This window comes from Caulobacter sp. GW821-FHT10E02, from assembly GCF_059415225.1.
Window position 1 is genome coordinate 504,672 of sequence record NZ_JBWKMV010000003.1, and the last position, 226,630, is coordinate 731,301.

At 68.0% G+C, this 226,630-nt stretch carries 201 protein-coding genes, 2 tRNA genes and 6 pseudogenes (1 of these 209 running past the window's edge); 111 read left to right on the top strand and 98 right to left on the bottom strand.

What is annotated here, in order from left to right:
• Positions 1-122 precede the first annotated feature (122 nt).
• The 6 genes from AC07NI_RS17510 to gafZ all read left to right on the top strand — a co-directional run bounded on the left by AC07NI_RS17510 (position 123) and on the right by gafZ (position 5,181).
• A tRNA-Gly gene (locus tag AC07NI_RS17510) sits at positions 123-197 on the top strand.
• 111 nt (positions 198-308) lie between these two features.
• Complete coding sequence (locus AC07NI_RS17515; RefSeq protein ID WP_494621391.1) at positions 309-2,096, top strand: DUF885 domain-containing protein; 1,788 nt, start codon at positions 309-311, stop codon at positions 2,094-2,096.
• 2 nt (positions 2,097-2,098) lie between these two features.
• A complete protein-coding gene (locus tag AC07NI_RS17520; RefSeq protein ID WP_494621393.1) occupies positions 2,099-3,010 on the top strand; it encodes a sugar kinase in 912 nt (303 codons plus the stop codon).
• A 21-nt stretch (positions 3,011-3,031) separates the two neighbouring features.
• Positions 3,032-3,973: a hypothetical protein gene (locus AC07NI_RS17525; protein ID WP_494621395.1), complete on the top strand. Its 942-nt coding sequence runs from the start codon at positions 3,032-3,034 to the stop codon at positions 3,971-3,973.
• 120 nt (positions 3,974-4,093) lie between these two features.
• Positions 4,094-4,465: a gene transfer agent production transcriptional regulator GafY/HdaB gene (gafY, locus tag AC07NI_RS17530; RefSeq protein WP_494621397.1), complete on the top strand. Its 372-nt coding sequence runs from the start codon at positions 4,094-4,096 to the stop codon at positions 4,463-4,465.
• Positions 4,466-4,515: 50 nt separating this feature from the next.
• Complete coding sequence (gafZ, locus tag AC07NI_RS17535; RefSeq protein WP_494622262.1) at positions 4,516-5,181, top strand: gene transfer agent activator GafZ; 666 nt, start codon at positions 4,516-4,518, stop codon at positions 5,179-5,181.
• Between the two features lie 11 nt (positions 5,182-5,192).
• On the opposite strand, the gene AC07NI_RS17540 is transcribed toward gafZ, so the two are convergent.
• Positions 5,193-5,942: a glucose 1-dehydrogenase gene (locus tag AC07NI_RS17540; protein ID WP_494621399.1), complete on the bottom strand. Its 750-nt coding sequence runs from the start codon at positions 5,940-5,942 to the stop codon at positions 5,193-5,195.
• A gap of 263 nt (positions 5,943-6,205) precedes the next feature.
• Here AC07NI_RS17540 and AC07NI_RS17545 point away from each other — a divergent pair, with 263 nt between their 5' ends.
• From AC07NI_RS17545 to AC07NI_RS17565, 5 genes are all read left to right on the top strand, one after another.
• Entirely contained in the window at positions 6,206-6,940 is a 735-nt protein-coding gene (locus AC07NI_RS17545; protein ID WP_494621401.1) for a Stf0 family sulfotransferase, read from the top strand.
• The gene (locus AC07NI_RS17550) at positions 6,937-8,247 is read left to right on the top strand and encodes an HlyD family secretion protein (RefSeq protein WP_494621403.1); all 1,311 of its coding nucleotides are present in this window, start codon (positions 6,937-6,939) and stop codon (positions 8,245-8,247) included. The genes AC07NI_RS17545 and AC07NI_RS17550 overlap by 4 nt, the downstream gene beginning before the upstream one ends.
• Entirely contained in the window at positions 8,244-10,334 is a 2,091-nt protein-coding gene (locus tag AC07NI_RS17555) for a peptidase domain-containing ABC transporter (protein WP_494621405.1), read from the top strand. Before AC07NI_RS17550 ends, AC07NI_RS17555 begins: the two co-directional genes overlap by 4 nt.
• Before the next feature lie 83 nt (positions 10,335-10,417).
• A complete protein-coding gene (locus tag AC07NI_RS17560) occupies positions 10,418-10,954 on the top strand; it encodes a M15 family metallopeptidase domain-containing protein (RefSeq protein ID WP_494621407.1) in 537 nt (178 codons plus the stop codon).
• Between the two features lie 24 nt (positions 10,955-10,978).
• Complete coding sequence (locus AC07NI_RS17565; RefSeq protein ID WP_494621409.1) at positions 10,979-11,491, top strand: hypothetical protein; 513 nt, start codon at positions 10,979-10,981, stop codon at positions 11,489-11,491.
• On the opposite strand, the gene AC07NI_RS17570 is transcribed toward AC07NI_RS17565, so the two are convergent.
• A complete protein-coding gene (locus AC07NI_RS17570; RefSeq protein ID WP_494621411.1) occupies positions 11,488-12,708 on the bottom strand; it encodes an ATP-grasp domain-containing protein in 1,221 nt (406 codons plus the stop codon). The genes AC07NI_RS17565 and AC07NI_RS17570 overlap by 4 nt on opposite strands.
• Positions 12,709-12,748: 40 nt before the next feature.
• On the opposite strand from AC07NI_RS17570, the gene AC07NI_RS17575 reads away from it, so the two are divergent.
• The 3 genes from AC07NI_RS17575 to AC07NI_RS17585 all read left to right on the top strand — a co-directional run bounded on the left by AC07NI_RS17575 (position 12,749) and on the right by AC07NI_RS17585 (position 15,690).
• The gene (locus AC07NI_RS17575; protein ID WP_494621413.1) at positions 12,749-13,255 is read left to right on the top strand and encodes a GNAT family N-acetyltransferase; all 507 of its coding nucleotides are present in this window, start codon (positions 12,749-12,751) and stop codon (positions 13,253-13,255) included.
• 144 nt (positions 13,256-13,399) lie between these two features.
• Positions 13,400-14,455, top strand: a complete 1,056-nt coding sequence (locus tag AC07NI_RS17580; RefSeq protein ID WP_494621415.1) for a pepsin/retropepsin-like aspartic protease family protein — start codon at positions 13,400-13,402, stop codon at positions 14,453-14,455.
• 92 nt (positions 14,456-14,547) lie between these two features.
• Positions 14,548-15,690 carry a glycosyltransferase gene (locus AC07NI_RS17585; RefSeq protein WP_494621417.1) on the top strand — a complete coding sequence of 381 codons (1,143 nt, stop codon included), beginning with the start codon at positions 14,548-14,550 and terminating at the stop codon, positions 15,688-15,690.
• Here AC07NI_RS17585 and AC07NI_RS17590 read toward each other — a convergent pair.
• From AC07NI_RS17590 to AC07NI_RS17610, 5 genes are all read right to left on the bottom strand, one after another.
• Entirely contained in the window at positions 15,672-15,965 is a 294-nt protein-coding gene (locus AC07NI_RS17590) for an ArsR/SmtB family transcription factor (protein ID WP_494621419.1), read from the bottom strand. The genes AC07NI_RS17585 and AC07NI_RS17590 overlap by 19 nt on opposite strands.
• Positions 15,966-16,036: 71 nt before the next feature.
• Positions 16,037-16,486 (bottom strand): PA2169 family four-helix-bundle protein, encoded by a 450-nt coding sequence (locus AC07NI_RS17595; protein ID WP_494621421.1) that lies wholly within the window; start codon positions 16,484-16,486, stop codon positions 16,037-16,039.
• Between the two features lie 28 nt (positions 16,487-16,514).
• Positions 16,515-17,444, bottom strand: coding sequence for an oxygen-dependent tRNA uridine(34) hydroxylase TrhO (gene trhO, locus AC07NI_RS17600; protein WP_494621423.1), 930 nt, complete (start codon positions 17,442-17,444; stop codon positions 16,515-16,517).
• Positions 17,437-17,862: a SufE family protein gene (locus AC07NI_RS17605; protein ID WP_494621425.1), complete on the bottom strand. Its 426-nt coding sequence runs from the start codon at positions 17,860-17,862 to the stop codon at positions 17,437-17,439. The genes trhO and AC07NI_RS17605 overlap by 8 nt, the downstream gene beginning before the upstream one ends.
• 44 nt (positions 17,863-17,906) lie before the next feature.
• Positions 17,907-18,701 carry a sensor histidine kinase gene (locus tag AC07NI_RS17610; protein ID WP_494621427.1) on the bottom strand — a complete coding sequence of 265 codons (795 nt, stop codon included), beginning with the start codon at positions 18,699-18,701 and terminating at the stop codon, positions 17,907-17,909.
• Between the two features lie 196 nt (positions 18,702-18,897).
• Between AC07NI_RS17610 and divJ the strand changes: the two genes are divergently transcribed.
• Entirely contained in the window at positions 18,898-20,649 is a 1,752-nt protein-coding gene (divJ, locus tag AC07NI_RS17615) for a cell cycle sensor histidine kinase DivJ (protein WP_494621429.1), read from the top strand.
• On the opposite strand, the gene AC07NI_RS17620 is transcribed toward divJ, so the two are convergent.
• A complete protein-coding gene (locus AC07NI_RS17620) occupies positions 20,650-21,537 on the bottom strand; it encodes a hypothetical protein (protein ID WP_494621431.1) in 888 nt (295 codons plus the stop codon).
• Positions 21,538-21,603: 66 nt separating this feature from the next.
• On the opposite strand from AC07NI_RS17620, the gene AC07NI_RS17625 reads away from it, so the two are divergent.
• Complete coding sequence (locus AC07NI_RS17625; protein WP_494621433.1) at positions 21,604-21,933, top strand: DUF1491 family protein; 330 nt, start codon at positions 21,604-21,606, stop codon at positions 21,931-21,933.
• Between the two features lie 152 nt (positions 21,934-22,085).
• A complete protein-coding gene (locus tag AC07NI_RS17630) occupies positions 22,086-22,466 on the top strand; it encodes a hypothetical protein (RefSeq protein WP_494621435.1) in 381 nt (126 codons plus the stop codon).
• A gap of 4 nt (positions 22,467-22,470) precedes the next feature.
• Here AC07NI_RS17630 and AC07NI_RS17635 read toward each other — a convergent pair whose 3' ends face one another.
• Positions 22,471-22,608 carry a hypothetical protein gene (locus AC07NI_RS17635; protein ID WP_494621437.1) on the bottom strand — a complete coding sequence of 46 codons (138 nt, stop codon included), beginning with the start codon at positions 22,606-22,608 and terminating at the stop codon, positions 22,471-22,473.
• A 234-nt stretch (positions 22,609-22,842) separates the two neighbouring features.
• Here AC07NI_RS17635 and AC07NI_RS17640 point away from each other — a divergent pair, with 234 nt between their 5' ends.
• Both AC07NI_RS17640 and AC07NI_RS17645 read left to right on the top strand, forming a co-directional pair.
• A complete protein-coding gene (locus AC07NI_RS17640; RefSeq protein ID WP_494621439.1) occupies positions 22,843-24,369 on the top strand; it encodes a tetratricopeptide repeat protein in 1,527 nt (508 codons plus the stop codon).
• A gap of 18 nt (positions 24,370-24,387) precedes the next feature.
• Positions 24,388-25,986: a peptide chain release factor 3 gene (locus tag AC07NI_RS17645; RefSeq protein WP_494621441.1), complete on the top strand. Its 1,599-nt coding sequence runs from the start codon at positions 24,388-24,390 to the stop codon at positions 25,984-25,986.
• Here AC07NI_RS17645 and AC07NI_RS17650 read toward each other — a convergent pair.
• Positions 25,983-26,801, bottom strand: coding sequence for a hypothetical protein (locus tag AC07NI_RS17650; RefSeq protein ID WP_494621443.1), 819 nt, complete (start codon positions 26,799-26,801; stop codon positions 25,983-25,985). The two genes, AC07NI_RS17645 and AC07NI_RS17650, sit on opposite strands and share 4 nt — an antisense overlap.
• A gap of 118 nt (positions 26,802-26,919) precedes the next feature.
• On the opposite strand from AC07NI_RS17650, the gene AC07NI_RS17655 reads away from it, so the two are divergent.
• Positions 26,920-27,150 carry a DUF6289 family protein gene (locus AC07NI_RS17655; protein WP_494621445.1) on the top strand — a complete coding sequence of 77 codons (231 nt, stop codon included), beginning with the start codon at positions 26,920-26,922 and terminating at the stop codon, positions 27,148-27,150.
• A 44-nt stretch (positions 27,151-27,194) separates the two neighbouring features.
• Entirely contained in the window at positions 27,195-27,575 is a 381-nt protein-coding gene (locus AC07NI_RS17660) for a methylglyoxal synthase (protein ID WP_494621447.1), read from the top strand.
• On the opposite strand, the gene AC07NI_RS17665 is transcribed toward AC07NI_RS17660, so the two are convergent.
• Positions 27,572-28,051, bottom strand: coding sequence for a ribonuclease H (locus tag AC07NI_RS17665; RefSeq protein ID WP_494621449.1), 480 nt, complete (start codon positions 28,049-28,051; stop codon positions 27,572-27,574). The two genes, AC07NI_RS17660 and AC07NI_RS17665, sit on opposite strands and share 4 nt — an antisense overlap.
• A gap of 388 nt (positions 28,052-28,439) precedes the next feature.
• Between AC07NI_RS17665 and AC07NI_RS17670 the strand changes: the two genes are divergently transcribed.
• Positions 28,440-29,801 (top strand): hypothetical protein, encoded by a 1,362-nt coding sequence (locus AC07NI_RS17670; RefSeq protein ID WP_494621451.1) that lies wholly within the window; start codon positions 28,440-28,442, stop codon positions 29,799-29,801.
• A 62-nt stretch (positions 29,802-29,863) separates the two neighbouring features.
• Positions 29,864-30,166, top strand: coding sequence for a hypothetical protein (locus tag AC07NI_RS17675; protein WP_494621453.1), 303 nt, complete (start codon positions 29,864-29,866; stop codon positions 30,164-30,166).
• Between the two features lie 47 nt (positions 30,167-30,213).
• On the opposite strand, the gene AC07NI_RS17680 is transcribed toward AC07NI_RS17675, so the two are convergent.
• On the bottom strand, positions 30,214-31,038 hold the full coding sequence (locus tag AC07NI_RS17680) for a hypothetical protein (protein WP_494621455.1): 825 nt from the start codon (positions 31,036-31,038) through the stop codon (positions 30,214-30,216).
• Positions 31,039-31,303: 265 nt separating this feature from the next.
• Here AC07NI_RS17680 and fliQ point away from each other — a divergent pair, with 265 nt between their 5' ends.
• The 5 genes from fliQ (at position 31,304) to AC07NI_RS17705 (ending at position 37,214) form a co-directional block, all read left to right on the top strand.
• Positions 31,304-31,567: a flagellar biosynthesis protein FliQ gene (gene fliQ / locus AC07NI_RS17685; RefSeq protein WP_099580251.1), complete on the top strand. Its 264-nt coding sequence runs from the start codon at positions 31,304-31,306 to the stop codon at positions 31,565-31,567.
• A 21-nt stretch (positions 31,568-31,588) separates the two neighbouring features.
• Positions 31,589-32,344 (top strand): flagellar biosynthetic protein FliR, encoded by a 756-nt coding sequence (gene fliR / locus AC07NI_RS17690; protein WP_494621457.1) that lies wholly within the window; start codon positions 31,589-31,591, stop codon positions 32,342-32,344.
• Between the two features lie 9 nt (positions 32,345-32,353).
• Entirely contained in the window at positions 32,354-33,451 is a 1,098-nt protein-coding gene (flhB, locus tag AC07NI_RS17695) for a flagellar biosynthesis protein FlhB (protein ID WP_494621459.1), read from the top strand.
• A gap of 103 nt (positions 33,452-33,554) precedes the next feature.
• Entirely contained in the window at positions 33,555-35,636 is a 2,082-nt protein-coding gene (gene cckA / locus AC07NI_RS17700) for a cell cycle histidine kinase CckA (protein ID WP_494621461.1), read from the top strand.
• A gap of 39 nt (positions 35,637-35,675) precedes the next feature.
• Positions 35,676-37,214: a DUF5605 domain-containing protein gene (locus tag AC07NI_RS17705; protein ID WP_494621463.1), complete on the top strand. Its 1,539-nt coding sequence runs from the start codon at positions 35,676-35,678 to the stop codon at positions 37,212-37,214.
• On the opposite strand, the gene AC07NI_RS17710 is transcribed toward AC07NI_RS17705, so the two are convergent.
• The 3 genes from AC07NI_RS17710 to AC07NI_RS17720 all read right to left on the bottom strand — a co-directional run bounded on the left by AC07NI_RS17710 (position 37,211) and on the right by AC07NI_RS17720 (position 38,588).
• Positions 37,211-37,729 (bottom strand): DUF4199 domain-containing protein, encoded by a 519-nt coding sequence (locus AC07NI_RS17710; RefSeq protein WP_494621465.1) that lies wholly within the window; start codon positions 37,727-37,729, stop codon positions 37,211-37,213. The genes AC07NI_RS17705 and AC07NI_RS17710 overlap by 4 nt on opposite strands.
• Positions 37,730-37,843: 114 nt before the next feature.
• Positions 37,844-38,257 (bottom strand): response regulator transcription factor, encoded by a 414-nt coding sequence (locus AC07NI_RS17715; RefSeq protein ID WP_494621467.1) that lies wholly within the window; start codon positions 38,255-38,257, stop codon positions 37,844-37,846.
• Positions 38,258-38,276: 19 nt separating this feature from the next.
• Positions 38,277-38,588 (bottom strand): hypothetical protein, encoded by a 312-nt coding sequence (locus AC07NI_RS17720; RefSeq protein ID WP_494621469.1) that lies wholly within the window; start codon positions 38,586-38,588, stop codon positions 38,277-38,279.
• Here AC07NI_RS17720 and AC07NI_RS17725 point away from each other — a divergent pair.
• A complete protein-coding gene (locus AC07NI_RS17725; protein ID WP_494621470.1) occupies positions 38,587-38,943 on the top strand; it encodes a (2Fe-2S) ferredoxin domain-containing protein in 357 nt (118 codons plus the stop codon). The genes AC07NI_RS17720 and AC07NI_RS17725 overlap by 2 nt on opposite strands.
• A gap of 37 nt (positions 38,944-38,980) precedes the next feature.
• Positions 38,981-39,481, top strand: coding sequence for a GNAT family N-acetyltransferase (locus AC07NI_RS17730; RefSeq protein WP_494621473.1), 501 nt, complete (start codon positions 38,981-38,983; stop codon positions 39,479-39,481).
• Here AC07NI_RS17730 and AC07NI_RS17735 read toward each other — a convergent pair.
• Together AC07NI_RS17735 and AC07NI_RS17740 are read right to left on the bottom strand one after the other, a co-directional pair.
• Positions 39,478-41,094: an autotransporter domain-containing protein gene (locus AC07NI_RS17735; protein WP_494621475.1), complete on the bottom strand. Its 1,617-nt coding sequence runs from the start codon at positions 41,092-41,094 to the stop codon at positions 39,478-39,480. The two genes, AC07NI_RS17730 and AC07NI_RS17735, sit on opposite strands and share 4 nt — an antisense overlap.
• Before the next feature lie 103 nt (positions 41,095-41,197).
• Entirely contained in the window at positions 41,198-41,719 is a 522-nt protein-coding gene (locus AC07NI_RS17740; RefSeq protein WP_494621477.1) for a GNAT family N-acetyltransferase, read from the bottom strand.
• Between the two features lie 64 nt (positions 41,720-41,783).
• On the opposite strand from AC07NI_RS17740, the gene AC07NI_RS17745 reads away from it, so the two are divergent.
• Positions 41,784-42,161 carry a nuclear transport factor 2 family protein gene (locus AC07NI_RS17745; RefSeq protein ID WP_494621479.1) on the top strand — a complete coding sequence of 126 codons (378 nt, stop codon included), beginning with the start codon at positions 41,784-41,786 and terminating at the stop codon, positions 42,159-42,161.
• A gap of 103 nt (positions 42,162-42,264) precedes the next feature.
• On the top strand, positions 42,265-44,088 hold the full coding sequence (locus AC07NI_RS17750; protein ID WP_494621481.1) for a DUF885 domain-containing protein: 1,824 nt from the start codon (positions 42,265-42,267) through the stop codon (positions 44,086-44,088).
• Between the two features lie 54 nt (positions 44,089-44,142).
• On the opposite strand, the gene AC07NI_RS17755 is transcribed toward AC07NI_RS17750, so the two are convergent.
• Positions 44,143-45,750: an EAL domain-containing protein gene (locus tag AC07NI_RS17755; RefSeq protein WP_494621483.1), complete on the bottom strand. Its 1,608-nt coding sequence runs from the start codon at positions 45,748-45,750 to the stop codon at positions 44,143-44,145.
• A gap of 272 nt (positions 45,751-46,022) precedes the next feature.
• On the opposite strand from AC07NI_RS17755, the gene recA reads away from it, so the two are divergent.
• From recA to AC07NI_RS17770, 3 genes are all read left to right on the top strand, one after another.
• Entirely contained in the window at positions 46,023-47,093 is a 1,071-nt protein-coding gene (gene recA, locus AC07NI_RS17760; protein ID WP_494621485.1) for a recombinase RecA, read from the top strand.
• 437 nt (positions 47,094-47,530) lie between these two features.
• A complete protein-coding gene (gene alaS, locus AC07NI_RS17765) occupies positions 47,531-50,179 on the top strand; it encodes an alanine--tRNA ligase (RefSeq protein ID WP_494621487.1) in 2,649 nt (882 codons plus the stop codon).
• Between the two features lie 162 nt (positions 50,180-50,341).
• Positions 50,342-51,226: an SMP-30/gluconolactonase/LRE family protein gene (locus tag AC07NI_RS17770; RefSeq protein WP_494621489.1), complete on the top strand. Its 885-nt coding sequence runs from the start codon at positions 50,342-50,344 to the stop codon at positions 51,224-51,226.
• Between the two features lie 112 nt (positions 51,227-51,338).
• On the opposite strand, the gene AC07NI_RS17775 is transcribed toward AC07NI_RS17770, so the two are convergent.
• Positions 51,339-51,995 carry an Ltp family lipoprotein gene (locus tag AC07NI_RS17775; RefSeq protein WP_494621491.1) on the bottom strand — a complete coding sequence of 219 codons (657 nt, stop codon included), beginning with the start codon at positions 51,993-51,995 and terminating at the stop codon, positions 51,339-51,341.
• A gap of 183 nt (positions 51,996-52,178) precedes the next feature.
• Between AC07NI_RS17775 and AC07NI_RS17780 the strand changes: the two genes are divergently transcribed.
• The gene (locus AC07NI_RS17780) at positions 52,179-52,664 is read left to right on the top strand and encodes a hypothetical protein (protein WP_494621493.1); all 486 of its coding nucleotides are present in this window, start codon (positions 52,179-52,181) and stop codon (positions 52,662-52,664) included.
• On the opposite strand, the gene AC07NI_RS17785 is transcribed toward AC07NI_RS17780, so the two are convergent.
• The 4 genes from AC07NI_RS17785 to AC07NI_RS17800 all read right to left on the bottom strand — a co-directional run bounded on the left by AC07NI_RS17785 (position 52,654) and on the right by AC07NI_RS17800 (position 55,754).
• Entirely contained in the window at positions 52,654-53,031 is a 378-nt protein-coding gene (locus AC07NI_RS17785; RefSeq protein ID WP_494621495.1) for a VOC family protein, read from the bottom strand. The genes AC07NI_RS17780 and AC07NI_RS17785 overlap by 11 nt on opposite strands.
• 34 nt (positions 53,032-53,065) lie before the next feature.
• Positions 53,066-54,010, bottom strand: coding sequence for an AEC family transporter (locus AC07NI_RS17790; RefSeq protein ID WP_494621497.1), 945 nt, complete (start codon positions 54,008-54,010; stop codon positions 53,066-53,068).
• Positions 54,011-54,020: 10 nt separating this feature from the next.
• The gene (locus tag AC07NI_RS17795; protein ID WP_494621499.1) at positions 54,021-54,599 is read right to left on the bottom strand and encodes a DUF2939 domain-containing protein; all 579 of its coding nucleotides are present in this window, start codon (positions 54,597-54,599) and stop codon (positions 54,021-54,023) included.
• Positions 54,600-54,689: 90 nt separating this feature from the next.
• Positions 54,690-55,754 carry a type I restriction endonuclease gene (locus AC07NI_RS17800; RefSeq protein WP_494621501.1) on the bottom strand — a complete coding sequence of 355 codons (1,065 nt, stop codon included), beginning with the start codon at positions 55,752-55,754 and terminating at the stop codon, positions 54,690-54,692.
• A gap of 178 nt (positions 55,755-55,932) precedes the next feature.
• Here AC07NI_RS17800 and AC07NI_RS17805 point away from each other — a divergent pair, with 178 nt between their 5' ends.
• Positions 55,933-56,535 carry a CAP domain-containing protein gene (locus tag AC07NI_RS17805; RefSeq protein WP_494621503.1) on the top strand — a complete coding sequence of 201 codons (603 nt, stop codon included), beginning with the start codon at positions 55,933-55,935 and terminating at the stop codon, positions 56,533-56,535.
• A gap of 61 nt (positions 56,536-56,596) precedes the next feature.
• On the opposite strand, the gene AC07NI_RS17810 is transcribed toward AC07NI_RS17805, so the two are convergent.
• On the bottom strand, positions 56,597-57,808 hold the full coding sequence (locus tag AC07NI_RS17810) for an NADP-dependent isocitrate dehydrogenase (protein ID WP_494621505.1): 1,212 nt from the start codon (positions 57,806-57,808) through the stop codon (positions 56,597-56,599).
• Between the two features lie 259 nt (positions 57,809-58,067).
• On the opposite strand from AC07NI_RS17810, the gene AC07NI_RS17815 reads away from it, so the two are divergent.
• Entirely contained in the window at positions 58,068-60,491 is a 2,424-nt protein-coding gene (locus AC07NI_RS17815) for an ATP-binding protein (protein ID WP_494622264.1), read from the top strand.
• Here AC07NI_RS17815 and AC07NI_RS17820 read toward each other — a convergent pair.
• Positions 60,488-61,483, bottom strand: coding sequence for a serine hydrolase (locus AC07NI_RS17820; RefSeq protein WP_494621507.1), 996 nt, complete (start codon positions 61,481-61,483; stop codon positions 60,488-60,490). The two genes, AC07NI_RS17815 and AC07NI_RS17820, sit on opposite strands and share 4 nt — an antisense overlap.
• Positions 61,484-61,561: 78 nt before the next feature.
• On the opposite strand from AC07NI_RS17820, the gene AC07NI_RS17825 reads away from it, so the two are divergent.
• The 3 genes from AC07NI_RS17825 to AC07NI_RS17835 all read left to right on the top strand — a co-directional run bounded on the left by AC07NI_RS17825 (position 61,562) and on the right by AC07NI_RS17835 (position 64,276).
• Positions 61,562-62,350: an RNA methyltransferase gene (locus tag AC07NI_RS17825; protein ID WP_494621509.1), complete on the top strand. Its 789-nt coding sequence runs from the start codon at positions 61,562-61,564 to the stop codon at positions 62,348-62,350.
• Between the two features lie 93 nt (positions 62,351-62,443).
• Positions 62,444-62,932 carry a cupin domain-containing protein gene (locus tag AC07NI_RS17830; protein ID WP_494621511.1) on the top strand — a complete coding sequence of 163 codons (489 nt, stop codon included), beginning with the start codon at positions 62,444-62,446 and terminating at the stop codon, positions 62,930-62,932.
• A 66-nt stretch (positions 62,933-62,998) separates the two neighbouring features.
• Positions 62,999-64,276, top strand: a complete 1,278-nt coding sequence (locus tag AC07NI_RS17835) for a DUF1254 domain-containing protein (RefSeq protein ID WP_494621513.1) — start codon at positions 62,999-63,001, stop codon at positions 64,274-64,276.
• Between the two features lie 6 nt (positions 64,277-64,282).
• Here AC07NI_RS17835 and AC07NI_RS17840 read toward each other — a convergent pair whose 3' ends face one another.
• Genes AC07NI_RS17840 through AC07NI_RS17850 form a run of 3 tightly spaced genes read right to left on the bottom strand, consistent with a single transcriptional unit; the run spans position 64,283 to position 66,842 of the window.
• Positions 64,283-65,071, bottom strand: coding sequence for a hypothetical protein (locus AC07NI_RS17840; RefSeq protein ID WP_494621515.1), 789 nt, complete (start codon positions 65,069-65,071; stop codon positions 64,283-64,285).
• Positions 65,062-65,823 carry a hypothetical protein gene (locus tag AC07NI_RS17845; protein ID WP_494621517.1) on the bottom strand — a complete coding sequence of 254 codons (762 nt, stop codon included), beginning with the start codon at positions 65,821-65,823 and terminating at the stop codon, positions 65,062-65,064. The genes AC07NI_RS17840 and AC07NI_RS17845 overlap by 10 nt, the downstream gene beginning before the upstream one ends.
• Complete coding sequence (locus AC07NI_RS17850; RefSeq protein WP_494621518.1) at positions 65,823-66,842, bottom strand: oxidoreductase; 1,020 nt, start codon at positions 66,840-66,842, stop codon at positions 65,823-65,825. Before AC07NI_RS17850 ends, AC07NI_RS17845 begins: the two co-directional genes overlap by 1 nt.
• Positions 66,843-66,989: 147 nt before the next feature.
• On the opposite strand from AC07NI_RS17850, the gene AC07NI_RS17855 reads away from it, so the two are divergent.
• The 5 genes from AC07NI_RS17855 (at position 66,990) to htpX (ending at position 71,231) form a co-directional block, all read left to right on the top strand.
• Positions 66,990-68,099: an S-(hydroxymethyl)glutathione dehydrogenase/class III alcohol dehydrogenase gene (locus AC07NI_RS17855; protein WP_494621520.1), complete on the top strand. Its 1,110-nt coding sequence runs from the start codon at positions 66,990-66,992 to the stop codon at positions 68,097-68,099.
• A gap of 4 nt (positions 68,100-68,103) precedes the next feature.
• On the top strand, positions 68,104-68,937 hold the full coding sequence (fghA, locus tag AC07NI_RS17860; protein ID WP_494621522.1) for an S-formylglutathione hydrolase: 834 nt from the start codon (positions 68,104-68,106) through the stop codon (positions 68,935-68,937).
• 158 nt (positions 68,938-69,095) lie between these two features.
• The gene (gene rpsD / locus AC07NI_RS17865) at positions 69,096-69,713 is read left to right on the top strand and encodes a 30S ribosomal protein S4 (protein ID WP_172263139.1); all 618 of its coding nucleotides are present in this window, start codon (positions 69,096-69,098) and stop codon (positions 69,711-69,713) included.
• A 274-nt stretch (positions 69,714-69,987) separates the two neighbouring features.
• On the top strand, positions 69,988-70,293 hold the full coding sequence (locus tag AC07NI_RS17870) for a TFIIB-type zinc ribbon-containing protein (RefSeq protein WP_494621524.1): 306 nt from the start codon (positions 69,988-69,990) through the stop codon (positions 70,291-70,293).
• A gap of 5 nt (positions 70,294-70,298) precedes the next feature.
• On the top strand, positions 70,299-71,231 hold the full coding sequence (htpX, locus tag AC07NI_RS17875; protein ID WP_494621526.1) for a zinc metalloprotease HtpX: 933 nt from the start codon (positions 70,299-70,301) through the stop codon (positions 71,229-71,231).
• Here the strand turns inward: htpX and AC07NI_RS17880 are convergent.
• Positions 71,228-72,379 carry a serine hydrolase domain-containing protein gene (locus AC07NI_RS17880; protein WP_494621528.1) on the bottom strand — a complete coding sequence of 384 codons (1,152 nt, stop codon included), beginning with the start codon at positions 72,377-72,379 and terminating at the stop codon, positions 71,228-71,230. The two genes, htpX and AC07NI_RS17880, sit on opposite strands and share 4 nt — an antisense overlap.
• A gap of 109 nt (positions 72,380-72,488) precedes the next feature.
• Between AC07NI_RS17880 and AC07NI_RS17885 the strand changes: the two genes are divergently transcribed.
• Positions 72,489-72,839, top strand: coding sequence for a hypothetical protein (locus AC07NI_RS17885; RefSeq protein WP_494621530.1), 351 nt, complete (start codon positions 72,489-72,491; stop codon positions 72,837-72,839).
• Here AC07NI_RS17885 and AC07NI_RS17890 read toward each other — a convergent pair.
• From AC07NI_RS17890 to AC07NI_RS17905, 4 genes are read right to left on the bottom strand one after another with little or no spacing between them, the layout of a single operon-like run.
• The gene (locus tag AC07NI_RS17890) at positions 72,823-73,242 is read right to left on the bottom strand and encodes an acyl-CoA thioesterase (protein ID WP_494621532.1); all 420 of its coding nucleotides are present in this window, start codon (positions 73,240-73,242) and stop codon (positions 72,823-72,825) included. The genes AC07NI_RS17885 and AC07NI_RS17890 overlap by 17 nt on opposite strands.
• On the bottom strand, positions 73,239-73,580 hold the full coding sequence (gene grxD, locus AC07NI_RS17895) for a Grx4 family monothiol glutaredoxin (RefSeq protein WP_494621534.1): 342 nt from the start codon (positions 73,578-73,580) through the stop codon (positions 73,239-73,241). The genes AC07NI_RS17890 and grxD overlap by 4 nt, the downstream gene beginning before the upstream one ends.
• Before the next feature lie 52 nt (positions 73,581-73,632).
• A complete protein-coding gene (locus AC07NI_RS17900; RefSeq protein ID WP_494621536.1) occupies positions 73,633-74,523 on the bottom strand; it encodes an aldo-keto reductase family protein in 891 nt (296 codons plus the stop codon).
• A gap of 9 nt (positions 74,524-74,532) precedes the next feature.
• Positions 74,533-74,769: a BolA/IbaG family iron-sulfur metabolism protein gene (locus AC07NI_RS17905; RefSeq protein WP_494621538.1), complete on the bottom strand. Its 237-nt coding sequence runs from the start codon at positions 74,767-74,769 to the stop codon at positions 74,533-74,535.
• 145 nt (positions 74,770-74,914) lie between these two features.
• On the opposite strand from AC07NI_RS17905, the gene AC07NI_RS17910 reads away from it, so the two are divergent.
• Positions 74,915-75,835 (top strand): M20/M25/M40 family metallo-hydrolase, encoded by a 921-nt coding sequence (locus tag AC07NI_RS17910; protein ID WP_494621540.1) that lies wholly within the window; start codon positions 74,915-74,917, stop codon positions 75,833-75,835.
• Positions 75,836-75,954: 119 nt separating this feature from the next.
• Complete coding sequence (locus tag AC07NI_RS17915) at positions 75,955-77,772, top strand: PAS domain-containing hybrid sensor histidine kinase/response regulator (protein ID WP_494622266.1); 1,818 nt, start codon at positions 75,955-75,957, stop codon at positions 77,770-77,772.
• Here the strand turns inward: AC07NI_RS17915 and AC07NI_RS17920 are convergent.
• The 4 genes and pseudogenes from AC07NI_RS17920 to AC07NI_RS17935 all read right to left on the bottom strand — a co-directional run.
• A complete protein-coding gene (locus tag AC07NI_RS17920) occupies positions 77,769-78,119 on the bottom strand; it encodes an AraC family ligand binding domain-containing protein (protein WP_494621542.1) in 351 nt (116 codons plus the stop codon). The genes AC07NI_RS17915 and AC07NI_RS17920 overlap by 4 nt on opposite strands.
• A 55-nt stretch (positions 78,120-78,174) precedes the next feature.
• On the bottom strand, positions 78,175-78,522 hold the full coding sequence (locus tag AC07NI_RS17925; RefSeq protein ID WP_494621544.1) for a hypothetical protein: 348 nt from the start codon (positions 78,520-78,522) through the stop codon (positions 78,175-78,177).
• Positions 78,523-78,539: 17 nt separating this feature from the next.
• Complete coding sequence (gene purL / locus AC07NI_RS17930; protein ID WP_494621545.1) at positions 78,540-80,747, bottom strand: phosphoribosylformylglycinamidine synthase subunit PurL; 2,208 nt, start codon at positions 80,745-80,747, stop codon at positions 78,540-78,542.
• Between the two features lie 118 nt (positions 80,748-80,865).
• A pseudogene (locus AC07NI_RS17935) lies at positions 80,866-81,066 on the bottom strand (hypothetical protein); the annotation flags it as partial.
• 340 nt (positions 81,067-81,406) lie between these two features.
• Here AC07NI_RS17935 and AC07NI_RS17940 point away from each other — a divergent pair.
• Complete coding sequence (locus tag AC07NI_RS17940; protein WP_494621547.1) at positions 81,407-81,583, top strand: hypothetical protein; 177 nt, start codon at positions 81,407-81,409, stop codon at positions 81,581-81,583.
• A 62-nt stretch (positions 81,584-81,645) separates the two neighbouring features.
• On the opposite strand, the gene AC07NI_RS17945 is transcribed toward AC07NI_RS17940, so the two are convergent.
• The 7 genes from AC07NI_RS17945 to purC form a co-directional block, all read right to left on the bottom strand.
• On the bottom strand, positions 81,646-83,586 hold the full coding sequence (locus tag AC07NI_RS17945) for a CocE/NonD family hydrolase (protein ID WP_494621549.1): 1,941 nt from the start codon (positions 83,584-83,586) through the stop codon (positions 81,646-81,648).
• 64 nt (positions 83,587-83,650) lie between these two features.
• On the bottom strand, positions 83,651-85,570 hold the full coding sequence (locus AC07NI_RS17950) for a CocE/NonD family hydrolase (protein WP_494621551.1): 1,920 nt from the start codon (positions 85,568-85,570) through the stop codon (positions 83,651-83,653).
• 107 nt (positions 85,571-85,677) lie between these two features.
• A complete protein-coding gene (gene purQ, locus AC07NI_RS17955) occupies positions 85,678-86,340 on the bottom strand; it encodes a phosphoribosylformylglycinamidine synthase subunit PurQ (RefSeq protein ID WP_494621553.1) in 663 nt (220 codons plus the stop codon).
• Between the two features lie 65 nt (positions 86,341-86,405).
• Positions 86,406-86,882, bottom strand: coding sequence for a DUF3291 domain-containing protein (locus AC07NI_RS17960; protein WP_494621555.1), 477 nt, complete (start codon positions 86,880-86,882; stop codon positions 86,406-86,408).
• 70 nt (positions 86,883-86,952) lie between these two features.
• Positions 86,953-87,657 (bottom strand): NlpC/P60 family protein, encoded by a 705-nt coding sequence (locus AC07NI_RS17965; RefSeq protein ID WP_494621557.1) that lies wholly within the window; start codon positions 87,655-87,657, stop codon positions 86,953-86,955.
• A gap of 69 nt (positions 87,658-87,726) precedes the next feature.
• Positions 87,727-87,966 (bottom strand): phosphoribosylformylglycinamidine synthase subunit PurS, encoded by a 240-nt coding sequence (purS, locus tag AC07NI_RS17970; RefSeq protein WP_494621559.1) that lies wholly within the window; start codon positions 87,964-87,966, stop codon positions 87,727-87,729.
• Positions 87,967-88,021: 55 nt separating this feature from the next.
• Complete coding sequence (gene purC, locus AC07NI_RS17975) at positions 88,022-88,780, bottom strand: phosphoribosylaminoimidazolesuccinocarboxamide synthase (RefSeq protein ID WP_494621561.1); 759 nt, start codon at positions 88,778-88,780, stop codon at positions 88,022-88,024.
• A 294-nt stretch (positions 88,781-89,074) separates the two neighbouring features.
• Between purC and AC07NI_RS17980 the strand changes: the two genes are divergently transcribed.
• Positions 89,075-89,392, top strand: coding sequence for a DUF1476 domain-containing protein (locus AC07NI_RS17980; protein ID WP_494621563.1), 318 nt, complete (start codon positions 89,075-89,077; stop codon positions 89,390-89,392).
• A 247-nt stretch (positions 89,393-89,639) separates the two neighbouring features.
• Positions 89,640-90,062, top strand: a complete 423-nt coding sequence (locus tag AC07NI_RS17985) for a DUF1842 domain-containing protein (protein ID WP_494621565.1) — start codon at positions 89,640-89,642, stop codon at positions 90,060-90,062.
• 102 nt (positions 90,063-90,164) lie between these two features.
• On the opposite strand, the gene AC07NI_RS17990 is transcribed toward AC07NI_RS17985, so the two are convergent.
• Positions 90,165-92,159 (bottom strand): M13 family metallopeptidase, encoded by a 1,995-nt coding sequence (locus AC07NI_RS17990; RefSeq protein WP_494621567.1) that lies wholly within the window; start codon positions 92,157-92,159, stop codon positions 90,165-90,167.
• A gap of 207 nt (positions 92,160-92,366) precedes the next feature.
• Between AC07NI_RS17990 and AC07NI_RS17995 the strand changes: the two genes are divergently transcribed.
• From AC07NI_RS17995 to AC07NI_RS18030, 8 genes and pseudogenes are all read left to right on the top strand, one after another.
• Positions 92,367-93,500 (top strand): Gfo/Idh/MocA family protein, encoded by a 1,134-nt coding sequence (locus AC07NI_RS17995; RefSeq protein ID WP_494621569.1) that lies wholly within the window; start codon positions 92,367-92,369, stop codon positions 93,498-93,500.
• Positions 93,501-93,513: 13 nt separating this feature from the next.
• A complete protein-coding gene (locus tag AC07NI_RS18000; protein ID WP_494621571.1) occupies positions 93,514-94,866 on the top strand; it encodes a Gfo/Idh/MocA family protein in 1,353 nt (450 codons plus the stop codon).
• Between the two features lie 10 nt (positions 94,867-94,876).
• Positions 94,877-95,317, top strand: coding sequence for a cupin domain-containing protein (locus AC07NI_RS18005; RefSeq protein ID WP_494621573.1), 441 nt, complete (start codon positions 94,877-94,879; stop codon positions 95,315-95,317).
• Positions 95,318-95,329: 12 nt separating this feature from the next.
• Positions 95,330-95,431 (top strand): annotated as a pseudogene (locus AC07NI_RS18010) (hypothetical protein); the annotation flags it as partial.
• An 87-nt stretch (positions 95,432-95,518) separates the two neighbouring features.
• Entirely contained in the window at positions 95,519-96,454 is a 936-nt protein-coding gene (locus tag AC07NI_RS18015; protein ID WP_494621575.1) for a metallophosphoesterase family protein, read from the top strand.
• Positions 96,455-96,477: 23 nt separating this feature from the next.
• Entirely contained in the window at positions 96,478-96,831 is a 354-nt protein-coding gene (locus AC07NI_RS18020; protein ID WP_494621577.1) for a plastocyanin/azurin family copper-binding protein, read from the top strand.
• 1 nt (position 96,832) lies between these two features.
• On the top strand, positions 96,833-97,492 hold the full coding sequence (locus AC07NI_RS18025) for a sigma-70 family RNA polymerase sigma factor (protein ID WP_494621579.1): 660 nt from the start codon (positions 96,833-96,835) through the stop codon (positions 97,490-97,492).
• Positions 97,489-98,244: an anti-sigma factor family protein gene (locus AC07NI_RS18030; RefSeq protein ID WP_494621581.1), complete on the top strand. Its 756-nt coding sequence runs from the start codon at positions 97,489-97,491 to the stop codon at positions 98,242-98,244. The genes AC07NI_RS18025 and AC07NI_RS18030 overlap by 4 nt, the downstream gene beginning before the upstream one ends.
• On the opposite strand, the gene AC07NI_RS18035 is transcribed toward AC07NI_RS18030, so the two are convergent.
• The 5 genes from AC07NI_RS18035 to AC07NI_RS18055 all read right to left on the bottom strand — a co-directional run bounded on the left by AC07NI_RS18035 (position 98,223) and on the right by AC07NI_RS18055 (position 103,769).
• Positions 98,223-98,726, bottom strand: a complete 504-nt coding sequence (locus tag AC07NI_RS18035; protein WP_494621583.1) for a DNA-deoxyinosine glycosylase — start codon at positions 98,724-98,726, stop codon at positions 98,223-98,225. The two genes, AC07NI_RS18030 and AC07NI_RS18035, sit on opposite strands and share 22 nt — an antisense overlap.
• Positions 98,710-99,456, bottom strand: a complete 747-nt coding sequence (locus AC07NI_RS18040) for a 2OG-Fe(II) oxygenase family protein (RefSeq protein WP_494621585.1) — start codon at positions 99,454-99,456, stop codon at positions 98,710-98,712. The genes AC07NI_RS18035 and AC07NI_RS18040 overlap by 17 nt, the downstream gene beginning before the upstream one ends.
• Positions 99,457-99,458: 2 nt before the next feature.
• Positions 99,459-100,769, bottom strand: a complete 1,311-nt coding sequence (purB, locus tag AC07NI_RS18045) for an adenylosuccinate lyase (RefSeq protein WP_494621587.1) — start codon at positions 100,767-100,769, stop codon at positions 99,459-99,461.
• A 54-nt stretch (positions 100,770-100,823) separates the two neighbouring features.
• On the bottom strand, positions 100,824-102,326 hold the full coding sequence (locus AC07NI_RS18050; protein WP_494621589.1) for a spinster family MFS transporter: 1,503 nt from the start codon (positions 102,324-102,326) through the stop codon (positions 100,824-100,826).
• 108 nt (positions 102,327-102,434) lie between these two features.
• A complete protein-coding gene (locus AC07NI_RS18055; RefSeq protein ID WP_494621591.1) occupies positions 102,435-103,769 on the bottom strand; it encodes a spinster family MFS transporter in 1,335 nt (444 codons plus the stop codon).
• A 90-nt stretch (positions 103,770-103,859) separates the two neighbouring features.
• Between AC07NI_RS18055 and AC07NI_RS18060 the strand changes: the two genes are divergently transcribed.
• Positions 103,860-104,486 carry a glutathione S-transferase family protein gene (locus tag AC07NI_RS18060; protein WP_494621593.1) on the top strand — a complete coding sequence of 209 codons (627 nt, stop codon included), beginning with the start codon at positions 103,860-103,862 and terminating at the stop codon, positions 104,484-104,486.
• On the opposite strand, the gene AC07NI_RS18065 is transcribed toward AC07NI_RS18060, so the two are convergent.
• From AC07NI_RS18065 to AC07NI_RS18085, 5 genes are all read right to left on the bottom strand, one after another.
• A complete protein-coding gene (locus AC07NI_RS18065) occupies positions 104,483-105,085 on the bottom strand; it encodes a glyoxalase superfamily protein (protein ID WP_494621595.1) in 603 nt (200 codons plus the stop codon). The genes AC07NI_RS18060 and AC07NI_RS18065 overlap by 4 nt on opposite strands.
• Before the next feature lie 99 nt (positions 105,086-105,184).
• Positions 105,185-105,646, bottom strand: coding sequence for a hypothetical protein (locus AC07NI_RS18070; RefSeq protein WP_494621597.1), 462 nt, complete (start codon positions 105,644-105,646; stop codon positions 105,185-105,187).
• 21 nt (positions 105,647-105,667) lie between these two features.
• Complete coding sequence (locus tag AC07NI_RS18075) at positions 105,668-106,156, bottom strand: hypothetical protein (RefSeq protein ID WP_494621599.1); 489 nt, start codon at positions 106,154-106,156, stop codon at positions 105,668-105,670.
• Positions 106,157-106,270: 114 nt separating this feature from the next.
• Positions 106,271-107,362: a 3-deoxy-7-phosphoheptulonate synthase gene (locus tag AC07NI_RS18080; protein WP_494621601.1), complete on the bottom strand. Its 1,092-nt coding sequence runs from the start codon at positions 107,360-107,362 to the stop codon at positions 106,271-106,273.
• Positions 107,363-107,476: 114 nt separating this feature from the next.
• Positions 107,477-107,560 (bottom strand): hypothetical protein, encoded by an 84-nt coding sequence (locus tag AC07NI_RS18085; RefSeq protein WP_106907040.1) that lies wholly within the window; start codon positions 107,558-107,560, stop codon positions 107,477-107,479.
• A 159-nt stretch (positions 107,561-107,719) separates the two neighbouring features.
• Here AC07NI_RS18085 and AC07NI_RS18090 point away from each other — a divergent pair, with 159 nt between their 5' ends.
• Genes AC07NI_RS18090 through AC07NI_RS18100 form a run of 3 tightly spaced genes read left to right on the top strand, consistent with a single transcriptional unit; the run spans position 107,720 to position 111,545 of the window.
• Entirely contained in the window at positions 107,720-109,219 is a 1,500-nt protein-coding gene (locus AC07NI_RS18090; RefSeq protein ID WP_494621603.1) for an NAD(P)/FAD-dependent oxidoreductase, read from the top strand.
• Between the two features lie 2 nt (positions 109,220-109,221).
• The gene (locus tag AC07NI_RS18095) at positions 109,222-109,656 is read left to right on the top strand and encodes a GtrA family protein (RefSeq protein WP_494621605.1); all 435 of its coding nucleotides are present in this window, start codon (positions 109,222-109,224) and stop codon (positions 109,654-109,656) included.
• On the top strand, positions 109,653-111,545 hold the full coding sequence (locus AC07NI_RS18100; RefSeq protein WP_494621607.1) for a hypothetical protein: 1,893 nt from the start codon (positions 109,653-109,655) through the stop codon (positions 111,543-111,545). Before AC07NI_RS18095 ends, AC07NI_RS18100 begins: the two co-directional genes overlap by 4 nt.
• Here the strand turns inward: AC07NI_RS18100 and AC07NI_RS18105 are convergent.
• Complete coding sequence (locus AC07NI_RS18105) at positions 111,515-111,673, bottom strand: hypothetical protein (protein WP_494621609.1); 159 nt, start codon at positions 111,671-111,673, stop codon at positions 111,515-111,517. The two genes, AC07NI_RS18100 and AC07NI_RS18105, sit on opposite strands and share 31 nt — an antisense overlap.
• 212 nt (positions 111,674-111,885) lie before the next feature.
• On the opposite strand from AC07NI_RS18105, the gene AC07NI_RS18110 reads away from it, so the two are divergent.
• Positions 111,886-113,241, top strand: a complete 1,356-nt coding sequence (locus AC07NI_RS18110) for a sugar MFS transporter (RefSeq protein WP_494621611.1) — start codon at positions 111,886-111,888, stop codon at positions 113,239-113,241.
• Positions 113,242-113,316: 75 nt separating this feature from the next.
• On the opposite strand, the gene AC07NI_RS18115 is transcribed toward AC07NI_RS18110, so the two are convergent.
• A complete protein-coding gene (locus tag AC07NI_RS18115; protein ID WP_494621613.1) occupies positions 113,317-114,903 on the bottom strand; it encodes a DHA2 family efflux MFS transporter permease subunit in 1,587 nt (528 codons plus the stop codon).
• 65 nt (positions 114,904-114,968) lie between these two features.
• On the opposite strand from AC07NI_RS18115, the gene AC07NI_RS18120 reads away from it, so the two are divergent.
• Positions 114,969-115,562 (top strand): TetR/AcrR family transcriptional regulator, encoded by a 594-nt coding sequence (locus AC07NI_RS18120; protein ID WP_494621615.1) that lies wholly within the window; start codon positions 114,969-114,971, stop codon positions 115,560-115,562.
• Entirely contained in the window at positions 115,559-116,689 is a 1,131-nt protein-coding gene (locus tag AC07NI_RS18125) for an HlyD family secretion protein (protein ID WP_494621617.1), read from the top strand. Before AC07NI_RS18120 ends, AC07NI_RS18125 begins: the two co-directional genes overlap by 4 nt.
• Here the strand turns inward: AC07NI_RS18125 and AC07NI_RS18130 are convergent.
• Positions 116,686-117,696, bottom strand: coding sequence for an AraC family transcriptional regulator (locus tag AC07NI_RS18130; RefSeq protein WP_494621619.1), 1,011 nt, complete (start codon positions 117,694-117,696; stop codon positions 116,686-116,688). The two genes, AC07NI_RS18125 and AC07NI_RS18130, sit on opposite strands and share 4 nt — an antisense overlap.
• A 118-nt stretch (positions 117,697-117,814) precedes the next feature.
• Here AC07NI_RS18130 and AC07NI_RS18135 point away from each other — a divergent pair, with 118 nt between their 5' ends.
• Together AC07NI_RS18135 and AC07NI_RS18140 are read left to right on the top strand one after the other, a co-directional pair.
• Positions 117,815-118,609 (top strand): DUF2306 domain-containing protein, encoded by a 795-nt coding sequence (locus AC07NI_RS18135; protein ID WP_494621621.1) that lies wholly within the window; start codon positions 117,815-117,817, stop codon positions 118,607-118,609.
• A gap of 107 nt (positions 118,610-118,716) precedes the next feature.
• On the top strand, positions 118,717-120,060 hold the full coding sequence (locus AC07NI_RS18140; protein WP_494621623.1) for a dicarboxylate/amino acid:cation symporter: 1,344 nt from the start codon (positions 118,717-118,719) through the stop codon (positions 120,058-120,060).
• A gap of 4 nt (positions 120,061-120,064) precedes the next feature.
• Here AC07NI_RS18140 and AC07NI_RS18145 read toward each other — a convergent pair whose 3' ends face one another.
• Positions 120,065-120,442: a response regulator gene (locus tag AC07NI_RS18145; RefSeq protein WP_494621625.1), complete on the bottom strand. Its 378-nt coding sequence runs from the start codon at positions 120,440-120,442 to the stop codon at positions 120,065-120,067.
• Positions 120,443-120,628: 186 nt separating this feature from the next.
• Between AC07NI_RS18145 and AC07NI_RS18150 the strand changes: the two genes are divergently transcribed.
• The 4 genes and pseudogenes from AC07NI_RS18150 to AC07NI_RS18165 all read left to right on the top strand — a co-directional run.
• Positions 120,629-122,932 (top strand): glycoside hydrolase family 3 N-terminal domain-containing protein, encoded by a 2,304-nt coding sequence (locus tag AC07NI_RS18150; protein ID WP_494621627.1) that lies wholly within the window; start codon positions 120,629-120,631, stop codon positions 122,930-122,932.
• A 375-nt stretch (positions 122,933-123,307) separates the two neighbouring features.
• Positions 123,308-130,711 carry a beta strand repeat-containing protein gene (locus AC07NI_RS18155; protein ID WP_494621629.1) on the top strand — a complete coding sequence of 2,468 codons (7,404 nt, stop codon included), beginning with the start codon at positions 123,308-123,310 and terminating at the stop codon, positions 130,709-130,711.
• Positions 130,712-130,864: 153 nt separating this feature from the next.
• Entirely contained in the window at positions 130,865-132,883 is a 2,019-nt protein-coding gene (locus AC07NI_RS18160) for an O-linked N-acetylglucosamine transferase, SPINDLY family protein (RefSeq protein ID WP_494621631.1), read from the top strand.
• Positions 132,884-132,903: 20 nt separating this feature from the next.
• Positions 132,904-134,721 (top strand): annotated as a pseudogene (locus AC07NI_RS18165) (FkbM family methyltransferase); the annotation flags it as partial.
• Positions 134,722-134,727: 6 nt separating this feature from the next.
• Here AC07NI_RS18165 and AC07NI_RS18170 read toward each other — a convergent pair.
• From AC07NI_RS18170 to AC07NI_RS18215, 10 genes are all read right to left on the bottom strand, one after another.
• Entirely contained in the window at positions 134,728-135,468 is a 741-nt protein-coding gene (locus tag AC07NI_RS18170) for an HTD2 family dehydratase (protein ID WP_494621633.1), read from the bottom strand.
• Positions 135,468-136,625, bottom strand: coding sequence for an acyl-CoA dehydrogenase family protein (locus AC07NI_RS18175; RefSeq protein WP_494621635.1), 1,158 nt, complete (start codon positions 136,623-136,625; stop codon positions 135,468-135,470). Before AC07NI_RS18175 ends, AC07NI_RS18170 begins: the two co-directional genes overlap by 1 nt.
• Entirely contained in the window at positions 136,625-137,824 is a 1,200-nt protein-coding gene (pcaF, locus tag AC07NI_RS18180) for a 3-oxoadipyl-CoA thiolase (RefSeq protein ID WP_494621637.1), read from the bottom strand. The genes AC07NI_RS18175 and pcaF overlap by 1 nt, the downstream gene beginning before the upstream one ends.
• Positions 137,825-137,892: 68 nt before the next feature.
• Positions 137,893-139,317: an efflux transporter outer membrane subunit gene (locus tag AC07NI_RS18185; RefSeq protein WP_494621639.1), complete on the bottom strand. Its 1,425-nt coding sequence runs from the start codon at positions 139,315-139,317 to the stop codon at positions 137,893-137,895.
• Positions 139,314-142,496 carry an efflux RND transporter permease subunit gene (locus AC07NI_RS18190; protein WP_494621641.1) on the bottom strand — a complete coding sequence of 1,061 codons (3,183 nt, stop codon included), beginning with the start codon at positions 142,494-142,496 and terminating at the stop codon, positions 139,314-139,316. The genes AC07NI_RS18185 and AC07NI_RS18190 overlap by 4 nt, the downstream gene beginning before the upstream one ends.
• The gene (locus tag AC07NI_RS18195) at positions 142,493-145,624 is read right to left on the bottom strand and encodes a multidrug efflux RND transporter permease subunit (protein ID WP_494621643.1); all 3,132 of its coding nucleotides are present in this window, start codon (positions 145,622-145,624) and stop codon (positions 142,493-142,495) included. Before AC07NI_RS18195 ends, AC07NI_RS18190 begins: the two co-directional genes overlap by 4 nt.
• A gap of 15 nt (positions 145,625-145,639) precedes the next feature.
• A complete protein-coding gene (locus AC07NI_RS18200) occupies positions 145,640-146,956 on the bottom strand; it encodes an MdtA/MuxA family multidrug efflux RND transporter periplasmic adaptor subunit (RefSeq protein ID WP_494621645.1) in 1,317 nt (438 codons plus the stop codon).
• A gap of 212 nt (positions 146,957-147,168) precedes the next feature.
• Positions 147,169-148,416, bottom strand: coding sequence for a M24 family metallopeptidase (locus tag AC07NI_RS18205; RefSeq protein WP_494621647.1), 1,248 nt, complete (start codon positions 148,414-148,416; stop codon positions 147,169-147,171).
• 73 nt (positions 148,417-148,489) lie between these two features.
• A complete protein-coding gene (locus AC07NI_RS18210; protein WP_494621649.1) occupies positions 148,490-149,116 on the bottom strand; it encodes a response regulator in 627 nt (208 codons plus the stop codon).
• The gene (locus AC07NI_RS18215) at positions 149,113-152,142 is read right to left on the bottom strand and encodes a sensor histidine kinase (RefSeq protein WP_494621651.1); all 3,030 of its coding nucleotides are present in this window, start codon (positions 152,140-152,142) and stop codon (positions 149,113-149,115) included. Before AC07NI_RS18215 ends, AC07NI_RS18210 begins: the two co-directional genes overlap by 4 nt.
• 132 nt (positions 152,143-152,274) lie before the next feature.
• On the opposite strand from AC07NI_RS18215, the gene AC07NI_RS18220 reads away from it, so the two are divergent.
• The 4 genes from AC07NI_RS18220 (at position 152,275) to AC07NI_RS18235 (ending at position 155,580) form a co-directional block, all read left to right on the top strand.
• Entirely contained in the window at positions 152,275-152,613 is a 339-nt protein-coding gene (locus AC07NI_RS18220; protein ID WP_494621653.1) for a hypothetical protein, read from the top strand.
• Positions 152,614-152,730: 117 nt separating this feature from the next.
• Positions 152,731-154,206, top strand: coding sequence for an ATP-binding protein (locus AC07NI_RS18225; RefSeq protein WP_494621655.1), 1,476 nt, complete (start codon positions 152,731-152,733; stop codon positions 154,204-154,206).
• Between the two features lie 111 nt (positions 154,207-154,317).
• Positions 154,318-155,145: a VOC family protein gene (locus tag AC07NI_RS18230; protein ID WP_494621657.1), complete on the top strand. Its 828-nt coding sequence runs from the start codon at positions 154,318-154,320 to the stop codon at positions 155,143-155,145.
• A gap of 24 nt (positions 155,146-155,169) precedes the next feature.
• The gene (locus AC07NI_RS18235) at positions 155,170-155,580 is read left to right on the top strand and encodes a putative quinol monooxygenase (RefSeq protein WP_494621659.1); all 411 of its coding nucleotides are present in this window, start codon (positions 155,170-155,172) and stop codon (positions 155,578-155,580) included.
• A gap of 157 nt (positions 155,581-155,737) precedes the next feature.
• Here AC07NI_RS18235 and AC07NI_RS18240 read toward each other — a convergent pair.
• Positions 155,738-155,813, bottom strand: a tRNA-Lys gene (locus AC07NI_RS18240).
• An 84-nt stretch (positions 155,814-155,897) separates the two neighbouring features.
• Between AC07NI_RS18240 and AC07NI_RS18245 the strand changes: the two genes are divergently transcribed.
• A complete protein-coding gene (locus AC07NI_RS18245) occupies positions 155,898-156,236 on the top strand; it encodes an Hpt domain-containing protein (RefSeq protein WP_494621661.1) in 339 nt (112 codons plus the stop codon).
• A 63-nt stretch (positions 156,237-156,299) separates the two neighbouring features.
• Here AC07NI_RS18245 and AC07NI_RS18250 read toward each other — a convergent pair whose 3' ends face one another.
• The gene (locus tag AC07NI_RS18250; protein WP_494621663.1) at positions 156,300-159,386 is read right to left on the bottom strand and encodes a TonB-dependent receptor; all 3,087 of its coding nucleotides are present in this window, start codon (positions 159,384-159,386) and stop codon (positions 156,300-156,302) included.
• A 465-nt stretch (positions 159,387-159,851) separates the two neighbouring features.
• Between AC07NI_RS18250 and AC07NI_RS18255 the strand changes: the two genes are divergently transcribed.
• The gene (locus AC07NI_RS18255) at positions 159,852-160,679 is read left to right on the top strand and encodes a TIGR00266 family protein (RefSeq protein ID WP_494621665.1); all 828 of its coding nucleotides are present in this window, start codon (positions 159,852-159,854) and stop codon (positions 160,677-160,679) included.
• Positions 160,680-160,713: 34 nt separating this feature from the next.
• On the opposite strand, the gene AC07NI_RS18260 is transcribed toward AC07NI_RS18255, so the two are convergent.
• Together AC07NI_RS18260 and gcvA are read right to left on the bottom strand one after the other, a co-directional pair.
• The gene (locus AC07NI_RS18260; protein ID WP_494621667.1) at positions 160,714-161,043 is read right to left on the bottom strand and encodes a chorismate mutase; all 330 of its coding nucleotides are present in this window, start codon (positions 161,041-161,043) and stop codon (positions 160,714-160,716) included.
• A 48-nt stretch (positions 161,044-161,091) separates the two neighbouring features.
• A complete protein-coding gene (gene gcvA / locus AC07NI_RS18265) occupies positions 161,092-162,048 on the bottom strand; it encodes a transcriptional regulator GcvA (protein ID WP_494621668.1) in 957 nt (318 codons plus the stop codon).
• Positions 162,049-162,234: 186 nt separating this feature from the next.
• Between gcvA and cobA the strand changes: the two genes are divergently transcribed.
• The 5 genes from cobA to AC07NI_RS18290 are packed head-to-tail and all read left to right on the top strand — an operon-like array spanning position 162,235 to position 166,316.
• Positions 162,235-163,077: a uroporphyrinogen-III C-methyltransferase gene (cobA, locus tag AC07NI_RS18270; RefSeq protein ID WP_494621670.1), complete on the top strand. Its 843-nt coding sequence runs from the start codon at positions 162,235-162,237 to the stop codon at positions 163,075-163,077.
• Entirely contained in the window at positions 163,074-163,433 is a 360-nt protein-coding gene (locus AC07NI_RS18275; RefSeq protein WP_494621672.1) for a DUF2849 domain-containing protein, read from the top strand. Before cobA ends, AC07NI_RS18275 begins: the two co-directional genes overlap by 4 nt.
• 3 nt (positions 163,434-163,436) lie before the next feature.
• Positions 163,437-165,095 (top strand): nitrite/sulfite reductase, encoded by a 1,659-nt coding sequence (locus AC07NI_RS18280; protein ID WP_494621674.1) that lies wholly within the window; start codon positions 163,437-163,439, stop codon positions 165,093-165,095.
• The gene (locus AC07NI_RS18285; protein ID WP_494621676.1) at positions 165,079-165,585 is read left to right on the top strand and encodes a DUF934 domain-containing protein; all 507 of its coding nucleotides are present in this window, start codon (positions 165,079-165,081) and stop codon (positions 165,583-165,585) included. Before AC07NI_RS18280 ends, AC07NI_RS18285 begins: the two co-directional genes overlap by 17 nt.
• Positions 165,585-166,316, top strand: coding sequence for a phosphoadenylyl-sulfate reductase (locus AC07NI_RS18290; protein ID WP_494621678.1), 732 nt, complete (start codon positions 165,585-165,587; stop codon positions 166,314-166,316). Before AC07NI_RS18285 ends, AC07NI_RS18290 begins: the two co-directional genes overlap by 1 nt.
• On the opposite strand, the gene AC07NI_RS18295 is transcribed toward AC07NI_RS18290, so the two are convergent.
• Positions 166,313-167,803: a serine hydrolase gene (locus AC07NI_RS18295; protein ID WP_494621679.1), complete on the bottom strand. Its 1,491-nt coding sequence runs from the start codon at positions 167,801-167,803 to the stop codon at positions 166,313-166,315. The two genes, AC07NI_RS18290 and AC07NI_RS18295, sit on opposite strands and share 4 nt — an antisense overlap.
• A 62-nt stretch (positions 167,804-167,865) precedes the next feature.
• Here AC07NI_RS18295 and AC07NI_RS18300 point away from each other — a divergent pair, with 62 nt between their 5' ends.
• The gene (locus AC07NI_RS18300; protein ID WP_494621681.1) at positions 167,866-168,366 is read left to right on the top strand and encodes a PadR family transcriptional regulator; all 501 of its coding nucleotides are present in this window, start codon (positions 167,866-167,868) and stop codon (positions 168,364-168,366) included.
• A gap of 2 nt (positions 168,367-168,368) precedes the next feature.
• On the opposite strand, the gene AC07NI_RS18305 is transcribed toward AC07NI_RS18300, so the two are convergent.
• On the bottom strand, positions 168,369-170,528 hold the full coding sequence (locus AC07NI_RS18305; RefSeq protein ID WP_494621682.1) for an acylase: 2,160 nt from the start codon (positions 170,526-170,528) through the stop codon (positions 168,369-168,371).
• 170 nt (positions 170,529-170,698) lie between these two features.
• On the bottom strand, positions 170,699-171,217 hold the full coding sequence (locus AC07NI_RS18310; RefSeq protein WP_494621684.1) for a 3D domain-containing protein: 519 nt from the start codon (positions 171,215-171,217) through the stop codon (positions 170,699-170,701).
• Between the two features lie 344 nt (positions 171,218-171,561).
• Between AC07NI_RS18310 and AC07NI_RS18315 the strand changes: the two genes are divergently transcribed.
• Entirely contained in the window at positions 171,562-172,590 is a 1,029-nt protein-coding gene (locus AC07NI_RS18315) for a phospholipase C/P1 nuclease family protein (protein WP_494621686.1), read from the top strand.
• A 2-nt stretch (positions 172,591-172,592) separates the two neighbouring features.
• Positions 172,593-173,039 carry an NUDIX domain-containing protein gene (locus tag AC07NI_RS18320; RefSeq protein WP_494621688.1) on the top strand — a complete coding sequence of 149 codons (447 nt, stop codon included), beginning with the start codon at positions 172,593-172,595 and terminating at the stop codon, positions 173,037-173,039.
• Between the two features lies 1 nt (position 173,040).
• On the opposite strand, the gene AC07NI_RS18325 is transcribed toward AC07NI_RS18320, so the two are convergent.
• The 6 genes from AC07NI_RS18325 to pepN all read right to left on the bottom strand — a co-directional run bounded on the left by AC07NI_RS18325 (position 173,041) and on the right by pepN (position 182,339).
• Complete coding sequence (locus tag AC07NI_RS18325) at positions 173,041-173,364, bottom strand: UrcA family protein (protein WP_494621690.1); 324 nt, start codon at positions 173,362-173,364, stop codon at positions 173,041-173,043.
• A 131-nt stretch (positions 173,365-173,495) separates the two neighbouring features.
• Positions 173,496-173,684 (bottom strand): hypothetical protein, encoded by a 189-nt coding sequence (locus AC07NI_RS18330; RefSeq protein WP_494621692.1) that lies wholly within the window; start codon positions 173,682-173,684, stop codon positions 173,496-173,498.
• Positions 173,681-174,865 carry a PepSY-associated TM helix domain-containing protein gene (locus AC07NI_RS18335; protein WP_494621694.1) on the bottom strand — a complete coding sequence of 395 codons (1,185 nt, stop codon included), beginning with the start codon at positions 174,863-174,865 and terminating at the stop codon, positions 173,681-173,683. The genes AC07NI_RS18330 and AC07NI_RS18335 overlap by 4 nt, the downstream gene beginning before the upstream one ends.
• The gene (locus tag AC07NI_RS18340) at positions 174,775-176,940 is read right to left on the bottom strand and encodes a TonB-dependent receptor (protein WP_494621696.1); all 2,166 of its coding nucleotides are present in this window, start codon (positions 176,938-176,940) and stop codon (positions 174,775-174,777) included. The genes AC07NI_RS18335 and AC07NI_RS18340 overlap by 91 nt, the downstream gene beginning before the upstream one ends.
• Positions 176,941-177,053: 113 nt before the next feature.
• Positions 177,054-179,594: a cell cycle histidine kinase PleC gene (gene pleC / locus AC07NI_RS18345; RefSeq protein ID WP_494621698.1), complete on the bottom strand. Its 2,541-nt coding sequence runs from the start codon at positions 179,592-179,594 to the stop codon at positions 177,054-177,056.
• Between the two features lie 150 nt (positions 179,595-179,744).
• Entirely contained in the window at positions 179,745-182,339 is a 2,595-nt protein-coding gene (gene pepN / locus AC07NI_RS18350) for an aminopeptidase N (protein WP_494621700.1), read from the bottom strand.
• Positions 182,340-182,442: 103 nt separating this feature from the next.
• Here pepN and AC07NI_RS18355 point away from each other — a divergent pair, with 103 nt between their 5' ends.
• Entirely contained in the window at positions 182,443-183,339 is an 897-nt protein-coding gene (locus tag AC07NI_RS18355) for a CPBP family intramembrane glutamic endopeptidase (RefSeq protein WP_494621702.1), read from the top strand.
• Between the two features lie 106 nt (positions 183,340-183,445).
• Complete coding sequence (locus AC07NI_RS18360; protein ID WP_494621704.1) at positions 183,446-184,096, top strand: OmpW/AlkL family protein; 651 nt, start codon at positions 183,446-183,448, stop codon at positions 184,094-184,096.
• A gap of 8 nt (positions 184,097-184,104) precedes the next feature.
• Here AC07NI_RS18360 and AC07NI_RS18365 read toward each other — a convergent pair whose 3' ends face one another.
• Both AC07NI_RS18365 and AC07NI_RS18370 read right to left on the bottom strand, forming a co-directional pair.
• Entirely contained in the window at positions 184,105-184,518 is a 414-nt protein-coding gene (locus AC07NI_RS18365) for a GFA family protein (RefSeq protein WP_494621706.1), read from the bottom strand.
• Between the two features lie 76 nt (positions 184,519-184,594).
• Complete coding sequence (locus AC07NI_RS18370; protein ID WP_494621708.1) at positions 184,595-185,146, bottom strand: hypothetical protein; 552 nt, start codon at positions 185,144-185,146, stop codon at positions 184,595-184,597.
• Between the two features lie 145 nt (positions 185,147-185,291).
• Here AC07NI_RS18370 and AC07NI_RS18375 point away from each other — a divergent pair, with 145 nt between their 5' ends.
• The 6 genes from AC07NI_RS18375 (at position 185,292) to AC07NI_RS18400 (ending at position 191,562) form a co-directional block, all read left to right on the top strand.
• Complete coding sequence (locus AC07NI_RS18375; RefSeq protein WP_494621710.1) at positions 185,292-186,407, top strand: acyl-CoA dehydrogenase family protein; 1,116 nt, start codon at positions 185,292-185,294, stop codon at positions 186,405-186,407.
• Between the two features lie 14 nt (positions 186,408-186,421).
• A complete protein-coding gene (locus tag AC07NI_RS18380) occupies positions 186,422-187,645 on the top strand; it encodes an acyl-CoA dehydrogenase family protein (RefSeq protein WP_494621712.1) in 1,224 nt (407 codons plus the stop codon).
• A gap of 262 nt (positions 187,646-187,907) precedes the next feature.
• The gene (locus tag AC07NI_RS18385; RefSeq protein WP_494621714.1) at positions 187,908-189,410 is read left to right on the top strand and encodes a tetratricopeptide repeat protein; all 1,503 of its coding nucleotides are present in this window, start codon (positions 187,908-187,910) and stop codon (positions 189,408-189,410) included.
• Entirely contained in the window at positions 189,411-190,847 is a 1,437-nt protein-coding gene (locus AC07NI_RS18390; protein WP_494621716.1) for a hypothetical protein, read from the top strand. It abuts the gene before it with no gap.
• Complete coding sequence (locus tag AC07NI_RS18395; protein WP_494621718.1) at positions 190,844-191,389, top strand: hypothetical protein; 546 nt, start codon at positions 190,844-190,846, stop codon at positions 191,387-191,389. The genes AC07NI_RS18390 and AC07NI_RS18395 overlap by 4 nt, the downstream gene beginning before the upstream one ends.
• Positions 191,383-191,562, top strand: a complete 180-nt coding sequence (locus AC07NI_RS18400; protein ID WP_494621720.1) for a hypothetical protein — start codon at positions 191,383-191,385, stop codon at positions 191,560-191,562. The genes AC07NI_RS18395 and AC07NI_RS18400 overlap by 7 nt, the downstream gene beginning before the upstream one ends.
• A 3-nt stretch (positions 191,563-191,565) precedes the next feature.
• On the opposite strand, the pseudogene AC07NI_RS18405 reads toward AC07NI_RS18400, so the two are convergent.
• The 9 genes and pseudogenes from AC07NI_RS18405 to AC07NI_RS18445 form a co-directional block, all read right to left on the bottom strand.
• Positions 191,566-193,148, bottom strand: a pseudogene (locus AC07NI_RS18405) (amidase).
• A 12-nt stretch (positions 193,149-193,160) separates the two neighbouring features.
• Positions 193,161-193,949, bottom strand: a complete 789-nt coding sequence (locus AC07NI_RS18410; RefSeq protein ID WP_494621722.1) for a thioesterase family protein — start codon at positions 193,947-193,949, stop codon at positions 193,161-193,163.
• Positions 193,950-193,992: 43 nt separating this feature from the next.
• Positions 193,993-195,663 (bottom strand): M56 family metallopeptidase, encoded by a 1,671-nt coding sequence (locus tag AC07NI_RS18415; RefSeq protein WP_494621724.1) that lies wholly within the window; start codon positions 195,661-195,663, stop codon positions 193,993-193,995.
• Complete coding sequence (locus AC07NI_RS18420; RefSeq protein WP_494621726.1) at positions 195,660-196,046, bottom strand: BlaI/MecI/CopY family transcriptional regulator; 387 nt, start codon at positions 196,044-196,046, stop codon at positions 195,660-195,662. The genes AC07NI_RS18415 and AC07NI_RS18420 overlap by 4 nt, the downstream gene beginning before the upstream one ends.
• 100 nt (positions 196,047-196,146) lie before the next feature.
• Positions 196,147-196,353, bottom strand: a complete 207-nt coding sequence (locus AC07NI_RS18425) for a hypothetical protein (RefSeq protein ID WP_494621728.1) — start codon at positions 196,351-196,353, stop codon at positions 196,147-196,149.
• Between the two features lie 134 nt (positions 196,354-196,487).
• Positions 196,488-198,704, bottom strand: coding sequence for a S9 family peptidase (locus AC07NI_RS18430; protein ID WP_494621730.1), 2,217 nt, complete (start codon positions 198,702-198,704; stop codon positions 196,488-196,490).
• Between the two features lie 90 nt (positions 198,705-198,794).
• Positions 198,795-198,899: a hypothetical protein gene (locus AC07NI_RS18435; protein ID WP_494621731.1), complete on the bottom strand. Its 105-nt coding sequence runs from the start codon at positions 198,897-198,899 to the stop codon at positions 198,795-198,797.
• On the bottom strand, positions 198,890-199,762 hold the full coding sequence (locus tag AC07NI_RS18440; RefSeq protein WP_494621733.1) for a polysaccharide deacetylase family protein: 873 nt from the start codon (positions 199,760-199,762) through the stop codon (positions 198,890-198,892). Before AC07NI_RS18440 ends, AC07NI_RS18435 begins: the two co-directional genes overlap by 10 nt.
• A gap of 3 nt (positions 199,763-199,765) precedes the next feature.
• Positions 199,766-200,980 carry an SGNH/GDSL hydrolase family protein gene (locus tag AC07NI_RS18445; RefSeq protein ID WP_494621735.1) on the bottom strand — a complete coding sequence of 405 codons (1,215 nt, stop codon included), beginning with the start codon at positions 200,978-200,980 and terminating at the stop codon, positions 199,766-199,768.
• Between the two features lie 300 nt (positions 200,981-201,280).
• On the opposite strand from AC07NI_RS18445, the gene AC07NI_RS18450 reads away from it, so the two are divergent.
• Complete coding sequence (locus tag AC07NI_RS18450; RefSeq protein WP_494621737.1) at positions 201,281-201,616, top strand: EF-hand domain-containing protein; 336 nt, start codon at positions 201,281-201,283, stop codon at positions 201,614-201,616.
• Here the strand turns inward: AC07NI_RS18450 and lepB are convergent.
• Both lepB and AC07NI_RS18460 read right to left on the bottom strand, forming a co-directional pair.
• Positions 201,613-202,377, bottom strand: coding sequence for a signal peptidase I (lepB, locus tag AC07NI_RS18455; protein ID WP_494621739.1), 765 nt, complete (start codon positions 202,375-202,377; stop codon positions 201,613-201,615). The two genes, AC07NI_RS18450 and lepB, sit on opposite strands and share 4 nt — an antisense overlap.
• A gap of 133 nt (positions 202,378-202,510) precedes the next feature.
• On the bottom strand, positions 202,511-204,895 hold the full coding sequence (locus AC07NI_RS18460) for a TonB-dependent receptor (protein WP_494621741.1): 2,385 nt from the start codon (positions 204,893-204,895) through the stop codon (positions 202,511-202,513).
• 247 nt (positions 204,896-205,142) lie between these two features.
• Between AC07NI_RS18460 and ettA the strand changes: the two genes are divergently transcribed.
• On the top strand, positions 205,143-206,810 hold the full coding sequence (ettA, locus tag AC07NI_RS18465) for an energy-dependent translational throttle protein EttA (protein WP_494621743.1): 1,668 nt from the start codon (positions 205,143-205,145) through the stop codon (positions 206,808-206,810).
• A 155-nt stretch (positions 206,811-206,965) separates the two neighbouring features.
• Positions 206,966-212,881: a hypothetical protein gene (locus AC07NI_RS18470; RefSeq protein WP_494621745.1), complete on the top strand. Its 5,916-nt coding sequence runs from the start codon at positions 206,966-206,968 to the stop codon at positions 212,879-212,881.
• Between the two features lie 36 nt (positions 212,882-212,917).
• Here AC07NI_RS18470 and AC07NI_RS18475 read toward each other — a convergent pair whose 3' ends face one another.
• On the bottom strand, positions 212,918-213,358 hold the full coding sequence (locus tag AC07NI_RS18475; RefSeq protein WP_494621747.1) for a hypothetical protein: 441 nt from the start codon (positions 213,356-213,358) through the stop codon (positions 212,918-212,920).
• Between the two features lie 270 nt (positions 213,359-213,628).
• On the opposite strand from AC07NI_RS18475, the gene AC07NI_RS18480 reads away from it, so the two are divergent.
• The 3 genes from AC07NI_RS18480 (at position 213,629) to AC07NI_RS18490 (ending at position 215,635) form a co-directional block, all read left to right on the top strand.
• Positions 213,629-214,588: a 2-hydroxyacid dehydrogenase gene (locus AC07NI_RS18480; protein ID WP_494621749.1), complete on the top strand. Its 960-nt coding sequence runs from the start codon at positions 213,629-213,631 to the stop codon at positions 214,586-214,588.
• 16 nt (positions 214,589-214,604) lie between these two features.
• Positions 214,605-215,231, top strand: coding sequence for a hypothetical protein (locus tag AC07NI_RS18485; protein ID WP_494621751.1), 627 nt, complete (start codon positions 214,605-214,607; stop codon positions 215,229-215,231).
• Positions 215,232-215,350: 119 nt separating this feature from the next.
• Positions 215,351-215,635 (top strand): hypothetical protein, encoded by a 285-nt coding sequence (locus tag AC07NI_RS18490; protein ID WP_494621753.1) that lies wholly within the window; start codon positions 215,351-215,353, stop codon positions 215,633-215,635.
• A gap of 7 nt (positions 215,636-215,642) precedes the next feature.
• Here the strand turns inward: AC07NI_RS18490 and AC07NI_RS18495 are convergent.
• Positions 215,643-215,890, bottom strand: a pseudogene (locus AC07NI_RS18495) (carboxymuconolactone decarboxylase family protein); the annotation flags it as partial.
• A 10-nt stretch (positions 215,891-215,900) separates the two neighbouring features.
• Positions 215,901-216,185 (bottom strand): annotated as a pseudogene (locus AC07NI_RS18500) (carboxymuconolactone decarboxylase family protein); the annotation flags it as partial.
• Positions 216,186-216,300: 115 nt separating this feature from the next.
• Between AC07NI_RS18500 and AC07NI_RS18505 the strand changes: the two are divergent.
• From AC07NI_RS18505 to AC07NI_RS18550, 10 genes are all read left to right on the top strand, one after another.
• Entirely contained in the window at positions 216,301-216,573 is a 273-nt protein-coding gene (locus AC07NI_RS18505; protein ID WP_494621755.1) for a winged helix-turn-helix transcriptional regulator, read from the top strand.
• A complete protein-coding gene (locus AC07NI_RS18510) occupies positions 216,573-216,950 on the top strand; it encodes a VOC family protein (RefSeq protein ID WP_494621757.1) in 378 nt (125 codons plus the stop codon). The genes AC07NI_RS18505 and AC07NI_RS18510 overlap by 1 nt, the downstream gene beginning before the upstream one ends.
• 43 nt (positions 216,951-216,993) lie before the next feature.
• Entirely contained in the window at positions 216,994-217,971 is a 978-nt protein-coding gene (locus AC07NI_RS18515; protein ID WP_494621759.1) for an ArsR/SmtB family transcription factor, read from the top strand.
• Positions 217,968-218,912, top strand: a complete 945-nt coding sequence (gene metF / locus AC07NI_RS18520) for a methylenetetrahydrofolate reductase [NAD(P)H] (protein ID WP_494621761.1) — start codon at positions 217,968-217,970, stop codon at positions 218,910-218,912. Before AC07NI_RS18515 ends, metF begins: the two co-directional genes overlap by 4 nt.
• Complete coding sequence (blaCAU, locus tag AC07NI_RS18525) at positions 218,909-219,784, top strand: CAU/MBL1b family subclass B3 metallo-beta-lactamase (protein WP_494621763.1); 876 nt, start codon at positions 218,909-218,911, stop codon at positions 219,782-219,784. Before metF ends, blaCAU begins: the two co-directional genes overlap by 4 nt.
• Positions 219,781-220,857: a homocysteine S-methyltransferase family protein gene (locus AC07NI_RS18530; protein WP_494621765.1), complete on the top strand. Its 1,077-nt coding sequence runs from the start codon at positions 219,781-219,783 to the stop codon at positions 220,855-220,857. Before blaCAU ends, AC07NI_RS18530 begins: the two co-directional genes overlap by 4 nt.
• On the top strand, positions 220,857-221,048 hold the full coding sequence (locus AC07NI_RS18535) for a hypothetical protein (protein ID WP_494621767.1): 192 nt from the start codon (positions 220,857-220,859) through the stop codon (positions 221,046-221,048). The genes AC07NI_RS18530 and AC07NI_RS18535 overlap by 1 nt, the downstream gene beginning before the upstream one ends.
• Positions 221,038-223,719: a methionine synthase gene (metH, locus tag AC07NI_RS18540; protein ID WP_494622269.1), complete on the top strand. Its 2,682-nt coding sequence runs from the start codon at positions 221,038-221,040 to the stop codon at positions 223,717-223,719. Before AC07NI_RS18535 ends, metH begins: the two co-directional genes overlap by 11 nt.
• Positions 223,720-223,873: 154 nt before the next feature.
• Positions 223,874-224,380 (top strand): DUF805 domain-containing protein, encoded by a 507-nt coding sequence (locus tag AC07NI_RS18545; RefSeq protein ID WP_494621769.1) that lies wholly within the window; start codon positions 223,874-223,876, stop codon positions 224,378-224,380.
• Positions 224,381-224,468: 88 nt separating this feature from the next.
• Positions 224,469-226,630, top strand: partial view of a bifunctional diguanylate cyclase/phosphodiesterase gene (locus AC07NI_RS18550; protein WP_494621771.1) — the 5' portion only. The gene runs 4 nt beyond the window's last position; only the first 2,162 of its 2,166 coding nucleotides appear in the window; it begins with the start codon at positions 224,469-224,471; its stop codon lies off the right edge, out of view.

The window sequence follows — 226,630 nt, forward strand, 5'->3', positions numbered from 1 at the left end:
GGGCGTAGCTCAGTGGTAGAGCACAACCTTGCCAAGGTTGGGGTCGAGAGTTCGAATCTCTTCGCCCGCTCCATTCTTCCGGACTTTCGGGGGAATGGAGCGACTATATATCTCGCGAATGGGCGGGCGTAGCTCAGTGGTAGAGCACAACCTTGCCAAGGTTGGGGTCGAGAGTTCGAATCTCTTCGCCCGCTCCATTCTCGAACATCTTCCGAAAACTTAGACGTTTCCAACCGGTCCCCGCCAAGGGATCGCGGTGAACGATTCGCGTGTCGCCGGGCGATCCGCGTTCGCCTAAGCTGCGCCTCATGACTCGCATCGCACCCTGGCGCGCCGCCCTGGCCGGCGTCTGCCTCGCAGCCTTGGCCGTCTCGGCCGCCTGGGCCACGCCCTCCGGCAATCTCGTCAGCCTAGTCGCCCGCTACGAGGCGCTGGGTAATGCCGACGAGGACCCCGATTCCGGCGGTTCCAGCGAAGCCCGCTGGCGCCTGCCCGACGTCTCGCCCGCCGCCGACGCCGCGCGCCTGACCAAGCTGAACGCGATCTCGGCGGCCCTGTCGGCGATGGAGACCAAGGGCCTCTCCGACGAGGAGAAGCTGACCCGCGACCTGCTGCTGTGGACCGTCAAGGACCGCATCGAGGCGGCCGGCTACGACGAGTCGCGGATGCCGTTCAGCAGCGACGGCGGCTTCGACGTGATGATGCTGTACCGCGCCACTGGCATGAAGCTGAAGAGCGAGGCCGAGGCCCGACGCTGGATCGGCCTGCTGAACGGCATGCCCGGCTGGTACGCGGCCAATATCGACAACGCCCGGCGCGGGGTGAAGACCGGCTTCGTCCAGGCCATCCCGACCGCCCAGGCGGTGCAGGAGCGGGCCCAGCGCACCGCCGCCACGCCGCTGGCTGACGATCCGCTGATGACGCCGCTGCGCACCCTGCCGGCCAGCATCCCGGAAGCCACGCGCGCGGCCCTGGTCGCCGAGGGCGAGAAGGCCATGACCGACAAGGTCGCGCCGGCTCGGGCCACGTTCGTCAAGTTCATGACCGAGGAGTACGTCCCGCACGCGGCCAAGAGCCTGGCGGCCTCGGACCTGCCGGACGGCAAGCGCTACTACGCCTTCCTGGCCCGCCGGCACACGACCACCACCCTGACGCCGGACCAGATCCACGACATCGGCCAGTCCGAAGTGGCCCGCATCCGCGCCCGCATGCAGGAGACCATGAAGGCCGCCGGCTTCCAGGGCGACCTGCCGGCTTTCCTGGCCATGCTGCGCCAGGACCCGCGCTTCTACGCCACCAGCCGCCAGCAATTGCTGGAGAAGTCGTCCGAGATCGCCAAGCGCGCTGACGACCAACTGCCGGCCCACTTCGGCGTCCTGCCGCGCCTGACCTATGGCGTGCGCCCGGTGCCGGCCAGCATCGAGAAGGGCTACACCACCGGCCGCTACTTCGGCGGCGACGCCAAGGTCGGCCGGGCCGGCGGGCTGATGATCAACACCTCGGAGCTGGACCAGCGTCCGCTGTACGAGCTGCCGGCCCTGGTGCTGCACGAGGGCGCGCCCGGCCACCACATCCAGACCTCGCTGGCCGCCGAGCAGACGGGTGTCCCCGAGTTCCGCCGCAACCTCTATTTCACCGCCTTCGGCGAGGGCTGGGGCCTTTATTCGGAGTGGCTGGGCGAGGAGATGGGGATCTATCGCGACCCCTATGAGGTCTTCGGCCGGCTGTCGTACGAGATGTGGCGCGCCTGCCGCCTGGTGGCCGACACCGGCATGCACTGGAAGGGCTGGTCGATGGAACAGGCCCGCGCCTGCTTCACCGACAACACCGCCCTGTCGCCGACCAATATCGAGGTCGAGCTCAAGCGCTACGTCTCCTGGCCCGGCCAGGCCCTGGCCTACAAGATCGGCGAGCTGAAGCTCTTGGAGCTGCGCAAGCGGGCTGAGGTCAAGCTGAGCGACAAGTTCGATGAGCGCGGCTTCCACGACGCGGTCCTGCTGCACGGCTCGCTGCCGCTGGCGGTGCTGGAGACGCGGATCGACGCCTGGATCGCCCAGCAGGCCAAGGCCACCGCGCCAGCCAAGAAGAAGGGCTGACTGTGGCCAGGATCACCGTTCTCGGCGAATGCATGGTCGAGCTGTCGCCGGAAAGCGCCGACAGCCTCTACCGGATGGGTTTTGCCGGCGACACGTTCAACACGGCCATCTACATGGCGCGGCTGGGTGACGAGGTCGCCTACTGCACGGCGCTGGGGCAGGGCGACCCGTTCAGCGAGGGCGTGCTGTCGGCCATGCGCCGCGAGGGCATCGACACCCGCCTGGTCCGTCAGGTCGAGAACCGCCTGCCGGGTCTCTACGCCATCGTCCTGGACGAGCACGGCGAGCGGAAGTTCCACTACTGGCGCGAGCGGGCCCCGATCCGCGACCTGTTCTCGGCCCACACCGCCGACCAGCTGATCGAGGCGGCCAAGGCCAGCGGTCTCGTCTACCTGTCGGGCGTGACCCTGGCGGTGGTTGGCGACATCGGCCGGGCGCGGCTGAAGGACATTCTCGCCTATGTCCACTCGCTGGGTGTCGCCGTGGCCCTGGACTTCAACTACCGCCCGGCCCTGTGGCCCAGCCCCGAGGCCGCCCGCGCCGCCCTGGACGGCGTCGTGCCCTCCTGCCGCTACATCTCGCTGAGCAGCGAAGACAGCCGCCCTCTCTATGGTCGCGAAGCCGAGGACCTGGCCGCCGAATGGGCCGCCGCCGGCGCCGAGGTCGTGGCCCGCGACGAGAGCCACGCGGTCAATGTCCACCAGCCGGACGGCCGCACGGCCACGCCGCCGCCGGGGCGGGTCAAGGCGGTCGACACCACGGGGGCAGGGGACAGCTTCAACGCCGCCTACCTGTCGTCGCGACTGGCAGGGAAACCCATTCCGGAGGCGGTTGCGCGGGCGCATGCCCTGGCCGCGCTGGTGGTCTCGCACAGAGGCGCTATCCTGCCCCACGGCTTGGCGCTGGAGGCCTAGCCGCGTGTTCAGTCGTTTGTGTTGCGTATGGTTAAGCCTCCCGAGGGCCTCGTCCCCGACCGTCTGCAGACGGCGCTGACGAAACGATTTCTGATCCCTGTCTTGCCGGCGGTGGAGGCGGCGCTACTCGCGATCCGCGCCGAGACGGATGTGGCCCTGGCCGCGACCGCGGTGGCCAAGCGGGGAAAGTCCTATCCCTACGGATACTGCTACGAAATCACCGTCGATGTGCTGCAGCGGCTTCGGCAGGCGGCGGCCCGCCGGCGATCGCCGGGGGAGCGCGCGCTGGACGCCTTCTTTCGCGGCGGCGGCCGATGCACGCTGATCTGGGGCGCGCTACGCGGGCGGTATCTGCAGAACGCGATCCAGGTCGGGCCGCTCTATGTGGACGTCTCGAACGACACGGTGGACGTCAACAAGCCCAAGGTCGAGATCATGCCGATGGCGCAGTCCGGCTTCGAGCTGCTGCGCGACGCCGCGCATTTCGCGGAGATCGCCGCGCTCTATTGGGGCGTCCGCACCTATGCCAACACCGCCTTGCCGGCCCTGGCGCCGCTGTTCCCGATGCTGATCGTGGATCGCGAGGAGCGCGTGCTGCTGCAGTCCAACGCCGGCTACATGATGCGGCTGTTCGGCGCGGACGGCTTCCGGCGCGCCGAGCAGTGGCTGCGGGAAGGCCCTGCGCTACCGGTGGAGATCGTGCACGAACTGCGCCGCCATTGCCCAGAAGACATCCTTGCCGCCAGCCCCACGGTCGGCGTCGACGCGGCGATCGCGGCCTGCCGCGAATTGCGCGAAGGCCGCACGAAGCTCGACAATGCTTGGGTGGATCGCATGAAGGCTGACTTCGATCGCGTGCCGATGATCCAGATCATCCGCGCCGCGAATCGCTCGGGCGGCCAAGCTGAGTCCATGGACGCCAATCCCCGTCTGGGCGCGGGTGTTTCGGGCGCCTCGGCCTAGGAACATCAATGACTTGTGGTCCGGAAGCTTGAGTGAAATAGGAATATCTTCCTCTCATTAAGAATATATACCTATAGTGGTGTTCGCCCGCTATGCTCGCGGCTGGGAGGAGAGGACGCCATGTTGGTTCAAGCCCTTGAGGACATCTGGGCGATCACGCCCGATCCCCGTCGCGACCGCCTGACGGTCGGCTTCGTCACCCATCTCGTTTCCCTGGCCACCGGCGTGCCGGCGGCCGAGATCAGCGCGCCTCGGCGCGCCACCCACGCCGCCGTCCGCGCGCGGCAGCTGGCCATCTACCTGACCCACATCACCTTCCATTGGTCGCTGGCGCGGGTGGCCTTCGCGTTCGGCCGCGATCGCACGACCTGCGGCCACGCCTGCCGCAAGATCGAGGACATGCGCGAGGACGCCGTGTTCGATCGCCGGCTCTCGGACCTGGAGGCCTGCCTGCGTCAGGCCCCGGCCCATGCCGAGGAGATCCCGGCGTGAGCGTCGAGTTCGATACGGAGCTGGAGGCGCGCCGGCTGGCCGAACGCGCCATGCGGCTGCTCTCGCGCCCCGGAGCGGTGGTCGAGGCGCGGGGCCTGGGCTACGGCGTGCGCCTGGGCCCCAGCCGTCGGCGCAGCGTCATGCTGACCCTCGACGAGGCGGCGTTCCAGGCCCTGGCCCGTGAGGCGACGCTGAAGCCGCGCGCCCAGGGCGGTTGGACGATGACGGCGCGGCCAGAGCCTTCGCCGCTACCGCCGGGTCGCCCGGGCGTGATCGAGGAAGAGGTCGTGACGGCCGAGGGACCGGTCCGGCGTAATCTCGGCGAGTCGCCGATCGCCTGGCTGGCCCGCCGCCGTGACGGCAACGGCCAGCCCTGGTTGACGCCGACCGAGGCCGCCGCCGGCGAGCGGCTGCGCGAGGAGTTCGAGAGTCTGGGAACGCAAGGCCGGATGACCATGCGCTGGGACGCGACGCCTCGGGTGGACGGCGGCCGGCCGGGATTGGCCCCGGCCGAACGCGATCTCGCCGCTCGCGAGCGGATCGCCCATGCGCTGGCGGCGGTGGGGCCGGGCCTGCGCGAGATCCTGGAGCGGGTCTGCCTGATGGGCTCGGCGCTGGAGATGGCCGAGCGGTCGCTGAAGCTGCCGCGCCGAGCGGGCAAGACGGTCCTGAAACTCGCCCTGCAGCGCCTGGCGCGGCACTATCGGATGGCCTGAAGGCCTAGGCGTTAGCGGTTGCCGCCGGCCACGGCGATGATCTCGCCGGTGATCCAGAAGCTTTCCGGCGAGGCCAGGAAGCTCACCACCGGCGCGATGTCCGACGGCTGGCCGATGCGGCCGAGCGGGGTCTGGGCGACCAGCTGAGCTTCGAGTTCGCTGCCGATGATGCCCACGGTGTGGGTGCCTTCGGTCTCGACCGCGCCCGGCGAGACGGCGTTGACGCGGATCTTGCGCGAGCCCAGCTCCTTGGCCAGCACGCGGGTGATCGAGTCCACGGCCGCCTTGGTGCCGGTGTAGACCGAGGCGGTCGGGATATCGACCGTGGTCGCCGCCGAGCTGATGTTGATCACGCTGCCGCCGTCGGCGCCGAAGCGCTTGGCCGCTTCTTGCGTCGCCAACAGCAGGCCCAGGACGTTGATGTTGAACTGGCGGTGGAAGTGCTCTTCGGTGACGTCTTCCAGCGCGGCGAACTCGTAGACGCCGGCGTTGTTGACCAGGATGTCGACGCCGCCGAAGGCCTTGGCGGTCTCGTCGAACAGGCGGGTGACATCGGCGCTCTTGGCCACGTCGCCCTGGACCGCGATGGCCTTGCCACCGGCGGCGGTGATCTCGGCCACGACCTTGTCGGCGCCGTCACGGCTCGAAGCGTAGTTGACGGCGACGGCCGCGCCCTCGGCGGCCAGGGCCTTGGCGATAGCAGCGCCGATACCCTTCGAGGCGCCGGTCACGACGGCGGTCTTGCCAGTAAGCTTGCTCATTGTCTCTCTCCGGACGCCGTTGATCGGCGAACGCTTCGACATTTAGATAATCATCGAAGTGATTCAATGAGCGCGGGCGGAGAGATTTTCTGGGGGCTTATCGGCGCTGGCTGGAGGCGTCCCGGCGTTGCCATTGCGAACCTAGCCTCCGGGATCTGGACGCATGAAATTTTCTACCTAAAGGCGCATTGTTAAGCTTGACTCCTTGCGGCTGAGTGTATGCAAACTAAGATTGTATACGCGGTGGAGGCGAGTGCGTAGTGATGCATCCGATTGGTAATTTGTATCTGGACACCTACGACTTTCCTAAATGCGCAGAGGGGGCGAGGAAGACATACACTCTGGCCACTCTTCCGCGATCGGGCAGTACTCTAGCCGCAATCGAATTTTGGAAAACAGGCGCGCTTGGCGCGCCGATGGAATATTTGAATCTTCCAATAATGGGCAATCTGATTTCCCGGATGGGGGAGGAGGATATGTTGGATTATTGGAGAAAGGTGATTTCCAAACGCACTGGCCCCAATGGGGTGTTCGGTTCGAAACTTTTCATTCGAAACCTCCGGCATATCTCCGCGAACCATCCCGCTCTTCTTCCTCATATATTCGGAAAGAAGATCGTTTATCTCGAACGCGCTGACGAAGTTGCTCAGGCGATTTCATATCTGCGCGCCGCACAAACCCGGGCGTGGTTTGCCTCATCGCCGGAAAAGGCGCCGGCGCAGTACGATCGAGACCTGATCGATCGCTACGTGCAGCGGGTCAGGAAACAGAAGAGCGCTTGGGAGCGTGTCTTCGTGCGTCTGGACGTGACGCCGCTACGCATCAGCTATGAAGGCTTGCTGGCCGACACCCAGGCGGTGACCGATCGCGTGGCTGATTTCATCGGCGTGACGATCGACCGCGCCAATCCCTGGGACATTCCCGACATCGAAAAGCAAAGCGGCGGTGAAAGCCGCCAATGGATGGAGCGCTATCTTAGCGAGACCAGGGCGGCTTGACCGTGCGTTTCACCGAGCCGGATGATCTCCGTGAGGCCGAGCCGGCGGAGCGTGCGCCAACGCCGCTCCGCGTTGCGCCAGCGCAGGCCGCGTTAGGCCTTGGCGCGCCGTTCAAGGCTTCGCACCTGTCGGGCTGGCTTCTGACCGGGTTCCTTGCGTTCGTGCTTCTGGCGACCGCGACCTTTTTCGTCGTCGCGCAGTACGCGCGCAAGGAGACGGTTTCGGGCGTCATCGAGCCGGCCTACGGCGCGGTTCGCCTAACGTCGCTGCGAGCCGGGATCATCGGCGCGGCGTATGTCCGCGAAGGCGACTGGGTGAGGGCGGGGCAGCCGCTCTTTCTGACGAAGGGCGACCAGACCACCGAGGGCGGCGCTTCCCTCAGCAGCATCCTGGCCACAAGCGCGGCGGCGCAGGACGCGGCCTTGGCCGCCCAGATCCGTGAACGCGGCAGCTCCGCGGAAGCCTTCATGGCCGAGATCGACACCAAGCTCGCCAACAGCGGCAGGCAACTCGTCGTCCTCGACCAACAGATCGTCATGCAGCAGGATCGCATCGCGCTCGAGGAGAAGACGCTCGAAAGCTATGAGCGGCTCAACGCCCAGAAGTACGTCTCCGACATCCGGTTTCGCGAACAGCAGAAGGCGTTGATTTCGGCGAAGCAGTCGCTGGCCGGCCTCGAATCCCAGCGCGCCGACTACGTCGCGCAGCAGCGGCAATTGCGCCATCAGCGCACGCAGGCCGCCTCGGCCGCCGCGCAGGACGTCGCCGAGCTGGGGCAGAGCCGGGCGATGCTGCAGGAGCGCAGAGCCACTCAGGAGATCGAGCGGGCCGCCGTCGTCACCGCGCCCAGAGCGGGCAGGGTGGTGGCGGTGCAGGGCAAGCCCGGCTCGGTCGCTCGGCCCGACACATTGCTCGCCATCGTTCTTCCGGAAGGGGTTGGCCTGCAAGCCGACCTCTGGGTGCCCAGTCGCGCCGTCGGGCTCATCAAGCCAGGCGACGAGGTTCGCCTCATGTACGAGGCGTTTCCCTATCAAAAGTTCGGCGTGGGTCGGGGCCGGATCGCGACGATCGCGCGCGCGCCGACCATGCCCTCGGATCTCCCGATCGCGCTCAAGACCGAAGAAGCGCTCTACCGCGTCACCGCGAGCATCGACCGGCCCTACGTCGAGGCCTATGGGCAGCAATGGCGCCTCGCCGTCGGCAGCCGCCTCTCGGCCGACATCATCCTTGAGCGCCGGTCGTTCGCCGAATGGCTGCTCGAGCCGCTGCGCTCGGTCCAGCGCAGCGTTGGCGGAGCGGCCAGTTGACGATCGCCAATCTCCAATCGGAAATCGCCGAATGCGGTCACGCCTGTATCGCGGAGGCGGCCAAGCGCCTCGGTGCGGATATCGATCTGCCGCGGCTCAGGAGCGTCTACCCACCCTCGACGCGGGGGACCAGCGTCGGCGAGATCCTGGACATCGCCGGCAAGCTGGGCATGTCGGCGCGGGCGGTTCGATGCGAACCTTCCGAGGTCAAGGACCTCAAGCGGTTTTCGATCCTTTTCTGGCGCGGCGACCACTTCGTCATGCTGGAGCGCCCCACGGCGTCCGGCGTGCGCATCTTCGACCCGGCGGTCGGGTATCTGACGGTCTCGACGCGTAGCTTCGCCGAAGACTTCTCGGGCGTGGCGATCGAGCTCACCGGCGCGCCGGTCTTCACCAAGAAAGCCCAGCCCTCGCGGATGGCGCTCAGCGGGCTCTTTCGATGGAGCCCCGACCTGGCCGCTGGTCTGGCGCAGGTGCTGGTCCTGTCCATCATCCTGCAGGTGTGCCTGCTCGCCAGCCCGCTCTACATGCAGCTCGCGATCGATGCGGCGGCCATCAAGGGAGATCACGGCCTGCTGGTCTCCCTGGGCGTCGGCTTCGGGCTTCTGGCGATCTTCAACATGCTGGCCCAGGCGCTGCGCGGCTTTGCGCTGCAGCGAATTTCCGCCCTGCTGAACTGGGACATGACGCAGCGGCTCTTTCACCATCTGATCCGCCTTCCGCTGTCCTGGTTCCAGCGTCGCAAGCTCGCCGACGTCCTGTCGCGCTTCTCGTCGCTGGACCCCATTCGAGGTCTGGTCTCCAGCGGCCTGATCTCATCGGTGCTGGATGGCGTGCTCTCGGCCGCGTCGCTGGTGATGATGTTCGTCTTCTGTTGGCCGCTCGCCCTTCTGACGGTCGTGGGCGTGACGATCGCGGTCATCATCAAGGTGGCGACCGTGCCCATCACGATGCGTCTGCAGATGGAGCAGCTGCAGGCGACGATCGCCGAGCAGGGCAAGCGTCTGGAAACGCTGCGCGGCATCCAGACGATCAAGGCGATGGGCGCCGAGGCGCCGCGGGAGTCGGTTTGGCTCAACAAGCTTTCCGCCGCGATCAACGCCGAGCAGAAGAGCCGCTCGGCGTCCCTGGCGGTGACCATCGCGCAGGACGCGATCGAGGCGCTGGTGCTGGTCGCGACGATCTATCTTGGTGTTCGCCAGGTCATCAACGCCGAGCTCACCGTTGGCGCGCTCTACGCGTTCATGGCCTATGGCACGCAGTTCACCCAGCGGTGCGCGACCTTCTTCGACCAGTACATTCACTGGCGGCTGCTCGACATGCACGCGTTCCGCCTCTCCGATGTCGTTCTGACGCCGAAGGAGGATGGGATCGATCGCCCCTGCGCCGACCTTGCGACCGTCGCCGGCCGCGTCGAGCTTTCGAACATCGTCTATCGCTACAATCTCAATGAGGCGCCCACGCTCAAGGGCCTGAACCTGTTGGTGGAGCCGGGCGAATTCATCGCGATCGTGGGTCCTTCGGGGGCGGGGAAGTCCACGATCGTGAAGATCCTGGCTGGGCTCTACACGCCATTCAATGGCGAAGTTCGGCTCGACGATGTCCCCTATGCGGCCTGGGGGCCGCGCTCGGTCCGCGCCGCCATCGGCGTCGTGCTGCAGGAAGATCGTCTGATGTCCGGCACGATCGCCGAGAACGTGGCCTTCTTCTGCGAGCCGATCGACTACGCCAAGCTGTGGCGCTGCCTACGCCAGGCCGGCATCGACGAAGAGGTCCGATCGATGCCGATGCAAGAGCACACCCCCGTCGGCGACATGGGCAGTCAGCTGTCAGGCGGTCAGAGGCAAAGACTACTGTTGGCTAGAGCGCTCTACAAGGAGCCCAAAATACTTCTGCTCGATGAGGCCACGTCGCATCTGGATACGAAGCGCGAAAACATCATCAACAAGAATATCGCCGATCTCAATTTGACCCGGATCGTCATCGCTCATCGACGAGAGACGATCGCGCTTGCCGAGCGAGTACTTCGCATCAGCGACGGTAAGCTCTTTGACGTCACGGAGAAAAAGAGCCGAACCATGGCCTAAACCGGAAATTGCCTTGACTCAAATGATTACTCAAGGTTGATTTTCTGCGCCAATTGCGGCATTGCTCTCGTAAGGGGTTTCAGATGAGGCAGTTAACTGCGGAAGAAATTCGGGCGCTAACCGGCGGCAACAACGGCGGTGGCGACGACAACGAAGTGTCCGAGATCGTCGTCAACCCGTCGGAGGATCCGTCATCGTCGTCGTCGTCGTCGTCCCTGCCCTCGTCGTCGTCGGACGACAATGATCCTGGCGACAGCGGTGGCGAGGAAACGACGGTCGGCGCGATCGGGAGCAATGCGGACATCTGGACGAAGGCGGGCGTCACCACAGCCAACCTGTCCGAGAAGATGAAGGGCGCGCTCGACAAGGTCGTTCAGGTCTGGAAGGCCAACAGCGGGCCGCACCCCGTCGTGACGTCGGCCAACGATGGCTCGCACGGCAACAACTCGTTGCACTACCAGAACCAAGCCATCGACCTGCGGGCCAACAACGTCTCCACCGCCGAGGCCCAGGAACTGGCGAATGACCTGGACGAGGCGCTTGGTGAGGGCTTTGACGTCCTGCTCGAAGGCCAAGGCACGCCGAACCAGCATATCCACGTCGAGTACGACCCGCGCTGACGCGGGTCCCATCGGAGCATGACCATGAGCAGCACCCGATCGCTCCATCCGCCGATCATGGCCGGCATCCTGGCCCTGGCCGTCCTTGCCTCGAGCGCCTGCGCGGCCGGAGCGAGTAGCAACCAGGGCTGGACGACGGCGACGTCGGCGGAGGTATCAGGCGAGGACGACACCGCCCGCGCCACCTCTCCCGTTCGCTTCTTGTCCGCCCAGGGCGACTTCGATGGCGATGGGAAACGCGACCAGGCGCAGCTCGTCGTCAATCGCGGGACCGGCGTTTACGGGGTGAAGTTCACCTTCGGCGCCGACCGTCGCCAGCATGTCGAACCGATCGGACCGCTCGCGGCCATCAAGAGCGCGGGCCTTCGGGCGGCGCCCGCGGGTGGCTACGAGGGCTGCATCGAGTCGGGACCACGGTGCGAAAAGCAACGGGTCAGCACCAAGGCCGACGGCGTGGTCCTGTTCGCGTTCGAATCCAGCGAGCGGCTTATGTATTGGGACGCCAAGGTCCTGAAGGCCGCTTATCTGAGCGACTAGGCGACTCCAACCTCGGGGCGGGTGAAGCTTGCCAGCTTCGTCCGCCCCCAATTTATCCCGGCGTCGATGTTTTGCAGAACGTCCGATTGGCTTGCGCCGGTGGCCATGAAGGACCACGCGTTGTCGATCGCCGACAAGGCCGCCTCCATGTCCTGTCCGACGGGCACATGCAGCACCGGGTCGATCAGCCAAGGAAAGGGTGCCGACGCCGGCGCCTGCTCCACGCGACCCCGCCACTTGCGGATCGCTCCCCACCCCACGCTGGCGAGCTGAGGCCGAGGCGCGTTTTCGCGTTCGGGGCGCTCCTCGACGACAGCGGCGACGAGCTCGCGGTCCAGGTCCACGCCATAGCCCAGCCTGATCATCTCGCGGATACGGTTGCCCGCCGTGCGGCAAGCGGCTTCGCCCGCCAGGAATCCGCCTTGGCCGTCGGAGAATATGTCGATGTGGAATGTGGTGTGGTTGGGGAACGGCAACGATCGTTTCAGGCGTTTGAAGAACGCCAGAAGCTGGGCGTGGAGCGTCGAGTCGCTGTCGTTCAGGACGCTGCCGCCGTCGACGCCCTCCCGAAAATCCAGCGGCTTGTTCACATAGGTCGCCGACGAGAACACACGCAGGCGGCCATTGGTGATCAGGCCATCGACATGATGAAGCGCATGGGGAATGAACGCTTCGATCATGTAGAGATTGGCTAGGTTCTCCCACGCGAAATCGCTCAAGGGCGGGACCGGACTGTTGTCGTCGACATAGAAGATGTTTCGCGAGCCCGCGCCCCTGCGCACCTTCAGGAGGGCGGGGCCAAATCGCGTCACGAAGCGTCGCACATCGCTGATGTCGCCAACGGCCTCGAAGCGCGGCGTCGGGATTCCCGCGGCGTGCATGGCTGTCTTCATCACGAGCTTGTCCCTGAAAAGGGCGGCGGACGCCGGCTTCTGGCCTCGGATGCCAAGCTTGGCGCGAACCGCGGCGGCCCTTTCGATGTCGAACTCGCCAAGTGCGATGACCCTGTCGAAGGGATTGGCGGCATGAATCCGCGACGCGACAGCGATGATTTCGGCGAGTTCCCCGTAGCGCTCGACGGTGACGACGTCGCCCGCGCCACGCGCATCGGGCCCAACCATCGAGGCGGGCGTGAGGACGGTGACTTGGTGCGCGTAGAGCCAATCGTCGTAGGGGTCAACGCCGAGGGGGCGGCGGTTGAGGACCAGCACATGCATCGCGATTGACCAGTAAGCGAAATAATCGACAAATAAACCTATGCGCGAGATGGTGGCGAGTGAAGTGGAAATTTGGATCGAGAGGCCGGACCTCGTTGATCCGGCCTGCTTGCGCCGATACGTCGCCATGGTGGCGTCGAGCGGGCAGGTGCTGACGTCCGGGCTCGCTCAGCGGATCGGGTCCGCGCATTGCATCGCGCTTGCCAGGAAAGCCGAAAGGCTTGTCGGCGGCGCCGCCTTGAAACGGCCCGCGGCCTCCTACGTGGAGCATGTCTTCAAGAGCGCCGGACTGCAGGTTCCCGCCAGCGATCTCGCCGAGCTGGGCTATCTCTACGTAGACGAGCCCGGTCGAGGATGCGGCGTCGCCGGGCGCCTCTTGTCGGCGCTTGTCGCGCGGCTGGAGGGGCGTGAGGCGTTCGCCACCACGCGCGAGGACAATCTTGCCGCCAGGCGCGGTCTCGACCGTTGCGGTTTTCTTCGACGCGGCGCGCCCTACGCCTCGGCGGATGGGCTGGGCGCGATCGTTCTCTATGTGCGAGCGCCTTGATGTTTTTCGCGCGAAGATGGCACTGTTGAAAGCGCTACCCCTGCGTCAGTGCCCGAGGCTGCCATGATTACGCGTCGCTCAATTGGTTTGGCCGCCTCCAGCATTCCCTTCTGGTGGGGATCCGCGCGCGCCGCCCAGGGGGCCATGAGCGCGTCGATCAAGCTGACGGGGCAGCGCGTGCTGATCTCGGCCGAGCTCAATGGCAAGCCTGGCTATACGTTCGCGCTGGACACCGGGGCCGTGGTCAGTGGAATCCGGGATCAGGTCGCGCTGGACCTGAAACTACCGGTCACGGGCAGCGCCAAGCTCAACGAGGGACAGAAGTTCCCCCTCTACGCAGTCAATTCGCTGGTTCTGGGCGAGACTATCCGGCAGTCGAACCTCTCATTGTTCGGTTTGCCGGGAGAGCGGCTGGGCGCCGACGGCCTTCTCGCGGCGAACATGCTGACGCGCTTCGACAGCGAACTGGATTTCGACGCCTTGCAGTGGCGGATTTTCCCCGAAGGCCGCGCCGACCGCGACCGCAGCGGATACAGCCGGCTTCCGACCGAATTCATCGCCAACAAGTTCGCCGGCGGCTCGAGACGGATGTTCGGGGTCGCGCGAATTGACGGCCGAGTTGTCGATGTCCTGCTCGACACCGGCTCTCCCTGGTCGTTGAGCCTGGACAACAAGACGGGCGAAAAGCTGGGATTGTGGCGCGATGACGTGGCCTACGCGCCCGTCTCGCAGTTCACCATCAATGGACGGAAAAGTCCGGCGCGCCTCGTTCGCGCCGGGGCCCTGGAAGTGGGCGGAGTTCTCTATTCGAACCCCCTGGTTGTAGTGCGCGCGCCGGACGCGCCGCCGATGGCCAACATCCTGGGCCTTGGGACGCTGCGGACCCTGAACCTGATGGTCGACCGGGAGGACGACCGACTCTGGATCAAGCGGAATGCGCATCCGCAGACCCAGCACCGGTATCCTGGCTCAGGCCTGCTGCTTGAAACCGCTGGACCAGGCGTTCGCGCCGTCGACGTTGGATACGGCAGCCCCGCCTTCAAGGCTGGGATGAGGGCGGGGGATTTGGTTGTTGGCCCTGGTTCCGCGCAGGATCTAACCGCTTCGCTATCGCGACCGCCAGGCACTGATATTCGGCTCCACGTCGAACGAGATGGTCGTACGCGAGAGCTGGATTTCAAACTGCTCGCATACCTTTGAGGCCCCGCTACACCGGCGCCGTGGCCGCCCGACGCCACCATCGGATTGTTACAGTACGGCGGTAGCGCTGGTCATTCGCGCCGGGGGCCGCCATGCGTCACGTCTATCTCTACATCCACGACCTGCGATCCAGCGGCGTGGTGCGCAACGCCATCGACTTCGCCAAGCGGTTCGCCCAGGACCATCCGACCACCCTGGTGGTGGGCTATGGCGAGGGGTTCTTCGCCGAGGAGGCGGCGCGCGGGCCGTTCGCGCTGAAGGTGCTGGCGCCCAGGGAAGGCGCGCTGGGACGGGGCGTCGCGGCCTTGCGGCTTCGGTCCTGGCTGTCCCGCCAGCCTGCGGGCGCGCTGATGTCGGTGGGCAATATGGGCCATTGGACGCCGTTCCTGGCCTGCCAGGGTTTCAGCCACATCGCCCGCATCTATTGCATCAGCAACGAGGTGGCCCGCGACGACGGCCTCAAGAGCCGCACGCGCTTGGCCTGGATGAAGCTGCTGACCCTGGACGCCGCCCGGACCGTCGTGGTCGGCCGCGCGCTGCGCCGTCTGCCGCTGTTCGCCGAGGCCATCGCGTCGGGCCGCGCGGTCGAGCTGCCGAACGGCGTCGACAACGCCCTGGCCGCCCGGCTGGCCCAGGCGCCGGCGCCGCATCCCTGGCTCGAGGACCAGGTCCCTGTCGTGGTCGGCATCGGTCGGCTGCGGCCGCAGAAGAACTTCGACCTTTTGATCGAGGCCATGGGTCGCGCGCGCCAGACGCGACGCCTGCGGCTGGCGATCATCGGCGGCGGGGCCCAGGCCGAGCAGGCGCGGCTGACCGACTTGGCGAAGGCCGCCGGGCTGGGGGAGGATTTCCTGCTCGCGGGCGAGACCGACAATGTCTTCGCCTGGCTGCGCCGCGCGGCGGTGTTCGCCCTGCCGTCACGCTGGGAGACGTCGTCGCTGGCCTTGCTTGAAGCCCTCGCGGCGGGCGCGCCGGTGGTGGCGTCCAGGATCGCCGGCGACGCGGCCCAGGTGCTGGAGGAGGGTCGTTATGGCCTGCTGTTCGATGGCCAGGATCCCGACGCGCTGGCGGCAGCGCTGCTGGCCCAGGTCGCGGCGCCGGTCCGGCCGGGCGATCGGGCCTTGGCCTACGACCTGAGCCTGACCAACGACGCCTATGCCGCGCTCATCGCGGAGGTCCTGGCGTCCGGCTCGGCCCGCTGGAGGCCAGGCCCGAGTCAGATTTCGGCGAGCTGAGCCAGGTAGGCGTTCAGGACATCGCGCTGCAGGACCAGGAAGGCGAACTTGCCCTGGCGGCAGATCTTGATCAGGCCGGCCGTCTCCAGCTCCTTCATGTGGTGCGAGAAGGTGGCGGCGCTGACTTCCACGAACTGGGCGAGCGCACCACAGGCCGTGGGCTCGCTGCTGGCGCCGACTTCCTTGAGGATCTGGCGGCGGCGGGGCTCGGCCAGGGCCTTGGCGATCAGATTGACCTGGCGTTCATCCAGAACGATGCGCGGCGCGTCTTCCATGGCCTTCATATGCGGTGGAGTGGCGCTGGACGCAAACGGGCGGGACCTTTCGGCCCCGCCCTTCGCGGTTCTTAGTGCTTCAGCGACAGCTTCAGGTCGCGCATCTGGTCGTGGCCGGACTTCACCGAGGTCCAGGCCTTTTCGATCGCCGCGCGGGTCTGGGCGTCGACGTCGGTGTCCTGCAAAGCCTTTTCGTACTTGGCCTTGATGTGGTCCTCGCCGGCCTCGACCTCGTTGACGACGGCTTCGTCGCCCTTGGTGATCGAGTCCTTGAGGTTCAGGAACACGCGGTGGGCGGCGGCCAGGATGGTGCCGTCGTCCTTGGGCTCGCCACCCAGGCGGCGGACCTCGTCCTGCAGTTCCGAGGCGACCGAGCGGCGCTCCTGGGCGCGGCGCTCGAACAGGTCCTTGTAGCGCGAGGCGTCGGCGTCCTTGGCGGCTTCGGCATAGCCGTCGGCGCTGTCGATGGTGGTTTCGACCAGGCCGTTGACGAGCTTGATGTGGTCTTCGTTCGTGTGCATGGGCGGCTCCTAGAGAAGGGGAGCCGGGTCAACGCGGGGCGGCCGGCTTGGCTCCCACATGCTCGATGCCAAGGCTCTCACAATGTTGCGCCTGGCGGTGACGCTCGGCGGCTCGGGCCTTTTGATCTTCGCTACGCTGGTCGTGGCAGGCGGGGCACGAAACGCCCTCGACGTAGAGCGGTGAAGCTTGGTCCGACGGGCTGACCGGCATCCGGCAGCCTCGGCACAGGACGTGGGTCCCTTGCGACAGACCGTGGCCGACCGCGACGCGCTCGTCGAACACGAAGCACTCGCCGCGCCACAGGCTCTCGGGCTCGGGGACCTGCTCCAGATAGTCGAGGATGCCGCCCTTCAGGTGGAAGACGTCCTCGATCCCCTCGGCCTTGAGGAAGGCGGTCGACTTCTCGCAGCGGATGCCGCCGGTGCAGTACATGGCGATCTTTTTCGGCGGGGCCGGGAGGCTCTCCCGCCAGTCGCGGAACCAGGCCGGGAAGTCCGAGAAGCTGGCGGTCTTCGGGTCCAGCGCGCCTTCGAACTGGCCGACGGCGACCTCGTAGTCGTTGCGGGTGTCGATGACCACGACGTCGGGATCGGCGATCAGGGCGTTCCAGTCGGCGGGCTCGACATAGGTGCCGGCGTCGGTCGGATCGAGATCCGGCTCGCCCAGGGTGACGATCTCTTTCTTGAGGCGGACCTTCATCCGATAGAACGGCATGCGCTCGGCCCAGGCGGTCTTGGGGGCGAGGCCTTCGCAGCCGGGCAGGGCGCGGATGTGGTCCAGCACCGCCTCGATGGCGGCGTCCTCGCCGGCGATGGTGCCATTGATGCCTTCAGGAGCCAGCAGCAGGGTGCCCTTGACGCCGAGGCTACAGCACAGCGCCGCCAGCGGCCCTTGGATAGCCGCCGGGTCCTCGAACCGCGTGAAACGGTAGAGCGCGGCGACGCGGACGTCAGCCAAGGCGGACCTGCGCGTCGTGCTGGATGCGGGCGACCATCGACTTCAGGCCATTGGAGCGTTGCGAGGACAGGGCTTCGGAGAGGCCCAGCTTGTCCATGGCGCCCTTGGCGTCGAAGGCGGCGATGTCGGCGGGCGTGCGGCCCGAATAGAGCCGCAGCATGATGGCCACCAGGCCGCTGACGATGTGGGCGTCGCTGTCGCCCTTGAACACCAGGGTCCCGTCGGCCTGGGGCAGGGTGACCAGCCACACCTGGCTGGCGCAACCGCGCACCTTGTTGTCCTCCGAGCGCTCGGCGTCGGTCAGGGGCTCAAGCTCCTTGCCCAGCTCGATCACGTAGCGATAGCGCTCTTCCCAGTCGCCGAGGAGCTCGAACTCGTCGGCGAGGTCGTTGAGGGCGGTGTCGATCGGGCTGGTCATGGCGGCCAATTAGGGGGCGCGCCGGATCAAGGCAAGCTTCCCGCCTATGCGGCGGGAAGGATCAGTCGCGCCAGGAAGCCCGCGCCCAGGCTGGAGGACAGCCGCAGTTGGCCGCCCATGGCGCGCGACAGCAGGTCGACGATCGGCAGGCCCAGGCCCGCGCCCTCGTGGCTGCGGGTCAGGGTCGAGCCGCCCTGTTCGAACGGTTGCAGCAGGCGCGGCAGTTCCGAGCTTTCGACACCGGGACCCTGGTCGCGGATGGTGATCTCGATCTCGCCGCCGATGCGGCCGGCGGCGACATGCACGACTCCCCCGGCAGGCGAGTGCGTAACGGCGTTCTGCAACAGATTGGAGAGCATCGTTCTCAGGCCGCGGCTGTCGGCGATGACCGAGGGCAGGGCGCCCTGGCCGATGACGTGGACGATGACGTCGCGGCGCGCGATCTCGCCCTTCAGGATGTCGATGACGTCTTCCAGCGCCTCGTCGAGAGGCTCGGGCGTCATCTCGATATCGGTGACGTGACCTTCGAGCCGGGCGATCTCGACGATCTGGTTGACGAGCTTCAAGAGCTTCATGCCGCTCTCGTGCACGATGCCCGCATATTCCTTGTACTGCGGGCTGCCGAGCGGTCCGTAGAGCTCCTGCGACAGGATTTCGGAGAAGCCGATCACGGCGTTCAGCGGGGTGCGCAGCTCGTGGCTGACCATGCGCAGGAACGAGCGTTTGCGATCGTCGAGGGCCAGGCGCCGGCGCTCGATCGCGGCCGCCCGGCGGTCGGCCGGGGCGGTGTCCGCGAACGTGCGGTCGGACAATGCGTCCAGGGACGCCGGTTCTGGCATGATGGGCTCCCGGACCTTCTGTCCGTGATGATTCAGACCGGAAGGATGCCGGTTGGCGCTTACGATTCCGTTTCCGTCCACAACGCTTCCACGAGGAAAGGTCGCTTAACGATTGTGCGGCCTTGGAGGGAGGGGCTCTGGCGCGTTAAGGTTTGACGACGGCGCCTCCCCGCCGCGCTTGCAAGTCGAACGGCCCTTGGAATTCGAGACGCTTCCAGACCCGATCAGACGCTCCGCCCCTCCGGCGGGGTTCGATCCCGCGCACGCGTGGCGCCTGGGCTGGCTGGCGGCTATCTGTCTGGCGGGCGCTGCCGCGCTGTTCGCGCACAACACCGGCGGCTGGCCGATCTGGGCGGCGCTGGGCGCTGGCGCGGTCCCGGCCCTGGCGGCGCTCCTCTTCTCGCGTGACAACGAGCGGACCCAGTCGGTGCTGCTGGTCCTGTGGGCCGTGGGCGGCTCGCTGGCGGCGGTGCTGACCGGCGGCGTCTCCGGCGCCATGGCGGCCTGGTGCCTGGCCCCCGTCGCGGCCGCCTCGATCCTGGACCAGCCCAAGCGCTTGGCCGAGGGCGCGGCGCTGGCGCTGATCGGCGGCTGCGTGGCCGCCCTCAGCCAACTTTCGGGCCTGGCCCCGCCGGCGCCGACCGGCCCGCTGGCCTTTGTGCTGGGCTTCCTCGCCCTCGTCACCACGGGCCTGGGCCTGGCCGCCGGCCTGCTGATCGGCCGTCGCCATCAGGGCGCGCGCGACGATCGCTATGCTTCCGAGATCATCGGCCTGGAGACCCTGCTGGACGGCCTGCCGCATCTGGCGGTCGCCATTCGTGGCCAAGGCCAGGTGACCGCCGTGCGCGGCGCGCCGCCGCGTGGCGTCACCACGGTCGACCTGGTCAATCGCGGCCTGACCGGCGCGGCCGCCCCTGGCGACCGCCAGCGCCTGACCGCCGCCATCGCCGCCGCCCATCGCGAGGGCGCGGCCAGCCTGACCTTCAATCCCGCCTTGGGCGTCGAGCGCATCGTGGCTCTGGACCTAGCCCGTGTGGCGCCCAACCAGCTGGTCGGCGTGCTGCGCGACGTCACGGTCGAGCGCAACCGCGAGACCGCCCTCGACCAGGCCCGCGCCGACGCCGAGGCCCTGGCCTCCGGCCGCGCCCGCTTCCTGGCCAACATGTCCCACGAGCTGCGCACGCCGCTGAACGCCATCATGGGCTTCTCGGACATCATGCGCGCCCGCATGTTCGGCCCCTTGAGCGACCGCTACGCCGAATATGCCGAGCTGATCCACGAGAGCGGCGGTCACCTGCTGGACCTGATCAACGACGTGCTGGACATGTCGAAGATCGAGGCCGAGCGCTTCGAGCTGCAACGCGGGGTGTTCGACGCCCGCGAGGCGGTGCAGGCGGCCATGCGCCTGCTGCGCGTCCAGGCCGACGGTGCGGGCGTTCAGCTGCGCGGCGTGCTGCCGCCGGGCGAGCTGGAGGTCGACGCCGACCGCCGCGCCCTGAAGCAGATCGTGCTGAACCTGGTTTCCAACGCCCTGAAGTTCACGCCGCGCGGCGGTCAGGTCACGGTCACGGCCCACGGCTATGACGGCGTCTTGGAGCTGATCGTCGCCGACACCGGCGTCGGCATTTCCCCTGAGGACCTCGAGCGCCTGGGCCGTCCTTATGAACAGGCCGGCGGCGCCGAGCAGCGCGCGCGTGGTACGGGCCTGGGCCTGTCGCTGGTTCGCGCCTTCGCCAAGCTGCATGGCGGCGAGATGACGATCGAAAGCCGCCTGGGCGCGGGCACCAGCGTCTCGGTGCGCCTGCCAGTGCTGCTGGCGCCGCTGAAGTCGGTGACGCTGGAATCGCTGACCGAGCCGACGCCACAGACCGAAACGCCGGTCGTCGAGGGCGAACCCAAGCCGCCGACCGCCCTGGGCGACAACGTCATCGCCTTCGCGCCGCGCTAGCTAGCGTAGGAAAGCGCGGCCCGCCGCGAAATCACCGACCTCGACATAGGCCTTGCGGGTGACTTCGTCGCCGCGACCCGTGAAGGCGAACTCCACCGTCACCGCCTCGCGCGGATCCAGCTGCGAGATCGCGTCGGCCGCCGCCGGCGGGAAGCGGAAGGCCAGGCCCGTCTTGGCGCCGGTCGGCAGCAGGGTGAGGGGGGCTTCCTCGCGAGTCTCGGCGTTGAACACCAGGCTGGCGTTGCGCGGCGCGACCTTGGCGGCGAGGTTTCGGCCGGCGTTGGAGGCGATGTAGGGGCCCAGCGTGCGGTTGGTGTCGCGCACGATGATCCGGGCCGAGTAGGGGCGCTGGCCGTTGTCGAAGGTGGCCACGGCCGTCAGCGCCTTGGCGCGGCCGGCCAGGCCGAACATCAGGCGGTCGCCGCCGAAGCTGGACGGTTGCGACAGCCGCCAGACGGGGATGGTCGCCGACACCGAGCGCTCAGCCTTCCAGGAGGCGACGTCGCCCGGATAAATCTGGCTCAGCATCTGCGAGTAGCCTTCAAAGGCCTTCTTCACGCGGCCGGCCGCCAGGGTCAGGTCCTTGGAATCGCAGGCCGCGCCGGCGGCCTTGGCGCGCGCGCGCTGTTCCAGGGCGGTGACCTGAAGCTCGCTGGCGCCCGAGCGCAGCGTCGCGCCGCGCGCCTGGGCTCGGGAGGCGTCGAGGGCGGCCCCGACCGTGGGCGTGAACAGCCGGCAGCGGCCGTCGGCCGCCGTCATCAGCGTGCGTTCGTAGAGCTGGTCGGCGGCGTTGGCGTACAGCGCGGTGGGGACGGCGAACGTCGCCAGCCCGATCGCTGCCCCGATCCATCGCGCCACGCGACCTTTCTGGTCGGTATTTGGCGTCATATTCTCGTATGCTTCGAGACTTGAAGGGGCATCCATACGCCCCGTGGGGTTGCGGTTCGGTTAGCGATGCTTCTTTCGACGGATATCTGGGTCGGCGCCTTGATCCGGCGCGCCGAGCTGGGCGGCGCCTTCGCCATGGTGGCCCGCAAGGGCGACCAACGGGCCGGGGCGGTGCTGGTCAAGGTGGTCGATCGCCGGGCCGGGACCGCCAAGCTCTACAGCGAGGCCACGCGCGGCGACGGCGAGCGCTTCTGGATGCAGCCGGTCCGTTCGGAGTTCGAGCCCGACCTCGACGCCTATGCCGAACGCGCCGCCCGCATCGACCCGGACGTCTGGGTGGTCGAGATCGAGGATCGCGACGGCCGGCACTTCCTGACCGAGGCCGTAGAAGCTTAGAGCTGGGCCTGAATCTATAGGTGGAGCGTTTGTGGAGAACTCGACTCTAGGGACGCGTTAACCTTGCTCCTAAACCGGACCTAAAGCGTGTTTGCGGCATGCTGCGTGAGCTTTCGAACCCCAGCTCAGAGTTCAGCAGCCAAGTATCCGCCATGCTTTTCCTTATGAACGACGTCATCCTCAGCTTCGACGCGGCCGATCTCGCGCCGCCGATGACGCGCGACCGCTTCGCCGCGCTGTCGCTCAACTATGTCGGTGAGCTGGGCAAGGAACTGTTCGCGGAAGAGCCGCTGCTGCACCAGAAGGATCGCGAGCGGGCCGAGCGTCTGGCCGCCCTGATCGTGGCCAAGGCGCCGGACGTCAATGCGGCCCTGTTCATCGCGCCGGGCCGTGGCTGCCGCAAGGAAGACGTCCAGGTGCGCTATGCGCAGCTGAGCATCGAGGTCATGGCCGCGCTGTTGCAGCGCCAGAATTCGGGCGCGCTCACCAACCTGGAAGCCGATCGTCAGGTCTGGCGGCGTCTGGCCGCCTAGAGCCCTAGAACCGAACCAGGGTCATCAACCAGCTTATCGTCACCGCCAGGACAACCAGTCCGGCCACGGTGATGCCAAAGCACAGCGCGCTGTTGGCCGGGTGTTGCCGACCCGGGGCGCGATGATGGTCAAGCAGGGCCATCGTTCGATTTCCTCCATTCGCCCGGCGATCTGACGCCGCCGGTGCTGGATGAGGGAAGCATGACTCCAAACCCATTCTTCGAATAGGGCCTTTTTGACCCATTTCCGGGCGTATTGTCACAGCTGTGATGGAACCGCGGCCACGCTGGCCCCAGAAAGTGGGTTGAAGCCTGTCGCTCGGCGCGAATAGCCTCAATTTAAGATTGCGACCGTATCGCGATCAGGGGGAAGCGTCATGAGTGCGAAGCGTTGGGGCGCGGCGGCGATGTTGGCCGGCGTTCTGGTCAGTGGCGGCGCCCACGCAGAGTGGCTGAAGGCCGAGAGCAACCACTTCATCGTCTATGGCCGCAGCGAGAAGGCGGTCCGCACCTACGCCACCCAGCTGGAAGACTTCGACGGTCTGCTGCGCCGCCTGCACGGCCGGCCCAGGGACGAGGTCATCACCCGCAAGCTGCCGGTCTACCTGGTCGCCGATCTCCAGGAGCTGCAGCGTGTTCAGCCCAAGCAGGAGCGGGCGGCGGGCGTCTACTACCCGGCCCCGGACGAGACCTTCGTGGTGGCCATCCGCGAGGGCGTCACCGACGACAGCGACCAGAACCGCGGCGACGACGCGGTGCTGCACGAATACGTCCACCACTTCATGATGCGCTACTATCCCAGCGCCTATCCGGCCTGGCTGATCGAGGGCTATGCCGAATACTACATGACCGCCGATCTGGGTTCGAAGCGGCTGATCGTGGGCGGCGTCAACGAGGGGCGAGCCCGCAGCCTGACCCAGCCCGGCGCCTGGATCCCGATCGAGGACGTGCTGACCAAGAGCACCGGCGAGCTGGCGAAGGCCGACGGCGCATCGTTCTACGCCGAGGCGTGGCTGCTGACCCACTACATCGTCTCCGATCCGGCGCGCTACAAGCTGTTGAAGCCCTATCTGAACGACGCCAGAGACAGCCGCGACCCGATCGGCGCCTGGCAGCGCATCTATGGCGACACGCCCGACGGCCTGCGCCGCAAGCTGACGGACTATATGAGCCGCCCGATCCCCGGCGGCGCCCTGCCGCGTGGAACCGAGGGCGAGCCGGCCATGACCGTCACCAGCCTGCCGGCCGGGGCGGACTATCTGCTGCTGGAGAACCAGCGCATGAATCTCGGCGTATCGGACGCCGACCGCGCCGCGTTCATGGTCGACATCCACAAGCGGGCGGTCAAGGCGCCGAAGGACCGCTTCGCCCAGCTGGTGCTGGCTCGGGCCGAAACCCGCTACGGCGACCGTGCGGCCGGAGAGGCGGCGCTGAACAGCCTGCTGACCGCCGATCCCAACGACGAGGACGCCCTGATCGTGCTGGGCGAGAGCCGCATGTCCGCCGGCAAGGCCGACGCGGCCATCCGTCCGGCCGCCTATGCCGAGGCCGCCAAGCTGTTCACTCGGGCCTTCAAGCTGGACCCGAACAATCCTGGCCTGCTGCGCGACTACGCCAACAGCAAGCAGCTGGAGCCGCAGACCCAGGGGCTGGTCAATGTCCGCCTGAAGGCCGTCGAGCTGGCGCCGGAGGTCGGCCTGTTCCGGCTCGAGGCGGCCGAGGCGCTGGTCAAGACCAACGACCTGCCCATCGCCAAGGCCGTGCTGATGCCCTTGGCCCGCAGCCCGCACAGCAGCGCCACGACCGACGCGGCCCAGACCATGGTCAAGGCGATCGACGCGGCCATGGCCAAGGCGTCGGTCGGCAATGCTGGCCAGAACGGGGAAGGTGACAAAAAGGGCTGATGGGGCTAGTCCCCGCGCATGAGCTCTTCCCCCGCCGCTGAAGCCGCCCGTCGGCGCACCTTCGCCATCATCAGCCACCCCGACGCCGGCAAGACCACGCTGACGGAAAACCTGCTGCTGGCCGGCGGGGCGATCCGGGCCGCCGGCGCCGTGCGCGCGCGCGGCCAGACCCGCCGCACCCAGTCGGACTGGATGAAGATCGAGCGCGAGCGCGGGATCTCGGTCTCGGCCTCGGTCATGACGTTCGATCACGACGGCCTGATGTTCAACCTGCTGGACACCCCGGGCCACGAAGACTTCTCGGAAGACACCTACCGCACCCTGACGGCCGCCGACGCCGCGGTCATGGTGCTGGACGCCGCCAAGGGCATCGAGCCCCAGACCCTGAAGCTGTTCGAGGTGTGCCGCCTGCGCGACATCCCGATCATCACCTTCATCAACAAGATGGACCGCGAGGCCCAGGACCCGTTCGAGCTGCTGGACGAGGTCTCGTCCAAGCTGGCCCTGGATCCGGCGCCGCTCTACTGGCCGGCTGGCTCGGGCGGCCGCTTCAAGGGCATGCTGGACCTGCGCAACGACAAGTTCATCCCCTACGCCAAGAAGAGCTCGACCGACGACGAGGGCCACCCGGACCCGATCGCCTTCAAGGGCAATGCGGTGGTCCAGTACCTGGACCCCGAGGAGAAGGCCGAGCTGGAAGACAACGCCATGCTGGTCACCGAGGCCGGCAAGCCGTTCGACGTCCAGAGCTTCCTGGAAGGCCACATGACGCCGGTGTTCTTCGGCTCGGCTCTACGCCACTTCGGCGTTTCCGAGCTGCTGGCCGGCATCGGCGCCTACGCCCCGCCGCCGCATCCGGCCAAGGTGACCAAGGCCGGCGCCGAGACCCACGTCGCCCCGGGCGACAGCGAAGTCTCGGGCTTCGTCTTCAAGGTCCAGGCGAACATGGACCCCAACCACCGCGACCGGATTGCCTTCCTGCGCCTGACCAGCGGCCGCTTCACGCGTGGCATGAAGCTGAAGGCCCAGAACACCGGCAAGGCCATGAGCGTCAACGCGCCGATCATGTTCTTCGCCAGCGATCGCGAACTGGCCGAGGACGCCTTCGCCGGCGACGTGATCGGCATCCCCAACCACGGTGTCCTGCGGGTGGGCGACAGCCTGTCCGAGAGCGGGTCCATGCGCTTCGCGGGCCTGCCCAACTTCGCCCCGGAAATCCTGCGCCGCGTGCGCGTGAAGGACCCGCTGAAGGCCAAGCACCTGAAGAAGGCGCTGGAAGGCCTGGCCGAGGAAGGCGTCACCCAGCTCTTCCGTCCGATGATCGGCAGCGACTTCATCGTCGGCGCCGTCGGCCAGCTGCAGTTCGAGGTCATGGCCGACCGCCTGGCCAACGAGTACCAGCTGGACTGTATCTTCGAGGCCAGCCCCTATGCCGAGGCCCGCTGGCTGGGCGGCGACCGGGCTGATGTCGAGGACTTCGTCAGCAAGCACAAGTCGGCCATGGGCCAGGACATCGACGAGCAGCCGGTGTTCCTGGGCAAGTCGTCCTGGGAAATCGGCTATGTCGCCGAACGTTATCCGAAGGTGCGCTTCGAGCGGACCAAGGAACGCGCCTAGCGGCCCCGACGACTGTCGTCCGGGCCGTCCGCGATCGCCTGCAGGCGCTGGTAGACGGCCTTGATCTCCGGATCGGTGGTGTTGATGGCATAGGCCTTGGCCGCCGCGCGACGGGCCTCGACCAGGTCCGGGGCTGCGCCGCCCTTGCGCTCGAAGCGGTCGATCCACGACGCGGCCTCGACCGTGGCCAGCATGGCGATCTCGGTCTGGGACGCGACCGCCTTCGAGGCCCAGAAGTCGCGGGCCGTCTCGATCGCGCGGTTCGGGTGGCCGCCGTGGCGCTGGAACCAGGCCAGGTGCAGGGCGATGTCCGACCACGGCGCGCCCAGGCTGTGGGCCAGCTCACGCCATGACTGCGCCAGTTGCGCGCCCTGGCGATAGAGTTCGTTGCGCTTCAACGCTCTCACCCACGGCCCACGCAAGGCGCGTTCGGGCAGCTTGCCTTCGCGGCGCGCCATCTCGGCGGCGTGGACGGCTTCCAGATCGTCGACCGAGGCGAAGGGACGGGGATACTCATCGCCCAGCTCAGCCTTCAGGCGCTGGAGCCGCTGTTCTTCCGGCGAAACGCAGGCCTTGATCGCCGGGACCGCCGGATGGTCGGCCGGCGCGACCAGCAGACAGTCGACCAGGCGCGGGAACGGGATGCGGACGCGGCCGCAGACGATCGCTTGGCGGGCCATGTCGACCTGGGTGATCGGCAGCGGCTCGTCGCACTCGCCATCGTCGATCGCGCAGCCGACCAGCAGCGCCGGATCGGCCGCGTCCGTGCGTAGCCAGCGCTGCAGCAGGCGGCCATCGATCTCGGTCTCACTCATAGGGGGCAGATAGCCAGCGACTCGGCCGGCGTCGAGGGAGAGGGATTGGCGGTGTCGCTGCTTCACAAAATCACAGGTTGTGCCAATCTGGCGCCATTATCCTTGATGGAGTCCGATCATGACCCCTGGAAAGCTCAAGCGTTACGCCATGTTGGCGCTGTTGGCCGTCACCGCCGTGGCTGGCCCGGCCGCTTCGCAGGCCCTGAACCTGGAAATCTTCGTCCAGTTCTATGGCGACGAGGACAAGACCCACCTCGTCGGTGAGACCTACCGTGGCTGCGACGGCAACGGCTACACCTGGGGCGTGCGGACCTTGTATTCCAACCGTACCGTGACGCCTTGCCCGTAGGGTGACGCGCTGGTCTATGGGCGGCTTCGGATCGGAGTCGTCCCATGACCGTTCGCCCCCTCGCCATTGGCCTCGTGGCCCACGATGACAAGAAGGCCGCCCTGGTCGAATGGGCCGTGGCGCATGAGGCCTATCTCAAGGACAAGGCGCTGTTTGGCACCGGCACCACCGGCGGGCGGATTCTCGAAGCGCTGCCGAAGCTGAACCTGGTGCGGCTGAAGAGCGGCCCGCTGGGCGGCGACCAGCAGCTGGGCGCGATGATCGCCGAGGGGCGGCTGGACGTGCTGATCTTCTTCGTCGATCCGCTGTCGCCGCAGCCGCACGATGTCGACGTCAAGGCGCTGATCCGCATGGCGACCCTGGCCGACATCCCGTTCGCTTGCAATCCGGCGACGGCCGACCTGATCGTCGGCCGGCCCGGCTAGCCCGGGAACTTCAGTAGGTTCGGCTTGGGGATCGCGGCCTTGAAGCTGCCGCGCGACTTGGCCGTATCCAGGCCGAACTCCGCCCAGGCGTTGAGGAAGCCGTTCGCCGCGTCGGCGGGCGCGGCCGGGATCAGTTCCAGAGCGGGACGCGCGGCGACGGCGGCGCGGGCGGCGGCCCAGGCCTGCGGCTCGGCCGTGGCGTAGACGCCGTCCGAGGCCACCAGCTGTCCGGCCAGGTCCGGATCAGCGAAGCGCAGGGTCACCGACGTTTCCTTCGGCAGGTCCGACAGGCTGTCCAGCGCCTCGGTCAGGGCCGACAGGCTCATCTTCGCGGCGCTGGTGCGCCGCTCGCCGCCGGCCGCGCCCTTGAGGGCCGCGGCGCCGGTCTCGCCGTCCATCCGCCGCACGAAGGACCAGCCGCCATAGCCCGGATCGGGACGGCAGAGGCTGGCGATCCAGAGGGTGACGGCGGCCATGGAACGGGCTCCCGAAAGGTCGTTGCTGACCGCCTTCTAGACTGCTTCGCGGCCAGAAGGGGAGGGCGCCCGTGAACGAAAGGTAAACTGGGTCTTAAATCTTATAGTTAACGTCATTTTTAGTTCAGTGAACAAAGTTCTAAGAAATCACGACGTTCTGCGGCCGTGCTTGTATTCGGCAAAGCAAGAAGTGTGCCAATTCACTACATCCTCAACCAAAAAGGCTGAGATTCGGAACATGGTGTAAAAACATAGGAAATATTTATGGTTAACGCGCCGTAAACACCCATTAACCACTTGTTAAAGTCGTTGGCTCCGGTTTTGCTGATTGTGCGTTGAACCTCTGTCGGTCTGTGCCGACGTGGGACGATCCGTAGGCGGAGTGCGCATGTTCGAGTTCGGACGGGATCTGAAGCGGTTGTTTGGTGTGGACGCCGACTCCAAGGGAGCGTGGCGTGAGGGTCTGACCGGCGGCGACACCTCGCTGCTGGAGCTGCTCGACCTGCGACTGTTGAATAACGAGGCCCGCTCGGCCGACGTGGTGGCCGGGCGCATCGGCGCCAAGGACCGTGGTGCGCGCCTCTTGGAAGCCGCCGTCGTCTGGCGCGAACTGGCCCGCCGTAGCGGCGACGCCACCGCTCTTAGAAAGGGCGCGGCCCAGGCCGAGTCCGCCGTGAAGATCCTGGAGACCGAGCGTCGCCACGACGCCCTGGCCGCCGCCCGCTGCGAGCAGGCCGTGCTGGCCATCCTGGGCGCCGACCTGTTCGGCGACGAGGGGCTGATCGCCGCCGCCTCGGCCACTTTGGCCCGTACGCCGGCCAATCACCGCACGCCGCTGTGCGCAGCTCTGGCCGCCGGGCTGGAAGGCCGCGCCGCGCTGCAGGCCAACGATCTCGATCGCGCCCTGGCCGCCGTCCAGGCCTATGAAGCGCCGCTGCGCGCCCTGGCCGCCGCCAAGCGCGTCAAGGGCGGACCCGCCCGCCTGCTGCTGGCCGACCAGCGCGCCGCCCGTATCGAATTGATTCTGGCCTGCGGCGAGCGCCTGAAGGACCGCGCCCTGGCCGAGTTGGCCGTGTCGGAGGCCAAGACGGCCGCCGGACTGCTGGACTCCGATTTCGAACCGCTGGCCTGGGCCCGCCTGGAAGGCCTGCGCGGCCAGGCCCTGGTGCTGCTGGGCGAACTGGACGGCGAGCTGTCGCACATCACCAACGGCGTCGAGGCCCACTTCGCGGCCGTCGATGTGCTGTCGCCCGATCACAGCCCGATGGACTGGGCCCGTGGCGGCGCCGCGCTGGGCACGGGCCTGCAAGCCCTGGGCGAGGCCTCGACCAGCGAGCGCGCCTTCGAGCAAGCCGTCTCGGCCTATGACCGCGCCACCCAGGTGCTGAAGGCCCAGCCGGCCTTGGCCCTGCGCGCCGTGGTCGCCAACAACCGCGCCCTGTGCCTGGCCCGCTGCGCCGAACTGACCGCCGACCTGGCGGTGCTGGACGCCGCCGAGCTGGCCTTCAAGGCCGAGCTAGCCGCCGCTCCGGGCGGTCGCGATCCGGCTAGCTGGGCCGTGGCCCAGATGAACTTGGCCCGTCTCTACGAGGCCCGGGTCGAGATCACCGGCCGCGACGACGGCCGCCTGGCCCGCGCCGGCGCGGCCCTGGCCTGCGCCTTCGACGTTTTCTCGGAGCTGGGCCTGCGCTCGCTCACCGACCTGGCGGCACAAGGCCTGCAACGACTGAAGCAGGCCCAGGCCGCCTGATCCGAAATAGGACACACGGCGGCGGAAAGGCCGGCCGAACAAAATAAGTAAGGGATGAACTCGTGATCGCTCTGCTCGCTTTCGCCGCCGCCGTCGTCGCCACCCCGGTGCAAACCAAGGCTCCGTCGGACCTGCTGACCCCCGTGTCCGAGCCGCGCGTCGCCGTCGCCCTGCTGAACTGCATGGTCAAGCAGGACGGTCACCTGACCGCCTGCACCGTCCAGGAAGAAAGCCCCAACGATCTCGGCGTCGGCCAGGCCGCCCTGGCGATGATGTCGCAAACCCAGGTCGACCTGCTGGGCCCGGACGGCAAGAGCCGCGCCGGTTCCTACATCCAAGTCCCGGTCCGCATCCGCATCCGCTAAGCATCGGAGACAGCGCATCCTCCAGCTAGGAGGGTGCGCGTCCGAGGCTAGAAATCGCTGGGTGAGCCGGCCACGAGCCAGTGCAGGCCGACCACGATGGATGCCCAGGCGCCGCTGAGGAGGTAGGCGATTGCCCAACCTCCAGAGGCGATGATCGCGCCGCCCCAGCCCGCCAAGAAGAAATGCGCCGCGATACGGCGGCGCAGTCCCGATCCTGCCGCGTAGCCGCAGATGCTGGCGACCCGCATCGGCACGAAGATCGCGTTTTCCCAAAACGTCAGGACAAGCCCGACCACCGTCGCGGCATAGCCAAGGACGAGGCAGGTCCCGAGGGCGTAGTCTTGTCGCGTCCACGTTTCGATCGTGTCGAAGTCCGCTCCGCCGCTGCCTTCCATGTGCAGGCCGACGGGTAGAAGCACTGCGAAGCCAGCCAGCAGCAGGGCCTGGGCGCGAAGGCCGTAGGAGCCTTCGGTAATCAAGTATGCACGCCTGGCGAAGCGCCGCTCGGCCGGGGTCTGACCTCTGGCCCCGCCAGTTCCTTTCGCGAAAAGGAAAGCTAGGCAGAACGCAAGGGCTAGGACCGAGAAGGGGAGCACCCACCCTTGAAGAACGACGAGGCTGTTTTCCAAAACAGCCATGAAGCGTTCTTCAAGGTTCGCAGCGTGTTCATCGGGGCCTTCGATATTAAAGGCCGCCGATACGATCACGGCGAGGATCGCCGATGGAATTCCGGCCAGCAGGCTCTCGGTGACGTTGTATTTCCAGGCGTCAAAGCCGGCGTCCTCGACGAGTTCGCGCAGACGCGGAGCGCCGCCTCTGAGTACGGAAGCGCGCGTCTTGAGGAAGCTGAGAAAGTCCAGAAGTTCGAACATGGATCAATCGTGCCCAATCAACCCAGGGGAGCGCCCCCCCCCCCCGTATAGCGAAGCTTAGGCGTGCGAAAGGCTTCGCGTCTATCTCTATCCGTGCGGTGAAGGTGTGACAGTCCGGAGGCGCATCTTTGCCCGCGACCCACCGTCGCGCCCCGCGTTTCCTACCGTCCGGGTAACAACCCCTAACGCCCTGTTAACCATATTTCGCGCATCTTCGGGCCTCGAAACAACGCGGCCAGTACGGCCGATTCCCACGAGGCTTCGCATGACGGGCGCAGAGGTTCTTGATGTTGGCCGGGACGCGATCTGGCTGACCCTGCAGCTGTGCGCGCCCTGCCTGATCGTCGGCCTGGTGATCGGTGTCGCCATCGGCCTGTTCCAGGCCCTGACCCAGATCCAGGAACAGACCCTGGTCTATGCCCCCAAGATCGTCGCCATCTTCGTGTCGCTGCTGATCTTCCTGCCGATGATGGGCGCGCTGATGAGCGGCTTCATGCGCCAGATCGCTGCCCGCATCGCCGGCATGTAGCGGAAGGGCAGGGACCTCCCGGTGAACTCCTTCGCCACGGCATTCCAGGTCTATGTCGCCGCCCTCGTGTTCGCGCGGGTCGGGGCGATGGTCATGACCATGCCGGGCATCGGCGAGCAGTCGGTGCCGCCGCGCGTGCGCCTGGCGTTCGCCCTCTTGATGGCGCTGATCCTGGGACCGCTGATCCAGAACACCGTGCCGCCGATCCCGACCACCCTGGGCGGCCTGGTCGGCGGAGTGATCCACGAGATCCTGATCGGCCTGATGATCGGCTCGGTGCTGCGGCTGTTCATGAGCTCGCTGACCACGGCCGGTGAAATCATCTCGATGCAGACCACCCTGTCTTTCGCTCAGAGTGTGAACCCCTCGATGCAGGGGTCGAGCACGGCGGTGGCCAGCTTCCTGTCGATGCTGGGCCTGACCCTGGTGATGGCCACGGGGATGCATCACCTGTTCATCGGCGCGATCGTCAAGTCGTACACCATCTTCCCGTTCACCCGCGCCGTGCCGATCAACGACGCCGTCACCCTGGCGGTGCGGACGGTGGCGCAGTCGTTCTCGCTGGGCATCCAGCTGGCCGCGCCGGTGATCGTGTTCTCGCTGGTCTTCAACCTGGCCACGGGCCTGGTCGGCCGGGTCATGCCCGCCTTCCAGATCTTCTTCGTGACCTCGCCGCTCAGCGTGATCCTGGGCCTGTCCCTGCTGGCGCTGTCGCTGGGGGGCATCGCCATGGTCTGGACCGACCGCTATCGCGAACTTCTCGCTGTGTTCAACTAGGGGCGCGGCATGGCGGAAGATTCAGATCCCGAGTCGAAAACAGAAGAACCGTCAGCCAAGAAGCTTTCGGACGCCCGCGCCAAGGGCGACGTCGTCAAATCGGCGGACATCCCGCAGCTGGCTTCGCTGACGGGCGCGGTGTCGGTGATCCTGCTGGCCGGCGGCTGGCTGACCCGCGACCTGGTGGCCGCCCTCTATCCGTTCATCGCCCACGCCGGCACCATCGAGATCTCCAGCGGCGGCGCCGTGCTGCTGATGAAGCAGGCGGTGATGGCCGCCATGCCGCCGCTGCTGCTGGTCATGATCGTGACCTGCACCATGGGTGTGATCGCCAACGTCTCCCAGACCGGCTTCATGCTGACGACGGACAAGCTGAAGCCCGACTTCAGCAAGCTGGACCTGCTGAAGGGCGTCACCCGCATCCTGGGCCCGGACGGCCTGATGCAGTTCGCCAAGTCGGTCGTGAAGATCTTCGTCACCGGCTTCATCGCCTGGATGGTGCTGAAGCCCAATGTCGGCGAGGTGCGCAACCTGGTCGGCATGGACCCGTCGCTGCTGTTGCCCGAGGCGATCAAGCTGTCCAAGAAGATGCTGATCATGGTGATCATCTTCCTGGTCGCCACCGCCGCCTTTGACTACTTCTGGCAGCGCATCCGCTTCATGAACCGCATGCGCATGACCCTCCAGGAGGTCAAGGAAGAGTACAAGCAGTCGGACGGTGACCCGCACATCAAGGGCAAGCGTCGTCAGATCCAGATGCAGCGCTCGCGCCAGCGGATGATGCAGGCTGTCCCGAAGGCGACCGTCGTCGTCATGAACCCGACCCACTACGCCGTCGCGCTGCGCTACGAGCCGGGCGAGACGCCCGCGCCGATGTGCGTGGCCAAGGGCGTCGACGAGCTGGCCCTGAAAATCCGCGCCGTCGCCGAGGAGCACGGCGTCACGGTGCTGGAGGATCCGCCCCTGGCCCGCGCCCTCTACGCCAGCGTCGAGATCGACGAGGAAATCCCGATCGAACACTTCGAAGCCGTCGCCAAGGTCATCAGCTTCGTCATGAACGGGAAGAAGCCACAGCCCCGCGAAGGGCAGCGCGCGCGTCCTCTATAAGACTCAATTTCCAGAAAACTGACCTAGCTCTCGGGAAAGGCTATCCTTTCTCCGGTTGCGGGTGAGTCGCAGCCTCGCCTTAACAAAGGTAACAAACCTACCCATGGCCGATTTCCAGCTCCAGGACAAAGCTTCGACCGGCGCATCGCGCCGGCGCTTCGATCCGTGGCTGGTCGGCGCGGCGATATTCTTCGTGGCCGCGGCGGCCTTTTCCGCCGCTCCGGCGCTGAAGGCCGGCCCCGTCACCCTGGCTGGTCTGCTGCTGCTGCTGGGCGTGGCCGGCGTGGCGATCCTGGGCCTGGTGGCCATTCGCGGCTCGGCCGCCGGGGGCAATGACGTCGACCAGGCCGAGGGCTTCATCGACGCCCTGAGCGAGCCGGCGGCCCTGGCCGCCCCGGACGGACGCCTGCTGGCCGCCAACCTGGCCTGGCGCGAAGTCATGGGCGAGCAGCGCCGCCTGCCCAAGGGCGTGGCCGGCTCCAGCCTGTTCGCCGCCTTGGTCCAGGCCCGCAAGGGCGAGATGGCCCACGGCGTGCTGCGCGCCAGCGGCGTCGACCACACGGCCAAGGTCTCGCGCCTGGCCGGCGGCCGGCTGCTGATCCGCCTGACCCCGATCGTCGAGGTCGAGCGCGTCGTCGAAACCCTGGCCCCCGCGCCGGCGGCCGAGCGCGCCGCCCCGCCGCCGACCACGCTGGACGCCTTCGCTGGCGCCTCGCCGTTCGGCGCGGCCCTGCTGGAAGGGCTGGACCCCTTCAAGTCGAAGGTGCTGGAGGTCAATCCGGCTCTCACGACCATGACCGGCGGCAAGCCCGGCATGGTGTTCGGAGACCTGATCGACACCGCCTCGCGCGCCGAGGCCGAGACCCGCCTGAACGAAGGCAAGGCCGGCCCGTTCGAGGTGCGCCTGGCCCGTGACCAGACCCGCATCGCCCATCTGTATCTCTACCGCGCCGAAGGCCGCGTCGTGGCCTACATGATCGACGTGTCCGAGCAGAAGCAGATGGAGCTTCAGCTGGCCCAGTCGCAGAAGATGCAGGCCATCGGCCAGCTGGCCGGCGGCGTGGCGCACGACTTCAATAACCTGCTGACCGCCATCCAACTGCGCCTGGACGAGCTGCTGCACCGTCACCCGGTCGGCGACCCGTCGTACGAGGGCCTGAACGAGATCCGCCAGACGGGCGTGCGCGCCGCCGACCTGGTCCGCAAGCTGCTGGCCTTCTCGCGCAAGCAGACCGTCCAGCGCGAGGTGCTGGACCTGGGCGAGCTGATCTCGGAGTTCGAGGTCCTGCTGCGCCGCCTGCTGCGCGAAGACGTCAAGCTGATCACCGACTACGGTCGCGACCTGCCGCAGGTGCGGGCCGACAAGAGCCAGCTCGAGACGGCGGTCATGAACCTGGCCGTCAACGCCCGCGACGCCGTGCGCGCGGCCAAGGGCGGCGGCATCGTCCGCATCCGCACCGCTCGCCTGACCCGCGACGAGGCCATCCAGCTGGGCTTCCCGGCGGCCGAGAGCGACACCGCCTTCATCGAAGTGTCGGACGACGGCCCAGGCATCCCGCCCGACGTCATGGGCAAGATCTTCGACCCGTTCTTCACCACCAAGCCGGTGGGCGAGGGCACGGGCCTGGGCCTGGCCACGGTCTACGGCATCGTCAAGCAGAGCGACGGCTGGATCCACGTCCACAGCCGTCCGGGCGAGGGCGCGGCATTCCGTATCTTCCTGCCGATCTATGACGCCCCCGCCGGCGTGATCGCCGCCCAGGCCGCAGCCGCGGCCGAGCCGGTCAAGCCGCGCGCCGCCCGCGACCTGTCGGGCGCCGGCCGCATCCTGTTCGTCGAGGACGAGGACGCGGTCCGCAGCGTCGCCGCCCGCCTGCTGCGCGCCCGCGGCTACGAGGTGCTGGAAGCCGCCGACGGTGAGGAAGCCCTGATCATCGCCGAGGAGCACGCCGGCACGATCGACCTGCTGATCTCCGACGTGATCATGCCCGGCATCGACGGCCCGACCTTGCTGAAGAAGGCCCGCGTCTATCTGGGCGCCGCGCCGGTGATGTTCATCTCCGGCTATGCCGAAGCCGAGTTCAGCGACCTGCTGGAAGGCGAGACCGGCGTGACCTTCCTGCCCAAGCCGATCGACATCAAGACCCTGGCCGAGCGGGTCAAGCAGCAGCTGCAGGCGGCTTAAGGGGTTGCAGAATCCGGGCATGGCCCCGCTACTGCGGCCATGCCTCCGCTACCGCTGACCCGCCGGGCCGCCACGGGCCTGGGCCTTGCCTTCCTCGCCACGCCGGCGCTCGCTACTGGTCCAACCGTCCCGCGCTGGGGTGTGCACGAGATCACGCTGAAGGCGACCGTTCCGGGCAATCCGTTCGACGTCGACCTGCACGCGGCCTTCACCGACGGCAAGACCACGCTAAAGGTGCGTGGCTTCTACGACGGTGACGGGACTTGGCGCATCCGTTTCAGCCCGTCGACCGAAGGGGTCTGGCGCTGGCGGACGACAAGCCCCGTCAAGGCGCTGAACGGTCAGACCGGGACGCTCACCGCCGTCGCGCCGCGCGACCATGGGCCGGTGCATGTGACCGGCGGCTACCACTTCGCCCATGCCGACGGGACGCCCTATCGCCAGGTCGGCACCACGGCCTATGCCTGGGCCCAGCAGAGCGACGCGCTCTGCGACCAGACCCTGGCCACCTTGAAAGCCTCGCCGTTCAACAAGATGCGGATGTGCGTCTTCCCGAACGTGGCGAGCGAGCCGATCCATCCCTTCGAGGCAGCCGGCGAGAGCTGGGACTACGACCGCCTCAACCCCGCCTATTTCCGCCGTCTGGAAGACCGCGTCCGGCGGCTGGGCGAGCAGGGCGTCCAGGCCGATCTGATCCTGTTCCATCCCTACGACGAGAAGACCGGCTGGCACGCCATGAGCCCGGCGCGCGACGATCGCTACGTCCGCTACATGGTCGCGCGGTTCGCCAGCTTCTCGAACGTCTGGTGGTCGCTGGCCAACGAGTTCGACCTGGTGAAGGCCAAGTCGGCCGCCGACTTCGAGCGCATCGGCCAGCTGATCAAGGCCGAGGACCCGTACGGCCACCTGTGCTCGATCCACAACTGGCGCGACCTCTACGACAACGGCCGGCCGTGGATCAGCCACGCCAGCATCCAGCACGGCGCGGCGGTGATGGACGACAGCCGCGCCCAGATCTTCCGCGATGTCTGGAAGAAGCCGGTGATCTTCGACGAGGTCCGCTACGAGGGCGATCTCGACAAGCGCTGGGGTGACCTGACGGCGGAGCAGCTGGTCGAGCGCTTCTGGCATGGTTTGGTGGCCGGGACTTATGTCGGCCACGGCGAGGTCTTCAAGGACGGCGTGCGCTGGACGGCCAAGGGCGGCGCCTTCACGGGTCACAGCGTGCCGCGCCTGGCGTTCCTGAAGACGGTGATGGAGGCTGGGCCGACGCCGGGGCTGGATCCGATCGACCGGACCTGGGACCAGCACCTGGGCGGCAAGGCCGGCAGCTACTACCTGCGCTATTTCGGCGAGGCCGCGCCAACGCAATGGGCCGTGGCCCTGCCCAAGGATGAACTGAAGGGCGGCGAACGCTTCCAGGTCGACGTGCTCGACACCTGGAACATGACCGTGACGCCGATCGACGGCGCCTTCGTCATGGCCAAGAAGGACGCCTACTATCTGCACGACCCGAACCGGCCGACCGTGGCGCTGCCCGGCCGGCCGTGGATGGCGGTGCGGGTGACGAAGCTCTAGGCCTTGGCCGGCAGGAACTTCGAATTGCGCACCAGCGCCGCGCTGACCAGGGCGACCAGCAGGCCGACCGGGAAGATCTCGATGAAGGTCATCGGCATCCGGTACAGCGGGTTGGCGTAGTTCTTCTTCATCTCCGCCATCTCGCCGGCCAGCTTGGCATAGGCGGCGCCGGAGAGGCCCTCGGCCTTCTTCGAGGCCAGGATGCTGGCCGTATACTCGTCCATGAAGCGGTAGTGGGTGATGGCCAGATAGGCCTCCCAGATGGCGACATAGGCGATGCCGGCGACCACCGCGACACCGAGGCCGATCAGAAAGGCCGGCCAGAACTTGATGACCCCGCCCAGCACCTTGTCGCGATGCGACTTGATCGCCAGCAGGATCGCGGTGAGCCCGACCAGCATGATCAGATAGCCTAGCCACAGGCTATGCTGGGCCGAGAACACGATAGTGGCGATCATGCCCAGGATGATGATGACGCCCGAGATCAGGCCGTAGGTCACGATGGTGCGGGTCATGGAAGTCCTCCTCCGCGCCGCCCCCTGCGACGCGTCCCGAGGCTGCCGTCGTCGTGTCCGCGACGGTATCGCCCGAAAGGGTGAATTCGACCGTCTCGCCCTATCGGCGGGCGGTCAAGGGATCAGGGCGAGCTCCCGCGCCTTGCCGACCGCCTGGGTGCGGCGGCCGACCTCCAGCTTGGCGTAGAGGTTGGCCACGTGGGTCTTCACGGTGTTGGGCGAGAGGCCCAGATCGCGGGCGATCTCCTTGTTGGAGCGGCCGGCCGCCAGGCGTTCCAGCACCTTGACCTCCTGGCCCGTGAGGCCGAGCGCGGCGAGGGCGGCGTCGTTGCGCTGGAAGGTCTCGGGCCGGGCGCGGGCGGCCAGCTTCCAGCCGACCCAGACGCCGCCGGCCGCGAAGGCGACGCCGATCAGGCCGACATAGACCTGCCAGGAGAAGGCGCGGACGATGAACCGGTACTCCAGCCACTGCAGCGCGAACGCGCCCAGCGCCAGGACCAGCGCCCACAGGAGGATGGTGCGGATCATCTCCCCCCGCATCGTGGGATCAGCCCAGCCGGGCCTTGGCCTCGGGCGGGGCGACCTGGTCGAACAGGATCTGGATGTGCTGGTCCTTGGCGTGGTCGTTATGCAGCTCCCACGACAGCGAGACCGGCAGGCGCAGGCGGCCGCCATCGGGCAGGCGGGCGATCAGCACGCGCCACGAGAAGCCCTCGCCAGGATCGCCCAACGGGTCCTTGAACTCGACCGGGGCCGGATCGCGCAGGCGGAAGCGGCGCTCGGGATGGGCCTCGAACCAGGCGCGGTCGGCCTCGGCGGTGGGGTCTTTCACGACTTTGGCGGTGAGTTTGCGAACCATGGCGCCGTCCTACCACCGTTCCCATCTTCAGGTCATGAGCGAGAAGCCGATCAAGCGCGTGAAGGCCGACTGGAGCGAGGTGGTGCTGGTGTGCCGCAAGTGCTCGAAGAAGCTGGGCGGCGGCTTCGGCGACGACGGCGACCAGAAGCTGGCCAAGGCCCTGCGCAAGGCCATCGGCGCCAAGGGCAAGGGCCGCAAGGCGCGGGCCGCCGTCATCGAGGTCGATTGCCTGGACGTCTGCCCCAAGGGCGCGGTCGTCGCCGTACGCGCCTCGGCTCCGAAGGAATGGGCGGTAGTCCCGCGCGGCGCCTCGATGAAGACCGTGGTCGAGCGCCTGGGTCTGGAGCCGGTCTAGCGTTGCCTTAGGCGTCCGGCCCGGCGATGCTCGATCCATGGACAGCTTCGCTACACTCCGCCTGAACGCCACGCGGCTGGCGCGCGAGGACCTGTCCGATCTCGTCGCGCTGCATCTCGACGAGGAGGTGTCGCGGTTCCTGGGCGGTGTCCGCTCGGTCGAGAAGACCGCGACCTATCTCGACACCAACCTGCGCCACTGGGATGAGCACGGCCTGGGTCTCTGGACCCTCAGGTCGGCCGACGGCGCGTTCATGGGCCGCGCCGGTCTGCGCTATGTCGAGCTGGAAGGTGTCCGGGAGCTGGAGATCGCCTACGCCCTGGCCAAGCCCGCCTGGGGGCAGGGTCTGGCCACCGAGGTCGCCCAGGCGCTCGTGGAGATCTGGGAGACGCGCTGCGCCGATCCCAGCCTGGTCGGTATCGTCGTGAAGGGTAACCGGCCCTCGGAGAACGTGCTCCAGAAGGCCGGTCTGTCCTACGAACGCGACGCCGTGTTCCACGACGCCGATTGCGGCGTGTTCCGCCGCGTCCGCGCCTAGAAGCCGAAGCGCGCGCCGACCCGCAGGCCGCCGCCCGAGCGACCGCCGCCGTAGTCGCCGCCGGCTTCCACGAAGGTGATCGCGCCGTCGGCCACGCGATAGCTGACGCCGACGGTGAGTTGGCCAAAGGTGCGACCGCCATCCTTCGACAGGTGATCGCTCTGATCGCCGCTGACCAGGGTCACGCCGTTCTTGATCGTGAAGTCGTGGGCCACGAACGCCGCGCCATAGGTGGTGAACGCGCCGCCCAACAGGTCGCTCTGGGCCGAGCCGCGCACGCCGGCCTTGGCGACGAAGCCGGTGGCGTTGTCGAAGTCCAGGCGCTGGCCCAGGGTCTTCATGTCGTCCAGGCGCGTGCTGACATAGTTGACGCCCAGCAGGGTCTCATAGGTCAGGCCGTCCTCGCCGAAGCGATGGCCGGCCTCGACCTGGGCGCCGAAGGCCGTGCCGTCGAACTTGGCGTCGATGCCGTCGACGGTGTTGCTGACCTTGATCGACTGGCGATCGACCTTGGCCAGGCCGTTGACGAAGAAGCCGCCGTTGGTCAGGGCCATATAGGCGCCGAAGTTGATGACGCTGAACTTGGCTTCCTGGCCCGCGACGCCGCTGAAGCGCATCTTCGAGTCGGCATAGCCGCCCGTGACGCCCAGGGTGATGCGCCCGTCGTCCAGGCCGCCATTGATCAGGTCGAGACCCATCTGGCCGCCATAGGTGGTCTGCTGATAGTCGGTGGCGACCTGACGCTGCGGCGACAGCTTGATGGTGTCGTCGCGATCCTGGCGGCCGCCATAGGCCTGGCCCCACACGCCCGCGCCGTTGGCGTCGGAGCCGGCGTCGCGCAGGCTGGCCACGTGGGCGCTCCATGCGTCGGCCGACTGACGCCACACGCTGGCGGCGCCTTGCGAGAACTTCAGCGCCTCGTATGCGCGCTGACCGGCCACGCCCTTGAGGCGATAGCTGGTCGTGGCCGCATCGAAGACGAGATCGTAGTGGATGAGGCCGATCTCATAGTTCTCGATCTGGAAGGCGCCAGCCTTGGTCTCCGCGCCGCCCTGGATCAGGACCGGGCCCTTGTCGCCGGTCAGGACCGCCGTCTTGGCCGACAGACCGCCGAGCACGATGGTCGTGCTGCCGTTGGCCGTGGCGCCGACCACGAGCTTGTCGGCGCCATCCGGTCCGACATCAAGGCCCAGGCGCGACTTGCTGGTCCCGTTGTAGTTGCCCGAAATGGTCAGCACGTCGCCGACATGACCATTCCGCAGATCGATCATGCCGCTGTTCTTGAAGGCCTCGAGCGACAGCAGCGAGACCTGGACGGGCGTGGTCGAATTGGCGCCGATCGTGATGGTGCTGTTGTTGGTCAGACCGTCGTCGCCGCCACCGAAGTCGATGTCCTGCGTCAGGTCGATCGGGTTGTCGTTGGCGATATTGTCGACGTCGTCGGTCAGGGTCTTGTCGCCGAAGCTCTTGCTCGGCGTCTGCTGAGCGGCGGCTTCCTGCGCCATCAGCGGCGACAGCAGGATCATGGGGGCGAGGATGGCCGAGAGCGCGGTCGACGCGCAGAATCGGCCGGCGGCCGGCGTGAAGGCGCCAGCCCGGTGAGCAGAACTCAACACTTACTTGGACTCCGTAAGCGATCGCGCCCCCGCGACGCGGCGGAACCTATGGGGCGCGGCGACCCCGATCAAGGAAAAGTTTCGTAAAAACTGTACAAGCCTATTTGCGGCGTTCCAGCACCATGATCGGCGAGCCCTTGAAGGTCGTGTGGGTCTTCAGCGTGAAGCCGGTCTTGGCGGCCAGGGCCAGCGAGGCGGCGTTGTCGGGATCGATGATGCAGGGCACGACGGGCGGCGCGTGGGTCTCGTCGATCCAGTCCAGACCCGCGCGGACCGCCTCGGTGCCGAAGCCCTGGCCGTGCGACCAGGCCGACAGCACCCAGCCCATCTCCGGCAGGCCGTAGAGGCTGGGCTGGATGTCGCGGCGCAGGTCGGCGAAGCCCACCTCGCCGACATAGCGGCCGGTCGAGGTCTCGCGCACCGCCCAGTAGCCGAAGCCCAGAACCTCCCACAGGCCCCGGGCCCGCATCAGCCGGGTCCAGGTCTCCTCGTCAGTGAAGGGACGGGCGCCGACGTGGCGGACCACCACCGGATCGGCCCACATGTCGCGGCTGTCCTCGAAGTCCGTGATCGTCGGGGGCGCCAGGGTCAGGCGGGCGGTGGTCAGGGTCGGTGCGGGCATCGCGGCTCTGAAGTTTGCGTCGGGCGATGAGCAAGCTACACGGGCTGGCAGAGCAGGGAAGAGCATGACCACGCCGCAAGACGCCATCGCCGCCCGCCGCAAGCTGACCAACAAGCTGATCGCCGCCAAGGATGCCGCGCGCCTGCGGCCGTTCTTCGATCCGCGCGTCACCCTGATCGCCGGCGACGGCTCGCTGCTGCTGGGCGCCGAGGACGTGCTGGCCGCCTTCGCCAGCCAATTCGCCGACAAGGGCTTCGGGGCCTACATCCGCACCACCGAGGATATCGCGCTCAACGCCGAGGGGACCCGCGCCGCCGAACGCGGCCGCTGGGTCGGCCAGTGGAAGGACGCGCCCGAGCAGTCCGGGACCTATCTCGCCACCTGGAAGAAGGTCACCGGCCAGTGGGTGATCGAGAACGAGCTGTTCGTGACCTTGGCCTGAGCGAGCCTGTTGCTTTTCCCTCCATGACTCGAAATTAATTTCGCCAAAGCCGGGCAGGGCCTTACGCCTTCGCTCCACAAATTGGCTCCGGGAGGGAAAAGCCTTGCTCAATCGTCGTCACATGATGTTCGCCACTGCTGCCGCCGGCTTCGCCGCGACGGGCGGCGTTCCGTCGCTGGCCTTCGCGCGCGAGGGCGAAGTCGCCAAGCTGAACGCGCTGTTCGATGACATCATGGCCAAGCAGCTGCGCCAGTCGCCGGAGACGGCGACGGGCCTGGGCCTCGACTCGGGCGAGCTGGCCTGGACCAAGGACCTGCTGACGGATCGTTCGGCCACGGCGATCAAGGCGAGCGCCGTCCAGACCAGCGAACAGCTGGCCGCCCTGCGCGGCATCGACCGTCGCGCCCTGAAGGGCATGGACGCGGCCAACTACGACACCGTCGAGTTCGTGTTGGCGGTGCAGGACGAGGGCAACAAGAAGTTCAGCTACGGCGGCGGCGGTTCGGGCGCGCCCTACGTGCTCAGCCAGCTGACCGGCAGCTACCAGCAGATGCCGGACTTCCTGGACACCCAGCACAGCATCGAGACCAAGTCCGACGCCGACGCCTATCTGGCGCGGATGGAGGGCTTCGCCCGCCTGATGGACCAGGAAACCGCCCTGGCCAAGCAGGACATGGCCGACGGCGTGATCCCGCCGGACTTCGTCATCGACAAGACCCTGATCCAGATGAAGGCCTTCGCCGGCACGCCCACGGCCGACGCGCCGCTGGTCAAGTCGATCGCCCGCCGCACCAAGGACAAGAAGATCGACGGTGACTGGGCCGCCGAAGCCTCGAAGATCTATGAAGGCTCGGTCCTGCCGGCCCTGAAGCGCCAGATCGCCCTGCTGGAAAGCGTGCGCCCCAAGGCCACCCACGATGCCGGCGTGTGGCGCCTGAAGGACGGCGGCGACTACTACGCCGTGTCGCTGAAGAACTACACGACCTCGGACCTGAAGCCCGAAGAGATCCACCAGCTGGGCCTGGACCTGGTGAAGTCGATCTCGGCCGAGGCCGACAAGCTCTTCAAGACCATCGGCATGAAGACCGGCACGGTCGGCGAGCGCATGGCCAAGCTGGGCGAGGACTTCTACCCGAACACGGACGAGTCCAAGGAACAGCTGATCAAGGACCTGAACGAGAAGGCCGCCTGGATCCAGAAGCAGCTGCCGGCTTATTTCGGCGCCCTGCCGAAGGCTCCGCTGGAAATCCGCCGCGTGCCCAAGGCCATCGAGGCCGGCGCGCCGGGCGGCTACTACAACTCGCCCTCGCTCGACGGCAAGCGCCCGGGGATCTACTGGATCAACCTTCGCGACACCAAGGAGCAGGCCAAGTACACCCTGACCACCCTGACGGTGCACGAGGGCGTCCCGGGCCACCATCTGCAGCTGTCGATCTCGAACGAAGCCAAGGGCCTGCCCATGATCCGCAAGATCATCGGCTTCTCGGGCTACACCGAGGGCTGGGCGCTCTATTCCGAGCAGCTGGCCGTCGAGATGGGCATCTACAAGACCGACCCGCGCGGTCACATCGGCATGCTGCACGACGCCCTGTTCCGCGCCGTGCGCCTCGTGGTCGACACCGGCATGCACTACAAGAAGTGGAGCCGCGAGCAGGCCGTGAAGTACATGGCCGAGACCATGGGCGACGAGGAAAGCGGCTCGATCACCGAGATCGAACGCTACGTCGTGTGGCCGGGCCAGGCCTGCAGCTACATGATCGGCAAGATCGTCTGGCTCCGCGCCCGCGCCAAGGCCCAGAAGGCGCTCGGCAAGAAGTTCGACATCCGCGAATTCCACGACGCGGGCCTGCTCTCGGGCATGACCCCGCTGACCACGCTGGAGCGCGTGATCGACGACTACATCGTCAGCAAGGGCGGCAAGGCCTGAGGCTGAAACACCAGAGACTACGGAGACGGAGGGGCTTGCCCCTCCGTTTTTCGTTTAGCCCCAGCTCTCCGACGCCCCCGCCCGGCGCGCCACCGGCGTGACGGAAGGATTGGGGCGCAGGGCCGGGCCCGGCTTGTCGGCGGGCTTGCCGTAGAGCCAGCCCTGGGCGAAGTCGACGCCGGCGGCGCGGACGATGTCGGCTACCTCGATCGTCTCGACCATCTCGGCCACGGTGCGGATCTTCAGGTCCTGGCACAGCTCGACCAGGCGGCGCACCAGGGCGCCGTCGCGGCCGTTGTCGGCCAGCTCGCGGACATAGCGGCCGTCGATCTTGACGATGTCCAGCGACAGCTGCTGCAGGTAGGCGAACGACGACGAGCCCGCCCCGAAGTCGTCCAGGCAGACCATCGAGCCCATGCCGCGCAGGGCCTGGATATGGCGGTTGGCGCGCGGCAGGTCGTCGATCGCCGCCGTCTCGGTGACCTCGAAGATCAGCCGACCCTTGGCCTCGTCGTGCTTGGCCAGCAGGCGCTCGATATGGCCGACGAAGGTCTCGTTGACGATCGTGCGGCCCGAGACGTTCACGGCCAGCTTCAGCTTGCGCTCCTGGTCGTTGGCCAGCTTCTTCACCGCCTGCTCGACGATGGCGTGATCCAGCTCCTCGATCAGGTCGAATTCCTCGGCCATGCGGATCAGGGCGAACGGGCTGCCGCCGTCCTCGAAGCGCACCAGCACCTCGTGGTGGTGCGCCGCGCCGGACTTCAGGTCGACCACCGGCTGGAAGGCGAGGTTGAAGCGGCGTTGGCTGACGGCCACGCCCAGGGCGCCGGCGCGGGCCAGGGTGCGTTTCACCGACCGGTTCATCGCCTCCGACAGCGTCATCGGCGGCATGTCCTTCAGGCCCTCGCGCAGGAAGTCGTCGAGGGCGTAACGCAGCGCGCGCAGGGCGCGGGCCGAACCGCCGCCGGCTTCCAGGGGCACGACGTGGGCGCTGGCCTCGGTGCTGACCATGCGGGTCAGGCGCTTGACCATGTTCTCGGGACGGTCGTCGCGCGAGCGCAGCAGGGCGAAGCGGTCAGGCGACAGCTGGGTGGCGGCCGAGCCGCCGTGCGACTCGGCGCGGACGGCGCTGGCCACCCGCACGTCGAGGGCGGCCGCCTCATTGGGCGTCAGGCCGTCGCGCATGGCCTCCAGGCCGGCGAACTCGACCATGGCCAGCTCCAGCTCCAGGCCGGTGACGCGGGCGGCCTCGAACAGGCCCTTGGCGATGTCGTCGAACGACTCGCGCGGATGCAGGGTGCCGGCGGTCAGCGGCGGACCGGCCGACGCGGCGGCGGTGACGGCCAGCGAAACCCGGCCGTCGTTCTCGGGCAGGGCGCGCAGGATCACGCGGACGTGGCGGTCGTCGGGACCGATCAGGCGCAGCACGACGGGGCCGCGCCGCACGCCGTCGTCGGCGCAGCTCAGCATGGCGTCCATCAAGGGCTGGTCGTCGGCGTGGAACAGGTGCGGCCAGACCTTGCCGGTCAGGCTGGCCTCGTTCAGGCCCATGACCTTCTGCGCGGCGCCCAGCGCCAGGCGCACGCGGCCGTTCTGCAGTTCGACGAGAAGATCGGCGCTGGCGAACGCCAGGCCCAGAAGGCGGCGCGGGTCAATGGACAAGTCGGCGGTCCCCCAAGAAGCGGTGAAGCTGGCATGACGGGACTTAAGGACCGGTTTCGGAGGGACGGGGACAATCCCGTATCCGGGGATATCCCCTGCGGCATTCTGGCCTACGACAGAAACGGTCGTTTCTGTGTGCGAGAACGAATGAGAACATCTTGCGAACCGAGAACAAAGGGCGTACGCATTAAGGGTGTTCCACAGGTCGTTGGGGCGGGGCGCGGTAAGCGCCGATCGAGCGACCGGAATCATGGGATAGAGGGCGGATCAACATGACAAGTCAGGCGGCATTGAAACTCGTGGGCAAGGAAGAAGGCGACAAGCAGCGCGCTCTGGAAGCGGCGCTCACCCAGATCGACCGGGCATTCGGCAAGGGCTCGGTGATGAAGCTGGGCGAGAAGGGCAAGGTCGAGATGGAGTCCGTCTCCACCGGCTCGCTCGGTCTCGACATCGCCCTGGGCATCGGCGGCCTGCCCAAGGGGCGGATCATCGAGATCTATGGTCCGGAAAGCTCGGGCAAGACGACCCTGGCGCTGCACGTGGTGGCCGAGGTCCAGAAGGCCGGCGGCACCGCCGCCTTCGTCGACGCCGAGCACGCCCTGGATCCGGGCTATGCCTTCAAGCTGGGCGTCAATCTCGACAACCTGCTGGTGGCCCAGCCCGACAACGGCGAACAGGCCCTGGAGATCACCGACACCCTCGTGCGCTCGAACGCCGTGGACATCGTCGTGATCGACTCGGTCGCGGCCCTGACGCCGAAGGCCGAAATCGAAGGCGAGATGGGCGACAGCCTGCCGGGCCTGCAAGCCCGTCTGATGAGCCAGGCGCTGCGCAAGCTGACCGCCTCGATCAACAAGGCCAACACCATCGTCATCTTCATCAACCAGATCCGTCACAAGATCGGCGTGATGTACGGCAGCCCGGAAACCACCACGGGCGGCAACGCCCTGAAGTTCTATGCCTCGGTGCGCCTGGACATCCGCCGCACTGGTTCGGTGAAGGTCCGTGACGAGATCATCGGCAACAACGTCCGCGTGAAGGTCGTAAAGAACAAGGTGGCCCCGCCGTTCCGCGAGGTCGAGTTCGACATCATGTACGGCGAGGGCATCTCCAAGCTGGGCGAAGTCATCGACCTGGGCGTCAAGGCCGGGATCATCGACAAGGCCGGCTCGTGGTTCTCGTACGGCAGCCAGCGCATCGGCCAGGGCCGCGACAATGTCCGCGAGTTCCTGAAGACCAACCCCGACATCGCCGCCTCGATCGAAGCGGCCGTTCGCAAGTCGTCGCAGAAGATCGAGGAAGAGCTTCTCGTCGGCGGCCCGGAAGAGGGCGAAGAAGACTAGGCCTTAGGGCCTTACCGTTTCGCGGCCCTCGCCCGACCCCGGGCGTCCCCGCCTTCAACACGCCCGCGGCCGGACCGCCGCGAGGGCCGCGATCGCAGGCCGCCTGGACCCCATGCCAGGCGGCCTATTTTCGTTGATGAGCCGAAGATCCTCCCCCGCGTTGCGGGGGAGATGGCCCGGAGGGCCGGAGGGGGCAAGCTGGGCCTAAGCAGCACTGGCCCCCTCAGTCGCGGAGTTTATCCTCGGACCGGCGACGCCGGACCCGTGGGCGACAGCTCCCCCGCATCGCGGGGGAGCATCTGGCCTCCGAACCCGCCCTTTTCCGCCGCAACCCGCGCCCCCATCTCCGAGTCGGTTTCCCCTTCACCAAAATCCGCGCTATGCAGCGCCCGACTCCCGGCCGCCTGCCGGACCGGTACGCCAGACTTGAGACGCTCATGCCCAGCTTGAACGAGATCCGCAGCACCTTCCTCGACTACTTCGGCAAGGCCGATCACGCCGTGACGCCGTCGGCGCCGCTGGTGCCGCAGAACGATCCGACCCTGCTGTTCGTCAATGCCGGCATGGTGCCGTTCAAGAACGTGTTCACCGGCGCCGAGACGCCGGCGCATCCGCGCGCGGCCAGCTCGCAGAAGTGCGTCCGCGCCGGCGGCAAGCACAACGACCTGGACAATGTCGGCTACACCGCCCGCCACCACACCTTCTTCGAGATGCTGGGCAACTTCTCGTTCGGCGACTACTTCAAGGAACAGGCGATCCATCACGCCTGGACCCTGCTGACCCGCGACTTCGCCCTGCCGAAGGAAAAGCTGCTGGTCACGGTCTACCACACCGACGACGAGGCGGCCGACCTGTGGAAGAAGATCGCCGGCCTGTCGGACGATCGCATCATCCGCATCCCGACCAGCGACAACTTCTGGTCCATGGGCGACACCGGCCCCTGCGGTCCGTGCTCGGAAATCTTCTTCGACCACGGCGAAGGCATCCCCGGCGGCCCTCCCGGCAGCCCCGATGAGGACGGCGATCGTTTCATCGAGATCTGGAACCTCGTCTTCATGCAGTTCGAGCAGCTGGCCGGCGGCGAGCGCGTCTCGCTGCCCAAGCCCTCGATCGACACCGGCATGGGCTTGGAACGCGTCGCGGCCGTGCTGCAGGGCGTGCACAACAACTACGACGTCGACCTGTTCAAGGCCCTGATCGCCGCGTCGGTCGAGCTGACCGGCGTCAAGGCCGAGGGCGACCAGGCTCCGTCGCACCGCGTCATCGCCGACCACCTGCGCTCGTCGTCGTTTCTGCTGGCCGATGGCGTCACGCCGTCGAACGAAGGTCGCGGCTACGTCCTGCGCCGGATCATGCGCCGCGCCATGCGCCACGCCTATCTGCTGGGCGCCAACGAGCCCCTGATGCACCGCTTGGCCCCGACCCTGGTGGCCGAGATGGGCCAGGCCTATCCGGAACTGCGCCGCGCCGAGGCCTCGATCGTCGAGACCCTGCGCCAGGAAGAAGAGCGCTTCCGCGTCACCCTGGGCCGCGGCATGGGCCTGCTGGATGAAGCCACCGCCAACCTGACCAGCGGCGGCGTGCTGGACGGCGATACCGCCTTCAAGCTCTACGACACCTACGGCTTCCCGCTGGACCTGACCCAGGACGCCGTGCGCGCCAAGGGCCTGACCGTCGACACCGACGCCTTCGACGCCGCCATGGAAAAGCAGCGCCAGATGGCGCGCGCCAACTGGGCCGGTTCGGGCCAGCAAGCCGGCGCGGCCGCCTGGTTCGCGATCAAGGAAAAGGCCGGCGCGACCGACTTCGTCGGCTATGAGAACACCGAGACCACGGGCGTCGTGAAGGCGCTGCTGGTTGACGGCGTCGAAGTTGAATCCGCCACGGGCGGTGCGACCGTCGAGGTGCTGCTGGACCGCACCAGCTTCTACGCCGAGAGCGGCGGCCAGGCCGGCGACACCGGCGTGCTGGAGGCCAACGGCCGCGAGAACAAGGTGATCGACACCCAGAAGCAGGCCGGCGAACTGTTCGTCCACCGCGTCGAGCTGTCCGGCGACCTGAAGGTCGGCGACCAGGTCGTGGCCTCGGTCGACGCCGAGCGCCGCCACACCACCCGTTCCAACCACTCGGCCGCCCACCTGGTGCACGCCGCCCTGCACCATGTGCTGGGCCCGCACGTCGCCCAGAAGGGTCAGATGGTCGACGGGGAGCGCATGCGCTTCGACTTCAGCCACGGCGGCCCGCTGACCGCCGAGGAGCTCGACAAGATCGAGGCCGAGGTCAACGAGGTCATCCGCCAGAACGTCCCGGCCGAGACCAAGGAAATGGCCCCGCAGGAGGCCATCGAGGCCGGCGCCGTGGCGCTGTTCGGCGAGAAGTACGGCGACAGCGTCCGCGTCCTGACGCTCGGCAAGTCGCTGGCGGACGAAGCCAAGGCCTATTCGGTCGAACTGTGCGGCGGCACCCACGTGGCCCGCACCGGCGACATCGCCCTGTTCAAGATCGTCTCGGAGCAGGGCGTCGCCGCCGGCGTGCGCCGCATCGAGGCCCTGACCGGCGAGGCGGCTCGCCGCTTCCTGCTGGATCAGGCGGGCGTGGCCAAGTCGCTGGCCGACCAGTTCAAGACCCCGGTCCTGGAAGTCGGCGCCCGCGTCGACGCCCTGATCGCCGACCGCAAGCGCCTCGAGAAGGAGCTGGCCGACGCCAAGAAGCAGCTGGCCCTGGGTGGTGGCGGTGGCGCTGCGGCCGGTCCGGAAGACGTCAACGGCACCGCCCTGATCGCCCGCGTCCTGGACGGCGTCGGTGGCAAGGAACTGCGCGGCGTCGCCGAGGAGTTCAAGAAGCAACTGACCAATGGCGGCGTCGTGGCCCTGGTCGGCACCAGCGATGGCAAGGCCGCCGTCACCGTGGCCGTGACCGCCGACCTGACGGCCAAGTTCAGCGCCGCCGATCTGGCCAAGGCCGCCGTGATCGCCATGGGCGGCCAAGGCGCCGGCGGCAAGGCCGACTTCGCCCAGGGCGGCGCCCCGGACGACAGCAAGGCCAACGAAGGCCTGGCCGCCGTCAAGGCGATCCTGGCCGGCTGATCCAGCTGATCGGTTAAGACGACAGAGCCCGCCCTCCGATCGGAGCGGCGGGCTTTTCGTTGGGCTCGGCGCTTGAGCCGCTTGAGAATCGCGTGCGGACGTTCAAAGACTTCAACCTCCAGGGCAGCGCGCCGATCGCGCCCGGAGCTTGGGGGAATGCGCATGAACTTCGCGAAGATGGCCGTGATCGCGGCCCTTGCCCTGGCGACGTCCATGCCTGCCGTGCGGGCCAACGCCGACGAGATTCTGATCCAGGATGAGAAGTCGCAGCCAGAGAGCATGGCAGTGGCGCCGGACGGGACGTTGTATGTCGGCAGCGCCAGTTCGCCCTACGTCTACCGGGTCAAGAAGGGCGCGACGGCGGCCGAGCGCTTCATCGACGCCAGCGCCGAAGGGTCCGGCACGTTCTTCTTCGGACAACTGGTGGACGGGGGCACGTTGTGGACCTGCCAGCTGACGCCCATCCCCGACACGACGCCGGTGCGCCGCCGCAGCAGCCTGCGCGGTTTCGACCTCGCGACCGGTAAGGAGAAGCTGCGCTGGGACCTGCCGGGCGACACCACGACCTGCAACGACTTCGCCATCGGGCCCGACAAGGCGCTCTACATCTCCGACACCGCCAACGCCAAGATCTACCGCCTGGCGGCGGGGGCGACGGCGGCCGAGCTGTTCCTGGACAATCGCCTGTTGCTGGGCATCGACGGCGTCGCCTTCCTGGACGGCGTGCTCTACGTGAACAGCGTGTCCCTGAACAAGCTGTTCCGCATTCCCATCGACGCCCAGGGCAAGCCCGGCGCGCTGGTGGACATCTGGATGGATGCGCCGGTGAAGGGCCCCGACGGCATGCGCGCGGTGGGTGGAAAGCTGTTCGCCGCCGAGAACCGGGCGGGCAAGATCCACGCTTTGACCATCACGGGCGACATCGCCCATGTGACCGTCCTGAAGGAAGGCCTGAAGACGCCGACCGGCGTGGAGCCCGCTGGCGACGCCCTATGGTTCACCGAGCGCGGCGCGGGGAAGGTGTGGTCTATCCCCCTTCCGAAATAGGACCCCGCGCCGAGCTAGCCGGTAGGCCCCAAGCCCCGCCCGACCTCGCGGCGCTAAGAGCGGCGCTGGGAGGGCCGCTCTTAGCTCGGGCTTATTCCCTCAGGGTCTTGGCTCACGAACAGGCGCCGGCCTGCCGCGCACCGAAAGTCGCCTGGCTCTCGGTGTATTTGTCCCCGGCGGACGAAGACAGTTGCTCGATCAGGCCCTTGCACGAGAAGCCCGTCATGTTGAGATACTGCCTCGCCGACCTGACCGCATTCTCGTTCCAATCGACCTTGAGGCTATCCACGGCCGCGGTCGCGTCCGCCAGGTCATAGCCTTCGCCGGCGCTGGACGAGAGCTGTTGAATGAGGCCCTCCCGCGAGAACCCAGTCATCCTCAGATACTGCTGCGCGGACCTCGCGGCATTCTTCTGGGGGCGCGTCAATTTTGTCTCGGCCTCGGGTGCGGGTTCTTCCCGCGCCGCCACGGTCGCTGTCTTGGCGGTCGTTGTCTTCGCGGAAGTTTTGGCCGCGGTCGCCGCCGCTGGGGTCGTCGACTCTGACTTGGCGGTTGTCGTCGGATTCGAACCGCTTCCGCCGGCAATGGTGAGAAGGATAACCACCGCCATCCAGCCGAACGAAATCAGCCTCGCGGTGTTGCCGTACCCTCTCCGCAATAGGAACCAAGCGAAGATCCAGGGCAGTACGAATATTCCAATTCCAAGAGCTGCGCCAACCTTACGCGTAGCGTCGCTCTGCGAGCCATTGCTGATGATTGTTTCGGTCATTCAACATTCCCCCCTTGCTGGGACCAACGCTACGATCACGCGTGACGGACGACAAGGTGGGGGGCGACCATCTTCAGTTGTGCGACCTCGATTAGAAGTTGGGGAGCCGAGATCGGGGCGCCGGTCTTGACGACCCGCCCGCTTTCGGATTGATTTACGTTTGTAGTCTCAAGGGGCGGCGAGATGCGTATCTGGATCGGACTGGCGCTCCTGGTGGGCCTCACCGCCTGCGACCAGACCCAGACCCCGTCGACCGCCATCCCGCCGCCGTCGTTCTGGCGCGTCGAGATCGTCGAGGACAGCGGCGGCCAGACCGGCGCGGTCGAGGTCTGCGCCAATCCCGAACTGATCTCGTCCTTCACGCGCGTCGAGCCCAGCATCGGCGGCCAGCCCTGCGAGCCCTATGGCAAGCCGGCGACCGACACCGCCACGGAGCATGCCGGCCGCTGCCAGGCCAACGGCCAGCACTTTGGCCTCTACACCTCGGTGAAGGGTGATCCGGCCAGCGACTTCACGGTCCGCTTCGCCCTGCTGCCGCTGACGGCCGACGTCGGCAAGGTGGTCCAGGCCCGCCGCTATCACCGCCTCGGCGCATGCCCCGCCGGCTGGACGGCCGGTGAGCAGCGCAAGGTCGGCGCCGCGTCGGGCTCGAACCTGCTCACCCCTTGAGGAAGGCCGACAGCTTGTTGCCGTCCGGATCGCGGACATAGGCCAAGTAGTAGCCCTCGCCATAGGCTGGGCGCGGTCCGGGCGCGCCGGCGCAGGCCCCGCCTTGAGCCAGGGCGGCGGCGTGGAAGGCGTCGACCTGCTGCGCGGTCTCGGCCTTCAGTCCGACCATGATGCCGTTGCCCGCCTTGGCCGGCTGACCGTTCTCGGGCGCGCAGATCATGACCGTGGCGTGGTCCTCGTCGGGGCCGTAGCCGATCCAGTCGCCTTGCCGCCACAGGCGCTGATTGCCCAGCGCGCCCAGCACGGCGTCGTAGAAGGCGCCGGCCCGGTCGAGGTCGCTGGCGCCGATGGTGATGTAGCTGATCATGGTGGTCTCCTCCTATGCGGAAGACCCTACGCCCCTAGCTGCCGCCGGCTGTCAGCAGCAGCGCCACGACTGACAGGGTGATCGCCGAAGCCGCCGTGGTCAGGGCCACGATCCGCGCCGCCCCGCGCGGCCAGACGCCATAGGTGCGGGTCTGGATGAAGACATTGACCGCCGTCGGGGCCGCCGCCAGCAGGGTCGCACCGGCCCGGAACAGCGGCGGGGCAGGCGTCAGGCCGATGGCCAGCCAGACCAGCAACGGGAAGGCGGCCAGCTTGACGATCGCGGCCAGCAGCACCGGCGCGCCGGCCGGCGAGGCCTCGCCCTCGGTCTCGCGCAGGCCCAGGGCCGCGCCCAGCGCCACCAGGCCGACGGGACTGCCCGAGGCGGCGGCCATGCCGATGGCGCGGTCCAGGGGCTCGGGCAGGGCCAGGTCCAGCAGGGCCAGGGCGACGCCGGCCAGGGCCGCGGCCACGACCGGGTTGCGGAAGGCCTGCACGGTCGAGCGCCAGACCGACCGGCCCGCCGCCCAGCCCAGCAGGCCCACGCCCGCCGTCGCCAGCACCGCGAAGTCGATGGCCACCACGCCGGCGACCAGCCGCGCGGCCTCGGCCCCCAGTACAGCGGCGGTGACGGGTAGGGCCAGGAAGGCGCTGTTGCCGACCCCGGACGCCATGCCGGCTCCGGCGCGCTCGGTCTTGTTCCAGCCCAGCAGGCGGCCCGCCGTCACGGTCACGGCCATCAGCAGCAGACCGACAGAGGCGTAGGCGACGAGGCCCAGCACCAGATCATGGCCGGGCCGTCCGAGACGCGACAGCGAGTGAAGCAGCAGGGCAGGGAAGCCGACCCAGTAGACGTAGGCCGACAAGCCCCGCGTCATCGGCCCGTCCAGCAGCCGCAGCCGCGCCAGGGCCACGCCCGCGCCGACCAGCAGGAAGAACGGCCAGACCCGCGAGAGTACGTCGAGGACGAGGGCGATCACGAGCGGAAGATCAGCCCTGCCGCTCGTCGCCCGGCAGGCGGATGTGCACCAGCTTCCAGGTGAACAGCGCCTTGCGCTCGAAGGTGAAGATCGTGACCTTGCCGCTGCCGTCCGGCCGCTTGACGGCGATGCGCACGCGGTTGGGATCCCAATAGGCGATGCCGGGATAGGGGCCCTTGACCGTATCCTTGAGCTGGCCGGCCAGCGAGCCGTCGCGGCTGAAGGCCGGCGGGGCCTTGCCCGGGGCGTAGCCGCGCGTCAGGGCCGAGACGCCAGCCACGGTCAGGTAGCGGTCGACCTTGGGTTCGGGCGGGGCCAGGGGCTCGATGGCCTTCTTGAACACGCTCAGCGGGTCGCGCCAGATCGACGGCGCTTCCGGCTGGGCGGCCGGAGCCTCGGCCACCAGCTGGCCGGTCAGGCTGCGGCGCACGGCGGGGAAGTCGACCAGCTCGCCGATCGCCTGCACGTCCTCGTACTGGGCGGCGGCCTTCAGGGCGCGGAAGGCGAACCACGGCGCCGTGGCGAAAGCGGCGGCGAAGACGAAGATCGCCAGCACGATCAGGTCCCAGATCCGCTTCTGCAGGGTCATGCCGCCTCCGAAAGGTTAACGCCGGATATCCCAGCTATCGGCGTTCCCCGCAAGAGCGCTCGCGCGTGGCGGGCGCGCGCTCAACGCAACCTACTCGGCCCCGCCATCCAGCTCCTTCAGCCGTTGAGCCAGCTGCTCGGAAAATTGATAGATTTCGGTGAGGTCGCTGATCTGATGCCGCGTCTCTTCCTTGCCGGCGAAGGTCCCGAAGTACTTTGTCGTGATCCCATTGAAGTGCAGGCGCGCGATGCTCTTCCGATTGTTGTCGTCCAGAAGGATCGCGCAGTACGACTTCGCGTCGCGCATCACGATCCGTTTCGGGTGGACATGCTTGGCGGCGATCGCCTGGACGATGTGGAAGCCGGAAATCTCCTCCGCCGTCGTGACGATTTCGGCTTCTTCTTCGTGTGGTGAAGTGGAGGGTTGTTCCTCAGGTATGGTCGAGGCGTTTAAGGCCGATGACAGCCGTTCATTGACCAGGTCTCGGATCAGCGACGAGATGGAGTTGGTCAGCAGCTTCGAGAAGTTCTCCCGGACCTGTGACGTGATGCGCCCCTCGTGCACGCGGCTGGCCATCATGCGTACGAACTCCTCGGAGGGGTCCGAAAATTCCTTCTCCAGTTCCCGTCTCAGAAGGGACTGGAGTTTGAGGAAGCCGGCCTCCTGGACGATCTTCTCGATGTCGAAAGCGTGTTTGGAGAACTTCTCAATGGTTCGGACATCGGTCGGCTTCAGCGTATCCATGCTGAACGAGAAGAACGGCTTGTCGTCCATCTTGTTGGGCGCTTCGACGTCCGAATAGAACTGGAAGACGACGCCGTTGGTCAGGATGGCCAGTCTAGCGTCCGTGACGCTGAAGTAGCGGAACAGCTGACTGGCGTGATTGAGATTCAGGGCGGCCGAGGCAGGTTTGCACTCAATGAGGATCTTCACCTTGCCGGCGTCGCAGATCGCGTAATCGACTTTCTCACCCTTCTTGGTGCCGACATCGCAGGTATATTCTGGGATGACCTCTGACGGGTTGAAGACGTCGTAACCCAGCGCCTGAATGAAAGGCATGACGAGCGCCGTCTTCGCCGCTTCTTCCGTCAGAAGAACTTCCCGATGCTCGATCGTTCGCTTCTGAAGCTCCGCCAGCCGCGTTGCCAAATCCATGTCGCGCCCTCCCCAGTGCACGTTTTGAGGGCATGATGGCGTGACTTCTCGCTGACGTCTATGGCTTAAGCGCAAGCGAGGTTTGAGCGCGCGTCTGCGACAACGCACCGTGTGTTGACCATGAGCGCCGTGTGCTAGTCCGCGTCCTCGGGGACGTCAGTATCGAGAGTAACGACACATGTTGTGCCGTCCTGTGGCGCGTGTTCGCGCCGCCGTAGTCGCGCTCGCGGCTGTTTTCCTGGTTCCTGTCGCGGCCCACGCCGCCGATCTCGACGCGGCCGTGCTGGCCGAGCTCAACTACGTCCGCGCACATCCCGCCGACTACGCCCGCGAGCTGCGACGCGCGCCCGAGTGGGCGTTCGAGCAGGAGGAGCCGGGTGCGGTGGAGGAGGCGATCGACTTTCTCGAACGCCAGCCGGCCATGGCGCCGCTGAAGAGCGACAAGCGTCTCGGCGCGGCGGCTTTGCAGCATGTGCGGGTCCAGGGGGCGAGCGGGGAGATCGGCCACGGGCCGGCGGGGAACCTGGGTCTTCGCCTGCGCGCTGCCGGGGTCTATGCCGGCATGGCGGCCGAGAACATCTCGTACGGCCATGACGACGCCCAGGCGGTCGTACGGCAGCTGGTCATCGACAGCCGAGTGGCGGGGCGCGGGCATCGCCGCAACATCTTCGCGGCTGGCTACACCACGGCCGGGGTGGCCTGCGGTGGGCATCGGCAGTGGGGCGCGATGTGCGTCATCGACTTCGCCGGAGCGCTGATGGAGCGCGGCAAGGCCGAATAAGAAAACGCCCCGGAGGTTGGACCTCCGGGGCGCTCTTGTTTCAGGCGTGAGCCTGAAAGTCTTAGGCCATGGCCTTCTTCAGGTTCTCGTCGATCTTGTCGAGGAAGCCTTCAGTGGTCAGCCAGCCTTGCTTGTCGCCGACCAGCAGGGCCAGATCCTTGGTCATGAAGCCGCTTTCGACGGTGTCGACGCAGACCTTTTCCAGGGTCAGGGCGAAGTCGGCCAGTTCCTGGTTGTCGTCCAGCTTGGCGCGGTGGGCCAGGCCACGCGTCCAGGCGAAGATCGAGGCGATCGAGTTGGTCGAGGTGCTCTCGCCCTTCTGATGCTGGCGATAGTGGCGGGTGACGGTGCCGTGGGCGGCTTCGGCTTCCACCGTCTTGCCGTCCGGCGTCATCAGCACCGAGGTCATCAGGCCCAGCGAGCCGAAGCCCTGGGCGACGATGTCCGACTGCACGTCGCCGTCGTAGTTCTTGCAGGCCCAGACGTAGCCGCCCGACCACTTCAGCGCCGAGGCGACCATGTCGTCGATCAGGCGGTGCTCGTAGTGGATGCCCTTGGCCTTGAACTGGTCGGCGTATTCGGCGTCGAAGATCTCCTGGAAGATGTCCTTGAAGCGGCCGTCATAGGCTTTCAGGATCGTGTTCTTCGTGGAGAGGTAGACCGGATAGCCGCGGCCCAGGCCGTAGGCGAACGAGGCGCGGGCGAAGTCGCGGATCGAGTCGTCGAGGTTGTACATGCCCATGGCCACGCCGGCCGACGGGCTCTTGAACACTTCGTGCTCGATGGTTTCGCCGTCTTCGCCGACGAACTTGATCGACAGCGTGCCCTTGCCCGGGAACAGGAAGTCGGTGGCCTTGTACTGGTCGCCGAAGGCGTGACGGCCGACGATGATCGGCTGGGTCCAGCCCGGCACCAGGCGCGGCACGTTCTGGCAGATGATCGGCTCACGGAAGATCACGCCGCCCAGGATGTTGCGGATCGTGCCGTTCGGCGACTTCCACATCTTCTTGAGATTGAATTCGGTGACGCGTTGTTCGTCCGGGGTGATGGTGGCGCACTTGACGGCGACGCCGTGCTTCTTGGTCGCCTCGGCGGCGTCGATCGTCACCTGGTCGTTGGTGGCGTCGCGGTTCTCGACCGACAGGTCGTAGTAGTCGAGTTCCAGGTCCAGGTACGGGAAGATCAGCTTGTCCTTGATGAGCTTCCAGATGATGCGGGTCATTTCATCGCCGTCCATGTCGACGACGGGATTGGCGACTTTGATCTTGGCCATGTTCGGGGGTGTTCCTCTGGCGGTGGCGCGCCTGCGGCGTTCTGGCGCACAGGGCCAGCACGCGGCGCGGACCGGGAGGCTATAGACTGTTGCGTCGCGGGGGAAAAGCGGATCGGTTGGACCGCGTGATCAAGTTCAGTTTTCAAGCGTAAGGTTTTGGGGATAGCGGCCCAGGGGCGCGGGCCAGGGAGAACTTTTGAACAGCAGTTCTGGAACGGTCACGAGCGTGACGACGCCGCTGGCGCGTCGGCTCCTGACCATGGTGGCGATCCTGTCGATTGCGGTGACGGGCGTCGCGACCGCGGCGGCCTTCGTCTTCGTGCGCAAAAGCGCCGCCGACACCCAGACGCGCCACCTCGCCGAATATGTCGGCGAGCGGGTCAAGACCGAGGACCGGCTGTTTTCCGACCTGGTCAAGGTGCACGACGCGGCGGGCGAGGCCCTGACGCGCCGCCTGGCCATGGGCGACGATCCCGAGGTCCACGCCCAGTTCGATCGACTGTTCCCGGAGAAGGGCGACGGCACCCGGCGCTCGGTCGATGGCCTGTTCAACGGCGCGCGGATCGGCAACCGCTATGTCTATGGCATCGGCGGCTACCTGCCGGACGCCAATACGATGAGCCTGGCCGAGCGGCAGCTGTTCGTCGCCGCCACCGATGTCGTGGCCGCCACCGGCGAGACCGAGATCCGCCACTACGACAACTTCTACTTCTTCACGCCCAAGACGCGGCTGGTGATGTTCGGGCCCAATCGGCCCGACAAGCTGCTCTACTACCGCCACGACGCCCCGGCGCATCTGAGCATCGCCAAGGAGGAGATGACCCTCCTGACCCTGCCGGAGAACAATCCGGAGCGGGTGATGAAGTGCACCAAGCTGCGGCGACTGATCTCCGACCCCAGCGGTCGGGGTCTGAACGCGGCCTGCCTGACGCCCTTCTACTACAGGGGCCAGTTCATGGGCGCGTTCGGCACCAGCCTGTCGCTGGACAGCTACCTGCTGCGGGCCGTCGCCGACGCCCTGCCGGGCGGCCAGAACCTGATCGTGGCCGACGACGGCGAGATGGTCGGGGCCCAGGGCCTGTCGCGCAACGGCGCAGTCGACGCGGGCCTGCTGCGCAAGTTCGAGGCCGAGAACGACCTGAAGGGGCTGGTGGCGGCCGTCCGCGCCCAGAAGCGCGACGTCGGCACGATCCTGACGCCCAAGGGCGACCGCCTGGTAGCCTATGGCCGCCTGGTCGAGCCGGGCTGGTGGTTCCTGATGACCTTCCCGTCGGGCGACATCGTCTGGTCGTCGCTGAAGACCGCCTCGTGGGTGCTGCTGTTCGGCTTCATCGGCGTGGCCTTGCAGGTGCTGCTGCTCTACCGCCTGACCAACCAGATGGTGGCCGCGCCGCTGGAGGCCCTGGCCGAGGCTCAGCGCCGGGGGGACCCGGCCGCCGCCGAGCCGATCGAGCGCCGCACCGACGAGATCGGCTCCCTGGCCCGGGCGCTACGCCGCCAGCGCGAACGCAACGAGGAACTGCGCCGCTCGCTGGAGGACCGCGTGGCCGAGCGCACCGCCGAGCTGGAGCGCGCCAACCAGGCCAAGTCGGTGTTCCTGGCCAACATGTCCCACGAGCTGCGAACGCCGCTGAACGGGGTCATCGCCATCGGCGACCGCCTGGCAGACGAGGAGGATCCGGTCGCCCGTCGCGAACTGGCGGCGCTGGTCTCGTCGTCGGGACGTCTGCTGGAGCAGGTGCTGGGCGACATTCTGGACGTCTCCAAGATCGAGGCCGGCGAGTTCCAGCTGACCACCGGGCCGTTCGACCTGGCCCAGCTGGTGCGCGGCATGGCCGAACTGCACGCCGCCGCCGCCGAGGCCAAGCACCTGGTGTTCCGCTGGTCGGTCGCGCCGGATGCCGAAGGGACCTACGAGGGCGACTCCGGGCGGATCAGCCAGATCCTCTCCAACCTGCTGGCCAACGCGGTGAAGTTCACCGGCCAGGGCGGGGTGTCGCTGGAGGTCGATCGGATGGACGACAAGGTCCGCTTCGTGGTCAGCGACACCGGCGTCGGCTTCGACGAGGGCGTGCGCGACCGTCTGTTCAAGCGCTTCGTCCAGGCCGACCAGTCGATCACCCGCCAGTTTGGCGGCACCGGCCTGGGTCTTTCGATCTGCGCGGCCCTGGCCGAGATGATGGGCGGGCGCATCCGCGCCGACGCCACGCCAGGGCAGGGCGCGCGCTTCGAGGTGCTGCTGCCGCTGACCCGCTGCGCGGACCTGGCCCAGACCGCGATCGAGGAAGACCGCGAGATCTCGCTGGAGGGCATGCGGGTGCTGGTCGCCGAGGACCATCCGACCAACCGCAAGGTCGTGCAGATCGTGCTGGAGCCGTTCGGCGTCGACCTGACCATGGTCGGCGACGGCGAGGCGGCGCTGAAGGCGCTGGACGAGGCCAGCTTCGACGCCGTGCTGATGGACATGCAGATGCCGATCATGGACGGCCTGTCGGCCACCCGCGCCATCCGCGCTCGTGAGGCCGCCTCGGGCGCGCCGCCGATCCTGGTGGTCATGCTGACGGCCAACGCCATGGAAGAGCACGTCGCCGCCGCCGAGGCCGCTGGCGCCAACCTGCACCTGGCCAAGCCGCTGCACCCGGCCCAGCTGCTGGAAGCCTTGGCGCGGGCCCGAAAAGGCTAGAACTCCTTCAGCACCGCTCGGCCGACATCGGTGATAATCGCCTCGCGCTCTTTAGCGTCGGCGGTCGAGGCGGTCAGGAAGATGACGAAGCTGATCCGGCGGCCGTCCTTCAGCTCGACGAAGGCCACCGCGTGGTTGGTCGGCTGGACGCCGAGGTCCGGCTGGGCCGCGCCGGCCGATTGGATGATCTGGGCGCCGGCAGGCAAGGCGTTGGCGAGATAGCCCGGATCGCGGCCCAGCAGCCGGGCCGGGTCGGGCTTGTAGAACAGCTCTCGACTGGTGAAGGCTTCCAGCAGGCGGCTGAGGCCCACGGGCGTGGCGGTGTCGCGCGGGTCGGTCGCGCGTTCCCGGGCCGCCTTGGCGCGTTCATTGGCCGGCACGGCGTCGACCGCCTTGCGCCAGGCCGCTTCGCTCTTCCAGTCGGCGCGGAACGAGGCCAGGCCCCGGGCGTCGGTGGCGATCTGGCGGCGATAGCGGTCGACGCTGACGTGCTCGATCCGTTTGACGTCCAGCCAGCCATTGACCGCGCCTGGCCCGCCGACCCGGTCGATCAACAGATCCAGCGCGGTGTTGTCGCCGGCGCGGGCCAGGGTCTCCAGCTCGGCGATGCTCCAGGTCTGACGGCCGGGCCAGGCGTCGGCGACGGCGCTGGGCGGCGGCGACAGATCGACGTCGCGGACGGGCATGACCTCGCTGAGCGGCAGGCGTCCTTCCTCGGTTTCGGCCATCACCGCCGCCAGGATCGGGATGCGCGCGGCGCCGCCCAGCGGGAACGGCCGGTCGCCGTTGAAGGTCCACAGCTGGCGGGTGCCCAGGTCCTCGACCGCCACGCCCAGCACGGCCGGCGCGGCGCGCTCGGCGATGGCCGCGATGCGCTTCTGCACGGCCTTGGGCTTCATGGCCGGCTCTTCCTGGCCCAGCATCGGCTTCTCGTGGCACGCGGCCAGCACGGGCAAGGCGAGGAGGGCGGTCAGGAGGGCGCGGCGCGACATGCGGGCTAAACGCGGCCGTGGCGGTTCGGCTGCGCTAAGGCTTGCATACAGTGCTCAGTCGGCGGCAAAGGGTGCGGGATGACTGACGATTTCAAGCCCGTCCCGCCCTGCGTGATCCTCAACGAGCCCCAACTGGCCGAGAACATCGGCGCGGTGGCCCGGGTGATGGCCAATTTCGGGCTCTACGACCTGCGCCTGGTGCGGCCGCGCGACGGCTGGCCTCAGGAACGGGCCTGGGCCAGCGCCTCGGGCGCCAGCTGGCCGCTGGACGACGCCAAGGTGTTCGACACGCTGGAAGCCGCGATCGGCGACCTGAAGCTGGTCTACGCCACCACGGCCCGCCCGCGCGAGACGCGCCTGCCGGTCTACACGCCGCGTGAAAGCGCCAGCCACCTGGCCGACGAGGTCGCGCAAGGACGCGGCGTCGGCCTGCTGTTCGGCGGCGAGCGCGCGGGCCTGGAGACCCACGACATCGCCCTGTGCCAGGCCATCGTCTCGATCCCGATCGACGAGCGTTTCCGCTCGCTGAACCTGGCCCAGGCGGTGTCGATCAACGCCTACGAATGGAAGATGACCCAGGACGACCGGCCCTGGAAGAAGTTCGAGCAGAACGTCGAGGAGCCCGCCGACCAGGCGACGCTGCTGGGCCTGTACGAACATCTCGAGGACGAGCTGGACAAGGCCGGCTTCTACCATCCGCCCGAGAAGAAGCCGTCGATGGTCCGCAACCTGCGCGTCCCGCTGGCCCGCGCCCGCCTGACCGACCAGGAGGTCCGCACCTTCCGCGGCGTGATCACGGCGCTCAGCAAGGGTCGCGGCCGGGTGCTGGCCAAGCTGGCGGCGGCGAAGGCGGCCAAGGGCGAGTGAAGACGGCGCCGCGTACCGACCAGGCGCGGTGGTAACGTCCAAGCGGTAACCCAGTCCCGAGGCGATCCTGGCGGCATCAAACAGGAGATGCCCATGCGCCGCCTCGGAACCTTGATCGTCAGCCTGCTGCTGCTGGCCGGCCCGACCTTCACTCAAGCCGCCGATAGCCAGGGCGGACCGCTGCGCCTGACCCCGGCCGAGATCACGGCCCTGGCCACCACCAGCGCCAAGGCCGGCACGTCCGGGGTCACCGGCATCCAGACGCGCGTGCTGTCGGGCGATCCCAGCCAGCCCGGGCTCTACACGATCGAGATCCGCGTGCCGGCCAACACCCGCATCCAGGCCCACACCCACAAGGACCCGCGCACGGCGACGGTGATCTCCGGGACCTGGTTCTTCGGCTATGGCGAGGTCGCGGGCGACGCTCTGGTCAAGGCGCTGCCGCCGGGCAGCTTCTATCGCGAGCCCCAGGACGCGCCGCACTTCGCCCTGACCCGGCAGGAGCCCGCCGTGGTCCAGATCACCGGCTGGGGTCCGACGGACACGGTCTATGTCGACCCGGCCAAGGCCCCCAAGCCCTGATTGGCCCTTGCCGCCAGCAGGGATCGCGCGTTCACTCCGCTCAAACAAATGTTCGGGGAGGGCGTGATGAACCGTCGGGAACTGCTGGCCGTGGCTGGCGTGCTGGGCCTCGCGCCGACCTTGGCGCGGGCCGCGGACGGTGACGCCACCGCCGCGCGGGACGCCTGGCTCTACGCCCTGCCGCTGATCGAGATGGCCACCACCCGGGCGCGGCTGCTGAAGGCTCCCGGCGCGGCGATCAACAAGCTAGCCCACACGCGCACCCTGTCGGACGACAAGGCCCGCTGGGTGACCACGCCCAACAACGATACGCTCTATTCGTCGGCCTTCCTCGACCTCTCCAAGGGGCCGGTGATCTTGACCATCCCGCCGCTGGGTCAGCGCTACTTCTCGGTGGCGGTGATGGACATGTTCACCAACAACAACGTGGTGCTGGGCACGCGCACGATCGGCGGCGAGGGCGGGACCTTCACCCTGGTCGGGCCGGGTCAGGCCTCGAGCGGCCCCAACCCCGTCCGCATCGCCACGCCGCACGCCTGGATGCTGATCCGGACGCTCACCGACGGCGGCGACGACCTGGCGGCCACCCACAAGATCCAGGACGCCTTCGTGCTGAAGGGGCCGGCCGGTGGCCCCGTCGCCGCCTACGCCGCCCGCGACGCCAAGCCCGCCGACTATTTCGCCACCGCCCGCAGCCTGCTGGCCAGCGACCCGGCCCCGCCGACCGACCAGAAGATCCTGCGCCGCACCAAGGCCTTCCTCGGTGCAGGACCGTTTGACGACGCCACGGCCGCCGCCGGCGTCGAGCAGGCCCGGATGATCACCATCTTCGCCAAGGGGCGGCAGGTGTTCACCGGCGGCTGGTCCTATCCGCGTCCCAATCTCGGCGACTACGGCCAGGACTACATCTACCGCGCCATCGTCGCCCTGCAGGGCCTGGGCGCGCTGCCCGTGGCCGAGGCCATGTACCTGAAGGCGGCCGGCGATGACGGGGCGGGGACCTTCACCGGCGACGGCCCCTACCGCCTGAGCCTGCCGGCCCAGCTGCCGCTGGACGGATTCTGGTCGCTGTCGATGTACGAGGCCACGAGCGACGGCCAGTTCTTCTTCACCGACAACCCGATCAAGCGCTTCGCGATCGGTGACCGCACGCCGGGCCTGAAGCGCAACGCAGATGGCACGCTGGACCTCTGGATTGGCCGCAGCGATCCGGGCGGCGAACGCTCCGCCAACTGGCTGCCCGCGCCCAAGACTGGCCCGTTCGCCCTATACTTGCGCGCCTACCTGCCGCGCGCCGAACTGCTGGACGGCCGCTTCCGCCTGCCGGCGGTGGTCAAGGTCTGAGGTGGCTCAGGGGATCGTGTAGGCCTCGCAGTTCGGCAGGGGCGTGTCCGGTGCGTAGACGTCCGTCTTCGCATCCAGGGTCATGACCCGGCGATAGCTGCAGGTCGGGTCGCGCGCCGTCACCAGGTCGCTCTTGCGCAGGCGACCGTGCGTCGTGGAATCGCCGTCGCGCGAACTGCCGGCCGGAAACGCCGTCGCCTCGGTCTCGACCACCAGGCGCGGCGGTCCGCCGGCGGTCTTGGGATCGAGCGTCAACTCGGCGCCGAAGCTGTATTCGTCGTGGCAGGCGTCTCGGCGAAGGTACTGGTCCTTCTCGCCGAAACAGGCGCGGATCATCAGCGAGGCGGCGATCGGCAGGGTCAGCACCGTCTTGCTGGCCTCGGGATCGGCCAGGTTCACCCGGATCAACTCCAGGGTCGAGGCGCTGCCGCCGCCGCCCGAATAGCTGGTGGTGATCTGGTGCTCGACCCCGATCATCAGGCCGCCGTCGGCCAGGCGAATGATCTTCGGCCACAGGGCGAAGTCCTCGTCGTCGGTCTTGGTCAGGGCGTGGATGAGGGGCTGGTCGACCGGCGGCAGGCCCTGGAAGACGTGGAGCTCGGACTCGTTGCTGTCGACGTCGCGGCTGATCTCGGCGCACCACTTGGCGTCGGCGGTGCACAGCAGCGGCGGGCCGTCCTGCTTCATCAGGTCCGAGCGCTGCGCCAGGGCCTCGAGGCGATTGCCGGCCAGGTCGATCTGCGGCAGGGCGGGTGTCGTCGCAGCCAGGGCCAGGATCAGCGCGATCACTCGCACCACAGCGCCATGCGCACCAGATGCGGCTTCGGGCAGGCGCGAGCCGGGAGGGGCATCGGTGTGCCCGGCTTCCACAGGCCCAGACGCTGGGCCATGTTCGGCATCTCGGAGTCGATCACCGCCAGCGGATTGCCGTCGCCGTAGTGCGTGGCGCTGCGATAGCGCAGGACCTCCTTGAAGCCGCCGTTCGCGGGCGCATTGACCACGACCCAGAAGCCGAACGGTGCGTCCTGGGTCGGCTCGACCGAGACGATGTCGCTCTTCAACGGTCCCGCCGCGATGTAGCGGACGTCCTGGTTGTTGTTGTGGCCGGTCACGTGGTCGTAGACGCGCTCGAAGCGGTCACCCTCGGCGCGGTAGGCCAGCACCTGGGTGCGGACCAACTGGTCGCCATTGCCGCTGTGGACGCTGCCGGACTGGACGAACAGCAGGGCCTGGCCGGAGGGGCCGTGGACGATCTCGGCCTTGGCCAGGTCGTGCGGCACCAGGAAGACGTCGTTGTCCGACGGATTGGCGACCGTGGCCTTCAAGGCGGGATCGCACGGGGCCGAAGGGGCTTTGCGCAGGCACAGGTGAACGGGGCCGTCGACCTTGTCGTCCTGAAAGCCGGTCGGGTCCTGGACCGGCGGGTCCTGCGTGGCCGTGAACCGCCAGGCCGACCGCGTGGCGAAGGGCTTGGCCAGATCGAGGGTCTTGAGGACGGTCGTCGGTTCGGCGGCCAGCAGGGCGGCCACCAGGCCCACGACGATCATCACAGCGTCAGCTCGCGGCGTTCCTGTGCGCTGCGCATGGCCAGGTCCATGACGGTCATGGTCGCCAGGGCGTCCTCGGCGTTCGACGGGTTCGGACCCGCGCCATTCAGGGCGTCGCGCAGAGCAGCGTAGAAGGCCAGGTAGTCGCCGGGCAGGCTCGTGTAGTCCGAGCCGCCCTCGACGCGGGTCAGGGCGCCCGGACGCGGATCGACGCCCCAGCCTTCGCCGCCCGGTTTCGCGCCAGCGGCCAGAGCGGCCTCCTGCGGGTCCAGGCCGTGCTTGATGAAGCTGCCGCCAGTCCCGTGCACGACGAAGCGCAGGTCGTTGACCGGGGCCAGCTGGCAGGCGTGCAGGATCACTCGCAGGCGCGGATAGCGCAGAAGCACGTGGCAGTAGTCGACCGCCTGGCCGCCGTCCTTCTGGACCGCGAAGTCGGCATAGACGGCGGTGGGCAGGCCGAACAGCTGCAGGACCTGGTCGACGAGGTGCGGGCCCAGGCCGTACCAGGTGCCGGCGCCGGCCTTCTCCTTCCACTGGTCGACGACCACGGGGCGGAAGCGGTCGTAGCGGGACTCGAACTGCGTCACCTCGCCCAGGGCGCCGTCGGCGATCAGCTTCTGGATGGTCAGGAAGTCGCTGTCCCAGCGGCGGTTATGGAACACGCTGAGCAGTTGGCCGGCGTGAGCGGCCTGCTCGGCCAATGCCTTGGCGTCGGCCAGCGAGGTGGCGAACGGCTTGTCGATCAGCACCGCCTTGCCGGCCGCCAGGGCCGCGCGGCCGTGCTCGGCATGGACGGCGTCGGGCGTGGCGACGACGACGAGGTCGATCTCGGGATCGGCCAGGGCGGTGGCGATGTCAGGAACGACCGTCGCGCCCGGATGGTCGGCGGCCACCTGATCGGCGCGCGAGGTGACCACGGTCTTCAGCGCCAGGCCCGGCGTGGCGGCGATCAGCGGGGCGTGGAACACCTTGCCCGCCATGCCATAGCCCAGCAGGGCGACGTTCAACGGCTTGGTCATGGGCGGTCTCCGGTAAAACTGCGCCGGACCCTAGTTGTTCGCTGAACTTCGGTCACGACGCCGGACAAAAAATGGGTGTCCATCAAGGCTCGACCCAGCGCCGCTTCGACGGCAGATTGCGGCCGTTCGCCTTTCTGGAGACTCGACATGAAGACCCGCGCCGCCGTCGCTTTCGCCGCCAAGCAGCCGCTGGAGATCGTCGAGGTCGATCTCGAAGGGCCGAAGTACGGCGAGGTAATGGTCGAGATCAAGGCGACCGGCGTCTGCCACACCGACGCCTACACCCTGGATGGCCTGGACAGCGAAGGCATCTTCCCCTCGATCCTGGGCCACGAGGGCGCGGGCGTGGTGGTCGAGGTCGGCCCCGGCGTCACCTCGGTGGCCGTCGGCGACCACGTGATCCCGCTCTACACGCCCGAATGCCGCCAGTGCAAAAGCTGCCTCAGCGGCAAGACCAACCTCTGCACGGCGATCCGCGCCACCCAGGGCAAGGGCCTGATGCCGGACGGCACCAGCCGCTTCTCGTACAAGGGCCAGGCCATCGCCCACTACATGGGCTGCTCTACCTTCTCGAACTACACGGTGCTGCCCGAGATCGCGGTGGCCAAGATCCGCCGCGACGCGCCGTTCAAGACCGCCTGCTACTGCGGCTGCGGCGTGACCACGGGCGTGGGCGCGGTGACCAACACAGCCAAGGTCGAGCCGGGCGCCAACGCCATCGTCTTCGGCCTGGGCGGCATCGGCCTGAACGTCATCCAGGGCCTGAAGCTGGTCGGCGCAAACATGATCGTCGGCGTCGATCTCAACCCGGATCGCGAGGAGTGGGGTCGCAAGTTCGGCATGACCCACTTCGTCAACCCGAAGACCATCGACGGCGATCTGGTTCAGCACCTGGTGGCCCTGACCGACGGCGGCGCGGACTACACCTTCGACGCCACCGGCAACACCACGGTCATGCGCCAGGCGCTGGAAGCCTGCCATCGCGGCTGGGGCGAGAGCATCATCATCGGCGTGGCCGAGGCAGGGAAGGAGATCTCCACCCGTCCGTTCCAGCTGGTCACCGGCCGCGTCTGGAAAGGCACGGCCTTCGGCGGCGCGCGCGGCCGCACCGACACGCCCAAGATCGTCGACTGGTACATGGACGGGAAGATCCAGATCGACCCGATGATCACCCACGTCCTGCCGCTGGAAGACATCAACAAGGCCTTCGACCTGATGCACGCCGGCGAAAGCATCCGCACCGTCGTGACGTTCTAGGCCGATGACCGTCGAGATCCTGAACACCCACCGCGTTGCCGGCGGCACGCTGCGCTATTGCCGGCACGCCTCGACCAGCACCGGCACGCCGATGAAGTTCACGGTGTGGACGCCCGACGGGGAGGGGCCTTTCCCCTATCTCGTCTGGCTGTCGGGCCTGACCTGCACCGAGGACAATTTCACGGTGAAGTCGGGCGTCTATGCCCATGCCGCCAAGCACGGCGTGGCGATCGTCGCGCCCGACACCTCGCCGCGCGGCGAGGGTGTCGCGGACGATCCAGCCTACGATCTGGGGCAGGGCGCCGGCTTCTATGTCGACGCCACCCAGGCTCCGTGGGCGCCGCACTTCAAGATGTACGCCTATGTCACCGGCGACCTGCTGATGGCGGTCGACGGCGCCTTCCCGCTGGATCCGGCGCGCCGGGGCGTCTTCGGCCACTCGATGGGCGGCCACGGCGCGCTGACTGTCGCCCTGCGCAACCCGGACCTCTTCAAGTCGGTCAGCGCCTTCGCGCCGATCGTCTCGCCGCTGAACTGCCCGTGGGGCGACAAGGCGATGACCGCCTATCTCGGCCCGGATCGTGCGCTGTGGCGGGCCCACGACGCCTGCGCCCTGATCGAGGACGGGGCGGGGGAGAGCTTCGACGAGATCCTGATCGACCAGGGCCTGGCCGACAGCTTCCTGGAAAGCCAGCTGAAGCCCGAACTGATCGAAGCCGCCGCAGCCAATGCCGGCCGCAAGGTCACGATCCGCCGCCAGGACGGCTACGACCACAGCTTCTTCTTCATCACGACCTTCATCGGCGAGCACCTGGATTGGCACGCCGCAAGGCTCTGAACATTGACTCCGCTATGCCCCTTCGGCATAAGCCACCCCTTCACGCCGCCGGCTTGCCGGACGGCGCGGAAAACTTATGACGGATTGACCCGAAGCCGCCGTTGAGATCGCACCTCTTTTCAAGGGGAGCCGGCACGGATCGAATAGAAGAGTGACCTATGTCCAAGCGCCATAGCGCCAAGTACAAAATCGACCGCCGCATGGGTGAAAACCTGTGGGGCCGTCCGAAGTCCCCGGTCAACCAACGCTCGTACGGTCCTGGCCAGCACGGCCAACGCCGCAAGCAGAAGGTTTCGGACTTCGGCCTGCAGCTGCGCGCCAAGCAAAAGCTGAAGGGCTACTACGGCAACCTGACCGAGAAGCAATTCTCGCGCACCTACGAGGAAGCTGCTCGCCGCAAGGGCAACACCTCGGAGAACCTGATCTCGCTGCTCGAATCGCGCCTGGACGCCATCGTCTATCGCGCCAAGTTCGTGCCGACCGTGTTCGCCGCCCGCCAGTTCGTGAACCACGGCCACGTGACCGTGAACGGCAAGCGCGTGAACATCCCGTCGTACCGCTGCAAGCCGGGCGACGTGATCGCGGTCCGCGAAAAGTCGCGCAACATGGCTCTGGTCCTGGAAGCGGTCGCCTCGAACGAGCGTGACTTCGCCGAGTACGTCTCGGTCGACGCCAAGGGCCTGTCGGCTACCTTCGTCCGCGCTCCGGAACTCTCGGAAGTTCCGTATCCGGTGAAGATGGAACCGAACCTGGTCGTCGAATTCTACGCTTCGTAAGCGTCGGATCCGAACCAACGGAAAAGGCCTCGGAGCGATCCGGGGCCTTTTTTGTTGCCTCCTTAAGGGCCGGGCGGCCCTTGAAAGCGCCTTGAGACCATCCCAGGTTAGTTGGGCGGGACCGGGCCCCTCTGGCGAGTGATGCAAGCACTCGTGATGTCGGACCGCATCGGGTGTTCTCGATGTTCTGGGTCCGGCCGCCACCGCCCCTCCCCCAAAGGCGCCGCCTGTCATCGAGGACACCCGTTCCATCCTTTTGGACCGGAGGTTCCGTATGCCCCTTCTGATGTGCCCCAACTGCGACGGCTCCATGCAGGCCGTGCAGCGCGCCAGCGTCGAGTTCGACATGTGCCCGCGCTGCCGCGGCGTCTGGCTGGACCGGGGCGAGCTTGAAAAGCTGATGTCCCTGGAGCGCGAGGAGACCCAGGCCGTCTACGGCCAGCCGCGCCCCTATACGCGTCCCGACCATCACCACGACCATGGCCACAAGCGCTACGACGATGACGACGATGACCGTCGCCGCCACGGCGCCCACGGCCACAAGAAGAAACGCTTCGACCTCTTCGACATCTTCGACTGACGATCATGAACCACTTCAAGACCTACCTGCTGCTGGCCGGCCTGACGGCGCTGTTCATGGGCGCGGGCTATCTGATCGGCGGCCCCGCGGGGATGCTGATCGCCCTGGCCTTCGCCGTGGCGCTGAACGCCTTCTCGTACTGGAACGCCGACAAGATCGTGCTGCGGACCTATGGCGCGCAGGAGGTGGACGAGAGCCACCCTGAGCCGCTGATCCGAAGTTATGCGATCGACGTGGCCGAGATGGCCGCCAAGGCCGGCCTGCCGCGTCCGCGCGTGACGGTGATCCAGAGCGACCAGCCCAATGCCTTCGCCACCGGCCGCGACCCGGCCCATGCCGCCGTCGCCGCGACGACAGGGCTGCTCAGCCTGCTGACCCGCGACGAGATCCGGGGCGTCATGGCGCACGAGCTGGCCCATGTGAAGAACCGCGACACCCTGGTCATGACCGTGACGGCGACCATCGCCGGCGCGATCTCGGCCCTGGCCAATTTCGCGTTCTTCTTCGGCGGCTCGCGGGACGAGGACAATCGCGGCGGCCTGATCGGCGCGATCGCCATCGCCATCCTGGCCCCCATCGCAGCCATGCTGGTGCAGATGGCCATCAGCCGGGCCCGCGAATACGAGGCCGACCGCATCGGCGCCGAGATCGGCGGCGACCCGGCCGCTCTAGCCCGCGCGCTGGAGAAGATCGAGGCCTATGCCCGTGGCGGCTATGTGAACCACGAGGCCGAGCGCAATCCGGCCACGGCCCACATGTTCATCATCAACCCGCTGAACGGGAAGGGCGCCGACAACCTGTTCTCGACCCACCCCTCGACCCGCAACCGCGTCGAGGCGCTGATGAAGCTGGGTGTGGGGCAGGGGACGATCGCGAGACGTCCTGCGCCGACCCTGGTCCCGCCCAGTGAAGGGCGGAACGCGGGGCCCTGGGGCTAGGGCGCGATCGGCAGCTGCCGATTATATTCCCAGACCCACGGCGTCCCCAGGTCGCCGAGCACCATCTTGGCGATCGTCGGATAGAGCCGCTGGCCGACGCCGCTGTTGCTGAACAGCACGACGCAACGCTTGCCCCTCTCGACGCAGCCCAGGTGGTTGTCGGTGATGTCGTTGTGGCCGCCCTTGAAGAAGGCGTGGCCCTGCGGACCGTCATAGACCACCACGCCGATGCCTGCGGCCAGGCCGATCTTGGCGTTGGCGGGGTTGTCCTTGATCAGGAACGGCGGGAACTGGCTCTCGCTGACGATCGGGAAGCTTGGCTTGTCCAGTTCGGCGCGGGCCTTGGCCGAAAGGCCCCAGCCCGAGACCAGAGCCGCCGCCAGCTTGCTCATGTCGGTGATCGTGGTGTCCAGCGAGCCGGCCGCACGGACGCTGGAGCGGTCGTCATGCTCCTGCCACTTGCCGTCTTCCTGGATGCCGTCGGCCAGGTTGCCCTTGAAGTCGTCGCGCCAGATCATGCTGGAGCGGGTCATGCCTAGCGGCTGGAAGATCCGGCGGTTCATCTCGTCGCCGACCTTCAGGCCCAGGCTCTCCTCGATGACGAACTGGGCCAGGTTGATGCCTTCGTTGGAGTAAGCGTAGCGGGTCCCCGGCTCGAGGTTGAAGCGGAACTTGTTCTCCGGGTCATAGAACCGCTGGTCGGCCAGGCCCGAGCTGTGGGTCAGCAGGCGGCGGATGGTGATCGTCTTCCAGCGCTCGTCGACGCCGAGGTCGGCATATTTCGGATAGGCGGGCAGGGGTTTGGGCAGGTAGTCGGCGATCGACTTGTCGAGATCGATCTTGCCGTCGTCGACCAGCATCAGGACGTAGTAGGCGAAGGTCAGCTTGGTGATCGACGCCGCGTACATGATCGTGTCGGTCTGCAGCGGATCGCCCTTCGCGTTGCGCACGCCCTTGGCGACCACGTGGGCGACCTTGCCGTTGTCGATCACCGCGACAGCCAGGCCCGGGACCTTGCTGACGGCCAGCAGCCGGTCGATCTCGGCGTCGAGCTTCTTGTAGTCGGTGGCGGCGTGGGCGGGGGCGGCCCCAAGCGAGGCAAAGGCGCTGGCCAGCGACGCGGCCAGGACAACAGAACGAAGACGCACGATACTCTCCCCAAGGACTGGCCATGTCGCCAGCGGTGGGCGATCTTCACCGCAATTCGGGCGGCTCGTACAGAGGTCGATGAACGTCGTTTTCTCGCGCAGAGGTTTTGTGCTTACCGGAGCGGCTCTGACGCTGGCCGGTTGCGCGACGACGCCCGCTCTGCTGGTCGCAGCGCCGGGCGAGGCCTTCCCGGAACTGGAGCCGCTGCTGGCGGCGCACGCCGGCCCGGACGCCCTGACGATCCGGGTGACCTCGAAAGGCTGCGCGGCCAAGGCCGACTTCGTGTTCCGCGTCGATCGCAAGGGCGGCCACGCGGTGGTCGCCTTCGCGCGTAGGCGGGTGGAGCTGTGCAAGGGGCCGGCGGGTTCGGCCGAGCTGCGGTTCACCTATGACGAGCTGGGCCTGACGCATGCCGATCGCATCTTCATCGCCAACAGGGTGCTTAGCCCTTCGGCGTGAAGCGCTCGATCATCCAGGGCAGCACGCGGGCCGGACGTTTGGCGGCGACGTCGATCAGCACCCAGTCGGTGCGGCTCTGGGCGCACATCTCGCCGTCGGGACCGTCGATGCGGACATAGCGCTCGAAGCGCGGGCCCTTCAGTTCGCCGACCCAGGTGTAGCCGGTGGCGATTTCGCCCGGCAGCAGTTCGCGGCGATAGTCGATCTCGTGGCGGCGCGCGATCCAGCTCCAGGGCGCGCGCTGCTCTTCGCTGGCCCAGGCTTCCCAGTGGGCGATGGCCAGGTCCTGGGCCCAGCCCAAATAGACCACGTTGTTGACGTGGCCGTTGGCGTCGATGTCCGACGCCTTGGGCTCGAAGGTCAGGGAATAGGCGTCAGAGGGAGGCGTAAAGACCCGGCTCAAGCCGCGATGACGCCCTGCTCGGTGAAGAAGGTCTTCAGTTCGCCCGACTGGAACATCTCGCGGATGATGTCGCTGCCGCCGACGAACTCGCCCTTCACATAGAGCTGCGGGATGGTCGGCCAGTCGGTGAAGGTCTTGATGCCCTGGCGCAGGTCGTCGTCCTGCAGGACGTCGACGCCGATGAACTCGACGCCCAGGTGATCGAGGATCTGGACGACCACCGACGAGAAGCCGCAGCGCGGCTGGTCCGGCACGCCCTTCATGAACACCACGACCGGATTTTCGGCCACGGTCTTGGCGATGAAGTCGATGGCGGGGGAGGAGGCGACGTCGGTCATGGCGGTGGTCCTGGAACTCAAGCCTTTCAGCTAGGCGCCGTCAGCCCCCTGGTCAAGTGCGGCTGGCCGCCTTCTCGCGTTCCTGGGCCGAGAAGCGAGCCATCTCGATCTGCGCGCAGACGCCGTTGGGCAGGTCGCGCTCGACCACGGCGGCCAGGCGCTCGACGTCGGCGCGGGTGTCGGCGGTGATGCGGACGGTCGACAGCGACGGCTCGGTCAGGGCGTAGCCCAGGCAGATATCCTCGCCGGCCCATCCTTGGGTGGCGTGCAGGAACTCATAGCCGCCGATGTCGGCGAGGGGGTCGGACCGGCGCCGCCACAGGGAAGGCTTCGGGCCGGCGATCTCGCCGCCCTCGCGCAAGGCCTGGGGCCAGAAGTCCTCGCCGATCACCGCGAAGTCGTGGGTCGAGGCATGGCGGATGCGGTTGCGCTCGGCCCAGCCGGACGACAGGTTGAACGGCGAGGAGATGGCCGTGACCAGGCCGCTTTTCAGCAGGCGCGGATCGATGTCGCCGCGGCTGGCGATCCCCAGGCCGCGCAGGGCGTCGCCCTCGACCAGCGTACGCACGCCAGCCTCGAAGGCGGTCGGCAGGGCCGGGGCCAGCGGGTCGTTGATCAGGACGAGGTCCAGATAGTCCAGCGCCAGGCTGTCGAACGCCGACTGCAGCAGGCTGTCGACGGCCTGCTGGCCCAGGGCCGCCGCGTCGCCGCGTATGCGCCAGGTCAGGAACAGCAGGTGACGCTCGACGCTGGCGAACGCCTCGGCGGCGCCCTTCAGCAGCTCGGGCGAGTCGCCCTCGACCTGGAAGCTGTTGATGCCGTTTTCCAGCGCCGTGAAGATCAGGGCGCGCCATTCGTTGGCCCGGAGGCGCGAGCTTTCGGCCAGGCGCAAGGTCAGCGCCGAGACCGCCATGCCCGTGGTTCCGAAGGGACGATAGCGCACCGGGTCTCCCTATTCCGCCGGGGCGGCGGTTTCGAGGGCCAGGGCGTGCAGCGTGCCGCCCAGCACGTCGGCCAGGGCCTTGTTGACCAGCTGGTGCTGACGCACGCGGTTCAGGCCCTTGAAGGCCGGCGAGACGATGCGCGCCTTCCAGTGGTCGTTGTCGCCGGCCAGGTCGGTCAGCACGATCTCGGAATCGGGGAAGGCCGTGGTGAGGCGGGCCTCGAGCTCGGCGTGGGACATGGGCACTGGGAAGGCTCCGGTCTCTTAAGGGCTTATGTGGCCGGGATTCCTTAACAACGCGCCTAAGCTGACAGCGTTGGTCACGACGGTCCACGACGATATGCGCGAGATTTAATTGAATTCGCCGCTGGGCGCACGGCATGTAGGCGCCATGATCCGTCTTTCTGCGCTGATCGCCGCCGCGATCCTCTCCGCCGCCGCGCCGGCCCTCGCCGCTCCCGGCGACAAGGCCATCGACGATATCCGCATCCTGTCCGCCGACGACATGCAGGGCAGGGCGCCCGGCACGCCGGGTTCGGAGAAGGCGCGGGCCTATATCCTGGGCCGCTTCGCCGAGATCGGCCTGTCGCCGATCGGCGACAAGTTCGAGCAGTCGTTCGAGTTCGCCAAGCGCGACGGGACCAAACTGCAGGGCGTCAACCTGGTGGCCCGCATCAAGGGGACGCAAGGCGGCAAGGCCATGGTCGTCTCGGCCCACTACGACCACCTGGGCGTCCGCAACGGCGAGATCTACAATGGCGCCGACGACAACGCCTCGGGCGTGGCGGGCCTCTTGGCCGTGGCCGAGGCCTTCAAGGCCAAGCCGCCCAAGCACGACGTGATCCTGGCGGTGGTCGACGCCGAGGAGAGCGGCCTGCGTGGCGCCAAGGCCTTCGCCGCCGCCCCGCCGGTCCCGCTGGAGACCATCGCGCTGGACGTCAATTTCGACATGCTAAGCAAGAACCCCAAGAACGAGCTCTATGTCTCGGGGACTTCGCCGTTCCCTTATCTGAAGCCGATCCTGGTCAAGGTGGCCACGACCGCGCCGGTGACCCTGAAGCTGGGCCACGACACCGACGCCGACGGCAAGCAGAACAACTGGACCAACCAGTCCGACCACTACGCCTTCGGCGAAAAGGGCGTGCCGTGGGTCTATTTCGGCGTCGAGGACCATCCCGAATATCATAAGCCTACGGACGACTTCGCGACCGTGCCCCAGGACTTCTTCAAGCGCTCGGTGGCGACCGTGGTCCAGGCCAGCCTGGCGCTGGAGAAGGACCTCGACGACGTGGCCAAGGCGTCGGGACGCTAAACCTCGGGTTTTGTTTGGATTTCCGCGCGACCAATTGTCGCCGCGACTGGCGAAGCTAGGCAATCTTTCCTTATTCTGGCGAGGTCCATCGTGATTCAAACCAGCGTTAGGAGAACGCGATCAGCCCGGGCGTCCTGAGAGACCGGATCTTCAAAACCGCGCCGACGGTGGCCCTTATCGTGGGGGCGGCCATGGCGATGGACTATCTGGTCAACATCGTCTTGCTGAACGCGCCCGAGGCCTATACGCCGCTGGCGACCCTGGTGATCTCGCTGGTGGTGGCCACGCCCTTGGCCTACTGGCTGACCAGCCAGCGCCTGCGGGTCGAGCGGATGCGCGATGACCTGACCGCCAGCGTCGCGGCCAAGCAGAAGGCCATCGAGGAGGTCCAGGCGGCCCTGGCCAAGGCCAGCGAGGCCGAGCGCCTCTACCGCCTGCTGGGCGACAACCTGACCGACCACGTGGCCCTGTGGTCGCCGAAGGGCGAGCGGGTCTACAGCTCGCCCAGCATCGAGCGCATCACCGGCTACACCCACGACGAGTTCATGGCCCTGCCGCCCCAGGCCATGGTCAGCGAGGCCGACTTCAACCGCGTGCAGGGCGTGATCCGAGGCCTGATCCCCGGCGGGCCACCGGTCCACGCCGACTACGAGTCCATCCGCAAGGACGGCCGGATCATCTGGCTGGAGAGCTCTTATTCGCGGCTGGGCGACGGCTCGAACATCCTGCTGGTCACCTCGCGCGACATCACCGAGCGCAAGCTTCTCGAGATCGACCTCGCCAAGGCCCTGGAACTGGCCGAGCAGGCCTCGGCCGCCAAGTCCGACTTCCTGGCCAACATGACCCATGAGCTGCGCACGCCGCTCACCGCCATCATCGGCTTCGCCGAGGTGCTGCGCCGCTCGCGCGACCTCTCCAAGACCGCCGCCCGCCAGGTCGGCCACATCCTGGACGCCAGCAACACCCTGCTCAGCGTCGTCAACGACGTGCTGGACTTCTCACGGCTGGAGGCCGGCGGACTGGAGCTGGACCCCGCGCCGTTCGACCCGGCGGCCATGGCCTCGTCCTGCGCCGCCCTCGTGGAGGAGCGCGCCGTCGCCAAGGGCCTGGTCATCAAGGTCAAGACCAGCAAGGGCCTCCGGCCGATGAACCTGGACGGGCCGCGCCTGTCGCAGGTGCTGCTGAACTTCCTGTCCAACGCCGTGAAGTTCACGGCCCACGGCGCGATCACCGTGGCGCTCAGCCAGAAGGTCGAGGGCGACGCGGCGGTGCTGCGCGGCGAGGTGATCGACACCGGCATCGGCATCGCGCCCGAGCACTTGGACAACATCTTCGACCGTTTCTCGCAGGCCGACGCGGCGGTCTCGCGCCGGTTCGGCGGCACGGGTCTGGGCCTGGCCATCTCGCGCCGCATCGTCGAGCGCATGGACGGCAGGATCGGCGTCGACAGCGCCGAGGGGCGGGGCTCGACCTTCTGGTTCGAGGTCCGGGGTCCGCTGGCCGAGCTGACCGCGCCCGAGGAGCACGCCGCCCCGCTGCTGGACGGCGAGGCCGGGGTGCGCCTGCTGCTGGTCGAGGACAACGCGGTCAATCGCGAACTGATCAGGACCATGCTGGAGCCGTTCGGCGTCGACGTGGAGACCGCCAACGACGGCGTCGCCGGCGTCGAGGCCATGCGCCAGGGCCAGTTCGACCTCGTCCTGATGGACGTGCAGATGCCGGTCATGGACGGCCTGACCGCCACCCGCGAGATCCGGGCCATGGAAGGCGCGCGCGGCGCGGCCACCCCGATCGTGGCGATGACGGCCAACGTCCTGCCCGAACAGATCGCCACCTGCCTGGCGGCGGGCATGGACGATCATCTGGGCAAGCCGATCAATCCGACGAAGCTGCTGGAGACGGTGGCGCGGTGGTCCGGCCGGACGCACGCGGCCTAGTCGCGCGCCTCTCGCCAGTGCGGATAGGTGACATAGGCCGTCACCGCGCCGTTCTCGTGTGAGCGTATGGTCACCGCCTCGCCCTTGGGCATGTAGATGATCTCGCCGGGACCGGCGGTGACCGTGCCCGCCTCGGTCGAGACCGAGATACGGCCTTCCAGGACGACCATCACGTCGTCGACGGCCAAGGTCTCGCCGAGGCTCTGGTCGGGCCCGTACCGTCCGTAGCCGACGGTGATCGCCCCGCCGTCGCGCTCGTCGACCAGATTGCCAGCGAAGATGTCGGCGTCCTGGCCGGGCGAGCGCTCCATTGGCGCGTCGGCGATCGTGAAACCGCGAACCTTCATCGTCGTCTCCATCCCGTGCGCTAGGATAGAGACGCGGCGGCGAGAAGGTTCCGCGCTAGTCGACGCAGATCGCGCCGGTCGACTTGCCGTTCACGACCTTGGCGTAGCAGCCGAACTGGCGATTGGTCTTCTGGCACTGGCCGGTGACGTCGCCCGTGGCTTCGAGATTGCCTTCGAGGATGCAGTTACCCTCGCACTGGCTCTTGTCGGTGCAGGCCTTGCCGGCGTCGGCATAGGGCGTGACGCAGGTCGGGATCTGGGCCTTGCCGACCGGCTGGATCGAGCCGCCCTTGGCCGAGCACTGGGCCGCCAGGGTCTGGGCCGACGGAGCGGCCGGCTCGGCGGTCGGGGCGCAGGCCGCGAGCATGAGAGCGGCGACGGCGGTGAGGGCGAGGATACGCATCGTACTCGGTCTTTCTCTTAGGCCTTGGGGGCGTTCATGTAGCCCGGCAGCCAGGCCTCGTGGGCCGTGCGCAGGGTATCCAGCGGAACGCTGAAAAGGTCCTTCGACGCGAAGTCGTTCCCGCCCGCGACACCAGCCAGGTTGGCGTGGACGCCGGCTTCCTTGGCCGCTTCCAGCACCGCGTCCGGGTCCGGGGTGGCGATCAGGTAGCGGGCTTGGTCCTCGCCCAGCAGGTAGGGGTGGGCGTGGGCGGCGCTGGTGGCGTTCAGGGTGACGCCGACCTTGCTGGCCAGGGCGATGTCGGCCGCGGCGATCAGCAGGCCGCCGTCCGACAGGTCGTGGACGCCCGCGACGAGGCCCGAGCTGATCAGGCCGCGCACGAAGTCGCCGTTCTTGCGCTCCAGGGCCAGGTCGACCGGCGGCGGGGCGCCGTCCTCGCGGCCCAGGATCTCGCGCAGATAGATCGAGGCGCCCAGCTCACCGTGGGTCTCGCCGATCAGCACCAGGGTGTCGCCCTCGGTGACCGAGCCGAAGCCGGTGCGCAGGTCGTAGTCTTCGAGCAGGCCCACGGCGCCGACGGTCGGGGTCGGCGGAATGGCGACGCCGTTGGTCTCGTTGTAGAGGCTGACGTTGCCCGACACGACCGGGAAGTCCAGCGCGCGGCAGGCCTCGGCCATGCCGTCGGTGGCGCGGACGATCTGGCCCATGGTCTCGGGCTTTTCGGGGCTGCCGAAGTTCAGGTTATCGGTGATGGCGATCGGCAGGGCGCCGGCGGCCGTCAGGTTGCGCCAGGCTTCCGCCACGGCCTGCTTGCCGCCTTCATAGGGGTCGGCCTGGACGTAGCGCGGGGTGCAGTCGCTGGTGACGGCGATGGCCTTGCCCGTGCCGTGGATGCGCACGATGCCGGCGTCGCAGCCGGTGGCGCTGTCTTCCAGGGTGTCGGCCATAACGTGGCGGTCGTACTGCTCCCACAGCCAGCGCTTGGAGGCCATGTCGGGGCAGCCGACGATCTTCAGGACCGCTTCGTTCCAGTCGATCGGGGCGGGGATCTTGGCGGGGTCGAGGCGGGCGTCCAGCTTGGGCTGCACCCACGGACGGTCATACAGAGGCGCGTCGTCGAACAGCGGAGCCAGCGGCACGTCGCAGACCGTCTCGCCGTGATGCTTCAGCACCAGGCGGCCGGTGTCGGTGGTGTAGCCGATGACGGCGGCGTCCAGGCCCCACTTCTCGAAGATGGCGTGGCCGTCCTGCTCGCGGCCGGGCTTCAGGACCGCCAGCATGCGCTCCTGGCTTTCCGACAGCATCATCTCGTAGGCCGACATGCCTTCTTCGCGCTGCGGGACCATGTCCATGTTCAGCTCGATGCCGACGCCGCCCTTGCCGGCCATCTCGACCGACGACGAGGTTAGGCCCGCCGCGCCCATGTCCTGGATGGCGGCGACCGCGCCGGTGGCCATCAGTTCAAGCGTGGCTTCGATCAGCAGCTTCTCGGCGAAGGGGTCGCCGACCTGGACCGTGGGGCGCTTCTCCTCGGAGTCCGCGGTGAACTCGGTCGAGGACATGGTCGCGCCGTGGATGCCGTCGCGGCCGGTCTTTGAGCCGAAATAGACGACCGCCAGGTTCGGGCCCGGGGCGGCCGAGTAGAAGATGCTGTCGGCCTTGGCCAGGCCCACGCACATGGCGTTGACCAAGATGTTGCCGTTGTAGCCCTTGTGGAAGTTGGTCTCGCCGGCGACCGTGGGCACGCCCACGCAGTTGCCGTAGCCGGCGATGCCGGCGACCACGCCGTCCACCAGGCGCTTGGTCTTGGGGTGGTCGGGCTCGCCGAAGCGCAGGGCGTTCAGGAGAGCGATCGGCCGCGCGCCCATCGTGAAGACGTCGCGCATGATGCCGCCCACGCCCGTCGCCGCGCCCTGATAGGGCTCGATGTAGGACGGGTGGTTGTGGCTCTCCATCTTGAAGATGATCGCGTCGCCGTCGCCGATGTCGATAACGCCGGCGTTCTCGCCCGGTCCGCAGATGACGCGCGGCCCGTCGATCGGGAACTTCTTCAGCTGGTTCTTGGAGGACTTGTACGAGCAGTGCTCGGACCACATCACCGAGAAGACGCCCAGCTCCACCAGGTTGGGCTCTCGGCCCAGTCGGGCCAGGACGACGTCATATTCGGCGGGTTTCAGGCCGAACTCGGCGGCCAATTCGGCCATGGGCTTTTGGGGCGTGCTCATGGGCGCGCCTTCTAACCCGGTCGCTTAGATTCCGCTACAGGCTGTGACTTTTCTTGGCTGCTGAACACGGCCGCTACATCGACTTGATCAGCCGCTCCAGGTGGGCGCCGCCTTCGCCGAGCCAGTAGTCGATCACCACGCCGCCCTTTTCGACCGAGCCCATGCGCAGCGAGACGCCGATGACCACGGCGCCAAAGAGGGCCAGCAGGATCAGCAACAGGTTCAGAACGGGATTCACGCCCGAGCGCTTGCGGCGCTTGGCCCAGACGGGCACGCCGCTGACATAGGTTTCGGGGAACCGAACTTCGGGGTCGGCCATGGTGATATTAACTCTGTGTGTGATCGAAGGCTCCGCCGACGCCTTCGCATTTCCTTGTTCGGTAAGACTTGCGCGACCCGAAACGGGGATTCCAGTTCTCTCCCCCATACGGTGCGGCTTAACCTTAATTCTCTAGCTCTGGGCGAAAGCTTTGCCTTAAGCGCGACGAGGACGGGGCTGATCCTTGCGGAACCGCCGTGGCGCCTGGGTTTCTGGATGAATCTCTGAAAAATCCGCAGCTTAGCTGGAAATAAGGCGACTCCACCGTAGGAACGGCGCGAGTCCGGGCTCGTTCTATCTCCGTGCGTCACGAGCGCGCTGTGTAGAAGGAGTAAGCCCGATGGCTGACAACAACCGCAATCCGCAGCAGCAGAACGACCAACAGCGCCGAACGCTCGGCCAGCAGCAGCAGCAAGGGCAGCCCAGGCAAGACGAGCCCAGGCCGAACGAGCAGGGCCGCAACCCTGGCGGCCAGGCCAACCGGCAGGATGACAATGTCAGGCGCGGCGACCGCTGACCTGATCGACACCCTCTCCGTAGAAGGAAGGCCGGCGGCGACCCCGCCGGCCTTTCTCGTTTCTATTTCTCGACCACCGGCAGCGAGATGAAGCTGGCCGCGTCGCCGCTGTGGAACACCCGCTGCGTGGCCTTCACGTAGTCGGCCGGCTTGGCGAAGAAGATGTTCGGCACGAAGGTCTGCGGGTTGCGGTCATAGAGCGGGAACCAGCTGGACTGCACCTGCACCATGATCCGGTGGCCGGCCTTGAACACGTGGTTCGTGGTCGGCAGGCCGAAGCGGTAGGGCAGGGGCTTGTCCGGCGTGATCGCCTTGGGATCGCTGTAGCTCTCGCGATAGCGGCCGCGGAAGATGTCCATCGACACCGCCAGCTGGTAGCCGCCCATCTCGGGCTGGGCCGGGACCATGTCCGGATAGACGTCGATCAGCTTCACCACCCAGTCGCTGTCCGTGCCGCTGGTCGAGGCGATCAGGTTGACCAGAGGTTCGCCCGAGATCTGCACCGGGGCGGTCAGGACGTCGGTGGTGAAGGTCAGGACGTCGGTGCGGCCCGACGGTTCGCGTTGGTCGTCGACCAGCCACTGCGTCCAGGTGAACGGCGGGACGTAGCCGGTCGGCTGGCTGGGGCGCGACCGGTACGGCACGGGCTTGGCCGGATCCGAGACGTACTCGTCATAGGCCGCTCCAGCGGCGGGCGGGCTGAACGACAGCTTGCCGCCGGCCTGCAGGTAAAGCGCCTTGGGCTTGGCCGCGCAGGTCTCGCAAGAGACCGGCCACGACGGCAGCTTGCGCCAGGTGTTGGTCCCGGTCTCGAAGGCGTTGACCGTTGCGATGTCGGCGGCTGGGGCGTCGTCCTTCAGGTAGCGGGCCAGGAACGGGGCCAGGATTTCGTGGCGGAACTGCTTGGCGGTGTCGGCGTCCCACTTGATCGCGCCCAGCGACGAGCCCTCCTCGATCTGCTGGCCGTGGAACCAGGGCCCCATGGCCAGGAAGACCTTGTCGCCGTTGGTGTCGAGGGGCTTGAGCGCCTTGTAGACCGCCGGGGCGCCGTAGATGTCCTCCTGGTCCCACAGGCCGTGGACCAGCATGACCGGCACCTTCAGCGGCTGCTTGGCCAGGACCTTGTCCATGGCCTGCTCCTGCCAGAAGGCGTCATAGGCCGGGTGCTCGGTGATCTTCTTCCAGAAGCCGACCTGGTCCAGGCCCCGCTGGCGACCCAGTTCGCCGGCCGAGCCGGCGCGCATGTAGAGGTCGTAGTCGTCCTGGGTGTTGCTCCACCACTTGGCGCTGTTGTCGCGCGTGGCCTGCTGCTCCCAGACATAGGGCATGTTCTGCTGGCGGAAGGCGCCGTGGTGGAACCAGTCGTCGCCCATCCAGCCGTCGACCATCGGGTTCATCGGCACCGAGACCTTCAGGGCCGGGTGCGGATTCACGAGGGCCATCAGCGGCAGGAAGCCGTCGTACGAGATGCCCAGGATGCCGACCTTGCCATTGGTCTCGGCGATGTTCTTCACCAGCCAGTCGATGGTGTCATAGGTGTCGGTGGCGTGGTCGACCTTGGTCGGGTTCAGCGGCCCTTGCAGGGGCCGGTTCATCACGTAGTCGCCTTCCGAGCCGTACTTGCCGCGCACGTCCTGGACGACGCGGATATAGCCGCCCTCGACGATGACGTCGGCGGCGTTGTCGTAGCCCTGCAGCACGGCCGCGAGCGTGCCGCTGGCGGCGTGGCTGGTCAGCTCGGTAGCGTTGTAGGGCGTGCGGGTCAGCAGGATCGGCGCGCGCTTGGCGCCCTTGGGGACCAGGATGACGGTGTGCAGCTTCACCCCGTCGCGCATCGGGATCATCACGTCCCGCCGCTCGAAGTCGAAGCCCTCGGTCGACTCGACCAGCTTGGCGGGGGTCTCGTTGTAGGCGCCCGGCTTAGGGGCCTTCTGCGCGTGGACGGCGCTGGTCATCAGCAGCACCGCGAGGCTCGCGGCGCCGAAAGTCTTTCCGATGTGCATGTGTTGGTCCCTCTCCCGGCCGGACGTTGGCGCGTCCGGCCGGGGTTGGCAACCAGCGCGGCGGCTACTTGGCCTCCACCACCGGCAGTTCGATGAAGCTGGCGTCAGCACCGCTGTGGAACACCCGCTGGGTGGCTTTCACGTAGTCAGCGGGCTTGGCGAAGAAGATGTTCGGCACGAAGGTCTGCGGGTTGCGGTCGTAGAGCGGGAACCAGCTGGACTGGACCTGCACCATGATCCGGTGGCCTGGCTGGAAGGTGTAGTTCGCGGTCGGCAGGATGAACTGATACTTCAGCGGGGTGTTGGCCTTGATCGGCTTGCCCTCGGTGAAGCCCTCGCGATAGCGGCCGCGGAAGATGTCCATGCCCACGGCAAGCTGGTAGCCGCCCAGTTCGGGCTGGCTGGGGACCTCGTCCGGATAGACGTCGATCAGCTTCACGACCCAGTCGCTGTCGGTGCCGCTGGTCGAGGCCGTCAGGTTGACCTTCGGCACGCCGGCGATCTTCAGCGGCTCCTTCAGCGGCTCGGAGGTGTAGGTCAGCACGTCCGGACGGCCGTCGACGCCGCGCTGGTCGGTGACCAGCCACTGGGTCCAGCGGCTGCGGTCGCCGAACTGCATCGGACGCGGGATGTAGGGGACCGGCTTGGCCGGGTCGGAGACGTACTCGTCATACGCCGCCGCGCCCTTGGCCGCCGCCGGGGCGTCGAAGCCCAGGCCGCCCTTGGCTTCCAGGTACAGATTCTTGGTCTTGCCCTGTGGCCAGCTGGCGTAGCGGTTCCACTTGTTCTGGCCCGGGTCGTAGATCAGCACCGGCGGGGTGTCGGCCTTGGTCGCGCCCTTCAGGTGCTGGTCGAAGAAGGGCTTGAGCACATCGCGGCGGAACTGCAGGGCGGTGTCGCCGTCCCACTTGAACGGGCCGAGGTTGAAGGCGTCGTAGTTGACTTGGCTGTGCCGCCAAGGGCCCAGCACCAGGTAGTTCATGTCGTTGTTGGCGTCCTTGGACTCCAGCGCCGGGTACGAGTGCACCGCGCCCCACATGTCCTCCTGGTCCCACAGGCCCTGGATCCACATGGTCGGCACCTTCAGCGGCGTCTTCTCCATGGTCTTGTCGAGGGCCTGCTCGCTCCAGAAGCTGTCATAGGCCGGGTGCTCGCTGATCTTCTTCCAGAAGGGCAGGGCGTCCAGGCCGTGGTTCTTGGCGTAGTCGCCGGCCGAACCCTCGTTCAGGAAGTTGGCGTAGTCGTCATAGCCCTGGCGCTGCACGCCATCGCCCGCGCCGCGCACCGTGGTCTGGCCGGTGATGTAGTCGAAGTTCGGCTGGCGGAAGGCCCCGTGGTGGAACCAGTCGTCGCCCATCCAGCCGTCGACCATCGGGCTCATCGGCGCGGCGGCCTTCAGGGCCGGGTGCGGATTGACCAGCGCCATGACGACCGTGAAGCCCTCGTACGAGGACCCCAGCATGCCGACATTGCCGTTGGTCTCCGGCACGTTCTTCACCAGCCAGTCGATGGTGTCGTAGGCGTCGGTGGAGTGGTCGACCTCGGACGAGTTCAGCGGGCCCTTCAGTGGGCGCGTCATCACGTAGTCGCCTTCCGAGCCGTACTTGCCCCGGATGTCCTGGAAGACGCGGATATAGCCGCCGTCGGCCACGAACACCTCGTCGCCCTGGGCCAGGGTCGAGACCATCTTGGAGCTGTCGTTGCGGGCGGCGCGCTTGGCGGCGTTGTAGGGCGTGCGGGTCAGCAAGATGGGCAGGTTCTTGCCGCCCTTGGGGATCACGATGACCGTGTAGAGCTTGGTCCCGTCGCGCATCGGGATCATCACGACGCGCTTTTCGTAGTCGTAGTTGACCTTGGCGGCGACGTACTTGCCGGCGATGTCCGGCGCCATCGGCGAGGTCTGCGCATGGGCGACGGCTGCGCCGAAAGCGGCGACGGCCACGGCGGCCAGCAGGCCGGCGCGCAGGGTGGAGACGAGACTCATGGATTGGCCCTCCTCAAAGAGGCGGGCACCTTAGGCCTGGGATTTTGGAGCTGCTACACTGTAACAGCAGTCTTCAGCCCACTTTTTGATCCGTGGGCTGAGCCGCGTCAGGCGCTCTGGAAGATGCTGCGGAACAGCACCGCGCCGTCGTCCGAGCCCAGGTCCGGATCGAACGAGCGGTCGGGGTGGGGCATCAGGCCCAGGACGTTGCCGCCCTTGTTGACGATGCCGGCGATGCCGCGCGCCGAGCCGTTCGGGTTCTGCTTGTAGCGGAACACCACCTGGCCCTCGCCCTCGATCCGGTCGAGGGTCTCTTCGTCGGCGTAGTAGTTGCCCTCGCCGTTACCGACGGTCATGACCGCGTCGCGTTGCTCGCCATAGCCGGCGGTGAAGCGGGTCTGGCCGTTGACGATGTCGAGGTCGATGGCCTTGCAGACGTACTTGAGGCCGGCGTTGCGCAGCAGGGCGCCGGGCAGCAGGCCAACTTCCGTCAGGACCTGGAAGCCGTTGCAGATGCCGACCACAGCGACGCCCTTTTCGGCGGCCGCGACGACTTCCTTCATGACCGGGCTCTGGGCCGCCATGGCGCCGCAGCGCAGGTAGTCGCCGTACGAGAAGCCGCCGGGCAGGACGATCAGGTCCAGGTCGTCCGGCAGCGCCGTCTCCTGGTGCCAGACCATCTCGACACGGGCGCCCGCGGAGCGCTCGATGGCGACCTTGCAGTCGCGGTCACAGTTCGAACCGGGGAATACGACGACGGCGGCTTTCATGGCGCGGGCCTGTAGCACCGTTCGTATAGATTTGTCATCCCAGCGAAAGCCGGGATGACAGGTTCTTAGGCGCACTCATCCAGCTCGGGCGCCACCGGCTCGCCCGTCGGCGCGGGAAACGGCGTCCTGAACGTGAACGCCGCCGGCGTCGGCCCATGGGCCTTCAGCAGCGCCAGCTTCTCCAGCGCCTCTTCGACTGTCGGCTCATGACCTGCCGGGACCCACCACAGGGCCATGTAGGTCTCCATGTGCTCGAACCATTCCTTGCGGCGGCGCATGATCTCGATGTGGCCGCTGCGGTAGACGAACGCGCCCAGCGACGGGATGTCCTCCCATACCGACAGGTTCGGGATGAACAATGGATCGCCATCGATCGCCAGGTCGGTGGCGTTGTTGCCGTCGCCCTTCAGCCGCCAGACGAAGCCGGGAGAACCCTCGGCCAGCGCGTTGATGCGGTCGAGATTGTCGGCGAAGTCCTTGATCATCGGATGGTCGATCGCCGCCTTCAGGCGTCCGACATTGACCTGCGCCAGATGCCACATGTTCCGTGCTCCTCCCGTATCGACGACTAGGGAGCTGGGCTTGGCCGGCCCGATCCGCAAGGGTCGCCGATCATTGTTCGTTGGTCGAGGCTGGCTTTCCGTCATCCTTGACCTTGCGGCCCTTGCCCGAGCCGGGCGGCGCGGTGGCCGGCCAGCGGGCCTCCAGCAGCCGGTCGAACCGCAGCCAGGCGTAGCTGGCCTTGTCCGACTGGTTGCCGCCCAGGATCAGGTAGCCCTTGGCGGCGTTCTCGCCAGCATAGAAGCCGACGTGGCCTTGCCAGCCGGTCTTCGATCCTCGCCAGAAGACCATCACCGCGCCCGGCTGGGGCGTGCTCGGCGAGCCGAACTTCAACCAGCTGCGCGCGCCCAGCGGATTGGCCGGCAATGGCTCGTTGCCCAGGCTGGAGCCGATGCAATGGGCGGTGAACAGGCCGCACCAGGCGACGTCGTCGCCGTCATAGTCGATGTCGAGGTTCTCGGCCCATCGCATGATGTCCGGGTTGTCGGCCGCGCCGGGCGCTTCGCGCACGCCGATCAGGCGCTTGGCTTCGATCAGCCAGGGCAGGGCGGGATCGTCCAGGACGTTGTCGGGCGGGCTGTCGTCCAGGCCCAGCGCCTTCAGGGTCTTGGCGCCGACGACCCCATCGACCAGCAGGCCGCTGGCCTTCTGGAAGTCGCGAACCGCCGCGGCGGTCCTGCGGCCCCAAATCCCGTCTATATTGCCCGGATCGAAGCCGCGCGCGGCCAAGGCCGTCTGAATCTGAAAGATCGTCACGTCGCCACCCTCCCGCAACAGCGTTGCGAGAAGGTGCACGTTCAGATTGTTTTTGTCGACACTCGCCTTTTAGGCGATTTCGATGCGGTAACTTTCGATGACCGTGTTGGCCAGCAGCTTGTCGCACATGGTCTTGACCTCGGCCTTGGCGGCCTCCGCATCCGTGGCGTCGAGATCGAATTCGATGACGCGGCCGACGCGGGCGTCCTTGACCGACGGCCAGCCCAGGCCATGCAGGGCGTTCTCGACAGCCTTGCCCTGGACGTCGAGCACGCCGGGCTTCAGGAACACGTGGACGGTGGCTTTCACTGACAGGTTCTCCCCGCGCGGCCTTCGGGCTTCGCGCTGCTTCCAGATGAAGGGCTTAGTGCACGCCGCCTTGGATGACGGTCGGCATTTCCTTCATGATCCCCAGGCGGCGGGCCACCTCGGTATAGCTTTCGATGACGTTGCCCAGGTCGCGGCGGAAGCGGTCCTTGTCCAGCTTCTCGCTGGTGACCGAGTCCCACAGGCGGCAGCTGTCGGGGCTGATCTCGTCGGCCAGGATGATCCGCGAGAAGTCGCCTTCGTAGATGCGGCCGAACTCGACCTTGAAGTCCACCAGCGTGATGCCGACCGCGCTGAACAGGCCCGACAGGTAGTCGTTCACCCGCAGGGCCGTGGCCATCATGTCGTCGATCTCCTGGGTGGCGGCCCAGTTGAACGCGGTGATGTGTTCCTCGGAGACCATCGGGTCACCGAGCTTGTCGTCCTTGTAGTAGAACTCGATGATCGAGCGGGGCAGGGGCTGACCCTCGGTCAGGCCCAGGCGCGTGGCGATCGAGCCGGCGGCGATGTTGCGCACCACGACCTCGAGCGGGATGATCTCGACTTCCTTGATCAGCTGCTCGCGCAGGTTCAGGCGGCGGATGAAGTGGTTCTGGACGCCGATCGAGTTCAGGCGAGTCATGATGTACTCGCTGATCCGGTTGTTGATGACGCCCTTGCCTTCCAGGATGGCTTTCTTCTGAGCGTTGAAGGCGGTCGCGTCGTCCTTGAAGTACTGGATGAGGGTGCCGGGCTCGGGGCCCTCGTACAAGATCTTGGCCTTGCCTTCGTAGATCTTCTTGCGACGGGTCGTCATGGCTCTCGTCGAGGCCCTTCTGTAAGCGCGCGCCGCTCCTCGAGGCCGGAAAGTTCCGGAGAAACGAAAAGCGCGCGCGGCGGATAGCTGCGCGCGGCATTCGACTCAAGGCCGCTCACTGGAAATATCGTGCGGAACCTACCTGAATCAGCACGCCCGCGCAAACGAAGGACAGCTTTCGGTCCGGGTTTTGGTCTATGGTCGGAACTGGAAACGTCGCCTGCGGCTTATCCGCCGATTGCGGCGGAGAGCGCCACGATATATGCAGCCGGCTCAGACGACTTTGGGGCCTTCATGACCACCTTCGACGACCGCGAACAGGCTTTCGAAAACAAGTTCGCTCACGAGCAGGAGCTTGAATTCAAGGCGACCGCGCGCCGCAACCGCCTGCTGGGCGAATGGGCCGCCGGCCTCATGGGCCTGGCGACGGTCGAGGAGTACGCTCGCGCCGTGGTGAAGTCCGACTTCGAACAGCCGGGCGACGAGGACGTGCTGCGCAAGGTCTTCCAAGACCTGTCGGGCTCGGGCGTCTCCGCCTCGGAAGGCGAGGTCCGCATGAAGATGGACGAACTGCTGGCGGTGGCCCGCGAGCAGATCAAGGCCGGCGAGTAAGCTTCGCCGCGGTCGATCCCGCGGGATCGATTCGATTTATTCTAAAAGCCCGGCGCAGGTCCCCGACCTCGCCGGGCTTTGTCGTTCAAGGGCTTCCGCTAGGTCAGCCGAGCGTGCGCGGACCGTATACACTTTTTAGTTGTTAGAAATTCAAATTTTCGCCCAGGTTTTATCTGGCGCTCGAAAAGGGATGGATCAATGTGCCCGCCGGGCGGTCGTCGGGACCGCCAGAATGGGAGGACGTCCAATGAGCGCTGAAGCTGGAACTCTCCATACCCAGAAGACCGCCAGCGATGTGATCGGTCTGTATTTCGTCAAGGCCGTGGTCGGGAACACGGGCCTGCCGGGCGCGCCGGTCGTCAATCTGGCCCTGTCGGTTCAGGCCGCCTCGGGGCATGTCGCCGGCATCGCCGAGATCAGCCAGGCCATCCCGGGCGGCACCCACCGCTTCCCGGTGACCGGCCAGATCTATCAGACGGGCTTTGGTCCCAACCACCAGCTGGTCTCGCTGAACGGAGAGTTCGTCTACAGCGTGCCGCCGCCCGCCATCGGCTCGTTCATCGCCAAGTTCACGTCGGCCCTGACGGTTGACCAGGAGTGGAACGGTTCGGGCGGCTTCAACTACGTGACCACCCACGTCGAGAACGTGCCGGTGAAGAAGATCTCCTAAATCCGATCGTTTCGGATCCCCCACCCACCCCCTTCCGGGACTACTCGGAAACCCAACTGCCCGCGTCGTCTCTTGAGACGGCGCGGGCTTTCTCTTTGGGGCCTACCAGATGCGCGAGCGCTTCTCCGGCGGGAGGTAGAACTTGTCGCCCGGCTTGACGCCGAAGGCCGCGTACCAGGCGTCGACATTGCGCGTCGGGCCGATGACCCGGAAGTTCGACGGCGAGTGCGGGTCCGACGCCATCTGCTGCTTCAGGGAGTCCGGACGCGACTTGTCCTGCCAGGCCTGGGCGAAGGCCAGGAAGAAGCGCTGGTCGCCGGTCATGCCGGCCACGACCGGCGCGGGCTTGCCCTTCAGCGAGGCGTGGTAGGCGTCATAGGCCACCTGCAGGCCGGCCAGGTCGGCGATGTTCTCGCCCATGGTCAGCTTGCCGTTGATGAACATGCCGGGCACGGCCTCGTAAGCGTCGTACTGCTTGCCCAGCACGTCGGCCTGGGTCTCGAAGCGCTTGGCGTCCTCGGCGGTCCACCAGTCACGCAGCTTGCCGGTGTCGTCGATCTTGCGGCCCTGGTCGTCGAAGCCGTGGCTGATCTCGTGGCCGATCACCGCGCCGATCGCGCCGTAATTCACGGCCGGGTCGGCGGCCGGATCGAAATAGGGCGCCTGCAGGATGCCGGCCGGGAACACGATCTTGTTCTCCAGCCCGCCATTGTAGGCGTTCACGGTCTGCGGGGTCATGCCCCACTTGGCGTGGTCGACCGGCTGGCCCAGGTCTGACAGGGCGTAGGCCCACTCGAAGGCGCCGCTGCGGCGGACATTGCCGTAGAGGTCGCCGGCGTCGAGCTTCAGGGCCGAATAGTCGCGCCACTTGTCGGGATAGCCGACCATGACGGTCATCTTCTTCAGCTTGGTCAGGGCCGCCTGCTTGGTGACCGGGGCCATCCACGGCGCCTTCTCGATGCGCTCGGCCATGGCGACCTTCAGATTGGCGATCAGGTCGACCATCTGGGCCTTGGACGAGGGCGGGAAGTACTTGGCGACATAGGTCTGGCCGACCACCTCGCCCAGGCTGCCGTCCACCAGGGTCACGCCGCGCTTCCAGCGCGGGCGCAGGGTGGTCTGACCGCTCAGCACCTTCACATATTCGAAGCGGCTGTCGACGAAGCGCTTGGAGAGGTAGGGCGACATCTCCTGCACGCCCTGGACGGTCTGCCAGGCCTTGAGGGTCTCCAGCGGCGTGGCGGCGAACAGCTTGGCGATGTCGCGGACGGCGGTCTTCTCGCCCAGCACCACCTGGCTGCGGCCGGTGATGCCCGCGGCGGCCAGATAGTCCGCCCACGGAACCTCGGGGGCGTAGGTCTGCAGCTCGGTCAGCGAGACGGGGTTGTAGACCTTGTCGATGTCGCGGCGGTCGGCGACCGGCCAGCTGACCTTGGCGATGGCGGTCTCGAAGGCGATGACGTCGGCGGCCGTCTTAGCCGGGTCGGCATAGCCGGCCATCTTCAGCGCCCGCTCGGCGAAGACCTTGTAGGCGTCCAACTGCGGCTTGAAGCCGTCGGTCAGATAGTAGTCGCGGTCGGGCAAGCCCAGGCCCGACTGGCCGATATAGAGCGTGTTGATCTCGGGGGTCTTGGCGTCGGCGAAGATGTCCAGCGAGAACAGGTCGGGGCCGAAGCCGCCGTGGGCCGCGCCCAGGGCCTTGGCCATGTCGGCCTTCGACGAGATCGCCTGGATCTTCGCCAGGTCGGCCTTCAGCGGGGCGTCGTCGACCTGCTCGATCTTGGCCTCGTCGGTGAAGCTCTTGTACAGCGCGCCGATCTGGGTCGAGGCGTCGGCCGTCTCGATCAGGGTGCGCAGCTGGTCCTGCGAGCGGTTGAAGACGTCGTAGCCGACGCCGGCCGAGGGCTGGTCGGCGGGGATGGTCGTCTTCTTCTCCCAGCCGCCGTTGGCGTACTTGTTGAAGTCGTTGCCCGGCTTCACGGCCAGGTCGCGCGACGTCAGGTCGACGCCCCACGCGCCGTACATCGGCTTTTCGGCGGCGAAGGCCGCGCCGGAGATAGCGACCGCGGAAACGGCGGCCAGCAGGAAGATGCGCATGTGTTGGATTCCCCTCTAAGCGGCGGAGCCTGCCCCAATCGCGGCCGGCGTGCAGATGAATTTCCCGTAATGTGGCCGCCGGCTCGCCTTCCGGACGTCGATCGGCGCGCCTACGACCAAGAAGGTATTTCCTCGGTCGCGTTTTAGTGGTCTGATCTCTCCCCATAAGAGGTCAGGCAAGCTGGCGAACGGAGAGGAATAAAGACCATGGACGATCTCGCGAGCCGCCGAGCGTTTCTGTTGGCGGCTGGACTGGGTGGCATGGCCATCGCCAGCGACGCCCTTGCCCAGGAGGTCGCCGCGCCGGGACCGGCCCTGACCGCCAAGCACAAGATCAAGTTCGCGGTGATCGGCCTCGACCACTACCACATCATGAGCATGACCGCCGCGATCAAGCGGGGCGGGGGCGAGTGCGCCTGGGTCTACGCTTACGGCAATGACGCCAAGCAGCTGGCCGACTTCAAGGCCCAGCACGGCGACGTGCCGGTGGCCGCCAGCATCGACCAGGTGCTGAACGACAAATCGATCCAGCTGGTCGCCGCCGCCCCGATCCCCGACCAGCGCACGCCGCTGGGCCTGAAGGTGATGGCGGCGGGCAAGGACTACCTCTCCGACAAGCCGGGCATCATCACCCTGGCGCAACTGGCCCAGGTCCGCGCGGCGGTGAAGTCCACCGGCCGCAAGTACGCGATCATGTACTCCGAACGGTTGGAAGTGCCGTCGGCGATCAAGGCCGGCGAGCTGGTCCAGGCCGGCGCGATCGGCAAGGTCGTGCAGACCATCAACATCGCCCCGCACCGCATCGGCTCGCCCCGTCCGGACTGGTTCTTCGACAAGGCCCGTTACGGCGGCATCCTGACCGACATCGGCTCGCACCAGGCCGACCAGTTCCTGTTCTACACCGGCAGCAAGACCGCCAAGGTCGTCGCCAGCCAGACCGGAAATCTCAACAACGCCGCCCATCCGAAGTTCGAGGACTTCGGCGACATGACCGTCGTCGGCGACGGCGGCACGGGCTATGTGCGGGTCGACTGGTTCACGCCCGACGGCCTGGGCGTCTGGGGCGACGGGCGGCTCTTCATCCTCGGCACCGAGGGCTATATCGAGCTGCGCAAGTACGTCGACCCGACGGGGCGGCCCGGCGCCAACCACCTGCTGATCGTCGACAAGAAGTCGGCTCGCTACATCGACTGCAGTCAGGTGCAGCTGCCGTTCGGGCCGCAGTTCGTCGGCGACATCGTCGAGCGCACCTCGGTCGCCCAGGACCAGACGCAGGCCCTGCTGGCCGCCGAGCTGGTGCTGACCGCCCAGAAGAACGCCACCAAGCCGGTTCTGGGCTAGGGGAGAGATGACGATGAGCAACCTGACCCGTCGCGGAATCCTCGCTGCCGGCATCGCCTTCCCGACCATCGTGCCGGCCACGGTGTTCGGCCAGAACGCGCCGTCGAACCGCATCAATATCGGCGTCATCGGCGTGGGCCGCATCGCCCGCGGCCATGACATGGCCGAGACCTTCAAGTACGACCACGCCCAGATCCTGGCGGTCTGCGATCTGGACTCCAAGCGCGTGGAGTTGGGCAAGCAGCTGGTCAACGAGACCTACAGCAAGAAGTATGGCCGCACCTGGGACAGCGCCCGGGGCTATGCCGACTATCACGAGGTTCTGGCCGCCAAGGACCTGGACGCCGTCATCATCGCCACGCCCGACCACCAGCACGCCATCCTGGCCGTGCACGCGGTCAAGGCCGGCAAGGACGTCTACCTGCAGAAGCCGGCCTCGCTGACCATCGCCGAGGGCCGGACCATGGCCGACGCGGTCGCCAAGTCGGGCCGCATCCTGCAGATCGGCTCGCAGCAGCGGTCGGACAATCCCTGGCCGCAGTTCCGCCGCGCCTGTGAGCTGGTCCGCAACGGCCGCATCGGCCAGCTCAAGCACGTCGAGGTCGGGCTGCCGGGCGACCCGTCCGGTCCCGAGGCGCCGGAGCAGCCGATCCCGGCCAACCTGAACTACGACGCCTGGCTGGGCTCGACGCCGGAGGCCTACTACACCGAGATGCGCGTCCATCCGCAGGCCGACTTCGGCCGGCCGGGCTGGCTGCGCTGCGAGCAGTTCGGGGCGGGCATGATCACCGGCTGGGGCGCGCACCACATCGACACCGCCCACTGGGGCATGGACATGGAGCACTCCGGTCCCGTCGAGATCTGGGGCTCGGCCGAGTTCCCCAAGAGCGGCCTGTGGAACGTGCACGGCAAGTTCCTGACCCACGCCCGCTACGCCAACGGCGTGACCATGGACATCTCGGGCGACTTCCCCAACGGGGTGAAGTTCATCGGCACGGAAGGCTGGATCTTCGTCGCCCGCGACGCGGCCGTCACCTCCAGCGATCCCAGCTTCGGCCAGAAGCCGACGCCCGCCCTGTCGGCCAGCAATCCGAAGATCCTGGACAGCGTGATCGGCCCCAACGAGGTCCATCTGCGTAAGTCGGTGGAACAGCACGGCGACTGGCTGACCTCGATCAAGACCCGGGCGGCGCCTTCGGCCCCGGCGGAGATCGGCCACCGCGCCTGTTCGACCTGCCTGCTGCACCACGCGGCCATGAAGACCGGCCGCCGCCTGCACTGGGACCCCAAGGCCGAGCGCTTCATCAATGACGACGCGGCCAACGCCTTGCTGAGCCGTCCGCAGCGCAAGCCGTACACGTTCTAGGGAGATGGCGATGATCACGAAACGAGACCTCGCCATCGCCGCCGGCGCGGTGGTCCTGACCCTGGCCGGCGTCGCCGTCGCCCAGGCCCCCAAGCCCGCCCTGATCGGCCCCATGGTCTGGCGCTGGGACGAAATGAAGCCCCACGACACCGACGTCGGGACCTACGCCCAGCTGGCCAAGGGCCCGACCGCGACGCTGGACGAGCTGGAGATGCACGTCACGACCCTCAAACCCGGGACCAGCTCGCACCCGCCGCACACCCATCCGAACGAGGAGCTGGTCATCATCAAGGAAGGCCAGGTCGAGACCCTGTCGGGCGGCAAGTGGGAGAAGCTCGGCCCGGGCGGCGTGATCTTCAACGCCTCCAATAGCCCGCATGCCTTGAAGAACATCGGCACGACCAACGCGGTCTACCACGTGATCAACTTCAAGACCGACAAGACGCACTAGCTCCCTCAAACTTGTCATCCCGGCCGCAGCGAAGCGGAGAGCCGGGACCCAGGGGCAACCGCACTGCGCCGGCCCCTGGGTCCCGGACAGCCTCTGCGAGGCTTCCGGGATGACAAGAATTTGGATTTCTTACCGCCGCCGGGAATAACCGCGCGGCCGGTCCCGTCTTGCTCCCTGAGACCCCAAGTCCAAGGAGCCAAGATGGACGACCATGACCACCACGAAGACCGGCGCGGATTCCTCAAGTGCATGGCCTGGGCCGGCACGGGCGCGCTGTTCACGATGAGCGGCGGGCTGGCCAGCTCGATCAGCCTCGACCAGGCCGCGGCCGCGCCCTACGGGGCCGCCAAGGGCTTCTCGTTCCTCCAGATCAGCGACAGCCATATCGGCTTCAACAAGGCCGCGAACCCCGACACCAAGGCCACCTTCCGCGAGGCGGTGGGCAAGATCCTGGCCCTGCCGGTCAAGCCGGACTTCATCCTCCACACCGGCGACATCACCCAGCTGTCGCGCGACGAGGAGTTCGACGACGCCGACCAGATCCTGAAGGAAGCCGGCCTCACGGTGTTCCATGTGCCGGGCGAGCACGACATGCTGGACGAGGGCGCCGGCAAGGCCTTCTTCGACCGCTACGGCAAGGGGACCAAGGGCGCGGGCTGGTACAGCTTCGACCATCGCGGCGTACACTTCGTGGCCCTGGTGAATGTCGTGAACCTCAAGGCCGGCGGCATGGGCAGCCTGGGGCCTGAGCAGCTGGCCTGGCTGGAGAGGGACCTGGCCGGCCGGTCGTCCTCGACGCCGATCGTGGTCTTCGCCCACATCCCGCTGTGGACGGTCTATGCCGACTGGGGCTGGGGCACCGACGACGCGGCCCAGGCGCTGGGCTACCTCAAGCGCTTCGGCTCGGTGACCGTGCTGAACGGCCACATCCACCAGATCACCCAGAAGGTCGAAGGCAATATCGCCTTCCACACCGCCCGCTCGACCGCCTTCCCGCAACCGGTGGGCGGCGAGGGGCCGTCGCCGGGCCCGCTGAAGGTGCCCGCCGAGCAACTGCGGTCGATGCTGGGGATCACCAGCGCGACCTTCGTGCGCGGCCAGGAGCGCATCGCCCTGATCGACGGCGCGCTCGCTTAAACCCTCAAGTCAAAAGGCTTTTCATGACACGTCTTCCCGCTCTCGCCGGCGCCCTGGCGCTCGCCTTCTTCTCGGTCGGCCCGGCCGCCGTCACGCCGGTCGCCGCCGCCGTCGCGCCCGTCCCGCAGACCGTCCGTATCGGCAACTTCACCTTCGGTCCGACGGTGCTCAGCGTGCCGGTCGGGACCACCGTCACCTGGATCAACGAGGACGACATCCCCCACACGGTCGTGGCCGACAACAAGACGCTGTTCAGGTCCAAGGTGCTGGACACGGGCGACCGCTTCTCGTTCACCTTCACCAAGCCCGGCGAATTCGGCTATTTCTGCTCCCTGCACCCCCACATGGTGGGCAAGGTGGTGGTGAAGCCGAGCTAAGATGCAGACGCTGTCGATGACCGCTCCGGCGATCCGCCTGAGGCCCATGCCGGGTCAGCGCCTGCTCGTGCTGGTGCTGGGCCCGCTGCTGGCCGTCGCCCATGGCGGCGGGCGCGCCTGGTGGAGCCGTCGGGCGCGGTCGTCGACGGCCGCCGGGCCAGGCGACTTCGACGGCGTAATCCTCGTCCACATCGACGCGGCCTATAACCTGGCGCGCTACCTGACAGGCGATGTCGAACTGGCCGAGGACATCGTCCAGGAGGCGCTGCTGAAGGCCTATCGCGGGTTCGCGGCGTATCGCGGCGACAACGCCAAGGCCTGGCTGCTGACCATCGTCCGGCGCGGCTTCCTCGACTGGGCCAACGCCCGCCGCGCCAGCCGCTCGGTGTTCGCCGAGGACGAGGCCGCCGAGGATGTCGCCGATCCTTGCGAGAGCGCCGAGACGCTGCTGTCGCAGGCGGCGGACGTCGCCACGGTCCAGCGCGCCTTGCAGGCCTTGCCCGAGCCGTTCCGCGAGAGCCTGATCCTGCGCGAGATCGAGGGCCTGTCCTATCGCGAGGTGGCCGAGATGACCGGCGTGCCGCAGGGCACGGTGATGTCCCGTCTGGCGCGGGGCCGCGAATTGCTGGCGCGGGCGCTGCGAACGGAGGCCGCGCGATGAGCGATTGCGACACCTGCCGGCTGCTGTTGCAGGCGATGATGGACGGCGAGCTGGACGCCGCCGGCGTGCTGCGGGTCGAGGAGCACCTGAAGACCTGTTCCGCCTGCACCCAGGCGCTGGAGGACCTGAAGCTGGTGCGCGGGGCCATGGCCTCACCGGGCGTGGCCTATGCCGCGCCCGAGGCCCTGAAGCGCCGCGTGGCCATCGCGATTGACGCCGAGGCGACTGCTCGGAAGCGGACTGCGAAGCGGCCGCGCGTCAATGTCGGCTTGATCCCCAGCTTCGCGGCGCTCGCCCTGGCCGTGACCTTGGGCGTGACCGGCGTCGGCCACTGGCGGACCGGGCTGGCCGACGAGCTCGTCGCCGACCACGTGCGCTCGCTGCAGGCCAACCATCTGGTCGATGTCGAAACGTCCAGCCGGCACGTCGTGAAGCCGTGGTTCGACGGCAAGGTGGCCTTCGCCCCGACGGTGGTGGACTTCGCCGACAAGGGCTTCCCGTTGGCCGGGGGGCGGCTGGACTATGTGAAGAACCAACCCGCCGCGGCGCTGGTTTATCGACGCGGGTTGCACGTCATCAACGTGTTCGTCTGGCCGGGCGAGGGGGCCGATCGGCTCGGCACGCTCAGCCAGCGCAACGGCTACCGGCTGGAACACTGGCAGGCCGGCGGCCTGACCTACTGGGCGGTGTCGGACCTGGATCCGACCGAGCTGAAGCGGTTCCGGGACCTCTACGTCGCGGCGCTCAAATAGGGCTTCAGCGCGCTCCAGGCGTGCGCCTTCTCCGCGAAGGTCATCGCGGCGTGGGCCGGGCTGGAAGAGGGCAGAGCGATCGTCGCGACACGGTCGCCGACCAGCCGCACGCCGAGCTTGGCGGCCGTGCCGCCGTTGAAGGCGACGACGCGCAGCGCGGGCAGGGTCTCGATCAGCGCCAGCAGGTCATTGGCGGCTGGATCGCGGATGGCGGCGTCGAGGCTGCCTTCGCGACGGGCTTCGTTGATCACGTCCCACAGGCCGACGCCGTGGGCCCGCAACACGGCCAGCCGCTCCTCGTAGCCCAACGGCACGAGCGGCGCGTCGATGACGCCCTCGATCAGCCGCCAGAAGGCGTTTCTCGGATTGCCGTAGTACTGGCTGACCGCTAGCGAGGCCTCGCCGGGCAGGCTGCCCAGCACCAGCACCCGCGTGTTGGCGTCGACGACTGGCGGGAAGCCGCGCTTAGCCGCCGGCGCCATTGGGCGGATCGTTGCGCAGCCAGCCGGTGACGGTCAGGCGCAGCGCCCCGGCATAGGGCGCGACCGGGGCCACCGAGTGCTGCTGCGGCACCTTGAACAGGGTCAGGACATTGAACGCCGGCGCGAAGCCGCGCGCCACGTCACCGTGGGCGTCATGGAACAGCAGCTGGCCGCCCCAGTCGGGCCGCCACTGGCGCGTGAGGCCCAGGGTGTAGGCCGCCAGGCGCTCGCCAACGCCGGTGTCGTCGTGCTGGGTCAGGAAGTCGCCGGGGCGATAGCAAGTTGCCTGGCCATCGATCTTGGTGATCCCGGGCTCGCCGGTGACCGCCGCCCCGAAGGCGATGAACTCGGGGCTGTTGAGGAACGCCGTCAGGGCGTGGATCGGATGCCCCGGGTCGCGGCCTTCGACGAAGGCGTTGATCATCGGATAGCCGAGATAGGCATAGGCAAAGCCGCTGCGGGCCCGCACCGTCGCGGCGTGCAGTTTGTTCGCCACGACCTGATCGCCCAACTCGGCCCGCCGGGCGCGGGTGATGACCTCGGCCCCGCCGCGCTCGTTCGAGCAGATGATGTCCCAGTCGATGGTCTGTTCCAGGATACCGGCCAGGCGGTCGACGACCGCCGGCTCGAACACCTCGGGGATGCGCACGAGGCCATCGCGCGCATAGGCCTGCGCGAAGACCGCCGGATCCAGCGCCGGATTGAGGCGGAGAACCGGCGGTTCGCTCATACTCAGCCTTGCTCGCCGAAGACGCGCTTGAAGATCACGTCGACGTTCTTGGTGTGGTAGCCGTAGTCGAACAGCTCCTCGAGCACGCTGTCCGACAGCGCCTTGGAGACCACCGGGTCGGCCTTGAGGAAGTCGATGAACCGACCCTCGCCGCGCCACACCTTCATCGAGTTGCCCTGCACGGCGGCATAGGCGTCCTCGCGCGACACGCCTTCTTGCGTCAGGGCCAGCATGACCCGTTGCGAGAACACCAGGCCCCCCAGCTTGTCCAGGTTCTTGGCCATGTTGTCGGGATAGATGTTGAAGCGCTCGATCACCCCGGCCAGGCGGCGCAGGGCGAAGTCGAGGTGAATGGTGGCGTCGGGGCCGATGCCGCGCTCGACCGACGAGTGGCTGATGTCGCGCTCGTGCCAGAGGGCGACGTTCTCCATCGCCGGGATCACGGCCGAGCGGACCAGACGGGCCAAGCCGGTCAGGTTCTCGGTCAGGATCGGGTTGCGCTTGTGCGGCATGGCCGACGAGCCCTTCTGGCCCGGATCGAACGGCTCTTCGGCTTCCAGCACCTCGGTGCGCTGCAGGTGGCGGATCTCGGTGGCCAGACGCTCGACCGAAGAGGCCACGACGCCGAGGGCGGCGAAATAGGCCGCATGGCGGTCGCGCGGGATCACCTGGGTCGAGACCGGCTCGACGGCCAGGCCCATCTTGTCGGCCACGTGCTGTTCGACGCGCGGATCGACATTGGCAAAGGTGCCGACGGCGCCCGAGATCGCGCAGGTGGCGATCTCGAACTTGGCCATCGCCAGGCGTTCCTTGGCGCGCTGGAATTCGGCGTAGTAGCCGGCCAGCTTCAGGCCGAAGGTCAGGGGCTCGGCGTGGATGCCGTGGCTGCGGCCGACGCAGACCGTCATCTTGTGCTCGAGCGCGCGGCGCTTCAGGGCAGCGAGGACCAGGTCGACGTCTTCCAGCAGCAGGTCGGTGGCCTTGCTCAGCTGCACGGCGAAGCAGGTGTCCAGCACGTCGCTGCTGGTCATGCCCTGGTGCAGGAAGCGGGCTTCCGGACCGACGATCTCGGCCACGTGGGTCAGGAAGGCGATGACGTCATGCTTGGTGACGCGCTCGATCTCGTCGATGCGGTCGCTGTCCCAGACAGCGTCCTTGCCTTTTTCCCAGATCGTCTCGGCGGCGAGCTTCGGGATGGTCCCGATCTCGGCCATGGCGTCGGCGGCGTGGGCCTCGATCTCGAACCAGATCTTGTACTTGGTCTGGCTGGACCAGATGGCGGCGGCTTCGGGGCGGGCGTAGCGGCTGATCATGGGGCGGCCGTTTCGGCCCGACCGCCCCCGGAGTCAAGTGAAGAGGCTTATTACTTACGCCGCTTCGCGCGACTTCATGTGCTTGACCATGCCGATCGCGGCCAGGGCGTAGTGGACGCCGGCCCAGGCGTAGAAGCACAGCGAGACGATGATGCCCTGCTGGCTGGACAGGGCCAGGGTCGTGCGGCACTGGGCCGCCAGTTCGGCCGCCGAGCCTTTGGGCGCGATGCCGCCGGGGCAGGTCGCCGCGAAGCTCTGGCCGCCTTCGACGCCGAACGAGCCCAGCACGCTGTGGATCACGCCCGCCGCGTCCGGCGTGTTGAAGTGGTACTGGGCCAGGTGGTCGATCAGCCAGCCGGTGAAGACCGGGCCGCCGCCCAGGGCGATCAGGTTCAGGAAGAAGAACAGCAGGGCGGTGGCGGTGGCCCGGCGGCGCGGCTCCACCGAGTTCTGGACCACGGCGAAAGTCGGGGCCAGGTACACATAGTGGAAGATGCCGGGGACCAGCAGGATCAGCGCCGTCGCCTGCCACTCGCTCTGCATGTAGGCCAGGATGTAGATCGGCGTGCAGATGATCAGGCCGATGGCGGGCACCCAGGCGTACCACTTGACGCTGCGCTTGCCGGCCCAGTCGCTGAGGAAGCCGCCGACCAGGGTGCCGATGCCGGCCGAGAAGCCGCCGATCAGGCCGGTGATCAGACCGACCTGCGCCAGCCCCAGGCCAAAGGCGCGCACGAAGTAGGAGGGCACGAAGGCGCCCGAGCCGTAGGAGCCGAACGAGGCGATGGTCACGCCCAGCACCATGTTCAGCACCGGCCACTTGAAGAACAGGACCTTGAAGACCGCCCACAGCTCGGAGAACTCGGTGGCCAGGGAGAAGGCCGGCTTGGGCGCCGGTTCGACCACGAGGTTCTCGGCCTCGAGCGGACGCTCGACGATCTCGGAGTGGCCGCGCGGCGGTTCCTTGACCACCAGCTTGACGATCAGGGCCAGGATCACGCCGGGCAGGCCAACGATGACGAAGGCGACGCGCCAGCTGAACTCCTGGGCCAGCCAGCCGCCGGCCACGGCGCCGAACATGGTGCCTAGCGGGATGCCGAACGAATAGATCGACAGGGCCGAGGCGCGCTTCTTGGGCTCGTAATAGTCGCTGATCAGCGAGTGGCTGGGCGGCGAGCAACCGGCCTCGCCGACGCCGACGCCGAAGCGGAACAGGGCCAGCTGGGCGAAGCTGGTGGCCGCGCCGCACAGGGCGGTGAAGCCCGACCAGACGACCAGCGACACCGAGATGATGGTCACGCGGTTCCAGCGCTCGGCCAGGCGGGCGATCGGGATGCCCAGCAGCGTGTAGAGCAGGGCGAAGTAGAGGCCGCCCAGCAGACCCAGCTGCGTGTCGGTCAGCTTCAGGTCGACCTTGATGGCCTGGCCGATGGTGGCGATGATCGTCCGGTCGATGAAGTTGAAGGTGTAGGTGGCCAACAAAAGCCCCAGCACCGTCGCCTTGTAGCCATTCGAATAAAGCGGCCGATCGCCGCCGGACGCACGCGCGTCGGCCATACTGACTCTCTCCCTTCAAACATTTGTTCTAATTCTTTGAGGGGACTGTGACGGAGCGGAAGCCAAAGCGCCAGAGGCTAATTTCGCAAGCCTCCGGCGCCTGTAGACCTAGGCCACCATCTCTTCCCGGATGCTGCTCCGCGCCGCCCAGAACAGGCCGAAGGCGACCAGGCCCAGGGTGGCCGAGACGATCAGCGCCCAGCGCACGCCTTGCGCTTCGCCCAGCCCCATATGACCGGCCAGCACGTCGCTGAGCAGGCCCACGGCTACCGGGCCGAGGCCCAGGCCGATCAGGTTGATGATCAGCAGCAGCACGGCCGAGGCAGTCGCCCTCAGCGCCGGATCGACGATGCTCTGAGCGGTGGCGTAGACGGGGCCGTACCACAGCGTGCCGAGCAGGGCGTTGATGGCCAGCAGGCCGATGGCGGTCATCGGCGCGTCCATGCTGACGGCGGTGATGTAGATAGGGATGGTGATCAGCGAGGCGATGGCCGGCACGGTGACATAGGCCCGCAGGTCCTTGGCCCCCAGGCGGTCGGCGAACACCCCGCCCAGCCAGGCGCCGATGACGCCGGCCGTGCCGCCGATCAGGCCCAGGGCCAGGCCCAGAAACCCCGCCGACTTCAGGCCGAACATGGCGGCCAGCTCTGCGATCTCGGCGCCGTGGTTGCGGAAGAAGAACGAGGCGGTGAACGGCGCGTGGCCATAGCCGATGAAGGCCTTGATCGAGGCGGCCAGGGCCACCAGCCAGAAGGTCTTCTTGGTCGCCAGCACCGCCAGGGCGGCGGCGAAGCTGATCTGCGAGCTGGCGCGGGCGGCCATCTCGGCGGCCAACTGCTTGCGCGGCTCCACAAGGGTGAAGGCGGCGATCAGGGCGAAGATCACGCCCGGCGCACCAGCCACCATGAAGGCCGCCCGCCAGCCATAGGCGTCGGCGATCAGCCCGCCCATGGCCATGCCGGCCAGCGTGCCCAGCGGCGTGCCGATCGAATAGAAGGCGATGGCGCTGGCCCGCTTCTCCTTGGGCACATAGTCGGTGATCAGCGAGTGGGCGGGCGGCGTGCAGCCGGCCTCGCCGACCCCCACGCCGATCCGCATCAGGATCAGCTGCCAGAAGTTCTGGGTGAAGCCGCACAGCACCGTGAAGGCGCTCCAGGCGGCCACCGAGGCGCCGATGATGTAGGGGCGGTTCTTGGTCTCGGCGATGCGGGCGATCGGGATGCCCAGCACCGTGTAGAAGATGGCGAAGGCCAGGCCCGTCATCATGCCCAGCTGCCAGTCGGCGAGGTTGAGATCGCGTTTGATCGGCTCGGCCAGGATGTTGACCACCTGCCGGTCCAGGAAGTTCAGCGTGTAGATGATCAGCAGGACCCAGAGGGCGTATCGTCGGTAGGCCGTCGATACGGGCGCGACAACGGGCGACGGCGTGGCGGCTTCCGCCATGGACTCTCTCCCTCGAACATTTGTTCTAATCGTTGAGGCGACCTTAGACGCAAGGTAAGCCGGGCGGCAATCGCATCAGGGGAGAGCGGCATGGAACTCGTCATCGGCACCAAGGCCTGGTCCAGCTGGTCGTTGCGGCCGTGGCTGGCGCTCAAGCGCACCGGCGCGCCGTTCCAGGAGATCGAGATCCAGCTGCGCCAGGGCGAGGCCAGCGACGCGGCCATCGCGGCGCGCTCGCCCAGTCGCCAGGTGCCGGTGCTGAAGGACGGCGACCTGACCGTCTGGGACTCGCTGGCGATCTGCGAATACCTGGCCGAGAAGTTCCCGGACGCCAAGCTGTGGCCGGCCGACCCGATCTTGCGCGCTCTGGGCCGCTCGGCGGCGGCCGAGATGCACGGCGGCTTCCAGGCCCTGCGCGGCGAGTGCCCGATGGCGCTGGAGGAAGAGCCGCGCGCGGTCGACATCTCCGAAGCCGTCCAGAAGAACGTCCGCACGATCGTCGGGCGCTGGAACCAGCTGCTGGAGCGTTCGGGCGGGCCGTTCCTGGTCGGCGAGTGGTCGATCGCCGACGCCTTCTATGCGCCGGTGGCCACGCGCTTCCGCACCTACGGGATCAAGCTCGCCGACTACGGCGACGCCGGCGCGGCGCAGGCCTATGCCGACCGCCTGCTGGCGACGCCGGAGTTCCTGGAGTGGGAGCGCGCCGCGCTGGCCTAGCTTTCGCGCCGGCGGGCCAGTTCGGCCCGGATCAGCGCCTGGATGTCCATGCCGAAGATGGTCAGCCCGTCGATCTTGGCGTCGTCGATCGTGACGCCGCTGAGATTGACGTTGTTGAAGCGCGCCTTCGACAGGTCGATGTCCTCGAACGTCGCGCCGGACAGGCGGCAATCGACGAAGGTCGCGCCCGCCATGTCGCGGGTCTTGAAGCGCGGCGCCTCGGCTTCCAGCGGCTGGCCGACGTCGATGCGGTTGCCGTCCGGATCGGCGAAGACGAACGCCCGCAGGCCGTACTCCTTGTCGGCCAGCGACTTGATGATCCGCACGCCTGCCGCGACCAGGTGGTCGTGCAGGGCGTCGACCTTGTCGACGATCAGGTGGGCGATGTTGGTGGTCGAGGGCTTGTGGTCCTTGACCAGGCTCAGATGCAGCTCGGCCCCGTCCTTTTCCAGGATCATGAAGCCGACCGGCTGGCCGTTCTCGAAGGTTTTCGAAAAGCCCAGGACGTCGCGGTAGAAGGCTTGAGCGGCCTGGATGTCACGCGTGAAGACGGATGCGGCCAGACGGCCGAACCGGATGGTCGAGGTCGATGAGGTCATCGCTCGCGGTTTCCCTGTGGAAGAGGCAGGGGCGGCGGTGCGCGTGCCCGATGTGGAGCAGTGTCCGGCTCCGCTTCTGCCACAGGGAAATTGCGAGAACTAGAGCCCGGCGGGGACCCCGTTGTTGACCGGCGGCGGCTTGCAGCGGCCGGCGCGGGCCTGGACCACGTAGAACAGCGCGCGACCCTGGGCGAAGCTGCTGTGCTCGGCCAGCGGGTTGGTCGGCTGACCGGTAGTCAGGCTCAGCGCCTGCTCGCCGCTATTGGCGCTCTGGCCCAGCGAGGCCTGGTTCCAGCGGCTCAGCACCGGGGCGCAGGCGGCCACGACCGCGTCGGCCACGACCTCGCCCCCGTCCTTGGAGCCGGCCAGGCTGTAGGCCCAACGGCGCGTGCACTCGTCGACCGGGGTCGATGGGTCCGAGGCCGCCGTGGCGCCGGGGCCGGTGTTGTTGCGGAAGTCGGCGCAGATCTTCGGATTGCTCATGGCCTCGTGCCCGTTTTCGCAGGCGGCCAGGGCGAGGGTGGCGAGGGCCAGGGCGGCCATCACGGACTTGCGGATCATCGTTCTGATTTCCGTGTGTTCTTAGCGGGGGCAGATCTGGACGGGGCGCTGCGAGAGGCGGCCGCGCTCGTCGTAGTAGGAGATCGTGGCGTTGCGGCACGTCCCGCCGGTCGAGGTGTTGGCCGAGACCTGCTGGAAGGTGCCGTTGCGGACCTCGCCGGTGGCGACTGGATTGCCCATGTGGTCGTAGTAGACCTGACGGACCGGCGCGGGCTGGGCCGGCGCCGCGTAGGAAGCGCCGCGCGAACCGGAGCTGTAATAGGCCGTGCGGCTGCGGCAGCCGCTCTTGCCGATCTCGCGACCGACCAGGGCGCCGCCCAGGCCGCCGACGATCAGGCCGCCGCCGCCCTTGGAGATGGCGTTGCCGACCAGGGCCCCGCCCAGGCCGCCGATGACGGTGCCGGTGGCCTTGCGGCTGCGGCAGGTGGCGGCGTCGGCGTCCGTGGGCGCCAGCGTCGCGGGAAGGGCGATGGCGCCGATGGCCAGGCCGATGATGACGAGACGGGTCATTTTGATCTTCGCCTTGGTGAAGGTCCCTCGGGCTTCACAACGCGTCTCGTCGGCAGAAGGATGCGCGCAACGGCGGGATGTCGACTTAACGTCCCGCCGTCCGCGCGTCCGGGCTTAGGCCTTACGGGCCTCGCGGCCGGCCTTCACGGCGGCGGCCAGTTGGTCGAGCAGGGTCACCGAGGTGTCCCAGTCGACGCAGGCGTCGGTGACCGACTGGCCGTAGGTCAGGGGCTGGCCGGGGACGATGTCCTGGCGGCCGGCGACGAGGTTGCTTTCGATCATCACGCCCATGATCGGCGAGGTCCCGGTCGCCAGCTGGGCGGCGATGTCGGCGACGACGGCGGGCTGGTTCTCGTGGTTCTTGCCGCTGTTGGCGTGGCTGACATCGACCATGATCCGGGCGGGCATGCCGGCCTTGGCCACGGCTTGCGCGGCGGCTTCGACGCTGGCGGCGTCGTAGTTCGGCGTCTTGCCGCCGCGCAGCACGACGTGGCAGTCGCCGTTGCCGGTGGTGGTGGCGATAGCCGCGCGACCTTCCTTGGTCACGGCCAGGAAATGGTGCGGCTGGCTGGCGGCCATCACCGCGTCCACGGCCACCTTCACGTCGCCGTTGGTGCCGTTCTTGAAGCCCACCGGGCAGGAGAGGCCCGAGGCCATCTCGCGGTGGATCTGGCTCTCGGTCGTGCGGGCGCCTATCGCGCCCCAGGCCACCAGGTCGGCGATGTACTGCGGCGTGGTGACGTCCAGGAACTCGCAGGCGGTCGGCAGGCCCTGGGCGCTGACGTCCAGCAGCACCCGGCGCGCCAGGCGCAGGCCTTCATTGATACGGAAGCCGCCGTCCAGGTCCGGGTCGTTGATCAGGCCCTTCCAGCCCACCGTGGTGCGCGGCTTCTCGAAATAGACCCGCATGATCACTTCCAACTCGCCGGCGTGGCGCTCGCGCTCGGCGGCCAGGCGCTGGGCGTAGTCGAGGGCGGCCTTGGGGTCATGGATCGAGCAGGGGCCAATCACCACCACCAGGCGGTCGTCGCGGCCGTGCAGGATCTCGTGGACCGCCGCGCGGGCGTCGCCCACGACCTCGGCGACCGACGAGCTGGCCGGGGCCTCGCCGATTACCTGGGCGGGCGGGCTGAGGGTCTGCAGTTTCTCGATGCGCAGGTCGTCGGTGGGGACGGGCAGCGAGACGAGGTTGGCGGTGGAAGGCATGGCGTACTCCGGAAGATCCCTGAGAGAGACTTGGGGGTGAGGTCCGGCGGCCATTAAAAAAGCCGCCCGGGGGACCCCTGGCGGCTGGTGAAGGTGTTCTCTGTGGCCCTGATGTCAGGCCGAACGAAACCCTCCCGGCGCCAGAGGCGTCGGATAGCTAAAATACCAAAACAGCGTGTGGCTGGCGGCGAGGGTCATCACAGCAAACCTAGCGTCGCCTTTGCCGCCTGTCACCCCCGATAAGACGGTCCGCGACCGATCGTCCCGGATTCACGATTAATCTGGATTCACCAAGCCTCGCGACCCGGCCTTAACCATCCTACGCCAATCTGTACTGAAATGGGATCGGAGGGGCGGATGGCCCAGCACGTGGAAACCTTGGTGATCGGCGCCGGCCCGGCGGGCCTGACGACCGCCTACACCCTGGCCAAGGCCGGTCGCGGCGTGACCGTGCTGGAGATGGACCCGACCTATGTCGGCGGCATAAGCCGGACCGTGGACTACAAGGGCTTCAAGTTCGACATCGGCGGCCACCGCTTCTTCTCGAAGAGCAAGGAGATCGTCGACCTCTGGAACGAGATCCTGCCTGACGACCTCATCGACCGCCCGCGCCTGTCGCGCATCTATTACCGCGAGAAGTTCTACGCCTATCCGCTGAAGGCCTTCGAGGCCCTGGCGAACCTCGGCGTCTGGACGGCGACCAAGTGCATGGCCTCGTTCGGCTGGGCCAAGGTCAAGCCGATCGCCAACCCGACGACCTTCCACCAGTGGGTCCGCAACCAGTTCGGCGAGACGCTGTTCTCGATCTTCTTCAAGACCTACACCGAGAAGGTGTGGGGCATGAGCTGCGACGAGATCTCGGCCGACTGGGCCAGCCAGCGCATCAAGGGCCTGGACCTCGCCGCCGCCATCATCGACGGCGTCAAGCGCTCGCTCGGCGTCAAGGCCAGGGGCGGTGAAGGCTCGCCCAAGACCCTGATCGAGAGCTTCCGCTATCCCCGCAAGGGCCCCGGCATGATGTGGGAAGCCTGCCGCGACAAGATCGCCGCCCTGGGCGGCCAGGTCCGCATGGGCCGCAAGGTCGACGGGCTGCACTACGACAAGCTGGCCAAGATCTGGACCGTCTCGGTCACCTGCGCCGACGGCAAGAAGGAGATCTACACGGCCGACGACGTGGTCTCCTCGGCCCCGATCCGCGAGCTGATGCAGGCGGTGTCGCCCACCCCGATCAGCGTCTTCCACGCCGGCGAGCTGATGTACCGCGACTTCATCACCGTCGTGCTGATCGGCAAGCCGCAGAAGGAGCTGCCGGACAACTGGATCTATATCCACGATCCGTCGGTGAAGGTCGGCCGCGTGCAGAACTTCCGCTCGTGGTCGCCGGAGATGATCCCGGACGGTGTCTCGACCTGCCTCGGTTTGGAATATTTCTGCTTCGAGGGCGACGGCCTGTGGACCTCGTCGGACGAGGACCTGGTCGCCCAGGCCAAGCGCGAGATCGGCAAGATCGGCCTGATGGACCCGGCGGACGTCTACGACGCCTGCGTAGTGCGCCAGCACAAGGCCTATCCGGTCTATGACGACGCCTATGCCGAGCACATCAAGATGATCCGCCTGGACCTGAAGATGCACTTCCCGGGCCTGCACCTGGTGGGCCGCAACGGCATGCACAAGTACAACAACCAGGACCACGCCATGATGACCGGCCTGCTGACGGCCGAGAACATCATCGCCGGCGAGACCCTCCACGATGTGTGGGAGGTCAACGAGGACGCCGAGTACGGCGAAGCCGGCGTCTCCGGCGCCCGCGAGGCCCTGCGCAGCGAACGCGCCGTGCCGACCAAGGTCGCCGCCTGATCATGAGGCTCGCTCTGCAGCTCTGGCGGCGTTTGCCTGAAGGGCTGCGGGAGCTGATGCTCTACGGCTTCGCCAGCGCCCTGGCTCTGGGTCTCGACTGGGGCCTACTGCTGGCGCTGACGACGCTGGGCGTGAACTACCTGATCGCCTCGGCGACGGGCTTCGTCAGCGGCATTGCTGTCACCTACCTGCTGTCGATCTGCGTGGTGTTTCGCCACCGCCCGGTCGTCGATCGCCGGCGCGAGTTCTTCGGCTTCATCGGCGTCGGCCTGGCGGGCTTGGTCTTGACCCAGGGCCTGATGGCGTTGTGGGTCGAGGTGCTGCACGTGCATCCGGGCGTGGCCAAGATTCCGACCGCCGGGATCGTCTTCGTGTTCAACTTCACCGTCCGCCGGGCGCTGCTGTTCAAGGCTCCCCGCATCACCGCCCAGCCGTGAGCCGGCGGGACCAGATTGTCGGCTGGCTGGCGGCCTTCGGGCTGTTCCTGCTGAGCCGACCCTATATGGGCATCCATCACGACGGGCGGCTCTATGTAGCCGACGCCTTGGCCAAGCTCGATCCGGGCGGGGTAGGGCGCGACCTGATGTTCGTCCACGACGGGCAGTTCGGGTTCAGCCTCTACACGCCGATGCTGTCGCGGCTGATCGCGGTGCTGGGACCGTCGGGCGCGACCATGGCCATCGTGGCCTTGACGTTGGTGCTGTGGTTCGCCGCCGCCGCGCTGATGGTCGAACGCTTCCTGGCCGATCGGCCGCCAGCCGTGCGCTGGGCGGCGCTGGTTTTCGTCGCCGCGCTGCCGGCGCTGTACGGCCCCCTGAACATCATCGGCTTCGGCGAGCCCTACGCCACGCCGCGCGGCTTGGTCGAGGCCGCGGGCCTGGCTGGCATGGCCGCCTATCTCTCCGGACGCCGCTGGCTGGGCCTCGCGCTCTGCGTCGTCGGCATGCTGTTCCATCCGATCATGGGCCTGTGCTCGGCCGCCGCGATCGGCGTCGCGCTGTGCTTCGAGGATCGCCGCTGGCTGTGGGCGGCCCTGGCCGGTGTCGCCGTCGTCGCCGTGGCGGGTCTGGCGCACCTGCCGGTCGCCGACCGCCTGGTCACCGTCATGGACCCCGCCTGGCGGGCGGTGGTCGAGACGCGCAGCCCGATCCTGTTCCCGTCGCTCTGGCCCGTGGAGACTTGGAGCCGCCTGGCCGCGCAGGCCTGCACGGTGGCGGCCGCGACTTTCCTGCTGCGAGGCGCGCCGCGCCGTCTGGCCCTGGGCGTGCTGATCGCCGGCCTAGTCGGCGTGGCCATCGCCGCCGTCCTGGGCGAGCGGCTATCCCTGATCCTGTTCCTGCAGATCCAGAGCTGGCGCACCCTGCAGCCGGTCGCCGTGCTGTCGCTGGCTTGCCTGGCGCTGCTGGTCGTCGAGATGCCACGGCGCGGACCGACGGGCCTGCTGGGCCTGGTCCTGATCGGCGTGGCCTGGCTGTTCCGCGATGTCGGCGGGCTGAGCCTGCTGGCGGCCCCCTTGGGTCTGCTGTTCGTCGCCGTGGGCGACAGGACGGACCTCGCGAGGCCGAAGCTCTTCACGGCGGTGGCGCTGGGCCTGCTGGCCGTGGCGGTGGTTGGCTATGTCGGTCTCGCCGGGACGGGCCTAGCGCACAAGCTGGCGCGGGCGGGGCGCTACAGCGAGGCGATCGTCTGGTTTAGCGACCTGCCGGCCTTGGCGATCGTATTGACGCTCGGCGTCTGGTTCGCGCGAGGCTGGCCGGCGCCGTCGGGCGCGGTGCGCGTCATCGGTCTGGCGGCCATCGCTCTTCTGGCGATCATCCTGTGGGACGATCGATCCGCCTACGTCCGCGCCCGCGACCAGGGCAGGGACCCGACGCTGGTCGCCATGACCGCCGCGCGGCCAGGACCGGTGCTGTGGCTGGTCGGGGATGTGGAGCCCTGGCTGCTGCTGGGCCGGCCCAGCTGGTCCGCGCGCGTGCAGGGCGCCGGCGTGGTGTTCTCCGAACCGCTGGCCCTGCAGATCCGCGACCGAGCCGATCGCCTGACAAAATTGGGTCTGGTTGGCGAGGACTTCATCCGGCCGCTGACCGCGCCTGAACGGCGCTTGCCACCGCCGGGCGTGGCGCAGGTCCGGACCTTCTGCGCGGCGCCGGATGCGCCCGCCTGGATCGTCTGGCCGCGCTGGGAGGACGCACCGCCGCTATCCGCCGAGCTGGCGGCGCGGGACTGGACGCCCAAGGCGCCGTACGTCCACGATCAGGAAGACGGGGGCGAACTACGCGCCCTGAAGGCCAGCCGCTACGCGGTGATTCCCTGCGCCGGCGGCTGAACCGCCTCGCGCGGCGTCCTTAGCCGGCCGATGCTCCAGGCGATGAAATGCACCAGCGCGTCGGCCAGCCCGACCATCGCCGCCAGCACGAAGAAGCTGGACATCAGAAGCACCATCAGAGCCGACATGAAGAAACTCCCGTTCGTGAAACCAAGCGACGAGAGGGGCGAGCGGTTCCTGTGGTAGCGCTATCGGGCGCCTAAAAAATCCACGGTGTGGTTGACAACGTTGTCACGCTTCCTGTGAATGGCGCGTCCGCGCAAAGACGGATTCCACAAATATCGTCACTAGGGAGTGGTGCAGTGATTGCGGTGAAATACAGCCTCGAGGGCGCCGTCCGATGACCGACGCCGCGATCGCGAAATCCACGACCAAGGGCAGCGGCGTCAAGCTCGCCGTCGTCTATGTGACCTGCCTGTTCTTCATCTGGGCGCTGGTCACCAACCTGCTCGACCCGCTGCTGAAGACCTTCAAGACGGTCTTCACGTTGAGCCCTGTCGAGGCCAGCCTGACCGGCTTCGCCTTCTTCATCGCCTACGGGATCATGTCGCTGCCGTCGGCCGCGTTCCTGTCCAAGCTGGGCTACGCCAAGTCGGTCATGGTCGGCCTGGGCGGCATCGTCGTCGGCTGCTTCATCGCCATCGCCGCGGCCAAGCTGCACACCTTCGGCATCTTCCTGGTCGGTCTGTTCGTCATGGCCTCGGGCGTGACCCTGCTGCAGGTGGCGGCCAATCCGCTGATCGCCTCGATGGGCAAGCCCGAAGAGTCCTCGTTCCGCCTGAACCTGTCGCAGGCGTTCAACTCGCTGGGCGCGGCCTGCGGCCTGTGGTTCGGCGCCAACTTCCTGCTCAAGGGCGAGATCTTCACCAAGGACGTGGTGATCACCCAGGCCATGCGCGAGCAGGCCCTGGGCTTCGTCTCGAACGTCTATCTCGCCATCGGCGTGGGCCTGGCCCTGTTCATCCTGCTGATCTTCCTGGTCCGCCAGAAGATCACCGACGCGGCGCCGAAGACCGGCCAGCTGGTCAATCCGTTCACCGCCCTGACGTCCAAGTGGGCGAACCTCGGCGCGATCGGCATCTTCCTCTATGTCGGCGCCGAGGTGGCGATCTCGCTGCACCTGCTGCTGTTCCTGGAGCAGTCGCGCATCCTGGACATCCCGTCCGAGCAGGCCGGCAAGATGACCACCTTCTACATGGTGTTCGCCATGATCGGCCGCTTCGCCGGCTCGGCCCTGCTGAAGACGATCAAGGACTACGCCCTGCTGACCGGCGTGGCCGTCGGCGCCATCGTGCTGTGCCTGGTCGTCATCCTGACCAAGGACATGACCCCCAGCGCCCATACGGGCACGCTAAACCTGCTGCTGGCCTCGGCCCCGCTGACCAGCGGCCTGATCCCGGCCTTCGCGGCGCTGCTGATCGGCCTGTTCAACTCGATCATGTTCCCGACGATCTTCACCCTGACCCTGCAACGGTCCTCGGCGCCGACCTCGGCGACCTCGGGCCTGCTGTGCATGGCCATCGTGGGCGGCGCCTTCCTGCCGCTGGCCTTCGCCAAGATCGAGGAGCTGACCGGCTCGATCTCGATGGGCTTCATCGCTCCGCTGGTCTGCTACGTCTACGTCCTGTGGTTCGCCATCGTGGCCAAGAAGGCCCCGACCCACGAGATCCAGGAAGGCGTGGCCGGCGGCCACTAGGCCGTCCCCCCTTCCGATACCCAACTACCTGCAAGCGCACCCCGGGAGGCTCGTCCTCCCGGGGATTTTTTATGCTCAGTGCGCGTCTTGGGGCGGCTTGTTGGCGAGCGGCGGGGGCTTGCAGAACGGGGCCATGACCAGGGCCAGCACGAACAGGCCCGCCATCACCCGGAAGACGTCGTTGAAGGCCAGGGTCAGGGCCTCGCGGCCGACCACCTTGGCCAGTTCGCCCTGCAGGATCAGCGCGGCCTGGGCGGCGTCGGGCGTGCGTTCGGCGATGCGGGCGGCCAGGGCCTCCAGCGCCGCATTGCCCGAGCGGCCAGCCTCGCCCAGCGCCTCGCCGAAGCGGGCCACGTGGATGCGGGCGTTGTCGCCCAGCCAGGTGTTGACGACGGCGATGCCGATGGCCCCGCCCAGGTTGCGCATCAGGTTGAACAGGCCGGACGCGTAGCGCAGCTCGGCCATCTCGAACCCGCCCAACGCCATGTTCACGCTGGGCACGATGCACAGCATGATCGCGAAGCCCCGCAGGGCCTGGGGCGCCAGCAGGGCCATGAAGCCCCACTCGCTGGTCATGTGCGAGGTCAGCCACAGGGCGGTGGCGAACAGCGACAGGCCCACCGTGACCACGATCCGCTGGTCGACGCGGGTGGAGAGCCGCGCGGCGATCACGGTCGACAGGATCTGGGCGATGCCGGTGACGACGACCGTGGTGCCGATCTCCAGGCTGTCATAGCCGCGCACCCGGCCCAGGAAGACAGGGATCAGATAGGTCGAGGAATAGAGTCCGAAGCCGATCACCAGGTTGAACACGCAGGCGAACACGAAGGTCGGCTTGCGGAAGGGTGAGAGCTTGACGACCGGCCCGCCGGACCGGAACGAGCGCTCGATGAACAGGGCGAAGGCCACCAGCGTCACCCAGCCGGCGATGGCGATGGTCGGGTCCTCGAACCACTGCTGGCGGGGGCCTTCCTCCAGCACATATTCCAGGCCGCCCAGGAACACGGCCATGGCGGCCAGGTGCGAATAGTCGATGGTCTTCAGCATCTCGGGCTTGGCGCGGTCGACCTTGATCACCGTGATCGCCAGGATGGTCACCAGGGCCCCGGGCACGATGTTGATGTAGAAGATCGAACGCCAGCCGACCGCCTCGGTCAGCCAGCCGCCGACCGTGGGGCCCAGGGTCGGGGCCAGCACCGAGACCATGCCCAGGATCGCCGGGATCATCGCCCGCTGTGGTCCGGAGAACATGGCGAAGCCCGTGGCGAACACCGTCGGCACCATGGCCCCGCCCGTGAAGCCCTGCAGCACGCGGAACAGGATCATCGAGTCGATGTCCCAGGCCATGCCGCACAGGGCCGACGAGATCGTGAACAGCCCGGCCGACAGGGCGAACAGCCATCGTGTCGACAGGCTCTGCGCCAGGAACGCCGCGAACGGGATCATCACCAGCTCGGCCATCAGGTAGCCGGTCTGCACCCAGCTGATCTCGTCCGGCCCGGCCGAGAGCCCCGCCTGCACGTCGTTCAGTGAGGCGGCGACGATCTGGATGTCGATCAGCGCCATGAACTGACCGAACGCCATCACGCCGAAGATCAGGAACTTCGTCCGGGTAGGCAGGGCGCCTGGATCGATCGGCGGCTTGGCGACGGCTGAGCTCACGGGAGCGCCCCTTGAAAGTATGATGATCATAATATTATATGGATCATGCAATCGAGGACGCAAGCATGCGCTACGACGCAGAGCACAAGCAGAAGACCCGCCTGCGGGTCCTGGACGAGGCCGCCAAGGCCATCCGCGAGGAAGGCCCGCACCGTCTGGGCGTGGCCGGAGTCATGGCCCGCGCCGGGCTGACGCACGGCGGCTTCTACGCCCACTTTCCGTCGAAGGAGGCGTTCGTCGCCGAGGCCATCGCCCACATGTTCGAGGGCGGGCCGATCTCGACGCTGAAGAAGGTGAAGGACCTGCCGCCGCGCGAGGCGCTGACGGGGTTCATTGACTTCTATCTTTCCGCCCGCCACCGCGACAGCCGCAACGGCGGCTGCCCGTTGCCCTATCTGGCCGGCGATGCGCCGCGCCTGGCCGACGCTTCCCGTGAGCGCTACGCGCAAGGCACGGCCAGCCTGACGCAGGTCATCGCCGACCGCCTGGTCGAGCTGGGCCGGCCCCATCCCGAGGATGAGGCGAGCTCCATGCTGTCCGAACTGGTCGGGGCCGTGACCCTGGCCCGGGCCGAAGCCGATCCCGACCGCTCCGACGCCATTCTCGAACGCTCGCGCGCGCACCTGAAGCGCCGCCTTGGCCTGGAGGCCGCCCAATGACCGACGCCACCTTTAAAGACGGGCTCGTCGAAGCCCCCACTGTCGCCGCCAAGGCCAAGAAGGCTCCGTTCTCGCGCAAGACCGTGCTGGCGGTCGGCACGGCGCTGGTCGTCGCGGTCGGCGGCGGCCTGCTGATCGCCGCGCCGAAGAGCTCGGTCTCGACCGACGCGGCCTATATCCAGGCCGACAGCTCGGCCATCGCGCCGAAGGTCAGAGGCCTGGTGTCCCAAGTGCTGGTCGGCCACAACCAGACGGTCCATCGCGGCGACGCCTTGCTGCGCATCGATCCGGAAGAATTCGACGCCCGCGTCGCCTCGGCCGACGCCGATGTCGGCAACGCCGAGGCCGCCGCCGCCAGCGCCCGCGCCGCCCTGATCTCGCTGGACGCCGAGCAGCGCCTGGCCGGCTCCAACATCCGCGCCGCCCAGACCTCCATCGCCGCCGCCGACGCCGAGAACGTCCGCGCCCAGGCCGACCGCAAGCGCTACGAAGACCTCGCTGACAGCGGCGCGGTGGCTCGCCGCGACGTCGAACGCTTCCGCGCCGCGGCCGTTGGGGCCCAGTCGGACGCGGATCGCAGCCGCGCCCAGCTGTCCGTCAGCCAGGACCAGGCCGCCGTCACCGCCGCCAAGCGCGCCACCCTGACCGCCAACCTGGCCCAGGCCGAGGCCGCCGTGGCCCGCGCCAAGGCCGCCCTGATTCTGGCCCGCCAGGACCAGAGCCACACGGTCATCGTCTCGCCGATCGATGGCGTCGTGGGCGACCGCCAGGCTGAGCCCGGCGACTACGTCCAGCCCGGCACCCGGCTGATGACCATCGTGCCGATCAAGGCGCTGTACGTGGTCGCCAACTTCAAGGAGACCCAGGTCGAGCGGATGCTTCCCGGCCAGGAGGCGACGATCAAGGTCGACGCCCTGGGCGGCAAGGCGCTGAAGGGCCACGTCGAGAGCTTCGCCCCGGGCTCGGGCTCGCAGTTCTCGCTGCTGCCGTTCGAGCCGGGCACGGGCAACTTCACCAAGATCGTCCAGCGCGTGCCGGTCCGCATTCGCCTCGACCCGAACCAGGCCGAGGTCGCGCGTCTGCGGCCGGGCCTGTCGACGACGGTGAAGGTGCGGCTGAAGAGCTAGCCTTTCCGGCTGCGCGGACTGGCGCCGGTCCAGCGCTTGAAGGCCCGTGAGAAGGCGCTCGTCTCCGAAAAGCCGACCAGGTAGGCGGTCTCGTTGACCGACAGCTTTTCCAGATAAGTCTCGGCCATCCGGCGGCGCAGGTCGTCCAACACCTGGTCGAAGCTGACGCCTTCGGCCTTCAGGCGGCGGTAGAGGGTCTGGCGGCTGAGGCCCAGCGCCTGGGCGACGGTGTCCATGGCCAGTTCGCCGGTGTGCAGCAGCGGGATCAGCAGGGCTTCGACTCGACCGCGTGTGGTCTTGGACTCCTCCAGGCTCTTCAGCAGCGCGTCGGCGTGGCCGTTGAACATGCCGAAGGCGTAGCGGTTGGGCCGGTGGATCGCGAGGTTCAGCCACGAGGGCTCGATCTTGAGCGCGTTCCAGGCCGCGCCGAAGGTGACCGGCGCGCGCAGGATCGGCTCGTACTCGGCGACATGGGCCGGGCGCGGCCGGGTCAGGTGCACGGCCAGCACGAACGTGAAGTCCGGATAGTGCCGGGCCATCTCGCAGGTGAAGCGGGCCAGGGCCGCTTCGACCAGCTCGGGGAAATCCTCGACGGCGCAGCGATCCTGCAGCCAAAGCCCGTCCTCGCGCGGCGTCAGCTGGAAGCGCGGGCCGTCCGAGACGCCCTCGACCTCGACCACCAGCCGCGAGAAGCGGTTCAGCTGCTTTAGCGCCCCGCCCATGGTGTCGGCCGCCTGGCAGATCAGGCCGACGATCGAGATCTGCTCGAAGCGGGTGGCTTCCGGGAACTTCAGGGGCAGGGCGGGCTCGCCGGTCATCGCCTCGCCGGCGCGGTAGAGGGCCTTGTAGCGCTCCAGCGGGATGCGGGCGTCCTGGTCGGCGAAGTCGGCCTCGGCCACGCCGGTGGCGGCCAGCAGCGCCGCGCGGTCCGCGCCCAGCGACACGGCGAACTCCAGCAGGCCCTGGAAGAACCCGCCCGAAACCGTTGCCTGGACCACGCTGACCATGGCCCGAGCGGTAGCAGGGTGATCGCCAGGGTCAAGTTCGTGGCGCCCCGCGTCATGGCTCCGGTTCGCCGTGCTTCGTAAGCCTGCCAGCGAGGGATGCGTTGATGAGTTCGCACACATGGAGAAGTTGGCTGGCCGGGCGCTGAGCGCCTCGGCGACCGCGTGGTTCGTGGCCCTGGTCGCGGGGCTGTGGGCGTTCGGTATCTATATCGTCGGGCTCTACGGCCTCGGCGCCGTGACCGGGAACTGGGAGCGCTGGAATGCGGTGCTGCCGGCCGGGCACGGCTATAATCGCGGCGACACGGCTGGGAACCTGGCGCTGGGCGTGCACCTCTTGATGGCGGTGTTCGTGACCTTCGCCGGATCGCTGCAACTGGTCCCTGCGATCCGGGCGAAAGCGCCGAGGTTCCACCGCTGGAACGGTCGGGCGTTCATCGCCGTGGCCTTCGCCATCGCGCTGTCGGGCCTGTTCATCGCCTTCACCCGCGGCGCGGTGGCGGGGACTTACATGGCGTTCGGCAACACCCTGAACGCGGTGCTCCTGATGCTGTGCGCCGGCCAGGCGTTGCGGTTCGCGATCCAGCGGCGGTTCGACGTCCACCGGCGCTGGGCGTTGCGGGCCTTCGTGCTGATGCTGGGGGTGTTCTTCTATCGCCTGGGCATGATGCTGTGGTTCGTGGCCCACCAGACGCCGGTCGGCCACACCGACGCCTTCGACGGACCGTTCGACATCTTCCTGGCCTTCGCCCACGTGCTGCTGCCGCTGGCGATCCTGGAGCTCTATCTTCTGGCGCGGGACCGGGGTGGGGCAGGGGCCAAGCTGGCCATGGCCGGCGGCATGGCCCTCGTGACCCTGGCGACGGCGGCCGGCGGGCTTTTCGCCATCCTGGGGATGTGGCTGCCGCGTCTTTAGGCACAGAGGCCGTTTCAGTTTTCCTGGGGGCGCCTCCCGGAAAACCTCGCTCGTAAATCCCACCGCTCGGCACGACATTAAAGGCCTTAGTCGTCCGAGGATCGCGCATGGCCGTCGCCCAGCCGAAGAGCAGCCGTTTCATCAGCGGGTTCGGAGTCCAGGTCCTGGTCGCCATGACCCTGGGCCTGGGCCTGGGCCTGCTGGCGCGCAACCTGGGTCCGGCCGAAGGGCAGGCGGGCTACGCCCTGGCCGAGACGCTGCATCAGGTCGGCGCGATCTTCATCCAGCTGCTGCGCGTGCTGGTGCCGCCGTTGGTGTTCACGGCCATCGTCGCCTCGATCGCCAATATCGCCCAGCTGCAGAACGCCGCCCGCCTGGTCTGGCGGACCCTGTTCTGGTTCGCGGTCACCGCCCTGATCGCGGTGCTGATCGGCATCGCGCTGGGTCTGATCCTGCAGCCCGGCCTGCACACCAGTGTCGCCGCCGCTGCCGCCAAGGCCCCCAAGACCCACGGCTCGTGGCTGGACTTCCTGACCGGCCTGGTGCCCAGCAACATCCTGGGCCTGGCCGCCTCGACCAAGATCACCGACGGCGCGGCCACCACCGGCCTGTCGTTCAACGTGCTGCAGATCGTGGTCATCTCGCTGGTCACCGGCATCGCGGCCCTGAAGGTCGGCGAGGCGGGCGAGGCCTTCCTGAAGTTCAACGCCTCGGCCCTGGCGATCGTACGCAAGGTGCTGTGGTGGGTGATCCGCCTGACGCCGATCGGCACCGTCGGCCTGTTCGGCAACGCCGTGGCCCAGTACGGCTGGACCACGCTAGGTCAGCTCGGGGCCTTCACCGGCGCGATCTATATCGGCCTCGCTTTGGTGCTGCTGGTCGTCTACCCGACCATCCTGGCGCTGAACGGCCTCAACCCCATCAAGTTCTTCCAGGGCGCCTGGCCGGCGATCCAGCTGGGCTTCGTGTCGCGCTCGTCGATCGGCACCCTGCCGGTGACCGAGGCCGTGACCGAGACCAGCCTGGGCGTGCCGCGCGCCTACGCCGCCTTCGCCGTGCCGTTCGGCGCGACCACCAAGATGGACGGCTGCGCGGCCATCTATCCGGCGATCGCGGCGATCTTCGTGGCCCAGTTCTTCGGCGTGCACCTGGCCTGGTCGGACTATTTCCTGATCGTCTTCGTCTCGGTGATCGGCTCGGCCGCCACGGCGGGCCTGACCGGCGCGACGGTGATGCTGACCCTGACGCTCTCGACCCTGGGCCTGCCGTTGGAAGGCGCGGGCCTGCTGCTGGCCATCGACCCGATCCTGGACATGGGCCGAACCGCCGTGAACGTCGCCGGCCAGGCCCTCATTCCCACCATCGTGGCCAAGCGCGAGGGAATCCTGGACCTGGAGACCTACAACGCCGCTCGCCTTCCGGCCGACGTCGCGGTGATCGCGGCGGAGTAGGGCGCTAGGCGGCGACCTTGTTGTCCGCCAGCGCGCACAGCGCCTCGACGATCTGGCGAGGATGGTAGGGCTTGCCGATGAAGATCGAGCCCTCCACGCCTTCGGCCGCATGGCGCGAGGCCGCCGCCCCGGAAACGAAGACGACCGGCAGGCCCGGATAGGCGACCCGCGCCCGGCGAGCGACGTCGAAGCCGTTCTCGCCTTCGCCCAGATCGATGTCGCTGACCAGGGCCGAGAGATAGGCGCGCTTGTCGATGACGTTCGCGGCCAATAATGCGCTAGAGGCGTCTATGACCCGCATGCCACGATCTCGAATAAATTCGCACGATGAAAAGCTTAATATAAAATCATCTTCAACAAAAAGAATTTGATGAGCGTGCATTTACTGCAATCCTCTTGAGTAGGTAAAACTCTCAGAAGTTGAATTGTTTCCTCTGTCAGGTTTTCGGCCGCTATTTTGACTTTCGCGGGCGAGCATTTCGTCGCGCTAACCCAAGGGGCGAGGGCGGTTGCGCGCTGACGCTTTAGCGGCGAGTTTGCGCGCCTCGTAAGCGTCCGGGGGATTCCCATGATGTCGAAGACGGCGGCCCGCGTGTCGGACGGGCCGAACCGCCGTGGTTTCCTTTCGGGCTTGGCCGCCCTGGCGGGACTGGCCGTCGCGACTCCCCGCGCCTTCGCCCGAGCTTCCGATCGCATCGAAGGCCTGCTGGCCCAGATGACGATCGAGGAGAAGGCCGGCCAGCTGTCGTGTTTCGCCGACATGATCCGGCCGCCGATCGGCGACATGAATCCGCTGGTCAATATCCGCAACGCCCAGACCCTGCTGGCCGAGGTCAAGGCCGGGCGGATCGGCGCGCTGTTCAACGGCGTCGGGGCCCAGGCCGCGCGCGACACCCAGAAGGCCGCGATCGAGGGCTCACGCCTGAAGATCCCGCTGCTGTTCGCCGCCGACGTGATCCACGGCTTCCGCACGGTGTTCCCGATCCCGCTGGGCGAGACCGCCAGCTTCGACCCGCACCTGGCCGAGCGCACCGCCCGCGCCACCGCCCTGGAGGCCACGGCCTCGGGCCTGCACTGGACCTTCGCGCCGATGGTCGATGTGGCCCGCGACCAGCGCTGGGGCCGGGTGGCCGAGGGCTCGGGCGAGGACGTCTTCCTGGGCGAGATGATGGCCGCCGCCCGCGTGCGCGGCTTCCAGGGCAAGGACCTGAAGGCCGACGACAGCATGCTGGCCACGCCCAAGCACTTTGCGGCTTACGGCGCCGTTACGGCGGGGCTGGAATACAATTCGGTCGAACTCTCCCAAGCGACCCTGCGCGAGGTGCATCTGCCGCCGTTCCAGGCCGCCTTCGCGGCCGGCGCCCTGACCACCATGTCGGCCTTCAACGACGTCAACGGCGTGCCGGCCACCGCCAACAAGATGCTGCTGACCGACATCCTGCGCGGGGAGTGGGGCTTCAAGGGCGTGGTGGTCTCGGACTACACGGCCGACCAAGAGCTGGTGGCGCACGGCTTCGCCGCCGACGACCGCGACGCCGCCCGCCTGGCCATCCTGGCCGGGGTCGACATGAGCATGCAGAGCGGCCTCTACAACCGCTACCTGCCGGAGCTGGTCGCCTCGGGCGCGGTGCCGATGGCCACGGTCGACGCGGCCGTGCGCCGGGTGCTGGCCCTGAAGGAGGCGATCGGCCTCTTCGACAATCCCTACCGCTCGCTGGACCCGCGCGACGAGGCCGAGCGCACCGCCACCCCGGCCATGCGCGCCTTGAGCCGCGAGGCCGGCGCGCGCTCGATCGTGCTGCTGAAGAACGACCGCGCCCTGCTGCCGCTGCCCAAGGCCGGCAAGCGGTTCGCCCTGATCGGCCCGTTCGCCGACGACCGCGAGAACGTGCTGGGCGCCTGGGGCGGGTTCTTCGCCGACCGCCGCCTGAACGTCGATCTCGCCACCGGCCTGCGCGCCCAGCTGGCCGATCCGGGCGGCCTGATCGTCGAGCGCGGCTGCGAGGTCGAGACCACCATCGCCGGCGGCTTCGAGCGCGCCGTGGCGGCGGCCCAAGCGGCCGACATCGTCCTGCTGGCCATCGGCGAGAGCCAGGACATGACGGGCGAGGCCAAGTCGCGCACCGATATCCGCATCCCACCCGTCCAGCAGCGCCTGGCCGAGGCGATCGCCGCCACGGGCAAGCCGGTCATCGTCCTGCTGCGCCACGGCCGCGCCATCCAGCTGGAAGGCGTGGTCCGCGACGCCCCGGCGATCCTGGCGACCTGGTTCCTGGGCAGCGAGATGGGCAACGCCGTGGCCGATGTGCTGTTCGGCGTGGTGAACCCCTCGGGCAAGCTGCCGGTCAGCTTCCCGATCGACAGCGGTCAGGAGCCGTTCTTCTACAACGGCCGCACCACGGGGCGTCCCGCGCCGGCCGATCCGAACGGCCAGGAGTACAAGGCCCGCTGGCGCTCGATCCGCAACGACGCGCTCTATCCGTTCGGGTTCGGCCTCAGCTACACGCGCTTCGACGTTACCGACATGAAGCTCAGCACCGCGCGCCTGGCGTGGAACGACACGCTGCACGTCAGCGCCAAGGTCAAGAACAGCGGCAACCTGCACGGCGACCACGTCCTCCAGCTCTACATCCGCGACCGCGTGGCCAGCCGCACCCGGCCGGTGCGCGAGCTGAAGGGCTTCCAGCGTGTCTCCCTGGCTCCCGGCGCCGAGCGCGAGGTCCGGTTCGAGCTGAAACGCGAGAACCTGATGTTCGTCGGCGACAACGACTACTGGATCGCCGAGCCGGGGATGTTCGACGTCTGGTTGGCCAATTCGTCCGTGGACGGCCTGGTTTCCAGCTTCGAGCTGCTGGCCGCCGGGCAGGGGTGACCCGAATCGGGGTGTTAGGAATTGGGGCTCGAATGTGTCTCCCGAGCCGCTCCGGACCGCCTGGATTAATCCCGCGCTAAGCATGTCCGCATCTTTCGAGATGACGCATGCAGATGATCCAGGTCCAGGCTAGGGCCTTGTCTTGCAAGGCTTTACGCCGTTTCTGACAGAGCGTGGAGCAGGGCCGCGAACGCAACCTGACCGCAAGTCAAGCGCTGCGTCCGCATGTCTCGTTGAAAGGACTTGGAAAGGAAATATGGTTACCGCGAATTAGCCATAGTCGGGCTAGTTGCGGGGCGCTTGAGTTTGGGGGGCGTCTCCATGTCTGCTTAGGGACGTCCGCAGGGGCGGCGTCCACCCAGCAAGGATGGATGTATGTCGATCTCGAGCCTTTCCGCCGCGCAGATCACGAACCTCTCGATCACCGCGATCCAGGGGCTAACGACGACTGACATCCAATCGCTCAGCGGTGTGCAGGTCGCCGCGATCAGCGCGACGGGCATCGGCGCGCTCGCCACGACCCAGGTCGCCGCGCTCAGCACCACCCAGGTCAAGGCGCTCGCCACCACTCAAATCCCGAAGTTCGCGACTTCGGTGGTCTTCGACGTCACCCAGCTGGCGCAGCTGTCGACCAACCAGGTCGCGGTCCTGACCTCGACCCAGCTGGCCGCGCTCGACACCTCGCACATCGCCGTCCTGACCTCGGCCCAGCTGGGCGCGCTGTCGTCGACCAGCTTCTCGGGCCTGGTCGGCACCCAGATCGCCCAACTCAGCCAGGACCAGATGAAGGGCGTCAGCGTCCTTCAGGCCAAGAACCTCAGCCTGGCCGACATGGCCGAGTTCGCCACGACCCAGATCAGCGCCCTGGGCGCGGACCGCGTCGCGGCGCTGACGGCTACCAACCTGTCGGCGCTCGACGCCAGCCAGATGGGCGCGCTGACGACCGCCCAGGTCTCGGCCCTGACCGCCGCCCAGATCAAGGGCCTCAGCGTCACCGACATCGGCGAGATGGCGACCAGCCAGCTTCAGGTCATGTCCGCCGCCCAGGTGGGCGCGCTGGCCCCCGCCAGCTTCTCGGCCCTGAGCGACACCCAGATGGCGGTGCTGTCGCAGGCCCAGATGAAGGGCGTCACGGTCGACCAGATCAAGGGGATGACCACCGGCGACATCGGCGAGTTGGCCACCACCCAGCTCCAGGCGCTGAGCACCGTGCAACTGGGGGCCCTGGCCACGACCCAGGCCGCCCAGCTGTCGACCGACCAGATCTCCGCCATGGCCTCGACTCAGGTCGGCGCCCTGAGCGCCAGCGCCTTCTCGGCCCTGAACGCCACCCAGGTCGGCGTCCTGACCACCGACCAGGTGAAGGGTCTGAGCAGCGCCCAGGTCGGCGCCCTGACCGCCGCCGACGTCGGCGAACTGGCCACCACCCAGATCAGCGCCCTGAGCACGCTCCAGCTCGGCGCCCTGAGCACGACCGCGGTCTCGGCGCTCAACGCCACCCAGATGGCGGCGATCACGACCGTCCAGATCAAGGGTCTGACGGCCAACCAGCTGAAGAACCTGACGACGGCCGACATCGGCGAGCTGACCACCGACCAGATCTCGAACCTGGCCAACACCCAGCTGGCGTCGATCACCTCGACCAACATCTCGAACCTGAACGCCACCCAGATGGCGGCGATCACGACCACTCAGATCAAGGCCCTGACGGTCGATCAGATGAAGGGGCTGAGCGCCACCGACGTCGCCGACCTGTCCACCGACCAGATCACCGCCCTGCTGCCGAGCCAGGTGGGCGCCCTGTCGGCGGCGGCCTTCTCGGCGCTGGTCGACACCCAGGTCGCCGCGCTGACCAGCAGCCAGATCGCCGGCATCTCCGCGACCCAGGTCAAGGGCATGACGACCGGCGACATCGCCGAACTGTCGGCGAGCCAGATCGGGGCCTTGACCACGGCTCAGGTCAACGTCATGGCGTCGACCCAGGTCCTGCAGCTGTCGACCACGCAGATCGGCGGCCTGACCTCGGGCCTGCTGGGCGCGATCACCCCGACCAACCTGACCCTGATGGACGCCACGCAGCTGGGCGCCCTGACCACCGTGCAAGTCAAGGGCCTGACCGCCGCGCAGGTGACGGCCCTGACCGTCACCAACGTCGCCAACCTGGCGGACACGCAGATCGGGGCCCTGTCCTCGACCCAGCTGGGCGCGATGGCGTCGGCCAGCTTCTCGTCGCTGAACGCCACCCAGATCTCGCTGATCAACGAGACCCAGATCAAGGGCCTCACGGTCAACCAGATCAAGGGCTTGACGACTAGCGACGTCGCCGAGTTCTCGACCGCTCAGATCAAGTCCCTGACGCCGGCCCAGCTGGCGTCGATGTCGACGACCAACCTGTCGTCCATGAACGCCACCCAGATGGCCTCGCTGACGGAGGTCCAGATCAAGGGCCTGACGGCCGATCAGCTGAAGAACCTGACCACCACCGACATCGGCGAGCTGACCACCGACCAGGTCAAGGCGCTGAATCCGGCCCAGGTCGGCTCCCTGTCGGCCGGCGCCTTCTCGGCCCTGGCCGGCACGCAGGTCGCCGTCTTGACGACCAGCCAGATGAAGGGCCTGACCGCGGCCCAGCTGCAGGCCCTGACGGCCTCGGACATGGCCGAACTGGCCGACACCCAGATCGGCGCCCTGACGAACGCGCAGATCACCTCGCTCAACCTGACCAACGTCAAGAGCCTCTCGACCACCCAGCTCGGCCAGCTCACGTCCGCGCAGCTCGGCGCCCTGACGACGACGAACTTCGCGGCCCTGGACGCCACCCAGGTCGGCGCCCTGACCACCGACCAGGTGAAGGGCCTGACCGTCGCGCAGATGGGGGCCCTGACGGCCACCGACGTCGCCGAGTTCGCCACGACCCAGATCGGCGCCTTGAGCGCGACCCAGCTCGGCGGCCTGTCGGCGTCGGCCTTCGTCGCGCTGGACGCCGACCAGACGGCTGTGCTGTCGACCAGTCAGATGAAGGGCCTGACCAGCGCCCAACTGAAGGCACTGTCGATCACCGACATCGCCGACTTCGCCGACACCCAGATCGGCGCCCTGACGCCGGCCCAGCTGGGCATGATGACCTCGACGGGCTTCTCGTCGCTGAACAGCACCCAGATGGCGCAGATCAGCGCGGCGCAGATCAAGGGCCTGACCGCCGACCAGATGAAGAACCTGACGGCGACCGACATCGCCGAGTTCTCCACGGACCAGATCAAGGCCCTGACGGCCGACCAGATCAAGAGCATCTCGGCCGCCAACATCTCGGCCCTGGTCGACACCCAGATCGCCGTCCTGGTCACCACCCAGATCCAGGCGCTGAACACGACCCAGCTGAAGGGCCTGACGGTCTCCGACATCGACGAGCTGTCGGCCGCCCAGGTCGGCGCGCTGTCGGCCGGCCAACTGACCGCCCTGGCCTCGACGCAGCTGCAGGAACTGACGACCACGCAGCTGGGTACGCTGACCGCCGCCCAGGTGGGCGCGATCACGGCGACCAACCTCAGCCTGATGGCCGACACCCAGCTGGCCGCCCTGACCTCGGCGCAGCTCAAGGGCCTGACCACCCAGCAGGTGGCGGCGCTGACGGTCACCAACGTGGCCGCCCTGGCCGACACCCAGATCGGCGCCCTGACGTCGGCCCAGCTGGGCGCCCTGTCGTCGGCCAGCTTCTCGTCGCTCGACGCGACCAAGATGGCGGCGATCACCACCGACCAGATCAAGGGTCTGACGGCCACGCAGCTGAAGGGCCTGACGACCGGCGACGTCGGTGAACTGTCCACGGACCAGATCAAGGCCCTGTCGGCCGCCCAGCTGGGCGCGCTCTCGGCGGGCAATTTCTCGGCCCTGGCCAACACCCAGGTCGCGGTCCTGACGACCAGCCAGATGAAGGGCCTGACGTCGACCCAGATCTCCGGCCTGACGGCCAGCGACGTGGCGGAGCTGTCGGCGGACCAGATCGGCGCCCTGGACGCCAACCAGATCAAGTTCCTGTCGCCCGCCAACCTCTCGGCCCTGGACTCGACCCAGACCGCGGCGCTGACGACCAGCCAGATGAAGGGTCTGACCAACACCCAGATCGCCGGCCTTAGCGGCACCGACATCGGCGAGCTGTCCGCGAACCAGCTGGGCGCGCTGTCCAGCGGCCAGATCGCGGCTCTGGACGTCTCCGACCTGACCACGACCCAGATCTCGGGCCTCAGCGGCGCGGTGATCGGCGCGCTGGGCGCGACCAAGTTCGCCGCCTGGGACGCCACCCAGGTCAGCGTGCTGAACGATAGCCAGATCAAGGGCTTGACGGCCGCGCAGCTAGGGGCGCTGAACGCCACCGACATCGCCGAGTTCTCGACCTCCCAGGTCAAGGCCCTGACGCCGACCCAGCTGGGCCAGCTGTCGACCACGGGCTTCTCGGCCCTGGACGCCGATCAGATGACGGCCCTGACGACGACCCAGATCAAGGGCGCGTCGACCGCTCAGCTGAAGGCGCTGTCGCTCACCGACGTCAGCGAGCTGGCCACCACCCAGATCAACGCCCTCTCGGCGGCCCAGGTCGGCGCGCTGACGGCGACGAACTTCTCGGCCCTGGACGCCGACCAGATGGCCGCCCTGACGGACGTCCAGATCAAGGGTCTGACGGCCGATCAGCTGAAGAACCTGACGGCGACCGACATCGCCGAGTTCTCCACGGCCCAGATCAAGGCCCTGACGGCCGCCCAGATCGGCCAGCTGTCGGCCACCGGCGTTTCGGCCCTGGCCGACACCCAGGTCGCCGTCCTGGCCAACACCCAGATCGCGGCCCTGAACACGACCCAACTGAAGGGGCTTTCGGTCTCCGACATCGACGAGCTGTCGGCGGCCCAGATCGGCCAGTTGACGGCCTTGCAGGTCGGCGCCCTGGCCGACACCCAGGTCCATGAGCTGTCGACGACGCAACTGGGAGGCCTCACCCCCGCCCAGATGGGCGCGCTCAGCACCACCGCCTTCCTGGCGATGGACTCGACCCAGGTCGCCGCGCTGAACGCCAACCAGATCAAGGGTCTGACGGCGACCCAGCTGAAGTCGCTGGACGGCCTCAACGCCGCCGAGCTGTCGACGCAGGTCGCCAACCTGACGGCCGCCCAGGTGAGCGCGCTGACCACCACAGCCCTGAACAGCCTCAGCCCGACCCAGATCGCGTCCCTGACCACCACGCAACTGGGCGGCCTCGTCGCGACCCAGGCCAAGGATCTGTCGGGCGGCTTCCTGGCCAATATGGACGAGAGCCAGGCGGCGGCCCTTTCGACGAGCCTGCTGTCGGCCCTCTCGCCCAACCTGCTGGAGAGCCTTTCGGAGACCAAGACCCAGGCCCTGACCGCGACCCAGCTGAAGTCGCTGACGGTGAGCCAGCTGGGCGCGGTCAGCGGCATGCTGAACGAGCTGACGGGCGCGCAGCTGCAGAACCTGACGACGGCGCAGATCGGCGCGCTCAACGCGACCAACATCGCCGCGCTCGACGCGACGGCGATGAAGTCGCTGACCACCAGCCAGATCGGCGCGATCAAGAAGGAAGCCGTCTACAACTTCGCCAGCGCCTTCTACGACGACCTGGAAGCCACCCAGGTCGTGGGCCTGACCGCGGTCCAGATGGGCGCGCTGCCCCCGGGCATCCTGACCGTTTTCGCCGACACCAACCTGGCCGCCCTGACCGCGACCCAGATCGGCGGCTTGACGACGACCAACCTGAAGTCGCTGAACGACACCCAGACCGCCGCGCTGACGACCGGCCAGGTCAAGGGCCTGACGGCGGCGCAACTGGGCGGCATGGGCATGGACGCCATCGCGCTGAGCGAGACGGCGCTGTCTTCGCTGACCACGACCCAGCTCGGCGGCTTCGATCCCGGGGCGCTGAACAGCCTGGATGACACCCACTTCGCCGCGATCGGCTCGTCCCAGATCAAGGGCCTGACCGCCACCCAGCTGAAGGCCTTCGCCGCGGGCGGGGCCCTGACCCGGCTCGCCGACACCCAGATCGTGGGGCTGACGGCGCTGCAGGTCGGCGCGCTGAGCACCACCGGCTTCTCGGCTCTGAACCAGACCCAGATCGGGGCCCTGAACGCCTCCCAGATCAAGGGCATCGCGGCCAGCCAGCTGCAGAACCTGACGACGACCGACATCGCCGAGTTCTCGACGGACCAGATCAAGGCCCTGACCGCCGACCAGATCAAGCAGCTGTCGGTGGCCAACATCTCGGCCCTGGCCGACACCCAGGTCGCCGTGCTGGCCAACACCCAGATCGCGGCCCTGACCACGTCCCAGCTGAAGGGCCTGACGGTCGGCGACATCGACGAGCTGTCGGCGGACCAGATTGGCCAGCTCGCGGCCGCCCAGGTCAGCGCCCTGGCCTCGACCCAGCTGCAGGAGCTGACCACCACCCAGATCGGCGGCCTGACGCGGGCCCAGCTGGGCGCGCTCTCGTCGACCAACGTCTCCCTGCTGGCCACGACCCAGCTGGCCGCGCTGACGACCGACCAGATCAAGGGCCTGACGGCCGGGCAGATGGGCGGTCTGAACACCACCAACATCGCCGCCCTGGCCGATACGCAGGTGGAAGCCCTCAGCTCGACCCAGCTGAGCGGCCTGACGGCCACCGGTTTCTCGAACCTGAACGCCACCCAGATGGCCAAGCTGACGGACGTGCAGCTGAAGGGTCTGACGGCGGTCCAGATGAAGGGCCTGACGATCACCGACGTCGGCGAGTTCAACGAGACCCAGATCCGTGCGCTGTCGCCGGCCCAGATCGGCTCCATGAGCGCCACGGCCTTCTCGGCCCTGGCCTCGACCCAGGTCGCCGCGCTGAACGCCAGCCAGATCAAGGGCCTGGTGGCCGAGCAACTGAAGGGCCTGACGACCACCGACATCGGCGAGCTGTCGACGAGCCAGATCTCGAACCTGGCTCCGACCCAGCTGGCCCTGATCTCGGCGGCCAACATCTCGGCCTTCAGCGACACTCAGATGGCGGCCCTGACGACGAGCCAGATCAAGGGCCTGACCCTCGACCAGGTGAAGGGCCTCTCGGTCACCGACATCGGCGAGCTGGTCGACACCCAGGTCCAGGCCATGACCCCGCAGCAGCTGGGCGCCCTGGCCTCGACCCAGGCGGCCAGGCTGTCGACGGCCCAGATCGCCCTGATGGCCTCGACCCAGGTCGGCGCCCTGTCGGCCACGGCCTTCTCGGCCCTGGACGGCACGCAGATGGGCGCGCTGACGACCGCCCAGGTGAAGGGCATCGTCGCCAGCCAGATGGCGGGGCTGAACGTGACGGACATCGGCCAGTTCGCCGACACCCAGATCACGGCCCTGAGCATCTTGCAGCTGGCGGCCCTGTCGGCGACCAACGTCTCGGCCCTGGACGCCACCCAGACCGCGGCGCTGTCGACCAGCCAGATCAAGGGCCTGACGGCGACGCAGCTGAAGGCGCTCACCGTGGCCGACGTGGGCGACCTGGCGGACACCCAGCTGGCCGCCCTGACCAGCACCCAGCTGGGCGCGTTGGGCACGACGGTGATCGACGCGATGACCACGACCCAGATCGGTCAGCTGCAGACCACGCAGATGTCCGGCCTGACCGTCACGCAGCTGAACTTCCTGTCGACCACCAACATCGCCGCGCTGACCACCGGCCAGGCCAACGCCCTGACGCCGGCCCAGGTGCAGAGCCTGGACGACGCCCAGATCGCGGCCTACCTGACGGTGAGCTGATCCCGGCCGTCGGCCGCGTCTCCTGGAGGCGCGGTCGACGGACCCCTTCTCGGCCTTGGTCGAGTTCCCAACCCCATGCCATGATCACGCCGCGCTGACTCGCGCGCCGCCTTCGTGCGCGCCTGTCCCCCGCTCATCGGTTTCAGGAAGACAATGGCCGACGTCGACACGCTGAACCTGCTCAGCACGCTGACCGCCGAAGGTTGCTCGCTCGGCGACCTGATCACGCTCACGGCGAACCTGGGGGCAGAGGGGCAACCGGCCCTGGCCGACCAGGCGTACAAGGTCTGGATCAAGTTCAACGACCAGCATCCGCAGCTGTGCGTGGCGTTGTTCAACCGCTCGATCCTGCAATCGGCCCTGGGCGACAACGCCGGCGCGGCGGCCTCGCTGGAACACGCCATCAGGATCAATCCCGACTTCATGCCGGCCTATGTGAACCTGGGCGGCATCCAGGAGCGGGCAGGGCTGAACGAGCTGGCCATCGCCACCTGGGAAACGGGCGCCAACCGCGTGGTCATCGCGACGGGCGCCGGCGTCAACTACGCCTTCACCTGCCTCAAGCAGATCGCCCGCCTGCTGGGCGACATGCACCAGTCGGCCCGCGCCGAGCTGGCCCTGCAACGCGCCGCCGAGCTCGATCCCTCCGCCATGGACGTGATCGGCCAGCTGGTCGCCACCCGCCTGTCGCAATGCAAGTGGCCGGCCCTGCAGCCGACCGACCGCCTCAGCCGCGCGACCCTGCTGGAAGGCGTCAACCCGCTGTCCGTCGGCGCCTATACCGACGACCCGCTGTTGCTGCTGGCGGCCGGCAACAAGTTCATCGAGCGCGAGGCCAAGGTCACGCCCGAGCAGGTCCGCGCCGACCGCCGCGACGCGCCCATCGACATCACGGGCCGCCGCCCGCGTATCGGCTACATCTCGTCGGACCTGCGCGACCACGCCGTCGGCTACCTGATGGCCGAGCTGTTCGAGGTGCACGACAAGGAGAAGGTCGAGGTCTTCGCCTACTATTGCGGGCCGGAGTCCAGCGACGGGCTCAACACCCGCATCCGCGCGTCGGTCGAGCACTTCACCGACATCCGTCCGATGACCGACGACGAGGCCGCCCAGCGCATCGCCGACGACGGCATCGACATCCTGGTCGACGTCAACGGCCACACCCGCGACGCCCGCACCTCGGTCTTCGCCCACCGTCCGGCCCCGATCATCGTCAACTGGCTGGGCTACCCGGGCACGATGGGCAGCGACTACCACCACTACATCGTCGCCGATCCGTGGATTATCCCGGAGGAGATGGAGCTCTACTACTCCGAGGCCGTGCGCCGGATCCCCTGCTACCAGCCCAACGACCGCCGCCGGAAGGTGCACGACGTCGCGCCGACGCGGGCCGAGGTCGGCCTGCCCGACGACGCCTTCGTCTTCTGCTGTTTCAACGGCCCGCAGAAGATCACCCCGCACGTGTTCGATCGCTGGATGGAGATTCTCAAGCGCACCTCCGGCAGCGTGCTGTGGCTGCTGGACAGCAACCCGGAGACCAACGCCCGTCTGCGCGACGCGGCCGAGGCGCGGGGCGTCGACCGCACCCGCCTGGTCTTCGCCCAGAAGCTCCAGAACGCCCACCACCTGGCGCGTTATCCGCTGGCGGACCTGTTCCTCGACACCACGCCCTACGGCGCCCACACGACGGCCTCGGACGCGTTGTGGATGGCCGTGCCGGTGCTGACCTGGTCGGGCCGCTGCTTCGCCTCGCGGGTCTGCGGCAGCCTGGTGCGCAGCGCCGGCCTGCCTGAACTGGTCGTCGACAGCGCCGAGGCCTATGTCGAGAAGGCCGTCGAGATTGGCTCCGACCGTGAGAAGGCCCAGGCCCTGCGCATCACGCTGGAAGCCAACCGCGACACCTGCGTGCTGTTCGACATGGACCTGCTAGCCGGCAAGTTGGAAGACCTCTACGGCGAGATGATCGCCGAGTATCAGGCCGGCCAGCGGCCGCGCCCGAACCTGGCCAACCTCCCGACCTATCTCGCCATCGGCCTGTCCCTGGACCGCGACGACCGCGAGATGCAGGCCGAGCCCGACCTGCTCGGCCTGTACCGCCACGAGCTGGCGCGGCGGAACCAGGTCAAGACCATGCCCGCCGACGGCCGGCTCTGGGAAGGCCAGCCCGCGTGAACGACCTGACGCCGGAGGGCCTGTTCACGCGACGCGCCACGCGGCCGTATCAGGTCGCGGAATTCGCGCGGCTGAACGACCTCTCCGGCCTGGTCGGCCAGCTCCAGCGCTGCAAGGCGCAGGATCCGGACTTCCGCATCCTGCTGGTCGGCGGCATCCCGCCCAACTGGCCGCGGGAGCTGCGCGACAAGACGCTGGGCGGGGCGGGAGCCGACTTCCCGTGTGATCTCTGCGACCCCGAAAGCTATCGCTCCGTGCTGGCCCATGTGGCGCGGGCGGGACGCTTCGACTGCGTGGTGGTCACCCACGTGATCCAGACCCTGGCGCGGCCGTCGGTGCTGCTGGAGCGTTTGCCATTGATCGCCGAGGCCGGCTGGATCACCACGCCGTCGCGCTATCTGGAAGCCCTCAAGCCCGAGGGCGCCTATCGCGGCTTCGCCCATCACCGCTGGGCCGCCGACCATGTCGACGGCGCCCTGATCCTGGCCCCCAAGACCCCGCTGCTGGAGCACCTGACCTTCCCCGGTGAAGCCGTCTGGGCTCAGGCCACGGAGCGCTTCGAGCTGCAGGTCGGCTGGCGCGGGGGCCTGCACTTTGAGGTGCTGATGGGCGAGGGGACCCTGCCGGTTGGCGAGCAGGCCCTGGACCTGCTGGGCCGCTTCTTCGAGGGCGTGCCGACCGAGGCGCCGCCCGCCGTCGCCCCGCCGGTCGAGCTGGCGCTGGACGTGCCCGGCGAGCTGGCCAAGGCCATCGCCACCGCGCGCGATCTGCAGTCGGGCCTGCACCCGCTGGGGCGGATGAAATACTACCACGACGCCGTCAGCCTGATCCTGTGCGAGCCCCTGACCCGCGAGCGCATCGATCTGTTCGAGCTGCTACTGGCCGAGGGCGCGGCCATGGGCATGGAGTCGCCGGGGCCGGAGTGGGGCGACTGGGTCAACCACTACCGCGTGGTGATGGAGGCCCTGACCGGCGCGCGCCTGGAAGACCCGACCCCCGCCGCGCCGGACGACGGCCCGCAGACCTTCCTGACCGGCGACGGCCACACGCTGGACGGCGAGGGGCTCAAGGCCCATGCCGACGCCCTGGGCGCGCAGGTGGTGTTCTTCGCCGCCGCCGACGCCCGCTATGTCGAGCTCTACGGCCGCTGGCTGGCCCTGTCGGTGCTCAAGCACAGCGACGTGCCGTTCCTGGTGGTGATCCACGTGATCGGCGGCGCGGACAAGCTAGCCGAAGCCGCAGCGACGGTGCGGATCGACGACCCGCGCGTGGTGTTCGTCGGCGACGACTTCGACGCTTCGGCGGTGACCACCCAGTGCTTCGAGGCTCCACCCAAGGGTCTGGTCGAGATCCCGGTCGCCCACTACCAGTCGGTGCGCTTCCAGCGCCTGGGCGGGCTGCTGGATCTGCTGGATCGGCCGGTGTTCGTGTCGGACATCGACCTGCTGCTGCAGCGCGGCGTCGCCGACCTGCTGGAGCAGTGGGCCGACGCCGATCTGGTGCTGAACCTGAACGACAAGAACTACCAGGCCGGCTCGCGGATCACCGCCAACCTGGTGCTGGCCCGGCCGACGGCGGAGACGGCGATCCTGTTGCGCTGGCTGCGGGCCTATCTGGATGAGCGGCTAAGCCGCCCGACCGTCACCCGCTGGATCGACCAGATCGCCCTGAACCTGGCCCGCCATCACCTGGCGCTGCAGGCTCCCGGCGCCCGGATCGGCGGCTTCGACACGGAGAGCGACATCAACAACGTGATGTTCAAGGAATACATCCCGGGCCACCCGTTCCGGTTCCTGTCGCTGTACCACGGGTTCGATACGTCGACCTTGGAGGAGTAGGGCGCGCTAGAAAGCCGCCTTGGCCTTCATCAGCACCGCGCCGCCGGCTTCGGCCCACAGCTCAGCGCCGCCGTCGGTGAGGCGTCCCTTGGCGGTGATCGTCTCGCCGGCGAAGGCGGGTTTCAGCGCCCGGAACGAGAAGCGCGTCAGCGGCCGGGCGGGCATGGCTTCCAGCAGCAGCAAGGCGATCAGCGGGCCGTGGACGACGAGGCCGGGATAGCCCTCGACCTGCGTCGCGTAAGGCAGGTCGTAGTGGATGCGGTGGGTGTTGCTTGTCGCCGCCGAGAAGGCCGCCAGCAGGACGGGATCGGTGGAGGTCTCAACGTTCCATTCGGCGGTTGTCGGGAGTGCGTCCGGCGTGCGCGGGGCAGGCGGGGCGGCGGTGTAGACGATGGTCTGGCGCTCGCTGATCCGGACTTCGCCGGCTTGGCTGAAGGTGCGGTCCAGGATGACGAAGGTGAGCGGGCCGCTGGTCCCGGCCTTTTCCTCGACGGCGGCGATGGTCTCGACGCGCTCGGTTTCCACGCCCGGCAGCAGCGGCCCTGCGAAGGTCATGTCCGACGCCGCGAACATCCGCCGGGGCGGCAAGGACGGATCGCGTTTCGGATGACCGTCGGGGCCGAGGTTGGCGCGCCGGACGGGCTCGGCCAGGCAGGCCCAGTGCCAGGCCGGCGGGACCTCCGCCGGCGCTTCGGGCCGGTCGAGCACCGCCGCCAGCCGCGCCAGGTCCGAGGCGGCCAGGATCATCAGTATGACCGCGGCAGGCCGAGCACATGCTCGGCGACATAGGCCAGGATCAGGTTCGTCGAGATCGGGGCCACCTGGTAGAGGCGCGTCTCGCGGAACTTGCGCTCGATGTCGTACTCCTCGGCGAAGCCGAAGCCGCCGTGGGTCTGCAGGCACATGTCGGCGGCCGCCCACGAGGCCTCCGAGGCCAGCATCTTGCCGATGTTCGCCTGTTCGCCGCACGGCTGGCCCGCGTCATAGCGGGCGGCGGCGTCGTAGATGGTCAGGCGCGCGGCGTGGGCCTGGGCGTAGGCGCGGGCGATCGGGAACTGCACGCCCTGGTTCTGGCCGATCGGCCGGCCGAACACGACGCGGCTGTTGGCGTAGTCCCGCGCCTTGCCGATCAGCCAGGCGGCGTCGCCCAGGCACTCGGCGCCGATCAGGATGCGCTCAGCGTTCATGCCGTCCAGGATGTAGCGGAAGCCCTTGCCCTCTTCGCCGACCAGGCTGTCGGCCGGGATCACGAGGTTGTCGAAGAACACCTCGGTGGTGGCGTGGTTCAGCATGGTGGCGATCGGCTTGATCGTCAGGCCGGCGCCCCTGGCCGCGCGCATGTCGACCAGGAATACCGACAGGCCCTCAGCTTTGCGGGCGACCTGATCCTTGGGCGTGGTGCGGGCCAGGAGGACCATCAGGTCGGAGTGCTCGGCGCGGCTGGTCCAGACCTTCTGGCCGTTGATGACGTAGGTGTCGCCCTCGCGCCGGGCGAAGGTCGAGATCGAGGTGGTGTCGGTGCCGGCCGTGGGCTCGGTGACGCCGAAGGCCTGGAGCCGGATCGAGCCGTCGGCGATCCTCGGCAGCCAGGTCTCCTTCTGCGCCGTCGAGCCGTGCCGCAGGACCGTGCCCATGGTGTACATCTGGGCGTGCAGGGCTGCAGCATTGCCGCCGCTGGCGTGGACCTCCTCCAGGATCGCTGAAGCGGCCATCAGGCCCAGCCCGCCGCCGCCGTATTCTTCGGGGATCAGCACGCCCAGCAAGCCGGCCTTGGTCATGGCGGCCACGAAGTCGGTCGGATAGGCCTTCTCGCGATCCAGGGCGCGCCAGTAGGGCGGCGGGAAGTCGCGGCACAGGGCCCGCACCGTCTGGCGCAGGGCCTCGATGAGTTCGGCGTCGGCCACTAGACGCGCTCGAAGGACATCGCCGCGCCCTGGCCGACGCCGATGCACAGGGTGGCCAGACCGCGCTTGCCGCCGGTGGCTTCCAGCTGCCGCAGCGCCGTCAGCACCAGCCGCGCACCGGATGCGCCGAGCGGGTGGCCCAGGGCGATCGCGCCGCCGTTGGCGTTCACATGAGCGCCGTCGTCGGGCAGGCCGAGCTGACGCAGGACGGCGAGGCCCTGAGCGGCGAAGGCCTCGTTTAGCTCGACGGCGTCGAAGTCGCCGATGGAAAGGCCGGTCTTGGCCATCAGCTTCTGGACTGCCGGCACCGGACCGATGCCCATGACACGCGGCGCGACGCCGGCGGTGGCATAGCCGGTGATGCGGGCGCGGGGCGTCAGGCCGTGGCGCTTCACGGCGTCCTCGGAGGCGATGATCAAGGCCACCGCGCCGTCATTGACGCCCGAGGCGTTGCCGGCCGTCACCGTGCCGCCCTCGCGGACGACGGGCTTCAGCTTGGCGAGGGCCTCGATCGTGGTCTCGCGCGGATGCTCGTCGCGGTCGACGATCGTGGGGCCGGCCTTGCCGGGGATCTCGACCGGCGTGATCTCGCCGGCCAGGAAGCCGTTGGCCTGGGCCACCGCCGCCCGCTGCTGGCTGCGCAGGGCGAAGGCGTCCTGGTCCTCGCGGTTGACGCCATAGTCGGCGGCGACGTTCTCGGCGGTCTCGGGCATGGAGTCGACGCCATAGGCCTTGCGCATGGCGGGGTTCACGAAGCGCCAGCCGATCGTGGTGTCGAAGATCTCGGCGTTGCGGGAGAAGGCGCTGTCGGCCTTGCCCATCACGAACGGCGCGCGGCTCATGCTCTCGACGCCGCCGGCGATGACGAGGTCGTTGTGGCCCGACAGGATGGCGCGGGCGGCGTAGCCGATGGCCTCCAGGCCCGAGGCGCAGAGGCGATTGACGGTCACGCCCGGCACGCCGACGGGGTAGCCGGCCAGCAGCAGGCCCATCCGCGCGACGTTGCGGTTGTCCTCGCCGGCCTGGTTGGCGCAGCCCAGCACCACCTCGTCTAGGGCTTCCAGATCGAGGCCGGCGTTGCGCGCGGCCAGGGCCTTCAGCGGGATGGCCGCCAGGTCGTCGGCCCGCACCTTGGACAGCGCCCCGCCGTAGCGACCGATCGGGGTGCGGATGCCGTCACAGAGATAGGCGGTGGTCATGCGAAGGCTCCCGGATCGACGCGCTCAAACAAGTGTTAGAGTCGCGCGGCGGGAGCCTCAACAAGTTTTCAGCGCCAGCCGCCGCCCAGGGCCTGGACCAGCGCTACCGCGGTGGTCTGGCGCGACACTGCCGTGGTCACCAGAGTGCGCCGCGCCGACAGGGCCGAGGCCTGGGCCGTGACCACGTCGGTATAGGCGACCTGGCCGGCCTTGTACTGGTTCAGCAGCATCTGCTCGGTCTGGTCGGCGGCCTGCGAGGCGGTCAGTTGCAGGGCGTACTGCCGCTCCAGGGTGCGGGCGGCGGCCAGCTGGTTCTCGACGTCCTCGAAGGCCGTCAGCGCCGTCTGGCGGTAGTCGGCGGCGGTGGCGTCATAGGCGGCGCGCGACTGCTCGACGCGGGCCTTGCGGGCCCCGGCGTCGAACAGGGTCTGGGCGGCGGTCAGGCCCAGCGACCAGGTGTTGGCCGTGGTCGTGAACAGGTCGCCCAGCACGCTGGACGTCGAGTTGCCGTTGGCTGACAGGTTGAAGGTCGGGAAGAAGGCGGCGCGAGCCACGCCGATGTCGGTATTGGCTGCGGCCACGCGGCGCTCGGCGGCGGCGACGTCGGGGCGGCGCTCGAGTAGGGTCGAGGGCACGCCGATCGGGATTTCCGGCACCACCGGCTTCCAGTCGCTGACGGGCGCGATACGGAAGCCGCTGGCTGGCTCGCCGACCAGCACGGCGATGGCGTTCTCGAAGGTCGCGCGATCCTGGACCAGGCCTTCCAGCGTCGACTGGGCGTTGGCCAGTTGGGCCTGGGCCTGCAGCACGTCGGACTTCGGCGCGATGGCGGCGTTGTAGCGGTTGGTGGTGATCTGCAGGGACCGTTGGTAGCCCTCGACCGTGGCCTGGACCATGGCGATCTCGACGTCGGCGCGGCGCAGGCCGAGGTAGCTGGTGGCCAGCTCGCCTTGCGCCGAGAGCTGGGCGGCGGCGAGGTCGGCGGCGCTGGCCTCGGCGCTGAACTTGGCCCCACTGATCCCGGCGCGGATGCGGCCCCAGACGTCCGGCTCCCAGCTGGCGCCGATGCCGACCTGGTAGCGTTGGGTGTCGCCGGCGCGGGTGGCCCCGCCGACGGAGGTCGTGGTCTTGGTGCCGCCGCCGCCCGACTTGGTGGCCGAGCCACTGAGGTCGACGGACGGGAACAGGCTGGCGCGCTGCTCGCGGACAAGCGCTCTTGCTTGGCGATAGGCGGCCTCGGCGCGGGCGATGGTCTGGTTGTCCACCTTCACCCGCTCGGCCAGGGCGTTCAGCTGAGCGTCGCCCAGCAGGGTCCACCAGTCGCCACGGTCGAGGTGGTCGGAGGGCGTCGCGGTCTTCCAGCCGTCCAGGGCCTTGTAGGCGGCCGGAGCGGGGGTCTTGAGCGCGGGCGTCTCGTAGGCCGGCGTCATCGAGCAGGCGGCCAGCAGGACGAGCAGCGAGGCGGAGCCGGCGAGGCGGAGAGGGGTCATCATGCGGGTTCCGGCGCGTGGTGGGTCAGATGCCGCTCGTCCTTGCGCGTCTTCCCGCGCAGACGGTCGAGATAGACATAGACCACGGGGGTGGTGATCAGGGTCAGCAGCTGGCTGGCGATCAGGCCGCCGATGATGGCCACGCCCAGCGGCCGGCGCAGCTCGGCGCCTTCGCCGAAGCCGATGGCCAGGGGCAGGGCGCCCAACGCAGCCGCAAGAGTGGTCATCAGGATTGGCCGGAAGCGCAGCAGGCTGGCCTCGCGCACGGCTTCTTGCGCTGTCAGGCCCCGGCTGCGCTGGGCGTCGAGGGCGAAGTCGATGATCAGGATGGCGTTCTTCTTGACGATGCCCAGCAGCAGGAAGACCCCGATCAGGGCGATGATCGAGAACTCCATCTTGAAGATCAGCAGGGCGATGACCGCCCCGACGCCGGCGGCGGGCAGGGTGCTGAGCACCGTGATCGGGTGGACGTAGCTCTCATAGAGGATGCCCAGCACGATGTAGATCGCCACGATGGCGGCCAGGATCAGCAGCGGCTGCTGCTTCATCTGGTCGTTGGCTTGGCGGGCCTGGCCCTGGAAGCTGCCGCGCACGGTGGTCGGCATGCCGATCTCCGCCTCGGCCTGGGCCACGGCGATCTGGGCGTCGCTCAGTGACTTGCCGTCCGCCAGGTTGAACGAGACGGTGGTGGCCAGCTCGCCGTTCTGGTGGTTGACCGAGGTCGGGGTGGCGTTCTGGGCGACGCTGGCGATAGCCGACAGCGGCGTCATGGCCGTGGCCGAGGTGTTCAGGGCCGAGCCGGTCGACTGGTCGCGCAGGGCCGGATTGACGCTGGGACCGGTCTTCGCGGCCGTGCCCGAGGGCCGGGTCGGCACGTGGACGTCGTTCAGCGCCTCGGGGCCTTGGGCGAACTTCTGCTGCCACTCCAGGATCACGGCGTACTGGTTGACGTCCTCGTAGATGGTCGCGACCTGGCGCTGGCCGAAGGCGTTGTAGAGCGCGTTGTCGACGGCGCGGGGCGTGATCCCCATGCGCGAGGCGCTGTCGCGGTCGATGGTCACCAGGGTCTCGACGCCGTTCTCCTGCTGGTCGGAATCGACGTCGGTCAGCACGTCGTCGTGGCCCTTCATCGCCTCGGCCAGTTTGCCGGCCCATTCCTTGAGGGCGGCGCTGTTGTCGCTGGTCAGGGTGTATTGATAGGTCGAATTGCTCTGCCGGCCACCCATCCGCAGATCCTGCACGGGGTTCAGGAACACGCTGAGGCCGGTCACGCGCTGCAGCTTCGGACGCAGGCGGGCGATGACCTCCGAACCCTTCTCCTTGCGCTCGCCGACGGGCTTGAGGTTGACGAACAGGAAGCCGCCGCCGGCCCGCCCGCCGCCGGTGAAGCCGACCACGGTGTCGACGGCGGGGTCCTTGTGGATGATGCCGACCACCTGGCGCAGCTTCTTCTGCATCGCTTGGGACGAGACCGACTGATCGGCGCGGATGCCGGCGTTCAGCTGGCCGCTGTCCTGCTGCGGGAAGAAGCCCTTGGGCACGGCGATATAGAGCCAGGCGGTCATGGCGATGACCGAGACCAGGATCAGGATGACCAGCGGCTTGGCGGCCAGCGCCCAGTCGAGGCTGTGCTCGTAGGTCTTGTGCACGCGGTTGAAGGCCGCCTCGAAGAAGCGGGCCAGGCGGCCTTCCTTCTCTTTCTTCTCGGGGCGCAGCAGATAGGCGCACATCATCGGCGTGGTCGTCAGGCTGATGACCAGCGAGATCAGCACCGCCGCCGACAGGGTGACGGCGAACTCGCGGAACAGCCGCCCGACCTGGCCGCCCATGAACAGCAGGGGAATGAACACGGCGACCAGCGAGATGCTGATCGACAGCACCGTGAAGCCGACCTCGCGCGCGCCCAGCAGAGCGGCCTCGAAGCGGTCCATGCCCTTCTCGATATGGCGGGCGGTGTTCTCCAGCACGACGATGGCGTCGTCGACCACGAAGCCGGTCGCCACCGTGATGGCCATCAGGCTGAGGTTGTTGAGGCTGAAGCCCAGCAGGTACATCACGCCGAACGTGCCCAGCAGAGAGACGATGGTCGCCGCTGCCGGGATGAAGGTGGCGCGGGCGCTGCGCAGGAAGACGCTGACCACCGCAACCACCAAAAGGATCGAGATCAGCAGGGTGACCTCGATCTCGTGCAGCGAGGCGCGGATCGAGTTGGTGCGGTCGCTGGCCACGTCGACGGTGATGTCGCTGGGCAGCTGGGCGCGCAGCTCGGGCAGGGTGGCGCGGACGCTGTCGACCGTCTGGATGATGTTGGCGCCGGGCTGGGCGGTGATCAGGACGATGATCGACGGCTTGCCGTTGAAGAGGCCCAGGGTGCGGGTGTCGGCGACGCTGTCGGTGACCTCGGCCACGTCGGACAGCCGGATCGGCGCGCCGTTGCGCCAGGCGACCACGAGGCCGGCATAGTCGGCGGCCTTGCGGCCCGCGCCGGTGGTGTAGATCTGATAGCGCTGGCCGTTGCCCTCCAGCGCGCCCTTGGGACGGTTGGCGTTGGCCGACTGGATCGCCGCGCGGACGTCCTCCATGGCCACGCCGTACTGGTTGAGCAGGAACGGATTGGCCGAGATGCGCACGGCCGGCAGCGAGCCGCCGCCGATCTCGACGTCGCCGACGCCGGTCACCTGGGCCAGGCGCTGGGCGACGACGTTGGAGACCGCGTCATAGATCTGGCCAGGGGTCTTGGAGTCCGAGGTCAGGGCCAGGATGATCACCGGCGCGTCGGACGGGTTGGCCTTGCGATAGGTCGGATTGCTGCGCAGCGTCGCGGGCAGGTCGGCGCGGGCGGCGTTGATGGCGGCCTGGACCTCGCGCGCGGCGCCGTCGATCTGGCGGTTGAGGTCGAACTGCAGGGTGATCCGCGTCGAGCCCGTCGAGCTCTGCGAGGTCATCTCGTTGACGCCGGAGATCGTGCCCAGCCGGCGCTCCAGCGGCGTGGCGACGCTGGAGGCCATGGTCTGGGGGCTGGCCCCCGACAGGTTGGCCGACACCGAGACGGTCGGGAAATCCACCTGCGGCAGGGGCGAGACCGGCAGCACGAAGAAGGCCGCGATCCCGGCCATGGCCAGGCCGATGGTCAGCAGGATGGTGGCGACCGGCCGCCGGATGAAGGGCCCGGACAGGTTCACGAGGGCGCCCCCGGGATCGGTTCGGGATCGATGCGGTCGGGGTGCGGGCCGTCATCGCGACGCTCGCGCTTGGCCGTGGGGGCCAGGCGGTCGAAGGCCAGATAGACGACCGGGGTCGTGAAGATGGTCAGGAGCTGTGAGAGCAACAGGCCGCCGAAGATGGCGATGCCCAGCGGACGGCGCAGCTCGGCGCCTTCGCCAAAGCCCAGCATCAGCGGGATGGCCGCGAACAGGGCCGCCAGGGTGGTCATCAGGATGGGACGGAAGCGCAGCACGGCGGCCTGGAAGATGGCGTCGTGCGGGCTCTTGCCCTCCTCGCGCTCGGCGTCGATGGCGAAGTCGATCATCATGATCGCGTTCTTCTTGACGATGCCGATCAGCAGGATGATGCCGATGATCCCGATGACGCCCAGGTCGTTGCCGGTGATCCACAGGGCCAGCAGCGCGCCGACGCCCGCCGAGGGCAGGGTCGACAGGATGGTCAGCGGGTGGATGTAGCTCTCATAGAGCACGCCCAGCACGATGTAGACGCAGACCACGGCCGCCAGGATCAGCCACAACTGGTTGGACAGCGAGTTCTGATAGGCCCCCGCCGCGCCCAGGAAGGTGTGGGTGACGGCGACCGGCATGTCGATCCGCTTCATGGCCTTGCGGATCTCGTCGACCGCGTGGCCCAGCGAGACGCCGGGGGCGGTGTCGAAGCCGATGGTGGTGGCCGGGAATTGGGCGACGTGGGTGACCTGCAGAGGCGACTGCTGGGTCTTGATCGTCGAGAAGGCCGCCAGCGGGGCAGGGGACCCGCCGCCGGTCTTGAGGTTCAGGTTTCCGAGCGTGGTCGGGTCGGTCAGGACGCCGGGCTTGGCTTCCAGGATCACCCGGTACTGGTTGGTCTCGGTGAAGATGGTCGAGACGATCCGCTGGCCGAAAGCGCTGTAGAGGGCGTCGTCGACGTCCGAGGCGGTGATCGACAGACGCGCAGCGGTGTCGCGGTCGATGTCGACATAGGCGGCCTGGCCGGTCGCCGAGGCGTCGCTGTAGACGTTGCGGACGGCCTTCACCTTCGCCAGTTCGGCGGTCAGCTTGCCGGCCCATTCCTTGATGGTGGCGGTGTCGGCGCCTTCCAGTGACAGGCGGTACTGGGTGGGCCCCGTCTCGGCGTCGATAGTCAGGTCCTGGGTGGGCTGCAGGTAAAGCGTCACGCCGGCGACATTGGCCACGCGTTCGCGCAGCCGCTGCATGATCTTCTCCTGCGAGCCCGAGCGGTCGGGCTTGAGGTTGATCTGCATCTGGCCGGTGTGGAGCATGGCGTTGTTGGCGCCGTCGACGCCGATGAACGAGGCGACGTTCTCGACCGCCGGGTCGTCCAGGATCGCCTCGGCCGCCTGCTGCTGCAGGGCCGCCATGCGGTCGTAGCTGACCGACTGGGCCATCTCGGTGCGGGCTTGCAGCTGGCCGGTGTCCTGGGTCGGGAACAGGCCCTTGGGGATGACCATGTAGAGCAGGCCGGTCAGCACCAGCGTGCCGACCGCCACGAACAGGGTCAGGGGCTGGTGGCGCAGCACCCACTCCAGGGCCTTCTCGTAGCGCGCCTCGACCTTCTCGAAGAGCTCCTGGGTCTTCTTGCTGATGCCCTTGGCGTCCTGGCCTTCGTGCGGCTTCAGCCAGCGGGCCGAGAGCATGGGCGTCAGGGTAAGCGAGACCACGGCCGAGATCAGGATGGTGATGGCCAGGCTGATGGCGAACTCGCGGAACAGGCGGCCCACGACGTCGCCCATGAACAGCAGCGGGATCAGCACCGCGATCAGCGAGATGGTCAGCGAGATGATCGTGAAGCCGATCTCGCGCGCGCCCTTCAGCGCCGCCGCCATGGGCTTTTCGCCCTTCTCGAGGTGGCGGGTGATGTTCTCGATCATGACGATGGCGTCGTCGACGACGAAGCCGGTCGCGATGGTCAGGGCCATCAGGCTGAGGTTGTTGAGCGAGAAGCCCATCAGGTACATCACCCCGCACGAGCCGATCAGCGAGATCGGCACGGCCAGGCTGGCGATCACCGTCGCGCGCAGGCTGTGCAGGAAGAAGAAGATCACCAGCACCACCAGCGCCACGGCCAGCAGCAGCTCCATCTCGACGTGGTGCACCGAGGCGCGGATGCCGGTGGTGCGGTCGGCCAGCACCTGGACGTCCAGGGTGGCGGGCAGGCCGGCTTGCAGCTCGGGCAGCTTGGCCTTGATGGCGTCGACCGTCTTGATGACGTTGGCGCCGGGCTGGCGCTGGACGTTGACGATGATGGCCGGGGTCTTGTCGGCCCAGGCGCCCAGGCGGGTGTTCTCGGCGCTCTCGACGACTTGCGCGATGTCGCTCAGGCGGATCGGCGCGCCATCCTTGTAGCTGACGATCAGCGAGCGGTAGTCCTCGACGCTGAGCAACTGGTCGTTGGCGTTGATCGTGTAGCTACGCGTGGGGCCGTCGAAGCTGCCCTTGGCGCTGTTGGCGTTGCTGGCGCTGATCGCGGTCTGCACGTCCGACAGGGTCAGGCCATAGCTGGCCATGGCTTGCGTGTCGGCCTGGATGCGCATGGCGGGGCGCTGGCCGCCCGACAGCGACACGAGACCCACGCCCGAGACCTGGCTGATCTTCTGGGCCAGGCGGGTATTCACGAGGTTCTGCACCTCGGTCAGCGGCAGGGTGTCCGACGTGATGGCCAGGGTCAGGACCGGCGCGTCGGCCGGATTGACCTTGGCGTACACCGGCGGGGCGGGCAGGTCGGCCGGCAGCAGCGAGCCGCTGGCGTTGATGGCGGCCTGCACCTCCTGCTCGGCGACGTCCAGCGTCTCGCCGAGATTGAACTGCAGGGTGATGACCGACGCGCCGGCCGTGCTGACCGAGCTCATCCGGGCCAGGCCCGACATCTCGCCCAATTGCCGTTCGAGCGGGGCGGTGACCGTCTGGCTCATCACCTCGGGGCTGGCTCCGGGGTACAGGGTCTGGACTTGGATGGTGGGGTAGTCGACCTGGGGCAGGGCCGACAGCGGCAGCAGCCGGAAGCCGACCAGGCCGGCCAGGACGATGGCCGCCATGAACAGGGCCGTGGCGACCGGCCGCTGGATGAAGGGACGCGAGGGGTTCATCGCCAGCTTTCCGGGCTATTCCGGACGCTGACGACGGCCTTCGCCACCGCCTTGACCCTGGGCGCCAGCTTGGGCGCCGTCACGCTTGTGGCGCTGGCCCTTGCCCTTGCCTTCACCCTTGCCCTGGCCTTGCGGACGGGCGCCCGGCAGCTGGACCTTGCCGCCGTCGCGCAGGCGGTCGCCGCCTTCGGTGATGACCTTGTCGCCGGCCTTCAGGCCCTCGGTGATCTGCACCTGGACGCCGGTCGCCTGGCCGGTCTTCACGGCGGTCTTGGTGACGGTGTGGTCGTCGTTCAGCAGCCAGACGAACGAGCCGTCGCTGCCCTGGCGCACGGCCGTGGCGGGGACGACGATCGCGCCCTTGATGGTGTCCAGCTCCATGCGGACATTGACGAACTGGCTGGGGAACAGGGTGTTGCCGCTGTTCGGGAAGCGGGCCTTGGCCTTCACCGTGCCGGTGCCGGTGTCGACCAGGTTGTCCAGGGTCGAGAAGCTGCCGCGATCCAGGGTCTGGCTACGGGTGCGGTCCAAGGCGGTGACGGGGACGTTGGCGCGGCCCTGGCGGGCGGCGATGCGCGGCACGTCGTCTTGCGGGACGGTGAACTCGACGTCGATCGGCGAGACGGTGGTGATCACGGCCACGCCGTTGGCGTCTCCCGCGCCGATATAGTTGCCGACGTCGGTGACGCGCAGGCCCACACGACCCGAGACGGGCGCGACGATGCGGGCGAAGCCGAGGTTCAGGCGGGCGGTGCCGACGGCGGCCTGGTCGGACATGACGGTGCCTTCCAGCTGCTTGACCGTGGCGGCCTGGTTGTCGACCTCCTGGCGGGCGATCGAGTCCTGGGCCAGCAGGGTCTGGTAGCGGGTCAGGGTCAGCTTGGCGGTGGTCAGCTGGGCCTGGTCGCGGGTCAGGTTGCCCTGCGCCTGCAGCAGCGACATCTGGTAGGGGCGGGGATCGATCTGGACGAGGGCCTGTCCGCGCTGGACGTTCTGGCCTTCGCGGAACATCACCTGGGTGATCGTGCCGCCGACCTGCGGGCGCACCGTGACGGTCGCGGCGGGCTTCACCGTGCCCAGGGCCTCGATGACGATCGGCAGGTCCGTGGCGCTGGCCGTGGCCACCGCCACCGTGCTGGCCGGACCACGCCGACCGCCGCCACCGCCGAAGCCGCCGCCGGGACCGCCGCCCGCGCCGCCTTCACCCTTGTCGCCGTGCAGCAGGGTCCAGGCCAGCCAGACCACGCCGGCCAGGGCCAGGATCGCGATCAGTCCGCCAAGGATCAGCGTCCGGCGGCGCGGGGGCGTACGCGGGGCGTGAAAGTCAGTCATCGTCAGCCTTCGAACGGCCGCGCGCGGCGCGGCGTGAGCGGGCGGCGCGACTGGCCGCCCATAGGGAACGCGCCGTCATGAGCAGACGGACCTGGAGTCCCCTAGAGGCCGAACATGTGCGCCGGTTTGCAGGTCTGAAATGATCGAGCCTCGATATGGCTCCGCTTTGGATGTCGGAAAGTCGCCATAATTTTCGAGGTCGAGCGCTCAGATCAGCCTATCGGCTTGTCGAGCGAGGTCGGGGGCTTGCTGAACCACTGCGGCCCTTGCGGCGTCATGTGGATGCAGTCCTCCAGCCGCACGCCGAACTCGCCGGGGATGTAGATGCCCGGCTCGTCCGAGAAGCACATGCCGGCCGCCAGCTTGGTGGTCTCCGACATCACGAAGTTCACGGGCTCGTGGCCGTCCATGCCGATGCCGTGGCCGGTGCGGTGCGACAGGCCGGGCAGCTTGTAGCGCGGGCCCCAGCCCAGGGTCTCGTAGTAGGCGCGGACGGCGCGGTCGACCGAGCCGGCCTCGACGCCGATCTGGGCGGCCTCGAACGCCACCTGCTGGCCCTTGGCGACGTCGTTCCAGACCTTGCGCTGGCGGGCGGTGGGCTCGCCGAACACGAAGGTGCGCGAGATGTCCGACTCGTAGCCGCCGACATTGCAGCCGCAGTCCATCAGCACGACCTGGCCTTCGCCCAGCACCTGGGGCTGGCGCGAGCCGTGCGGATAGGCCGAGGCCTCGCCGATCAGGATCAGGTTGAAGCTGACGCGCGCGCCTTGCTTGCCCGTGAATTCGGCCATCAGGGCGCCGATGTCCTTGGGCCCCATGCCGGCTTTGACGTTGGCGTGGGTGTGGCGCAGGGCCGCCACCGTGATGTCGGCGGCGACCTGCATCAAAGCGAGCTCGGCCGGCGTCTTGATCATCCGGCAACCGCGGAACACTGCCGCGCCCGACACGACCTGGGCCGAGGGCAGGGCGGCGCTCAGGCCCTCGACGATGAAGGTGCGGATCGTCTCTTCGGTGCCGATCTTGCCCGAGGCCAGCTTGCGGTCGGCCAGCAGGCCGGCGGCGATGGCGTAGGGGCTCTCGTCCTCTTCCCACGGGCGGACCTCGGCCGGGACGCCCAGGCTCTGGCGGATCGAGGGCTCCTCGAACTTCGGCACGACCATGCCGATCTGGCCCTCGCGCGGGATGATCGCCAGGCACGGCCGCTCGCTGCGGCTCCACTGCACGCCGGTGAAGTAGTCCAGCGACGAGCCCGGCTCGGTGACGATCGCCGACAGGCCGAGCTTCACCATCAGGGCTTGAGCCCGCTCCAGCCGCGACTGGCGCTCGGCCGGACCGATCAAGGCGACGCCGTCGGTCATCTTCTTGGCCGGCTGCGCCCAGGCCGGAGCACCCAGGGCGGCCGCGCCGGCAGCAGCGCCGGCCAGGAAGCCGCGTCGGCCGAGGTTCTGAAATGCGGTCATGTCGTTCCTCGAAGCCCTGTAAGCTGGAAAGCCCCTACTTGGGCCAGCCAAGCTTGACCTGGCAAGGTCTGGATCAGAGCGCGATGATGCCCCGGCGCAGCGCGGTGGTCACGGCCTGGGTCCGGTCGTTGACGTCCAGCTTGGAGAAGATGCTGCGGATATGCGCCTTCACCGTTTCCTCGGAGAGGGACAGCCGGTGGGCTATGATCTTGTTGGCGCCGCCGGCGGCGATGCATTCCAGCACGGCGATCTCGCGGGCGCTGAGCGGCTCCTCGGCGGCGTGCACCGCGATCTCCTGCGCCACCTCGGGCAGGACGAAGCGACGGCCGGCGTGGACCAGGCGGATGGTCTCGAGCAGCTCGTGACGCAGGGACGACTTCAGTAGGTAGCCGCTGGCCCCGGCCTTGAGGGCGCGCACGGCCTGGACGTCGCCCTGGTAGGTGGTCAGGACGACGATGCGGGCCTCGGGGGCGATCTCGCGGATGGCGACGATGGCGTCCAGCCCGCTCATCACCGGCATCTGCAGGTCCATCAGGGTCACGTCCGGCCGCAGCCGCTGGAAGGCCTCGACGGCCTGCTGGCCGTCCTCGCATTCGCCGACGATGACCATGTCGTCCCGCGGTCCGACCAGGGCCGCGATCCCCTCGCGCAGGACGGCGTGGTCGTCCACGGACAGCACGCGGATAGGGCGGTCGCTCATCGTGGCCTCGAACTCCAGACGCCGAGATCGCGCAGCCAGCCCCACGCCCGCGCGCCGTCGACATAGGCGGCGCTGGCCGGTGTCTGGACCTCGATCTCGGTGCCGCCCTTAGGGCGAGTCGCGATGGTCAGTCGCCCGCCCGCGCGCTCGGCCCGTTCGCGCATGCCCTTGAGGCCGAAATGGCCCTCGCGTTCGCCCGCCTCCCGCACGCTCGCCGGCAGGCCGACGCCGTCGTCGGCGATGGACAGCGCCAGGCGTCCGCGACCGAAGGTCAGCCGGACGGAGATCCGCGAGGCCTCGGCATGGGCGACGGCGTTGCGGAGCGCCTCCTCGGCGATCCGCAGCATCTCCTCGCTGACCAGCGGCACGGTGGCCCGCGCGGCGCCTTCGATAACCAGCTCGATGGGCGGCCCGTCGCCGAAGTCGCCGACGAGATCGACCAGCGCTTCGGCGAGGTCGGCGCGCGCCGCCTCGCTGCGCAGGTCGCGGACGCGGGAGCGCCCTTCGGCCAGGACGCCGTCCGCGCGATCGAGGGCCTGGTCGATGTCCTGGCGCAGCGGGTCGTCGCCGGCCAGCCGGTTCGATACGGCCTGGAACCGCAGCATCAGGCCCTGGAAGCCCTGCAGCAGGGTGTCGTGCAGTTCCCGCGCGATACGCTCGCGTTCGGCGGTGCGAACCTGGAAGCGGGTCTCCAGCGCGGCCGCGACCTGGCGCAGGCGCAGGCTGTAGAGCGCCCAGGCCAGCAGGGCCAAGGCCACCACGATCAGCAGCTTGAACCACAGCGATTGCAGGAAGGTCGGCGGGATCGTCACCTCGAGGTCGGCGCCCGTCTTGTTCCAGACCCCGTCCTCATTGGCCGCGATGACGTGGAAGCGATACGTTCCCGGCGCTAGGTTCGTGTAGAACGCCTGCCGGCGCGCCCCGGGATCGACCCACTGCGCATCGTGGCCCTCCAGCCGGTACTGCACCTTGACCCGCCGGGGCATGGTCAGGTTGATCGCCGAGAAGCCGATGGTGATGTCCGAGGACCCGGCCTTCAGCCTGATCTTCGTGGGGTCCTTGATCGTGGTCTCGCCGCTGGTCAGCGAGGTGATCGCCACGCCAGGCGGGTCGCGATTGGTCGGCAGGTGGGCGGGATCGAGCCAGGCGATCGCGTCGATCGTGGCCAACCACAGGCGACCGTCGCCGCCCCGGGTCATGGTCCGGTAGTTCTGGGCGTTGGGACCGTTCGGCAGCCCATCCTCATAGCTGAAGGCCCGCCCCTTGAGCCCGAAGGCGGGGTCGGCGAAGGCCTTGTCCAGATCGGTGGTCCTGACCCGCGAAAGGCCGCCCGAGCCGAACAGCCAGGTGTCGCCCTCGGGCGTCTGGGCCAGCCCGCTTACATAGCGCAGCACCTTGGCCTGGGTCTTGGCCATGCCGCTCGTGGAGACCAGCGCCGCGCCGTCCCGACCCGAGAGGAAGATGCCCCGGGCGGTGGCGAGCATCGCGGTTATCCCGTCAGTCGTCTTCAGGATCGGGTCCAGCGACCGCGTCTCGGCCAGCCGGCCTTCAAGCCGGGTCAGGGTCGAGGGATCGGTCATCGTCCACAGCTGACCCCGGGGATCCCTCACCAGCAGGGCCGGATCGGCGTCCGCTGAAAGATCCTTGGCCGGGATCGAGCGCCAGCTCGCGCCCTCGCGCCAATACAGGCCGTTGGTGGAGGCGGGCAGCCAGAACCGTCCCGTGGAGTCGGGGCCGCAATCGTAGAAGCTGGTCTCGCTGGGCGGGGCCGGGAACTCGGTCCGCTTGTCGCCTTGGACCCGGATGATCTTGTCCAGGGAGGCGACCCAGATCGACTGGTCACGATCCTCGCAGATCGCCTTCGGGTCGGTGATGTCGAAGAGGCGCACCGGGGGCTTGCCCGGATCGACCCGGTAGAGGGCGTCGCTCTGGGCGATGTAGACGGCCCCGGAGGAGGCGGTGAGCAACTGGTCGCCGTACCGCGCGGTCGCGGTCATCTCCGGCTCGACGACGATGCTGGGCGTGCTGAAGTGGTCGATGCTGCGGGGGCCGCCGTACCACAGGGTCCCGCGGCGATCGACATAGATCAGCGACGGTCGCGGCGAGGACATCAGCGATCGCTCGCCCCGTTCATAGACGGGGTCAGCCTTGCCGGCTTGTTCGGCCTGGACGAGGCCCGGGACCCGCCCGAAATCCCGGCCCTTGGTCCAGAGGTTGCCGTTCCTGTCGAACGCAACGCCGATCCAGGCCGGGTCGTCGCTCTTCCAGTGGAACGCCCTGGAGGGCTGCGCGGGCCAGCGTCCGCCCGGGCCGCTGAGCCGGGCCCCGCTGTCCGGGCGCACGACCCAGACGCTGCCGGCCGGATCGATGGCCAGCGCCCCGCCGACGCCCGTGGGCGTATCGACGCGCTCGAACTTCGCGCTGTTCGGCGCCCGGCGCAGCACCGACTTGTTGTAGGCGATCCAGAAGGCCCCGTCGGCGGACTCCAGGGTGTAGAACAGCATCTGCCGTTCGGGGTTCGGCGAGACCTTGTCCCAGCGCCCGTTCTGGTACCGCATGAACGGCTGGCCGATCTGGGCGATGCCGACCCACAGCGCGCCGTCGCGGGTCAGGGTGAAGGTGATGACCTCGCCCGAATAGTCCGGCGCCTCGATGAAGGTGAGGCGGCCCTGGCGGAACTGGCCGACCCAGCCCTTCGAGTACCAGACCCAGACCGCGCCATCGCGTCCGACCTGGAGCTTGCGGGGTTGGCCGTACTTCTCGCGATCGACATCCGCGTCCATGGCCTCGAACGACAGGCCATCGAAGCGGAACAGTCCTTCGCGGCTGGCGATCCACAGCATGCCGTTGGCGGTTTCCGCCATGGCGTGCGGCACCGAGGGGGCGCCGTCGTCGCGCGTCCAGCTCTCGTGCTTCAGTTGGCCCATGGACAGCGGATAGGGCTGGGCGGCGACCTCGCAGGCGCCGGCCAGGCACAGCAGCGCCGCCAGCAGGCCTCGCCACAATCGAATAAGTCCTGACGCCATACCCACCCCCGTGGTCGTTCCGCTCATGAAACACTGTTCTGCGAGGGGGCGAAAGGCATCCCCAGATTGGGGGAGCTTAGACTACCTCGATCGGGCGTTCCCTAGGGAGAAGCCAGGGTCCAAGACCGTCCGATGAAAATGACGGCTCCGGCTTACCCTGACGGACTGCTCGGCGCGGGGCTGGCGGTGCTGCGCCTTTCCATGGCTGGAGCGACCCTGGCGCTCTGTCGCCTTCCGGACCTCGGCGGTCACGCTCAGTGGCTGCTGGCGGCGCTCTGCGTATCGCTGGTCCTGGGCGTCGGGATGCGATGGAGCGCGCTGGCCGGCGCCTTGGCGCTGGTCGTGCTCGGACCGCAGACGATCGCGATCATCGGCGGCCTGGCCGCCCTGATCCTGACGGGACCGGGGGCCTTCTCCATCGATGCGCGCGTGTGGGGGCGGGTCCGGGTCCGCTCGCGATCCTCGCGATGACCGAGGGGCGGCGCTCGATCGAGGGATGGCGGGGCGCCCCATCCGAACTTTCCACTGTGGCGCGGGGCGACATCATGGTGCGACGACAAGGAGGGGTGCGATGAACCGCGTGAAGTCATGACCGGCGTCTCGGCCCTCAGCGCGCCGTCCAGCGCGCGTCGGAACCTGGAGGCGACGCCCGCGAGCCGGCCCGAGAAGGCCTATCGCTTTGGCGACTTCCGGCTGGCGCCAGGCCGTCAGCTGCTGCTGCGGGGCTCCGAGCCGGTTCGTCTTGGATCGCGGGCGCTGGACCTGCTGCTGATCCTGGTCGAGCACGCCGGCGAGGTGGTCAGCAAGGAAGAGATGATCCGCTTCGCCTGGCCCAACACCTTCGTCGACGAGAGCAATCTGAAGGTCAATATCAGCGCGCTGCGCAGCGCCCTGGGCTGCGACCAGGCCGCGACCGCCTACATCGCCACCATCCCGGGGCGCGGCTATCGCTTCGTCGCCAAGGTCCGTGGCGAGACGGACATCGATGCGCTGAGCGGCGAGACGGCCCCGGCGCGCAAGACGCAAGGTCTGCCGCCGCCCAAGCGATTGTTCGGCCGGGCCACGGAGGTCGCCGGGCTGACCCAGGATCTCGTCACGACGGGTTCCATGACCCTCACTGGGCCCGCAGGCGTGGGCAAGACCGCCGTGGCCGTCGAGGTCGCGCGGACCTTGGCTTGGCGCTACGAGCACGGCGCGGCCTTCATCGACTTCACCGCGACGGCGGACCCGCGCCTGGTCGCGCCCCTGATCGCCGCCGCCCTGGGCTTGGGCGCAAGCGCATCCGATCCGCTGTCGGCGATCCTGGACGGCCTGAGCCGGGGCAGCCGGCTACTGGTCCTCGATAACTGCGAGCATCTCTCCAGCGCGATCGGTCTTGTCGTCGACCAGATCCGGACGCGCCTGCCGGACGTCGCGGTCCTGTGCACGGCGCGCGAGCCCCTGGGCTACCGCTCGGAAAATCTTCGCCGTCTGGCGACCTTGGCCTATCCCGAGGACAACCTGATCGACCTGGACGCGGCCATGGCCAATCCGTCGATCGCGCTGTTCGTCGACCGGGCGCGGACCGCCTCGGGCTACGACCTGGAGGAGGCCGACATCCCGTTCATCGCGGGCATCTGCCGGCGCCTGGACGGCGTCGCCTTGGCCATCGAGCTGGCGGCGCTGCACGTGGCCCAGCATTCGCCGGCCGTCATCCTGGCCCGCCTGGCGCAGGACTTCGACATCCTGGCCTATGGCCCGCGCGCCGCGCCGCTGCGGCAGCAGGGGCTGATGACCGCCATCGAATGGAGCTATCGCCTGCTTTCGGACTCCGAGGCGGCCGTGTTCCGGCTGGCCTCGGTGTTCACCCGCGCCTTCACCTGCGAGGAGGCGATCGCGGCGGCGGGTGGCGCGGGCTTGGCTCCGGAAGACGTCGCCCGCTGCGTCGGCAACCTGGCCAGCAAGTCGTTGCTCCAGCCGCGCTTCGTGGCGGGCCGGCTGGCCTACGTCATGCTGAACGCCGAACGGCACTACGCCTCCAAACGCCTGCGCCAGGCCGGCGAGGCGCCGGCAGCGTCCCGGTAAAGCGCGGTAAGGACCGGTCTTTACCTCGCTTAACTCGTCAGCTTCCCGCGCCGGACGCAGGCTCATCACATGGCGCTGGCCCCTCCAGCGACCGGGACAGAGGAGCCGAGGATGAGCGATCAACAAGACCCTGCCGGCCTGGAGCGCCGGGACGTCCTTCGCGTCGCGGGCGCCGTAGCCCTTGGCGCCGCCGCCACGCCGGCCGCGGCCCAGGACGGGACCCGCGTCCACGCCAAGCGGATCGTCGACGGCGCCCTGGGCGCGCGTCTGCAGGGCGTCCAGCACTTCGGGCTGACGGTCCAGAACATGGAGCGCGCCTTCGCCTTCTACACCGAGGTGCTGGGCGGCACGGAGGTGCTGCGCGACGGCGACTTCCAGGGCGAGCGGATCCACAACACGCTGTTGACCGCCGAGGAGATCGACGCCCGCGACCGGCACGTGAACCCGCGCGCCCGGGGCGTGCCCGACCTGCGCGGCGGGGCTCAGCGCCTGGACGTGCGCTTCGTCCAGTTCGACAACGTCGTGATCGAGCTGCTGCAATATCGCGACGCCGACCAGCCGATGGGCGGGCCCAACGCCTTCGCCGAGCCGCTGGACCATATGAGCCCGGCCTTCCCGCGGATGATGCACATCTGCTTCCACATCCGCGACGACGCCGACTTCAACATCTTCATCCGCGACCTGGAGGCCGAGGCCGCGCGTCGGGGCATGACCCAGGTCCGCGCCAACCGCGTGGTCACCGTGTCGTCGGAAGCCGACCGCAAGGCCGCCCCGCTGGACGCCAACTCCAACCCGATCACCGAGGGCAAGTCCAACGGCTGGCGGCTGATCTACTGCCGGGGTCCGGAGGGCGAGCAGCTGGAGTTCGTCCAGGCCCTGGGACCGGTCAAGAAGACCTTCGACGACGCCTTGGCCGCCCGCCGCGCCGCCACGAAGTAACCGCCAATCTCAGGGAGATTTGTGATGCGCCTGCTTTCAGCCACGGGGTTGATGTTCGCCATGCTGCTTTCCGCCACCGCCGTTCCGGCCGCCGCGTCGGACTCCACCGGCGTCCACTACGCCCAGATCCCCGCCGAGGCCTATGCGGTGGTCGCCCGCGTCCAGGCCAAGCCCGGCAAGGAGCAGGCGCTGCGCGAAGCCACCTTGCCCCTGATCGCCAAGGTCCGCGCCGAGCCCCACAACCTCGTCTACTTCCTGCAGGAAGACCGCGAGAAGCCGGGTCACTTCATCTTCTACGAGATCTTCGCCACCCAGGCCGATTTCGAGGCCCACAACGCCACGCCCCACGTCCAGGCCTGGTTCGCCAAACTGCCGGAGCTGGCTGATGGCGGCGTGCAGGTGACCCGCATGGAAATCCTCGGAACCCGTCGCTGAGGCCGGCCTCCCGGGGCGCTTCCAAATCGGAGCGACCCGGACAATTCAGATGCTTTTTACAGCGGCGGCCATCGGTCGCCGCTGTGCTGTTTTCAGCGCGCGCGAAGCCGTGGGTCCCCGGAGGGGAAGCTTCTAAGCCGTTCAAATTTTAGGAGAATGGTGGGTGTAGTAGGATTCGAACCTACGACCCGCTGATTAAGAGTCAGCTGCTCTACCAACTGAGCTATACACCCATTCGACGGTCCGAAGCACTTGCGAGCCCTGGCGGCGAGGCGCGGAACATACGCAATGATTTTGGGAGCGCAAGCGCTTTTTTCATGGCCAGACGAGATATTAGCGGAGCCGTTGATTTCGCTTACCTGGAAGGGTTCGCGGCCGGGGATTCCGGGGTCGTCGACGAGGTGCTGGCGCTGTTCCGCGAGCAGGCCGCGCTGTGGACTCCGATGCTGGATCCGACCCATCCCGGCTGGCAGGACGCCGTCCACACCGTCAAGGGCGCGGCCCGCGGTGTAGGGGCCTTCCAGCTGGGCGAGGTCTGCGAACGCTGCGAGGCGGGCCAGGACAGCCTGGAAGCCGTCAGGACGGCCCTGGACGTCGCCCTGATGGACATCGCCGCCTACGCCCACGAACAGGCCCTGCGGTCGCTGAAGGGCTGACAAAGAAAAAGGGGCCGAAGCAGTGCTTCGGCCCCACGCAGGAGAGAGGGTCGTTCGTAGCGCTTAGAACTTGGCGCGCATGGTCACCTGGTAGGTGCGGCCGTCGTAGTCGATGCGGCGGGGCAGCATCGGGTCGTTCTCGTATTCCGAACGGGTCGCGTCGGTCAGGTTGAACGCATCGACCGAGACCGTCAGGGATTCAGTCAGGTTGTACGAGGCCGAGGCGTCCAGCTGGCTGCGCGCCTTGACGGTGCGGGCGTCGCCGACGAACGAGTTGCCGGCGGCCAGGTCGTACTTGTCGCGCCAGTTGTAGACCAGGCGGACGCCGAACTTGGTCGACTCGTAGTAGCCGATCAGGTTCAGGTTGTTCTTCGACACGCTGGGCAGGGTGATCTTGTTGCCCGCCGTGTCGGTGCCGTCGATCTTGGTGTACGAGTAGTTGAACGCGCCACCGAAGTTCTTCCAGAAGCCCGGCAGGAAGTCGAGGTTCTGCTGGATGTTGAACTCGAAGCCCGTGACCGTCATCGGCGACTGGTTGGTCTTGCCGCTGACATTGACCTGGGCGAACTTGGTCGCGCCGTTGATGTTGAACGCCAGCGAGCTCATGCACTTGGGCGTGCCGCTGCTGCGGTCGACCGTCAGCGTGCCGAGGTTGACGTCCAGGTTAGGGAAGCCGTTGGCCGGGCAGAGCACCGACTGGTCGGTGATCGGGCCGATATAGCCCTTGATCTCCTTGCGGTAGGCCGCGATCGAGATCAGGCCGCCCGGACGATTGTACCACTCCAGCGACATGTCATACGAGTCGGAGGTGTAGGGCTTGATGTCCGTGGCGCCGAGCGTGACCGTGAACACCGGGTCGATGTTCGGGTCGACCGGAGCCTGCAGGAAGGTGGTCGGCACGTTGTCGCGCGGTTGCGGACGGACATAGGTGCGGTAGGCGGCGGCGCGGAAGATCAGGTCGTCGCGCAGGTCGGCGACCAAGATGGCCGAGGGCAGCCAGTAGTCGTAGTTGTTCTTGGTCGTCTGGGTCGACAGCGAGTGGTTGATCGCGCCCGGCAGGGCGGCGGGGCCGGCCGCGCAGTTCTTGCAGTTCAGGGCGACGATTTCCTGCTCGGTATATTCGTAGCGCATGCCGACCGTGCCGCGCACCGGGATGCTGAACAGGTCGGTCTTGAACTTGGCCGCCGCGTACGCCGAGAAGACGTCGTTCTGGTTGCTGAAGTTGTTATTCCAGTAGTTGCCGTCGGTGTAGTTGTTGACCACGCCGTAGGGCGTCAGGAACACGCCCGGCGCGCCCAGGGTGAACTGGTCGGGCAGGCCGTTCGGGTTGGTCGTCGTGTTGCGGACGCCCGTGTTGACCGGGGTGATCGCCTTCAGGATGCGGTTGACGTCGACGTTCATCCAGTTGGTCGTCGGGCCGCCGGCCTTACCGCCGAAGAAGTCGTTGGCGTAGGACAGCTGCGAGGCCATGTCGGCCGTGATGTTCTGGGTCTGGGCGCCCAGGGCGGTGTTGCGCGAACCGACGGACGTGAACTTGTTGTGCTCGGCGCGACCGCCGAACTGCAGGTTCGTGAAGAACGAGCTGTCCAGCGAGCGGTCGAAGTCCAGCTGGGCCGCGTTCAGGACGTTGTCCGCTTCGCCATTGGTGCCGGTGACGCCGAACTTGTCGCCGGCGGTGCCCGCGGCTTGGCCGGGCATCTGGGCGCTGGCCTGGGTCGTCGCGGCCGGGGTGGCCGGGATCACGAAGGGGCTGGTCGGCAGGTGGGTGGCGTGCGGCGTGACCAGGGTCGCGGCGTAGTTCGCCAGGTCCGTGCCGCCCAGGTTCACCGTGGTGACGATGCCGTTCAAGCCCGCCGAACCGAGGTTGCGATAGGGGTTCTGGACGACGTCGAACTCGATCTGGTTGGCCAGGGCCTTGGCCTTCGACACGGTCACGTTGGCCGTGGCCTTCCACTGGTCGTTCTTGAATTCCAGGGTCGGGTTGAAGGCCCAGGTCTGGTTGGTGGCCGGCTCGGAACGGACCGAGTCGAACGTGTTGATGTTCTCGGCCTTGAACTTGTTGATGTAGGCGCGCGGACCGTTCGGCGTCTGCACGACGTAGGGCGTGCCGATGTCGGTGATCTTGGCGACCGCCGAGGTGGCGGTCAGGCCAGTGTTGGTGCCGTTGCCCGGACCCGCGTCGATATAGAGCAGGTTGTTGGTGGCCTCATCCAGCTTGCGGCGGGTGATGAAGGCGTTGGCGCCGAGCTTCCACTGGTCGTTGATGCGCCATTCGAAGCCGCCGGCCGACGACAGGGTCGTGCCGCGGTTGAACTTCACCAGCTGACGGGTCTGGCTGGGATAATAGACGCCGCCCGGATTGGCCGCGAGCAGGGCGTCATAGACCGGGTTGGCGCCGGCGGCGGCCTGGTTGCCGACCTGGATGGCGCCCAGCTTGTTGCCCCACGAGTTCACGGTGATCGAGTCGCGGCGGAACTTCTCGGCCTTCCAGGCCACCACGCCGAACACGGCGAAGTCGTCGCTCAGGTGCTTGTTGTAACCCAGCGAGGCCAGCGGGCTGCCGAGGTTGCCCAGGTCGTTGTACTCGTACGAGACCTTGGCGAAGCCGCCGTCCTTGCGCGACAGGGCCGGGTTGATGCGCAGGTCGACATTGCCCGACAGGCCGCCGGCCAGGTTGGACGCCGACGGCGACTTGATGACGTTGATGGCGGTGAAGATGTCCGAGTTGAAGGCGCCCAGCGGGGTCGAGCCGTTCAGGATCGGATCGGCGAACGCGCCGCCGTTCAGGGTGGTGCGGGCGAAGGTGCCGGGCAGGCCGCGCAGGCTGATCGTGGCGTTGCGGCTGTCGGCCTCGCGGTTGATCTGGACGCCCGGAATGCGCTGGATGGCTTCACCGACGTTCAGGTCCGGGAAGCGGCCCAGGCCGTCCGACGAGATACCGTCCGAGATTTCCAGGGTCTCGCGCTTGGTCGAGATGGCGTTGGCGTAGGCCTGACGGAAACCGGTGACAACGACGGCTTCAATGGTGTCCGTATCGGCCTTCTTGTCGCCGGCCGCGTCCTGGGCCTGGGCGGCCGAGCCGACGGCCAGAGCGGCGCACGACGCCAGCAGCGCGGCGCGGAAAACGAACGTGTTGCGAGCATGGTTCATGAGATTGCCTCCCCCGGCGCACTGATATGGCGCCCTTGTGACGACTTATCCGACCAGTTCGGGGGGATGTCAATAATTGGTAATGCCACTTACGCAAAGGTGGCGACCACTTGGTCAGGCCAAACCTGAGGCTGCGGATAGGTCGGTCTGCGCCGATCTTGCGATCAGGGGTTGAGGTGGTCTGTGCTTTGAATTGTCAGGGAAAACAGTCGAATAAACCCAATATGGGCATCACTTCGGCCGATTTGGTCGCCAATTATCAGATGGATGGTAAGGCCAACTGGCGACCTCTGACTTGACCGAACGTCAACGAAGGCGCGCAGGTGCGGCTAAAAGGCAACGCTACCGTCTGGCCAATTCCCGCCGACGGGCGCCACCTGTGGTTTCCATGTGAAGGATGCTTCATTGGCGCGGCGGCGAGAGGCTGGCTAGAACGGTGTTCCCCAAGATGAGGAGTCCCTTTCCATGCCCCCCAGCCCCTGGAGCCACACCCGCAGCGCCAGCGTCGCCGACGACATCGACTTCGAGATCAAGGGCGAGGACCTGCAGTTCGTCGAGATCGAGCTGGATCCCGGCGAGAGCGCCGTGGCCGAGGCCGGCGCCTTCGTCTGGAAGGACGCCAGCGTCCAGATGACCACCGTGTTCGGCGACGGCTCGGCCGACCAGGGCGGCGGCTTCATGGGCAAGCTGCTGGGCGCGGGCAAGCGCCTGGTGACCGGCGAAAGCCTGTTCACCACCGTCTTCACCCACACGGGCCAGGGCAAGGCGCGCGTGGCCTTCGCCTCGCCGACGCCGGGCACCATCCTGCCGCTGAACCTGGGTCAGCTAGGCGGGACGCTGATCTGCCAGAAGGACAGCTTCCTGGCCGCCGCGCGCGGCGTGTCGATCGGCATACACTTCCAGAAGCGGATGATGACCGGCCTGTTCGGCGGCGAAGGCTTCATCATGCAGCGCCTGGAAGGCGACGGCTGGGTGTTCGTCCAGATGGGCGGCACGCTGGTCGAGCGCGAGCTGGCGCCGGGCGAGGAGCTCCACGTCGATACGGGCTGTCTGGCGGCCTACACGCCGGGCGTCGACTTCGACTTGGTGATGGCCGGCGGCGTCAAGAGCGTGCTGTTCGGCGGCGAGGGCCTGTTCTTCGCCCGCCTGCGCGGTCCGGGGAAGGTCTGGATCCAGTCCCTGCCGTTCTCACGCCTGGCCGGCCGCATGATGCAAGCCGCGCAGCACCAGGGCGGCAACCAGGGCGAGGGCTCGATCCTCGGCGGCCTGGGCCGGATGATCGACGGGAACTAAGAGCGGGAGCGCCCTCGCGAGGGGGCGCTTCCCGTCAGCCCTTGGCCTTGTCCCAGCTGTCGTATTCGTACGCGATGCAGCGGTCGATCAGCGTGCGCCAGACGGGTTCGGCGATGGCTTCCGACAGGCCGGTCTCGCGGGCGGCGGCCTTGACCTTGTCCACCACGTCCTCGATCCGCGCGCGGTCGAACACCTTGCTGCGGTCGGCCTTGATGCGGGCCGCGGCGTCCATGAAACCCTGACGTTCGGTCAGGAGCTGGACCAGGGCCCGGTCCAGGGCGTCCACGCCCTGGCGCACATCGGCCATGGTCTGGCAGTCGGCGGGAGCGAGGTGCTCGTCGACGTTAAGAGTCGTGATTTTCATGCGCCCCTTTAAGCCGTTTCCGCTGCCGGAAACCAGTACCGTAAGGGCTTAAATCCCCGAGCCGTTGTCCATGGTTTGCAGCGCGGCCTCGTGCGCCTCGGCCTCGGTCTTCAGCCAGGTCACGAAGGCCTTCACCTGCGGCAGGCGGCCCTTGGCCTTGGGGTGGACGACGTAATAGGCGAAGTCGACCGCCGTGGAGGCCTCGAACGGGATGACCAGTCGGCCGGAGTCGAGGTCGGCCTGGGCCAGGGTGCGCTTGGCCAGGGCCACGCCACGACCGTTGGCGGCCGCTTCGATGACCATGCTGGACTGGTTGAAGCGCGGGCCGCGCGCGCCGTCGACGCCCCGGATGCCGCGCGCCGCCAGCCACATGGCCCAGTCGGGGCAGCTGTCGTCGGCGTCGGGCGAGCCGTCGTGCAGCAGGATGTGGTGGGCCAGGTCCTCGGGACGCTCCAGGGCGTTGGCTTCCAGCAATTCTGGGCTGGCGACCGGCACCACGGTCTCGTGCATCAGGCGGATGACTTCCAGGCCCGGATAGCGGCCCGAGCCGTAGCGGATGGCCATGTCGACCTCGCCGGTGGCGAAGTCCACGACCTCCATGCCGGCCGACAGCCAGACATCGACCTGCGGATGGGCCAGCTCGAACTTGCCCAAGCGCGGCACCAGCCACTTGGCGGCGAACGAGGGGGCGGCGGTCAGGGTCAGGCGGCGGCCATCGACGGCGGCGGTCAGCAGGGAGGCGGCCTCGGCCAGGCGGTCGAAGGCCTCACGCAGGGCGGGCAGGGCGGTCTGGGCCGCGTCGGTCAGCAGCAGGCCCTTGGGCGTGCGCTTGAACAGGGCCGCGCCGACATAGTCTTCCAGGTTCTGGATCTGCTGGCTGACGGCGCCGGGCGTCACCGACAGCTCGTCGGCGGCGCGGCTGAAGTTCAGGTGACGGGCGGCGGCCTCGAAGGCGCGCAGCGCGTTCAGCGGCGGCAGGCGGCGACGCTCGTTGGGTCTTTCCATAGTTTTACTGAACGCCCCGGCAGAAGTCCTTGTTTGCGAATTGAGCCCTTCGCGACGAGTTTGCAAGCGTTCGCTGCCGGATTGGCCCTTTTCGACAGCGTACGCGAGCGGGGTCGTCTCTAGGGGCGACCCCGCCTTGCGTTCCAGAGTTTTATTCCAAGCGCGTTGATAGAGGTTCTAAACAGCATGGCCCGCTCGCCGGTCCGAAACGCTAAACCCGGCCTCGTCGTTGTCGGTGGTACAAGAGCCAACCGTGCGCTCGGCGCGGTGTGGCTGGTCGGCGCCGGTCCCGGCGATCCGGACCTCCTGACCTTCCGCGCCTTCAACGCCCTGCGCGCCGCCGATGTGGTGGTGCATGATGGCCTGGTCTCCGACGAGATCCTGGACCTGGCGCCGCGCCGCGCCCGCCGGATCAATGTCGCCAAGCGCAAGTCGCGCCACACCCTGCCGCAGGACGACATCAATCAACTGATCGTGGCCCTGGCCCTGGACGGCCTGAACGTCGTGCGCCTGAAGGGCGGCGATCCGTTCCTGTTCGGCCGCGGCGGCGAGGAGCTGCTGGCCTGCCGCGAGGCCGGCGTCGACTGCCATGTCGTGCCTGGCGTCACCGCCGCCCTGGCCGCCTCGGCCGGCGCCGGCGCGCCCTTGACCCATCGCGGCGCGGCCCAGGCCGTGACCTTCGTCACCGGTCACGCGGCCCATGGCGAGCCGGACCTGGACTGGGCCTCGCTGGCCCGACCCAACCAGACCGTCGTCGTCTATATGGGCGTCTCGACCGCCGGCCTGATCGCCGAGCGCCTGACCGCCGCCGGCCGCGAAGGCTCGACCCCGGCCCTGATCGTCGAGAACGCCAGCCGCGCCGACGAGCGCCGTGTGCTCACCACGCTGTCGGGTCTGGCCGAAGCCGCCCAGGGCGTGAAGGGCCCGGCGCTGCTGATGGTCGGCGAGTCGATGGCCATGGCCGACGTCGCGCCGATGATCGATCCGATTTCCCAACCCGCCCTGTTCGAGCGGAGCTCGCGTCCATGAAAGCCATCACCGCCAACCGCCTGCTCGACGGCGAGGTCGTGTTCTGGAAGGCCGGCCAGTGGGTCGACCACCTCTGGGACGCCGAACTGTTCGACAGCGACGAACCGGTCGAGACCGCCGTCGCCACGGGCAAGGGCCAGCCGAAGGTGGTGGTCGACGTCTATCCGATCGACCTGGTCGAGAGCGAAGGCCACTGGGCCCCGGTCAGCTACCGCGAACGCATCCGGGCCCTGGGGCCCACCAACGAACCCACGCATGGCAAGCAGGCTGAAGGCGGCGACGTTGTCGAGGCCCTGCGTCACGCCTCGGGCGCGGCGCGCTCGACCGGCCGCGTCGACCTGATCCGCAGGAAGTAGGGCATGTACCAGTACGACCTCATCGATAAGGAATTCCTGGCCGACCGCTCGGCCGAGTTCCGGGGCCAGGTCGCCCGCCGCCTGTCCGGCGAGCTGACCGAGGACCAGTTCAAGCCGCTGCGGCTGATGAACGGCCTCTATCTGCAACTGCACGCCTACATGCTGCGCGTCGCCATCCCGTACGGCTCGCTGAACCCGACCCAGGCCCGTCGCCTGGCCGAGATCGCCCGCGACTACGACAAGGGCTATGGCCACTTCACCACGCGCCAGAACATCCAGTTCAACTGGATCAAGCTGAAGGACGCGCCGGAGATCCTGGACAAGTTGGCCGAGGTGGACCTGCACGCCATCCAGACCAGCGGCAACTGCATCCGCAACACCACGTCCGACCCCTATGCCGGCGCCACGGCCGAGGAGATCGACGATCCGCGCGTCTGGGCCGAGGTGATCCGCCAGTGGTCGACCCTGCACCCGGAATTCTCGTACCTGCCGCGTAAGTTCAAGATCGCCATCACCGCCGCCGCCAAGGACCGCACGGCGGCCAAGGTGCACGACATCGGCCTGCTGATGCGCCAGGGCCGTGACGGCCAGCTGGGCTTCGAGGTGATCGTCGGCGGCGGCCAGGGGCGCACGCCCTATGTCGGCCCGACCATCAAGCAGTTCCTGCCGACGGACCGTCTGCTGAGCTATCTGGAAGCGGTGCTGCGCGTCTACAACCGCCACGGCCGCCGCGACAATATCTACAAGGCCCGCATCAAGATCCTGGTCGCCGCCCTCGGCGCCGAGGAGTTCGCGCGCCAAGTGGAAGAGGAGTGGGAGAAGATCGACGCCGAGCGCGCCGACCTGCCCGCCGCCGAATACGCCCGCATCCGCGCCGCCTTCGCCACCACCACGTTCGAGGCCCTGCCGGCCCGCTCGGAAGCGTTCGAGGTCGCCAAGGCCAAGGACAGCGCCTTCGCCCGCTTCGTGCGCAACAATGTCCGCGCCCACAAGCAGCCGGGCTATGCGATCGTCGAGGTCTCGCTGAAGGCCGCCGACCAGACGCCGGGCGACGCCTCGGCCCACCAGCTGGAGGTCGTCGCCGACCTGGCCGAGCGCTATGGCCAGAACGACCTGCGCGTCACCCACGTGCAGAACCTGGTCCTGCCGCACATCAAGCAGGACGACCTGCCGACCGTGTTCGCGGTGCTGGAAGCAGCGGGCCTGGCCACGCCGAACATCGACCTGATCAGCGACATCATCGCCTGCCCGGGCCTGGACTATTGCGCGCTGGCCAATGCCCGCGCCATCCCGATCGCCCAGGACATCGCCCGCCAGTTCGCCGATCCCGATCGCGCCGAGAACGTCGGCGAGCTGAAGATCAAGATCAGCGGCTGCATCAACGCCTGCGGTCACCACCACGTGGCCCACATCGGCATCCTGGGCGTCGATAAGAAGGGCGAGGAATTCTATCAGCTGTCGCTGGGCGGTTCGGGCGCGGAAGACGCCTCGATCGGCAAGATCCTCGGCCCGGCGCTGCCCGCCGACAAGGTCGCCACGGCCGTCGACCAGCTGGTCGGCGCCTATCTGAACACCCGCGCCGACGGCGAGCGCTTCCTCGACACCTATCGCCGCGTCGGCCTCGAGCCCTTCAAGGAGGCGGTCTATGCCCAAGCTGATTGAGCTGGCCAACGGTGAAGCCCGCTGGGCCGACGACGCCTTCGTCAACGTCACCGACGAGGACGCCATCCCGGACTCGGGCGACGTGATCCTGTCCCTGGCCCGCTTCGAGGCCGAGGGCGACGCCTTGCTCTCCTCGAACAGCCGCCGGGTCGGCGTGCGCATCGAGTCGGATCAGGAGATCGAGGTCCTGGCCTATGACCTGCCGCGCATCGCGGTGGTGGCCCTGGCCTTCCCGAAGTTCCGCGACGGCCGCGCCTACACCTCGGCCCGCCTGCTGCGCGAGCGCTTCAAGTATGACGGCCAGATCCGCGCTGTGGGCGACGTGCTGCAGGAGCAGGTCGGCTTCATGGTCCGCTGCGGCTTCGACGCGTTCGAGCCGTCGGACGGCGCGACGCCCGAGGTGCTGACCAAGGCCGCCAACCGCTTCCGCCATGTCTATCAGCGCGCCGCCGACGCCAGAGCGATCGCGCTGGACGAAAGGGCGGTCTAGTGGCCTACGACCAGACCAGTGCTCACACCGGCGTCGCCGCTCGCCTCGACGCCGAACTGCGGGATGCCCATCCGGCGACGATCCTGCGCGCGGCTTACGAGCAGCTCGGCGACAAGCTGGCCCTGGTCTCGTCGTTCGGCGCGGAATCGGCGGTGCTGCTGCACCTGGTCTCGCAGGTCTCGCCGAACATCCCGGTGCTGTTCCTCGACACCGGCATGCTGTTTGGCCAGACCCTGGACTACCGCAAGACCCTGGCCGCGCGCTTTGGCCTGACCGACGTGCGCGACCTGCGCCCGGCCTTCGCCGACCTCGCCACTCAGGACCCGAAGTCGGACCTGTGGCGCACCAGCGTCGACGGCTGCTGCAACATCCGCAAGGTGCTGCCGCTGGACCGGGCCCTGGGCGGTTTCGACGGCTGGATCACCGGCCGCAAGCGCTTCCACGGCGGCGATCGCCTGAGCCTGCCGGTGGTCGAGGAGGCCGACGGCAAGCTGAAGTTCAACCCGCTGGCCAACTGGGGCAAGGCCGAGCTCGAAGCCTATGTCGCCGAGCACAACCTGCCGAGCCACCCGCTGGTCGCCCAGGGCTATGCCTCGATCGGCTGCTGGCCCTGCACCCAGCCGTCGGAAGACGGTCGCTCGGGTCGCTGGCAGGGCCAGGAAAAGACCGAGTGCGGCATCCACGTCGCCCGCGCGCCGGGGCTCGCGCCCAACGTCGGCGGCGACATCTAGGGTTTGGCCGACAGGCGCGCGATAGCAGCCCTGGAGTCCTGATTGTCCGAATTGAGCGCCACGGCCTTGCGATGCATCGCCAGGGCGTCGTCGCGCCGGCCCGCCTTCTCCAGCGCCTCGGCATAGCTGTTGTAGACATTGTCGCTGGCCGGGAAGAGGGCGGCGTTGACCTTGAAGGTCTCCAGGGCCTGGGGCAGGCGACCGTCCTCCAGCATTTCGTAGGCCAGGTTGTTCAGGTCGTTCTCGCGCAGCACGTAGTGGGCGGTGTCGTCGCGCAGGGCGGCCAGCTTGGCGAAGGCGGCGTCGGGACCCTGGGCCGTCAGGGTGCGGGCGTAGAGGCGGGCCAGGTTCAACGGCGCGTCCAGCGGTGGCTCGCCGTTCAGGATGCGCAGGGCCGAGAGGCCGGCCTTGTAGAGGCCTTCGCTGTTGGTGTTGTCCAGCACGATGACGGTGCGCTTCTCGTCCAGGGCGCGCAGGAAGATGGTGGCGCAGCCGGGCATGCCGCCGGTGTGCCAGACGACCTTGCCGTGGCTGCGGTCCTTGAAGATGAACCAGCCCAGGCCGTCCTCGGCCGGACCCATGCCGCCGATGTCGAGCCAGACCGAGACCGGCTGGCCGTCGGCGAGACGATCGGGCGTGTAGGCCAGTTCCTGGGTCTTGGCGCTCAGCAATTTGTTGGCCCGCAAAGCCTGGTCGAACTTCAGCAGGTCGCCGACGGTGGTCACTACGCCCGCCGCGCCCATGACGTTGGAGGCGTCGCCCTTCAGCCGGGTGCGGGTCGCGGCGTAGCGGGGCGCGTAGTCGTAGAGCCCGGCCGCGGTCTTCGAGGGATGGGCGGCGTTGGTGACATAGGTGTGGTTGAGGCGGGCGGGCCGGGCGATGTGGTCGCGGACATAGGCGTCAAAGCTTTGGCCCGAGACCGTCTCCACCAGGCGCGCCAGCAGATGGTAGCCGATATTGGCGTACCACCAGCGTTGGCCGGGCTGGAGCGGGAATGTGACCTTGTCGGCCTTGAGCGCCGGGACCAGGTCGGCCTGGCCCATCGGGCGCGGGGCGATGGTCTTCGCGTAGGCGGCCATGGTCGCTTCCAGGTCCTTGTCCGCGAGGCCGGACGTATGGCTGAGCAGCCGGCGGACCGTGACGGCGGGGTAGGGGAAGTCCTTCAGGTAGCGCGCGACCGGCGCGTCGAGGTCGACCTTCCCGCGCTCGACCAACTGCAGCACCGCCGTGGCGGTGAAGGTCTTGGCGACCGAGGCGACCTCGAACTCGGTGTCGAGGGTGTTGGGCTCGCGGGCCTCGAAGTTCGCGAAGCCGAAGCCCTTGGCGTAGACGACCTTGCCGTCCTGGGCGACCAGCACCGCGCCGTTCAGCCGGCCCTGCGCGGCCAGGCCGCTGTAATAGGCGTCGAGAGTCTGGGTGGGGGTCTCCGCCTGGGCTCGCCCCGTCATCAGGAGCACCGCAGCCAGTAGCGCCAGCATGGACCGCATCGAGGACTCCACTTATGATCCGTTTCGTATGGTCCGAATAGGACTATTTAAGGCGAGATGCAATGCTGACCGAACTCGAGGGCGCTGTGCTGTCCGAAATCCGCGATCGCGGCCGCAAGACCGCGTTCCAGGTGCGCAGCGCCTTCAAGAGCTCGCCGTCGGTGGAATGGAGCGGCAGCGCCGGCTCGGTCTATCCGGCCATCAAGCGGCTGGAGACAGCGGGCCTGATCGCGTCCGAGCCGCTGCCGGGCGGGCGTCAGGCCATGGCGCTGAAGGTGACGGAGGCGGGGGAGGCGGCGCTGGACGCGTGGGCCTCCGACCCGCAGCGCGCGGCGGGCGTGGGCCTCGACCCTTTCCGCCTGCGGTCGGGGATCTGGCTGCGGCTGGAGCCAGAAGCCCGGCGCAAGGCGCTGGACGGCGTCGCCGAGGCGATCCGGGCCAGCATCGCCGCGCACGAGCGCGAGATCGCGGCCGCCGATCCGATCGAGCGGCCGCGCATGATGCTGGCCTTGCGGCTCCAGCGTCTGCGGCTCGACTGGATCGAGGAGACGCTGAAGGCTTAGGCTTACTGTCCCGGCGTGTAGGTCTTCACCGCGTGGGCCTTCACGTCTTCCGGATAGAAGTAGACGTCGCGCAGGTTGCCCAGGCTGTAGCGCAGGGCCTGGTCGTTGAAGTGCGGGGAGGCCGGATCGCCGCTCTCGCCGCCGGCCGAGACGGCGCGGGCGCGGACCTTGTCGCCGAACTCGACGACCGCCACGAAGCTGTTGCCCAGGGTGCCGTAGTACCGCTTGGTTCCCGGATAACGCTTAGCTCCGAACGAGGCCAGCGAGCCCCACTGGGCGGAGGTGAAGGCCACCGGGATGCTGGGCTTGCTATCGTCGAAGGTCTGGACGATCGAGCCGTCGTTGCGCTGGAAGCGGTTGATCTCGCCCCACGGCGTCTTCCACGAGCCGAAGTCGGCGGTCAGGCGGTCCGACGCTTCCGCCAGCGCGGCCAGCTTGTCGGCGCCGCTCATCTTGTCGGCCATGTAGTCGTAGGGGCTGATCCCCGCCGCCTTGGCCGCCGGCGCGGCCTTGGCCCACATCGCCTCGCCCCAGAACACGGCCAGTGAGGTCTCGTTGGAGCGGGCCGACCACTTGCAGTCCCAGGCCTTCAAGGCCGCGACCTGCTCGGCGACCTTGGGGTCGGGCGCGGCGTCGTAGGCGGCGACCAGAGTCGGGACGAGGCGCGCGAAGGCGGTCAGATACGGGTCGTAGGCCGCCGCGATCAGACCGCCCAGGGTGAAGTCCTTGCGGTCCTTCAGCACCAGCGGCGCGTGGAGCCCGCGCGGGTTCTCGCCGGCCTGGTCCATGTATTTTGGAAAGTCGGCCTTCTTCGGGCTGTAGTCGCCGGCCGCGCCATAGGGCCAGTTGTTGCTGTTGAAGACCCAGCCATTCTTCGGGTTCAGCACGTGCGGGGCCTTGTCCAGCGGGGTGAGGCCCTTCCAGTCGGTGGCGGGGTCGGCGCCGTCGACCGGCTTGGTGTAGTCGAAGCGGTCGTCGCGCACCGGGATGAACTGCGGGTGCAGATAGGCGATCTGACCCTTGCTGTCGGCGAACAGGGTGTTGTTCGAGGAATTGGCCTTCAACTCGGCCACCTTCATGAACGACGCGTAGTCCGTGGCCTTGGTGCGCAGGAACGACTGCTCCAGCGCCGCCATCGGCTTGTTCATCAGGGCGATGCTGATCCACTTGCCGTCGGCCTCCCGGACGATCGGGCCATGGTGGGTCTTGAAGACGGTGAAGCGCTTGGTCGCCATCGCGCCGTCTGCGGTTCGGTAGGGGACGGCGATGACCTCGCTCTTCAGCGGCCGCAGCTCTTTCCCGTACTTGTAGAAGCGCTGGCCGTCCTTCTCGACGATCGTCTCGGCGAACTCGTCGACCACATCGACGCCGCTGGAAGTGTGCATCCAGCCGGCCTTGGCGTTGAAGCCCTGGTAGATGAAGAACTGGCCCCAGGTGGTGGCGCCATAGGCGTTGAGGCCCTCGTCGCTGGCCACTTGCATCTCCGAGCGGAAGAAGAAGCTGGTGTGGGGGTTGATCAGCAGCAGGGCGTGGCCGGCCAGGGTGTTCTGCGGGGCGATGGCGATGCCGTTCGAGCCCTTGGGCTCCTTGAACAGCAGGCCCTTCTCGTCGGCGGTCATGGCCAGCTGCCGCTGGCCGTAGAAGGCCTCCAGCTGGGTCAGGGCCACGCGCTCGATGTCGCCGCCGATGCTGCCTTCCGAGAAGCTCAGCGCCATCCACGGCTCGAACTTGGTGATGACCCTCGGCTTCACGTCCGGATGGGTGGCCAGATAGAAGTTCAGGCCGTCGGCCCAGCCGTTCATCAGCGCCTTCAGCCAGGTTGGGCTCTTGGCGTAGTCGGCCTTCAGCACGACCGGATCGATGAACAGCTTCTGGCGCAGGTCGGCCCAGATCGCCTTCTCGCCCTCGGCCTCGGCGGTGCGGCCCAGGGCGGTGATGAAGTTGGTCTCGACGCGGTTGAAGTCGTCCTCGGCCTGGGCGTAGGCCATGCCGAACACCGCGTCGGCGTCGGTCTTGCCGTGGATGTGGGCGATGCCCCAGTCGTCGCGGATGATCTGGACCTTGGCGGCCCGGGTCTTCAGGCGGGAGAGGTCGTCAGCGGCGTGGGCGGGGGCCGCGCACAGAAAGGTGGCCGCCAACAGGGCCATCGACAATTTGCGCATACTTTCCCCCAACACCGCTCATCCCCGCCCCCGGGTCGCGCGTAGCGCGCGCCCGAGGATAAACTCCAGCGGGGATCCAAGCCGAGTTTGGAGGTGATTTCCAGTCCGCGCCACAAGCAGAGAGTCAGCTTGGGTCCCCGCTTTCGCGGGGATGAGCGGATGGGAGCCGCTTATTGCGGCGGGCAGCCCTTGAATTCGCCGACCTTGCTGACCGACAGGCTGGAGAGGTCGACGCCGCCCAGGGCGCGCATCGAGCTGGCGCCGAAGCCGCTGAAGAGGTCCAGCTTCAGGCCCTTGATCGCGCCGCCGATGTCGGAGGCGTACCAGTAGCCGTCGTGGGTGGTGCCGTCGGGCATGGGCAGGCCGACGGTTTCCTTGATGAAGAGGACGGTACGGCGCGGGATCACCTTGGGATCGACGGCGACGGTGCGCATGGCCGCGACCTTGCAGCCCAGCGAGTCGAACGCGCGGATGCCCTTGGCGCCGGCGTGGTACATGGTCGCCCGCATGGTGAACTCGACCGAGCCGGGCAGGCCGCCGCCCAGGGCGGTGGTGATCAGGTCGCCCAGCGGGTCGATACGCGCGGCCGAAGCGGGCGCGGACTCCACGGGAGCGGCAAAGGCGAGGGCGGGAATGGCGAGTGCGGAGATGACCGCGGTGGCCAAAATTCCGGCGAGTTGGCGTCGCATCGAGGGGGACCTCTTATCGGCGTTGTCTGTCGGTTGGCGGCTTGGATATTCCGATCACGGACCCGTGACAACCCTGGGAGTCGATACGGCGCTGGCCGTGTTCCCTCGCCAGGCGAGAAAGCGACGTGGATTCAGGCGCTTGAAACGTGGCTGTAAGGGCGCACTTTTTTCGCTGAACGGAGCTTCACAGGAGGAACCCAAGCGATTGTGGCGACTCGCTTTTCGGTTCCCTGACCCGAAATACGGCCGCAACACTGGGCCGCTCTAGGTCCGCTGGCGCGCGACGCTGGCGGACATCGCCTCGGCGCCTTAAACCGCTTAGCCTGATCCTCGGAGCCTCTCCCTTGCGCCTGTCGTCCAGCCTGAAAGTCCTCCTCATCGCCGCCGCCGTGTCGACGCCGGCCGCACAGGCCTTCGCCTGGGGCTCGTCGGGCCACCGCGTCGTGGGCGTCGTCGGCGCCGAGAGCCTGCCGGCCGACGTGCCGGCCTTCCTGCGCACCCCGACGGCCATCGCCGCGATCGGCGAATACGCCCGCGAGCCGGACCGCTGGAAGGGCTCGGGCAAGATCCATGACACCGACCGCGACGCCGCCCACTTCCTGGACATCGACGACCAGGGCCGGATGTACGGTGGGCCGATGTTCACGGTGGCGACCCTGCCGCCGACCCGCGCCGACTACGAGAAGGCCCTGCAGGCTGCCGGCGTCGACAGCTGGAAGGCCGGCTACCTGCCGTACGCGATCATCGACGGCTACCAGCAGCTGGTGAAGGACTTCACCTACTGGCGCGTGCTGACCGCCGCGCTGAAGGTCGAGAAGGACAAGACCCGCCTGGCCTACTACAAGGCCGACCTGGTCCGCCGCGAGGCGCTGCTGGTCCGCGACCTGGGCGTCTGGGCCCACTATGTCGGCGACGGCAGCCAGCCGCTGCACCTGTCGGTGCACTACAACGGCTGGGGCGACTATCCGAACCCCAACGGCTACACCAACTCGCGTAGCACTCACGGCGCGTTCGAAGGCCCGCTGGCCAAGGCCGTCGGCGACGAGAAGTCTGTCAAGGCGCTGGTCCCGGCCTACAAGGCTTGCGACTGCTCGATCGAGACCCGCGTGGTCGGCTACCTGACCGACACCTGGAAGCAGACCGAGCCGCTGTACCAGCTGGAAAAAGCCGGCGGCATGGTCGAGACCGACCAACGCGCCAAGGACTTCGTGCGGGCCCGCATCGCGGCCGGCGCGGCGGCCCTGCGCGACCTGGTGACCGACGCCTGGCGCGAGAGCGCCAACGGCAAGATCGGCTATCGTCCTGAGATCAGCGTGGCCGACGTCGCGGCCGGCAAGGCCGATCCGTGGAACGACCTGTACGGCAAGGACTAAGGATGCTGGCGTTCGGCGCGCCCGTCGCGGGCAAGAGCTATAAGGACCGCGCCGCCGCCTTCGGCATCGCCGAGAACAGCCTGGGCCAGATCGCGCTGGCCCAGGTCACCAAGCCCGGCAAGGCTCCGTATTTCGACCTGCCGGGCGGGGCGGTGGACGGCGACGAGACTGAAGCAGAGGCGGTGGTGCGCGAGTTCGGCGAGGAGACCGGCCTGGTGGTCGAGGCCGGGGCCTTGGTCGAGACGGTCTCGCAGTTGTTCCTGAAGTCCGACGGCCAGCCGGTGCGGAACTTCGGCGGTATCTATGTCGTCCAGGTCACCGGCGAGAAGCCGGGCCTGAAGGTCGAGGACGACCACAAGCTGGTCTGGCTAGACCCGCGTGACGCGGTGGTCGCCCTCCGCCACGACGCCCATTCGTGGGCGGTCGCGGCGTGGCTGCGTAGAGGCTAGCTTAAGCGCCGCGACGGGCGATCCGCAGTTGAGCGGCTTGCTGCTTGGTCAGGGCGTGCTGCACGTCCTGGCGGAAGTCCATCTGGCAGGCCCGGGCCGACATGCCGGTCAGGCCCTGGGCGTCGCAGGCGCGGGCGCCGGCCATGTGGGCGCGACGAGCGAATTCCTGAGCATCGGTCGGGTTCGACAGGGTCAGGTCGCCGACCTGGATGCGGGCGATCGGCACGGCGCGCTCGCCGGCGTGGGCGGCGGTCAGGCCGATGATCGGGGTGGCGGCCAGGGCCAGGGTGGCGACGGCGGCGATGCGGCTGACGAGCTTGCTCATGATCTTTGTCCCTCTATTCGTGTGGCCGCCCGCGGCGGTCCGTTGAATGAAGGTGTAGTCGCCGGCCTCGCCGAATACCCGTTACGACTGCTTCATGACCTCGATTTAAGTCTATGAAACGAAAGTAATAATCATCGCCGACGGACGGCCAGGGCCCAGACCGTGGCCGCGACCGACGAGGCCAGGGTCACGGCCCCGACCACGTCCCAGACCCCATCGCCCAACAGGGCGGCGACCAGGCCGAACAGGCTGAGCGCGGCGATGACGATCGGCGCGCGGAACACCTGCCACAGGGTGAAGTGATGGCCGTTCTTCTTCATCGGGCCGGTTTCCGCTTGGCCAGCCACAGATAGAGGCCCGAGCCCAGGATCACGATCGTGGCCATATCGAGCAGCCCCCAGAGAATCTTCAGCGCGATGCCGCCGTAGTCGCCGAAGTGCAGCGGCTGCGACAGCGACAGGGTCTTCACGTACCAGGGCGTGGGTGCGACGGCGGCCAGCTGGCCGGTGCGGGCGTCGATCAGGGCCGGGGTGGTCAGGTGGGCGGTCACCGGCGTGTCGCCGTGGAAGAACACCGCGTAGTGGTGGTCGGTCGAATAGGTCGAGCCGGGGAAGGCCACGAACTGCAGCTGCATGCCGGGCAGGGCGACCTTGGCGCGGTCGACGGCGGCCTGCAGCGAGCTGCGCTGGCCGGCCGGAACGGGCTTATCGTAGGCCCGCGTCAGCTCCTTCAGCGCCGTGTTCTTCCAATAGTCGATGATCGGCGTGGCCAGGGTGTTGACGACGCCCGTGGTCCCGACCACCAGCACCCAGGCCAGGGTCACCGCGCCCAGCAGGTTGTGGTAGTCGAGCCAGCGCGTGCGGGCCTGCTTGGTCGCTCGCACCGTGCCGAACGGCAGACGGCGCATGAACGGCGCGTAGAGCACCACGCCCGAGACCACGGCCACGATCAGCAGCAGGCCCATCGCGCCCAGGAACAGCATCCCCGGCAATCCTAAGAACATGTCGGTGTGCAGCTGGAGCAGGAACTCCATGACCGGATGGCCAGCCACGGACGGGGCGGCGTCACCGCTGGTCTGGTCGATGGGCTGGAAGCTGTAGGAGCCTGCCTTGTCGCCCGGCTTGATGCTGGTGACGTTCACCACCGGCCGGTCCTCGTCGAAGCTCATGAAGGCCGGAACCTCGCCCGGCTTGCGGGCGAGGGCGGCGTCCAGCACCTGGTCGAGGTTCAGCTTCGGACCGTTCGGATGGGCGGGCTGCCAGGCCTCCTGCATCAGCACGTGCTCGATCTCGTGCTTGAACACCAGCGGCAGGCCCGTGACGCACAGCATCAGCAGGAAGGCGGTCGAGACCAGGCTCGACCACTTGTGCGCCCACGACCAGGCCCGGAGCGTGGACGCCTTCATCCGCCTTAGAAGTCCGTGGTGAGCGAGACGCGCAGGGTGCGCGGGGCGCCCAGCGTCAGGTAGTTGGCGTTCGGATAGCCGCCGACGGCCACCCACTGGTCCTTGTTGCCCAGGTTCTCGACGCGGGCGCGGATGGTCATGGCCTTGCCGCCGGCCTCGAAGGCGTAGCGGACGCCGGCGTCGAAGCGGGTGAAGGAGGCCAGATCGACGGTGTTGGTCCCGTTGGCCGGCTGCGCGCCCGTGTGGGTCATGCGGCCCTCGACGGTCAGGCCGGCGACGGCCTTCACGTCCCACTCGACGTTCACATTGGCCTGGAAGTCCGGCACGCCGATCGGCGACTTGCCTTCCAGCGTGGCGTCCAGGGCCTTGTTGACCTTGGCGTCCAGCCAGGTGGCGCCGCCCAGGACGCGGAGGCCCTCGGCCGGCTGGCCGTAGACGGTCAGCTCGACGCCCTTGTTCTCCTGCTCGCCGCCCGAGGTGTAGGTGCGGCTGCTGGCCACGAAGAACTCGTTGGGCTGCTTGACGCGGAACAGCGAGACCGAGCCGCCGAACGTGCCGGCGTCGTATTTGGCGCCGACCTCGGCCTGCTTGCCGCGGAACGGCGCGAGGATGTCGCCGGCATTGGCCACGGCGACACCGTTGACCTGGGCCGGGGCGACCTTTCCGGGCACCAGGCTCTCGGCGTAGTTGGCGTACAGCGAGACCTGGGTGCTGGGCTTGAACACCGCGGCGAGGGCCGGGGTGGTGGCGTCGCCGTCATAGGCGGCGTTGCGGGCGCCGGTGTTGTAGTCGTACGAGCGCGTCGAGACGTCCTGGTAGCGCAGGCCGGCGGTCAGCAGCAGCTTGTCGTCCAGCAGCGACACGGTGTCGGCGACAGCGACGCTGCGGTTCTTGGCGCGTTCGGTGACGTTCGGGTCCGACTTGCTGCCGCCGACGAAGAAGTTCGGGTTCGGGGCGGCGACATCGACCGGGTTGTAGAGGTCGCTGGCGAAACCGGCGAAGTTGGAGAAGGCGTAGGCGTTCTTCGACTTCAGGCTGACCGAGGCGACCGAGGCCACCAGGCTGTGGCCGATCGAGCCGGTGGTGAACTTGCCGCGCAGGCCCGCGTCGGCCGAGACGACCTCGTCCTTGCGGACATTGTCGAAACGGTAGGCGCTGATGGCGCCATTCGGCTGGGCCGTCGGGTTGGCCAGGACGTTGTCTTCCTTGCCCTTGCGGCCGCCGATGGCCGCCCAGGCGCTGACATTGTCGGTCAGGTCGAACTCGCCGCGCGCCGCGCCGAACAGCTGGCGCTCGTCGGTATAGGTCCAGGGCTGGGCGAAGTTGCCGCCCGCGTCCGGAGCCTTGGGGATCGCGCCGGTCGGGGTGACGGTCGGGCGCGGGGCGTCGATCTGGTGGTCCTGGAAGCCGATGTCGGCCGAGAAGCGGGCGCGGTCGCCGCGACGGTCCAGGCCCAGACCCACGACCTTCAGATTGCGCTTCTCGTTGTCGACGGCGGTTTCGCCATCACGCAAGGAGAGGTTCAGGCGCGCGCCATAGGCGTTGTCCTCGCCGAAGCGGCGCGAGACGTCGGCCGAGCCGTAGAACTGCGAGCCGCCGTCCCAGCCGGCGGTCAGGCGGGTGAGGGGATTGGTCCCGGCGCGCTTGGGCATCAGGTTGAAGGCGCCGCCGACGCCGCTGCCGCCTGGGGCCGCGCCGTTCAGGAAGGCGTTGGCGCCGCGGAACACGTCCACGCGCTCGACCAGCTCGGCGGCCACGAACTGCCGGGGCAGCACGCCGTAGAGGCCGTTATAGGTCATGTCGTCGGAGTACACGGGGAAGCCGCGCACGACGTACAGTTCCTGGAAATTGCCGAAGCCCTTTGAGACCCGCACGGTCGGATCGTTCTGCAGGACGTCGGCGATGCTGCGGGCCTGCTGGTTGCGGACCAGCTCTTCCGTGTAGCTTGTGATCGCGAACGGCGTGTCCATGGTGTCCAGCGCGCCCAGCAGGCCGACGCGGGCGCCGGCCGCCACCTGGCCGCCGGAATAGACGGGCGGCAGGCGCACCTGCGAGCCGGTGATCACCACCTCGTCGACCTTGGTCTCGTCCGCCTGCCGCGCGAAGGCGGGAGCCGCCAGGACCGAGCCCAGCAGGGCGGACGACAGCAGAAGGGCGAGGCGGAGGGACATGGTGAATCCTGATATTGCGAGTGCGTCGCAATATCCGCTATCCCTCACGCTTACAATAGTCTGATCCTCGTCCCGAGGATTCAGCGGCGATTTCAACTACGTAAGGGGAAAGCCTAGGCCGCCACGAAGTCGCGGACGGCTTTGTGTTCGCTCTGGCGGACGGGCAGGGTGAAGCTGACCGTGGTGCCTTCGCCGGGCTGGGAGTGCATCTCCAGCAGGCCGTCGTGCATGGTGATCAGCGACTTGGTCAGGGCCAGGCCCAGGCCCGTGCCTTGCGTGGTCTTGGAGAACTGGCTCTCGACCTGTTCGAACGGCTTGGCCAGGCGCGCGAGGTCTTCCTTGGCGATGCCGATGCCGGTGTCGGTCACCGACACCTTGACCATGTCGCCGAATGGATCGCGGCGCAGCTCGGCGCTGACCGTGACGCTGCCGGCGCGCGGGGTGAACTTGATGGCGTTGGACAGCAGGTTCAGCAGCACCTGCTTGACCGCCCGGTAGTCGGCCTCGATCTCGGGCAGGTGCGGGAACTCGACGTTCAGCTTCAGGCCGGCGGCCTCGGCGCGGTTGCGGACCAGGCGCACGGCGTCCTCGGCCACGTCCTCCAGGTGCATCGGCTCGAACTTGAGGTTCATCTTGCCGGCCTCGATCTTCGACATGTCGAGGATGTCGTTGATCAGCGCCAGCAGGTGCTGGCCCGACGAGTGGATGTCCTGGCTGTAGCCCTTGTAGCGCGCATCGCCGAGCTGGCCGAACATCTCGTTCATCATGATCTCGGAGAAGCCGTTGATGGCGTTCAACGGCGTGCGCAGCTCATGGGACATGTTGGCCAGGAACTCGGACTTGGCCTTGTTGGCGCTCTCGGCCTTGACCTTCTCGGTCTCGTACTTGCGGGCCAGCTCGGCCAGCTGCTCCTGAGAGCGCTCCAGGCCGGTGATGGCGCTCTGCAGCTGCTCCTCGTTGAGGCGGCGGGCTTCTTCCTGGGTCTTGATGGCCGTGATGTCGGCGGCGGTCATCACCAGGCCGCCTTCGGCTGTGCGGCGCTCGCTGATCTGGATCCAGCGGCCGTCCATCAGTTCGGCCTCGCGCACGCCCTTGGCGCCGTCTGGCGCGGGCTGGTCGTGCTTGATGGCCAGGGCGGCGAAGCGGTTGACCTCGGCGCGGGCGGCGCCGGGCTTGAGCAGTTTCGGTTCGAGCGAGAAGACGCTGCGGTAGTTGCGGTTGCACATCAGCAGCCGGCCCTGGCGATCCCAGAGGACGAAGGCTTCCGACACGCTCTCGATGGCGTCGCGCAGGCGGTTCTCGGCGGCCTGGGCGCGGGCCTGGGCCAGGCGCTCCTCGGTGACGTCCAGGGCCACGCCGATGATCCGGACATAGCCGTCGGCGCCGGGCTTGCCGAAGCCCTGGCCGCGGGCGTCGATCCACAGCGAGCGCGCGCCGTGCTCGGTGGCCGGCACGCGGAACGAGACGTCGAAGGCGCCGTACATGGCGGCGTTGGCCAGGGCCTGGCGCACCCGCTCGCGGTGGTCGATGGAAATCCGCTCCAGCAGGTCCTGGCCCGAAACGACGCCGCCGCCGCCCCAGCCGAACATCGCGCCGGTGACGTCGGACAGATAGACTTGGTCGGCGTTGAGGTCCCACTCCCAGATGCCGCAGCGGGCGGCCTCGACGGCGAGGCGGAAGCGCTGCTCGCTGTCGATGAATTCGCGGTGGGCCAGCTCGGCCTTGCGGCTCTGGATCATCAGCAGCAGCGCGAGCGCGATGCCGACGGCCAATGGAGCCAGCAGGTTGATGGCGCCTTCCATGACCTGGCGGTCGACATTGGCGACGCTGCGGGTCGGGGCCGCGGCCAGGACCAGCAAGGCGCCTTCGGCCACCGGGCGCACGGCGACGTCCAAGGTCGCGCCGTCGGCGGCCTGGCCGCGCAGGGCGACGGGACCGCCGGCGACATCCTCGGGGGCCAGGGCGAAGGCTTCGCGGAAGGTGGCGGCGCCTTGCGCGCCGCGACCGCGGGCGGCGATCAGCGCGCCGTTGGGCAGGGCCAGGGCCCCACTGTCGCCCTTGTCGGGCTCGTCGATCAGGCGCGTGGCGTCGCCGCTGGCGATGACGAAGGCGCGGGTCTTGTCCAGGGTGGCGGTGGTGGCGACGTAGAGCCGGCCGGTGTCGCCGACCGAACCGGTCCAGGTGGTGCGGCCCGAGGCGGCGGCGGCCTGGGCGGCGGCCTTCCAATCGGCGCCGTCGTCGCGGCCGGCGACGGAGACGACGCCGGTCGGGCTGACCACGGCGACGGCCGCGGCCTCGCCGCCGGCGGCGCGCAAGGCGGTCTCGGCGGCGTCCATGGTGGCGGCCGGATCGCGCTTGATCATGTCGGCGGCGGCCGAGAGACCGGCGCGCTGGGCGGCGAGATTGGCCTCGACGCGGCCGGCGATCAGCCCGGCCTTGGCCGACAGCGGCGCGCCGCCCGGCTGGGCCGAGGCGTCGTCCTGCAGGCGCTTGACGCCGAAGGCGGTGTAGACGGCCAGCAGCAGCAGGGCGGCCAGGATGGCAATGCGGATGAACGCCTGTGACGGCGCCTGGACGGACTTGGCGCGCACGGCCGCGGGCGCGGCCGGTCCGGCAGACGCCGGTCCCCCGTGTCTCGCTAAGCCCCTGTCCAAACCCGTAAAGCTCCTGCCATCGCGGCGAGTCACTTCGCCGAGATGGTGAATCTAACTTACCGGCCGGGACCGCGTCACGGTCGGAAAGGCGGATTCGGTGTGTGTGAGCCTATTGGTCGCAATCCCAGGCTGACTCGACTCGTGAAATCCTCACCCGTTCAGGGCCTTGGTCGCCAGCTCCAGCACGTTCTTGGACAGGTCCGGATGGGCCGCGACCCGCTCCAGCTGCTCGCGCATGCGCTGACCCAGTTCGGGCTTGTAGCGCCGCCAGTTGCACAGCGGCTCGGCCAGGCGCGCCGCCGTCATCGGGTTGAAGCCGTCCACCGCCAGGATCTGGTCGGCCAGGAAGCGGTAGCCCGCGCCGCTGGGATCGTGGAACCGCGATGGGTTGAAGCTGGCGAAGGTCGAGACCAGGGCCCGCAGGCGGTTGGGATTGGTCGGCTCGAAGTCCGGGTGCTGGGTGAGAGCGATGACCCGCTCCAGGGCGTCTTCGTTCGGGTCGCGGCCCTGGACCGAGAACCACTTGTCCAGCACCAGCGGCTCGACCTGCCAGGCGCGATGGAACTTGCTCAGGGCCAGGTCGCGGGACGCGCCGCCGACCACGACCAGCGGATAAAGGCCGCCCATCGCGTCGGTCATGTTGCGGCCGGTGTCGAAGTGGGCGGTCAGGCGGGCCACGTTGTCCGCATGCGGATCGGCCGCCAGCACGTCGGCGCAGCCGTTGCGCAGGGCGCGGCGGCCGGCGGCCTCGGCGCTGGCCGAGAACTCGCCCTCGCTCTGCATCTCGCCATGCAGGCGACGCAGCAGGTCGCCCAGATGGACGGCGATGCGGGTGCGCAGGGTGTTGCGGGCCGCGTGCAGGGCCGGCGGATCGGCCGGCTCTGACATCAGGGCCAGGTCCGGCTCTGACGGCAGGGCCAGCAGCAGGGCCTTGAAGGCCGGCTCGGAGGCGCCATCGACCAGGGCGCGGCCCAGGGCGTCGGCATAGCGCTCCTCGCCCAGCTCGTCGGGCGTCCCGGCGGCGCGGGCCAGGATCAGATCGCGGGCCAGGGTCTGGCCGGCTTCCCAACGGTTGAAGAGGTCCGGGTCGGCGGCGAACAGCACGTAGCGATCGGCCGGCCGCGCGTCGGTCGACAGGTTCACCGGCGCCGAGAAGCCGCGCAGGGCCGACAGGACGGGCGCGCTGGCGACATTGTCCCAACGGACGGTCAGGGTCTCGGTGTCCAGCAGCACCACCTCGGTGTCGCGCAGCACCGCGCCGGTTTCCGACAGCAGGCCGATGGCGATCGGGATCGGCAGGGCCTTCTTGTCCGGCTGGCCCGGCGTCGGGGCGGTCGCCTGCGTGAAGTGCAGGGTCACGGCCTTGGCGGCGGCGTCATAGTCGGTCTCGATGGTCACCGCCGGGGTGCCGGCCTGCTCGTACCAGCCGAAGAAGTTCGTCAGGTCGCGGCCCGAGGCCTCGGAGAAGCAGGCGATGAAGGCCTCGACCGTGGTCGCCTGGCCGTCGTGGCGTTCGAAATAGAGGTCGCTGCCCTTCCGGAACGCCGCCGCGCCCAGGATGGTCTTGAGCATGCGGATGATCTCCGAGCCCTTCTCGTAGATCGTCGCGGTGTAGAAGTTGTCGATCTTCAGATAGCTGGACGGCCGCACGGGGTGGGCGAGGGGACCGGCGTCCTCGGCGAACTGCCGTGCGCGCAGGGCCCGAACGTCCTTGATCCGCTGCACGGTCGCCCCGCGCTGGTCGGCGCTGAAGCTCTGGTCGCGGAAGACCGTGAAGCCCTCCTTCAGGCACAGCTGGAACCAGTCGCGGCAGGTGATGCGGTTGCCGGTCCAGTTGTGGAAGTACTCGTGGGCCACGACCGCCTCGATGCGCTCGTAGTCCAGGTCGGTGGCCGTCTGCGGATCGGCCAGCAGCAGGGAGCTGTTGAAGATGTTCAGCCCCTTGTTCTCCATGGCCCCGAAGTTGAAGTCGCGCACGGCGACGATCATGAACAGATCGAGGTCGTATTCGCGGCCGAAGGTGTCCTCGTCCCACTTCATCGCCCGCTTGAGGCTGTCCAGCGCATAGGCCGCGCGCGAGGCCTGGCCGGGGTCGACGAAGATCTTAAGCACCACCTCGCGGCCGCTCATCGTCGTGAAGCGGTCGGCCAACACGTCCAGGTCGCCGGCCACCAGGGCGAACAGGTAGCTGGGCTTGGGGAAGGGATCGACCCATTCGGCGAAGTGGCGCAGGTCGCCCAGCGAGCCCTGGTCGACCAGGTTGCCGTTGCTGAGCAGGTGCGGGAACTTGCTGTCGGCCTCGATCCGCACGCTGTAGCGGCTGAGCACGTCGGGCCGGTCGGGGAAGTAGGTGATGGTGCGGAAGCCCTCGGCCTCGCACTGGGTGCAGAAGCGGCCGCCGGACATGTAGAGGCCCATCAGCGCCTTGTTGGCCGACGGATCGATCTCGACCTCGGTGGTCAGGACGAACTGGTCGGGGACCTCGTGGATCGTCAGGTGCTCGGGATCGACAGCGTACTGGTCGGCGCTCAACGCCTGGCCGTCGATGGCGACCGACAGCAGCTTCAGCCGCTCGCCGTTCAGCACCAGGGCCTCGCCCTTGGCGCCGGTCCGCCGCACTGAAAGCTCGGCCTTCACCCGCGTCTGGGAGGGCTGCAGGTCGAAGACCAACCGCGTCGTCTCGATGGCGAACGGGAACGGGCGGTAGTCCGCCAGACGGACGGCTTGGGGCGTATCGGTGCGCATCCCTCTAACCTAGTCGTCCGGGGCGACCTCCGCGAGAGGACCTTGACGGCCAAGCCCGAATTATTGGTCAGTGACCGTTCGAGTTTGGGGGAGGGGCTTTGCCATGGCGAACGAGATGACGGGCCTGGAAGTCGGCCACAAGCGGTTCCTGCATCCCGGGCCGCTGCGCTGGCTGCGGGCGACGGGCTGGATGCTGCTGCTCTTCGTGCTGTTCAGCCTCGTCTATGCGGGCGCCCAGGGCGTGGCCAATCCGATGTTCAAGAAGGGCGGCCATGTTCTCGAGGTCGTCGAGGTGCTGGCGATCTGCTGCGCGGGCTTTGGCCTCTATGCCGGCGCGGTCAGGCTGGCCGAGGGGCGCTGGCCCGAGGAGCTCGACCTGCGCCGGATGCCGGCCGAGCTTGGCATCGGCCTCGTCATTGGAGCGGCGATGCTGAGCGTGGCCGTGGGCGGGCTCTACGTCCTGGGCGTCTACGACATCAGCGGTCCGCGCGCGGCCTCGGCCTGGGCCACGGTCGCCATGGCCATCGAGTCTGGCTTCATGGAAGAGCTGATCATGCGCGCCATCCTGCTGCGTCTCTTGATGCGGGCCTTCGGGATCTGGCCGGCGCTGGTCGTGCAGGCGGCGCTGTTCGGCGCGGCCCATCTGGCCAATCCCAACGCCACCCCGGTCGCCGCCGCGGCCATCGCCGTCGAGGCGGGCCTGATGCTGGCCGGCTTCTACCTGCTGACCGGACGCCTGTGGATGTCGGTCGGCGTCCACGCGGCCTGGAACTTCACGCAAGGCTGGGTCTGGGGCGCGTCGGTGTCGGGCATCCCGGTCACCGAGAGCTGGCTGGTCAGCAAGCCCAAGCCCGGCGCGTCTGAACTGCTGAGCGGCGGCGCCTTCGGTCCCGAGGCCTCGCTGCCGGCCATGGTGGTCGGCACGCTGGTGGCGATCGTCGTGCTGCGCATGGCCTGGAAGAAGGGCAACTTCGAAGCCCGCTCCGACGTGGCTACGTAATAACCGCAAACTTTTTATGGTCTTTTCTTGAGCCGGGTCAACGAAGCCGGCCGGACGCGGGCGCACACCCCTTTTCGACGCAACGAACGTCGAGAAGGGGATACCGATGACCACCAAGCTCTTCCTGGCCCTGACCGTAGCCGCCGGCCTCGGCGCGACCTCGGCGATGGCCGCCGAACCCGTCACGCCCAAGGCCAAGGGCGACATCGTCCTGAACGTCCGCGTGACCGACGTCGCGCCGGACGCGGGAAATCCGATCCTGACCGCCGCCGGCGCGGCCACCGGCCTGAAGGCCGACGTCAAGGACGACATCAAGCCGACGATCGGCCTCAGCTACTTCCTGACAGACAAGCTGGCCGTCGAGGTGATCGCCGGCACCACCCAGCACACGGTCAAGGCCGTGGGCGCGGGCACGGACGTGGCGGTGCACAAGACCTGGGTCCTGCCGCCGGTCGTGTCGCTGCAGTACCACCCGCTGCCCGGCGCGCGCTTCAGTCCCTATGTCGGGGCGGGCCTGAACTACATGCTGTTCTACAGCGGCAAGGACAAGAACGGCTTCACCGTCGATCTGGACAACGGCTTCGGCTACGCCCTGCAAGCCGGCGCGGACATCCCGATCAACGCCGCCTACAGCCTGAACCTGGACGTCAAGAAAGTGTGGTTCGACACCGACGCCAAGATCAACGGCGGCGCGCTGAAGTCCAAGGTCAAGCTGGACCCGCTGGTGGTCTCGGTCGGCTTCGGCCGACGGTTCTAGCCAGCAGACTACCCAGGCATCGCCTCGAACTGGGGAAGGTCCAGCGCCTTTACCCAGGGCAGGCGGCGCTTGGTGAACATCTCCAGCTTGGGCGCGAAGCCCTTCGGGTCGTCCAGGGCGCCCAACTGGACGAAGACCGCGCCTGGGAAGGTGTCGAGATTGCTAGTGAACAGCCGCGCGCCGCAGGCCGTGCAGACATTGCGGTCCAGATGGCCGCCGGAGTCGGCGACATAGTGGAACGGCCTGACCTCGCCTCGGGTCAGGGTGAAGTCGTGGGCGGGGACGCCAAAGAACACGGCTGCCTCGCCACCCGACGCCTTCTTGCAGTCCAGGCAATGGCACATGGCGATGAAGTCGGGATCGGCGTCGAACTCGAACGTGACGGCGCCGCAGGCGCAACGCGCGGTATGCTTCTTCACCATCCTGATCGTCCTCCTGCTCGCCCGGCGAAGGCGCCGAGCGTGGTCAAGATAACGAAGTTCTTTGACGGTGTTGAATCTACTCCGACGCTGGCGCGGCGGCGGGCGCTTCCTGGAGGTAGCGCTCGATCGCCACGATCTTTTGGGCGAGGCCCGTGAGGGCCGGCGGGGCGTCCTCGGGATTGTCGGAGACCAGGGTCAGCAGTTCGCGGGCGATGGCGTGCAGGCGCGGGGCGCTGGCGATCAGCCGGGCCTGGTATTCCATCTTGTGCGGGTCGCGGTCGTATTCCGCGCCCGGCGTGCGCCAGCCGCCCCAGTCCTGGGCGTCGGTCACCACCACCGGATAGGTGCCGGGATAGGGGTGATGGGCGCAGTCGCCCTCCTGCTGCCACTTGTTGCGGGCCCGCAGCACGCGCCAGTTGGAGGCGACGCCGCCGTCCTGAGCGTCGGTCTTGTCCTCGGCCTTCAGCTCGTGGGCCTGGAATTCGCGGTTCAGGCCGACGTCGTAGGTGACGCGCACGGGCTCGTCGAAGCCCTTGGCCCAGATGGGCACGATCTTGTCGACCGTGGCCCAGCAGCCGACGCTCTCGACCCACACCCTCTGGTTCTTCTGGAAGACGGTCTTGGCCATGCCTTGGGGTAACGTCCGACTGGATACGAAAGGTGGCCATAAGAAGCTGAAATTCTTGACGCCGGGTCAATCTTTCCCTTCGCGTGAACGTCGTTCAGTGTGATCCCCGAGATCGGCCGCTAGAGCCCGGTCCAGGGAGGCTGCAGTGGATTTCGACTATTCCGACGACCAGAAGTTCCTGAAGGACGAGGCGCGCAAGTTCCTCGCCGCCCATTGCGACGTCGCCGTCGTGCGCGGCGTGCTGGACAATGCCGACCGCTCCTTCGACGAGAAGCTCTGGAAGGGCGTGGCCGAGCAGGGCTGGCTGGGCGCCTCGATCCCCGAGGAACACGGTGGTCTGGGCCTAGGTCGCGTCGAGCTGTGCGCCATCGCCGAGGAGCTCGGCCGCGTCGTCGCGCCGATCCCGTTCGCCTCCACCGTTTATTGCCTGGCCGAGGGGATCCTGGCCCACGGGACCGACGGCCAGAAGGCCGCGATCTTGCCGCGCATCGCCGCCGGCGAGCTGATCGGCTGTCTGGCGACTTCCGAAGGGCCTGGCGTCGTCGGCCCCAACACGCTGCAGTGCCGGGTCGAGGGCGGCAAGCTCTCGGGGACCAAGATCCCGGTCACCGACGGCGACATCGCGGGCGCAGCCTTGGTGCTGGCGAGCGAGGGCGGTCGCCCGGGCCTGTTCCTGGTCGACCTGACCCAGGCCGGCGTGAAGCGCGAGACGCTGAAGAGCCTCGACCCCACGCGCGGCGTGGCCAAGATCGTCTTCGACGGCGCGGTCGCCGAGCGGGTGGGGGAGGCCGGGGCCGGCTTCGACATCGTCCAGGCGATCCTGGACCGCGCCGCCGTGCTGCTGGCCTTCGAACAGCTGGGCGGCGCCGATCGCTGCCTGGAGATGGCCAAGGAGTACGCCCTGGGTCGCTACGCCTTCGGCCGCGTCATCGCCGGCTATCAGGCGATCAAGCACAAGCTGGCCGACATGTACGTCAAGAACGAGGTCGCCCGCTCCAACGCCTACTATGGCGCCTGGGCCCTGAACGACGACGCGCCGGAGCTGCCGATCGCGGCCTCGGCCGCCCGCATCGCCGCCTCGGAAGCCTTCTGGTTCGCCAGCAAGGAGAACATTCAGGTGCACGGCGGCATGGGCTTCACCTGGGACGTCGACTGCCACCTCTACTATCGCCGCTCGCGGCAGCTCAGCCTGGTCGCCGGCGCGCCCAAGGTCTGGAAGGAACGGCTGGTCAGCCAGCTCGAACAGAAGAACGCGGCGTAAGGGACGGACAGATCATGGATTTCAACGATTCCCCCGAAGAAGCCGCCTACCGCGAAAAGGCCCGCGCCTGGCTCGCCGACAACGCCGCCGCGCACCGCGCCAAGTTCGGTGAGCTGAAGCCCAACGCGCCCGAGCACATGGCCGCCGCCAAGGACTGGCAGGCCACCAAGGCCGCCGCCGGCTATGCCTGCATCACCTGGCCCGCGGCCATCGGCGGGGGCGGCGGCACGCCGATCCAGTCGGTGATCTTCGGTCAGGAAGAGGGCAAGGCCGGCCTGGGCTACGGCTACTTCACGATCGGCCTCGGCATGTGCGTGCCCACCGTCATGGCCTTCGCCGACGGCGAGACCAAGAAACGCTTCGTCTCCCCCGCCGTGAAGGGCGAGGAGATCTGGTGCCAGCTGTTCTCCGAACCGGCCGGCGGCTCTGATGTGGCCGCGCTGCGCACCCGCGCCGTCAAGGACGGCGACGAGTGGGTGATCAACGGCCAGAAGGTCTGGACCACCGGCGCCCACTATTGCGACTACGGCATCCTGCTGACCCGGACCGACCCTGATGTGCCCAAGCACAAGGGCCTGACGATGTTCTGGATCGACATGCGCGACGCCGCCGTCGAGTGCCGGCCGATCCACCAGATGTCGGGAGGCCGCGAGTTCAACGAGGTCTATTTCACCGACCTGCGGGTCAAGGACAGCCAGCGCCTGGGCGAGGTCGGCGAGGGCTGGAAGGTGGCCCTGGTCACCCTGATGAACGAGCGCCTGGCGGTCGGCGGCTCGGCCGGTCCGAACTATCGCGAGGTCATGAAGCTGGCTCGTGAACTGGCTGGCCCGACCGGTCCGGCGATCAAGGACCAGGCGTTCCGCGAGAGGATCGCCGACTGGTACGTCCAGTCCGAGGGGCTGAAATTCACCCGCTTCCGCACCATGACCGCCCTGTCGCGCGGCCAGACGCCGGGGCCGGAAAGCTCGATCGGCAAGATCATCTCGGCCAACCAGCTGCAGGAGATGGCCAACACCGCCGTCGAGATGGAGGACCAGTACGGCATCCTCGTCGATCCCGACCAGGCTCCGGCCGAGGCGGCGTTCCAGCAGAGCCTGATGTGGGCCCCGGGCCTGCGGATCGCCGGCGGCACGGACGAGATCCTCAAGAACATCATCGCCGAGCGCGTGCTGGGCCTGCCCGGCGACGTGCGGGTCGACAAGGACGTGGCCTTCAAGGACATGCCGACCGGACGCTGACTTTCGTCGAATCTTCGTCTTGCGTCGCTAAACCCAAGTCGACGGCTAACTAGCTTAGCTGTCGGCTTCTCGACGTTCTCCAAGATGTTCCGTGTCCGGTGAAGTGCCGCGAATTTCGGGAAATTCGCCTAGCGGGCGAACCCTGACTGTCGTGACAAAGTCTTCATTGGCGGATGGGTTGAGCTGACCTTGACAGTGGTCACGCCCGGGCACATGAGAGATCGTTGTTTTATGGTTAACGGGCTGGGCTGAAGGGGGATTCATGCGCGAGGCCGGCGACGCATTTGCGCGCCTTCGGATGCTCCGCGAGGCGGCTGGGCGCATGCTCGCCAGCCGCGCCGTCCTGCTGCGCCGCGCCCCGGTGGGCGCGCTGGTGGCGGCGGTGGTGATCCCTCTGGTTGGTTGCGACACGGGCCCCAGCTTCTGGTTCCACAAGCGCGCCTCTGCCTGCCCCCGGCCCCAGGCGGCCCAGGGTGTTTCGGGCCAGTTCAATCAGCAGCAGCAAGAGATTCGCGCCCTGCGCCAGGGCGGTTTCCGCGGCGACTTCTTCGCCCAGCTGGAGCTGGCTCGCCGCTATGAAGGCCAGCGCGCGGTCGACAAGAATCTCGAGGATCCGGTCGAGGCGGCCGTCTGGTACGCCATGGCCCTGTCCAACGCTGGCGGCTACGCGCCGATCGCGGCCTATGAGCGTCGGGGTAGCGAATCGAAGGCCGTGTCGCGCTTCGACGATTGCCGCGCCTTCGAGCGCCGCAGCGCCTATTTCGCCCTCGACCGCCAGCTGTCGCGCATGTCGACCGAAGAGCGCGAGAAGGTCCGCAACCGGGTGATCTACGTGCTGTCGGCCCAGGGCGCCGACGGCTTCCGCACCCTGGCGCGCATTCACGACGCCTATTTCGGCCCGTTCGGCGAGCCGTCCGACAACCTCCAGGCCATCCAGGCCTATGGCAAGCCCAGCCAGCCGGGCGCGCCGGCCGCGCTGGACCTGTTCCGTCGCAACGACGTCGACGCCTATCTCTACAACTACCTGGCGGTGCAGACCGGCGACGTGTCGGCCTATGTCATGCTCAAGGACTTCGAGCGCAGCTCGCCGCAGCGGGCCTCGTACGGCTCGTTCGTCGAGACCAAGGCCAAGCGCTGGATCCCGCCCTACGAGTTCTATCCGCCGGAATCGCCCGACTCGGGCGTGCCGCACTCCGACGAATCCGACCTGTCGGGCGAGGCGCGCGAGGCGGCCCTGTCGCGCATCAACGAGCTACCCTTCGTCCACGTGGCCGAGGCGCTGGCCTATCTGCGGGTGATCCCGCAGCCGGTGCTCGACGAGAAGCTGCTCACCGTCAACGACGCCCAGACCCTGGAATCGATGCTGGGCCGGCCCGCCACGGGCCGCCTGTCGTCGGTCGAGAAGGTGCGGGCGATCCAGTACGCGGCGGTCAACGGCTCGTCCAAGGCCCAGCTGGTGCTGGCGGTGATGTACTCCGAAGGCGTCGGCGTCCCGCGCGACTACGCCCGCGCCTACCACTGGTACGAAGAGGCTGAACGCCAAGGCTCGGCCGAGGCCAAATACGCCATGTCGACCTTCTTCTCCCTGGGCTTGCAGGGCGTGGCCGACCAGGATCGCGCCAAGGCGGTGGTCTACCAGATCGACGGGGCCCTCTCGGGCTTCAAGCCGTCGGCCTATCGCCTGCAGCAACTGCTGGCTCAAGTATCGCGTCCGCCCCGGCCCGCGTCCGATCGTGGGCGTCCGTACAGCGAAAGGGACTTCTAGATGCGACGCCTCAGCCGCCTGCTGGCGCTTTGGGCCGCCCTGATCCTCGGCGTCGCGGCCGCCGCGCCCGAGGCCATCGCCTCGCCGGACGCCCGGATCGACCAGCAGATCCGCCCCTGTTTCGGCCTGCTGATCCAGCCGAACCTCTCGAACGGCTGCAAGGTGCGCTACGCCAAGCCGCGCCCCTGCGCCCGCGGCTACTACCGCTCGCGCGGGCGCTGCCTGCCGGCCAACGGCGGCGGCTATGGTCCGGGCTATGGCGGCGGCTATTCGCGCGAGATCAACTGCGACTACGCCTATCCGGGCCAGGTCTCGCAGACCCTGGCGCGGCTCTATGACGGCGACACCCTGACCCTGACCTCGACCAATGGCGGGGCCTGCGTCGACTCACTGAACATCACCCAGTCGGTCACCATCGTCGTCCGCAACTACTCGCCCAGCCTGGACCGTCCGATCCTGGTGGCCCCCACCGGCCAGCCCTGCATCCGCATCCAACCGGGCGTGCAGTACGTCGTGCTGGAGGGCCTCGGCATCGAGGCCTCGCGCGCCGGCTCGTCCTCGTGCATCACCGGCCGCGCCACCGAGATCGCGTTGAAGAACGTCACGGTCCGCTATGACGGCGACGCCTCGGCCTTCGACGTCGGCGACAGCCGGATCGAACTGGCCGGCGTGGCCTTTATCGGCCGCACCCGCTCGGCGGTGGTCAAGGCCAGCGGCACGATCATGGCCCAGGACGTCGAGATCGCCGCCGCCGCCATCGGCGGGGCCTTCGAGACCTCGGGCGACAGCCGCCTGCGCGACATCCGCATCGTCCGCCTGGGCGACTGGACCGGCTCCTCGCGCACCCGCAACTCGGCCGGCTTCGTGCTCAGCGGCATGAACCGCCAGCAGCTGGTGACGATCGACGGCCTCTACGTCGATGGCTTCTCTCGCGGCGTCTATATCGGCGGCGGCGACGAGACGACCCTGCTGCGTCCCGTGGTCCGCGACAGCGACTGGGCCGTGACGGTCGAGAACGCCAACCTGCGGATCAGCGAGGCCGAGTTGGAGGCTACGGACGTCGGCCTCTATGTCGCCTCGGGCATCGTCTTCGCGGCCAACAACAAGATCGTCGGGGTCATGCGCTCGGGCATCTATGCCGACGCCGGCGGCCAGATCCGCGCCGTCGATAACCGCATCTACGCCCGTCCCGAAGGCTGCAAGGCCCTGGTCAGCGGCTTCTTCGACGGCGAGCTGACCTGCCGTCCGTGGTTCGAGGCGCCGGAGCTCTATCGCACCCAGCGCGACCGCGCCCGCCTGGACTACGAGACCTATTGGCCGGCCCAGGCGATTGGCCCCGCGCCGCGGGCCCTGGGCGCCGGTCCCGCCGAGCTGTCCGACGACGCCGCCGCCACGGGTCTGGCTGGCGCACCGCAAAAAGGGGGAGCCCCCAAATGAGCAAGCTGGTCCACGGTCTGGTCGCCGCCGCCATCGCGGCCACGACCCTGATCTCCACGGAAGCCTTCGCCCAGCAGGGCTACCAGCCGACCTTCGCCGCGCCGCAAGGGGCGCCGCAGGGCTATGCCCCGAAGCGCCGCGACATCTGCGGCGCGCCGATCACCGGCCAGGCGCCGGACATCATGACCTATGACAGCAGCACCGGCACCCAGGTGTTCGTCGGCGGGACGCGCGGCGGCGGCACGGACGTGGCGGCCTACAACGCCCAGACCGGCTCGGCCGCGGCCCTGAACGGCGACCTCAGCCGTCCGGGCCTGGTGTCGTCCTGCGCGGTCGACGGCCTGACCCGCGAGTCGTACGGCGTGACCTCGGACCGTCCGGGCCAGGTGACCCTGAGTGGTCGCGACGATCGCGGCGAGCGCTACCAGTTCACCCGCGCCGACGGCCGGACCGACATCTGGGACCCGCGCTACGAGAACTACTGCTTCCGCTCGGGCACTGGCCTGTTCGGCCCGCCCAGCGCCGGCGGCCGCCGATGCTGAGACCGGCCCTCCTGCTGGTCCTGGCAGCCCTGACCGTGGCGGCCTGCGCGCCGCAACGTCCGTATCAGCCGTACTACCCGCCGTCGGGCCCGCCGCCGCCCTCGGCCCCGAGCCGCTACAAGGTCACCCCGCCGCCGCCACCGATCGAGGTGGTGCGGCCGAAGGTGCCGTAGCCCTTACGGCGCGATCGTCTTGATGAACGTCGGCGTCTTCCTGTGGTGCGTGGCCTGCTCGTACGCATAGCCCAGGTTCAGCAGCAGCTTCTCGCTCCAGGCCGGGCCGATGAAGGACAGGCCGACCGGCAGGCCGGTGACGGCGCCCATCGGCACGGTCAGGTGCGGATAGCCGGCCACGGCGGGCAGGGTGGTCGAGGAGCCGCCATAGTTGTCGCCGTTCAGCGGATCGATGGTCCAGGCCGGACCAGTGGTCGGGGCGATGATGGCGACCGCGCCGGTGTCCTTGAGGATCTTGTCGATGCCTTCCGGACCGGCCAGGCGCTTGGAGTCCGCCAGCGCCTTCAGGTAGTCGGGGTCTGACAGCCCCTTGGTCTTCTCCGCCCGCTCGAAGCTCTCCTGACCGAACCACTCCAGCTCCTTGGGCGTGGCCTTGTTGAAGGCGATCAGGTCGGCCAGCGTGCGGCTGGGGACCTTCTTGGGATCGGTCAAGCCGAGATAGGCGGCCATGTCGGCCTTCAGCTCGGTGTAGAGCACCACGCCCTCGGCCTTGCCGATCGGGCCTTCGTCGAACTCCTTGACGTCGACCAGGATCGCGCCCTGGGCCTGAAGCTCTTTCAGCGCCGCCTCGAACACCGCGTCGGTCTTGGGCGAGTAGCCGGTGTAGAACCGCGCCACGGCCAGCTTGACGCCCTTCAGCGCATCCTTGGAAAGGCCGGCGGCGTAGTCGGTCTTGCGGGCGTCGGCCTCCTTGGTGGCCGGGTCGGCGGGGTCGCTGCCGGCGATGATGGTCAGCACCTTGGCGGCGTCCTCGACCGTGGTGGTCATCGGGCCGGCGGTGTCCTGGCTGTGGCTGATCGGCACGATGTAGGTGCGCGAGACCAGGCCCACGGTCGGCTTCAGGCCCACCAGGCCGTTTATGGCGGCGGGACAGGTGATCGAGCCGTCGGTCTCGGTGCCGATGGCCAAGGGCGCCAGGCCCGCCGCCACCGCCGCGCCCGAGCCGCTGGATGAGCCGCAGGCGCTGCGATCGAGCACATAGGGGTTGCGCACCGTGCCGCCGACCGCGCTCCAGCCGCTGATCGACTTGCCCGAGCGGATATTGGCCCATTCCGACAGGTTGGCCTTGCCCAGCATGACCAGGCCTGCGTCGCGCAGCCGCTTGGCTACGGGTGCGTCACGGCCGGTGACGTTGTCCTTCAGCGCCAGCGAGCCAGCGGTGGTGGGCAGCGGCTCGGCGCTCTCGATATTGTCCTTCAGCAGGATCGGCGCGCCGTGCAGGGCGGAGCGGACCTTGCCGGCCTTGCGTTCGGCGTCCAGGGCCTTGGCGTCGGAGAGGGCGTTGGGGTTGGTCGCGATGACCGCGTGCAGAGTTGGGTTCTTGTCCTTGATGACCGCCAGGTAGGCCTTGGTGGCTTGTTCGGCGTTCTGCGCCGAAGCGCTCCCGGCGAGCAGGGCGATGGCGGCGGCGCCGGCCAGGCAGGCGAACTTGGTCATGAAGCGTTTCCCCGTGCGCCCTTCGAGCGTGAGTGCGCGGCGGGGAGGATGAGGTCAAAATTCCGCGTTCGCCAAGGGCTGGCGAGCAGGTTCGTGCGCGATCAGGCGAAGACCGCCACGTTCTGGCGCGCCAGGATCAGCGGACGACCGTTCCGATCCCACAGATGCATCTCCTGGGTGGAGTAGCCTTCGCCGACGGTCTCGGCCCGCGTCTTCAGCAGACGCCAGCCGTCGTCGTCCTCGGTGGGAAGGTTCGTCACGTCCAGCGCCCAGGTCATGGTCGAGATCGGGGCGAATTGGGTGAACAAGGCCATGGCCGGGGGCGGGGGCATGTCGCCCAGCGCGATCAGGGCCGATAGCGAGCGGGCCGCCGGGTCGCGATGGCGGATCCACAGCAGATATTCCGGATCACCGCCGGCCAGGGGACGCGTGCCGCCGGCCTTGCGCACCTCGAACTGGGCCGAGAAGTGCGGCGCGCCCTGGCGGTTCTCCGGGAAGAAGGATTCGCAGTCCTCGGGCGCGGCGACGGCGGGTGGCGGGACCTCGCTGTAGGACAGGGCCGAAGTCCGCGCCGCGCCGAAGGTCAGCACCCCGTGGGTGGCCACGCCCTGCTCACCGACCAGGTCGACGGCGACGAACAGGGTCGACTTGCCCTGGCGCAGCACCTTGACCGAGATCGCCAGTTCCCCCGACGCCGGGCCGACGAAGGCGAACTGGGCCGAGCGCAGGGGCGGGGCTTCCGGGAAGGTCCGCAAGGCGGCCTCGACACAGAGCGCCGCCGACAGTCCGCCATAGGTGGTGCGGCCCTGCTTCCAATCGTCGGTGACGAAGGCGGAGAAGCCGGACTCGGTGGCGGTGACGGCGGCGATCAGGTCGGTGTAGGCGGTCATGCGAAAGAGGTTCGTTTTCTTTCGCTACGGAAGTCAAGCGCCGTTAGGACGGCTTACGCGAACGAGCCTCCAGTTCGTCGGCGCGGCGCTCCAGGTCGGTGGCCTTTTCCGGCAGCTTGTCGGCCAGGTCGCGCAGCTCGGCGTCGGTGACGGTGCTGCCGTGGGCGCGGTTCTCGGCGATCTGCTTGGCGCGGTAGGCCGGGTCGCGCAGGCGGACGGCTTCCTCGCGCATCTCCTTGGCCCCGCGACGCATCTGCACGGCGCCTTGGGCCATGTGGATGCGGGCGTTGGCGACCTGGCGCATGGCTTGCTCGCGGGCCTGTTCGCCGATGCGACGAGCCTGCTCACCCGCCAGCCGGGCCTGTTCACCGGCGAGGCGCGCCCCTTCGGCGGCCTGGCGGGCGACGTCAGCTTCGGCGCGGGCCTGATCGGCGATGCGGCGGGCCTCGTCGGCGCGGACCCGGCCTTCATCGGCATGGCGGCGCATGATGTCGGCCTCGATCCGGGCCTGGTTGGCCTCGATCCGAGCCTGCTCCGCTTCCTGGCGGGCTTGGTCGGCGGCCGCCTGCTCGGCCGGCGTCGCGGTGCGGATGTAGCTGTAGATGTACCCATGCTTGGCGGGCGGGGCCGGCGGCGGCGCAGGGGGCGCCGGCGGAGCGGGAATCTCGACCGGGGGCGCGGGCGGAGCAGGTGGGGCGGGCGGAACGGCCATCGGCGGGGGCGGCGCCGGGGGAGCCGGAGGCGGGGGCGGGGCGACCCACTCCTGATGCGTCAGGCCAAGAGCGGCCAGCGGGGTGGCGACGGCGGCCAGGGCGACGACGCTGAGGGCGACGGTCAGCGGACGGCGGCGGGCGGCGTTGGTGGTTATGATGTGGGCGATCCTTGTCTTCAGCGTGCGGCTGCTGGCGGCCATCGCGGTTGCGGGCTGATGGGCCAGGCGGGCTGTGGGATGGGCGGCGAGGCGGACCAGGGTCCGGGCGTAGAGGGTGCGGTCGACGGTCTCGAGCGCGATGGCGTCGGCGGTCTCTTCCGAGCGTTCGGCCAGCACGGCGTGCAGGCGCCAGACCAGCGGGTTGAACCAGAACACCGCCAGGGCCAGTCGCGACAGGACCAGGAAGATCCAGTCCTGGCGGCGCAGGTGGGCCAGTTCGTGGGCCAGGATGGCGCGGGCGGCCTGCCGCTCGTCCAGGCTGGCGGGGTCGACGACGATGAAGCCGGGGGCGACACCCCAGCTGAGCGGGCTGGCGATGCGGTCGCTGGCGATCAGGCGCGGACGGTCTTCCTCCGGCGACAGGTCCTCCAGCGGCGCCAGCCAGTCCTGGCGCTCGACCGGGCGGCCCTGGCGGGTCCAGCGGTCGAGGGTGACGAGGCCCAGCATCAGCTGGCCGATCACGGCCGCCACGCCCAGCAGCCACAGGCCGCCGACGAGGTTGGCCGCAGACGGCCATGCCGTGGCTGCGGCGGCCGCTGTGACGTCGGCCGTGAGGACGTCGCCGGCCGCAGGGACATACGGCGCGATCGGCGGCAGCAAGGCGAGATCCAGCGCCGGCAGCACGTTCATGATCACAGGGATGGCCAGCAGCAGGCAGACCGTGCCGCGCAGGATGTCCACGCGGTCGACGGGACGCTGGGCCAGGAAGCGGGCGCAGGCGAGACCCGCGCCGGCGATGACGCTGGACTTGACCAGCAGCGAGAGCAGCAGCGTCCAGGTCATGACCTTTTCTCCATGGGCCGCTCCACGGCCTGGTCGATGACCCGCTCCAGAGCGGCGGCCTCGTCAGCCGTCAGCTTTTGACCAAGGCCCAGCAGGGCCGTGGCGGCGCTGGCGGCCGAGCCGGCGAAGAAGGTGTCGATCACCCGCTTCAACGCGCCGGCGGCGACGGCCTCGGGGCGCGTGGCGGGGCGGTAGATGAAGCCGTCGGGTCCGGCCTCGCGCTCGACCAGGCCCTTGGCCTCCAGGCGCGAGAGCATGGTGCGGATGGCCGAGTCGCTGATCGGGTCCGACAGCGCGCCGCGCACGGTGGCGGTGGTGCCGGTCTCCAGGCGACAGAGGGTCTCGAAGACCTCGCGTTCGCGTCGGGGCAGGGATTCGATCATGGCGGCTTCCGTTTCCGGGTTGTCCGCTACATGTGTAGCGCTACGTCTGTAGCGCGCCTAGCCTGCTCCGCGTGAATTCGGCGTAATGCTCGGGAGGGGTTTAGTGGATGGTCGTCCCGGCCAGCATCCAGCTCGAGAACGTGCGGTTGTCGCGCTGGTCGCGCTGCTCTTCCAGCGCCATCTCTTCCAGCATGATCGCCGCCAGCAGCCATTCCTCGAGCTCCGAGGCGGAGGCGCGGCCATCTTCGAGCGCGGCCTTCACGGTCGCGATCAGCTGTTCGATGGCGTCTTCGGTGGTCTTGGCCATGGCGGGGTCCTTGAACTCTCGCCGATGGTTAATAGACAGTGGTTCGCCGGGTTCCGCTGCGGCGAATTGGCCGCACGGTGGCGCATTCCGTCGCAGCCCCGCTCTCCAGTGAGAGCGGGGCGCGGGGAGGGGGCTTACTGGCCCTTCAGCTTGCGGTCGAAGAACTCCAGGTGCTTCTTCAGCACGCTGAGGCCCTTGGTCTTGCTGCGCGGCGCGCTGTGGCGCTCGCCGGGATACAGCGCCATCTCGAACGGGATGGCCTTGGCCTGCAGCGCCGACATCAGCCGGGTGCTGTTCTCGAAGATGACGTTGTCGTCGGCCATGCCGTGCAGCAGCAGCAGGCTGCCCGGCGCGAGCTTGTCGATCCGGGTGTTGACGTCCGAATAGGCGTAGCCGGCCTTGTTCTCGTCCGGCTTGCCCATGTAGCGCTCGGTATAGGCCGTGTCGTACAGGCCCCATTCGGTCGGCGGGGCGCCGGCCGCGCCGGCCTTGAACGGGGTGTTGTCGGCCGTCAGCAGCATCAGGGTCATGAAGCCGCCGTACGACCAGCCCATCACGCCCAGCTTGTCGGCGTCGACGTAAGGCAGGCTGGCCAGATGCTTGGCGCCCAGCAGCTGATCCTCGACCTCGACGGTGCCCATGTGGCGGTCCAGCGCCCGCTGGAACTTGGCCGAGCGGTTGCCGCTGCCGCGGTTGTCGATGCGGAAGACGACATAGCCGGCTTCCAGATAGGTGCGCTCGGACACGCTCTGCCAGGTGCGCTTGACCTGCTGGGCGTGCGGGCCGCCGTAGACCGCCAGGATGGCCGGATACTTCTTGCTGGCGTCGAAGCCCTGCGGCTTGAGGATCTCGTAGTACAGGGTCTCGCCGTCCGAGGCCTTCAGCGTGCCGTATTCCGGAACCGGCAGGGTCGAGGCATAGGGCCAGTAGGGGTGACCCTCTGCCAGCTTGTTCTCCTCGATCCAGCGCACGCGTTTGCCGGTGTTGTCGTAGAGCGCGGTCTGCGGCGGGGTCTTGGGATCGTCATAGGTCGCGGCGAAGGCGCCGCCGGTCTCGGCCACCTTGGCCGTCCACCAGCCGCCGGCCGAGGTCAGGGCCTTGGGTTCGGAGGGCTTGGCGTAGCTGACCTCGTAGATGCGCCGCTCCAGGGGCGTGTCCTTGGAGGCGGCGAAGATGGCGACGTTGCGGGCCTCGTCGACGCCTTCCAGGCCGGCCATCGGCCAGTCGCCCTTGGTGACCTGGGCGATCAGCTTGCCGTCGGCGGCGTAGCGGTAGAGGTGGCGGTTGCCGTCCTTCTCCGACGACCACAGGAACGAGCCGTCCTTCAGCGGGCGGAAGTCGTCGCTGATCTCGATGTAGTGCGCGTCGGTCTGGGTCAGGATGGTCTTGCCCGCGCCGGTGGCGGCGTCGAAGGCCAGCAGGTCCAGGGTCTTCTGATCGCGCGACAGGCGCTGGGCGTAGATGGTCTTGCCATCGGCCGACCAATCGACGCGGGACAGATAGATGTCCTTGTTGGCGCCCAGGTCCAGCGGGATCACCTTGCCCGAGGCCAGGTCGCGGACGAGCAGCTCGACCACCGCGTTGGGACGGCCGGCGCGGGGGTAGCGCTGGTTGACGACGGTGGCGCCGCCCGGGCCGATGTCGGCGCGCGGCACGACGTCGACGGTGCTCTCATCGACGCGGGTGTAGACGATCTTGGCCTCGTCCGGGCTCCACCAGTAGCCGGTGAAGCGGTCCAGCTCTTCCTGGACCACGAACTCGGCCGTGCCGAACGAGAGGGTGTTCTTGCCCTCAGTGGTCAGGGCCGTCTCGGCCCCGCCGGTGATCGGCTTGATGTAGAGGTTCTGGTCGCGGACGTAAGAGACGAAGCCGCCCTTGGGCGAGACCTTGGCGTCGACCTCGTCGCCCGGGGTTTCGGTGAGGCGCGTGACCTTGCCGTCGGCGATGCTGTCCAGATAGAGGTCGCCGTCCAGCGGCACCAGGATGAAGCGGCCCTGCTTGTCCCAGCTATATTCGACGATGCCGCGGGCCGAGACGCGGGCGCGTTCGCGGCGGGCCTTCTCGGCCTCCGACAGCTCCTTGGCTCCCGAGGACAGCGCCGCCGAGTCGATCAGGCGATAGGGCTCGCCGCCCTTCACGTCGGCCGCCCACAGGTCCTGGACATTGGCCGCCTCGGCCTTGCCCTTCAGATAGGTGACGCGCTTGCCGTCCGGCGACAGGGCGACGCCCTTGGCCGTCGGGCCATTCAGGCTGGGATCGGCGAAAACCCGTTCCGGGGTGAGTTTTTCCGCCATGGCCGGGGTGGTGAGGGCGAGGACGGCCGCGAGCGCCGTGAGCGAGGGCTTGATCATGGCGCGGGACGCTATGCGCGAGCGTCGCCGTTGTCAGCAGGGAATGTGTTTCTGCGTTGAAACCCCCAATTCCTTGTCATCCCGGAAGCCTCACAGAGGCTGTCCGGGACCCAGGGGCGGCCGCAGTGCAGTGGCCCCTGGGTCCCGGCTCTCCGCTTTGCTGCGGCCGGGATGACAAGCGTGGGTTAGCGGCACATCCCGTCGAGCGGTTTCAGGTCAACCGGATCGGCTGGAACGGGCAAGCCTTTGGCCTTCAGGACGTCCGGCAGCGTGGTCGGTTCGGGCGGCAGGCCGGGGTTCACGTCGGTGCGGTAGAAGGGGTGCTTCTCGGCCTTGGCCAGGGTCGTGAAGCCGAAGCCGCGATCCTGGTAGAGCTTGTACAGGCGCGGGGCCATGCGGGCGTCGAAGGCGCCGGCGTGCATCAGCAGGACGTAGGGGATGTCCTTGCCGTAGAGCGTCTTGCTCATCGCCCGCGCCCGGTCGGCGACGGCGGCCGCGCCGGCCAGGTAGCGGGTCTCCAGCTCGGCGATGGCGGCCTGGTCGCCCTTGGCCACGCAACGGGCATAGGGCTCGTTATAGGCGTAGTCGGCGAAGCTCATCGTCACGCTGGCGATCTTGTAGTGGTTGTCCGAGAGCCAGGCGCGGACGGCCAGGCGCTTCTCCAGCGTGTCGCCCTCGGCCAGGTAGGGGTAGCGCAGCCAGCGCCAGTCTTCCTTGCCCATCAGCTCCTTCAGCAGCGGCTCGTTCTGGGCGATCTCGGCCGTGTACTGCTCGGGCGTCGCGGTGGCGATGTGGCGGTGCGACCAGGTGTGGTTGCCCAGCGGCTGGCCGGCCGCGCGCCACATCTTTAGCACCGGGGTCGAGTCGGGCTCGGTGGTGGTCGCGGCGGCCTGGGCGCCGTTGATGAAGCCGAACGCCGGGGCCTTGGCGTCCTTGGCGGCCTTCAGCAGGTCGGCGGCGATCTGGACGCGGGTGACGCCGGGCGGCAGGGCGCTGTGGGCCGGCAGGTCGTCCCAGGTGAAGGCGATGACGGGCGGCGGGCTGGCTGCGGCGATCATGGGCTACTTCCCAAACAGGCTGAGCGGCACGGCGTCCGCCATGGCTTTGTAGCCCGCCATGTTGGGGTGCAGGCCGTCATTGTCGTAGGCGGGCAGAAGGTAGGTCGGCTTGGCCGGGTCGCGCAGGGCCTTGTCCCAGTCGATCACGCCGTCGAAATTGCCGGGCGCGCGAATCCAGGCGTTGATCGCCTGGCGGTCGGCCTCGCTCTCGGAGCCGGGGTGGTAATAGGCCGAGCGGGCATAGGGCAGGATGGTTGCGCCGATGACCTTGATACCCCGGCCATGAGCGCGATCGATCATCTGGCGATAGCCGGCGATGACCTGGGCGACGACGGCCTTGTGCGCCTCGGGCGTCGCCGGCGCCTCGCGGGTCAGGGTGCCCAGGTCGTTGACGCCTTCCAGCAGCACGACGTGGGTGACGCCGGCTTGGGAGAGCACGTCGCGCTCGAACCGGGCCACGGCGTTGGGGCCCAGGCCGTCGAGCAGCACGCGGTTGCCGCCGATGCCGAGGTTCAGAAGGCCGATATTCTTGCCCTTCAGCCGTTCGATCAGGGCGTCGGTCCAGCGCAGGTTGGTGTTGGGCTGGACGCCGTAGCCGTCGGTGATGCTGTCGCCCAGGGCGACGATGGCGCGGGCCTTGGCCGAGACCACGTCGACGCTGGAGATCTGCAGCCAGCGGTCGGCGGTCTTGGCGCCGGGCAGGTCGGCGGCGGCCACATGATCGCCGGCCAGCACGTAGGAGGTGGCCCGCGAGCCGGGATGGCCGGTCTGGACGCTGGGGGCCTCGGCATAGTGCAGGCTGATGGCCAGGTTGGTCAGCGGCGCGACCTTCAGGGCCACCGGATCGGACCAGTAGTCGGCGCCGGCGGGAATGGTCACCTCGGCGCGGCCGGAGAAGGTGAGGGTGCGGTCGGTGCCCGGGTCGATGCGGGCGCTGGCGAGGTCCGCCGACACCGCGACATGGGCGGCCTTGATCGTCAGGGGCGCGGTACCGAAGGCGTTCGAGAGCCGCACCCGCAGGGTCTCGCCGCCCAGGGTCAGGCGCACGATCTGGCGCAGGGTGGCGTCGGGATAGTCCTCGGCGGCGAGGCGGTTCTTGTCGTCCGGCGCCATCTGGGCGCTGGCCCAGGCGCCGACCCAGCGAGGCGACTCAGCATGAGCGGGAAGGGCGAGGACCAGGGCGGCCCCGAACACGGCCAGCCGCGCGAGCATCTTCATCGACGTTTCTCCCCACTCCGACCTTGCTGTCCGGTAGCGGTAACATCGATAGGGCCTGATCGCGCCGCCGTAAAGCTGTGCATAAACGGGACAAGGGGTGCGGCAGGCCGTCGCGGCGGTCGGAAAAGGGTTGCGCCGCCGGATATGATAGCGGTATCAGCAACCCGTGAGGCGCCGAGCGCCTCTGCCCTTCCTGGGCGTTTCCTCCCTATTGACTTCAAGCCCGGTCGTTTGGCCGGGCTTTCTTTTTGCGCGTCGCGAAAGATGCTAGTCAGGGAGCGAACGTCGCGAGGTTCCCCTATGACTGCCGGCAAGCCCAAGAAGAGCGAAGTGCTCGAGGTCCGTCTGCCGTACGAGACCAAGACCGCCTTCATGGCGCGCTGCCGCGAGACCGACCGTACGGCCAGCGAGGCGGTGCGGGTGTTCATCGACCAGGAACTTGCGGGGCAGGCCGCCAAGCCGCGCGCCAACGGGCTGCTCTGGCGCGCGCTGGCCGCGGCCCTGGCCGGTCTCGCCGTCGGCGCGGTTGCAGCGCCTTCGCTGGCCCGTCCGACCACGCCCTCGCATGCGAGCTTCGAGCGGTTGGACGCCAATCGCGACGGCGTCCTGAGCTTCGAGGAATTCAGCGGCCGCTAGCGGATCGGTTTGAAGAATCGATCCCACTGCAGGTCCAGCCACGTCCACGGCTTGAGCAGCGCCGCGCCCGGCTTCCACGAGATCAGCACGAATTGGGCGTGGCCGACCAGGTTCTCGGCCGGCAGCAGACCGACGCCGCCGCTTGAGGGCGCGAAGCGGCTGTCCAGCGAGTTGTCGCGGTTGTCGCCCATCACGAAATACTGCCCGGCCGGCACCACATAGGTCTGGGTGTCGTCGCCCGGCTGGCCCGGACCGCCGTCATAGGTGACGTAGGCGCGGCCGTTCGGCGTGCGCTCGCCGATCTGCAGGACGGTGCGGTCCGGCGCGTCGTGGTCCTGGGTCAGGCCGCTCGGCGTCTGGGGGATGGCGGTCCCGTTGACGAAGACCTGGCCGGCTCGCACGCGGACCCGGTCGCCCGGCAGGCCGATCACCCGCTTGATCCAGGTCTGGGACGGATCGCGCGGCAGGCGGAAGACGACCACGTCGCCGCGCTGGGCGGTGCGCTCCAGGAAGCGGCCCTTGAACAGCGGCGGGTTCAGCGGGAGCGAAGCGCGGCTCCAGCCGTAGCTGAACTTGGAGACGATGATGTAGTCGCCGGTCACCAGCCCCGGCTCCATCGAGGACGAGGGGATGGTGAAGGGCTGGAAGATCACGACCCGCAGCGCCAGCGCGATCAACAGCGCGACGGCGACCGTCTTGAAGGTCTCGAGCCACTCGCTCAGAGCGTTGGCGGGCAGGGCGGCGGTGTTTGTGTTGGTCATGCCCCGACCAGGCCCTGGGCTCTTCAAGAACGCCAGAAAACCCCTGTCCGGACGGGCGGGAAATCGTGTCCGGACACGAAAAAGGGCCGGGAGACGTGCTCCCGGCCCTCGCTCTTTCAAGCCGATCTGAGGCCTAGAAGCGCTTCTTGATCGTCAGGTAGCCCTGGCGCGGGGCGCCCGGCAGCAGGGTCATGGCCGTGCCGGCGCGGTCGGCCTTGGAGGCGCCGCCCGAACCGACCGTCGAGATGTAGTCCTCGTCGTTCAGGTTGGTGATGTTGGCCTGGATCTCCAGGTCCTTCATCAGGCCCTGATCGGCTTGGAACTTGTAGCCGACCGTCAGGTCCGCGACCGTGTAGCCGTCGACCTTGCCGCCGTCGTTCTCGAACGTGTACCAGCGCGAGCTGACGTAGGAGAGGCCGGCGCGGGCGTAGAGGCCAGCGCCCGTGTCGTACTTCAGTTCGGCCTTGATCAGGTTCTTGGGCGTGAAGACCACGTCCTTGCCCTTGGTCTTCATGGCGACCAGGCCGCCGGCGCCGGGGACGTCGTCATCGTACTTGGAGTCGTTGTAGGCGTAGGAGCCGTACAGCGACCAGGCGTCCGTCAGGCGGAACTCGCCGGCCAGTTCGATACCCTTGGTCGTGACCGAGCCGACGTTCGACAGCACGGCCGGCAGGCCCAGGATCGGCGGAGCCGTCGAGGCGCTGTCCAGGCGGTTGTCGAACTTGACGTGGTACAGGGCGGCGACGCCCTGGAAGCGGCTGGTCTTGACGCGCAGGCCGCCCTCGAAGGTCTTCGAGGTTTCCGGCTTCAGGTTCTTGGCGACGTAGTCGACCACGGTCTGGTTCTGCGAGGCGAACGGACCCGAGGTCGCGGCCGACACGAAGGCGGCCATGTTCTCGGTGTAGCCGCCGAACACTTCGAAGCCGTTGTCCAGCTTATAGACGGCGCCGATCTGGGGCAGGAAGGTGTCCTTGCTCTCGATCTTGCCGTTCATCGAGCCAACGATCGACTTGACCTCGTTCTCGACCTTCAGGGCCTTGAAGCCGAAGTTGACCTTGAACGCGTCGGTGATCGACCAGACGTCCTGGATGTAGCCCGTGGTCGTCTTGGTGTTGAACTTGTAGTCCCACGAGGTCGTGAACGGGTTCGACTGGAAGTCCAGCGGGTCACGCGTCGGCTTGCCCACGGTCTCGGCGTAGAAGCGACGAGCCTGGTTGAAGTCGTTGTCTTCGGTCCAGAAGCCGGCGCTGATCTGGTGGCTGGCGAGGTCGACGACCACGTTGCCGATCAGGCCCTTGCGGTCGATGTCGTACTCGGTGGTGCGGATCGACAGCGGGGCGGCGTTGGAGCCGGCCGTGCCGTAGCCGGGGCTGATCGTATAGGGCGTGTACCACAGGCCCTGGCCCTTGTTCTTGTGGCCGTAGCCGGTCAGGTCGACGCGGACGTTGTCGCCGATCTTCTGCTTGAAGGTCAGGGCGTAGATATCGTCGTCACGGATGCCGGCGCCGGCGTAGTAGGCGTCATCCGGGGTGTCGACGCCGTAGGCGCGGTAGGGGTTCACGCCCACGCCGGTCCAGTAGCCGCCGTTCAGTAGCGGCGTTGCGCCGGCGTAGTTGGCCGGGTTGTTCAGCACGGCGGCGACGCCGATGGCCTTGTTCCAGTCGGGCTGGAAGTTGTCGAAGTCGCGGCCCAGGCGCTTGATCATGTCGAACGACATGTCCTGGTAGTCCTGCTCGCGGCGTTCCGAGTGGTCCCACCACGCGGTCAGCGAGCCGTTGTCGCCCAGCGGCAGCACGATCTTGGCGTCGAGCTGCTTCTGCTTCTGCTTGGAGCCGCCCTTCCACTTGTCGGCTTGCTGTTCGGCGGCCGAGACGTAGGCGCGCAGGCCGTTCATCGACTCGATGGCGCCGGTGTCGAGACGGGCGAACACGCGGTGCATGTTGTCCGAACCGCCCGTGACGTTGGTCTGGACGCCGAAGTCCTCGGTCGGCTCGCGCGAGAAGAACTGCAGCGTGCCGCCCAGGTTCGAGGTCGAGGCAGTCGACAGCGAGCCGGCGCCCTGGGCCAGCTCGATCTTGCCGATGTCCTCGCTGGCGATGGCGCGGCTGATGTGCAGGCCGTTGTAGTTGCCGTAGCTCATGTCGCCCAGCGGCACGCCGTCCAGGGTGAAGCCCAGGCGGTTCTGGTCGAAGCCGCGCACCGCGATGCGGGTCGACCACTCGTACGCGCCGAAGGCGTCGGCCGACTGGAACGACACGCCGGGCAGCTTCTCGATGGCCTTCAGCGGGCTGGAGCCGGCGGCTTGCAGGGCGACCTGCTGGTCGTTGATGACCTGGACCTGGCGGCTTTGGCCTTGGCCCAGGACGATGATGGCGTCGACTTCGGCGCTGTCCGGCGCGGCGGCGGCCGGAGCGGCGGCAGCGTCGGCGGGCTTGGCGTCGTCGGCCGCGAAGGCCGGGTTCGCGATCAGGCCGAGCGCGCACACGGCGGCGCTCAGCAACAAGGCGTGCTTTTTCATGAATGTTCCCCATTCCCGGCCCCGGAAACAGAAAGGAGGGGGCCGGTTGGGAGCTTGCGGTAACAGCGGTCGACGACGGCGCGGCGAAGGATCGATGTCGACTGTCCGACGGTACGACGACTAAACCATGACGGTAGCGCTATCGCGATGCGACCACGCGAACCCGCTCACGATTGCGCGAAGCTCTCCAGACCGCTATTTCAGCGCCCAATCCCCGAAACCCTCGTCCAGCGAGCACGCGCGCCCTATGGCTCAGCAATACATTTTCCAGATGCAGGGCCTGACCAAGGCCTATCCCGGCGGCAAGAAGGTCTTCGAGAACATCTGGCTGTCGTTCTATTCCGACGCCAAGATCGGCGTGGTCGGCGTCAACGGCTCGGGTAAGTCGACCCTGCTGAAGGTGATGGCCGGCCTGGACCAGGAGTTCTCGGGCGAGGCCAAGGCCGCCGACGGCATCCGTCGCGGCTACCTGCCCCAGGAGCCGGTGCTGGATCCGACCCTGGACGTCTGGGGCAACGTCATCGCCGACTGCGAAGACAAGCAGATCTTCGACAAGTACAACGCCCTCGCGGCTCAGCTCGGTGAGGAGTACACTGACGAGCTGATGGAGGAGATGACCCGTCTCCAGGAGATCATCGACGCCCGCGACCTGTGGGACATCGACTCCAAGGTCGAGATGGCCATCGACGCCCTGCGCTGCCCGCCCAACGACAGCAACATCGAAAGCCTGTCGGGCGGTGAAAAGCGCCGCATCGCGCTGGCTCGCCTGCTGCTCAGCAAGCCGGACATGCTGCTGCTCGACGAACCGACCAACCACCTGGACGCCGAGTCGGTGGCCTGGCTGCAGCATCACCTGGAAGAGTTCCCGGGCTGCGTCATCCTGGTGACCCACGATCGCTACTTCCTGGATCAGGTCACCAAGTGGACCCTGGAACTCGATCGCGGCAAGGGCGTGCCCTACGAGGGCAACTACTCCGGCTGGCTGGAGCAGAAGCAGAAGCGCGTCGTCCAGGAGCAGTCGGAATCCGAATCCCGCCAGCGCGCCCTGACCCGCGAACTGGAATGGGTCCGCAGCTCGCCCAAGGCCCGTCAGTCCAAGTCGAAGGCCCGTCTGGCGTCGTACGATGAAATGGTCGCCGCGCAGGAGAACGCCCGCGCCGCCCAGACCCAGGCCCACATCCAGATTCCGCCGGGCCCGCGCCTGGGCAGCCTGGTGCTCGAGGTCAACGGCCTGGAGAAGGAATACGGCGACAAGGTGCTGTTCAAGGACCTGTCGTTCCGCCTGCCGCCGAACGGCATCGTCGGCGTCATCGGCCCGAACGGCGCCGGCAAGTCGACGCTGTTCAAGCTGATCACCGGTCGCGAGCAGCCCGACAACGGCACGGTCAAGGTCGGCGAGACCGTCAAGCTCTCGTACGTCGACCAGTCGCGCGACGCGCTGGATCCGAACAAGACCATCTGGCAGGAGATCAGCGGCGGCACCGACGTGATGATCGTCGGCAAGCGCGAGATCAACAGCCGCGCCTATGTCGGCTCGTTCAACTTCAAGGGCGGCGACCAGCAGAAGAAGGTCGGTCTGCTGTCGGGCGGTGAGCGCAACCGCGTCCACCTGGCCAAGACCCTGGCCACCGGCGGCAACCTGCTGCTGCTCGACGAACCGACCAACGACCTGGACATCGAAACCTTGCAGGCCCTGGAAGAGGCGCTGGAAGAGTTCGCGGGCTGCGCCGTGGTCATCAGCCACGATCGCTGGTTCCTGGACCGTCTGGCGACCCACATCCTGGCCTTCGAGGGCGACAGCCACGTCGAATGGTTCGAGGGCAACTTCGAGATGTACGAAGAGGACAAGAAGCGCCGCCTGGGCGCCGACAGTCTCATCCCCAAGCGCATCAAGTTCCAGAAGTTCGCGCGCTAAGCGGACGCGCGCGGGTCTTTCAGTGTGAAGATCAGATGAGAGGGGCGGCCGTTTCGACGGTCGCCCTTTTTCATGTCGGCACGCCTTGCTGAACTCAACTAGACATAGTGTATGGTGCGCCAGCGTTATGTTGCTCGCGTCGGGGTGGGGTTTCAGTGAGTACTTTTCAGACGATCGCCACGGGCGATCTGAAGGACGTCGTTCTCAGCAACGACGGCAAGACCGCCTATGTGTCGACCGGCGACGGCTTCGTCAGCGCCTTCACTGTCGCGACCGGCGCGGCCGCCGGGCGCTGGAAGGTCGGGACGACGCTGGGCGGGATGGATATCTCCCAGGACGGCAAGCTCCTGGTCGCGACCGAACGCAGCTCCACGCCGCCTGCCAACGGGTCCTCGACGGTCTCGATCACGGTCCACGTCATGGACCTGGCGACCGGTCAGGTCCGCGATTTCGTGACGCAGGGCAGCAGCTATTCGGGGGGCTTCTTCGACGCGGTGTTCACCGCAGACGGCACGATCCTGCTCTCCAGCAGCAATGTGACCCTTGATCCCGGCACGGGGGTCTTCAAGACCGCCGGCAACTCCTATCTGAACGGCGCATTCTCGGCCTCGCCGGACGGTACGAGGATCATCGTCGCGCAGGACAACAGCTCGGACATGCCGATCTGGCTCTACCAGGCCGGGGTGGGCATCGTCGCCAGTCACCAGGGCTACAAGGACAACATCAGCGGCTTCAACTATGGCGTCCAGGCGATCTCGCCCGCCGGCAACCTGATCTTCCAGGGCGGTTCGACCAGCAAGTACGGCGTGATCTATGACGGCACCCTGAACTACAAGGGTCTGCTGTCGGACTTCCAGAAGGAGTCGATCTTCGTCTTCGCGGCGGCGTTCAGCACCGACGGCGGCAGCCTCTATGTCCTGAACGGGAACGACGGTCAGATCCTCAAGCTGTCGACCACGGACTGGTCGATCCAGAGCAGCTTCTCATCCGGGCTCTCGACGACGGATTCCTATTTCAGCAGTGGCGTCCGCTACGGCGACGGGCTGACCCTGACGTCGGACGGCAAGTACCTGGTGGTCCTGAACGCCACGAAGCTGAACGCCATCGAGCTGTCGACCGTCACGACCGGCGGTTCCGACGCGGCCGAGACCATGACGGGCGACGCCTCGGCCAACACCCTCAAGGGCTATGGCGGCGCCGACGTGATCGACGGCGGAGCGGGCAACGACCAGCTCTACGGCGGCTATGGCGACGATCGCCTGATCGGCGGTTTGGGTGACGACCTCCTGGACGGCGGCGCGGGCGTCGACACCGCCGACTACGGCGGCGCGGCGTCCGCCGTCACCCTGGATCTGACGATCACCTCCGGCCAGTACACCGGCGGGGCGGGCTACGACGGCCTGATCGGGATCGAGAACCTGATCGGCAGCGCCTTTAACGACAAGCTGACCGGCGACGCGAACGCCAATCGCCTCGACGGCGGCGCGGGAGCGGACACGCTGCGCGGCGGCGCGGGCGGCGACACCCTGGTCGGCGGCGCGGGCGATGACCTGCTGAACGGCGGCGTGGGCGACGACACGCTGGACGGCGGCGACGGCTTCGACATCGCCTCGTACGAAAACGCGATCGCCGGCGTGCGGGTCGACCTGACCAAGGTCGGGACCCCGCAGAACACGCGCGGCGACGGCCTGGACAAGCTCTCGGGGATCGAGGGACTGAAGGGCTCGGCCTTCGCCGACGTGCTGAAGGGCGACGCCGGGGACAACAGCTTCGAGGGCGGGGCCGGCGACGACCTGATCGACGGCGGGGCGGGGACCGACACGGCCATCTACGCCGGCGCGTCCAGCGCCTACAGCTGGAGCCAGAACGCCAACGGGACGTGGACGGTGCGCGGCGCCCAGGGCGTCGACACGCTGCTGAACGTCGAGACCCTTAAGTTCACCGACAAGACCGTCACGCTGTCGCCGTCCGCCGTCGGCGTGACGATCGAGAGCCTGATCCCGACGGGCCCGGTCCAGACCATCGCCACCGGCGCCTACCGCGACGCGGTGCTCTCGCCGAATGGCCAGACGGTCTACGTCTCCGACAACGAGGGCTACGTCACCGCCTACAGCGCCACGACCGGCGAGCTCGCGGGCCGCTGGAAGGTGGGCAACGCCCTGAGCGGCATGGATCTGTCGGTCGACGGCCGCTACCTGGTCACCTCCGATGGCCCGCTGGATCCGACGAGCAACGACACCGCGATCAAGGTCCACGTGCTGGACACCGTCTCCGGCCAGGTCACGGACTACGCGATAGCGGGCAGCGCCTACAGGAACGGCTTTTCCGACGCCGCCTTCCTCGATGACGGCAGGATCCTGCTGACCCGCGATGTCCCCTATACGGGAACGCCCGTCACGGTCCTGAACCCGGTGACGGGCGCGTTCACGCCCCCTAGCGGCGCCATCCCCAGTGGCACGCTCTCCGTCTCGGACGACCACAAGACGATCCTGATCTCGCAGGGCGACGCTTCCAACGCGCCGTTCTACATCGTGAAGAACGGTACGCAGGTCGTCTCGCGCGAGTACAACGACGCCGTCGGCGGCTTCAACCAAGGCGTCCAGGCCATCTCGGGCGACGGCTCGCGGGTGGCCCAGTATCTGGGCGCGCTGCACATCTACGACGGCTCGCTGAAGTACCTCGTCAACCTGTCCAGTCTGTATCCGGAGCTCAAGTCGGTCTTCGGCATGGACTTCAGCGCCGACGGCAAGCACCTGTTCGTCGTCGACTCCGTGACCGACAGACTGTTCGAATTCTCCACCGAAACCTGGAAGGTCGAGCAGGTCTACACGCTGGGCGTCGACATCCTGCCGACATCCGCCAACGTCAACGCCCTCAACTATGGCGACCGCGTCCTGCTCAGCAACGACGGCGCGCGCCTGATGATCTTCGACGGCGCCAGCGTGGTGTCGGTGAATCTGGCCGGCCTCACGTCGGACGGCGGCTCGGACGGTCCCGACATCCTGACGGGCGGGGCGGGGGCCGATCGCCTGCAGGGCTTCGCCGGCGATGACGTGCTGAGCGGCGGCGGCGGCAACGATCAGCTCTATGGCGACGCCGGCGACGACCGCCTGCTGGGTGGCGATGGCAATGACCTGCTGGACGGCGGTGTGGGCGTCGACACCGCCGACTACAGCGGCGCGTCCTCGGGCGTCACCGTCGACCTGAAGATCACCGTCGCTCAGGACACCAAGGGCGCGGGGCTGGACACGCTGGTCTCGATCGAGAACCTGATCGGCAGCGGCTTTGGCGACAAGCTGGCCGGCGACGCGACGGGCAACCGCATCGACGGCGGCGGCGGCGACGATGTCCTGAACGGCGGGGCGGGCGACGACACGCTCGACGGCGGCGCGGGCTTCGACGTGGCGTCATACGAGAATGCGACCGCCGGGGTGCGGGTCGACCTGACGAAGGTTGGCGTCCTTCAGAACACCCGCGGCGACGGCCTGGACAAGCTGACGGGCATCGAAGGGCTGAAGGGCTCGGCCTATGCCGACGTCCTGAAGGGCGACAAGGTCGACAACAGCTTCGAGGGCGGGGCCGGAGACGACCTGATCGACGGCGGCGCGGGCTTCGACACGGCCATCTATGCAGGCTCGTCCAACGCCTACAGCTGGACTTTGAACGACAATGGCTCGTGGACCGTGCGCGGCGCTCAGGGCGTCGACACGCTGTTGAACGTCGAGGCTCTCAAGTTCGGCGATGCGACCATCACGCTGTCGCCGTCGGCGACCAACACGACGGTCGAGAGCCTGATCCCGGTTGGCCCCGTCCAGACCCTGGCCACCGGGACGTTCAGCGACGTCGTGCTCTCGCCCAACGCCCTGACGGCCTTTGTCGCCGACGGCGATGGCTATGTCACCGCCTACAGCACCTCGACCGGCGAGATCTCCGGCCGCTGGAAGGTCGGCGCCATCCTGGGCGGCATGGATGTGTCCGCCGACGGTCGCTATCTGATGGTGACCGATGGCGTGCAGGAGAACCCGACGGGCGACCAGTGGGGCTACAAGGCCACAATCAAGGTCCACCTGCTGGACACCATCACCGGCAAGGTCACGGACTATTCGACCACGGTCACCGGCTATGACCGCGGCTTCGGCGATGTGGCCTTCACCAGCGACGGCAAGGTCGTGTTCACACAGGCCCTTACTGTTTCGGGCTGGGCGCAGGTCGCCACGCTGGACCTTGCGAGCGGCGTGTTCACGCGCGGAACCGGCTCCTACTCGCAGCCCGTGCTGTCGGTCACCAACGACCACGGGACGGTCCTGCTGGCCGAGACCAACTCCACGGCCGCGCCGCTCTATGTCCTGAAAGACGGCGTGCAAACCGCCGTGCACGACCTGTACAGCGACGGGGTCTACGGCCCCAACCGTGGCATCCAGGCGATCTCGGGCGATGGCTCGCGTATCGCCCACTATACCGACAAGCTGCACGTCTATGACGGTTCGCTCAAATACCTCGTCAATCTGAGCGGCCTGCACCCGGAGCTTTCGACGGTCTTCGGCATGGATTTCAGCGCCGACGGCAAGCACCTGCTCGTCGTCGACTCCGCGACCGATCGGGTCTTCAAGTTCTCCACGGAGACCTGGGCCATCGAGCAGGTCTACTCGCTGGGCATGGACATCGCGCCTAACGGCGCCGACGCCAACTACGCCAGCGCCGCCTATGGCGACCGCGTCATCCTCAGCAATGACGGTGCGCGGATGATCGTGTTCGACGGCAAGAGCGTGGTCTCGGTCAACATGGCCGGCCTCAAGGCGGACGGCGGTACCGACGGCGCCGATACCCTGACCGGCGGCGCGGGCGCCGACCGGCTACAGGGCTTCGCCGGCGATGACGTGTTGAATGGCGGCGCCGGCGATGATCAGCTCTATGGCGACGCCGGCAATGACCGCCTGATCGGCGGCGATGGCGCCGACCGGCTGGACGGCGGCGCGGGCGTCGACACCGCCGACTACGGCGGCGCGGGCGCCGCCGTGACGGTGAACCTGTTGCTGCAAGGGTCCAGTCAGGACACCAAGGGCGCGGGCGTCGACACCCTGGTCGGCATCGAGAACCTCATCGGCTCGGCCTTCGGCGACACCTTGACGGGTGACGCGCGGGCCAACCGGCTGGAGGGCGGCGCTGGCGACGACGTGATGACGGGCGGCGGCGGCGACGACGTGCTGGACGGCGGCGCGGGCAATGACACGGTCCGCTACCTGGGCGGCAAGGCCAACTATTCGGTGGTCCAGAACAGCGACGGCTCCACGACCGTGACCGACCTGCGGGCCGGCTCGCCGGACGGGACCGACAGGTTGCTGAACATCGAGAGCATCCTCTTCCCGAACCCGCCGTCGAGCACGGAGATCGCTTCCGAGATGAACGCGATCCTGCGGCAGAGCAACACGGCCGCCGTGTCGGCCCTGGCGCAGGACCTGCTGTTCAAGTGGACCGTGGGCCAGCTTTCGGACGTCCAGGTCACGGCCGCGATCGTCAACGCCGCCGACGCCACGACCTCGGTCGCGTCGATGAACTACCAGTTCTTCACCGGCAAGGTGCCGACCCAGGGGGGCGTCGACTTCCTGATTGCGCCGACCGGTCCGAACCCGACCAACCTGAACAGCGCCTACTACGCTCAGTTCAACACTGTGAACCGCTACATCAACTTCGCGGTGAACCTGGGCAAGAACGGCGAGGCCAAGGACAGTTTCGCGGCCAGCTACGGGTCGCTGTCGCTGTTCGACGCCACGAAGAAGGCCTATGCGGCGATCTTCGGCGGCACGCCGACGGACGACAAGGTCCACAGCCTGATCGACACGCGGGTGGACTATCTCGCCTATTACGGCGGCGACGGCGCGACGGGCATCGGCACCAAGGCGGCGATGGTCGGTTTCTTGCTGGCGGCCGCGGCGACCGAGAACCTGGGCGTCATCGCCAAGTCGAACGACGCCTGGCTGACCGACCTGGCGGACGGCTCCGCGCCGTTCGCGGTCAATATCCTCGATCCGGCCAACGGCTACTACAAGGCCGACTTCGTCTTCGGCGGCTGACGGTCGGGGCGGCTCCGCGCCGCCCCGACAGCAGTCCTACTTCGGATCAACCGGCGGGGTGGCCGGCGGCGTGGCCGCCGCGCCGGGCTGGGTCATCTTGTCCTCGGTCATCGGCGCGTTGGTCGGCGGGGTGACCGGCAGGCTGGGCGGCGCGGCCGAGGGGGCCGGGTTCACGGCCGTGTCCGGCGCGGCCGAGGTCGCCGGCGGCAGCGTGGCGTTGGTGTCCGCGCCGGCCGAGGCGGTGGCGGGAGCCGTGGCCGAGGTGTCGGTCGACATCCCCGTGGCGGCCGAGCCCGCCCACCAGTCCTTGCTGGCCCGGACCTTGGGCGAGGCCTTGGTGTAGGCGTTCAGCTGCGAATAGGGGACCGGTTGCTTGGGACCGAGTTGGGCCGAGGCTTTAGCCTGGGCGGCGAGGGCAGAGCCGCCACACGCCAGCATCGATAGCGCCGCGCTGGCGGCGAGCATCTTGATCAACATGAGGGTTCCTCCGAGCGCCCTGTGGCGCCGCTAGCAAAACCCCCCGGAACGGCGGTTGTTCACAGCTTCGCCGTGCAAACCCGCGGGGCAGCGGAACCGCAGCGCTTGGGCCGGGTTGTTCGTCGTCACCAGAGCGTGATGTTCCAGGCCCTGGCGTCCGCGCGGGGCTCTGCTTAGCTCTGGCTTGGCGCTCCGTCCGGAGTCGCCTGGGTGGGCGAAAAAGAACGATCCGTCGCCGGGCCGCATGGCCGGCGCAGATGGAGAACAAGCATGCCGCAAACCGCTGTCGACAAGCCTCACATCCTGCTCTCGCACGAGATGCTCATCCCGCTGCAGCCGCTGCTGGAGGGCGCCTACGAGGTGCACCGGCTGTGGGACTATCCCGACAGGATGGCGTTCCTGGACGGTCCGGGACGGCGGGTGCGGGCCATCGTCCACGCCGGCGAGTTCGCGCTGTCGCGCGACATGCTCTCGGAGATGTCGCAGCTGGGTCTGATCGCCTGCGTCAGCGTCGGCTATGATGGCGTCGACGTGCCCTGGTGCAAGGCGCACGGCATCGCCGTCACCCATTCCACGGGCCTTAACGCCGCCGACGTCGCCGACCACGCGGTGGGCCTCGTCCTGGCTGCCTGGCGCGGCATCGTCGAGGGCGACCATCGCCTGCGCTCGGGCCACTGGACCCACGCCGAACGCATGGCCCCGCGCCACGGCCTGCGCGGCCGCAAGGTCGGCATCGTCGGTCTGGGCTATATCGGCGAGGCGGTGGCCAACCGCCTGCGGGCCTTCGAAATGAAGGTCGCCTGGTGGGGCCCCAATCCCAAGGACGCCGAGTATCCGCGCGCCGACAGCCTGATGGCCCTGGCCCGCGACAGCGACGTGCTGGTGGTCTGCTCGCGCTCGGACGCCTCCAACCATCACCTGATCAACAAGGCCGTCATCGAGGCCGTCGGGCCGCAGGGCCTGATCGTCAACGTGGCGCGCGGCGCCCTGATCGACGAGGACGCTCTGATCGAGGCCCTGAAGGCCGGCACGCTGGGCATGGCCGCCCTCGACGTCTACGCCCAGGAGCCGACCCCGGCCGCCCGCTGGGTGGGCGTGCCGCACACCGTGCTGACCCCGCACACGGCCGGCGCGACCCTGGACAGCATCCCGGCCATGGTCAGCCTGACCCTGGAGAACCTGCGCCGCTACTTCCACGGCGAGCCGCTGGCCACGCCGGTCGCGGCCTGACCGCATGCGGGCTCTGGTGCTCCTGTCCGCCGTCGGCATGCTGGCGGCGGGTCAGCTCACGCCGCCGCCGGGCGACTACCGGATCGACGCCGAGACCGCGACGACCACGCGCTCTGGGCCGATGGTCCTGAAGAGCGTGCAGCGCGTGGACGGCGCGACGGGTTCGACGACCGTGGAGCAGACCGGGCCCGACGGCTCGGTCGCTTCCCGGAGCTATCCCGGCCAAGGCCCGAACCACTGGTGCGTGAAGGGATCGGGCGCAGCGCCGCCGGTCTCCAACTGCGCGACCCAGGCGTTCGCGGCCCTGCCGGGCGGCGGCTCGACCTACCGGACGGCGTGCTCGGGCGGGCAGGTGCTCTCCGACAGCTTTCGCAAGCTGGCGGACGGCCGTTGGGAGCGCACCCTCCAGGTCCGCCAGGCCGCCGCCGGCGCGCCGGTCCCGTCCCAGACCAGCGCCGCCATGGCCCCGGTCATCGCCCAGATCGAAGAAACCATCCGCTCCGGCCCACCGGAGGAACGCGAGGCCGCCAAGCAGCAACTGGCCGCCCTGAAGGCCAGCCTGGGCGGCGGCGCGGTACCGGGCAATGACACGGTGATCGAGACGCGCGAGGTCTGGACCAAGGTGTCGGAGGCCTGCGGCTAGGCCATTGCAGCGGCGTTCCCGGCCGTTAGTTTGGGGCTATGTCCAGAACACCGCGCCTGTCCGGGGATTTGCTCTTCGGCGCGAGAATCCACGATCCCAGCTACTGGCATGCGCACCCCATGGTCGAGGCCGTTGAGGCCGAGTTCGATGGCGAGCTCGGCTGGCTCGACCTGACCCTGAAGGGAAAGGCCGTCGCGGCTGACGATAGGCCTCGGGCCCAGTTCACCGAGGCCGAGGCGACGCGCGACGGCGCTGATCTCTATTTCTGGGGCGAAGGCGACTTCCCTCTGGAGGTCTTCGAAACAGCGCCCCTGGTGCGCGAGCTCAAGGCGTGGTTGGAAGGGCCGGTCGAGGGCGATGACCGCACTTGCTGGTCGGTCGGATTATGGCTCGGGCCAAGGTGATGGCCGCCTAAGCCGGAAACGGCGCCGCGAACGCTTCCGGCTCCAGCCGTAGGCCGTTCACCAGCAAGCTGACAGTCCGGTAGAAGCCGGCCAACATCATCAGTTCAATCCGGGCCTCTTCCGAGAAGGTCTCGGCCAATCGGGCCCATAGGCTGTCGTCGATGTCGGCGCGCGCGTTCACCGCGTCGCAGAAGCCGATCAGCAGCGCCTCGCGCGGGCCCCAGCACGGCGCGATCCCCGGCGCGACGGTTGCGGTCAGCTGTTCGGCGTCGAGGCCGGCCGCGCCGGCGAACAGCGCGGCGTGGACGCCCCACTCATAGGCCGCGCCGTTCAGGGCGCAGATGCGGTGGATGACGATCTCGCGCTCGCGCAGGGTCAGATGGCCGGGGTCGAGGAGGCCACCGCCGGTGAAGCGGGCGAACAGCCGCTCGTCGCGGGCCAGGGTGCGGAACAACGACAGCGGCTGGTCTCCCGGCGTCTTCAGCTGCTCCAGCGTGGCGGCGACGCTAGGCGGGTAGGGGGCTTTGGCGGGTTCGATCCTCGGCGACATGGGCGCTCCTCCGTGCTACAAAATTTGTAACATGGAAAATCCTGGCGACGCTACAGAAATTGAAGCGCCTGTTCCTGGGCGCGCGGTTCGTGGCTCTGACAGCGGCAAGCCGATCATGGCTGCGCTGGACCTGCTGGGCCGGCGCGGGGCGCTGCGGATCGTCTGGGAGTTGCGCGAAGGCCGCGTCCTGACCTTCCGCGCCCTGCAGGCGGCGGCCGAACTGCCGCCGGGCACGCTGAACACGCGGCTGGCCGAACTGCGCGCCGCCGATATCGTGGCGGCCGACGGCGGCTATCGCCTGACCCCGCGCGGGGCGGACTTGATCATCGCGCTGTGGCCTCTGCTAAGGTGGTCCGAGGATTGGGCGGACGCGCTGGGGAGCAAGTGATGGCCAAGGTGCTGGGTCTGGGCGGGGTGTTCTACAAGGCCGAGGATCCGGCCGCCGTGCGTGACTGGTATGCGCGGGTGCTGGGCTTCGAGATCCATTCGTGGGGCGGGGCGGTGTTCAAGTCGCCGCGCACCGCGACGACCAACTGGGCGCTGTTCGGGGCCGACACCCAGTATTTCGCGCCGTCGACCGCGCCGTTCATGATCAATTTCGTGGTCGATGATATCGACGGCGTCCTGGCCAAGGCTTCAGCCGAGGGCGTCGAACCCACCGGTCGCCAGGACGAGGACGGCATGGGTCGTTTCGCCTGGCTGATGGACCCGGCTGGGGTTAAAATCGAGCTCTGGGAGCCTCCGAAGGGCGATCCCGAGGCATAAATTCAGCTTGCCAAATCGGACATAAAGATATCTTTATGTCCTCATGAAGCTCACCGCCGAACAGGTTGTCGAAGTGCTGCGCGCCGCTGGCGAGTCGACGCGCCTGCGCTTGCTGGCCCTGCTGGCGGCCGAGGAGCTGTCGGTGCTGGAGCTATGCCGGATCCTAGATCAGAGCCAGCCGCGCGTTTCGCGGCACCTGAAGCTGCTGGCCGAGGCCGGGCTGGTCGAGCGCTTCCCGGACGGGGCGTGGGTGTTCTACCGCCTGGCCGCCAAGTCGCCGGGCCGCTTCCTGGTCGAGCAGGCCCTGGACCTGATCGACGACACCGACCCGATCGTGCGCCTGGACGCCGACAAGCTGTCGGCCGTGCGCGCCGAGCGCTCCACCGACGCCCAGGCCTATTTCGCCCGCAACGCCGCGCGCTGGAACGAGATCCGCTCGCTCTACGTCGACGAGGCCGAGGTCGAGACCGCGATCCTGCGCGCGACGGGGGAGGGGCCGTTCGCGGAGATGGTCGACCTGGGCGCCGGCGCGGGGCGGATGCTCACCCTGCTGGGCAAGCGCGCCGCCAACGCCCTGGGCCTGGACCTGTCGCAGCAGATGCTGAACATCGCCCGCGATGAGGTGACCAAGGCGGGCCTCTCCAGCTGCGAGCTGCGCCACGGCGACATCTTCCGCACCGGCCTGCCGGGCGGTTGCGCGGACCTCGTCACCGTCCACCAGGTGCTGCACTACCTGACCGATCCGGCCAACGCCGTGGCCGAGGCCGCGCGCCTGGTGACGCCCGGCGGCCTGCTGCTGATCGCCGACTTCGCCCCGCACGACCACGAGTTCCTGCGCGAGGTGCACCAGCATCGCCGCCTGGGCTTCGAGGACGCCGAGATCGTCCCGTGGATCGAGGCCGCCGGCCTTTCCCTGGAAAGCAATATCGCCCTGCCGCCGGCTTCGTCCGAGGGGCTGACCGTGAAGATCTGGACGGCGCGCCGTCCGGGCCAAGCTACTGCAGCGAGGAACGCCGCATGACCCTTCCGCCCACCCGCCGCGTGATCGGTCCCGTGGCCCGCGCCGGCGAGCGCACCTATCGTCCGCGCGTCTCGTTCGAGTTCTTCCCGCCCAAGACCCCGGCGATGGAGGAGAGCCTGTGGCAGGCGATCACCCGCCTGGCCCCGCTGGATCCGGCCTTCGTCTCGGTGACCTACGGCGCCGGCGGCTCGACCCGCGAGCGCACGCACCGCACCGTCAAGCGCATCCTGGACGAGACCAACCTCAAGCCCGCCGCCCACCTGACCTGCGTCGGCGCCAGCCGCGACGAGGTCGACGAGGTGATCCGGGAGTATTGGGAGACGGGCGTGCGCCACATCGTCTCGCTGCGCGGCGACCCGCCTCCGGGCGAGGGCGGCATCGGCGGCGTCTATGTCCCGCGCGAGGACGGCTACGCCAACGCCACCGAACTGACCAAGGCCCTGCGCGGCATCGCGCCGTTCGAGGTGCTGGTCGGCGTCTATCCGGAAAAGCATCCGGAAAGCCCGTCGCTGGAGCACGACATCGACGTGCTGAAGCAGAAGGTCGACGCGGGCGCGACGCTGGGCATCAGCCAGTTCTTCTTCGATCTGGACGCCTTCCTGCGCTATGTCGACAAGGTCCGCGCCGCCGGGATCACCATCCCGATCGTGCCGGGCATCATGCCGGTGACCAACTTCGCGGGCCTCAAGAAGATGGCCGCCGCCTGCCAGACGGCGATCCCGTCGTGGCTGGCCAACCTGTTCGACGGGCTGGAGCACGACGCCGAGACCCGCCGCCTGATCGCCTGCTCGGTCGCCGCCGAGATGTGCGCCAAGCTGCAGGAGCAGGGCTTCGAGGACTTCCACTTCTACACCCTGAACCGGGCCGATCTGGTCTACGCGATCTGCCGCGTGCTGGGCATCCGCGAGACCACGCCGGCTCCGGCGGAGGCCGCCGCATGAAACGTGCGCTCTTCTCCCTGACGGCCTTGGCGCTGGTGGCTCTGGCCCCGGCGGCCCACGCCGACAACAGCAACTGGACCAAGCCGATCCGCCCGTACCGCGTGGTCGGCAACATCTACTATGTCGGCTCCGAGGGCCTGTCGGCCTGGCTGATCACCTCGTCCGAAGGCCACGTGCTGCTGGACAGCGGTCCCTCGGCCGAGGGCGCCAAGCTGATCGAGCGCAACATCGCCACCCTGGGCTTCCAGCTGGCCGACGTGAAGGTCCTGATCAACACCCACGCCCACTTCGACCACGCCGGCGGCCTGGCCCAGCTGAAGGCCGACATCCCGACCGCCAAGGTCTGGGCCTCGCGCGCCGATGAGGCCGCCCTGGAGAAGGGCCAGCACTTCGGCGACAACGACAACGGCCTGACGCCCTTTCCGGCGGTGAAGGTTGACAAGGGCTTTGGCGACGAGGCCAAGCTGAAGCTGGGCGAGACCGCGCTGGTCGCCCACCTGACGCCGGGCCACACGATCGGCTGCACCACCTGGACCATGGCCGTGACCGAGAAGGGCCGGCCGCTGAACGTGACCTTCCCATGCTCGCTGTCGGTGGCCGGTAATGTGCTGGTCGGCAACAAGACCTATCGCAACATCGTCGCCGACTATCGCGCCAGCTTCGTGGCCATGCGCGCCCTGCCGACCGATGTCATGCTGCCCAGCCACGAGGAGCAGGGCGGCCTGCTGGCCAAGCGCCAGAAGCTGCTGCGCGGCGACCCCAACGCCTTCGTCGACCCGTCCGAGCTCGGCAAGTTCGTCGACGCCTATGAAGGCCAGTTCAACCAGGAGCTCGCGCGCCAGCAGGCCGCGCACTCCGGAGCCAAGCGATGACCGACCTTTCCATCCGCGCCAACCGAGTGGCCGCCCTCAAGGCCGCCGCCAAGCAGAAGATCCTGATCCTCGACGGCTCCTGGGGCGTGATGTTCCAGAAGAAGGGTCTCGCGGAAGCCGACTACCGCGCCGATCGCTTCGCCGACTACAACGGCCAGATGAAGGGCAACAACGACATCCTGTGCCTGACCCGGCCGGATCTCGTGGCGGAACTTCATGATGCGTATTTCGCCGCCGGCGCCGACATCTCCGAGACCAACACCTTCTCGGGCACCACCATCGCCCAGGCCGACTATCGCCTGGCCGAGCAGGACGTCTGGGACATCAATTTCGAAGGCGCGAAGATCGGCCGCTCGGTCGCCGACCGCTGGAACGCCGAGAACCCCGCGTCGCCCAAGTTCATCGCCGGCTCGATCGGGCCGTTGAACGTCATGCTGTCGATGTCGTCGGACGTGAACGATCCCGGCGCGCGCAAGGTGACCTTCGACCAGGTCTATGAGGCGTACCGCCAGCAGGTAGACGCGCTCTACCAGGGCGGCGTCGACCTCTTCCTGATCGAGACCATCACCGACACCTTGAACTGCAAGGCCGCGATCAAGGCCATTCTCGACCTGCGCGACGAGGGCCATGAGGAACTGCCGATCTGGATCAGCGGCACCATCACCGACCGCTCGGGCCGCACCCTGTCGGGCCAGACGGCCGAAGCGTTCTGGAACTCGGTGAAGCACGCCAAGCCGTTCGCGGTGGGCTTCAACTGCGCCCTGGGCGCGGACCTGATGCGTCCGCACATCGCCGAGATGGCCCGCATCGCCGACACCCTGGTCGCGGCTTACCCCAACGCCGGGCTGCCCAACGCCATGGGCCAGTACGACGAGCAGCCGCACGAGACCGGCCACGCCCTGCACGAATGGGCCAAGGACGGCCTCGTCAACATCCTGGGCGGCTGCTGCGGCACGACGCCGGACCACATCCGCCACGTCGCCGATGAAGTGCGCGGCGTGACGCCGCGCGCCATCCCCGAGCGCCCCAAGGCTATGCGCCTGGCCGGGCTCGAGCCATTCGAGTTGGCGTGATGTCTCTGACTTCAATTCTCCTTCTCCCCTTGCGGGAGAAGGTGTCGCCGAAGGCGACGGATGAGGGGTCTCGCCGACCTCTCAACCGCCGTTTCGCGGCGGCCACGTTCTTCAACCCCTCATCCGACCCGCTTCGCGGGCCACCTTCTCCCGCAAGGGGAGAAGGGATGACTGCTGCTACTGGATACTGAAATGCGCCCCGTCTTCGTCAACATCGGTGAGCGCACCAACGTCACCGGCTCGGCCAAGTTCAAGAAGCTGATCGTCGAGGGCGACTATCCGGCCGCCCTGTCGGTCGCGCGCCAGCAGGTCGAGGCTGGCGCCCAGGTCATCGACGTCAACATGGACGAGGGCCTGCTCGACTCCAAGCAGGCGATGATCACCTACCTGAACCTGATGGCGGCCGAGCCGGATATCGCCCGCGTGCCGGTGATGATCGACAGCTCCAAGTGGGAGGTGATCGAGGCCGGGCTGAAGTGCGTCCAGGGCAAGGCGATCGTCAATTCGATCTCGATGAAGGAAGGCGAAGAGAAGTTCATCGAGCAGGCCAAGCTGTGCCTGCGCTACGGCGCGGCCGTGGTGGTGATGGCCTTCGACGAGGTCGGCCAGGCCGACACCGCCGCCCGCAAGATCGAGATCTGCGAGAAGGCCTACACCATCCTGGTCGACAAGGTGGGCTTCCCGCCGGAAGACATCATCTTCGACCCCAACATCTTCGCCGTGGCGACGGGGATCGAGGAGCACGACAACTACGCCGTCGACTTCATCGAGGGCACGCGCGAGATCAAGAAGCGCTGCCCCTACGCCAGGATCTCGGGCGGGGTGTCGAACGTCTCGTTCAGCTTCCGCGGCAACGAGCCGGTGCGCCGGGCGATTCACTCGGTGTTCCTGTACCACGCCATCGAGGCGGGCATGGACATGGGCATCGTCAACGCCGGCGACCTGCCGGTCTATGACGCCCTGGATCCCGAGCTGCGCGAGGCCGTCGAGGACGTGATCCTCAACCGCCCGCAGCGGACCAACGTCTCCAACACCGAGCGCCTGGTCGACATGGCCCCGCGCTACAAGGGCGAGAAGGGCCAGGTCCAGACCGCCAACCTGGAATGGCGCAAGGGCACGGTGAACGAACGCATCACCCACGCTCTGGTCCACGGCATCACCGAGTTCATCAACGAGGACACCGAAGAGGCGCGCCTGTCGGTCGAGCGACCGCTGCACGTCATCGAAGGCCACCTGATGGACGGCATGAACGTGGTCGGCGACCTGTTCGGCTCGGGCAAGATGTTCCTGCCGCAGGTGGTGAAGTCGGCCCGCGTCATGAAGCAGGCCGTGGCCTGGCTGGAGCCGTTCATGGAGGCCGAAAAGGCCGGCAAGCCGCGCGTGCAGGCCGGCCGCATCCTGATGGCCACCGTCAAGGGCGACGTCCACGACATCGGCAAGAACATCGTCGGCGTCGTGCTGCAGTGTAACAACTACGAGGTCATCGACCTGGGCGTCATGGTCCCGGCCGACCGCATCCTCGACGAGGCCAAGAAGCACAACGTCGACATGATCGGCCTGTCGGGCCTGATCACCCCGTCGCTGGACGAGATGGTGTTCGTGGCCGCCGAGATGGAGCGCCAGGGCTTCACCATTCCGCTGCTGATCGGCGGGGCCACCACCAGCCGCACCCACACGGCGGTCAAGATCGAGCCGGCCTATCACAAGGGCTCGACCACCTATGTGCTGGACGCCAGCCGGGCGGTTGGCGTGGTCTCGGGCCTGCTGTCGCCCACCGAGCGCGACCGCCTGCAGGCCGAGACCCGCACCGAATATGTCCGTATCCGCGAGCAATACGCCCGTGGCCAGACGGCCAAGGCGCGCACCAAGATCACCGACGCCCGCAAGAAGAAGTTCGCCATCGACTGGGAAGGCTACGCGCCGCCCAAGCCGGCCTTCATCGGCGCGCGCACCTTCGAGCCCACGCTCGACGAGCTGGTGCCGTTCATCGACTGGTCGCCGTTCTTCGCCAGCTGGGAGCTGATCGGCCGCTTCCCGCAGATCCTTGAGGACGACGTGGTCGGCGAGGCCGCCACCGACCTCTATCGCGAAGCCCGCGAGATGCTGGACAAGGTGCTGGCCGAGAAGTGGTTCGGGGCCAAGGGCGTGATCGGCTTCTGGCCGGCCCAGGCCGACGGCGACGACATCGTCCTCTATACGGACGACACCCGCACGACCGAGCTGTCGCGTCTGTTCACCCTGCGCCAGCAGATGGACAAGGGGGAGGGCAAGACCAACGTGGCCCTGTCGGACTTCGTCGCGCCGATCGGGCAGGGCGGTGACTATGTCGGCGGTTTCGCGGTCACCGCAGGCCATGGCGAGGACGAGATCGTCAAGAAGTTCAAGGACGCCGGCGACGACTACAGCGCCATCATGGCCTCGGCGCTCGCCGATCGCCTGGCCGAAGCCTTCGCCGAGTGGCTGCACTACAAGGCCCGCGTTGAGCTGTGGGGCTATGCGCCTGAAGAGGCGGCCGACACCGACGTGATGATCGCCGAGAAGTACCAGGGCATCCGCCCGGCGCCCGGCTATCCGGCCCAGCCCGACCATACCGAGAAGGGCACGCTGTTCCAGCTCTTGGACGCCGAGGCCGCCACCGGCCTGAAGCTGACCGAGAGCTACGCCATGACCCCCGGCGCGGCGGTCTCGGGCCTCTATTTCAGCCACCCGCAGGCGCACTATTTCGGCGTCGGCAAGGTCGATGCCGATCAGGTCGAGGATTATGCCCGCCGCAAGGGCTGGGACCTGGCCACGGCCGAACGCTGGCTGTCGCCGATCCTCAACTACGACCCGGCGGCGAGGGCGCGCGACGCGGCGGCCTGATTTGGTACGCCTCCCACCCTCGGCGGTGGGAGGAGCAGGGCGTTCCGTACCATTTTGACGCGAAACCTGCCTCTACCTAGGGTTATTGAACTCGCTATAAGCGGCAGCATCCTTGCAGTGACCCGTCCATGGCAACGAGGACGAGGTCTCTGTGATGTCCAACTTCGCGCGATTGGCGAGCTTCCTGGGGCGTGGCCCCGTCTCGACGTTCTGGTGGGCGGTGTCCGGCGCGACCCTGGTCGCCCTGGCTCCGGTGTCCAGCGATGGCCTGCTGAGCCTGGTCGGCTTGCCCAACTGGAGCCCCTTGGCCGTGATCGAAGGCCCCGAGGCCGGGTGGGCGGTCTGGCAACAGGCGATCAGCATGGCCTATCTGGTCGCCTTGGTCCCAACGACCTGGCTGCTGCTGGCGGCCCTGGTCCGGCGCTGCCACGACCGCAACCGCAGCGGTGTGTTCCTGCTGGTGCTGCTGGTTCCGGTCCTTCAGCTGTGGCCGATGGTCGAGCTGGGGCTGCTGCACGGCTCGCCGGACGAGAACGACTTCGGACTGCCGGACGAATTGCTGCTGGACCCCGAGGCGCTGGAGCCGCTGCGGCCCGCCCAGGTCGTCCCGACGGCGTACGTGGCGAACGTTGAGCACGGACCCAAAACCCAAATCGCGTAACGGTGTGCGACAAAATTGTCCCCGGTTCGTCCCGGTAAGGATTTCCGCAACGGTTCCCGTGAAGGATGCGCCATCTCGGGGGAATGGGATGGATCGCCGGAACATCGAGTTCAAGATCTTTGGCCTGATCGCCGGCATGGCGGCGGGCATGATCCTGCTCGCCGGTGTGGCCCTGACCGTCGCCACCCGCCACGCCGACCTGCGCGAGCGCCAATACGAGCAGACTCTGGTCGGCAATGGCCTGCGCCAGCGCGGCCGCGAGGTCCAGACCGCCCTCAATCCCTACGTCATCTGGGACGAGGCGATCATCAAGCTGGACAACCAGTACGACCCGGCCTGGGCCAGCCAGAACATCGGCGCCTCGCTGGGCGGGGCGCTGGGCTACAAGGTCGTGTTCGTCCTCGACGCCGACGGCAAGCCGATCTACGGCCATATCAACGGCAAGGACGTCTCGCCCGACGCCTATGGCCGCTACGCCGTCCCGACCGCGCGCCTGGTCGACGCGATCCGCAAGATCGAGACCGATCCCAAGAAGGTCGCCGAGCTTCGCGCCGTCCATAAGAGCCGCGTCGAGCTGATCGGCGACGAGCCGGTGCTGATCACCGTCTCGCTGGTCCGTCCCGACCTGAAGGCCAAGACCCGGGGCCCCCGCGCCCCGCTGCTGGTGACCGGCATCCCGGTGGCCAGCAGCGTCATCAAGACCTTCTCCGACCGCTTCCTGCTGCACGACGCACATATCGAGGTGGTCAAGCCGGACGCGGTCCACACCCGTGACGGCCAGGCGATGCTGGGCAAGGCCGCCGACGGCCGCCGCATCGTCCTGCGCTGGACCCCGCGCAAGCCGGGCGAGGAGTTGCTGAAGTCGGCCACTCCGATGCTGGCCCTGGCCGTGCTGGCCGCCGCCATCGGCTCGTTCCTGCTGTTCCGCATCACCCGCCGTGCGGCCAAGAAGCTGCTGCTGAGCGAGGCCGAGGCCAAGCACCTGGCCTTGCACGACCCGCTGACCGGCCTGGCCAACCGCACCCTGTTCACCGACCGCCTGGTTCACGCCCACGCACTGCTGCGCCGCAAGCCGGGCCATCTGGGCGTGCTGTGCATCGACCTCGACCGCTTCAAGGAGGTCAACGACAGCTATGGCCACGACGCCGGCGACCAACTGATCCGCGAGGTCGCCCGCCGGCTGGTGCATATCTGCCGCGAGACCGACACCATCTGTCGCCTGGGCGGCGACGAGTTCGCCATCATCCTGCCCGACACCACCCCCTCGGGCGCGGCCACCATGGCCCAGCGCGTGGTCGAGGGCCTGTCGGGCGAGGTCGATCTCTCCATCGGCCGCGCCGAGCTGTCGTGCTCGGTGGGCGTGGCGGTGGTCTCCGACGCCGACCAGGGCCAGGCCGAGCTGCTGCGCCAGGCCGACGTCGCCCTCTATCGCGCCAAGGAAGCCGGCCGCGGGCGCTTCGCCTTCTTCGAGCCCGAGATGGACGCGGCCCTGCGCCTGCGCAAAGGGTTGGAGCGCGACCTGCGCACGACCCTGGAAGGCGACGCCCTGAACGTCGCCTACCAGCCGCTGATGGACGCCAAGGGCGTGATGATCGGTGTCGAGGCCCTGGCCCGCTGGACCCATCCCGAGCGCGGCGAGATCTCGCCTGCCATCTTCATCCCGCTGGCCGAGTCCTGCGGCCTGATCGGCCTGGTCGGCTCGTCGGTGTTCCGCCGCGCCTGCTACGACAGCCTGCGCTGGTCGGGCCTGGAGGTGTCGGTCAACGTCTCGGCCATCCAGCTGTCCAACCCCGGCTTCGTCGACGAGATGGTCGCTACCCTGGCCGAGACCGGCGCCCGCGCCGACGTCTTCATGCTGGAGATCACCGAGACGGCCCTGCTGAAGGACAGCGACGGCGTTCATGAGGCCCTGCGCCGCCTCAAGCGCCTGGGCTTCCGCCTGGCCCTGGACGACTTCGGCACCGGCTACGCGTCGTTGGCCTATCTGCGCCGCCATCCGATCGACAAGCTGAAGATCGACCGCTCGTTCGTCTCCAGCCTGCCGGGCAACAGCGAGAGCATGGCCGTCGCCAGCGCCATCGTCAGCCTGGCCAAGTCGCTGGGCCTGAAGACCACCGCCGAAGGCGTCGAGACCCAAGGCCAGCTGGACGCCCTGGTGAAGCTGGGCTGCAGCGAGTTCCAGGGCTTCCTGCTCGGCCGCCCGATGCCGGCCGACTCCATCGCCGGCGTGCGCGAGGCCGCCACGGTCCG

Bases quoted from the DNA above. Each gene is read 5' to 3' on its own strand.
- AC07NI_RS17515 (WP_494621391.1), top strand. From the start codon at position 309: ATGACTCGCATCGCACCCTGGCGCGCCGCCCTGGCCGGCGTCTGCCTC.
- gafY (WP_494621397.1), top strand. From the start codon at position 4,094: ATGTTGGTTCAAGCCCTTGAGGACATCTGGGCGATCACGCCCGATCCC.
- gafZ (WP_494622262.1), top strand. From the start codon at position 4,516: ATGCGGCTGCTCTCGCGCCCCGGAGCGGTGGTCGAGGCGCGGGGCCTG.
- AC07NI_RS17540 (WP_494621399.1), bottom strand. From the start codon at position 5,942: ATGAGCAAGCTTACTGGCAAGACCGCCGTCGTGACCGGCGCCTCGAAG.
- AC07NI_RS17545 (WP_494621401.1), top strand. From the start codon at position 6,206: ATGCATCCGATTGGTAATTTGTATCTGGACACCTACGACTTTCCTAAA.
- AC07NI_RS17560 (WP_494621407.1), top strand. From the start codon at position 10,418: ATGAGGCAGTTAACTGCGGAAGAAATTCGGGCGCTAACCGGCGGCAAC.
- AC07NI_RS17565 (WP_494621409.1), top strand. From the start codon at position 10,979: ATGAGCAGCACCCGATCGCTCCATCCGCCGATCATGGCCGGCATCCTG.
- AC07NI_RS17570 (WP_494621411.1), bottom strand. From the start codon at position 12,708: ATGCATGTGCTGGTCCTCAACCGCCGCCCCCTCGGCGTTGACCCCTAC.
- AC07NI_RS17575 (WP_494621413.1), top strand. From the start codon at position 12,749: ATGCGCGAGATGGTGGCGAGTGAAGTGGAAATTTGGATCGAGAGGCCG.
- AC07NI_RS17580 (WP_494621415.1), top strand. From the start codon at position 13,400: ATGAGCGCGTCGATCAAGCTGACGGGGCAGCGCGTGCTGATCTCGGCC.
- AC07NI_RS17585 (WP_494621417.1), top strand. From the start codon at position 14,548: ATGCGTCACGTCTATCTCTACATCCACGACCTGCGATCCAGCGGCGTG.
- AC07NI_RS17590 (WP_494621419.1), bottom strand. From the start codon at position 15,965: ATGGAAGACGCGCCGCGCATCGTTCTGGATGAACGCCAGGTCAATCTG.
- AC07NI_RS17595 (WP_494621421.1), bottom strand. From the start codon at position 16,486: ATGCACACGAACGAAGACCACATCAAGCTCGTCAACGGCCTGGTCGAA.
- AC07NI_RS17605 (WP_494621425.1), bottom strand. From the start codon at position 17,862: ATGACCAGCCCGATCGACACCGCCCTCAACGACCTCGCCGACGAGTTC.
- AC07NI_RS17610 (WP_494621427.1), bottom strand. From the start codon at position 18,701: ATGCCAGAACCGGCGTCCCTGGACGCATTGTCCGACCGCACGTTCGCG.
- AC07NI_RS17620 (WP_494621431.1), bottom strand. From the start codon at position 21,537: ATGACGCCAAATACCGACCAGAAAGGTCGCGTGGCGCGATGGATCGGG.
- AC07NI_RS17625 (WP_494621433.1), top strand. From the start codon at position 21,604: ATGCTTCTTTCGACGGATATCTGGGTCGGCGCCTTGATCCGGCGCGCC.
- AC07NI_RS17630 (WP_494621435.1), top strand. From the start codon at position 22,086: ATGCTTTTCCTTATGAACGACGTCATCCTCAGCTTCGACGCGGCCGAT.
- AC07NI_RS17635 (WP_494621437.1), bottom strand. From the start codon at position 22,608: ATGGCCCTGCTTGACCATCATCGCGCCCCGGGTCGGCAACACCCGGCC.
- AC07NI_RS17640 (WP_494621439.1), top strand. From the start codon at position 22,843: ATGAGTGCGAAGCGTTGGGGCGCGGCGGCGATGTTGGCCGGCGTTCTG.
- AC07NI_RS17645 (WP_494621441.1), top strand. From the start codon at position 24,388: ATGAGCTCTTCCCCCGCCGCTGAAGCCGCCCGTCGGCGCACCTTCGCC.
- AC07NI_RS17650 (WP_494621443.1), bottom strand. From the start codon at position 26,801: ATGAGTGAGACCGAGATCGATGGCCGCCTGCTGCAGCGCTGGCTACGC.
- AC07NI_RS17655 (WP_494621445.1), top strand. From the start codon at position 26,920: ATGACCCCTGGAAAGCTCAAGCGTTACGCCATGTTGGCGCTGTTGGCC.
- AC07NI_RS17660 (WP_494621447.1), top strand. From the start codon at position 27,195: ATGACCGTTCGCCCCCTCGCCATTGGCCTCGTGGCCCACGATGACAAG.
- AC07NI_RS17665 (WP_494621449.1), bottom strand. From the start codon at position 28,051: ATGGCCGCCGTCACCCTCTGGATCGCCAGCCTCTGCCGTCCCGATCCG.
- AC07NI_RS17670 (WP_494621451.1), top strand. From the start codon at position 28,440: ATGTTCGAGTTCGGACGGGATCTGAAGCGGTTGTTTGGTGTGGACGCC.
- AC07NI_RS17680 (WP_494621455.1), bottom strand. From the start codon at position 31,038: ATGTTCGAACTTCTGGACTTTCTCAGCTTCCTCAAGACGCGCGCTTCC.
- fliQ (WP_099580251.1), top strand. From the start codon at position 31,304: ATGACGGGCGCAGAGGTTCTTGATGTTGGCCGGGACGCGATCTGGCTG.
- flhB (WP_494621459.1), top strand. From the start codon at position 32,354: ATGGCGGAAGATTCAGATCCCGAGTCGAAAACAGAAGAACCGTCAGCC.
- cckA (WP_494621461.1), top strand. From the start codon at position 33,555: ATGGCCGATTTCCAGCTCCAGGACAAAGCTTCGACCGGCGCATCGCGC.
- AC07NI_RS17705 (WP_494621463.1), top strand. From the start codon at position 35,676: ATGCCTCCGCTACCGCTGACCCGCCGGGCCGCCACGGGCCTGGGCCTT.
- AC07NI_RS17710 (WP_494621465.1), bottom strand. From the start codon at position 37,729: ATGACCCGCACCATCGTGACCTACGGCCTGATCTCGGGCGTCATCATC.
- AC07NI_RS17715 (WP_494621467.1), bottom strand. From the start codon at position 38,257: ATGATCCGCACCATCCTCCTGTGGGCGCTGGTCCTGGCGCTGGGCGCG.
- AC07NI_RS17725 (WP_494621470.1), top strand. From the start codon at position 38,587: ATGGCGCCGTCCTACCACCGTTCCCATCTTCAGGTCATGAGCGAGAAG.
- AC07NI_RS17720 (WP_494621469.1), bottom strand. From the start codon at position 38,588: ATGGTTCGCAAACTCACCGCCAAAGTCGTGAAAGACCCCACCGCCGAG.
- AC07NI_RS17730 (WP_494621473.1), top strand. From the start codon at position 38,981: ATGGACAGCTTCGCTACACTCCGCCTGAACGCCACGCGGCTGGCGCGC.
- AC07NI_RS17740 (WP_494621477.1), bottom strand. From the start codon at position 41,719: ATGCCCGCACCGACCCTGACCACCGCCCGCCTGACCCTGGCGCCCCCG.
- AC07NI_RS17745 (WP_494621479.1), top strand. From the start codon at position 41,784: ATGACCACGCCGCAAGACGCCATCGCCGCCCGCCGCAAGCTGACCAAC.
- recA (WP_494621485.1), top strand. From the start codon at position 46,023: ATGACAAGTCAGGCGGCATTGAAACTCGTGGGCAAGGAAGAAGGCGAC.
- alaS (WP_494621487.1), top strand. From the start codon at position 47,531: ATGCCCAGCTTGAACGAGATCCGCAGCACCTTCCTCGACTACTTCGGC.
- AC07NI_RS17770 (WP_494621489.1), top strand. From the start codon at position 50,342: ATGAACTTCGCGAAGATGGCCGTGATCGCGGCCCTTGCCCTGGCGACG.
- AC07NI_RS17775 (WP_494621491.1), bottom strand. From the start codon at position 51,995: ATGACCGAAACAATCATCAGCAATGGCTCGCAGAGCGACGCTACGCGT.
- AC07NI_RS17780 (WP_494621493.1), top strand. From the start codon at position 52,179: ATGCGTATCTGGATCGGACTGGCGCTCCTGGTGGGCCTCACCGCCTGC.
- AC07NI_RS17785 (WP_494621495.1), bottom strand. From the start codon at position 53,031: ATGATCAGCTACATCACCATCGGCGCCAGCGACCTCGACCGGGCCGGC.
- AC07NI_RS17795 (WP_494621499.1), bottom strand. From the start codon at position 54,599: ATGACCCTGCAGAAGCGGATCTGGGACCTGATCGTGCTGGCGATCTTC.
- AC07NI_RS17800 (WP_494621501.1), bottom strand. From the start codon at position 55,754: ATGGATTTGGCAACGCGGCTGGCGGAGCTTCAGAAGCGAACGATCGAG.
- AC07NI_RS17805 (WP_494621503.1), top strand. From the start codon at position 55,933: ATGTTGTGCCGTCCTGTGGCGCGTGTTCGCGCCGCCGTAGTCGCGCTC.
- AC07NI_RS17810 (WP_494621505.1), bottom strand. From the start codon at position 57,808: ATGGCCAAGATCAAAGTCGCCAATCCCGTCGTCGACATGGACGGCGAT.
- AC07NI_RS17815 (WP_494622264.1), top strand. From the start codon at position 58,068: ATGGTGGCGATCCTGTCGATTGCGGTGACGGGCGTCGCGACCGCGGCG.
- AC07NI_RS17820 (WP_494621507.1), bottom strand. From the start codon at position 61,483: ATGTCGCGCCGCGCCCTCCTGACCGCCCTCCTCGCCTTGCCCGTGCTG.
- AC07NI_RS17825 (WP_494621509.1), top strand. From the start codon at position 61,562: ATGACTGACGATTTCAAGCCCGTCCCGCCCTGCGTGATCCTCAACGAG.
- AC07NI_RS17830 (WP_494621511.1), top strand. From the start codon at position 62,444: ATGCGCCGCCTCGGAACCTTGATCGTCAGCCTGCTGCTGCTGGCCGGC.
- AC07NI_RS17835 (WP_494621513.1), top strand. From the start codon at position 62,999: ATGAACCGTCGGGAACTGCTGGCCGTGGCTGGCGTGCTGGGCCTCGCG.
- AC07NI_RS17845 (WP_494621517.1), bottom strand. From the start codon at position 65,823: ATGATCGTCGTGGGCCTGGTGGCCGCCCTGCTGGCCGCCGAACCGACG.
- AC07NI_RS17850 (WP_494621518.1), bottom strand. From the start codon at position 66,842: ATGACCAAGCCGTTGAACGTCGCCCTGCTGGGCTATGGCATGGCGGGC.
- AC07NI_RS17855 (WP_494621520.1), top strand. From the start codon at position 66,990: ATGAAGACCCGCGCCGCCGTCGCTTTCGCCGCCAAGCAGCCGCTGGAG.
- fghA (WP_494621522.1), top strand. From the start codon at position 68,104: ATGACCGTCGAGATCCTGAACACCCACCGCGTTGCCGGCGGCACGCTG.
- rpsD (WP_172263139.1), top strand. From the start codon at position 69,096: ATGTCCAAGCGCCATAGCGCCAAGTACAAAATCGACCGCCGCATGGGT.
- AC07NI_RS17870 (WP_494621524.1), top strand. From the start codon at position 69,988: ATGCCCCTTCTGATGTGCCCCAACTGCGACGGCTCCATGCAGGCCGTG.
- htpX (WP_494621526.1), top strand. From the start codon at position 70,299: ATGAACCACTTCAAGACCTACCTGCTGCTGGCCGGCCTGACGGCGCTG.
- grxD (WP_494621534.1), bottom strand. From the start codon at position 73,580: ATGACCGACGTCGCCTCCTCCCCCGCCATCGACTTCATCGCCAAGACC.
- AC07NI_RS17910 (WP_494621540.1), top strand. From the start codon at position 74,915: ATGATCCGTCTTTCTGCGCTGATCGCCGCCGCGATCCTCTCCGCCGCC.
- AC07NI_RS17920 (WP_494621542.1), bottom strand. From the start codon at position 78,119: ATGAAGGTTCGCGGTTTCACGATCGCCGACGCGCCAATGGAGCGCTCG.
- AC07NI_RS17925 (WP_494621544.1), bottom strand. From the start codon at position 78,522: ATGCGTATCCTCGCCCTCACCGCCGTCGCCGCTCTCATGCTCGCGGCC.
- purL (WP_494621545.1), bottom strand. From the start codon at position 80,747: ATGAGCACGCCCCAAAAGCCCATGGCCGAATTGGCCGCCGAGTTCGGC.
- AC07NI_RS17940 (WP_494621547.1), top strand. From the start codon at position 81,407: ATGGCTGACAACAACCGCAATCCGCAGCAGCAGAACGACCAACAGCGC.
- AC07NI_RS17945 (WP_494621549.1), bottom strand. From the start codon at position 83,586: ATGCACATCGGAAAGACTTTCGGCGCCGCGAGCCTCGCGGTGCTGCTG.
- AC07NI_RS17950 (WP_494621551.1), bottom strand. From the start codon at position 85,570: ATGAGTCTCGTCTCCACCCTGCGCGCCGGCCTGCTGGCCGCCGTGGCC.
- purQ (WP_494621553.1), bottom strand. From the start codon at position 86,340: ATGAAAGCCGCCGTCGTCGTATTCCCCGGTTCGAACTGTGACCGCGAC.
- AC07NI_RS17960 (WP_494621555.1), bottom strand. From the start codon at position 86,882: ATGTGGCATCTGGCGCAGGTCAATGTCGGACGCCTGAAGGCGGCGATC.
- purC (WP_494621561.1), bottom strand. From the start codon at position 88,780: ATGACGACCCGTCGCAAGAAGATCTACGAAGGCAAGGCCAAGATCTTG.
- AC07NI_RS17980 (WP_494621563.1), top strand. From the start codon at position 89,075: ATGACCACCTTCGACGACCGCGAACAGGCTTTCGAAAACAAGTTCGCT.
- AC07NI_RS17985 (WP_494621565.1), top strand. From the start codon at position 89,640: ATGAGCGCTGAAGCTGGAACTCTCCATACCCAGAAGACCGCCAGCGAT.
- AC07NI_RS17990 (WP_494621567.1), bottom strand. From the start codon at position 92,159: ATGCGCATCTTCCTGCTGGCCGCCGTTTCCGCGGTCGCTATCTCCGGC.
- AC07NI_RS17995 (WP_494621569.1), top strand. From the start codon at position 92,367: ATGGACGATCTCGCGAGCCGCCGAGCGTTTCTGTTGGCGGCTGGACTG.
- AC07NI_RS18000 (WP_494621571.1), top strand. From the start codon at position 93,514: ATGAGCAACCTGACCCGTCGCGGAATCCTCGCTGCCGGCATCGCCTTC.
- AC07NI_RS18005 (WP_494621573.1), top strand. From the start codon at position 94,877: ATGATCACGAAACGAGACCTCGCCATCGCCGCCGGCGCGGTGGTCCTG.
- AC07NI_RS18015 (WP_494621575.1), top strand. From the start codon at position 95,519: ATGGACGACCATGACCACCACGAAGACCGGCGCGGATTCCTCAAGTGC.
- AC07NI_RS18020 (WP_494621577.1), top strand. From the start codon at position 96,478: ATGACACGTCTTCCCGCTCTCGCCGGCGCCCTGGCGCTCGCCTTCTTC.
- AC07NI_RS18025 (WP_494621579.1), top strand. From the start codon at position 96,833: ATGCAGACGCTGTCGATGACCGCTCCGGCGATCCGCCTGAGGCCCATG.
- AC07NI_RS18030 (WP_494621581.1), top strand. From the start codon at position 97,489: ATGAGCGATTGCGACACCTGCCGGCTGCTGTTGCAGGCGATGATGGAC.
- AC07NI_RS18035 (WP_494621583.1), bottom strand. From the start codon at position 98,726: ATGGCGCCGGCGGCTAAGCGCGGCTTCCCGCCAGTCGTCGACGCCAAC.
- AC07NI_RS18040 (WP_494621585.1), bottom strand. From the start codon at position 99,456: ATGAGCGAACCGCCGGTTCTCCGCCTCAATCCGGCGCTGGATCCGGCG.
- purB (WP_494621587.1), bottom strand. From the start codon at position 100,769: ATGATCAGCCGCTACGCCCGCCCCGAAGCCGCCGCCATCTGGTCCAGC.
- AC07NI_RS18050 (WP_494621589.1), bottom strand. From the start codon at position 102,326: ATGGCCGACGCGCGTGCGTCCGGCGGCGATCGGCCGCTTTATTCGAAT.
- AC07NI_RS18055 (WP_494621591.1), bottom strand. From the start codon at position 103,769: ATGGCGGAAGCCGCCACGCCGTCGCCCGTTGTCGCGCCCGTATCGACG.
- AC07NI_RS18060 (WP_494621593.1), top strand. From the start codon at position 103,860: ATGGAACTCGTCATCGGCACCAAGGCCTGGTCCAGCTGGTCGTTGCGG.
- AC07NI_RS18065 (WP_494621595.1), bottom strand. From the start codon at position 105,085: ATGACCTCATCGACCTCGACCATCCGGTTCGGCCGTCTGGCCGCATCC.
- AC07NI_RS18070 (WP_494621597.1), bottom strand. From the start codon at position 105,646: ATGATCCGCAAGTCCGTGATGGCCGCCCTGGCCCTCGCCACCCTCGCC.
- AC07NI_RS18075 (WP_494621599.1), bottom strand. From the start codon at position 106,156: ATGACCCGTCTCGTCATCATCGGCCTGGCCATCGGCGCCATCGCCCTT.
- AC07NI_RS18080 (WP_494621601.1), bottom strand. From the start codon at position 107,362: ATGCCTTCCACCGCCAACCTCGTCTCGCTGCCCGTCCCCACCGACGAC.
- AC07NI_RS18085 (WP_106907040.1), bottom strand. From the start codon at position 107,560: ATGACCCTCGCCGCCAGCCACACGCTGTTTTGGTATTTTAGCTATCCG.
- AC07NI_RS18090 (WP_494621603.1), top strand. From the start codon at position 107,720: ATGGCCCAGCACGTGGAAACCTTGGTGATCGGCGCCGGCCCGGCGGGC.
- AC07NI_RS18095 (WP_494621605.1), top strand. From the start codon at position 109,222: ATGAGGCTCGCTCTGCAGCTCTGGCGGCGTTTGCCTGAAGGGCTGCGG.
- AC07NI_RS18105 (WP_494621609.1), bottom strand. From the start codon at position 111,673: ATGTCGGCTCTGATGGTGCTTCTGATGTCCAGCTTCTTCGTGCTGGCG.
- AC07NI_RS18110 (WP_494621611.1), top strand. From the start codon at position 111,886: ATGACCGACGCCGCGATCGCGAAATCCACGACCAAGGGCAGCGGCGTC.
- AC07NI_RS18120 (WP_494621615.1), top strand. From the start codon at position 114,969: ATGCGCTACGACGCAGAGCACAAGCAGAAGACCCGCCTGCGGGTCCTG.
- AC07NI_RS18125 (WP_494621617.1), top strand. From the start codon at position 115,559: ATGACCGACGCCACCTTTAAAGACGGGCTCGTCGAAGCCCCCACTGTC.
- AC07NI_RS18130 (WP_494621619.1), bottom strand. From the start codon at position 117,696: ATGGTCAGCGTGGTCCAGGCAACGGTTTCGGGCGGGTTCTTCCAGGGC.
- AC07NI_RS18135 (WP_494621621.1), top strand. From the start codon at position 117,815: ATGGAGAAGTTGGCTGGCCGGGCGCTGAGCGCCTCGGCGACCGCGTGG.
- AC07NI_RS18140 (WP_494621623.1), top strand. From the start codon at position 118,717: ATGGCCGTCGCCCAGCCGAAGAGCAGCCGTTTCATCAGCGGGTTCGGA.
- AC07NI_RS18145 (WP_494621625.1), bottom strand. From the start codon at position 120,442: ATGCACGCTCATCAAATTCTTTTTGTTGAAGATGATTTTATATTAAGC.
- AC07NI_RS18150 (WP_494621627.1), top strand. From the start codon at position 120,629: ATGATGTCGAAGACGGCGGCCCGCGTGTCGGACGGGCCGAACCGCCGT.
- AC07NI_RS18155 (WP_494621629.1), top strand. From the start codon at position 123,308: ATGTCGATCTCGAGCCTTTCCGCCGCGCAGATCACGAACCTCTCGATC.
- AC07NI_RS18160 (WP_494621631.1), top strand. From the start codon at position 130,865: ATGGCCGACGTCGACACGCTGAACCTGCTCAGCACGCTGACCGCCGAA.
- AC07NI_RS18170 (WP_494621633.1), bottom strand. From the start codon at position 135,468: ATGATCCTGGCCGCCTCGGACCTGGCGCGGCTGGCGGCGGTGCTCGAC.
- pcaF (WP_494621637.1), bottom strand. From the start codon at position 137,824: ATGACCACCGCCTATCTCTGTGACGGCATCCGCACCCCGATCGGTCGC.
- AC07NI_RS18185 (WP_494621639.1), bottom strand. From the start codon at position 139,317: ATGATGACCCCTCTCCGCCTCGCCGGCTCCGCCTCGCTGCTCGTCCTG.
- AC07NI_RS18195 (WP_494621643.1), bottom strand. From the start codon at position 145,624: ATGAACCCCTCGCGTCCCTTCATCCAGCGGCCGGTCGCCACGGCCCTG.
- AC07NI_RS18200 (WP_494621645.1), bottom strand. From the start codon at position 146,956: ATGACTGACTTTCACGCCCCGCGTACGCCCCCGCGCCGCCGGACGCTG.
- AC07NI_RS18205 (WP_494621647.1), bottom strand. From the start codon at position 148,416: ATGACCGCATTTCAGAACCTCGGCCGACGCGGCTTCCTGGCCGGCGCT.
- AC07NI_RS18210 (WP_494621649.1), bottom strand. From the start codon at position 149,116: ATGAGCGACCGCCCTATCCGCGTGCTGTCCGTGGACGACCACGCCGTC.
- AC07NI_RS18215 (WP_494621651.1), bottom strand. From the start codon at position 152,142: ATGGCGTCAGGACTTATTCGATTGTGGCGAGGCCTGCTGGCGGCGCTG.
- AC07NI_RS18220 (WP_494621653.1), top strand. From the start codon at position 152,275: ATGAAAATGACGGCTCCGGCTTACCCTGACGGACTGCTCGGCGCGGGG.
- AC07NI_RS18225 (WP_494621655.1), top strand. From the start codon at position 152,731: ATGACCGGCGTCTCGGCCCTCAGCGCGCCGTCCAGCGCGCGTCGGAAC.
- AC07NI_RS18230 (WP_494621657.1), top strand. From the start codon at position 154,318: ATGAGCGATCAACAAGACCCTGCCGGCCTGGAGCGCCGGGACGTCCTT.
- AC07NI_RS18235 (WP_494621659.1), top strand. From the start codon at position 155,170: ATGCGCCTGCTTTCAGCCACGGGGTTGATGTTCGCCATGCTGCTTTCC.
- AC07NI_RS18245 (WP_494621661.1), top strand. From the start codon at position 155,898: ATGGCCAGACGAGATATTAGCGGAGCCGTTGATTTCGCTTACCTGGAA.
- AC07NI_RS18250 (WP_494621663.1), bottom strand. From the start codon at position 159,386: ATGAACCATGCTCGCAACACGTTCGTTTTCCGCGCCGCGCTGCTGGCG.
- AC07NI_RS18255 (WP_494621665.1), top strand. From the start codon at position 159,852: ATGCCCCCCAGCCCCTGGAGCCACACCCGCAGCGCCAGCGTCGCCGAC.
- AC07NI_RS18260 (WP_494621667.1), bottom strand. From the start codon at position 161,043: ATGAAAATCACGACTCTTAACGTCGACGAGCACCTCGCTCCCGCCGAC.
- gcvA (WP_494621668.1), bottom strand. From the start codon at position 162,048: ATGGAAAGACCCAACGAGCGTCGCCGCCTGCCGCCGCTGAACGCGCTG.
- cobA (WP_494621670.1), top strand. From the start codon at position 162,235: ATGGCCCGCTCGCCGGTCCGAAACGCTAAACCCGGCCTCGTCGTTGTC.
- AC07NI_RS18275 (WP_494621672.1), top strand. From the start codon at position 163,074: ATGAAAGCCATCACCGCCAACCGCCTGCTCGACGGCGAGGTCGTGTTC.
- AC07NI_RS18280 (WP_494621674.1), top strand. From the start codon at position 163,437: ATGTACCAGTACGACCTCATCGATAAGGAATTCCTGGCCGACCGCTCG.
- AC07NI_RS18285 (WP_494621676.1), top strand. From the start codon at position 165,079: ATGCCCAAGCTGATTGAGCTGGCCAACGGTGAAGCCCGCTGGGCCGAC.
- AC07NI_RS18295 (WP_494621679.1), bottom strand. From the start codon at position 167,803: ATGCGGTCCATGCTGGCGCTACTGGCTGCGGTGCTCCTGATGACGGGG.
- AC07NI_RS18300 (WP_494621681.1), top strand. From the start codon at position 167,866: ATGCTGACCGAACTCGAGGGCGCTGTGCTGTCCGAAATCCGCGATCGC.
- AC07NI_RS18305 (WP_494621682.1), bottom strand. From the start codon at position 170,528: ATGCGCAAATTGTCGATGGCCCTGTTGGCGGCCACCTTTCTGTGCGCG.
- AC07NI_RS18310 (WP_494621684.1), bottom strand. From the start codon at position 171,217: ATGCGACGCCAACTCGCCGGAATTTTGGCCACCGCGGTCATCTCCGCA.
- AC07NI_RS18320 (WP_494621688.1), top strand. From the start codon at position 172,593: ATGCTGGCGTTCGGCGCGCCCGTCGCGGGCAAGAGCTATAAGGACCGC.
- AC07NI_RS18325 (WP_494621690.1), bottom strand. From the start codon at position 173,364: ATGAGCAAGCTCGTCAGCCGCATCGCCGCCGTCGCCACCCTGGCCCTG.
- AC07NI_RS18330 (WP_494621692.1), bottom strand. From the start codon at position 173,684: ATGAAGAAGAACGGCCATCACTTCACCCTGTGGCAGGTGTTCCGCGCG.
- AC07NI_RS18340 (WP_494621696.1), bottom strand. From the start codon at position 176,940: ATGTCCCTCCGCCTCGCCCTTCTGCTGTCGTCCGCCCTGCTGGGCTCG.
- pepN (WP_494621700.1), bottom strand. From the start codon at position 182,339: ATGCGCACCGATACGCCCCAAGCCGTCCGTCTGGCGGACTACCGCCCG.
- AC07NI_RS18355 (WP_494621702.1), top strand. From the start codon at position 182,443: ATGGCGAACGAGATGACGGGCCTGGAAGTCGGCCACAAGCGGTTCCTG.
- AC07NI_RS18360 (WP_494621704.1), top strand. From the start codon at position 183,446: ATGACCACCAAGCTCTTCCTGGCCCTGACCGTAGCCGCCGGCCTCGGC.
- AC07NI_RS18365 (WP_494621706.1), bottom strand. From the start codon at position 184,518: ATGGTGAAGAAGCATACCGCGCGTTGCGCCTGCGGCGCCGTCACGTTC.
- AC07NI_RS18370 (WP_494621708.1), bottom strand. From the start codon at position 185,146: ATGGCCAAGACCGTCTTCCAGAAGAACCAGAGGGTGTGGGTCGAGAGC.
- AC07NI_RS18380 (WP_494621712.1), top strand. From the start codon at position 186,422: ATGGATTTCAACGATTCCCCCGAAGAAGCCGCCTACCGCGAAAAGGCC.
- AC07NI_RS18385 (WP_494621714.1), top strand. From the start codon at position 187,908: ATGCGCGAGGCCGGCGACGCATTTGCGCGCCTTCGGATGCTCCGCGAG.
- AC07NI_RS18390 (WP_494621716.1), top strand. From the start codon at position 189,411: ATGCGACGCCTCAGCCGCCTGCTGGCGCTTTGGGCCGCCCTGATCCTC.
- AC07NI_RS18395 (WP_494621718.1), top strand. From the start codon at position 190,844: ATGAGCAAGCTGGTCCACGGTCTGGTCGCCGCCGCCATCGCGGCCACG.
- AC07NI_RS18400 (WP_494621720.1), top strand. From the start codon at position 191,383: ATGCTGAGACCGGCCCTCCTGCTGGTCCTGGCAGCCCTGACCGTGGCG.
- AC07NI_RS18410 (WP_494621722.1), bottom strand. From the start codon at position 193,949: ATGACCGCCTACACCGACCTGATCGCCGCCGTCACCGCCACCGAGTCC.
- AC07NI_RS18415 (WP_494621724.1), bottom strand. From the start codon at position 195,663: ATGACCTGGACGCTGCTGCTCTCGCTGCTGGTCAAGTCCAGCGTCATC.
- AC07NI_RS18420 (WP_494621726.1), bottom strand. From the start codon at position 196,046: ATGATCGAATCCCTGCCCCGACGCGAACGCGAGGTCTTCGAGACCCTC.
- AC07NI_RS18425 (WP_494621728.1), bottom strand. From the start codon at position 196,353: ATGGCCAAGACCACCGAAGACGCCATCGAACAGCTGATCGCGACCGTG.
- AC07NI_RS18430 (WP_494621730.1), bottom strand. From the start codon at position 198,704: ATGATCAAGCCCTCGCTCACGGCGCTCGCGGCCGTCCTCGCCCTCACC.
- AC07NI_RS18440 (WP_494621733.1), bottom strand. From the start codon at position 199,762: ATGATCGCCGCAGCCAGCCCGCCGCCCGTCATCGCCTTCACCTGGGAC.
- AC07NI_RS18445 (WP_494621735.1), bottom strand. From the start codon at position 200,980: ATGAAGATGCTCGCGCGGCTGGCCGTGTTCGGGGCCGCCCTGGTCCTC.
- AC07NI_RS18450 (WP_494621737.1), top strand. From the start codon at position 201,281: ATGACTGCCGGCAAGCCCAAGAAGAGCGAAGTGCTCGAGGTCCGTCTG.
- lepB (WP_494621739.1), bottom strand. From the start codon at position 202,377: ATGACCAACACAAACACCGCCGCCCTGCCCGCCAACGCTCTGAGCGAG.
- AC07NI_RS18460 (WP_494621741.1), bottom strand. From the start codon at position 204,895: ATGAAAAAGCACGCCTTGTTGCTGAGCGCCGCCGTGTGCGCGCTCGGC.
- ettA (WP_494621743.1), top strand. From the start codon at position 205,143: ATGGCTCAGCAATACATTTTCCAGATGCAGGGCCTGACCAAGGCCTAT.
- AC07NI_RS18475 (WP_494621747.1), bottom strand. From the start codon at position 213,358: ATGTTGATCAAGATGCTCGCCGCCAGCGCGGCGCTATCGATGCTGGCG.
- AC07NI_RS18480 (WP_494621749.1), top strand. From the start codon at position 213,629: ATGCCGCAAACCGCTGTCGACAAGCCTCACATCCTGCTCTCGCACGAG.
- AC07NI_RS18490 (WP_494621753.1), top strand. From the start codon at position 215,351: ATGGTCGAGGCCGTTGAGGCCGAGTTCGATGGCGAGCTCGGCTGGCTC.
- AC07NI_RS18505 (WP_494621755.1), top strand. From the start codon at position 216,301: ATGGCTGCGCTGGACCTGCTGGGCCGGCGCGGGGCGCTGCGGATCGTC.
- AC07NI_RS18510 (WP_494621757.1), top strand. From the start codon at position 216,573: ATGGCCAAGGTGCTGGGTCTGGGCGGGGTGTTCTACAAGGCCGAGGAT.
- AC07NI_RS18515 (WP_494621759.1), top strand. From the start codon at position 216,994: ATGAAGCTCACCGCCGAACAGGTTGTCGAAGTGCTGCGCGCCGCTGGC.
- metF (WP_494621761.1), top strand. From the start codon at position 217,968: ATGACCCTTCCGCCCACCCGCCGCGTGATCGGTCCCGTGGCCCGCGCC.
- blaCAU (WP_494621763.1), top strand. From the start codon at position 218,909: ATGAAACGTGCGCTCTTCTCCCTGACGGCCTTGGCGCTGGTGGCTCTG.
- AC07NI_RS18530 (WP_494621765.1), top strand. From the start codon at position 219,781: ATGACCGACCTTTCCATCCGCGCCAACCGAGTGGCCGCCCTCAAGGCC.
- AC07NI_RS18535 (WP_494621767.1), top strand. From the start codon at position 220,857: ATGTCTCTGACTTCAATTCTCCTTCTCCCCTTGCGGGAGAAGGTGTCG.
- AC07NI_RS18545 (WP_494621769.1), top strand. From the start codon at position 223,874: ATGTCCAACTTCGCGCGATTGGCGAGCTTCCTGGGGCGTGGCCCCGTC.